Genomic DNA, 219,667 nt, shown 5'->3' with positions numbered 1-219,667 from the left:
GCGTTCGATCAGAACGGAATATCGTCGTCAGCGAAGTCATCCATCGGCGGCGCCTGCTGCGGCTGCGGACGCTGGTTGCCACCCTGGTTGCCGTAACCGCCGCCCTGGTTGCCGCCCTGGTTGCCATAGCCACCGCCCTGGCCACCACGCTGGCCGCCACCGCCACCACCGCCGCCATACTCCTGGCGCGGAGCCTGCTGGCGCTGCGGACGATCGCCGCCGTAGTTGCCACCACCGCCGCCGCCACCGCCTTCACCGCGGCCGCCCAGCATCTGCATTTCATCGGCAATGATGTCGGTGGAGTACTTCTCCACGCCGTCCTGGCCGGTGTACTTGTCGTAGCGCAGGCTGCCTTCGACGTAGACCGAGCTGCCCTTGCGCAGGTACTCGCCGGCGATCTCGCCGAGCTTGCCGAAGAACACCACGCGGTGCCACTCGGTGCGCTCCTGCTGGTTGCCATCCTTGTCCTTGCGGACGCTGGTGGTGGCCAGGCTGATGCGGGTGATCGCCATGCCGCCCTGGGTGTACTTCACGTCCGGGTCGTTGCCGAGATTGCCGACCAGGATGACTTTGTTGATGCCGCGCGCCATAGGTACCTTCGTCCGTTGTCCAGGGGCAGACCGCCAGTGATAGCACAGCCCCGGGCGGGGGTGCAGTAGGCGAGGCCGCCCCTGTTGAAATTTGGGGGAATGCGAGAACGATGCATCTTAGCATTGCCGCCGCCATCCGCCCGGTCAGAAGACCCCGGCCGCGCAGGAGGATTGAACTGATTTCCTTGTCCGGCAATGACTTACCCTCGCTTCGGTGGACATCCGGAGGGGCATTGGCGTCTGCCCATGGCATCATGCCCAAGCTCCTCCCCCTGCCCCCTCCCGCGTTCCCATGACGATCAAAGGCAAAGCCACCTCCCTGGACATCGCCCACCTGGCCGGGGTCTCCCAGCCGACCGTGTCGCGGGCCCTGCGTGGCAGCCCGATGGTCAACGCCGAGACCCGCGAGCGCATCCTGCGCATCGCCCGCGAGCTGAACTACAAGGTCGACAAGAACGCCTCCAGCCTGCGCCTGCGCAATGCCGGCACGCTGGCCCTGCTGTTCTTCGAGGACCCGACCAACGACGATTCGCTGATCAACCCGTTCTTCCATTCGATGCTGGGCTCGATCACCCGCGCCTGCGCCCTGCACGGGCAGGACCTGCTGGTCTCGTTCCAGCAGCTGTCCACCGACTGGCAGGCCGATTACGAGGACAGCAACAAAGCCGACGGCATCATCCTGCTCGGCTACGGCGACTACCACGAATCGCGCGACCGCCTGCAGCGGCTGGTCGAACAGGGCACGCACTTCGTGCGCTGGGGCGCCGCCCTGCCCGGCCAACCCGGTGTCTCGATCGGCAGCGACAACTTCCAGGGCGGGCATGACATCACCACCCACCTCCTGCAGCAGGGCTGCCGCCGCATCGCCTTTCTCGGCCATGCCTCCAGCCATTACCCCGAATTCCAGGAACGCTACCGCGGCCATGTCGCGGCCCTGCAGGACCACGGCCTGGCCGCCGAACCGGCGCTGCAGCACGATGCGATCACCACCGAGGCTTCCGGCCAGGAGGCCTGCCAGGCACTGTTGGCACGCGGTGAACCGATCGATGCGATCTGCGCCGCCAGCGACCTGATCGCCATCGGCGCGATGCGGGCCCTGCGTGAGGCCGGCCTGCGGGTGCCACAGGACGTAGCGGTGACCGGCTTCGACGACATCCCGCTGGCAGCCTCGGTATCCCCGGCGCTGACCACGGTGCAGCAGGACACCAAGCAGGCCGGCCAGCTGCTGGTGGAACGCCTGCTGGCGCTGATCGGCCGACAGCCGGTGGAGAGCCAGAGCATCCCGGTGAAGCTGGTGGTGCGGGAATCGTCGCTGCGCCGGTAGGCGCCGCCAGGCCTCCCACCACGCCCCAACGTGCGACGGCGGAATTCTCCCCCCATGACCAACGGCGGATGCGCACGGAGGCTGATGCGCGGATAACGCGCAGACACGCCCAAGGAAAGGTGTACGTCGCATGCTGAAGATCGATTCGCTGTCCAAGACGTACGCCAACGGCGTGCATGCCCTCAACAACGTCAACCTGGACATCCCGCGCGGCATGTTCGGCCTGCTCGGCCCCAACGGCGCCGGCAAGTCGTCGCTGATGCGTACGCTGTCCACCCTGCAGGAGGCCGACAGCGGCACGGCGACGCTCACCATTCCAGGCGAGGCGCCGATCGACGTACTGCGCGACAAGGACGCGGTGCGCCGCCGGCTGGGCTACCTGCCGCAGGATTTCGGCGTGTACCCGAAAGTCAGCGCGCTGGACCTGCTGGAACATTTCGCGGTGCTCAAGGGCCTGACCCAGCGCGCGCAGCGCCGCGAGGTGGTCGATGGGCTGCTGCAGCAGGTGAACCTGTGGGACGCCCGCAAACGCAAGCTGGGCACCTACTCCGGCGGCATGCGCCAGCGCTTCGGCATCGCCCAGGCACTGCTGGGTGACCCGCGGCTGGTGATCGTCGATGAACCCACCGCCGGCCTCGACCCGGAAGAGCGCAACCGCTTCCTCAATCTGCTGGCGGCCATCGGCGAGAACGTGGCGGTGATCCTATCCACCCACATTGTCGAGGACGTGACCGATCTATGCCCGACGATGGCGATCATGAACAAGGGCCAGGTGCTGCTGACCGGCCGTCCTGCCGAAGCCATCGACGCCCTGCAGCACCAGGTCTGGCGCAAGCAGGTCGATCCTTCGGAACTGGCCGACCATGAAGCACGCTACGTGGTGCTGTCCACCCGCCTGGTCGGTGGTCGCCCGGTGATCCACGTGCACAGCGCCAACGACCCCGGCGACGGCTTCGCGGCCGTAGCTCCCGACCTCGAGGACGTGTACTTCCAGCGCCTGCGCCTGCAGGCCCGTGCCCGCGCGGCAGCCTGAGCGGAGCACGCCATGATCCTCAACTTCTTCCGCTTCGAGCTGCGCGAGCAGCTGCGTTCCCCGCTGCTGTGGCTGCTGGCCGGGCTGTTCGCCCTGCTCGCCTTCGCCGCCGCCTCCAGCGACGCCGTGCAGATCGGTGGCGGCGCCGGCAACGTGCACAGCAACGCGCCCACCGTGATCGCGCAGATGCTGGGCATCTTCACCCTGCTCGGCATGCTGGTCACCGCGCTGTTCGTCAGCAACGCGCTGTTGCGTGACTTCGAGCTAGGCACCGCCGAACTGATCTTCGCCAGCCCGGTGAAACGCCGCGATTACCTGGCCGGGCGCATCGCTGCCGCCCTGGCGGCCGGGCTGTTGGTCTACATCCTGATCGCATTCGGCCTGTGGCTGGCGCCGTTCATGCCGTGGGTCGATCCCGAGCGCATGGGCCCGATCAGCTGGCAGGGCTATGCGTGGACGTTCGCGGTCATCGTCATTCCGAACCTGTTGTTCACCACCGCGCTGCTGTCGCTGCTGGCGGCGTTGACCCGCTCGATCCTGTGGGTCTACATCGGCCTGGTGGCCTACCTGGTGCTGTATGGCGCCAGCGCGGCCCTGCTGCGCGACATCGATAACACGTGGATCGCAGTGCTGAGCGAGCCGCTGGGCATGCGCGCACTCGGCCGCACCATCCGCTACTGGTCCACCGCCGAACGCAACAACGGGATTCCCGAGCTGGCCGGTTACCTGCTGGCCAATCGCGCCCTGTGGTTGGGCGTGGCTGCCGCGCTGTTCGCCGCCACCTTCGCGCTGTTCCGCACCGAACGCAGCGGCAGTGGCCGTCCGCGCTGGGGCCGCAGGCAGGCGCAACCGGCTGCCGATGCCAGCGTGGTCCGCCCCACCCGCGCGACACTGCCGCGCGTGATACCGGCGTTCACTGCCAGCACGGCGTGGCAGCAGTTCCTGCGCCAGGTCCGCTTCGATACACGCGGCGTCCTGCGCAGCGTGCCGTTCATCGTGCTGCTGGTGCTGGGCCTGGCCAACTTCCTGCCCAGCGCGCTGTTCCGGCAGACCCTGTACGGCACCTCGATCTGGCCGGTCACCTCGCAGATGATCATGGGCCTGCAGGGGGCCTTCAGCTGGCTGCTGGTGATCATCGTGCTGTTCTTCGCCGGTGAGCTGGTCTGGAAGGAACGCAGTGCGCGCATCAATGAAGTGACCGATGCCATGCCGGTGCCGAACTGGGTGCCGCTGCTGGCCAAGTTCACCGCACTGCTGGCGGTGATCATCTGCTTCCAGGCCGCCGGCGCGCTGGCCGCGATGGGCGTTCAGCTGGCCAAGGGCTACACGCATCTGGAGCCGCTGCTGTACCTGCGGAGCCTGGCGCTGGATTCGGTGGTCTACATCCTGATGGGGGGCCTGGCGCTGGTGCTGCAGGTGCTCACCAACAACAAGTTCGTCGGTTATGCGCTGCTGATCGTGGTGATGATCGGCCAGGGCGTGCTGGGCATGCTCGACTACACGCAGAACCTGTACAACTTCGGCAGCTGGCCCAACGCGCCCTATTCGGACATGAACGGCTACGGCCACTTCCTGACCGGGCAACTGGCGTTCCAGGGCTACTGGGCCCTGTTCCTGCTGACCTTGATGTGCCTGGCGTCAGCCTTCTGGGTACGAGGTGTCAGCCAGGGCCTGCGTCAGCGCCTGGCCCTGGCCGGCCGCCGCCTGCGCGGCCCGACCGGTGCCTTCGCCGCAGTGGCCGCCCTGGCCTTTGTCGCCGTGGGTGGCTGGCTGTACTGGAGCACCAACATCCGCAACGAGTTCGTCTCGCCCGACCAGCAGCTGGACCTGCAGGCCCGCTACGAGCGCGAGCTGTCGAAGTACCGCAACCTGCCGCAGCCCCGCATCGTGGCGGTGGACAACCGCGTGGACCTGTCCCCCGAATCGCAGTCGATGGTGATCGATGCGAACTGGACGGTGCGCAATACCCACGCCACGCCGATCCAGGACGTGCACGTCTCGATGGGCGATGACAAGCAGCTGGTCGCGGTCGACCTGGGTGGGCAGACACTATCGATGCATGACGCCGATCTCGGCTACCGCATCTACCGCCTGCAGAAACCGCTGCAACCGGGTGAAACCCGCAGCGTGCATTTCCGCGTGGTGCAGAAGCCCAACGGCATCACCGCGGGCCAAGCACCAAGCAACATCGTCGACAACGGCACCTTCTTCAACAGCCGCGTACTGCCGTCGTTCGGCTACAACGAAGGCGCCGAGATCAGCGACCGCAACGAGCGGCGCAAGCGCGACCTGGGTGAGCCGCGGCGCATGCCCAAGCTGGAAGACGAAGCCGCGCGTGCCAACACGTACATAGCCAACGATGCCGACTGGCTCGACTTCCGCACCACGATCTGCACGGCACCAGACCAGGTGGCGCTGGCCCCGGGCTACCTGCAGCATGAGACCACGGTCAACGGCCGACGCTGCTTCAGCTACGCCATGGACCGGCCGATGCTGAACTTCTACGCCTATCTGTCGGCAGGCTGGGAGGTGCGCAAGGCGAAGTACAAGGACATCCCGGTGGAGGTCTACTTCGACCCGGCGCACGGCTACAACGTGGACCGGATGATCGAAGCGGTGCAGAAATCGCTGGCCTACTACGAGGCGAACTTCACCCCGTACCAGCATCGCCAGGTGCGCATCATCGAGTTCCCGGGTTATGCCCGCTTCGCGCAGTCGTTCGCCAACACCATCCCCTACTCCGAGGCCATCGGTTTCATCGCCGACCTGCGTGACCCGGACAAGGTGGACTACGTGTTCTACGTAACCGCGCACGAGATTGCGCACCAGTGGTGGGCGCACCAGGTGATCGGTGCCAACGTGCAGGGCGCGACGGTGCTGTCCGAATCGCTGTCGCAGTATTCGGCACTGATGGTGATGGAGCAGGAGTACGGCCGCCAGCACATGCGCCAGTTCCTCAAGCGCGAACTGGACGGCTACCTGTCCGGCCGCGGTGGCGAGGCCATCGAGGAACAGCCGCTGGAGCGCGTGGAGAACCAGCAGTACATCCACTACCAGAAGGGTTCGCTGGTGTTCTACCGGCTGCGCGAGGAGATCGGCGAGCAGGCGCTTAACCGGGCATTGAAGCGCTTCCTGCAGGACAAGGGGTACCAGCAACCGCCGTACACCACCTCACGCGAGCTGCTGGACTACATCAGGGCCGAGACCCCGGCCGACCGCCAGCAGCTGGTCACCGACCTGTTCGAGAAGATCAGCTTCTACGACAACCGCGTGATGGCCGCCAGCGCCCGCAAGCGCGATGACGGCCGCTACGACGTGACCCTGGACCTGCACGCCGCCAAGCAGTACGCCGACGGCAAGGGCAAGGAAAGCGACGGAAAGCTGGATGACTGGGTCGAGGTCGGCGTGTTCGCCAATGGTCCGTCGGGCAAGGAGCGCGACCAGAAGGTGCTGTACCTGCAGCGCCACCACATCACCAGCGCCGAGCCGAAGATCACAGTGACGGTGGATGAAAAGCCGGACGAAGCAGGCTTCGATCCCTACAACAAGCTGATCGACCGGGTGAGCGATGACAACCGGCGCAAGGTAACGATGTGAGGCAACGGGGCGCCGGCCTATGCGCCGGCGCTCCACGCAACACGTGCGGGCTTGGCTCGGCCTTACTGTAGTGCCGAGCCATGCTCGGCACATTGTCCACGACAGCCGCGAAGTTCAGCGCACCGGGGACTTGGGCCCCAGCAACGCCAGCAGCACGAAGACCACGATCGAGGCGACGGTGCCGAGCGCCGCCGGCAACCCGAATGCCCACGCCGAACGGCCCTGCTGGCGCGCCCACTGGGCCAGATGCCAGGCTGCGCCCAGGTTGATCAGCCAGGCAATGACGAACACCGGCCACAGCACCATGCCCACCGCGCGCAGCAGGGGCATGGACACCAGCGCGGCAACGATCGCCGCAATCAGGAAGATCAGGGCGGAGCGGGAATGGCGGGGTACAGCCATGGTCACGTTATCAGCCACCAGAAGATGGAGTCCGCCTCCAGAATAGCGCTGACTGACCTTGGGTGCAGCAGGGGTCAGATTGGATGCCTGACATCAAGACCCTCGGATCTCTGACGAACCGCACGGCGGATACCGATACGCGGCAGTCGCCATGAAGCGCAAGGTGAATGCGTGGGAACACCGTGGATCAGGAAGGTGTACCCGCAGGTACACCCACTCGTCCAAGGAGTCACTTTGTGAAAATGATCTCTGCAGCCACCTTGATTCTGGCAGGCTCCGCGCTTTCCCCGTTCGAGGCGCACGCGGTCCAGGTAGTCACCTGTGGCAACTGCACTCAATCCTGGCAATACGAATCCGCTGGCGAGATGGCTCATGGGTTCCGTCGTGGCTGGGAGGTCTACCTCGTGGTCAACCCCAACACCGCCCAAGCGCTTTACGTCACCGTCAACTACATTCCTCCTGGCGAGGTTCCCAGACGCTTCCACCAGGTCCCTTCCCAGGGCGATCTGGGAGTCGCTGCCGACATCAACGTTCCAAGCTGGCGCCTACCGAGCCAACCGGTGCTGACCCGGTATGGGCAAGGTGACTTCGACAGCAGTTCACAGGGCCTGGCAGACGGCGAACGACTTCAGCTTGAAGCGATCGTCCGCATGTCGAAAGAATGGGTGTTCATAAAACCCGTAAACGACAGCGGCTACTTCTCAAGCCTGCATGTCGCAAACCAGTTCATCCCCGCAGTGGACGATGCTATCCGAATCGCGCACACCGCAAACAATCCAGCCTGGCAACACGGGCAGATCAATGGAAACCTCATTGGCTCGCTCTTCCGGTCGCTCGAGTACTTCTTCGGGAGAGGCGTTGGCGGCTGCCTGCTGATGGACAACGGCGACACCGCTTGCTGGCAGATCAATCCAATGGCAAGAGGGGCGGCTCGACTGATCAAAGACACCGCCAGGGATGTTCTTGGCCAGGCATTGCCTGAATCAGACACCATCAAGAATGGGGGACAGATTGATATCGATATCGACAAGGGGGATTGGCCACGTGAGATCCGCTACAACTTTAGTGGCGGCTATTACCGATGCGGATCGGTAAACGGAAAGCTGGACCGCTGCGAATGGGTCCGTCCCCGCTAGGAGTTCCGTCATGAAGATATGGTTGCAGTTGGGATCACATTCCCTGGTCGCCATTGCGTTCTCGCTTCTGGGAGCCTTTCACATCACCCATGGACTACCCAGTCTGAAGCAGCAGTACAGCGATGATCTTGCGATGTCCATCCACGTGCTTTTCGACGAGGATGGTGAAGCAAGATCCCAGGCTGAACTGCAGTCCAGAATCTCATCCCACATCGTTAACATGCTGTTGCTCTCAGCCAGCTCATCGGCAAAATCGGATGCGGAGAATGAGCGTTTGGCAACAATCAGCAAACGCGTACTCGCACAGGACCTCCTGCGATACATCGAGCGTGACGATGTACGACGCAACGCTGTCTTCGTGGCGGGCAACCTGGCTGCCGATTGAGCATGCGATGCCCGAAGTTTCCAAGCCCTGGGGCAGGCCCTTTCCGACAGCAGTGAGCCGGAGCTCCCAAGCTCATTCAACCGGCACATCCAGCTCACCGCCTGGACGAAGCACCAGGGCACTTCTCCTACAGCGAACGCACCATCACCAGCACGCGATGGCTGCAGTTGTCGGCTTCCTGCAGCGGCTTCCAGCCCAGCCGGGCGTAAAGGCCTCCATCCAGCGCTTCGGTCTGCAGGTACAGGTCGGAAACCCCCATCCTCACCGCCTGCGCCGCTGCCTGCTCCACCAGCGCACCAGCCAGCCCACGCCCGCGATGGCTGTCGGCCACGAACACGCTGCCCAGCCAATGTTCGTACTGTGGGAACGCCTGCATTTCCCGCCGCTTGAGCTGGACTGCGCCAACCACCTGACCGTCATCGAATGCGGCGATCAGGTGCGGGAAACCTTCGGCATCCTGTAGCGGATTGAGCCGCTGCAGTTCCTGTTCCAGTGTCAGGCCGGCGTCCTGGCCCCGTTCCGCGTGGTACCACTGCGCCAATTGCTGCCGTTCCGGTGCGTCGGCGGGTAGTCCCCTGAATTCCATGGCAATGCCTCGATCCCGATGTCACCCAAGGGGATCATGGACGGCGCCCGAAGGGAAGCCTTCTGTAGCGTCGAGCCATGCTCGACACATCAAGCCATGCGCGAAAGGCAGTCGAGTATGGCTCGGCGCTACAAATGGCGCGACGGCAACTCAGCCTTGGGCGAAGTCCTTCAGGATCTCGCCAACGCCGCTGGGTGAGATCTCAAAGCCCAGCGAAGTACCCGGGTTGATCACCACGCCGTAGCCACCCGGCACGCGGCGCAGCACGTCCAGCATCAGCCAGCGGATCTGGTGTTCGGCCTGCTGGCTGTAGACGCCCACCCGCGACGGCTCGGTGAACACCGCCACGTGCAGGGTGCCCTGCTTGTCGAACAGCAGCGGGTCGAAGCCGCTGCCGTCCGGGGTGACCAGGCTGCCGGTCAGCAGCACTACCTCGGAAGCGACGAAGGCCTCCATGAAGGCGCGGATCGGCACCGCACCGTCCATCGCCGCCTTCAGCAGGGTTTCGATCGGGGTCTGCGGGGCGAGGTCGGTCATGGCGATACGGCGGGGCGTGAGGGGTGCCTATTGTGCCGGATGCGGCCAAACCCGGTAGTGCCGGCCACTGGCCGGCACCTGCAGATACCCGGAATCCGGGGCTGCCGGCCAGCGGCCGGCACTACCGCCCCAGACGCTGGTCCCGCGTCTTCTGGTCGGCCATCGCCTTGTCCAGCTCGGCCTGCAGCGCCGGCTGCTGCACGGCAGCGTCCAGCACATAGACCTTCACGCCGTGCGCGGGCACGTCGGCCTTCAGCAGACCGTTCACCTGCAACGAACCGCCGTCCAGCGCATCGCGCCAGCGGCCCGCCTGGACGTAACGCGACACAGTGAAGCTCTTTGCCCTGTCGCCCTTGTTCAGCAGCACCAGCGCGGTCTGCGCCACCTCGCCATGCTGCAGCACGCGGAAGAACACTGCCTCATCGCCCTGCAGGCGCTCGTTCACCTGCAGGCCGCGCTGCAGCGCCGGGGTGGCTGCGCGCAGCCTGGCGATACGCTGCAGCGGCGCGAAGATCGGGCTCTTCGGCGCCGCATCCACACGCGGCTGGCCGAAGTACGCACGATTGCCGGCATGCTCGGCACGGCCACGCATGAAGCCCGTCTCCGAACCGTAGTAGACCACCGGAATGCCGCGCGCGGTGAACAGCCAGTTGTGCGCATCGATGAAGCCGTTGTCACTGGCCTGAAGGCGCGGCATGTCGTGGTTGTCGTAGAAGCTCATCAGCTCGTACGGATTGGCATACGGGCCACCGCTCAGGTGCAGTGGCTCAGCCAGGGTCTCGAAGCCCTTGTTGGCGGTGCCGAAGCTCTGCTCCAGTGCGCCGCGCAACGGGAAATCCAGCACGCTCACGTTCGCGTTGGCGGGCCAGGTGTGCTCGGCGATGCGCGCGGCATCGTAGTCGAACGCTTCGCCGAACATGAACATGCCCGGATGCTCGGCGCGGATGCGCTTGACGAATTCATGCCACCACGGGTGCGGCAGCCAGCCGATGGTGTCGATGCGCAACGCGTCCACGCCCTGCGCGGTCCACTGCAGGTAGGCGCCGACCAGGTAGTCCATCACCGCCGGATTGTCCTGGTTGAAGTCCGACAGCTCGGCCAGGTTGCCGTCGAAGATCGAGCCGTCCTTGCTGTCGACCGGACCGATGTTGTTGTAGAACGCGTGCAACGGGTTGTGCTTCGGATCCAGTTTCCGCGGCGGCAGGTTCTGGTGGTCGGCGATCAATTTTCCGTCCTTGTCGAAGATCTGTCCGAACTGGGGCTGCCGTGTCGGCATGGTCCAGGCCGGCGAACCGTGGTTGCCTACGATATCCAGCACCACCTTCAAGCCAGCACCGTGCAGGCCCTTGGTCAGCCCGGCGAAGTCCAGGTCCCTGCTCGGCAGGTGCTCGTCGAGCTTGTAGAAATTGATGCCCCAGTAGCCGTGGTAACCGGTCTTGCCGCGGTCGGTCAGCGTGCTGGTGCAGCTGATCGGCTTGCTGCCGGTAAAGGCCTCGTCCGGGTTGTCGACGATGGGCGTGATCCACACCGCACCGAAGCCCAGGTTGCGGATGTACTGCGCATTGTCGAGCACGCCGCGAAAGTCGCCGCCGAGATAGCCGATGTTGCCGTCCACCTTGTCCGGGCACGGCACCGGGATATCGAAGGTGCGGTGCGCGCCACCCTGGTCACGATGGTCGTTGGACGGGTCACCGTTGACAAAGCGGTCGGTGACCACGAAGTACACCGCATCGCTGGCGAACGGCTCGGTGGTGCCGACGTAGTCCGGAAGCGGCGCGGCCGCGGCCTGGCCGGCGAACAGGGCAAGGGAAACAGCAACAGCCAGGACACCACGCATCACACCACCTCCGGACGGGACGGAACCCGCAGCACGCACAAGCCGGCCAGGAACAGGCTGCAGCCGCCCAGCACCAGCACATGCATCGGCTGGCCACCCAGCCATGCGCGCAGGGCAAAGCCAAGCGCGCTGGCCGCCACCAGCTGCGGGATCACGATGAAGAAATTGAAGATTCCCATGTACACACCCATCTTCGACGCCGGCACGCTGTCGGACAGCAGTGCATACGGCAACGACAGGATCGAGGCCCAGGCAAAGCCCACACCCACCATCGACAGCAGCAGCCAGTGCGGGTCGCGGATGAACATCAGCGAGACCAGGCCGGCACCGCCCAGCCACAGGTTGACCAGGTGGCTCCAGCGCAGGCCGATCGCACGCACCATCGGCGGAATCAGCACCGCCGCCAGCGCAGCGAAGCCGTTGTAGGCGCCAAACAGCACGCCCACCCAGTTGGCACCTTCGTTGTAGGCGGCCGACTGTGGATCGGTCGAACCGAAGTGGGTACCGGCCACCGCAGCGGTGGTGTAGATCCACATGGCGAACAGCGCGAACCACGAGAAGAACTGCACCCACGCCAGGCGGCGCATGGTGACCGGCATCGCGCGCAGGTCGCCGACGATGGCGGCCAGCATATGCGTGGCCGGCAGCGCGCGCGCCGCCGCCAGCAGCAGGCCGTAGCCGGCGCACAGGCCGGCCAGCACGTACAGCATCCTGTCGCCTTGCCGCCAGGTGATCAGCAGCGCCAGCAACACACCCAATCCAAGCCACAGGGTCACCCGCGTCCATGAAGCCGGGCCGTTGATCGCGGCCGCCGCGTGATGTTCCGGTGGCTCGGCATCATCGAACCCGGCCAGCTCCGCCGGTGAATATTCGCGGGTGCTGACCACCGTCCAGGTGATCGCCGCGAGCAGCACCACCGCGCCGAAGTAGAACGCATAGCGCACAGTGTCGGGCACTTCCCCGGCGGCCGCGGTGTTGGCAACGCCGAAGTGGGCCAGGATGAATGGCAGGAAGCTGGCGACGATGGCGCCCACGCCGATGAAGAAGCTCTGCATCGCGTAGCCGGCCGGACGCTGGCGTGGCGCCAGCTGGTCGCCGACAAAGGCACGGAACGGCTCCATCGATACGTTGATCGAGGCATCCAGCACCCACAGCGTGCCGGCCGCGATCCACAGCGTCGGCGAGTTCGGCATCACCAGCAGCGCCAGCGTGGTCAACACCGCACCGATCATGAAGTACGGACGACGACGACCCCAGCGGGTCCAGGTGCGGTCGGACAGGTAACCGATCACCGGTTGCACCAGCAGGCCGGTCAGCGGCGCGGCAATCCACAGCCCGGGTACCGCGTCGATGTCCGCACCCAGCGTCTCGAAGATGCGGCTGGCGTTGGCGTTCTGCAGGGCGAACCCGAACTGGATGCCGAGGAAGCCGAAACACATGTTCCAGATCTGCCAGAACGACAGCTGCGGTTTGGCGGGACGATTCATCGTGCACCCTCTTCCATCGCCACCGGCGCCACCGTCAGCGCCTGCACCTGGGCCTGGTTGAGCACGCCTTCGCGGCCGCCCTTGCCCCCGGTGTAGTGCGCGAAATGTTCAAGCGCGCTCATGTTGAAGCCCTCTTCAAGCGCGACCGTGCACTGCCCCTTTGGCACCGTGAATGTTGCCGAGGTCGAGTCCTGCACGGCCACGCTGTGCGGCAGCGTGACCGTATGCCGCTGCAACGGCTGGCCCGGGCACTGCAGCACCAGCTGCTTGACCGCAGCCGTGACGCCGGTGTTGATCGGTCCGTTCGGGTTTCGATATTGCAGGCGCAGGCGAACCTGCCCGGCCTTGGCCGAGGTGAACTGCCAGCGCTGCGCACCCTTCAGCACCTGCTGCGGACCGACGCAGACCATTGGGCTGTGCAGCGATTCCAACGCGCCTTCGCGTCGGGTCAGGCTGAGGCAATGCTGCAGCCCATCGTCGCTGATCTGCACCTGGCCGTTGCTGGCGACGACGGCCCTGCCGTCCTTCCACAGAACCTGCCCGGCTTGCACCGGAACGTTCCAACCCGTGCCCCTGCGCAGGGCCTGCGGTGCCGCGGGTGTTGCGGGCGCACGCGCGTTGGCATCCGCAGTCGTGGCAGCGAAGCCTGTTGCTGCCGGGGCAGTCACCAGCTGCACCGTGGTGGTCGTGCCGCGCGTGGTGGTCCTGCCCGCCACCAGCAAGCCATCGCCCACGCTCTGCGGACGCTCCAGCACATAGCGCTTGCCAGTGACTTCCAGGCTGATGCTGCGCTGCGTGCCGAACAGTTCCGGCACCAGCACCGCCGGCAGCTTGGGCTGCACGCGGCCATCGTCCTGCACGCCGAACACCCCTTCGACCACCATCGACAGATACCCGGCCACCGACCACAGCTGGCGTTCGGAGTTGACCACCGGGCCGCTCAGCGCGCCTTCCTCGACATGCACGGCCTGGCTGACCAGCTCGTAGTTCTCCATGTTGGAACCGGCCAGCGCGGCGCCCCGCATCAGCGAACGGATCTCGGCGGCGATGCGCGGCGCATCGTCCAGCTGCCGCGCCGCACGCAGCGAGTAGGCGCTGACAAACGGCCAGATCGCACGGTTGTGGTAGATCGGCTGCTGCGCTTCCTGCGGCCAGACCACGGGGCTGCCGGCTGGCCCCATCGGGTAAGCAGCCAGTGCACGGCGTGCGCGCTCGGGCGGCAGCACCCCGGCGAGGATGCCCAGCGACAGGCCCAGCAGATCGACCTTGGCGTACGGCACCGGGTGCGCGGCTTCGCCGATGTAGCTCATGTACTGGCCGATATCCTCGCGCCAGAAGCGCGCATCGATCTGCTGCGCCAACGCATCGGCCCACGCCTTGTAGTCGGCCGCGCGGGCGTCGCCGTGCTGGCCGGCCAGGCGTTCGGCCAGGCGCAGTGCCTGGTAGTGCAGCACGTTGGTGGACAATGCGTAGGAATCACCGATGAAGCGCACGTCCTCGCGGGTCCAGTCCGGATAGGTCTGCTCGCGCCAGTCCAGGAACGAGGTCTCGCCACGGTACAGGCCCACCTGCGCGTCGAACACCATCGCGCGGTCCTGCGCCAGCGTGCTCTTCAGCGCCTGCCAGACCTGGTCGGCAAACGCGCGATCCTCCAGCAGATGACGTGCCGCCAGGAACCACACCACGCGATCGCTGCTGATCGGCCAGCTGCCACCGGAACCGGTGTCCTGCGCCACGAACAGGCCGGGCGTGTGCCCGTCGCGCGTCACCGACAGCTTGAACTGCAGCGACTGCCGGGTGCGCTCCGGGTCCAGCCGCGCCAGCGCCAGATCGGCGGCGAAGCTGACATCGCGGGTCCACACATAGGGCCAGCGCGCGCCGGTCTGGAAGCACTCGCACGGCACCGGTCGGCCTTCGTCGAACGCGGGATCGCGAATCGCGTCCACGCGGTCCTGGTCCATCTCCTGCTGGGCCAGCGCGAACAACGCGTCGAACATCACGCTGCCGGTCTGGCTGCGCATCGGTGCGGCTGCGATCTGCACTGCGCCCTTCGGCGCATGCAGCACGAAGCTGCCGTTGGCAGCGGCTTCGGCGCGCGCATGGCGGCCGTCGAATTGCAGGTCGGCCGCCTGCGCGGTCGATCCCAGCGCTGCCCCCAGGGCAGCGGTCAGGCAAATGATCTTCAGCATCGAAGCGGCGGACCGGCTTGCGCCCGTCGGCCTCCCTCCCTCTCTGCACGCGTTGTAGGTCCGCACCGTCGTTGCCGACGGGCGGGCGCGGCCCCTCCCTCAAGGTGCCTTGGCCCCATGGTAGACGCGGGGCTGTCGGCTGCGTCCAGCTGCATACGTATTCATGGCGCCACGCGGTAGCGCGCCTGCTGCGCTGGCTTATGGTCCGGGTCTGCCAACGGCGCCTTGGGAGGGGAAATGCCGATGCCACACACGGTTGTACGCGCGCTGTTCGCGCACATGTTCGGCCTGGCCCTGTTGGGCGTGGCCACGCTGGCGCAGGCCGCGCCACAGGTCGCCAGCGTCGAATCACCCGGCAAGGTGCTCAAGGTCAGCCTCGTGCTGGACGGCGGCACCGCCCGCTACCGCGTCGAGCGTTTCGGCGAACCCGTGGTGGACGATTCGAAGCTCGGCTTCGCCCTGCGCGACGGCCGCCTGGACCGCGATTTCGCCCTGCTTGGCCTGCAGCGGCGCAGCGTCGACGACCGCTGGGAGCAGCCGTGGGGCGAGCGCCGGCTCACCCGCAACCACTTCAACGAGCTGACCGTGCAGCTGGCCGAAACCACCGGCAGCAAGCGTCGGCTGGATGTGGTGTTCCGCGCCTACGACGATGGCCTGGGCTTCCGCTATGTATTCCCCGAACAGCCGAACCTGCACGAGGCGATCATCGATGACGAACTGACCGAGTTCGCCATCGCGCCTGAATCCACCGCCTGGTGGATCCCCGCCGGCGAGCCGATCCACTACGAATATCTGTACCAGCGCACCCCGCTGCGCGAGGTGCCGCTGGTGCATACGCCGATGACCGTGCGCAGCCGCGATGGCCTGCATGTGGCCATTCACGAGGCCGCTCTGGTGGACTACGCCGGCATGTGGCTGCGGCGCACCGAGGGGCAACGCCTGCGCGCGCAGCTGTCACCCTCGGCCGAAGGCTGGAAGGTGCGTCGTGCCCTGCCCTTCGCCACGCCGTGGCGCACGCTGCAGATCGCAGACCGCGCCGGTGGCCTGGTCGAATCGGACCTGATCCTCAACCTCAACGAGCCCAATGCGCTGGGCGATGTGAGCTGGGTGAAGCCGGCCAAGTACGTGGGCGTGTGGTGGTCGATGCACCTGGACAACGAGAGCTGGGCTACGGGGCGGAAGCACGCTGCCACCACCGCCAAGACGAAGAAGGTGATCGACTTCGCCGCCGCGCACGGCTTCCGTGGCGTGCTGGTGGAAGGCTGGAACCCGGGCTGGGACGGCATGTGGGTGGGCAATGGCTACGACTTCGATTTCACCCGCGCCACGCCCGATTTCGACATCGAGGCGCTGTCGGCGTATGGCCTGAAGAAAGGTGTGCACCTGATCGGGCACCACGAAACCGGCTGCGCCATCGAGCACTACGAGGAGCAGCTGGGCGCCGCGCTGGACCTGTACGCACGGCTGGGCGTGGACCAGTTCAAGACCGGCTACGTCTGCGACGATGGCCAGGTCGACCGCCGCAATCCCACGGGGGGCCCGCTGTGGCGCGAGTGGCACGACGGGCAGTTCATGGCCCGCCATCACCTGAAGGTGGTGCAGGAGGCTGCGCGCCGGCACCTGTCGGTGAACCCGCATGAGCCGATCAAGGACACCGGCCTGCGCCGCACCTACCCCAACTGGATCTCGCGCGAAGGCGCGCGCGGCATGGAGTACAACGCCTGGGGCCAGCCGCCGAACCCGCCGGAGCACGAGGTCAACCTGGTGTTCACCCGCATGCTGGCCGGGCCGATGGATTACACCCCCGGCATCCTCAGCCTGAAGGGCCGCCACGGCCAGGCCATTCCCAGCACGCTGGCCCGCCAGCTGGCGCTGTACGTGGTGCTGTACAGCCCGATCCAGATGGCCGCCGACCTGCCCGAGCACTACCTGCAGCATCGCGAGGCATTCCGCTTCATCGAGGACGTGGCGGTGGACTGGGAGCAGAGCCGCGTGCTCGATGGCGAAGTGGGCGACTACGTGACGATCGTGCGCCGTGACCGCAACAGCCGTGACTGGTTCCTCGGCAGCATCACCGACGAACACGGCCGCGTGCTGCCGGTGTCACTGGGCTTCCTGGAGCCCGGCGTGCGCTATCGCGCCGAGATCTACCGCGATGGCGAGGGCGCTGATTTCCGCAGAAACCCGTTCGCGTTCGCACGCGAAACCCGCGAGGTGACCAGCGCCGATGCACTGACGCTGGTGCTGGCACCGGGCGGTGGACAGGCCATTCGCTTCACGCCGCTGTGAATGCCCCGGTAGTGCCGGCCGCTGGCCGGCACCACCGCAAGCAGGATCTGAAAGCGATTACACCCCTGCAGACGCCATTGAATACGTATGCAGGGTGATTCCCGCGAACAACGCGCTGCCTACCATAGCGGCGACGACAGCGGCCACCGCGTCGCACGTTCACGGCACCGCCGGAACGCTCACAAATCGATCTGCAACATTGCCTGGGAGGGGAAAATGTTGAACCACAAGCGCAGTGCGCTGAGTCTCGCGCTGGCCGTTGTGCTGGCGCCGACGCTGGCGTCGGCACAGTCCACGCAGAGCACCACCACGCCGGCCACCACCGCCGCCACCAACCTGGATACGGTGCAGGTCACCGGCATCCGCCGCGGCATCGAGAACGCGATCGCGGTCAAGCAGGACGCCACCTCGGTGGTCGAGGCGATTTCCGCCGAAGACATCGGCAAGCTGCCCGACGTCAGCATCGCCGAATCCATCTCGCGCCTGCCCGGCCTGGCCGCCCAGCGCGTGGCCGGCCGTGCGCAGGTGATCAGCGTGCGCGGCCTGTCGCCGGACTTCGCCACCACCCTGCTCAATGGCCGTGAAGTGGTCAGCACCGGCGACAACCGCGGTGTCGAGTTCGACCAGTACCCGTCCGAGCTGGTCAACGGCGTGACCGTCTACAAGACCCCGGACGCGGCGCTGGTCGGCCAGGGCCTGTCGGGCACCATCGACATGCAGACTGCACGCCCGCTCAGCTTTGGCGAGCGCGTGATCGCGGTCAGCGGCCGCTACCAGAAGAGTTCGCTGGGCCGCGCCGCCAACGTCGATCCGTACGGCAACCGCTTCAGCGCCAGCTACATCGACCAGTTCCTGGACAAGACCCTGGGCATTGCCATCGGCTACGCGCACAGCGACATGCCGATCCAGGAGAACCAGGTCGGCCTGTACGAACCGTGGACCACCGAACACACCGACAAGGGCGAGCGCCCGGGCGTGGGCGCCGGCACCTACTTCTCCGATGGCATCAAGGCGCTGCGCCGCACCGGCAACAACAAGCGCGACGGCGTGATGGCCACGATCCAGTTCCGGCCGAACAACAGCTGGACCAGCACCTTCGATGCGTTCCACACCGAAGCCGAGCAGATCGACACCGCCAACCAGTTCGAGCTGAACCTCAGCAACTACAACGGCAACTACACCCCGGGCCTGCTGGTCAGCAACCCGCAGATCAACGCCAACGGCTCGTTCACCGGCGGCACCGCCAGCGGCGTGTATCCGCTGGTGCGCGGCATGTACAACAAGCGCAAGGACAAGATCGATGCGTTCGGCTGGAACAACGAGTTCAACTTCAGCGGCGTCAAGCTGGTCGCCGACCTGAACTACTCCAAGGCCACGCGCGCTGAGCTGAACCTGGAAAACAACCTGCAGCTGACCCCGATGCCGCAGCTGGACACGGTTGGCGTGTCGATCCGTCAGAATGGCTTCTCGCAGATCAACCCGGGCCTGAACTACTCCAATCCCGACGCGCTGTTCCTGACCAACACCATCTACGGTTCCGGCTACGGCAAGGTGCCGCAGGTGGAAGACCGCCTGAAGGGCGGCAAGCTGGCCGCCACGATTGCGCTGCCCGAGGCCATTGCCTCGTGGGCGCCAGACCTCGACATCGGCGTGAACTATGCCGACCGCCGCAAGGTGAAGACCCAGTCCGAAGGCAACATCCTGCTCGGTGCACAGGGTGATGCCAACATCGCCTCGGACCTGCAGTACCGCCCGGTCGACCTGAGCTTCGCCGGCCTCGGCACCATCCCGGCCTGGAACGTGCCGGCCGCGGTCGGTCGCTACATGACCTTCAACCCGGTCGACAACCTGGACTACCTGATTCCCAAGTCGTGGACGGTGCAGGAAAAGATCACCACCGCGTGGGCGCGCCTGAACATCAACACCGACATCGGCGTGGTCGGCGTGCGCGGCAACATCGGCGTGCAGATGCAGCACACCGACCAGAGCTCGGATTCGCGCTACTGGGACAGCTCGCAGCCGGCTGGCAGCAACATCCAGCCCTACTCCGCTGGCCGCAAGTACAACGACTGGCTGCCGAGCTTGAACCTGGCCTTCATGTTCCCGCACCAGCAGACGCTGCGCTTTGCCGCCGGCAAGCAGGTCGCACGCCCGCGCGTGGACCAGATGCGTGCCGGCCTGGAGTTCGGCGTGGATACCGGCACCGGCCGCCCCGGTGGCAGTGGCGGCAACCCTTTGCTGGACCCGTGGCGCGCCACCGCACTGGACCTGTCCTATGAGAAGTACTTCGGCGAGAAGGCTTACGTGGCCGCCGCGATCTTCTACAAGGACCTGAAGAGCTACGTCTACACCCAGTCGGTGGACAACTACGACTTCACCGCGCTGCTGGGCAGCTACGTACCGCCGCCGGGCATGACCGCACCGGTGCTGACCACCGGCACCTTCTCCGCGCCGCAGAACGGCAAGGGCGGCACGCTGAAGGGCCTGGAGCTGACCGCATCGTTCCCGCTGGAGATGCTGACCGACAGCCTGCGTGGCTTCGGCGTGCAGGCCAGCGCGACCTTCAACAAGAGCGACATCACCATCCTGGATCCGGAAAGCGCGTCCAGCGTGGGCAGTGACCCGATCAGCCTGCCGGGCCTGTCCAAGCGCGTGTACAACTTCACCGCCTACTACGAGCGCAGTGGCTTTGAAGCACGCGTCAGCCAGCGCCGACGTTCGGACTTCATCGGCGAGATCGGCAATTTCAACGGCAATCGCAGCCTGCGCTACGTGGTGGGCGAAAACGTGACCGATGCGCAGGTCAGCTACACCTTCAGCGACAGCAGCGCCCTGCGGGGGCTGACCCTGCTGCTGCAGGGCAGCAACCTGACCAACGAGCCGTACCGCACCTACGCCGGCAGCAAGGACCGCCCGCTGGAGTACATCGAATGGGGCCGCACCTACATGCTGGGCGTGAACTACAAGTTCTGAGGTCGCGCCGGGCCCTGCCCGGCGCCCCGGACTCGGTAGTGCCGGCCGCTGGCCGGCAACAGAAAACAGGGAGCAGGACCGGAAACCCGCTGCGCAGGCAGCGGGTTTTCTTTTGCGCGAATGCCCTTCACCGCAATCCCACCCACAAAAAAGGGACGGGGCGCTTCGGCCCCGTCCCCGCAAGTACCGCCACCGGAGAAAACGGTCAGCTGCGTCGGGCGCAATACACCGCGCGCGGCGGCAGCTGGAGTTCATTGCCCTGCACCGTGCCCGCATCCGGGCCCGGCACCGCCACCTGCTGCCAGTTGCCCGGCGGCAGCGGATGGCTCACCGCTTCGGCCGACAGGTTGAAGGCCAGCAGGAGGGATTCATCTGCAAGCATACGCTCGAACAGCAGCACTGGCTCGGCGCTTTCGATGAACCGGATGCTGCCATGCAGGAGCGCCGGCTGGCTACGCCGCCAGGCCAGGAAGGCGCGGAACGCCGCCAGGACCGAGTGCGGGTCGCGCTCCTGCACGGCCACCGCCGCCGCCCGGTGCTCGGCCGGGATCGGCAGCCAGGGCGTGCCGGAGGTAAAGCCAGCCAGCGGAGCGTCGGTCCACGGCAGCGGGGTACGGCAACCGTCGCGGCCCTTGAAATTCGGCCAGAAGGTGATGCCATACGGGTCCTGCAGCGCCTCGAACGGCACCTCGGCCTCGGCCAGGCCCAGCTCCTCGCCCTGGTACAGGCAGACCGAGCCGCGCAGCGAGCACAGCATCGCCACCAGCATCCGCGCCAAGCGCGGATCTGCCGGATAGCCGCCCCAGCGGCTGACCGCGCGTTCCACATCGTGATTCGAAACCGCCCAGCACGGCCAGCCTTCGGTCATCGCCGCTTCCAGCCGGGAGACTGTGTCGCGGATGTAGGCCGCGCTGTAGTCGTCCACCAGCAGCTCGAAGCTGTAGCCCATGTGCAGGCGGCCGTCCTGCGTGTACTCGGCGGTGGTGGCCAGCGAGTCTTCCGACGAGATCTCGCCCAGGCTCACCGCGCCCGGATACTCATCCAGCAGCGCGCGCAGCTGCTCCAGGAATGGCAGGTTCTCCGGTTGGGTGTTGTTGTAGAAGTGGTACTGGTAGGCGTACGGGTTGTCCGGACTGAAGCCGCGGCCCACGCGCTTGTCCGCCGGCTTGGGCGGGTTATCGCGCAGCTGCGCGTCGTGGAAGCAGAAGTTGATCGCATCCAGGCGGAAGCCGTCCACGCCGCGGTCCAGCCAGAAGCGCACGTTGTCCAGGGTGGCCTGCTGCACGTCCGGGTTGTGGAAGTTCAGGTCCGGCTGGTCGACCAGGAAGTTGTGCAGGTAGTACTGCTCACGGCGCGGTTCCCACTGCCAGGCGCCGCCGCCGAACAGCGACAGCCAGTTGTTGGGCGGGGTGCCGTCCTCGCGCGGGTCGGCCCAGACGTACCAGTCGGCCTTCGGATTGCTGCGGTCCTGGCGGCTCTCGCGGAACCAGGCGTGCTCGATCGAGGTATGGCTCAACACCTGGTCGATCATCACCTTCAGGCCCAGGTCGTGCGCCTTGGCCAGCAGGCGGTCGAAGTCGTCCAGGCTGCCGAACAGCGGGTCGACGTCGCGATAGTCGGCGATGTCGTAGCCGAAGTCGGCCATCGGCGACTTGAAGAACGGCGAGATCCAGATCGCGTCCACGCCCAGCGCGGCAATATGGTCCAGGCGCTGGATGATGCCCGGCAGGTCGCCCACGCCATCGCCGTTGGCATCGAGGTAGCTGCGCGGGTAGATCTGGTAGATGACGGCTCCGCGCCACCATGGATAGTGCGACATCGACAGCCCCCCTCCGGGCATGCGGGACCCGCCAGTAGCGGGCCGAAATCCTGTTCCGGCAAGCTTAGCGGCGGCCTCGCGGGCATGGCGCAACCTGCATACGTATTCACGCAGGCGGCAGCGTTTGCGGCGCCGGGAACGCCGGCCAGCCCCGTTTGCGCCCGAATTCACGGCCAGCGCCTATAATCGGTGGTGAGCCTGAAAGCCTGATCGCATGACCATCACCGAAGACACCCGTCCCGCCCTGGGCCTGCCCCAGATCCAGTCGCTTGCCGCGGCCGACATGGCCGCCGTCGACGCCCTGATCCGGCGCCGGCTGTCCTCGGACGTCGTGCTGATCAACCAGATCGCCGACCACATCATTTCCGCCGGCGGCAAGCGCCTGCGCCCGATGCTGGTGATGCTGGCGGGTCACGCGGTCGGCCAGGCCGGTCCGGAGCACCACCAGCTGGCGGCGATCATCGAGTTCATCCATACCTCCACCCTGCTGCACGATGACGTGGTGGATGAATCCAGCCTGCGCCGTGGCCGCAGCACCGCCAACGCGCTGTGGGGCAACGCGCCCAGCGTGCTGGTCGGCGACTTCCTGTACTCGCGCAGCTTCCAGCTGATGGTCGAGCTGGAGCGCATGCCGGTGATGCAGATCCTGGCCGACGCCACCAACCGCATCGCCGAGGGTGAAGTGCTGCAGCTGCTGCACGTGCACAACCCGGATACCGACGAAGCCGCCTACCTGCGCGTGATCGAGCGCAAGACCGCGGTGCTGTTCGCCGCCGGCACCCGCCTGGGTGCGCTGGCCAGCGGCGTGGACGAAGCCACCCAGCAGGCCCTGTTCGACTACGGCATGCACCTGGGCTACGCGTTCCAGATCGCCGACGACGTGCTGGACTACTCGGCCAATGCCGAGGAACTGGGCAAGAACCTGGGCGACGACCTCGCCGAGGGCAAGGCCACGCTGCCGCTGATCCATGCCATGGCCCATTCCGACGACGCCACCCGCGAGCGCCTGCGCACCATCGTGCAGGACGGCGACGCTTCGGCGATGCCGGAAGTACTGGCCGCGATCCGCTCCACCGGCGGCCTGGAGTACAGCCGCGCGCGTGCCGAGGAATATGCCGAAGCCGCCGAGCGCGCGCTCGATGGCCTGGGCGACAACGATGCCGTGGCGGCCCTGCGTGGCCTGGCGCGTTACGCGGTGCAGCGTTCGCATTGATGGCGGCGTGCCGACCGTTGGTCGGCACGGAAACATCGGTGGGTGCCAACCCCTCGCATCGACCGCATTGTAGTGCCGGCCGCTGGCCGGCAACCTCCTGAGGCTGCCGATGCCACGGGAATGCCGGCCAGCGGCCGGCACTACCGCTGCACGGATCAACGTTTCTCGAAGCGCTCCTCGAAGAACTCATCCAGCGCCTTCCACGCGCGCTTGGCCGCCCGCTCGTTGTACTGGCACCCCGGCGGGCTGTTGGCATCGCGCTCGGCAAAGCAGTGCACCGCCCCGCTGTAGTTGGTGAACTCCCAGTCGACCTTGGCCGCGTTCATTTCCTCCTGGAAACCGGCGATGTCCTCGGCGGTCACGCTCTTGTCGTCAGCACCGTTGAGCACCAGCACCGAAGGATGGCTGCCACCGGCCTGCGCCGGCAATGGCGAGCCCAGCCCACCGTGCAGGCTGACCACACCGGCCAACGGCGCACCGGCACGGGCCAGCTCCAGCACGGTGGTACCGCCGAAGCAGAAGCCCACCGCACCGATCCGGCTGGCATCCAGCGGCACCTTCCCGGCCTGCGCCTTGAGCGCGTTCACCGCTTCCAGTGCACGCGCGCGCAGCAGCGGCCGATCGTTGCGCAGCTTGGTCGCCACCGGCCCGGCCTCGGCATCGGTCTTCGGCCGCACACCCTTGCCGTAGACATCGGCCACCAGCACCACGTAATCATCGCCGGCCAGCTGTTTGGCCTTCTCGATGGCCGATTCGTTCACACCCTTCCAGTTCGGCACCATCACCAGGCCAGGGCGCTTGTCGTTGTCGCCGTCGTCATAGACCAGCACGCCACTGAAAGTCGTGCCCTGGTGTTTCCACTCCACCGGCTGCGTCTTCATTGCCGCCCACGCCGGCATCGCCGCCAGGCCGAGCACCATCGCCACACCACAACGCCATCGGTTCATGCGCCTGCTCCGCGAGAAAAAGGGGACGGAGGGGATTAAGCCGTATTCGCCCCTCCCGCGTCGCATTCTGCATTGGCGACGTGACGCAGGTGTGGTTGGATACGACTTAATCCCCTCCGTCCCCTTTTTCGCATGAACCTTGTTGATCGCTTTCTGTCTGGCCTGATCCCACGCCTGCCTGCCGACGATGCCCCGCAATGGGCTCACGTCCAGGGCGCCAGCGCACAAGACCTGCAGCGCCTGCGCATGCAATGGCCGCAGGTGCCTGACAGCCTGGTGGAACTGTTGTCCCGCGTCGATGGCACCCATTTCCGCGAGTACCCCGGCGGCGGGGTCTGCGTGCTGATGCTCGGCTCGGACGTGGAAGACGGCGGCTATCCGTACTACCTGCGCTCGGTCGCGCAGATCTTCGAGGACCAGCAGCAATGGGACGACAGCATCCGTTCCATCTACGAAGAGTGGCTGGATGACGAGCCGGAGATTCTGGGTGAAGGCATCGACGCGGATCTGCCGATGAACCGCCGCCTGTGCTTCTCGCACTGCATGAACAACGGCGGCACCTCGATGCTGTACCTGGATTTTGATCCGGCACCCGGCGGCGTTGCCGGCCAGGTGGTGCGTTACCTGCACGACCCGGACAGCTATGCGGTGATCGCCCCCAGCTTCGATGCGTATCTGCAGCAATTGATCGACGGCGGCTACGCGTTCATCGACGAGGAGCAGTAGATCCACGCCATGCGTGGATGAATTTCTCCGGAGGGTTGCCGGCCAGAATCCCGTTGGGGTCAGAGCCCTTTCCTGCGGAAAGGGATCCGACCCCTCAGGCGATGCCCAGCCCCGGAATCGCGCTGATGCTGTCCGGGTCGAATCCGGCCAGCTCGGCGAAATGACGGCCACGCGCCACGTAATCGCGGTACGCACCAAAGCTCGGCGCGCCCGGCGACAGCAGCACCACCCCACCCTGCACCCCCAGCGCGGCGCGCGCCAAGGCCATCGCCTCGGGCAGATCACCTGCAGCGTGCAGACCGAAGCGACCGGCATCGGCCAGCGGCTGCAGCATGGCGTGGATGCGCGGGCCGTTGCTGCCCATGGTCACGATCTCCACCGGCGGCACGTCGTGCGCCATGTGCTGCATGAAATCGGTCCAGTCCAGGCCACGGTCATGCCCGCCCACCAGCAGCGCGATGCGCTGCCCGGCGAAGCACTCCAGCGCGGCCAGGCTGGCATGCGGCGTGGTGCTGATCGAATCGTTGACGTAGGTCAGGCCATCGGCCACGCCGATGCGCTGCAGACGGTTCGGCAGCGGACGGAAGTCCTGCACCGCCGGCGCAAGCGCCGCGGCATCCAGCCCCAGCGCTTCCAGCGCGGCCAGCACCGCGCACAGGTTGCCACGGTTGTGGCGGCCCGGCAGCGGCGTGTTGCGGGTATCAAACACGGCCTGCTCACCACGATGCACGATGTCGCCGCGCATGTGCCAGCCCTGCGGCTGGTTGAACCAGACCACTTCGCTGTCGGGCAGCGACAGCGCGGCCAGGTGCGGATCGGCGGCATTGAGCACGGCGATGCGCGGTGCGGCTTCAGTCACCAGCCGCAGCTTGTCTTCGATGTAACGCTGTTCGCTGCCGTGCCAGTCCAGGTGTTCCGGGAACAGGTTCAGCACCACCGCCACCTGCGGGCGGGCGCCACTGCGTGCCACTTCGCCGGTCTGGTAGCTGGACAGTTCCACCGCCCAGTACTCGGGCGCGGGCTGCGGGTCCAGCACTTCCAGCAGCGGCAGGCCGATGTTGCCGACCAGGCCGGTACGGTGGCCGGCGGCACGCAGCAGGTGCGCGACCAGCGCGGTGGTGGTGCTCTTGCCCTTGGTACCGGTCACGCACACGGTGTCGTGCACGATGCCATCGTCGGCCGCGTGTTCGGCGAACCACAGCGCGGTGCCACCAATGAAGCGGGTGCCCTGCCCTTCCGCCGCCAGCGCGATTGGCTGGTAGGGGCTGATGCCGGGAGACTTGATCACCACGTCAAACGCGGCCAGCGCTTCAGCAGAAGGCTCGCCACGCACGTCCAGCACGCCCTGCGTTTCCGCACGCGCGGCCTCGACTTCAGCCGCCGGGCAGAACAGGCTCAGCGGCAGCGTGGGCAGGCGCTCACGCAGCACCGCAAACGCGGCGCGGCCCTCACGGCCCCAGCCCCACAGTGCAACGCGCTTTCCGTCAAGCTTCGAAATCTTCACGCACCCGTTCCCACAGCGCAGCCGGAACGCGGTGCTCGCCCTGCAGCTGCAGCAGCGGTGCCAGTTCCAGTTCGGCGGCATCCAGCTGCGGCTGGATCTCGTTGCAGAAGCGCTTCACCAGCACGTCTTCCTTCCACTCCGGGCGTTGCGCCAGGGTCGCCATCGCCGCACGCGATTCGCGGCCTTCGCCCACGCACTCGAACGGCTTGTGGTCCTGGAATTCCAGCAGCGCATCGAAGCCACCGGCCTGCTCGGCATCATCCAGCAGGTTGCGGCCGAAGATGCGCACCAGGCGCGTCTTGGGCATGAACGGGGCCAGTGCCAGGAACACGAAATGGCACTTCGGGCAGACGCCGCACCAGCGGTTCACCGGGCGCTCGCCGAGGATGTGGAAGTTGCGGTTGCAGCTGGAGAAATGCGCGTCGTAGAAGTCACTCTTGGCGAACTGGCGGGCCACCGCCAGCTCGGACATCGGGCGCAGCAGCGAGTAGTACTGCAGGTCCGCCGCCACGTACTTCTGCACATGGCTGCCGAACGCCTGCTCGCAGGCCCAGCCCTTGGACCACTGATGATTCACTTCGCCGGTGCCTGGAATCTGGCTGCCGTAGCTGGCCGAGCGCTCGTTGGAGAACACCACCTGGTCCACGCCGTGCAGCAACGCGGCCAGCACCATGATCGCCGAGTTCACCACCGTCACCGGGATATGGCCGTTCCATGCGCCCTGGCGATTCAACTCGAACAGTTCAGGTGCCAGCGTGCGGCCCAGGTTCAATGTCGGCAGGCCGGTGCGCTCGGCGCACGCACGGATCAGCTGCGAGCCACCGATCCAGGTCACGGTCTCGTCCACGCCGGCACGGCGCAGCGCTTCGATGCTGACCAGCGAATCCTTGCCGCCGCCGATGGCCACCAGCGCGTGCGGCTGCAGGCCCAGCGACGGCGCCTGCACGGCCTCGCCCTGCACCGGCAACCGGAAGCGGCCGCGCAGGTTCAGGCCATTGCGGTAGGCGAATTCGCCCAGGCCGTTGAGGTAAATGGTCTCCACCAGTGCGGCGGTATCGGCATCGATGCTGTAGCTGTCGATGCTGACCGTCTCCGGCACGCCCGCCTTGTAGTAGCTGACACCGGCGATCAGGTGCAGCAGCTGCAGCGCGCGCTGCACGGCGGCGGTACGCGCCTCGTCCAGCACGAACGGGGCGCCGGGCACGGTGATGGTCTCCACCATCTCCGGGCCGTCATCAAAGGCATAGACCAGCCTGGCCACGCCGGTCTCCGCGGCGAATTCGCAGCGGACGAAGCGGAAGCGGGAAACCTGGTGTTTGTCGAAAGCAGTCATGGTGTATCCGGTCAGGCACGGGCCCGCGCGAGGGCGCGGGGCGTGTCGGTGGGCGGGTGCAGGGCGGCAATCATTCGATCACGTCTTCGCGCGGCAGCATCCGCTGGTTGTAGGTGTTGGCCATCGAATAGCCGTAGGCGCCGGCATCGGCGATCAGCATCACGTCGTCCGGCGCGGTCGACACCGGCAGCTTGCGGCGCTTGCCGAACACATCGCTGGATTCGCAGATCGGGCCGACCACATCGAACGCCGCCTCGGCATACCCACCCTGGCGGCTTAGGTTCTCGATGTCGTGCCAGGCGTCGTACAGCGCCGGGCGCATCAGTGCGTTCATGCCGGCATCCAGGCCGACGCGGCGCACGCCGTCCTTTTCCACCACCTGCGTGGCGTGGGTCAGCAGCACGCCGGATTCGGCCACCAGGTAGCGGCCCGGCTCGATCGCCAGGCGGAACGCCGGATGCAGCGCCTTGACCTCCGCCAGGCCCTCGGCCCAGGCATCCAGATCGAACGGCTCGTCCTCGGCGGAATACGGAATCGGCAGGCCGCCACCGATGTCGATGGTCTGCACGCTGCCGATGCGGCGGGCGAAACCGGCCAGCTCATCGCACATCAGGCGCCAGTGCTGCGCGGTCTCCACGCCGCTGCCCAGGTGCGCATGCAGGCCGACCACGCGGCTGCCCAGATCGGTGGCCGCGCGCACGAACTCGTCGACACGGGCGATCGGCAGGCCGAACTTGGACTCCTTGCCACCGGTACGGACCTTGGCGTGGTGGCCTTCGCCACGGCCCAGGTCGACGCGCAGCCACAGCTCGCGGTTGCGGAACAGGTCCGGCCAGCGCTGCAGTGCCTCGACGTTGTCGACCGTCACGGTCACGCCCAACGCGAATGCGGCTTCGTACTCGCTGCGCGGGCAGAAGCTGGGAGTGAACAGCACGCGCTTGGGCGACAGTTCCGGCAGGTGCTGGAACACGTGCTTCAGTTCGCCATGCGACACGCACTCCAGGCCGAAGCCTTCGGCTTCCAGCAGCTGCAGGATGGCCGGGTGGCTGTTGGCCTTGATCGCGTAGTAGCGCTGGTCGATCGGCTTGATCGCGGCCAGCGCGCGGGCGCGGGCGCGCACGGTCGGCAGATGGTAGACGTAGCGCGGCGTACCGGCATCGGCCAGCTGCAGCAGGTGCGCACGCTGGCCCCGCCACCACGGCGTGCCACGCGGGCGCACGGTGCCGGCGATCTCGCGCCAGCGCGGGCCGAATACTTCGGTCTCTTCCACCGGCATCGCGCCGCTGTCGATCAGCTCGGCGTGCAGCACCGGCAGCAGGCCATCGGCATCGGCCTCGTCGATGACGAAGGTCAGGTTCAGGTCATTGGACGACTGCGAGATCATGTGCACGCGCTCGCGGCCGAAGGTCGCCCACACGTCCGACAGCTTGTGCAGCAGCGAACGCATGCCACGGCCCACCAGGGTGATCGCCGCACACGGCACGATCACCTTCACCTTGCAGATCTGCGACAGGTCGGCCGACAGCGCGGCCAGCACATCGGTATTGACCAGATTCTCAGACGGGTCCAGCGACACGGTGACGTTGGTTTCGGCCGAACCGATCAGGTCCACCGACAGGCCGTGCTTCTTGAACAGATTGAACACATCGGCCAGGAAGCCGACCTGCTGCCACATGCCGATGCCTTCCATCGACACCAGCACGATGCCGTTGCGGCGGCTGATCGCCTTCACCCCTGGTACCGGCGCAGCGCTGCCGTCGATGCTGGTGCCCGGCAGTTCCGGGCGCTCGGTATCGAGGATGGCCATCGGTACGCCGGCATCGCGGCACGGCTTGATCGAGCGCGGGTGCAGCACCTTGGCGCCGGTGGTGGCGATTTCCTGCGCCTCGTAATAGTCCAGGCGGGTCAGCAGGCGCGCGTCCGGCACATCCTTCGGGTTGGCACTGAACATGCCCGGCACATCGGTCCAGATCTCCACGCGGCTGGCACCGAGCAGCGCACCGAAGTACGCCGCCGAGGTATCCGAGCCGCCGCGGCCGAGGATGGCGGTACCGCCATCGGCATGCCGCGAGATGAAGCCCTGGGTGATCAGCAGGCGGGTCGGCTGCGCACGGAAGCGCTGCATCCATTCCGCGTCGGCACGCCACTGGCAGTTCACCGACAGGCGCTGCGACCAGTCGCTCTGGTTCGGCTGCGGCGGCATCGCGTCCAGCCACTGGCGGGCATCCATCCAGCCCATGTCCAGGCCCGAAGCGTGCAGGTAGGCCGCACCCAGGGTGGAGGACAGCAGCTCGCCCTGGCCCAGCACTTCGGCCTGCCAGTCGAGCGGACGGGTGGCCGCCCGCGCGTCGTCGAGCAGCCCCTGCAGCGCCGCCAGGCGATCGGCCAGCACCTCGCGGCCCAGGCCGAGTTCAACCAGGAAGGCCTCGTGGCGTTCGACCAGCGCCGCCACGCGGTCCCGGCTGTCGGGCGCGCCATCGGCGATCGCGGTCAGTTCGTTGGTGACCCCGGACAGCGCCGACACCACCACCAGCACGCGCGAGCCGGTCTCTTCCGCGCGTTTTTTCGCCAGCTTCCCGATCGTGTCCCAGCGGTGACGACGCGACACCGAGGTGCCGCCGAACTTCAGTACGATCCAACGATCGACAAGGGGGGAAGCTGACATGGATTGGCTATGTAGAATGTGGGGAAGCCGCCCTCGGGGGCGGAACCTTTGATTCTAAGCGCAATATCCCCGTAGATGGCCGTCCTCCGTTACCTGCAGCTCGATGTCTTCGCCCCCCGCCCCGGCACCGGCAACCCGCTGGGCGTCATCCTGGACGCCGACGGGCTCTCCAGCAGCCAGATGCAGGCCCTGGCCGCCTGGCTGAACCTGTCCGAGACGGTGTTCTTCCTGCGCCCCAGCACGCCGGGCGCCGACTACCACATCCGCATCTTCACCCCGACCCGCGAGCTGGCCTTCGCCGGCCACCCCAGCGTCGGCGCCGCCTGGGCGGCGGTGACCTGCGGCCTGGCGCAACCGCGCAACGGTGCCCTGCTGCAGCAATGCGAGGCGGGGTTGCTGCCGGTACGGGTCAGCGGTCCGGCCGAGGCGCCGGAAATCCAGCTGGCCAGCCCACCGGCACGACAACTGGACACGATGGCGGACGCCGCGCCGAAGGAGCTGCTGGCGCTGGCTGCCAGCGGGCACGCGCCCGAACTGTGGGACAACGGCGCACGCTGGTGGCTGCTGCCGCTGCGCGACGCCGCTGCCGTACGCAACCTTGTGCCGGACATGGCCACGCTGGCCGACTGGAGCCTCGCCACCGACGCGACCGGTGTGGCCGTGTTCGCCGACGAGGCCGGCGGCGACCACACCCGGGTGGTGCGCGCCTTCTGCCCGGCTGATGCAGCCGCCGTGCCCGAGGATCCAGTGACAGGCAGCGCCAATGCGCTGATCGGTGCCTGGCTGCGCCAGCGCAATGCCCTGCCCGGCCGCGAGGGCCGCTACGTCGCCAGCCAGGGCCGCGAAGTCGGCCGCGATGGTCGCGTACAGGTCGAGGTTGATGCGCAGGGCACGGTGTGGATCGGCGGCCAGGTGCAGTGCGTGATCGACGGCAGCATCCGCTGGTAGCCCACGGAAAAAAGGGGACGGAGGGAATTAAGTCGCTTATGGCACATGAGGCAAAAGCGACTTAATTCCCTCCGTCCCCTTTTTGGTGCTCCGCGCTACGCTATGCGGCCTGTTTACTGGAGTGCCGCCTGATGACCACCCGCCGTTTCCTGCAGCTGGACGTGTTCTCCCCGCGCGCCGGCGCTGGCAATCCGCTGGCCGTGGTACTCGATGCCGAGGGCCTGGACGACGCCAGCATGCAGGCCATCGCGCGCTGGACGCGCCTGCCCGAAACCACCTTCGTGTTCCCGCCGCGGGTGCCGGGCGCCAGCTATCGATTGCGCATGTTCAGCCCGCAGAAGGAAGTACCGTTCGCGGGCCATCCCAGCGTCGGTACCGCGCACGCGGTGCTGCAGGCGGGCCTGGCCGCAGCGGTCGACGGCGTGCTGGTGCAGGACGGCATTGCCGGCGCGCTGCCGCTGCGCGTCAGCGGTGAAGGTACGCAGCAGCGCATCGCCATCCGCACCCCGCGCGCGCAGCTGGCCGAAACCGCTGAGGCCACCGATCCGCGCCTGCAGGCCGCGCTGAAGGACTGGCCGCTGGGCACACTGCCGCCGGCACGCATGCAGGGCGGCCGCAGCTGGTGGGTGGTGCAGGTGGCCGACGAGGCCGCATTGCGCGCGCTGCAGCCAGACTGGGATGCAGTGGCCGCACTGGCTGAATCCACCGACAGCATGGGCGTGTTCGCCTATGCCTTCAGCGATGGCAGCGAGGGTTTCGACCTGGCCGTACGTGCCTTCGTCGGCAATGGACGCCGCTTCGAGGACGCCGCCTCGGGTGCGGCCAATGCGGTGCTGGCCGCGTGGCTGGACCTGCGTGACGCGCTGCCGCGTGGACGGACGCCGTTTGAAGTCAGCCAGGGCCGCGAAGTCGGCCATGACGCGCGCCTGACCCTGCTGGTCGACCAGGACGGCGAGGTCTGGTCTGGCGGGCAGGTGCAGACGGTGATCAGCGGCACCATCGATTGGTAAACACCATCGAGGTAGAGCCGAAGGCAGCGGCAGGAGCCGCTGCCAACGTCGGACGCGACGGCCCGGAGGGTGGCGGCCAGGAAGGCCGCCATAACGCTGGCCGGCTGTTACCTGGACCTCGAGATCATGCGGTTGCCGGCCAGCGGCCGCCACTACCCTCAGCCCAGCTCGGCTTCCAGGCTGATCGGCACCGCGCTCAGCGCCTTGGACACCGGGCAGTTCTGCTTGGCGTCATCGGCAATCGCACGGAACTGCGTCGCGTCGATACCCGGCACCACTGCCTTCACCTTCAGCCGGATCTGCGACAGCTGCGGGCCGCCCTCCAATGACAGATCGACCTTGGCTTCGGTATCCAGCGAGGTCGGGGTAAAGCCGGCTTCGCCGAGCTTGGCCGACAGCGCCATGGTGAAGCAACCGGCGTGCGCAGCAGCGATGAGCTCTTCCGGATTGGTGCCCTTTTCGTCGCCGAAACGGCTGTTGAAGCCGTAGCGTGTCTTGTCCAGCAGCCCGCTCTGCGGCGTGCTCAGCTGCCCCTTGCCCGACTTCAGATCGCCTTCCCAGTGCGCGGTGGCGTGTCGCGAGATTCCCATGTGCTGCTCCTGCGTGACGGTGATGAACGGTCACCCTCGCACGGGAGGCGTTAGCCCTGCGTCGCTCCGCCGCACGCCGCAGGTCGCCTTCCGAACCCGGCGCGTGGACACTTTCTTACCAGCCGGAAACGCATTTTTCTCTTGTTTTCAGTGGTTTCGCGCATTCCGCCGATGGGCGGGCGTGGGCCGTAGCGCACGTTGCCACACCCCCGTCTCCCACGGCGCGCCATGTACTGAATCGGCCTGGATATGAAAAAACATGCACTTTCCGCGCTTCGGGCTATTGGCGGCGCCCAAGAGTTGCCCTACATTGCGCTTGCCGACGGGGTTCGGCGCCGACCAAACAACCAACCGTTCACGGAACAGGAAACCATGGCAAAGACCGCTAAGAAGGCTGCCCCGAAGAAGGCAGTGAAGAAAGTCGCGACGAAGGCAGCCGCCAAGCCGGCCGCTCCGAAGCCGATCAAGGAAGTGCTGACCAAGTCCGGCCTGGTTGCACACATCGCTGAAGCCTCCGGCGTCGTCGCCAAGGACGTCCGCGCTGTGCTGGCCTCGCTGGAAAGCGCCGTTGCCTCCTCGGTGCACAAGAAGGGCGCTGGCTCCTTCACCCTGCCGGGCCTGCTGAAGATCACCACCGTCAATGTGCCGGCCAAGCCGAAGCGCAAGGGCATCAACCCGTTCACCAAGGAAGAGCAGTGGTTCGCTGCCAAGCCGGCCACCACCAAGCTGAAGGTGCGTCCGCTGAAGAAGCTGAAGGACGCCGCGCTGTAAGCGCGCGCCCCAACGCGGATTCCGACGGGACGGCTCTGGCCGTCCCGTTTTCTTTTGCACGTTCCCGGCAGCAGGTCCACGCCACGTGTGGATGCGCCGCCCCGGGGCATTCGCAACACAGCGTTGCCGCATACTGGAAAATCCCCGTTCAAGCCCGTCGCCATTAGCCAGGCGCGGCCTGGGCAGGCCCTGGAACGTACCGGGTGGAACACTGCGTGCAGCCCCGGCCATCGCCGCCGCGCACGGCCTTGCCTAAGGTGGGCACATCCTCCACAGCTACGGCGAGCATCCCCTCATGGCCAGCCCCTCCACCCGCTACCGGATCTCGGTGACCCCCATCGAAAAGGACGGGTTGCAGTGCACCGGGCGCTGCACCATCGAACTGGAACATCGCGCCAGCCGCGACCTGATGCGCCTGCTGGAAGCGGCGCCACGCACCGCTGGCATCAGCGGTGATGAACGCGCGACCCTGGTGATCGCCACCCAGCTGCTGCGCGACATCGTGCAGCGCCACGCGGAGACCGATGGACATGCGTTGGCCGCCATCGCCGGGCAGGTGCTGCCGGCACTGGATGCGCTGGAGCAGTTGCCCTCCTCCCGCTGATTCCCGCGCAGCCGATACACTGTCTCCCCCACATCGCCTCGGGGAGGAGGCATGCGCAGGACGCTTTTCCTGATCGCGCCCCTGGCGCTGCTCGGCTGCTCCAGGCCTGCGGCAGCGCCCGATGTTGCGCCAGCGCCGGCTGTCGCCGGCGCCGGAACGCAGGGCATCGCCGGCTCCGAAGCGGCGTCCCTGCAGACACCGGCGATCGATCCGCTGTTCGCTGCGGTCGCTGCCGACGCCCAACCACCATCGGTGATGCTCAACCGCTACGTGATCGCGCTGCTCAACCGCAACCGCAGCGCCAGCGACGCGGCATGGGCGATTCCACCGGCCGACCCGCACCGCGCAGATGACGCTGCCATACGCCAGCTGCAGGGCGTGCGTACGCTGCGGCTGGACAGCGAGCCCCCGGTGGCACGCGACGGCCAGCATCCTCCCCAGCTGCTGGAAGTGCCGGTGCGGATCCGCGCGGTCACCACCCAAGGGACCTTCCGCTTCGGCGGCTGGTACCGCGTGCAGCCCAGTGCTGATGGCCGCGGCTGGCAGATCCAGTCGGCGCAACTGCGGCCAACGCTGGACTGAACCATTGCAGCGGCATGCACGCGCGATTCAGCCGTCCCGGCTACTCTTTCCTCCATCCTTTCCCAGTCCAGCGGTCACCGCCATGCGCCTGCGTTCCCTGATGACCCGCCTCGCCGCCTCCACCGTGCTGATCGCCGCCGCGATTGGCGCGCAGGCCGCCCCATCCATTTCCGGCCGCGAACTGTCGGTCGGCGCCAGCGATGTGCAGCAGTATCTCGATGGCAGCTTCCCGCGCACCCAGGACGCGTTGGGCGGACTGATCGCCCTCACCATGAGCCACCCCCAGCTGAGCCTCCCGGCCGGCGAGCGCTTGAACCTTGGCATGGACGTGGCACTGGCCACTGCCGGTGGCAATCCGGCCAAACTGGGTACGGTGAAGCTCAGCAGCGGCCTGCGCTACGACGCGCAGACCCAGGGATTCCATCTGCAGCAGCCGAGCGTGGATGACTTCACGCCGGCCAACCAGGGCGGTCGTCTCGACTCCCGTACCCGTGGCCTGCTCAACGCCTGGCTGAGCGACTACGCCCAGCGGGAGCCGATCTACAAGCTGGACCCGGCCGTGGCCGGCGTGCTTGGCGCGCTGCAGGTGCAATCGGCACAGGTGAAGAACGGCAAGCTGGTGGTCACCTTCAACCAGAACCTGGGCAACCTGGTGCCGGCAGGCGTGCTGGGCAAGTAAGGTGGTGTCGGCCAGCGGCCGGCACTACCGGCAGCGCATCAGGCGGCGAGTGCCTTGACCACCGCCTCACTGAAGGCTGGGATGTCGTCCGGCTTGCGGCTGGTGATCACGTTGCCGTCGACCACGACCTCGGCATCGCGCCAGTTCGCCCCCGCATTGGTCAGATCCTGCTGCAGGGACGGCCAGGACGTCAGCTCGCGGCCATCGGCGAGGCCACTGTTGATCAGCAGCCACGGGCCATGGCAGATCGCCGCCACAGGCTTGCCGGCTTCGTCTACTGCGCGGACGAAGCCGAGTACAGCCTCGTCGGTACGCAGCGTGTCCGGATTGATGACCCCTCCCGGCAGCACCAGGGCATCGAAGCTGGCCGGATCGGCCTCATCCAGCGGAATATCCACTGCAACGGCGTCGCCCCAGTTCTTCTCTTTCCAGCCCTTGATCGTCGCCTCCTTTGCAGGCGACACGACGCTGACGCGCGCGCCTTCGGCTTCCAGCAGACGCTTGGGTTCGGTCAGTTCGGACTGTTCAAAGCCGTGGGTGGCAAGGATGGCAATCTGCTTGCCCTTCAATCGTTCTGCCATGGGTGCACTCCGGTTGGGGGTGCCGACAGAATGGAAGAACGGCCCTTGCACGGCGGTGACCCTGCCGTGCACGGCAGGTGGAGAGCCTCCGGGTGGTGCCGGCCGCTGGCCGGCACCTGGATTGCGCCTTGCCGGCCAGCGGCCGGCACTACCCGGTACCGGTCAGCGCTTGGGCTGCAGCATGGTGCCGGTGCACTTGGGCGAGCCGCAGCGGCACTCCCAGATCTTCTTCAGCTTGGCGGTGTGACGCTCGGCCAGGGTGATGCCGTAGTTGTAGGTCAGCTCTTCGCCGGCCTTGATGTCACGCAGCGCCTCGATGAACACCTTGTCGCCACGGCTGTCACCGTCCTCGTCTTCCTCGATCACCGCCTCGCAGTTCGGGTCGCAGCTGTGGTTGATCCAGCGCGCATCGTTGCCCTTGTAGTTGGCATCGATCACCCAGTCATCGTTGAGGGTGAACAGGAAGGTATGGCCGCTTTCAACGTCGCCGCTGTCATCGGCATCAACGTCGCCGTGGCTGCGCAGCAGGCCCTTGTACTGGATCACGCGCTCGCCCTGCTTGATCGGGGCCACGGCGAACACGCCGTTGCCATGGATGGCGGACTTGCGGGCTTGGATCTTCTTCGGCATCGGCACGGGCTGTTTGCAGCGGATGGAACCGGGATTCTCGCCCATTCCGGGTGATTGCGAAAATCACCCCGTTGGCGCAGCATGGCGCCCCGGCGGTGGCCCCGGTGCGTCGTCCCGGTCCGTCCCAGCGCCGGCTGAATGCCCGGGTTGGATGCCGGCGAATAAAAGCGTACAATTTCAGTCCGCTTTAAGAACCGCTCGCATTCCCATGTTGCGTGTCACCAAGCTCACCGATTACGCCACCGTGGTGCTGACCGTGCTTGCCGCCCGTCCGGGCGAGGTGCTCAGTGCCACTGAGCTGGCCGAATTCACCGGCCTGGAGCCGCCCACCGTCAGCAAGGTGCTCAAGCCGCTGGCGCAGGCCGGCCTGGTCGAAGGCCTGCGCGGTGTCCGTGGCGGCTACCGCCTGACCCGCCCGGCCATCGAGATCTCGCTGTTCGAAGTGGTCGAAGCGATGGAAGGGCCATTGGCCCTGACCGAATGCAGCCACGACCACCACCAGTGCGGCATGGCGCCCAAGTGCGGCGCGCGCCGCAGCTGGCGGCTGATCAACGACGTGGTCTCCGAGGCCCTGCGCGATGTCACCCTCGCCCAGATCCTGCCCCCTCTTCCCCTTGCCGATGACGAACAGCGCCGCACCATCGCTGTCGACGTCGTCTCCTGATCCACAGGCAGCCCCCCATGGCCACCGAAACCATCGAAAACGTCGCCCACGACGACACCCCCAACCGCGAGATCCACGAGCAGCTCGGCCGCAAGTATTCGGCCGGCTTCATCACCGAGATCGAATCGGACTCCCTGCCGCCGGGCCTGGACGAGGACACCATCCGTGCCCTGTCGGCCAAGAAGGACGAGCCGGAGTGGATGACGCAGTGGCGCCTGGACGCCTACCGCCACTTCCTGACCATGCCGATGCCGGACTGGGCCAAGCTGGAGATCGCGCCGATCGACCTGCAGGCGCTCAGCTACTACTCCGCGCCCAAGGGCCCGAAGTACGCCTCGCTGGATGACGTGCCAAAGGAACTGCTCGACACCTACGACAAGCTGGGCGTGCCGCTGCACGAGCGTGCCAAGCTTGCAGGCGTGGCGGTGGACGCGGTGTTCGACTCGGTGTCCGTCGGTACCACGTTCCGCAAGGAACTGGCCGAGAAGGGCATCATCTTCTGCTCGATGTCCGAGGCCATCAAGGAACATCCGGAACTGGTCCGCCAGTACCTGGGCACCGTGGTGCCGGTAGGCGACAACTACTTCGCCGCGCTCAATTCGGCGGTGTTCTCCGATGGCAGCTTCGTGTTCATTCCCAAGGGCGTGCGTTGCCCGATGGAACTGAGCACCTACTTCCGCATCAATGCCGGCCACACCGGCCAGTTCGAGCGCACCCTGATCGTGTGCGAGGACAAGGCCTACGTGTCCTACCTGGAAGGCTGCACCGCGCCGATGCGCGACGAGAACCAGCTGCACGCAGCGGTGGTCGAGCTGGTCGCGCTGGAAGACGCGGAGATCAAGTACTCCACCGTGCAGAACTGGTACCCGGGCGACGAGAACGGCGTCGGCGGCATCTACAACTTCGTCACCAAGCGTGCCGAATGCCGTGGCGCGCGCAGCAAGGTCACCTGGACCCAGGTCGAAACCGGTTCGGCGATCACCTGGAAGTACCCGTCCTGCGTGCTGCTCGGCGACGACGCGGTCGGTGAGTTCCACTCCGTGGCGCTGACCCATCACCGCCAGCAGGCGGACACCGGCACCAAGATGATCCACGTCGGCAAGCGCACCAAGAGCAAGATCGTCAGCAAGGGCATCAGTGCCGGCCGTGGCCAGAACACCTACCGCGGCCTGGTGCGGGTGGACCGCAACGCCGATGGCGCGCGCAACTACACCCAGTGCGATTCGCTGCTGATCGGCAAGCAGTGTGGCGCACACACCTTCCCCTACATCGAGGTGAAGAACCCGGGCGCCACCGTCGAACACGAGGCCACCACCTCGAAGATTTCCGACGACCAGCTGTTCTACTGCCGCGCCCGTGGCATCAGCCAGGAAGACGCGGTGTCGATGATCGTCGACGGCTTCTGCAAGCAGGTGTTCCGCGAACTGCCGATGGAGTTCGCGGTGGAGGCCAAGAAGCTGCTGGAAGTCTCGCTGGAAGGAAGCGTCGGATGATGCGTACGTCTTTGCCCGCACTGTTGCTGCTGGGCCTTTCGCCCTGGGCCCTGGCCAACGCGTCCTGCACCCCCGAAGACCTGGTGGGTGCCACCCCGGTCAGATTGCCCGCCAGCACGGTCATCTCCGCGCCGAAAGAATTTTCGATAGTGCTGACAACGGGGCAGGACGGCAGCTTCGGCGCGATCCGGGCTCGCCTGAGCTCGGGCAACCGTGAGCTGGATCGCGCCGCTGCCGAATCCATCCGACAGGCCTCCCTCGCAGTCTCCTGCCTGCAAGAACCCGGTGAAGAGATCATCGTGGTTTTCTCCGCCCTCCCCGCTCAACCTGGGCAGCCCGGCAACGGCACGGTGCAGATCGTCCGCATCGCCCCCGCAGCCCCGAAACCTACCAAGCCATGACCATGCTGAAGATCGAAAACCTCCACGCCCGCATCGGCGACAAGGAAATCCTCAAGGGCCTGTCGCTGGATGTTAAGCCCGGCCAGGTGCACGCCATCATGGGCCCCAACGGCGCCGGCAAGTCCACCCTGGGCAATGTCCTGGCAGGCCGCGACGGCTATGAAGTGACCGAAGGCAGCGTGCAGTTCGACGGCGTCGACCTGCTGGAGCAGGACCCGGAAGCGCGCGCCGCCGCCGGCCTGTTCCTGGCGTTCCAGTACCCGGTGGAGATCCCGGGCGTGAACAACACCTACTTCCTGCGCGCGGCACTGAACGCCCAGCGCAAGGCACGCGGTGAGGAGGAACTCGATTCCATGCAGTTCCTCAAGCTGGTGCGCCAGAAGCTGGCCGTGCTGCACCTGAAGGACGAACTGCTGCACCGTGGCGTCAACGAAGGCTTTTCCGGTGGCGAGAAGAAGCGCAACGAGATCTTCCAGCTGGCCGTGCTCGAGCCGAAGCTGGCGATCCTGGACGAAACCGATTCGGGCCTGGACATCGACGCGCTGAAGAGCGTGGCCGACGGCGTCAACGCGCTGCGTGCCGCTGACCGTTCGTTCCTGGTCATCACCCACTACCAACGCCTGCTGGACTACATCAAGCCGGACGTGGTGCACGTGCTGGCCGATGGCCGCATCGTCAAGACCGGTGGCCCGGAACTGGCGCTGGAACTGGAAGCGCACGGCTACGATTTCCTCAAGGATCGCGTGGTGCGCGAGGCGGCGGTCTGATGAGCGCCCTGCTCGACTCCATGGCCCAGGCCTTCTGCGGCAGCGACGCGCGCCGCGAAGTGCTGGACGCGGCCCTGCGTGACGGCCTGCCGGCCGCGCGCAACGAAGCCTGGAAGTACACCTCGCTGCGCCAGCTGGAACGCCGTGCGTTCGCGGCGGCACCGCTGCAGGGCCCGGCGCTGGACGCCGCGCTGCTGGAGGACATCCCGGCACCGCGCCTGGTGTTCGTCAACGGCCGTCTGGATGCCGCGCTGAGCGATGTGCAGAGCCTGCCGGCCGGCGTGCAGCTGCAGCCGCTGTCGGCCGCACTGGCCTCCGGCGAAGACGCCGTGCGTTTCCTTGGCCGCCGCTACGAGCGCAGCGAAGAGATCTTCGCCCGCCTGAATGCCGCGCTGGCCGATGAAGGCGTGGTGATGCGCGTGGACGAAGGCGTGCAGGTGGAAGCGCCGCTGCAGCTGGTGTTCGCCAGCGTCGCCGGCGATACCGACCTGGCCTGGCACCACCGCCACCTGATCGAACTGCGTGCCGGCGCCAGCCTGGGCGTGGTCGAGCACCGCCTCAGCGTCGGCGATTCGGCGCACCTGGACAACACCGTGCTGCACGCCCATGTCGCCCGCGATGCCGTGCTCAAGCACGCCCGCGTGCAGGCCGGCAGCGCGCGCCAGACCAGCTTCCTGCGTACCGACGCGGTGCTGGCCCGCGACGCGCGGTACCACCGCGTCGACCTGGAACTGGGCGCAGCACTCAGCCGCCACGAACTGAACGTGCGCCTGGAAGGCGACAACGCCCAGCTGACCGCCAACGGCGTGCTGCTCGGCAATGGCCGACGCCACGTCGAGACCCGCCTGGGCATCGACCACATCGCGCGCGATACGAGTTGCGAGCTGCTGTGGCGTGGCGTTGCCGCCAACCGCAGCCGCGTGGTGTTCCATGGTGGCATCCAGATCCGCGAAGGCGCCGACGGCACCGATGCGAACCTGTCCAACAAGAACCTGCTGCTGTCGGCCGACGCCGAGATCGATACCCAGCCGACGCTGGTCATCGACGCCGATGAAGTGAAGGCCGCGCATGGCGCCACCGTCGGCCAGCTCGATGCCAACGCGCTGTTCTACCTGCGCTCGCGCGGCCTGCCGCAGGCACAGGCGCAGGCACTGCTGAGCGCCGCATTCTGCCACGAGCCGCTGAAGATCCTGCCGGAAGCCCTGCGCGAGCAGCTGGCACGCCGTTTGGACAAGGCCCTGGCCGAGGCGGGTGTGGCATGAACCTGTCCACCCCGCGCCCGATCGAAGAACGCACCGGCGCGCCCGATTGGGATCGCGTCCGCCTCGACTTCCCGCTGCTGATGCGTGAAGTGCACGGCAAGCCGCTGGTCTATTTCGACAATGCCAACACCGGCCAGAAGCCGGTGCAGGTGATCGGCGCGGTGGACGAGTTCTACCGCCGCTACAACGCCAATGTCAGCCGCGCGGTGCACGCGCTCGGCAGCGAAGCCACCGACGCCTACGAAGGCGCGCGCAACAAGCTGGCACGCTTCCTCAACGTGCGCCCCAGCGACTTGGTGCTGTGCAGCGGCACTACCTTCGCCATCAACCTGGTGGCGTATTCGTGGGCCCTGCCGCGATTGAAGGCCGGCGACGTGATCCTGATCACGCGCATGGAACACCACGCCAACATCGTGCCGTGGCAGCTGGTCGCACAGCGTACCGGCGCCACCATCCGCGTGGCCGAGATCACGCCTGACGGCGCACTCGATCTGGATGCGCTGCGCGCGGCAATGACCCCGGAGGTCAAGCTGCTGGCGGTCACCCACGTGTCCAACGTGCTGGGCACGGTCAACCCGGTGCGCGAGATCTGCCGTGAAGCGCGCAAGCGCGGCATCATCACCGTGGTTGATGGCTCGCAGGCCGTGCCGCACCGCAAGGTCGACGTGGCCGCGATCGGCTGTGACTTCTACGCCATCACCGGCCACAAAATGTGTGGTCCGACCGGCACCGGTGCGCTGTGGGCCCGCCGCGAGCACCTGGATGCGATGCCGCCGTTCCTTGGCGGCGGCGAGATGATCAAGGAAGTCAGCTTCGACGGCACCGTGTTCAACGATGCCCCGCACAAGTTCGAAGCCGGCACCCCGAACATCGCCGGCTTCATCGGCCTGGGCGTGGCCGCCGACTACCTGCAGCAGCTTGGCCAGGAGAACGTGGAAGCACGCGAGGCTGAACTGCTGGCGCATTTCACCGAAGAGCTGCGCCGCGTCGACGGTCTGCGCATCATCGGCGAAGCACCGGAGAAGGCCGCCGTGGTCTCGTTCCTGATCGACGGCGCGCATGCCCACGACCTGGCAACCCTGCTCGACCTGGAAGGCGTGGCCGTGCGGTCAGGCCAGCACTGCGCGCACCCGCTGCTGCAGTACTTCGGCGTGGCGGCAACCTGCCGTGCCTCGCTGGCGTTCTACAACACCCACGCCGAGATCGAGCGCTTCATGACCGCGCTGACCAAGGTGCGGAAGCTGTTGGGGTAACCCCGGAAGACCGGGGTCAGATCCCTTTCGCATCGCGAATGGGCTCTGACCCCAACTAACCGATCACTCCTGCAGCCGCCGCACCGACGACACACATAGTTCGGCAGGCCACTGGCCAAGATGCCCCTTGCCGCTCACCGCATCCGGCCGCGCCGCCGACACGATCCCGGTCATTTCAAAAGCCTGCTCCGTCGGCAACGTCACCGGCGCGATTCCCTCCACCCAGATGCCGTCTGCCGCCCACGGGTCACGTACCGGCGGTCCTGGATGCAGCGCCGACATTTCCCAGCCTCCGACGTAGGCACCCCGCACCTTTACCAAGCGGCCCTGAAAGCGGACAGGGTGCGCACGCAGTTCCTCCAGGGCGACAGGAAGTGCACGTGCCGGGTTGAACCCAGGGCAGGCAAAACTGTTGAAGGAAGCGTCCCTGCCCACGACGGAGGCATCCGTGCACGCGAGCAGGACCGACATCGCCACGATCATGCCGAGCGTAGCGACCTTCATGGCCCCTCCGTCTCCGCCTTGCCAACCCATTTCTGCCTCCTGCGGGAAAGCGATGAACGGCGAGCATAGCCGGTGCTCCGGGGGCAGAGCTCCTCCGCGTTGCGAAAGGGATCTGCCCCCTCCCCCCATTTGCGCCCGCCCACGCCCAACCTAGAATGGGGCCATGAGCACCCTGACCTTCCGCGCCGCCACGCCGGCCGACATCCCCGCCCTGATCGCCCTCGTCACCTCGGCCTACCGTGGCGACGCCAGCCGCGTCGGCTGGACCACCGAAGCCGACCTGCTGGATGGCGCCCGCATCGACGCCGAAGGCATCCAGGCCGACCTCGACCGCCCGCGCTCGACCATCCTGCTGGCCGAGCGCGGGGACCAGCTGGTGGCCTGCGCCCACGTCGCCGATGTCGACGGCAAGGGCTACTTCGGCATGTTCTCGGTCGATCCGGCCCAGCAGGGCGGCGGCGTCGGCAAGCAGCTGATGGATGCCGCCGAAGCACACGCCGCGCGCGAATGGAACGTACCGGTGATGCAGATGACCGTCATCGACGTGCGCGACGAGCTGATCGCCTTCTACGAGCGCCGCGGCTACAGCCGTACCGGCATCAAGAAGCCGTTCCCGTATGGCGACGAACGCTTCGGCATCCCGAAGCGCGACGACCTGCGCTTCGAGATCCTGGAAAAGCCGCTGAACGGAGCCGCCGCGTGAGTGAGGCCTGGACCTTTGTCTGTGCCGGCAACGAGCTGCTGCCGGGTGAAATGAAGAGCGTGTTCGACGAAGTGACCGGCACGCCGATCGTGGTATTCAACCTCGACGGCGAGCTGTACGCACTGGAAGACCAGTGCACGCATGAAGAGTTCGAACTGTCCTCGGGCGAGTTCAACACGACCGAAGGCAGCGTGGAGTGCGTGCTGCACGGCGCGCGCTTCGACGTGCGCGATGGCCGCGCCCTGTGCGCCCCGGCCTACAGCCCTGTGCCCAAGTTCCCGGTGAAGCGCGAGCACGACGCGATCTGGACCCGCGACGACCGGGATTGAGGCGGCGCTGGGCCCGGAGAGCCCCCAGAGGGCGCCTCGCGGGAGAGCATCCACCCATGGGGTGATCCACTGGAGTGCACTGAGGGGCCCTCCAGGGCCCTTCCAGGCCATCCAGATCGGCAACCCGATTGCGCATATGCGAATCATTATCGTTGATGTTATTCTACGTAACATCTTCGTAACGACATCGCCCCTGCGCCATGGCTTCGCCCGCGCCCACCGCCACGCTGTGCCAGCTCGCCCGCCAAGGGTGGCCACTGCTCGTGGCCGTGCTGCTGACGTTGCTGCTGGGCTGGTCGGCCTTGCACGAAGGACGTGGCGGCGATCCGGCTGCGCATGGCTGGCAGGCACACGCTGAAGATCTGCTGCAGGCGATGCCGCTGCCGCAACCGCCAGCCGACGAATGCCCGCAGCACGCCGCACCAGCACCGGAGCCTCCGTTTGATGGCGAGGGCACCTCGCCCTGCACCGGTCTGGTCCCTGCACGCGCCGCTCTGGTCGCGCGTATCCCGCTGTGGCGCTCCGATGCCCTGCGCTGGCAGTTGCATGATCCCGCGCTGCGGTTGAACCCCGGCCACGCACCGCCCGCACCGCACGCCAGCTGAGGCGCCCTGCGGCCGTTGCCGTGCGCCTGATTGCGTTCCCGCCAGCCGAGCCTGGCTCGGCTCTACAGCACCCACCTCCCGCCTGTCGCCGCATGCCCATCTGCGCCGGCTCGCGCTCGCCCTTTCCCGATCCAAGCCACTACCCACCGCCATGACCCACATCACGTCCCGCAAGCACGCCCCGCGCGTTTCCCTGCTCGCCACCGCCACCCTGGCCGCGGGCTTTGCTCCGCTGGCTGCGCAGGCTGCCGACGGCGCCGACGCCGGTTCCCGCAACGCCACCGAGCTGGACAAGGTGCAGGTGCGCGGCAGCTGGTTCAACCCGTCCTCGCCGAAGTTCACCGCCGAGCTGCTGGACACCCCGAAGTCGGTGTCGATCGTGTCGGAGAAGCTGATCGCCGAAACCGGTGCGACCAACCTGCAGGATGCGCTGCGCATGGTGCCGGGCATCACCTTCGGTGCCGGCGAAGGCGGCAACCCGACCGGTGACCGCCCCTTCATCCGTGGCTTCGATTCGCAGAGCAACGTGTTCGTCGACGGACTGCGCGACGTCGGCTCGCAGACCCGCGAGATCTTCGACCTGGAGCAGGTGGAAGTGGTCAAGGGCCCGAGCTCGGCCTACGGCGGCCGTGACTCCGGTGGTGGCAGCCTGAACCTGGTGAGCAAGACGCCGAAGCTGAAGAACGAGACCAGCGCCAGCATGGGCATCGGCACCGACAGCTACGCGCGCGGCACCGTGGACGCCAACTACGTGCTGGGGGATGGCATCGCCGCCCGCCTGAACCTGATGAAGCACGAATCGGACATCGCCGGCCGCGACGCCGCCAACGTCAGCCGCTGGGGCATCGCGCCGTCGATCGCGTTCGGCCTGAACGGACCGGCGCAGCTGATCGCCAGCCACTACCACATGCAGAGCGATGACCTGCCGGACGCGGGTGGCTTCCCCTACAGCAATCCGTTCTCCAGCGGCCCGAACGTGGCCAAGAACGGCGATGGCCGGCCGATGGTGCCGGACCGCAACAACTACTACGGCCTGGTCGACCGTGATTTCCAGCGCACCCGCGCCGACATCAGCACCCTGGATGCCAGCTACGACTTCGGTGGCCACAAGCTGCGCAACATCGCGCGCCTGGGCAACACCAGCAACGACTACCTGTGGACCCAGCCGGACGACAGCAAGGGCAACCCCAACCTGTACGGCACCTTGTGGCGTCGCACCAACACCCGTGCGGTCGACGTCAAGAGCTTCGCCGACCAGCTGGGCCTGACCGGTGCGTTCCAGACCGGCGCGCTCAAGCACAGCTACAGCGCGGGCGTGGAGTACAGCGACGAGAAGATGACCCGTGGCAGCTACCTGATGTCGCCGGGCACCGCCAATCCCCTTGAAAACAGCGCCAACAGCACTCGCTGCCAGGTGTCCGGCGCGGCCACCGGCTACAACTGCACCGACTTCAACAATCCGAACCCGAACGATCCGTGGGCGGCCGGTCAGATCGTCTATCGCAGCGACAAGGCACTGGACGTCGAGCAGCGCACCAAGACCACCTCGGCCTACGTGTTCGACACCATCGAGCTCAATGAGCAGTGGATGATCAACCTCGGCCTGCGCTACGACGACTTCCGTACCACCCTGACCACTCCGGTGGCCGGCAAGGCACCGACCCGCGTGCGCAACAGCAACGACTTCCTGAACTACCAGGCCGGCGTGGTGTTCAAGCCGGCCGCCAACGGCAGCATCTACCTGTCCTGGGGCACCTCCTCGACCCCGCCGGGCATGGACGGTGGCGACGGTTCGGACGGCCTGAGCGCCGCCGTGGCCGACCTCAAGCCGCAGGACACCAGGAACCTCGAACTGGGCACCAAGTGGGACCTGTTCGACAAGCGCCTGAACCTGACTGCCGCGATCTTCCACACCGTGATGAACAACGCACGTGTGACCATCGACAACGGCACCAGCCAGAACGCCGGCAAGAAGGAAATCAACGGCTTCGAGCTGGGCTTCACGGGCCAGCTGACCGATGCCTGGAGCCTGTACGGCGGCTACACCTACCTGGACTCGGAACTGAAGGACAACGGTTTCGTCTGTGGCGCACCGGTGGGCCGCACCTGCCCGTCCAACGTCTACGTGCCGTCGCCGAACAACGGCAACGAGTTCCCGAACACCGCCAAGCACAGCGCCAACCTGTGGACCACCTACCGCTTCCCGATCGGCCTGACCATCGGCGCCGGTGCGTTCTACTCGGACAAGCAGTACGGTGACGTCGCCAACACTAAGTGGATTGCCAGCTACACCCGCTTCGACGCGATGGCCAGCTACGCGATCCAGGACAACATCAGCCTGCAGCTCAACGTGCAGAACCTGACCGACAAGATCTACTTCACCAAGGCCTATGCCTCGCACTACGCGAGCATCGCCCCGGGTCGCTCGGCCACCCTGGCACTGAACGTGAAGTTCTGATGTAACTGCGCTCCACCACGGCGGCAGGCTCTCCTGCCGCCGTTTTTGTTTCCGGCGATACTCACCCCATGGCAACCCGTACCCCCATCGACAGCGACGCTCTTGCCGCGCTGCTGCAGCACGATCCGCAGGCTGCCTTCGCACGCGTGCGCGACGCCGCGCAGGCCGGGCAGGTCGAGGCACAACTGCTGCTCGCGCAGATGCACATGGAAGGCAAAGGCACCACACAGGACGCCTCGGCGGCGCGGCTCTGGTACGAAACCGCCGCCAACAACGGCGCGCCGATGGCGATGAACATGCTGGGCCGCTGCCACGAACTGGGCCAGGGCACCGCCCCCGACCCGGTGCTGGCCGCGGTGTGGTACCGGCGCGCGGCCGACACCGGGCTGGACTGGGGCCTGTACAACCTGGCCAACCTGCTGGCCACCGGCCGCGGCGTGACCCAGGACCGCGCACAGGCACTGTCCCTGTACACCCGTGCCGCACACCTGGGCCATGCCAAATCGATGAACCTGCTGGCCCGCCACCTCGAAGACGGGCTGGATACCGCACCCGATCCGCAGGCAGCGCTGGCCTGGTACCAGCGCGCGGCCGAAGCCGGTGATTTCCGCGGCCAGGCGAACTACGCCTCGATCCTGCTGCAGGCCGGCCAGGTCGAGCAGGCCGTGCACTGGCTGCGGCTCGCACTGGCCCACGGCAGCCCGGCGTTCATGGCGCACATCGTGCCCGAACTGGCCGCGTCGCCGCATCCACAGGTCCGCGCCCTGGTCGCGCCGCCGTCCCTCTGAGGAGTCCCGCATGCTGCTGCACATCCCCGACATTCTCAGCGCCGACCAGGTGGCCGACTTTCGCCGCCGACTGGATGCCGCCGACTGGACCGATGGCCGCGAAACCGTCGGCCATCTGGGCGCGCAGGCCAAGCACAACCAGCAGCTGCCCGAGGCCTCACCGCTGCGCCGCGAACTGGGCGAGATCATCCTCGTCGCGCTGGCCCGGCACCCGCTGTTCTTCAGCGCCGCGCTGCCGCTGAAATACCTGCCGCCGCGCTTCAACCGCTACAGCGGTGGCGGCACCTATGGCTTCCATGTTGATGGCGCGGTGATGAACCTGGCCAACGGCGAACAGCTGCGTTCGGACATTTCCTGCACCCTGTTCCTGTCGGCGCCGGACGAGTACGAGGGCGGCGAACTGATCATCAGCGACACCTACGGCGAGCACGAAGTGAAGCTGCCGGCCGGCGACCTGATCGTGTATCCGTCCAGCAGCCTGCACCAGGTGCGCCCCGTCACCGCCGGCGCGCGCGTGGCCTCGTTCTTCTGGGTGCAGAGCATGGTCCGCGACGATGTGCAGCGCCGCCTGCTATGGGAAATGGACGGCTCGATCGAGCGCCTGCGGCAGACCGGCGGCGACGCCGAGGCGGTGCTGCAGCTGACCGGCGTGTACCACAACCTGCTGCGGCGCTGGAGCGAGGTCTGAGCCCCGTCCGGCTGGCCCGCGACATTTTGGCAATCATTCTCATTTGCAACGGCTAACAGCTCTCATTACAATCACGCCCCGTTGATGCCGGCCGCTGCCGGCAGACCCCTGGGGACCCCTGCTTGCTGCGCCCGCTTCGCCCTCGTCCACTCATCCATCGCAAGATGGGCACCGCCATGCGTGGCCAGCGTCCTGCGCTGGCCAGCCTGCTGGCGTGGGTGGCGATGCTGGCCCTGCTGCTGGGCACCCTGCCGCTGCTGCCACTCGGCCAGGCCGGAATGGCCGTGCAGATGCCGCTGGAAGAGCGCGGCGGCGAAGGCGCCTTGCAGGAAGAGGCACCGGCCAAGCTGCGCCGCTGTGCTGCCGCTCCGGTGAAATCAGCCGAGAAGGCACGCCCGCCGTTGCTGCTGGCCAGCCAATGGCTGCGCACCGAGCTTGAACTCGTACCCGCCACGCCGGCCATGCCCGGCGTGCGCCCGGACTGGCCGCTGGCTGCTCCGGACACGCCCTGGGCCGATGCGCCCGGGCGCCGCCAGCAACGCGGCCAGGCGCCGCCGCTCGCCTGATTCACGGCCCCGCGTGACCGCCTGCGAGGTCGCGCCCGCGCGCCGCTGCCTGCTTCATCCCTGCCGCCCCTGACCGGGCCTCCCCGTGCATGCCGCGCCGTTCGCGCCTGGCATCGCACCACCCTGCAACCTTCGAGGTTACTGCCATGGCCCAGCGCCATCGTGTCCGTTCGTCCCTGTCCCGTACCCTGCTGACCAGCGCCGTGCTGGCAGCCATGACCGCCCCTGCCTTCGCCCACGGTGACGCTACCGGCGCGCCACAGACGCTGAACAAGGTGGTGGTCACCGCCTCCGGCTTCGAGCAGAAGGTGATCGATGCACCGGCCAGCATCAGCGTGGTCAGCCGCGAAGAACTCAGCAAGCGCCCCTACACCAACCTGGTCGACGCGCTGCGCGACGTCGAAGGCATCGACGTCGGCCTGGAGGCCACCGACAAGAACGGCCGCGCCACCATCTCCATGCGCGGCCTGCCGTCCGAATACACCCTGGTGCTGATCGACGGCCGCCGCCAGAGCAATGTCGGCCAGCTGTACCCGAACAATTTCGGTGGCGGCCAGTTCGCCTACCTGCCGCCGCTGGACGCGATCGAGCGCATCGAAGTCGTGCGCGGCCCGATGTCCACGCTGTATGGCTCAGACGCGATGGGTGGCGTCATCAACATCATCACCCGACGCAACCAGGACAGCTGGCACGGCGCCGTGACCCAGGGCTTCACCGTGCAGCAGGATGACCAGTTCGGTGATGCGCGCACCACCGACCTGTACCTCAGCGGCCCGCTGCTGAAGGACCGCCTCAGCCTGGCGGTGCGCGGCAGCTACTACGACGCCAAGGCCTCCAATCCGGAGTGGGACGCACTGACCCTGCCCGACGGCAGCCTGTGGGAGCGCAGCATCGGCTTCGGCGGCGGTGGCAAGTCGGTGGCCAACACCAACTGGAATACCGGCGTGCGCCTGGACTTCCGGGTCAACGATGACCACGAACTGTGGCTGGACTACGACGTATCGCGGCAGAAGTACGACAACAGCGAAGGCCAGACCGGCACGCTGGACAGCCTGGCCAGCCTGTGGCGCGTCGGCAATGCGGTCATCCCCAACCCGAACGGCAGCGGCACCGTCACCCGCCGCGTGGTGCAGCCGCGCGTCGGCTACACCGCCTACCAGCGCTACGAGCGCGATCAGCTGTCGCTGACCCACCAGGGCCGCTACAGCTTCGGCACCTGGCAGACCTCACTGACCCACAGCAAGAGCAGCAACCTGGGTCGTTCGCTGCCACTGACCCTGGACGAGCGCGCCAACCTGCAGACGCTGTGGAATGACGTCTGCCGCCGCACCGGCGCCGCCAACAACTGTGCGGCCGGCCGTGGCAATGCCCTGGCCGCGCTCAACCCGAGCGAGATGGCGCGCCTGCAGGCGTTCCTGCCGCGTCCGCTGCGCACCATGGAACTGGAAGGCTACGTGCTCGACACGATGCTCGACCTCGACTTCGGCGCGCACAAGCTGACCGTCGGCGGCCAGTACAACGACACCGACATGATCGACGGCGTGTTCGGCATGGATGGCGCCGGTTATCGCAGCAACACCAGGCAGAAGCACCGCATGTGGGCGCTGTTCGCCGAGGACAACTGGGCGCTGAACGATACCCTCACCGCTACCTTCGGCCTGCGCTACGACGACCACAACGTGTTCGGCAGCCACGTCAGTCCGCGTGGCTACCTGGTGTGGAACGCCAGCGATGCGTGGACCTTCAAGGGTGGCGTCAGCACCGGCTACAAGACCCCGCGACCGGACCAGTTGTTCCCGGGCATCACCGGCTTTGGTGGCCAGGGCGTGCTGCCTCTGGTCGGTTCCCCGAACCTCAAGCCTGAAACCAGCACCAACTACGAGCTGGCCGCCTACTACGAAGGCCAGCGCTGGGGCTTCAACGTCACCGGCTTCTTCAACACGTTCGAAGACAAGATCGCCAGCGGCGGCACGTTCCCGAACTGCGAAGTGGCCCGCGCCGGCAGCGGCTACTGCGTGGACATCGGCCCAGGCTGGGCAGCACTGGGCTACAGCACCTTCACCCAGAGCGTGAACATCGACAAGGCCGAGACCCGCGGTGCAGAACTGGCCGGTCATGTCGACCTGCTCGACACCCTGCAGCTGCGCGGCAACTACACCTGGACCAGGAGCGAGCAGACCAGCGGCCCCGACAAGGGACGCCCGATCTCAGGTACCACGCCGGCAAAGCACATGGCCAACGCCAGCCTCAACTGGCAGATCAACGAAGCGATCAGCCTGTCGCTGATCGGCGAAGGCCGCTACGACCGCTATCGCGACACCCTCATCGACAGTGCCGGCACCCGCCACGTGCGCTATTACGAGGACTACACGATCTTCCACCTGGGGGGCAGCTGGAAGGCCACGCCGTGGCTGACGGTCAACGCACGGGTGAACAACCTGTTCGACAAGGACTTCGTTTCACAGTCGTGCCTGCTGCTCAATCCCAGCGAGTTCAGCTGCGTGGATGACTACGCGACCAAGGACCAGCGCCGCAGCTACTGGATTTCGTTGAACGCGAAGTTCTGATCGCCGCGCACCGGCAGTGCCGGCCACTGGCCGGCATTGCCCTGCCCTGGTGGGTGCCGACCTTGGTCGGCACCGCTTCATCCGCGCATGGCGTGGATCTACCGATCGGTAGCGCCGGCCGCTGGCCGGCAACCCGCCAGACCTGCTCCAGGGATACAGAACGACACGCAATTGCGAGCTATTCTCATCAATGATGTAATGGGCAGTCCCCGTCCGCCTCGAACCCTGCCGTGAGCCGTCCTGCCTCTTCCACCGTGCAGCAGCAACAGAACCGCGGCTTCTGGCTGCGGACGCTGCACCAGTGGCACTGGATCAGCTCGGCGGTGTGCCTGATCGGCATGCTGCTGTTCGCGGTGACCGGCCTGACCCTCAACCATGCCGCGAAGATCGAGGCCAAGCCCGAGGTACAGAACCAGCATCTGGAACTGCCGGCCGCGCTGCTTGGACAGCTCGGCACGCGCGAAGACGGCAACGCACCGATTCCGCGCCCTGCCCGGCAATGGCTGGACACACAGCTGGGCATCGCCATCGGCGGGCGACCGGCCGAGTGGTCGCCCGAAGAGATCTACCTGTCGCTGCCGCGCCCCGGCGGCGACGCCTGGCTGAGCATCGATCGCGAGACCGGCGCGGTGGAATACGAATCGACCTCGCGCGGCGCGGTGTCCTACCTCAACGACCTGCACAAGGGCCGCAACGCGGGCCCGGCGTGGGGCTGGTTCCTGGACCTGTTCGCCGTGGCCTGCCTGGTGTTCTGCATCACCGGCCTGTTCCTGCTGCACCTGCATGCGCGGCAGCGGCGCATGACCTGGCCGCTGGTCGGCCTCGGCCTGATGATCCCGCTGCTGATCGCCCTGTTGCTGATCCACTGACTTTTCCCCGTTTCCGGAGCCGCCCCATGCGCGTCACCCTGACCATCGCCCTCAGCGGCCTGCTGGCCACCTCGCCGGCCTATGCCACCACCCTCAACATCAACGTCGAAGTGCCCAAGCTCAACGTGGCCGAATACCACCGCCCGTATGTGGCCGTGTGGCTGGAAGGCGCCGACCAGAAGGTCGCGGCCAACCTCTCGGTCTGGTACCAGCAGACCAGCAACAGCGAAGGCCACGGCACCAAGTGGCTGCCCGACCTGCGCCAGTGGTGGCGCAAGAGCGGCCGCACCCTGCAGGTGCCGGTGGATGGCGTGACCGGTCCGACCCGCCCGGTCGGCAAGCACGCGCTGTCGTTCAACGACAGGCAGCCGGCACTGAAGCAGCTGGCCCCGGGCAACTACACCCTGGTAGTGGAAGCGGTGCGCGAAGTCGGCGGCCGCGAACTGCTGAAGATCCCCTTCACCTGGCCGGCCACCGCCGCGCAGAACGGCAAGGCGCAGGGCGCCACCGAACTGGGCCAGGTCACCCTCGCCGTCAAACCCTGAAAAGGGGACGGAGGGGATTAAGTCGTAATCCCCTCGCCCTTGTCGCATTACCCCGCATCCACTGGAGTCTTCCGCATGAAGCGCACGCTCGTCCTCGCCGCCGCCCTGGCCGCTGCCCTTCCCTTCTCCGCCCTGGCCCACAAGGCCTGGCTGCTGCCCTCGCAGACCGTGATCGCCGGCAACGCGCCGTGGATCACCGTCGACGGTGCGGTCTCCAACGACCTGTTCTACTTCAACCACGTGCCGCTGCGCCTGGAATCGCTGGTGATCACCGCACCGGACGGCAGCACCGTGCAGCCGCAGAACGCGTCGACCGGCAAGTACCGCAGCGTGTTCGACATCGAACTGAAGCAGCCGGGCACCTACCGCATCGCGTCGGTCAACGATGGCCTGTTCGCCACCTACGAGCAGAACGGCGAGCGCAAGCGCTGGCGCGGCAGCGTTGCCACCTTCGGCGAACTGCCGAAGGACGCGAAGAAGCTGGAAGTGAGCCAGTCGGTCGGCCGCGTGGAGACCTTCGTCACCAACGGCGCGCCAAACGATACCGCGCTGAAGCCGACCAACCGTGGCATCGAGCTGGTCGCCGTCGGCCACCCGAACGATCTGTTCGCCGGCGAGGAAGCCACCTTCCGCGTGCTCGTCGATGGCAAGCCGGCGGCCGGCCTGGAATTCGAGATCGTGCGTGGTGCCACCCGCTACCGCAACGCACAGGACGAGCTGAAGGTCACCAGCGATGCCAAGGGCGAGATCAAGGTGACCTGGCCGGAAGCCGGCATGTACTGGCTGGAAACCGGCACCGAGGACAACAAGACGTCGGTGAAGCAGGCCGCCAAGCGCCGCCTGAGCTACGTCGCCACGCTGGAAGTGCTGCCGCAGTAATGACGCGGACCGCGATGCCGGGCAGCCCGGCATCGCACCCGCAACGCATCACCATGACCGATTCCCTGCTCGACATCGCCCGCCTCGGCGGCACCACCATGGGCACCACCTGGAGCGTGTCGCTGGTCGCGCCGCGCCAGCGCGACCTGCACCCGCTGCACGCCGGCATCCAGGCGCGGCTGGACGAAGTGGTCGCGCAGATGAGTACCTGGGAGCCCGGTTCGGACCTGAGCCGCTACAACCGCGCCGACGCGGGCCAATGGTGCGTGCTGCCGGCCGAGACCCGCCACGTTCTGGCCTGCGCACAGGCCATCGCTTCCGCCAGTGGCGGCGCCTTCGATCCCACCCTCGGTCCGCTGGTTGCCCTGTGGGGCTTCGGTGCCCATGCCGGTGAACGCCGCCAGCCCGACGACGCTACCCTGCAGGCCACGCGCGATCGCTGCGGTTGGCAGCGCCTGCAGTGGCAGGACGATGCGCTGCTGCAACCGGGTGGGCTGGAACTGGATCTCTCCGCGATCGCCAAGGGCTTTGGCGTCGACCATGTCGCTGCGTGGCTGCGCACACAGGGCATCACTGCCGCGCTGGTCGAAGTCGGCGGCGAACTGGCCGGCTACGGCCGCAAACCGGACAGCCAGCCGTGGCGCGTGCTGGTGGAGTCCGCGCCGGAAGAAGATGCGCACACCAATACCCCGCCGCGGGTGCTGGCGCTGGAGGGCAAGGCGGTGGCCACCTCCGGCGATCGCTGGCACCAGTACCAGGTCGATGGCGAGGCCTACAGTCACAGCCTGGACCCGCGTTCGGGCAGACCGGTGCGCCAGGTTGCCGCGGCAGTCACCGTGGTGGCCGACGACGCCATGCACGCCGATGCCTGGGCCACCGCACTGACCGTGCTGGGCCGCGAACAGGGCATGGCGCTGGCCGAGCGCGAAGGCCTGGCTGCACGCTACCTGCAGCGTGCAGCAGACGGCCCGCAGGAATTCCTCAGCAGCGCCTTCCAGCGCCTGCTCGACGAGCAGAGCCCATGAGTACCCGGCCGTCGCGCGCGTGGCTCGGCAACGCGATGGTCCTGCTTCTGCTGGCGCTGATCGGCTGGGCGCTGCTGCGCCTGCACCTCGGTGAGGCCTGGTGGCAGGGTGCGCCACCGGCGCGGCAGTCTCAGATCGCGGTGCTCGCCACGGCGCTGTATGCGCTGGCCTGCGTTGCACTGTGGTGGCGTGGGCGCCCGCGCGACGATGCCGCAAGCGGAGACACCGCGCCCATCCTGCTGGCCTGGTCCAGCCAGACCGGCATTGCCCGCGAACTGGCCGAACGCAGCGCCGAGGCCCTGCGCGGTGCCGGCGTGCCAGCGCGCGTGCGCGGACTGCATGAGGTCGACGCCGTGTTGCTGGCTGGCAGCCGGCGCGCGCTGTTCATCGCCAGCACCACCGGCGAAGGTGATCCGCCCGACCACGCGCTGCCTTTCCTGCGCGGGGTGATGGCCACGCCGCCCTCGCTGCAGCATCTGCACTACGGCGTGCTCGCACTGGGCGACCGCAGCTATGGCCACTTCTGCGGATTCGGTCACCAGCTCGACCAATGGCTGCGCCAGCACGGCGCGCATCCACTGTTCGATGCAATCGAAGTCGACAACGCCGATCCGGCGGCGCTGCGCCATTGGCAGCAGTTGCTGGGACAACTCGGCGGTAACGCCAGCGAACTGCCCGACTGGAGTCCGGCCGAGTACCAGCCGTGGACGCTGCTGCAGCGCGAGCATCTGAACCCCGGCAGCCCCGGCGGCCCCGTGTATTGGTTGCGCCTGCAGCCCCCAGCCGATGCAGATGCGCAATGGCAGGCCGGTGACATCGCCGAGATCGGCCCACAGCACCCATCGCACACCGTGCGTGCCTGGCTGGACACACAACGCTTTGACGCGGACATCGTGCTGGATGACGGACAGACGTTGCTGGCACGCGTCGCGCGCTCGCACCTGCCCTCATTGGTTCCCCCGGGTGATCTGCCTGCATTGCTGGCGACCCTGCAGCCGCTGCCGCATCGCGAGTACTCGATCGCCTCGGTGATGGCCGACGGTGCGGTGGAGCTGCTGCTGCGCCGCCAACTGCGCGCCGATGGAACACCGGGCATCGGCAGTGGCTGGCTGTGCGACCACGCGGCCATCGACGAACCGGTGCAGCTGCGTCTGCGCCGCAACGACAATTTCCATGGCGTGCCCGCCGATGTGCCGCTGCTGCTGATCGGCAACGGCACCGGCATCGCCGGCCTGCGCGCGCATCTGCACGAACGTGCCCGGAGTGGCGCGCGCCGCACCTGGCTGCTGTTCGGTGAGCGTACCGCCGCGCACGACTTCCACTTCGGTGAAGAACTGCAGGCGATGCTGGCCGACGGCACGTTGGCGCGGCTGGATGCGGTGTTCAGCCGAGATGGCGGCGCGCATCGCTATGTGCAGGACCGGCTGCTGGCCGAAGCGGCAACGCTGCGGCAGTGGGTGGATGAAGGCACGACGATCCTGGTCTGCGGCAGCCTGCAGGGCATGGCCCCGGCGGTGGATGCGGTGATCGAGCAGGTGTTGGGTACTGCGGGCAAGGAAGCGCTGTTGCTGGCCGGTCGTTACCGGCGCGATGTGTATTGAACGAACCATCGGGGTCGGATCCCTTTCCGCAGGAAAGGGCTCTGACCCCAACCACAGCCGCACCATGACGGCGTGCCCAGGCATGGTGACAACCGCACAGCTGTAGATCCACGCCATGCGTGGATGGCGCCCACCGGCGCCCAGGAATCATCCCGCTGCTGCACTGACCCGTATCGCCAGCAACTCGCCACCGCCCTGCAACGCGTGCCGCTGACGTTCGCCGGCCGCCAACCATGCGGTATCGCCCGCCTGCAGCGCCGGCAGCCCGCTGTCGGCACCAAACTCCGCCTGACCGGCCAGCAGATGCAGCGCCCAGGCCACGCCCGGTTCGCAGAAGAAGAACATCGCGCCCACCAGCGGCCGGTGCAGCAGTTCGGCCTGCAGCAGCTCGCGCTTCCACATCAGGTTGAAGTCGTGGGTGGTGCCATCGACCAGTTCCCCGTGCAGTGTCTCCTCACCAGCAAACCGCACTCGTCCGTGTGGCGGCAGCACTTCCGCCACGCGTCCATCGTCGAAGCGCAGGCGCACGCCATTGCCCTGCAGCAACACCAGTTCACGCTCCACGCCGGGGAAGGCAGAGAACGCGGCATCCTGTTCGATTTCGGCCACCGACAGGCGCAGCGCCCAGTCATCCCCCTGCGCGGGCAGGCGCAGGATCTCGCGGGTCCAGCCCAGGCCGTTGCGCCAACGTTCGCGGCGGTAGTCCAGGCTGGAGATCACCTGGCTCGGAGTGTGCAGCAGGGAGTCGATGTTCATCGGCGCATTGCATCATGCCGCGCGCCGTCGTGCATCACCGCGTGGCGAGCGTGCCCTGGCCACCGCACCCGCCGGCCAACAGCTGCGAGTGCTTCAGCCAATCCTGGTCGGGGTAGTAAGCAAACACCATCGTGCCGCCACGCAACGCATCGATCAGCGGCCTGGCCACCGACAGGCGCACCGCCGGGCAACCCAGGCTGCGGCCCAGCCGCCCCTGCAGCTGCGCGGCAGCCGGGTTCACGTATGGCGCACCATGGATGACGATGGCTCGGTCACGCGCGCGGTCGTTGAAGCCCGGTTCCAGCCCGGCCAGGCGCAGCGAATATCCATTGCCACCCATGTAGGTCTCCTGCGCGGTGAACGCGCCGAGGCTGGACATGAAACTGCCATCGCGGTTGGAGAAGTGCTCGGTGCGGTTCTCGCCACTGTTGCGGCCATGCGCCACCCATTCCTCGAACAGCAGGCGCTGGTGGGCCAGGTCGAACACCCACAGGCGCGGCTCGGTGGACGGGCGCGAATAGTCGATCACGCTGAGGCGATCACCATTGATGCCCAGTTCCGGCCGCTGCAGCGCACAGCGCATGGCGTGCGCCGCCAGCTGCAACACGTGGCGGTCGGCCTTGGGTGCACTGCGCGACAGCAGGGCAGCCAGATCATCGGCGCTGGTGGCAAGGGCGGGCGTCTGTGCCAGCGCTGGGGCGCTGGCCGAGGTCGCCAGCAGGCCGAACGCGGCCAGCCGGCACAGGCGGGATGCAGTCATGGGCACAACGAGGGCACTCAGTTGCCCTTGAGGGTGGACCCTGGCGGCTCGGATTCCAAGACCGGCTGCATTCCGGATTCAGCCGGGCTTGGGCGGACCGCTGGCAGCGAGGTCACCAGCAGGGTCGTGCCCGGCACCAGCACCTGGTACAGCTGGCGGGCGAAATCGGGCGGCAGCGCCATCGGCAGCGAGGGCGTGGCCAGCAGGTCCGGCGTGGCCTGGGCACGGTCCTGGCCCAGCAACGGGTAGGCCGTCCACTGGTGCAGGCGCTGGTTCACGTCCAGCGGGCTGGGGGTGTCGCTGTAACCCTGCCCCATCACGAACAGCGTGGTGCCCTGGAACGCCGGCAGGGCGTCAGCCTTCAGCGGCGACTCGCCGATCATCACGCCATCGCGCAGCACGTACAGGCGCTGGTCGTGCAGGCTGACCAGGATGCCGACCTGCCCGGCCGGCGCCGCGCTGTCGTCCCACCAGGCCTGTGCCGGGGCTCCGCCCTCGGCCTCCGGCAGGGCCTGGCCGCGCGCGTTCACCGGCGCCAGCACCGACGGATAGGCCAGGGTCATCGGTGAGCTCTTGGCATCGGCCACGACCACGGTATCGCCGCGCTGGGTTTCGCTGAACAGCTTCTGCGCGAAGGCCTGCGGCAGGCGCACGCAGCCGTGCGAGGCGGGATGCCCGGGCAGGCTGCCGCCATGCAGGGCGATGCCGTCCCAGGTCAGCCGCTGCATGTACGGCATCGGCGCGCTGTTGTAGAGGTTGGACCTGTGGTCCTTGTCCTTCTGCAGGATGGTGAACACGCCGGTCGGCGTCTCGTGCCCGGCCTTGCCCGAGCTGATCGTGGTCAGGCCGATGGCAATGCCGTTGCGGTAGACGTAGGCGCGCTGCTCATCGAGGCTGACCACCAGCACGATCGGGCCGGTCGGCGAGATTTCCGGATGCCAGAGGTATTCGCCCGGCTTGAGGTCGGTCGGCCCGCGCACTTCAGCGCTGCTGGCTGCGGCAGCCGTGGGCTTGGCAGCCGCTGTCGGCGCAGCGGCATGGGCCAGCAGCGGCAGGGCCAGTGCAAGGGCGAGCATCAGGGTGGTGGGGCGGAGCGCGAGCATCCAGCGGGGGTCCTTTCCATGCGGTGCGGCCACCGTACACCATCGGCCCGTGGTGGCCGCGGCAAAACCAGGCGCCGGAAATGAAACTGCCCGGCGACACAGCCATGTGTCGTACCGGGCAATCGTTACGTCCTTGTCGGCCTGCTGCCGCCCCCTCGCATCCTGCGCTGTGGGGGTAGCGTTGCATCCTGCACGCGGCCGCGTCTGTCCTGCTTGTATCTCAGCCCCTTCCACAGGTCTGTGATGCCACCATCCTGGTGATTGGTGCCGCGTCCTGCGGCGGTCGGTGGTCACGGCCGTCCTGTCCGTGACCGCTGAACCAGCTTCCTGCCGGTTCCGACGATTCCTGCTGTCAGCGCCTCGGTACGGTTCGCACCGGTACCGATCCGGGTACCGGATCCGCCGGCAACAACCTGTTGCCTACGGTGATCCGCTGTCGATTCCGTTCGACGATTGCTTTCCCTATCCCCTTCACCTGCGTCAGGTCCTCGACGCGATGAAACGGGCCGTGTCTGCGCCGGTGCTCAACGATCGCCTCGGCCTTGGCGGCTCCGACCATCGTCAATCCCTGCTGCAGCGCCTGGGCATCGGCGCGGTTGATGTCGATCGGTTCGGCGGCATGCGCCCCAGCGATCCCCATGACCAGCACCAGTGCCCTCAACACGACAAACCAAGGCACAACGTGTATCTCCTTGTGATTCTGGCCGCCCCGACCGGCAATCCCGTCGGCAGAAACAGTGTCCGTCACCACATGCACACAGCCTATCGGTTTCCCGGATTTCCGTAAGCCAGCCAAATACCCGACGTGATGTAGGAAAAACCCTACCCGTGGCACAGGCGTAGAATGGCCGGATCAGCCCATGCAACCGGAGTTTCAGATGGACAGCGCCAAGCTCGGCCAATTCGTCAATGACAAGTGGGACAGCGAGATCGTCCCGCAGTTGGTCGACTACATCCGCATTCCCAACAAGTCGCCGATGTTCGACGCCAATTGGGTGCAGAACGGCTACATGGAACAGGCGGTCACGCTGATGGAGAACTGGGCCAGGGCCCAGCAGCTGCCCGGCCTGAAGGTCGAAGTGGTGCGCCTGGAAGGCCGTACCCCGCTGATCTTCCTGGAAATTCCGGCCACCGGCGCGGAGACCGGCGACGACACCATCCTGCTCTACGGCCACCTGGACAAGCAGCCGGAAATGACTGGATGGGACGACGACCTCGGCCCGTGGACTCCGGTCCTGCGCGGCGACAGGCTGTATGGCCGCGGCGGCGCCGATGACGGCTACGCCATCTTCGGCTCGCTGGCCGCCGTGCTGGCGTTGCAGGCCCAGGGCCTGCCGCACGCGCGCTGCGTGGTGCTGATCGAAGCCTGTGAAGAGTCGGGCAGCTACGACCTGCCAGCCTACGTCGACCACCTTGCCGACCGCATCGGCAAGCCGTCGCTGGTGGTCTGCCTGGATTCGGGCTGCGCCAACTACGACCAGTTGTGGTGCACCACCTCGCTGCGCGGCCTGACCGGCGGCAATTTCACCGTGAAGGTGCTCAACGAAGGCGTGCATTCCGGCGATGCCTCCGGCGTGATCCCGTCCAGCTTCCGCCTGCTGCGCCAGATCCTTTCGCGCATCGAAGACCAGGAGACCGGCCGCATCCTGATCGACGGCATGAACGTCGAGATCCCGGCCGAACGCCTGGAACAGGCCAAGCGCGCCGCCGAAGTGGTGGGTACCGAGATCTTCGAGAAGTTCCCGATGGTCGACGGCCTGCGTCCGATGAACGAGGACCTGACCGAGCTGGTGCTCAACCGAACCTGGCGCCCGGCGCTGTCGGTCACCGGCGTCGGTGGCATGCCGCCGCTGGAATCGGCCGGCAACGTGCTGCGCCCGCAGACCTCGGTGAAGCTGTCGCTGCGCCTGCCGCCGACGGCCGATGGCAAGACCTGCGGCGAGCTGCTGAAGGAAGCGCTGCTGCGCGACCCGCCGAACGGCGCGCAGGTCACCCTGGACCTGGAAAAGGCCTCCACCGGCTGGAACGCCCCGGCCATGGCGCCGTGGCTGACCCAGGCCATCGACGACGCCAGCCAGGCCTTCTTCGGCAAGCCGGCGATGTACATGGGCGAAGGCGGCTCGATCCCGTTCATGGGCATGCTGGGCGAGAAGTTCCCGGGCGCGCAGTTCATGATCACCGGTGTGCTCGGCCCGCACTCCAATGCGCACGGCCCGAACGAGTTCCTGCACATCCCGATGGGCAAGAAGGTCACCGCCTGCGTGTCCAAGGTGATCAGCGAGCACTACGCGGCCAGCCTGCGCGGCGAGACCAGCGGTTCGCCGGTGGCTGCCGACAGCGGCACCCGCCACGGCGACCACGGCTGCTGCTGATCCGGCACCCGTGACGGACGCAGCCTGGCCTTGCTAGGCTGCGTCCACCCTTGGCGGAAATCGCGCGCATGAATGGTCTGTTCGGCAGCAGCAGCTGGCTCTACATCATCCTGGTCGGCTTCTTCGTCGGCCTGCTCGGGCGTTTCTTCATGCCCGGCAACAACCGCATGGGCTGCCTGCTGACCATCGTGCTGGGCATCCTTGGCGCCCTGGTGGCCGGCTGGTTCGGCCAGTACATGGGCTGGTACGCCCCCGGTGAGCCGGCCGGTTTCCTCGGTGCGGTAGTGGGTGCGGTGGCCGTGCTGGCCGTGCTGCGCCTGTTCAGCGGCCGTCGCTGACCCCGTCCCTCCTTCCCTTCCTGTTCCCGACGTTGGCGCGCCCGGCGCGCCCGGATATGCCTGCATGACCGAACCCGCCTCCGATCCCCAGCGCAGCGCGCAGCGCCTGCAGTGGGCCCGTACCCAGCTCGATGATGCCAGCGCGGTGGTCGAACGCGCCTCGGTCGATGCCGGCATGCGCAGCTACTGGCGTACCACCAGCACCGGTGGCAGCCACATCGTGATGGATGCACCGCCGGGACTGGAAGATCCGCGGCCGTGGCTGCGCATGCGCGGCCTGCTGCACGACCACGGCCTGCGTGTGCCGGCCCTGCTCGCGCAGGATCTGGATGCCGGTTTCCTGCTGCTGGAAGATCTCGGTGGCCCGACCCTGGCCAGGATCCTCGATGAGCGCAACGCTGACGACTGGTTCGGCCGTTCGATCGAACAGCTGCTGCGTCTGCAGGCGATCCCGGTGCCGACCGACTTCGGCCAGTTCGGCGAAGCACTGCTGCAGCGCGATGCCGGCCTGTTCGACGAATGGTTCCTGCAGCGCCATCTGAACCTGGAGCTGGACTGCGGCGAGATCGAAGGGCTGCAGCTGGTACACCGCCGCTTGATGGACAACGCGCTGGGCCAGGCCCAGCTGATGACCCACCGCGACTACATGCCGCGCAATCTGATGCCGGTCGAAAATGGTCCCGCAGTGCTGGATTTCCAGGACCTGGTGCGCGGCCCGATCGCCTACGATGCGGTGAGCCTGTTCAAGGACGCCTTCCTGAGCTGGCCACTGCAACGCGTGGACGAATGGCTGGCGCAGTATCACGAGCGCGCCCGCGACGCCGGCCTGCCGGTGCCCGACCGCGCCACCTTCCTGCGCGATGCCGACTGGATGGGCATCCAGCGCCACGTGAAGATCCTGGGCCTGTTCTGCCGGCTGCGTTACCGCGACAACAAGGGCCATTACCTCGACGACGCACCGCGCTTCATCACCTATCTGGATGAAGTGCTGCCGCGCTATCGGGAACTGGCACCGCTGCAGCAGCTGCTGGACGAGCGCATCAAGCCGGCGCTGGCCGAGCTGGGTGCACCGATGCGCGTGGCCCGATGAAGGCGCTGGTCTTTGCCGCCGGCCTCGGCGAGCGCATGCGCCCGCTGACCCTGCACACGCCCAAGCCGCTGCTGGAAGTAGCTGGCAAGCCGTTGATCGTCTGGCACCTGGAACGCCTGGCCGCACTCGGCGTGCGCGAGGTGGTGGTCAACACCGCATGGCTGGCCGAACAGTTCCCGGCGACGCTGGGCGATGGCAGCCAATGGGGCCTGCACCTGCATTTCCTGTACGAAGGAGCGACCCCGCTGGAGACCGGCGGCGGCATCCTCAACGCCCTGCCGGTGCTGGGCGATGCCCCGTTCCTGGTGGTGAACGGCGACATCTGGACCGATTTCGATTTCGCCACGCTGCCGCGCGAGCCGCAGGGCCAGGCGCACCTGGTGCTGGTCGACAATCCGGTTCAGCACCCGCACGGTGACTACCGCCTCGATACGCAGGGGGTGCTGCACCACGATCGCGAAGGACCGTGCCTGACCTATGCCGGCATCGGCGTGTACCGTCCTTCGATCGTGGCCGACTGGCGCACGGTGATCGGCGAGGCGCCGGGCAGCGAGCGGCTGCCGCCGAAGTTCTCGGTGGTGCCGTTGCAGAAGCATTTCATGGCGCAGGGATTGATGACCGGGCAGCACCATCGCGGGCGCTGGACCGATGTCGGCACCGTGGATCGCCTGCGTGCGCTGGATGCTGAGTTGGCGGCGAACGGCTGAGCCCCTCGTGGCTGGTCGCTCAGATCAAAAGCCGTGCTTGGGCGGGCGGGTGGGCCATGCAGGGGACGCTGCAAGTACGTCCCTGTAAGCTCGATGGCGCCATCCATGGCGCCAACGCCCCTGCATGGCCCACCCGACCAGCCTCTGACAGTTTCCGTGGGCGTCCAGCCACGGAAGAAAGAAAGAAAAGCAAAAGCGGGTCGCTTCGCTGCGCTTGCTCTGGTGACGACCAACGGTCGTCACCCACCACAAGCAAGACACGTGTCGACCAAGGTCGACACCCACCAACAGCAGTCAGCAGTCAGCAGTCAGCAGTGCAGTGCGCAGTCCCGGCAGATCGCGGGAACCTGTCGAAGGCGGGGTGGATCCGGTTGCGGGGGCGTGAGCCGCATGGATGCGGCGACCGAGCTACAGGGACGTACTTGCAGCGTCCCCCGCAACCGGACCCACCCCGCCATCCCACGGAGATGGCCAGCTTTTGACGTTGACGTTGATTCGGCGGGTGCAGGGCGCAGCCCTGCAAACAAACCCCACCCTCAGTAGCGGGGCCGGCCTTCTTCCAGCACCTGGCGCAGGAACGGCACGGTGATCCGCCGCTTCGCCGCCAGCGACTCGCGGTCCAGCCAGTCCAGCAGCGTGATCAACCCACCCAGCTCGCGCCCGGTGTGCGATAGCAGCCACTCGATGGCCGCCTCGTCGATCGCCAGCCCACGCCGCAGCGCGCGCTCGCGCAGCACCGCTGCCCGCCCCTCCTCATCCAGCGGCTGCAGCAGCACGCGCACGCACTGGCCCAGCCGTGAACGCAGGTCCGGCAGCACCAGGCCCAGCGCTTCCGGCGCCTTCTGCGCCGTGTACAGCACGGTCACGCCTGCAGCGCGCGCGCGGTTGTGGAAATCGAACAGCGCGATCTCGTCGTCGCGGTTGCCGGCAACCTCGTCCAGGCCGTCCAGCGCCACCAGCTCGCGCGCTTCCAGCCCATCCAGCGCCGCACGCACGCGGCCGGCCGCACTGGCCAGCGGCACATAGGTCGGCAGGCGCCCTGCCTGCTCGGCGCTGGAACACATCGCCAGCGCCTGGTGGGTCTTGCCCGTGCCCGCCGCACCTTCCAGGTAGACCCAATCGTGGCTGGCACCCACCGCGATCGCGCGCAGCTGCGCCAGCGCGCCATCCGGCGCGCCGATGAAGGTCTCCAGGCGCTGGTCCCGCGGGTAATGCAGGGCCAGCGGCAGTTGCGGCACACCCATCACTTCAGGTCGGGGCCTTTTTCGTTCGGAACGATGATATGGGGCGCATCGACCACGCCGTCAAGCACGATTGCCGGCTTCTCGCCCACGTACAGCTCGCTCTGGCGGTAACGCTGGTGCGCGTAGCGCAGCAGCACGTTGGTCACCGCCGCCACCGGCAGCGCCAGCAGCATGCCGAGGAAGCCGAACAGCTGGCCGCCGGCCATCACCGCGAAGATCACCGCCACCGGGTGCAGGCCGATCTTGTCGCCGACGATGCGCGGGGTCAGTACGTAGCTCTCCAGCAGCTGGCCCACGGTGAACACCACGCCGACCAGGATCAGCAGCTTCAGGTCGAAGCCCTGTGCCTGCACCAGCGCGGCGATCACCGCCATCAGCACGCCGGTGGTCGCGCCCAGGTACGGGATGAAACTGATCAGACCGGCAATCAGGCCGATCAGCAGGCCCAGCTTGAGACCGACCAGCGACAGGCCGCCGGCATAGATCACGCCCAGTGCCAGCATCACCAGGAACTGGCCGCGGATGAACGCACCCAGCACCTCGTTGGACTCACGCGCCAACGCGCTGATGGTGCCAATGTGGTTGCGCGGAATCACCGACGCCACGCGCTCGACCAGCTTGTCCCAATCACGCAGGAAGTAGAACGCCAGGATCGGCAGCAACAGGATGTTGACCACCCAGGTCACCATCGCGAAGCCGGAGCGCGAGACGTAGCCCATGAACGTGGTGGCGAAGCCGCCGGCCTGCTGCCAGTGGCTGCGCACCCATTCGATCAGGCGGTCCGGGTCCAGCCACTGCATCACTTCCAGGCCGGTCTTCTGCTCGAACCAGGGAATCCCCTTCTCCATCAGCCACGCCTGTGCCTGCGGGGCAACCGCGATCAGGGTGGTGATCTGGCGCTCGATCATCGGTACCAGCACCAGCAGCAGCGCCACGATCACCAGCACCATCGCCGCAAACACCAGCACTACGCCGGTCATGCGCGAGCGGCCGGTGGCCTCGATGCGGTCCACCAGCGGGTCACCCAGCCAGGCCAGCGCCAGCGCCAGCACGAACGGGGTCAGGATCGGCGCCAGCAGCCACACCACCCAGCCGATCAGGCCGGCGAACAGGATGTATTTCAGGCGGCGCAGGAACTGCGCGATTTCCGCTTCCGGGGTCAGAGTCATCGCAGGCGGTACTCGTTGCTGACCGGGGCGGCCACCGGGGTACCGGTGGTGTCGTCGATCGGAGCGGGCAGGGCCGGCAGCGGAGCGCTCGGCGCCAGCACGCCGTTGTCGCCCAGCATGCGGTTGAAGCCGGCCAGGCCGGTGGTCATCTCCAGGTTCAGCTCCAGCTGGCCAGCCGAGGCATGCAGGGGGGTGACATTGCGCACCACCGGCACCTCGCGCAGGCCGGCGGCCAGACGCAGGTAGTCGTCGGCGCTGTTGATGCCGGTGACCACCACACGGTAGGTCCCGGCCTGACCGACGGCGGCGCCGGCCTTGGCATAGCGTTTGACCAGCGCATCGGCGGCGCCGTCGGCACCGGCCGCCATCGCGCGCATGGCGTTGGCGTCCTTGCTGGTCCACTTGTTCAGTTCACGGCCGTTGTCGACGAACACCCAGTCCGCCTGCCAGCCGCCATTGGCGCGGTACAACTTGCCGATCAGCTGCATCGGCGGCGAGTAGCGCGAGGAGGCACGGGCCACGGCGGCACTGTCCTGGCGCCAGATCGCACCCGCCAGCGCCTGTTCGGCGGCGCCACCACTGGGCAGGCCCAGCTTGTAGCCGCGCTCGATGGCGCGGTTCAGCAACGGCCGGGCGGCGTTGGCCTGCTGCACGCTGACCAGGCGCGGGCCACTGCCATCGTCGACAGCCAGCCACAGCACCGGCTTCGGTCGCGGCTGCGGCCACAGCGGCAGGCCCAGCGCCGACACCAGCGAGTCGACATCATCCTCGCGGAAGCGGGCCACCAGCAGGGTACGGAAGCTGGGGGCGCCACTGGCGCCCACGCTCTGGTCCTGCTTGTAGTCGTAGCTGGCCACGTAGTCCTTGGCGTTGCGCAGCGCCTGCACCACGCCGGGGCGGGACATCACGCTGCGGTCGCCGGACAGCTTGCCCAGTACCACGCTCAGGGCGCGGGCCAGGGCGCCGTTGCGATCGGCCTCGGCTTGGCTGTTGACGGGCACTTCGGCCTCGTACGCGCCACTGGCGGTGGCGACATCACCCTCGGTGCGAAGGCCGCTCTGGGCCATCGTGGCCACCGGCAGGCTCAGCGCAAGGAGCAGGGTCAGAATCAGGCTGCGGCGCATCAGGACATCCATTGGCTCGACGTATCCGGGGGAATTGTTGCCCGAATACGGCCTTTGCGCCAATGCGGCCTGTTAAAATCGCCCGTTCAACCCCTGCCAGCGCCGACGCCCGTGACCAACACCCCGTCTTCCGCCCCCTCCCCCCTCACCTACCGTGACGCAGGGGTCGACATCGACGCCGGCAATGCGCTGGTCGAGCGGATCAAGCCCCTGGTCAAGCGCAGCTTCCGCCCGGAAGTGATGGGCGGCCTGGGTGGCTTCGGTGCCCTGTTCGACCTGTCCAACAAGTACCGCGAGCCGGTGCTGGTGTCGGGTACCGACGGCGTGGGCACCAAGCTGAAGCTGGCCCACCAGCTGAACCGCCACGATACGATCGGCATCGACCTGGTCGCCATGTGCGTGAACGACGTGCTGGTGCAGGGCGCCGAACCGCTGTTCTTCCTGGACTACTTCGCCACCGGCAAGCTGGACATCGACACCGCCGCAGCGGTCGTGGGCGGCATCGCCAACGGCTGCACCGAGGCCGGCTGTGCGCTGATCGGCGGCGAAACCGCTGAAATGCCCGACATGTACGCCCCCGGCGAATACGACCTGGCCGGCTTCACGGTCGCCGCGGTGGAGAAGAGCGAGCTGAAGGACGGCGCCAGCGTGGCCGCCGGCGACGTGCTGATCGGCATCGCCTCCTCCGGCCCGCACTCCAACGGCTACTCGCTGGTGCGCCGCATCTACGACCGCGCCGGTCGCCCGGCCGATCTGGAGCTGGAAGGCGGCGTGAAGCTGGTCGATGCGCTGATGGCACCGACCCGCCTCTATGTGAAGCCGATCCTGTCGCTGCTGAAGTCGCACGGCGAGGCCATCCATGGCATGGCCCACATCACCGGCGGCGGCCTGACCGAGAACATCATCCGCGTAGTGCCCGACGGCCTCGGCCTGGACATCCAGGCGTCGTCATGGACCCTGCCGCCGGTGTTCCAGTGGCTGCAGAAGGAAGGCGCGGTGGCCGACAGCGAGATGTGGCGCACCTTCAACTGCGGCATCGGCTTCGTGCTGATCGTCGCAGCGGACCAGGTGGCTGCCGTTTCCGATGCAGTCAAGGCGCAGGGCCTGGAGCACTGGACCATCGGCCAGGTGGTCACCGCCGAAGGCGCCGAACGCGTCCACATCGGCTGACGCCGGCAACCCAGGAGCCCCGCATGGACGCAACGCCCCCTTTGTCGCCCGCCCCCGTGCCGCCGCCGCTGGCGACGGTACCGCCGTTCAGCGCGCAGGATGCCGACCACCTGCGCATGCTGGCCATCGCACACTACGTGGTCGGTGGCCTGATCGTGCTGTTCTCGCTGATCTTCATCCTGCACATCGTGATCGGCATCGCCGCGTTGACCGGCAGCCTGCCGATGAAGTCCGGCGGCGAGCCCTCCTCGCTGGAGGAACAGCGCCTGATGGGCTGGGTGTTCACCGTTCTCGGCTGCGTCGTCGTGTTCGGTGGCATCACGCTGGGCGCGTTCGTGGCCTATGCCGGCCGCTGCCTGTCCCGCCGCCGTCGCCATCTGCTGTGCCTGATCGCGGCTGGCCTGGCCTGCCTGTTCACGCCGGTCGGCACGGTGCTGGGGGTGTTCAGCCTGATCACCCTGCTGCGCCCGCAGGTCAAGGCCGCCTTCGACCTTCCCGCCGCGACCGCATGACCGCCTCCGGCAATCCACCGCCGCTGCCGCATCAGACCCTGGCACAGCTGCAGCTGACCAGCCATCTGCAGACACTGAGAGTGCTGTTCTACGCCCTGGCCGGTTTCCACTGGGTCGCCGCAGTGGCGCTCCTCGGCCTCAGCGGCTGGGTGGCCCAGTCGCGCGGGTTGGAGGATGCCTGGATGCTGACCACGGTCTATGCGTCCATCGCCGTGCTGGCCGCCGTGCTGGGGTTCGTGCAGCTGCACACCGCGCGCCAGCTGTCACATCGCACCGGGCTGGCCTGGTGCCAGCGCGCGGCGTGGCTGGGCGTGCTGGCTGGACCACTGGGCATGGCGTTGGCCGCCTATGCCTGGGTGTTCCTGTCCAAGCCGGAGATGGCTGCGCTGTTCGACCGCGGTGATCACCTCAGTGCCTGAACCTGCCGGCAGACGCCCCGTCCTCATCTGATCGATTTCCCATGTCCGCGCCTGCCCTCCCGACGTCTGATTCGCCCACCACCCGCCGCTTCCCGGTCCCGAAGAAGTGGGCTTTCGCTGCCGTACTGGCGGTCTTCGCGATCAGCTGGATCCACCCGCTGTGGCCCATCGAGCAGGCCCTGCACAGCACGCTGACCGTGGTCGGTCTGGCCGCGCTGCTGTGGGTCGACCGCCGCGGCGGCTGGCTGGGCAACGGCGCCTTCATCGCCATCTGCGGCTTCATCGCCCTGCACTGCGTGGCGGCGCGCTGGCTGTATTCCAACGTGCCCTACGACGCCTGGGCGCAGATGCTGACCGGCTGGTCGCCGAATGCGGCCTTAGGCTGGCAGCGCAACCATTTCGACCGCCTCATCCACTTCCTGTTCGGCGTCTGCTTCACCCCCGCACTGCTGCAGCTGGCCCGTCATGCGTGGCCGGCGCTGCGCCTGGGCCAGGCCTTCACCCTGGCGGTGATGACGGTGATGTGTGCCAGCCTGGTCTACGAATGGTTCGAATGGGCCATCGCGCTGGCGCTGTCGCCGGATGCCGCCGAAGCCTACAACGGCCAGCAGGGTGACATGTGGGATGCGCATGCCGACATGCTGATGGCGACCGTCGGCAGCCTGCTGACCTGGCCTCTGATCCGCCGGAGTTCCCTGCAATGACCGCCCCAACCCGCATCGCTGTGCTCGCCTCGGGCCGCGGCAGCAACCTGCAGGCCATCCTCGACGCGATCGGCAGCGGCCGCCTGCCGGCCGAGGTGGTCGGCGTGTTCTCCGACCGCCCCGCCGCAGAGGCCCTGCTGCGTGTCGATGCCGGCCTGCGCTGGGCGCATGCACCGAAGGAATTCAGCGACCGCGCCAGCTACGAGCAGGCGCTCGGCGATGCGCTTGCCGCGGTACAGCCGGACTGGATCGTCTGTGCCGGCTACATGCGCATCCTTGGTCCGGCCTTCGTGCAGCGTTTCGATGGCCGCCTGGTCAACATCCACCCGTCGCTGCTGCCGCTGCACAAGGGCCTGGACACCCACGCGCGGGCGCTGCAGGCCGGTGACGCCGAGCATGGCGCCAGCGTGCACCTGGTGGTCCCCGAACTGGATGCCGGCGCGGTCCTGGCGCAGGCCCGCGTGCCGGTGCGGCCCGGCGATGACGCGCAGGCGCTGGCCGCACGCGTGCTTGCGGTGGAGCATCCGCTGCTGATCGCCACACTGCAGCTGCTGCGCGAGGGCCGCCTGGCTGAACGGGAGGGTCAGCCCTGGCTGGACGGTCACCCCCTGTTTAGCCCCTTGGCCCTAGATTCCGCCGGAAACCTGAACCGGTAACGCTCTTGCACACGCCCCGCTGACTGCGGGGCTGGCATCCTGCCCCCTCCTGCGGTTCCTGTCCTCCATGAAGACCACGACGCTGCTGTCCACTTCACTGCTGTTGTCGCTTGCCGTGCTTCCCGCTGTGGGCTGGGGCCAGGCGCAGCCGCCTGCGGCTTCACCGCCGCCCACACCCGCTGCGCTGCCACCGAACGAGCCCAGTGTGCCGCTGTTGCCGGCACTGGCCTGGGAGCCGCCGCCGCTGCAGCCGTTCACCGCCAACTACCAGGCCTTCTACAAGGGCAAGGAAGCGGGTGATGCCAGCATGCAGGTCACCCACACCGGCGGCAGCCAGTGGCGCGTGGACATGCAGGTGGTCGGCCGCCGCGGCTTTGCCAGCGTGCTCGGTCTGAACATCGAGCAGAGCACGGTGTTCGAGGAGCGCAGTGGCGTCTACGCACCGCTCAGCCAGAGCACGGTGCGCAAGGGCCTGTTCCTGGGCAAGAAGGCCGTGGGCACTTACAACTGGCAGGCCGGCACCGCGCAATGGACCGGCGACGTCAAGAAGGAGCGCGCGCAGCCGATCCCGCTGCGGGCCGGCGACCAGAGCGCGCTGCTGATCAACCTGGCCATCATGCGCGATGCGCGTCCGGGCGCCACCATGCATTACCGCTACGTGGACATGGGCAAGGTCCGCGAACACGACTACCAGGCCGCGCCGCAGACCGAGAACGTCGAGGTCGGCGACCTGTCCTACAACGCGCTGCGGGTCTACCGGACCAACGGTGGCAGAAACGAAACCATTCTCTGGATCGCCAACGGTGTCCCCACCCCGGTGCGCATCCTGCAACGCGAAGACGGCGAAGACCGCGTCGACCTGCGCCTGATCGAATACCAAGGAGTCTGAGCATGAATACCCTGACCCGCCCCCTCACCTGGATCGCAGCCGCTGCCCTGACCGTGGCCAGCCTGCCGGCCATGGCGCTGGAACCGTTCAAGGCGGATTACCTGGCCAGCTACATGGGCATGCAGGCCAACGGCACCATGACCCTGGCCAGCGAAGGCAGCAACAAATGGCGCTACAGCCTGCAGGTGAAGAACCAGCTGGCCGACCTCAGCCAGAGCACGGTGTTCGAGGAAGTGCGTGGCCAGCTGCGCCCGCTCAGCAGCCAGGACCGTTCGGCACTGCTGGTGAAGAAGCGCAACGTGCAGGCCAACTACAACTGGACCAGCAACCAGGCCACCTGGACCGGCGACATCAAGCCGGACCGTGCGGGCCCCATCGCGCTGAAAGCAGGCGACATGGACGCGCTGCTGATCAACCTGGCGATCGCCCGTGACCTGGCCGCCGGCAAGCCGCTGACCTATCGCATGGTGGACGAAGGCCGGATCAAGAACATGACCTACCGCGTGATCGGCAAGGAATCGATCACCGTGGCCGGCAAGAGTTACGAGGCCACCAAGGTCTCGCGCGCCGATGGCAACAAGGAGCTGATCGCCTGGATCGTGCCGGACTTCCCGGTGCCGGCGCGCATGCTGCAGCGTGAGAGCGGCCGCGATGCGCTGGACCTGACCATCAAGGCGATGAACTGAGTGCCGGGGTCGGATCCCATCCCCTAGGGGATGGGCTCTGACCCCGGTTATGTGGCTGGGGTCGGAGCCCTTTCCGATGGAAAGGGACCCGACCCCGGGCCCCGCGAAAAGAAAACGCCCGCTTTCGCGGGCGTTTTTTCTTACTTCTTTTCCTCGGCCGCCGCCGGCTTGAACTCGGTGCGGCAGTCCACGCGGATCTGCTCGCCGGTGCTGCGCCACACAAAGGTGCGGCAATGACGGTTGCCGTCCTGGCTGTCGTTCACCGCCACCGCATAGAACGACTCGATGATCTCGTCACGCGTGACCGTGCCGTCGCCGTTCCAGTCCATGTCCTTCTGCTCGATGCCCTGGGTGATCGCGATGTTGGCGTACCAGGCATAGCCCAGCCACGCCAGCACGATCAGCACCAGGGCCAGCAGCGCCTTGCGACGCGGGCTGAACTTGCCGCGCAGGATCATGGCACGCGCCGGATGGTGGCGCCGAGTGAAGACAGCTTCTCTTCGATGTTCTCGTAGCCACGATCAAGGTGGTAGATGCGGTCGATGGTGGTATCCCCGCTGGCCATCAGGCCGGCCAGGATCAGCGAGGCCGACGCACGCAGGTCGGTCGCCATCACCGGTGCGCCGCTCAGGTGCTCGCTGCCACGCACGATGGCGGTGTGGCCTTCGACCTGGATGTCCGCGCCCAGGCGCAGCAGTTCGTTGACGTGCATGAAACGGTTCTCGAAGATCGTTTCGTTGATCACGCCCACGCCATCGGCCACGCAGTTGAGCGCCATGAACTGCGCCTGCATGTCGGTCGGGAATGCCGGGTACGGCGCGGTGGTCAGGTTGACCGCCTTCGGCCGCCTGCCCTGCATGTCCAGGGTGATGCTGTCGTCGGTGGTCTCGATCTTCGCACCGGCCTCGACCAGCTTGGACAGCACCGCGTCCATGGTGTTCGGGCGCGCACGGTTGACCGTGACCTTGCCACCGGTCATCGCTGCGGCCACCAGGAAGGTGCCGGTCTCGATGCGGTCGGGCAGCACTTCGTGGCGGCCACCGGACAGGCGCTCGACGCCCTCGATCACCAGGCGGGCGGTGCCCAGGCCTTCGATCTTCGCGCCCAGCGCGATCAGGCAGTGCGCCAGGTCGGTCACTTCCGGTTCCATCGCGCAGTTGTCGAGGACAGTGGTCCCTTCAGCCAGCACCGCGCCCATCAGCACGTTCTCGGTGCCAGTGACGCTGACCATGTCGAAGGTGAAGTGGCCACCCTTCAGGCGCTTGGCGCTGGCCTTGATGAAGCCGTTCTCGACCACGATCTCGGCGCCCAGCGCCTGCAGGCCCTTGATGTGCTGGTCGACCGGTCGCGAGCCGATCGCGCAGCCGCCCGGCAGCGACACTTCGGCGGCGCCGAAGCGGGCCAGCAGCGGGCCCAGCACCAGGATCGAGGCGCGCATGGTCTTGACCAGCTCATACGGTGCGACGTGCTGGTTGACCGGACGCGGGTCGACCACGATCGCGCTGCCGCGCGACAGCGTGCCCTGGTCGATGGTGACCTTGGCGCCCAGCTCGCCGAGCAGCTTCACCGTGGTGACCACGTCGTGCAGGTGCGGCACGTTGGTGATCTCCACCGGCGCATCGGCCAGCAGGGTCGCGCAGAGAATGGGGAGGACGGCGTTCTTGGCGCCGGAGATGCTCACTTCACCGTGCAGCGCAGCGCCGCCGGTCACAACGATCTTGGCCATGTATTCGGGATCTTCTGCGGTTCAGCCGGCTTCGGCCGGGGTCACGGTTTTCAGCGCCAGCGCGTGGATCGCGCCGCCCATCAGGTCGCCCAGGGTGGCATACACCATGCGGTGGCGGGCCAGCGGCATCTTGCCGGCGAAGGCCTCGCAGACCACGGTCGCTTCGAAATGCACGCCGTCGTCGCCCTGCACGTCGGCGCGGGCGCCGGGCAGGCCGGTTTCGATCAGATTGCGGATGGTGTCGGCGTCCAACGGGCTTTCCTAATAAAATGTGGGTCCATTCTACTTCCGCTGCGTGGCGTCCGCATGGCCGAATCCCTGTTGCCCCCCCGTTCCGTCGACCCTGCCGGCCTGGTTGCCAGTGGCCGCCGCGTGTTCGAGATCGAGCGGCAGGCCCTGGATGCCGTGGCCGACCGCCTCGGCGAGGCCTTCCAGCAGGCCTGCCAGGCGATTCTGGCCAGTCGCGGGCGGGTGGTCGCCACCGGCATGGGCAAGTCCGGGCATATCGCGCGCAAGATCGCCGCCACCCTGGCCTCTACCGGCACGCCGGCGTTCTACGTGCACCCCGGTGAAGCCGGCCACGGCGACCTGGGCATGATCACCGAGGACGACGTCGTGCTGGCCCTGTCCTACTCGGGCGAATCGGACGAGGTACTGATGCTGCTGCCGGTGCTCAAGCGCCAGGGCAACCTGCTGATCTCCATGACCGGCCGCCCGCAGTCCAGCCTGGCCGCCGCCGCCGACATCCATCTGGACGTGAGCGTGCCGGCCGAGGCCTGCCCGCTGGCGCTGGCACCCACTTCCAGCACCACCGCCTCGCTGGCGATGGGCGATGCACTGGCCGTGGCCCTGCTCGATGCACGTGGCTTCACCGCCGATGACTTCGCCCGCTCGCACCCGGCCGGCAGCCTCGGCCGTCGCCTGCTGCTGCACATCACCGACGTCATGCACACCGGCGACGACCTGCCCAGCGTGGGCGCCGACGCCAGCCTCAGCGAGGCGCTGGTGGAAATGAGCCGCAAGCGGCTGGGCATGACCGCCGTGGTTGACGCCGACGGCGTGCTGATCGGGCTGTTCACCGACGGCGACCTGCGCCGTGCGCTGGACAGCGCGCTGGACGTGCGCACCGCGAAGATCGCCGACGTGATGACCCGCAACCCGCGCACCATCGGCGCCGACCAGCTGGCGGTCGAGGCCGCCCGCCTGATGGAGACCCACAAGATCACCGGCCTGATCGTGGTTGATGACCAGGGCCGCGCGGTTGGCGCGCTGAACATTCATGACCTGTTGCGGGCCCGGGTGGTTTAACCGACAGTCCGTAGACCCCATTCAGTCTGTAACGCCGCACCTGCCCATAACGAGCCTTCCACCCTGATGCCCTGGTCCCCCCTGCCCGCCTTCCCCGCCCACCTGCATGCCGCTGCGGCCCAGATCCGCCTGGCCTGCTTCGACGTGGACGGCACCCTCACCGACGGTCGGCTGTACTACGACAAGGACGGCAACGAGAGCAAGGCGTACTTCGTGCAGGATGGCCTGGGCCTGAAACTGCTGCAGCAGCACGGTATCCACCCCGTGCTGATCACCGCGCGCAACAGCCAGTCCGCGCTCAAGCGCGGCGCCGACCTCGGCATCGATACCCAGATCGCCGTGGGCGACAAGCTGGCCAGCGTGCAGGCGCTGTGCGCGCAGCACGGGATCGGCCTGGAACAGGTGGCGTTCATGGGCGATGACCTGCCCGATCTGGCGCCGCTGGGTGCGGTCGGCCTGGCGGTGGCCCCGGCCAATGCCCATCCGTGGATCGCCGAACGCGTGCATTGGCAGACCCGCGCCGAGGGTGGCCGTGGCGCCGCGCGCGAGCTGTGCGACATCCTGCTGGCCGCCCAGGGCCGCGCGGATGCGGTGCTGGCGAGGTTTGGCGCATGAACCTGCCCACCTTGAACTGGCGCACCGTGCTCGGCATCAGCCTGCTGCTGGCCGCCCTGCTGAGCAGCTGGGCGGCGCTGCGCAACCGCGACAAGGGTCCAGCCACGGGAGGCCAGGAAATCGGCGTGGATTACATCCTGCATGACTTCCAGATCGTTGCCCTGGATGAGCACGGCAAGGAATCGACCACCCTGCGCGCACCGCGGCTGGAGCGCCAGCGCGGCGACCAGACCATCAACATCGCCACCCCGCTGTTCGAGATGCCGGACAAGGATGGCAAGCACTGGACGCTACGTGCCGAGACCGGCTGGCTCAGCGCCAAGGGCGACGAGATGAAGCTGCGCGGCAAGGTTGCCGGCGACAGCCCGGCGGGCCCGGGCGTGGTGCCGACCACCTTCCGCACCGACCACCTGGATGTGTTCCCGAAGGAGAACCGCGCCCGTACCGACGCCCTGGTGACCATGACCCGCCCGGGCATGGAACAGTCCGGCGTCGGCTTCGAAGTGGATTCGAAGAACAACACGTATCATTTCCTCAGCCAGTCCAAGGGCCGTTACACGCCCAAACGCTGATTCCGCCGCCAGCCCGCGACGTCTCCGGACAGGCGCAGGGCCGGCAGCCCCACCCTCCGCCCCCGGCCCGCCCGGCAGGCCCCCACCGGTAGAACGGACCCCGATGAAGATTCCCTTTGCCGCCGTACTCGCGCTCGGTCTTCTTGTCCCCAGCGCCGCCTTCGCCAAGTCCACCGACCGCAACGAAGACATGCACATCGATTCCGGCGCCCAGTCCGGCATGCTCACCGGCGACGGCAAGACCGTACTGTCGCAGGGCGTGATCATCACCCAGGGCACGCTGGACCTGCGTTCGTCCGAGGCCGAGATCTACCTCAAGGACGGCGAGGCCGTGCGCGTGGTGTTCACCGGCAAGCAGGCCAAGATGAAGCAGCAGCTTGATGACGGCACCTGGATGGATGCGCTGGCTGATCGCATCGACTACGACATCAAGACCGAGATCATCACCCTGACCGGCAACTACAAGGTCACCAGCGCGCGCGGCACCAATGCCGGCCAGCGCATGGTCTACAACACCCGCACCGGCGAGATGAACTCCGGTGGTGACGGCAGCCGCGTGCGTACCGTCATCCCGCCGAAGAACAAGACCCCGGCCGCGCCTGCGGCACAGCCCAAGGCCACCACGCCGGCACAGCCGGCCGGGAGCAGGAAGTAATGCTCGTCGCCAAGGGCCTGCGCAAAAAGTACAAGCAGCGCGAAGTGGTCAAGGACTTCGGGCTGACCCTCGATGCGGGTGAAGTGGTCGGCCTGCTCGGCCCCAACGGTGCCGGCAAGACCACCTGTTTCTACATGATCGTCGGTCTGGTGGCCGCCGATGCCGGCAGCATCGTGCTCGACGGCAAGGACATCACCGGCGACCCGATGTACACCCGCGCCAAGCAGGGGGTGGGCTACCTGCCGCAGGAACCGTCGGTGTTCCGCAAGCTTACCGTGGCCGACAACATCCGCCTGGTGCTGGAACTGCGCGAGGACCTGGACTCGGCCGGCCGCGAGCGCGAATTGAACGGCCTGCTCGACGAACTGCAGCTGGGCCATGTCGCCGACCAGCTCGGCGCCAGCCTGTCCGGTGGCGAACGCCGCCGCTGCGAGATCGCCCGCGCACTGGCCGCACAACCGCGCCTGATCCTGCTCGACGAACCGTTCGCCGGTGTCGACCCGATTTCGGTCGGCGAGATCCAGCGCATCGTCACCCACCTCAAGCAGCGTGGCATCGGCGTGCTGATCACCGACCACAACGTGCGCGAGACCTTGGGTATCTGCGACCGCGCGTATATCCTCGCCGAGGGCAGCGTGCTGGCCCAGGGTTCGCCGGAGGCGATCCTGGACAACGCCGATGTACGTCGCGTCTACCTCGGGGATTCCTTCAAGCTGTGAAGCAGTCGCCGGGTCCCTTTCCTTCCTTTCGGCACAGGCATGAAGACTCGGCTGCAGACATCGTTGGGACAGCAACTGGTGCTCACGCCCCAGTTGCAGCAGGCGATCAAGCTGCTGCAGATGTCGGCCACCGAACTGGAGCTGGAGATCGCGCAGGCAGTGGAAAGCAACCCACTGCTGGACTGGGCCGACAGCAACGACAGCAGCGCCGCCAATGAAGGCAGCGATGGCAACGACAACGAAGCGCCTGCAGAGCGCAGCGATGAGGGCGACGACTGGGCGCCGACCGAACTGGACTGGACGACGACCGGCAGCGGTGGCAGCTTCGATGATGACGACGACAACGGCAGCGCTGCCGAGCGCGTAGCCGAAACCGAAACACTGGCCGACCATCTGCTGTGGCAGTTGCATCTGTCGCATCTGTCCTCGCGTGATCGCAGCATCGGTGCCGCGCTGATCGATGCACTGGACGACGATGGTTACCTGCGCGAGCCGCTGGCCACCATCGCTGAAACCCTGTTGCCGGCGATCCACGCCGACGAGGACGAGATCCTCGCCGTGCTGCATCGCATCCAGCGCTTCGATCCGGTGGGTGTGGCTGCACGCACGCTGGGCGAATGCCTGCTGCTGCAGCTGGATGTGCTGGCCGGCGACACGCCCGGCCTGCTGCTGGCGCGACAGATTGCCGCAGGACCCCTGGAACGTTTGCCGCGCAGCGGCGTAACCGGGCTCGCCCATGAGTTGAAGCTGCCGCTGGACGAGGTCGAGACTGCCGTGGCGCTGCTGCGTTCGCTGGACCCGCGCCCGGGCACGCAGATCGCGCCGCTGTCGCAGGACACCTATGTGGTGCCGGATGTGGTGGTGTGGCGGCAGAACGGCGTATGGCGCGCAGCGCTGGCCGCGCATGCCGGGCCGAAGGTGGTGATCCACCGCGGCTACGAACAGCTGATCCGACGTTGTGGCGACGCCGATGCCGGCTACCTGCGTGCCCAGCTGCAGGAAGCGCGCTGGCTGCTGAAAGGGCTGCAGCAGCGTGGTGACACCCTGCTGCGCGTCGTGCGCAGCCTGATCCTGCAGCAGGCCGGCTTCCTCGAATTCGGCGAGCAGGCGCTGCGTCCACTGACCCTGCGCGAGATCGCCGCCGAGCTCGGCCTGCACGAATCCACGGTCTCGCGCGCGATCGCCCGCAAGCACGTGCGTACCCCGCGAGGCACCCTGCCGCTGCGCGCCTTCTTCGCCTCGGGCATCGATACCGAGAGCGGTGGCGAGGCGTCCAGCACCGCCATCCAGGCGATGATCCGGCGCCTGATCGACGACGAGAACCCGCGCAAGCCGCTTTCTGACGCCAAGCTGGCTGACCTGCTCAAATCGTCGGGAATTCCAGTAGCGCGACGCACCGTGGCGAAGTATCGTGAAGCCATGAACATTTCCGCCTCGCACGAAAGGGTCAGAATCGCTTGACGCGCCGCCGCGCCCGGCGGAGAGGTTCATTGGCACATCCGAACACAGGAGAAACCCGATGCGCATCGAAACGTTTGGCAAAGATGTCGAAGTCACCCCGGCCCTGCAGTCCTATGTTGAGGAGAAGCTGGCCCGGATCGGAAAGCACTTCGACCAGCACTGCGAAGCGCGGGTGACCCTCAAGCTGCAGAAGACCGAACACCACGTCGACGCCAGCCTCAACATTCCCGGCCAGACCCTGCACGCCGAGGCCAATGCCCAGACCATGTATGCCGCGATCGACCTGCTTGCGGACAAGCTTGACCGTCTGGTGATCAAGCACAAGGAGAAAAAACAGCAGCACGCACCGCTGCCGGTGGGCGACAATGGTGGCTGATCGCCACCGTTCCCCGCAGACATGCCCCTGACTGACCTCCTGGCGGCCGTGCAGACCCAGCTCTGCACGGCCACCGACCGTGACAGCGTCCTGCAGGCCGCCGCCGGGTTGCTGGCCTGCCGCCAGGCCAACGCCGAACAGATCTATCTGAACCTGTGCCAGCGCGAAGCGCTGGGCAGCACCGCCATCGGCCACGGCATCGCCATTCCCCACGGCCGCGCGCCGACCCTGGACCGCCCCCGCGGCGCCCTGCTGCGGTTGGCCACCCCGGTCGATTTCGGTGGCGAGGAGCCGGTGGACCTGGTGTTCGCGATGGCCGTCCCCGCCCACTACACCCACCAGCACCTGATGCTGCTGTCCGAGCTGGCCGAGCTGTTCTCGGCGCCGGACATCCGCCAGGCCCTACGCGAGGCGGGCGATGCCCGGGCGCTGCGCGAGGCGCTGGACATGACCCCACCTGCGAGTGCCGCATGAATACCAGCATCACCGCCCGTGAACTGTTCGAACAGCAGCGCGAGCGGCTGGGGCTGCGCTGGGCTGCCGGCAAGTCCGGCGAGAAGCGCGAGCTGGAGGCCGGCAACACGGTCTCGCGGCGTCCGTCGCTGGCCGGCTATCTCAATGCGATCTACCCCAACAAGGTGCAGATCCTGGGCACCGAGGAACTGTCCTGGCTGGATGCGCTGGAACCGCGCCAGCGCTGGGAGACCATCGAAAAGATCATGCAGTCGCACCCGCTGGCGCTGGTGCTGACCCGCAACCAGGCCTGCCCGGAAGACCTGCGCGCTGCCGCAGACGAATCCGGCACGCCGCTGTGGCTGTCGCCGAAGCGCGGCCACGAACTGCTCAACCACCTGTCCTACCACCTGGCGCGTACGCTGGCGCCGCGGGTGATCCTGCACGGCGTGTTCATGGAGATCTACTCCATCGGCGTGCTGATCACCGGCGAAGCGGGATCCGGCAAGAGCGAACTGGCGCTGGAACTGCTCAGCCGTGGCCATCGCCTGGTGGCCGACGATGCCCCCGAATTCACCCAGATCGCGCCCGATGTACTCGATGGCACCTGCCCGGAGCTGCTGCAGGACCTGCTGGAGGTGCGCGGCCTGGGCGTGTTGAACGTGCGCGAGATGTTCGGCGACACGGCTGTAAAGAAGAACAAGTACCTTCGGCTGATCGTCCACTTGACCAAGCCGATGACCGAACCCACCCCGCATGGCTACGAGCGCCTGACCGGCGATTCGGGCACTCGCCATGTGCTGGACCTGGACGTACCGCTGATCACCCTGCCGGTGATGCCCGGCCGCAACCTGGCCGTGCTGACCGAGGCGGCCACCCGCCTGCACATCCTGCGCACCAAGGGCATCGACCCGGCAGCCATGTTCATCGCCCGCCACAGCAACCTGCTGGAACGGCGAACACCCTGATTTCCCTGCCCTTCGAAGAGCCTGTCCATGAGCACCGTCACCCCCTCCGCCCCGACCCTGATCATCGTCAGTGGCCTGTCCGGCTCGGGTAAATCCGTCGCCCTGAAGACCTTCGAGGACCAGGATTACTACTGCTCGGACAACCTGCCGATCAATCTGCTGCCCGACTTCGTGCGCAGCCTGCTGGCCAACCACGACGGCAGCGCACCACGGCGTCTGGCCGTAGGCATCGACGTTCGCGGCCAGGCCGACCTGAGCCAGCTGGGCGACTGGCGGCAGCTGGCGGCCGACGCCGGCGTGGACGTGAAGGTGCTGTTCTTCGAAGCCAGCGACGAGACGCTGCTCAAGCGCTACGCCGACACCCGCCGCCGCCATCCGCTGAGCCAGCTGGGCCTGTCGCTGCCTGAAGCCATCGCCCGCGAACGCGAGTTGACCGCACCGCTGCGCCGCGAGGCTGATGCGGTGATCGACACCAGCAGCCTCAACGTGCATCAGCTGCGGCGGCGGATCATCACCGAGTTCACGATGGACCATGCCACCGGCCTGTCGCTGCTGTTCGAATCGTTCGCCTACAAGCGCGGCGTGCCGGCCGAGGCGGACTTCGTGTTCGATGCGCGGGTGCTGCCCAATCCGCACTGGGACCCGGACCTGCGCGCGCTCAGCGGTCGCGAACCGGGTGTACGCGACTACCTGGAAGCGCAGCCGGACGTGCAGCGCTACCTGGCCCAGCTGATGGACTTCCTCGATACCTGGCTGCCGAAGCTGAGTGATGGCACCCGCAGCTATGTGACCGTGGCGTTCGGCTGCACCGGCGGCAAGCACCGCTCGGTGTTCCTGGCCGAGCGTCTGGCCCGGCATGCCCGCGAGATGGGCTGGGAAGACGTGGCGACGTACCACCGCGAACAGGATTGAGGGGGGGGCGGCCGGGCTGCGCCCGGCACCCGCCGGTAGTGCCGGCCGCTGGCCGGCAACAGCAACAGCAACAGCAGAAGCAACAGCAGAAGCGGGATTTCGTGGGATGGCGGGGCGGTGTGGGTCTGCAGGACACGCCGTGAACCCCGCTCCGCGGTCCGGCCCAGCCGCTGGCGGCTGGGCGTTCGGGCGCTTGCGAAGCAGTGCTTCGCAAGCAAAGCGCCCTCACCCCTGGGGGCTCGATGGCGCCATCCATGGCGCCAACGGTCCTGCAGACCCACACCGCCCCACCTCTGACAGATTTCTGCCGCTGTTGGGGGGTGTCGACCCTGGTCGACACGATGGATCCACGCCATGCGTGGATGAATCGCTGTCAGGCATCGAAAAACGGATGGAGTCGGATCTCTTTCTCAACGGAAAAGGCCTCCCCTGGGAGCAACGCTGAATACGGGACACAGTGCCCCTCTCCTGCTGCTATCGCCAATTCACCTTGACCTGTTAACGTGCAGTAATGACCTGTGGCATTCTCCTCGTAACACATCCCGGGGTCGGGACCGCCCTGCTTGACGTGGCGACCCGGCTCCTGCGGCAGTTGCCGCTGAAAACCGAAGCTTTCGAAGTACCGTTCGACGCAGACCTGGACGCCCTGCTCCCGCTCGCCTCGGCCGCCCTGCGGCGGGTTGACGGGGGTGATGGTGTGCTGATCCTGACCGACCTGTACGGCGCCAGCCCCGCCAATCTTGCCGGGCAGCTGGCCCGGCTGGGGACCCCGGTTCGCCGGGTGTCGGCGCTGAGCCTGCCGATGTTGCTGCGGGTGATGAATTATCCGGAACAGGGACTGGATCAACTGCCCGCCACAGCCGCGGCGGGTACCCGTAATGGAGCGATAGTCGACGATGCTTGAACGAGAACTCACCGTGAGCAACCGCCTGGGCCTGCATGCCCGGGCCACCGCCAAGCTGGTGCAGACCCTGGCGCCGTTCCGCTGCAACGTGACCATGGCCGCCAAAGGCCGTGAGATCAACGCCAAGAGCATCATGGGCGTGATGCTGCTGGCCGCCGGCCAGGGCACCCCGGTCACCGTGCGGATCAATGGCGAGGACGAAGCCGCCGCGATGGAGGCGGTGGTCGGCCTGTTCGAACGCCGTTTCGACGAGGACAGCTGAGCGTGCCACGCGCACGCGCCGGCCAACCCCCTTCCGGCCAGCGGCCGGTACTGCTGCTGGCCGGGCATGGTGCCGCCCGCGGCACGGCAATGGGCCGCGCCCGCGTTCGCCTGCCGCATGCACTGGAAGTGGCCGAGCAGCGCGTTGCCGCCCACCAGGTCGAGGCCGAGCTGGCGTGCCTGCATCGCGCGGTGGACGCCGCGCGCTCGGAGATGCACGAGCTGCGCCAGCGCCTGCATGGAGCGCTGAACCAGGAAGTGGGTGAGTTCCTCGACCTGCATGCGCTGCTGCTGGACGATCCCGAGCTGCTGTATGGGCTGGACGAACTGATCCGCAGCGGACCGTACAGCGCCGGCTATGCGTTGCGCCTGCAGCGCGACCGCCTGGCCAAGGTCTTCGACGGCATGGACGATGCTTACCTGAAGAGCCGCATGGACGACCTCGACCATGTGATCGGCCGCATCCATGCCTTCCTGCAGCCCGAACGCCCGCCAGCGGTGAAAGGCCTGGCCGGCGAGATCCTGGTCTGCGACAACATCGCGCCCTCCGAACTGGCACAGCTGCAGGCGCAAGGCGTGGTCGGCATCGTCACCGCCGCCGGCAGCGCGCTCTCGCACAGCGCGATCCTTGCGCGCAGCCTGCACCTGCCCTTGATCGTCAACGTGCCGCAGCTGCTCAGCCGCATCGCCGATGGCGACGTGCTGATCATCGACGGCGCCGACGGCAGCATCACCGCCAATCCACAGGCCGACAATCTGCGCGACTACCGCGCACGACTGAAGGAACACGCGCGCGAACAGCGCGAGCTCGGCCGCCTGCGCAGCAAGCCCAGCCGCACCCGCGACCAGGTCGACATTGCCCTGCTGGCCAATGCCGAGTCGCTGGAGGACGTGACCCAGGCGCATGCGCTGGGCGCCCACGGCCTGGGCCTGTACCGCACCGAATTCCTGTTCCTGCAGCGCAACGAGCTGCCGGATGAAGAAGAACAGTTCCAGACCTACCGCGATGCGGCACTGGGCATGAGCGGGCGACCGGTGACCATCCGCACCCTCGATCTGGGCGCGGACAAGGCCGACCGCACCGGCCTGACCCTGAGCAACGAAGAAAACCCGGCGCTCGGCCTTCGCGGCGTACGCCTGTCGCTGGCACGGCCGAAGGTAGCCGACACCCAGCTGCGCGCGATCCTGCGCGCCTCGGCCTACGGCAAGCTGCGGGTGCTGGTGCCGATGGTCAGCACCCGGGAGGAACTACTGGCAGTGCGCCGCCGCATGCTCAAGCTGACCGAACAGCTGCGCGGCGAAGGCCACATGGTGTCCGACCACGTGCCACTGGGCGCGATGATCGAAGTCCCTGCTGCGGCGCTGGCGCTGGAGAGCTTCATCGACCTGGTCGATTTCCTGTCGATCGGCACCAACGACCTGGTGCAGTACCTGCTGGCGGCCGACCGCAACAATGAAGCACTGGGCGAGCTGTATTCGCCGTTGCACCCGGCGGTGCTGCGGCTGCTGCAGATGGTGATCGAGACCGGCGCGCGCCACCGCATCCCGGTGGCGGTCTGTGGCGAGATGGCCGGCGATGCGCGGATGACCCCACTGCTGCTGGCACTGGGCCTGACCGAGTTCAGCCTGCACCCGGGCACGCTGCTGGAAGTACGCCGCGCGGTCCGCGAGGCCGACCTGGCCATGCTGCGCGCGCGCGCACCGAAGCTGCTGGCCGCGCGCGACCGCCGCGCGATCGAACGCTGGCTGGCACTGGTGGCCGAAACGGCCTGATACCCCGGCTCGCCGGGCATGCACGCCTGGGGTCAGATCCCTTTTTCGCGGGAAAAGGGATCTGACCCCGTCTCGTTGAAGGCCAAGAGGTTGCCGGCCAGCGGCCGGCACTACCGCCACCCGGCGGCTATGCGTTGAAACATCGCCTTGCGATAATGACGCGCTGAACACCCCTGTTGCCGCATCCTTGCCGGGATCGCGGCTTTTCTTATCCCCGCGGGAGCTGCGATGGCTGAAGCTGTACGCCACGACAAGACTGCGCGCCAACTGCGGATGCTGTCCGATGCACTGGACAGCGGCCGGCTGGGCCCGGTGCGTCGCCTGGTCAACACCCTGGCCCCGGCCGAGATCGGCAACCTGCTCGAATCGTTGCCGCCGGGCAAGCGCGAGGTGGTGTGGGGACTGGTTGATCCGGAAGACGACGGCGAGGTGCTGGTCCACGTCGGCGACGACGTGCGCGAAAGCCTGCTCGCGGACATGGACCCGGACGAGATCATCGCCGCGGTCGAAGACCTGGACATCGACGATCTGGCCGACCTGGTCGAAGACCTGCCGGACACGGTCATCGACGAAGTCCTCAAGTCGATGGACCGCGAGAACCGCGAGCGCCTGGAACAGGTCCTGTCCTATCCCGAGGACAGCGCCGGTCGCCTGATGAATCCGGACGTGGTGACCGTGCGCGCCGACGTCAATGTCGACGTCGTGCTGCGCTACCTGCGCCTGCGCGGTGAACTGCCCGACCACACCGACCACCTGTTCGTGGTCAGCCGCCGCCATCAGTACCTCGGCCGCGTGTCGCTGGCGGCACTGGTGACCCACGAGGACACCACCCCGATCAATCGCCTGATCGACGACGAGCAGCCAGCCATCGACGTCGGCGAGAGCGACCAGGAAGTCGCCCGCCAGTTCTCCGACCATGACTGGATCTCCGCGCCAGTGGTGGATGACAACAACATCCTGATCGGTCGCATCACCATCGATGACGTGGTCGACATCATCCGCGGCCAGGCCGAGCACCAGGCGCTGGGCGCCGCCGGTCTGGACGAGGACGAAGATCTGTTCAGCCCGGTCTGGCGCGCGATGCGCCGCCGCCTGATGTGGCTGTCGGTGAACCTGTGCACGGCCTTCCTGGCCTCCAGCGTGGTCGGCCACTTCGAAGGCACCATCGACAAACTGGTGGCGCTGGCGGTGCTGATGCCGATCGTCGCCGGCCTCGGCGGCAACGCCGGTACCCAGGTGCTGGCACTGATGGTGCGCGGCCTGGCGCTGGGCCAGGTGGGCGCCTCCAACGCCCGCACCCTGCTGTGGAAGGAAGTTCGGGTCGCGCTGTTGAACGGCGTGATGCTGGGTTCGGTGCTGGGCCTGATCGTGCTCGCCTGGTTCCACTCGCCCGGGTTGTCGGCAGTGATCGCCATCGCGTTGACCTGCAACCTGTTGTTTGCTGCGTTGGCCGGCGTGCTGGTGCCGTTGACGTTGAAGCGCTTCGGCTTCGACCCGGCGCTGGCCAGCGGCATCTTCCTGACCGCCGTGACCGATTCGATGGGCTTCTTCACCTTCCTCGGCCTGGCCACCCTGGTGCTGCTGCACTGACCATCTCGACGGTCGGATCCCCGCTGCGCGGCGCTCTGACCCGATCCCAACTGGATCCCCCCATGGCAACGACAATCGAAAACTACTTCCAGCCCGGCTGGCGCGACCAGCAGCACACCTGCCCGGCCTGTGAATGGAAGGGCAGCTCGCGCGCCATGGAAATGGAACTGGACGAGGACGCCACCGAGTACGACTGCCCGGTCTGCGAAAACCCACTGCTGGTGGTCCTGCACCCGGACATTGCGCAGGTGCAGGCCGCCGCCGCCGAAGGCAATGCCGAGGCACAGGAGCAGTTGGAGATCATCGCCAGCTTCCCGCGCCCGCAGTGACGCGGCGCACGATGCCGGGCCGACGTCGGCGGACTACGATGCAGGCGATCTCGCCGCTTCGGAAAATCCCATGGTCCGTTTGCTGTCGCGCTGGCTGCCACTGCTGGCCCTTCTGATGATGAGCGGTTGCACTTCGCTGCCGGACAGCGCGCGTGGCCGCTTCGAAGCACGTGCGGTGAAGGTGGACGGGCAAACGGCTTACTACCAGGTGTTCATTCCGGCCGGCGTGCAGGCCGCCGCTCCCACCCACCTTCCGGTCATCCTGTTCCTGCACGGCTCGGGCGAGCGCGGCGCCGATGGCGTCAAGCAGACCCACGCCGGGCTGGGGCCTTACCTGCGCGCGCATCCCGATTTCCCCGCCCTGGTGGTGTTCCCGCAGGTGCCGGGCCACGAGGAATGGAGCGGCCGCAACAACCGTGCGGCAGTGGCCGCGCTGGACGCGACGATCGCCGAATTCGGCGCCGACCCGGCGCGGCAATACCTGACCGGCATGTCGATGGGCGGCTATGGCAGCTGGAACATCGCATTGGATGACCCACGCCGCTTTGCCGCGATCGTCCCCGTGTGCGGCGCGGTGCTCGCCCCGCGTGCGGTACGCCCGACCCTGTTCGTCGAGCAGGTCGCGCACGAAGCGGACCCGTACGCGGTGATTGCCCAGCGCCTGCAGCACACGCCGATCTGGATCTTCCACGGCGCACTGGATGACGTGGTGCCGCCGGACGACGACCGCAGACTGCATGCCGCATTCCAGCGCGCCGCCGCACGCGACGTGCGCTACACCGAATACCCGGAAGGCAACCACAATGCCTGGGACGCCACCTACGCCGACCCGGCAATGTGGGAATGGCTGTTCGCGCAGAAGCGCTGAACCACAGCTTCTGCTGGGAAACACCTGTTGGTGGATGCCTACCGTTGGTCGGCTTGGGTATTGGTGGGTGCCGACCGTTGGTCGGCTTGGGTATGGGTGGGTGCCGACCGTTGGTCGGCTTGGGTATGGGTGGGTGCCGACCGTTGGTCGGCACTACCTCTCCGCTTCGGGGTAATCCATTGCCTGGTACCTCTCATCGATCTCCCATCGGCACCAGGCATACGGATACTCTCCCACGCAGCTCGCCAAGTTCGCCCTGACCGGGTTGGCGACGATGTACATCGCATGGCGAAACAGTGATTCTTCAGAACGAATGGCGTGATCGTGATAGCTCGATTGCCAGAATGGTCCTGTCCTACCCAGCATGCGGTTGATCCGCAATGCACTGCTCGATTTGAAGCGTTGCATGATGTAGTCCAGCGAGAACGCACGGATCTCCACAAGCCAATGGATGTGGTCCGGCATGACCACATAGGCAAGTGAGTGCGTCAGGCCCTCAGCATCAATGCGACGGAACACATCCATCACCTCCTGTGCCGCAGTGGCATCATCGAAGTAGCGTCGACGCTCCTGGATGACGGTGGTCAGGATGTAGGATTGTCCGATCCGGGAATGGCGGCCAAGGCGTAGGCGTGCGCGGCTCATGGGCCCAAGCGTGCGCCTGCCGCTACTCCGGTTCTATCGGGCAATCACGTCAGTACAGGTAGGCCCGGAACCATTCAATGGCTAGGCCCGCACTTCACCGCACTGACGGTTCAGTGCCGACCAACGGTCGGCACCCACCGGATCGGATAAGGACAGATCAACCGTGCCGACCAACGGTCGGCACCCACCGGATCGGATAAGGACAGATCAACCGTGCCGACCAACGGTCGGCACCCACCGGATCGGATGAGGACAGATCAACCGTGCCGACCAACGGTCGGCACCCACCAGGGCAGGTCAGCCCAGCAGGGTTTCCAGCACGGCCATGCGCACGGCGACGCCGTTGGCGACCTGGCGCAGCACCCACGACTGCGGGCCGTCGGCCACCTCGTCGGTCACTTCCACGCCGCGGTTGATCGGGCCCGGGTGCAGCACCGCGGCATCCTTGCCCGCGCGCGCCAGGCGTTCGCTGGTCAGGCCGTACTGCGCGTGGTACTGCTCCAGCGACGGTACCAGGCCTTCTTCCATGCGCTCGCGCTGCAGGCGCAGCATCATCAGCGCATCGACGCCTTCCAGCATCGCGTCGAAATCATCGCCGACCACGCAGCCCTTCAGGGTCTCGTCGTCCGGCAGCAGCGACTGCGGGCCACACACGCGGATCTCGCCCACGCCCAGCGTGCGCAGCGCATGCAGGTCCGTGCGGGCCACGCGCGAGTGCTTCACGTCGCCGACGATCACGACTTTCAGCTTCGAGAAATCCGGGCCCTTGGCCTGGCGCAGGGTCAGCATGTCCAGCAGGCCCTGGGTCGGGTGCGAACTGCGGCCGTCACCGGCATTGATCAGCGCGGTGCCCTCGCCTGCCGCATCGGCCAGTGCGGCCACGGCGCCGTCATCGGGGTGGCGCACCACGAAGCCGCGCACGCCCATCGCTTCCAGGTTGCGAAGCGTGTCGCAGGCGGTCTCACCCTTGCGGGTAGAGGAGGTCGAGGCGTCGAAATTCAGCACGTCCGCCCCCAGCCGCTGCGCGGCCAGCTGGAACGAACTGCGGGTGCGCGTGGACGGTTCGAAGAACAGCGTGCACACCGCCGAACCGGCCAGCACGTGGCGCTTGTTGCCGACGCGGCCGACTGCGGCATCGCGGATCTGCCCTGCGCGGTCGAGCAGCTGCAGCAGCGTTTCGCGCGGCAGGCCCTCCAGGGTCAGCAGGTGGCGCAGGCGTCCGGAGGCATCGATTTGCTGGGCGGTCATGGCGGTGTCGGGCAGTCAGGGAATGGGGGTGGCGTCGTCCGGCGACGACAGCCAGCGATCGATGATCACCGCTGCAGCGACGGCATCGAGGGCAGCCGCATCACGGCGGCGCTTGCGCCCTTCGGCGCGCTCGACGGCGAAGCGGCGTGCGGCCTCGACCGAGCTGGAACGCTCGTCGATCATCACCACCGGCAGCTTGAAGCGCTCCCGCAGCTGGCGGGCGAAGCCCTGCGCGCGCTTGCGGTTGGGCTGGTCCTGGCCGTCCAGGGTCAGCGGGTCGCCGACCACCAGGCCGTCGGGCTTCCATTCCTTGAGCAGGCGTTCGATCGCGGTCCAGTCCGGGCCGTTGCCGTGCACATCGACCACGGCCACCGCGCGCGCATGCGCGGCGAAGGCACTGCCGATGGCCACGCCGATCCGTCGCGAGCCGACATCGAAACCCAGAACGGTGCCATCACGACGGATCGCCGGGGCAGCAGAATCCGGCGCGGGCGTGATGGGCTCAGACATGGCCGCTGTAGTCGGTCAGCCGGAACAGGTCCACGCCGATGCGCGAGGCCGCACCCTGCCAGCGCTGCTCCAGCGGCAGCTGGAACACCAGCTCGGCATCGGCCGGCACGGTCAGCCAGCTGTTCTCGGACAGCTCGCTTTCCAGCTGCCCTGCGCCCCAACCGGCACAGCCGAGGGTGACCACGGCATTGGCCGGGCCTTCGCCGCGCGCCATCGCTTCGAGGATGTCGCGCGAGGTGGTCAGGTACAGGCCGTCGCCCACGGTCAGGCTGGAATCCCACGCCCGCGCGTCGTCATGGATGACGAAGCCGCGCTCGGGATGCACCGGGCCGCCGTTGAGCACCATGCGCGCCTGCAGGTCGCCATCACCGGTGGTGATGTCCATCTGTGCAAGCACTTCACCCAGCGTGTACTCGGAAGGCTGGTTGACCAGCACGCCCATCGCCCCGTTCTCGTCGTGCTGGCAGATCAGCGCGACGCTGCGGGCGAAGGTCGCGTCGAGCAGCGACGGCAGCGCGACGAGCAGGTGATCGGCAAGGGAGGTCGGCGTTACAGGCATGGTCCTATTCTACCTGCTGGGGGCGGGATGGTCGCGCGATGGCGTCGAACTGCGATGGGCTAGGATGGTGCTTTGCCATGGAAGGTCATCGATGCAGTCTTCAACGCCTTTGACCCTGCCGGCACGCAGCGCCATCGTCCTGCTTGCCCTGCTGCAGGGCCTGATGCTGTATGCCGCGCAGGAACTGTCCGACGCGTGGCCGTTCCGCGATATCGGCTGGCGCTACTGCTGGTACGCCTGGGTGCTGGCCATTCCCAGCGCGGTGGCGCTGAGCCTGGTGGAGCTGGGCCAGCGCCGCCTGTGGCTGCAGGCCGTGCTCGGCTCGACGGTGGTGCTGGCGCTGGCCGCCTGGATCGGCTGGAACCTCACTGGCGAGACCGCACTGGAATCGGGCGCGTTGCAGCTTCCGTTGACCCTGGGCATGGCCGTTGCGGTGTTCGTGGTCCTGCCCTGGTGGCAGTTCCAGCTGCAGCACGGGCACTGGCGTGCCAGTTACCCCGAGCTGTTCGAGCGCGCCTGGCAGAATGGTTTGACCCTGGCCCTGGCGGCACTGTTCACCGGGCTGACCTGGCTGCTGTTGTGGCTGTGGTCGGCGCTGTTCCAGCTGCTCGACGTGACCGTCTTCCGCGACCTGTTCCGGCAGGACGCGTTCATCGCACTGGCCACCGGCAGCCTGGCCGGGTTCGGCGTACTGATCGGGCGCACCCAGCACCGCGCCATCCAGATCACCCGCCAGGTGCTGTTCGCGATCTGCCGTGGGCTGTTGCCGCTGCTCTCGTTCATCGCCGTATTGTTCGTGCTGAGCCTGCCGCTTACCGGGCTGGAACCGTTGTGGAAGACCCGCTCGGCCGCCGGCCTGCTGCTGGTGCTGTCGCTGCTGCTGGTGACGTTCACCAATGCGGTCTACCAGCAGGGGGAAGACAGCGCCCCCTACCCGCTGCTGCTGCGCCGGCTGGTTGAAGCCAGCCTGCTGGCGCTGCCGGTCTACGCCGCACTGGCGCTGTACGCACTGGGGCTGCGCGTGGTGCAGTACGGCTGGACCGTGGACCGGTTCTGGGCGGTACTCGTCGCAGTGGCCGTGGCCGGCTATGCCGTGGGCTACGCGCTGGCGGTGCTGCGCCGGCAACGCCGCTGGTTGCAGATGCTGGAGCCGGTCAACCGCTGGATGTGCTGGGCGGTGCTGGCACTGGCATTGCTGGGCAACTCGCCGCTGCTGGACCCGGTGCGGCTGACCCTGTCCAGCCAGCTGGCGCGCCTGCGTGCGGAACCGCCCGCGATCACCAGCAGTGACGTCAACGTGCTGCGCTTCGATCTTGGCCACCGCGGCGTGCGGGCGCTGCGCGAGCTGCAGCGTGATCCAGCCATCACCGCCGATGCCAACGCGCCACAGGTGATCGCTGCCGCGCTGGCACGTACCTCGCGCTGGGATGACGGCCACCGCCTCGACAAGGGGCCGCAGGACGTCGTCGCCCTGCAGCGCGCATTGAAGCTGGCCAAGGGATCCAGCTCGCCACCGGACGATTGGTGGCAGGCACTGGCCACGCGCGCGATCGATGGCGAATCCTGCGCCCAGAGCGAGCGCGACTGCCTGATCGTGCATCGCGACCTGGACGGCGATGGCACCGGCGAAGTGCTGCTGTGCGAGCTGTACACCCACCGTGGGCCGGACTGCGTGCTGTACGCACGTGGCAGGGATGCCCACTGGCGCCGGGCCGGTTCGCTGTTCGGCACCGTCAGCGGCCAGGCCGAGGCGATCAACCAGGCCCTGCGTGACGGCAAACTCACGCTCGTGCCACCGCGCTGGCCGATGCTGTCCATCGGCGGGCACCCTGCGCTGGCCATCGATCCCGAATCCGAATCCAACGAGCCTTCCCCATGAGCGGCTACTGCCTCATCGCCCCGGGCCATCCGGTGCACGACTACTACCACGCCAACGAGTACGGCTTCCCGCAGCGTGACGAGCGCGAGCTGTTCGAGCGGCTGGTGCTGGAAATCAATCAGGCCGGCCTGAGCTGGGAAACGATACTGAAGAAGCGCGAGGGCTTCCGCACGGCCTATGACGGCTTCGATGTGGACCGCGTGGCTGCATACGCCGAGCAGGACATCGAGCGCCTGCTGTCGGACGCAGGCATCATCCGCAACCGGCTGAAGGTGCTGGCGGCCATCCACAACGCGCAGGTGATCCAGCAGCTGCGGGCCAGCCACGGCAGCTTCGCGTCGTGGCTGGATGCGCACCACCCGCGCAGCAAGGCTGACTGGGTGAAGCTGTTCAAGAAGACCTTCCGCTTCACCGGCGGCGAGATCACCGGCGAGTTCCTGATGAGCCTGGGCTACCTGCCCGGTGCGCATGCCGAGGACTGCCCGGTGCATGCGCGGCTGCTGACGCTGTCGCCGCCGTGGTTGCAGGCCGCCGCCCGCTGATGGATATCCGCCGGGCATGGCCCGGCGTCATCACGCGTGGGTTCCGATAGTGCCGGCCGCTGGCCGGCAACCCCGTTGAACGGTCACACGCCCATGTAGCGGCCGGGGCGGTGGTTGAACATCAGCACCAGGCTGAGCACCACCGCGCCGATGGCCGAGTACAGCACCTTCGACGGCGACAACACGAAGAACGCGGCCACCATCAAGCAGGCGTCGTAGGACATCTGCACCTTGCCCGCGCTCCAGCCGCGGGTGCGCTGCAGGTACACCGCCAGGATGCCGATGCCGCCGAGACTGGCACGATGGCGGATGAAGAACAGGATGCCCAGGCCGGACAACGCGCCACCGACGATCGCCGAATACAGCGGGTTGATGTGCGAGAAGTCGATCCAGCGCGGCAGCAGGTCGGTCAGCACGCCACAGGCGGTGACCGCGGCGAAGGTCTTCAGGGTGAATTCCCAGCCCATGCGCCGCAGCGCCACCCAGTAGAACGGCAGGTTGACCAGCACGAACACCAGGCCGAAGTTCCAGCCCATCGAGTAGTGCAGCAGGAACGCCATGCCCGCCATGCCGCCGATCATCAGCCCGCCCTTGGCGAAGATGGCCAGGCCCAGCGAGGCCACCATCGTGGCCAGCACCATGCCCTGCACGTCCTCGGCGATCGAGTGGCGCAGCGCTTTTTCGTCGGCGGTGGTGCCGGCGCTGTCGGGCGGCGGGGTCAGCGGACCGGCGGTGACCAGGTGGCCGTCAGCGTCGTCGCACGGCGCGGGGCCATGGGAGGGAAGGGACATACGGGTGGGGAACAGCAGGTGGGGAGCGGTATTAGACACGATCTGCATGACAGTTGCAGATGAAATCGTTCAGCTGAATGCGCCCCGCCCGATCTCCGGCCCGCCGCTGCTCAGCCCTTGCCGGCCAGATGGTGCGCCACCAGCGCGTTGGCATGGCCATGGCCCAGCCCATGCTCACTTTTCAGGAAGCTGACCAGTTCCATGTGTTTCAGGCCCTTCTTCCCGGCCAGCAGCCCGAACCAGTGCGCTACCGGCTGCCCGTAGGTCTTCTCGATGGAGGGGAAGTACGAGGCCGGGCCCTTGGGCTTTTCAGTGCTCATGCGGAAGCTCCTTGCGTTGGATGTACCGGTACGACGAACAGGGGAGCCGGAAATCGACAGGTCCGTTCAATCCGGGAGCCGTATCATCCCGTCATGCCCCGCGAAAACCTCAACGACCTGCAGGCCTTCGTCCACGTTGCCCGCGAGGGCAGCTTCACCAAGGCCGCCGCCCAGCTGGGCGTGTCCCAGTCCGCGCTCAGCCATGCCATGCGCGGCCTGGAACAGCGCCTGGGCGTGCGCCTGCTGACCCGCACCACCCGCAGCGTGTCCACCACCGAAGCCGGTGCCCGCCTGCTCGACACCCTGGGCCCGCGCCTGGCCGAGATCGAGGACGGACTGGCCGCGCTGGCCGAATACCGTGAACGCCCGGCCGGCACCATCCGCATCAATGCCACCGGCCATGCCGCCGAGTACATCGCGTGGCCACGGCTGGCGCCGCTGCTGCAGCAGTATCCGGACCTCAAGGTGGAACTGACCGCCGACTACGGGCTGGCCGACATCGTGGCCGAGCGCTACGACATCGGCATCCGCCTCGGCGAACGCCTGGCCCGCGACATGGTCGCCGTGCCGATCAGCCCGCCGCTGCGCATGCGCGTGGTCGGTGCACCCAGCTACTTCCGCCAGCACGTGGTCCCACGCCATCCGGACGAGCTGGCAGACCACAACTGCGTGACCCTGCGCCTGCCCACGCATGGCGGGCTGATGCCGTGGGATTTCGGCCAGGACGGCAACGAACTGAGCGTGCGCGTGAGCGGCCAGTGGACCTTCAACACCATGGGCATGACCCGCGCCGCTGCGCTGGCCGGCAGCGGACTGGCCTGGCTGCCGGAAGACCAGGTGCAGCCGATGCTGGACGATGGCCGCCTGCAGTCGGTGCTGGACGACTGGTGCCCGCACTTCGATGGCTACTACGCGTACTACCCGTCGCGCCGCCACGTCACCGTGGCGATGCGCACGGTGCTGGATGCGCTGCGCGGGCCGATGGCTGGATGAGGTGTGCGGACCAACGGTCCGCACCCACCTCGGTCCGCACCCGGTGATCAGCCCTTGGCCTGGGCCGCACGCTGGGCGTTGTAGCGCTCACCGACGATCGACACTTCATCCAGCGCCTGCGCGATGCGCTGCAGTTCCTCCGGCGCCAGCTGCAGGTCAGCCGCGCCCAGGTTCTCTTCCAGGCGGTGGATCTTGGTGGTGCCCGGAATCGGCACGATCCACGACGCCTGCGCCAGCAGCCAGGCCAGCGCCACCTGCGCCGGGGTCGCGCCGCGTGCTGCAGCAATCGTACTGATGCGATCCACCAGCGCCTGGTTGGCGCGGCGGGCTTCCACTTCGAAGCGCGGCACGCTGTTGCGGAAATCGTTGGCGTCGAAGGTGGTGTCGGCGTTGATCGCACCGGTCAGGAAGCCACGGCCGAGCGGACTGAACGGCACGAAGCCGATGCCCAGTTCCTGCAGGGCCGGCAGCAGTTCGCGCTCCGGTTCACGCCACCACAGCGAATACTCGCTTTGCACGGCAGCCACCGGCTGCACCGCGTGCGCACGGCGCACGGTGGTGGCGCTGGCCTCGGACAGGCCGAAGTGGCCGACCTTGCCCTCGGCGATCAGGTCGCGCACGGTGCCGGCCACGTCCTCGATCGGCACGTTCGGGTCGACACGGTGCTGGTAGAACAGGTCGATATGGTCGGTGCGCAGGCGCTTGAGACTGGCTTCGGCCACGGCGCGGATGTTCTCGGGGCGGCTGTCCAGGCCGGTATCGGTGCGCGCATCCCTGAAGCCGAACTTGGTGGCGATCACCAGCTTGTCGCGGTAAGGCGCCAGGGCCTCGCCGAGCAGGTCTTCATTGGTGTACGGGCCGTACACTTCGGCGGTGTCGAAGAAGGTCACGCCGCGTTCAACGGCAGCGTGCAGCAGGGCGATGCCCTGGCTGCGCTCGACCGGCTGGCCATAGGCATGGGTCAGGCCCATGCAACCCAAGCCCAAGGCGGAAACCTTCAGGCCGCTGCGGCCGAGTTCACGTGTCTGCATCGTCGTGCTCCAGAGGGGGAACGCTGACGATACGCCTGCAGGGGCTGCCGATTGAATGGGCAGCGTTGCAGTTGGTCATGACTGGAATTCATCAATCGCCAACGCGCCCGGTAGAGTCGACTGTTAGTCGACTGCTCTTTCACCGGCCGGGAAAATCCCGCGCTGCGCGCGAGAGTCGACTGACAGTCGACTCTACAGATCTGCAGGTCACCGGATCTCGGAGATCTCCACGCCATCCAGGCCCTGTGACAGCGTGCGTGCGTCGCCGCCCTGGCTGAGCTTGATGCGCAGGCGCACTTCGTTCTGCGAATCGGCGTAACGCAGCGCGTCCTCGTAGCTGATCTCGCCGGCCTGGTACAGCTCGAACAGGCTCTGGTCGAAGGTCTTCATGCCCAGCTGGACCGAGTCCTTCATCACTTCCTTCAGCTTGTGGATCTCGCCGTCGCGGATGTAGTCCTGAACCAGCGGCGTGCCGAGCAGGATCTCCATGGCGACCTTTCGCGAGCGGCCATCGGGCGACGGCACCAGCTGCTGCGCGACCACGCCCTTGAGGTTCAGCGACAGGTCCATCAGCAGCTGGTTGCGGCGGTCTTCCGGGAAGAAGTTGACGATGCGGTCCATCGCCTGGTTGGCGTTGTTGGCATGCAGGGTGCACAGCACCAGGTGACCGGTCTCGGCGAACGCGATGGCGTGGTCCATGCCTTCGCGGGTACGCACCTCACCGATCATGATCACGTCCGGCGCCTGGCGCAGGGTGTTCTTCAACGCGGCTTCCCAGCTGTCGGTATCGATGCCGACCTCACGCTGGGTGATGATGCAGCCTTCGTGCTTGTGCACGAACTCGATCGGATCTTCGATGGTGATGATGTGGCCGGTCGAGTTCTGGTTGCGGTAACCGATCATCGCCGCCAGCGAGGTCGATTTACCGGTACCGGTGGCACCGACGAACAGGATGATGCCGCGCTTGGTCATCGCCAGCGTCTTGATGATCGGCGGCAGGCTCAGTTCTTCCACCGTCGGAATGCGCGTCTCGATGCGACGCAGCACCATGCCGACCTGGTTGCGCTGGTAGAAGCAGCTGACGCGGAAGCGGCCGACACCGGACAGGCCGATGGCGAAGTTGCACTCGTGGGTCTTCTCGAATTCCTCGCGCTGCGCCGGGGTCATCACGTTGAGGACCAGGTCGCGGCTCTGCTGCGGCGTGAGCGGGGTCTGCGTGATCGGCGAGATCTTGCCGTTGACCTTCATCGCCGGCGGCATGCCCGCAGTGATGAACAGGTCCGAGGCGCGCTGGTGCGCCATCAGCTTGAGGAACGAAGTGAAATCGATGGTGGTCGCGGTGGTGTTCACGGCAGGCTCCCGGAAAGCGGTTTACCAGGTAACGGTCGGTGGAGGAAACAACACGGGAACAGCAGCGCACTGGCGCACGCTGCCCCGTTACTGCCCCGCCTTACTCGAACAGGCGCTTGTCCTTGGCGTACTCACGGGCCTGGTTTCGGGTGATCAGGCTGCGCTTGACCAGGTCCTGCAGGTGCTGGTCCAGTGTCATCATGCCGTATTGCTGGCCAGTCTGGATGGCCGAGTACATCTGCGCCACCTTGTCCTCGCGGATCAGGTTGCGGATGGCCGGGGTGCCGACCATGATTTCCCACGCTGCGGTACGGCCGCCGCCAACCTTCTTCAGCAGCGCCTGCGAAATGACCGCGCGCAACGACTCGGACAGCATCGAGCGCACCATCGGCTTTTCGCCGGCCGGGAACACGTCGATGATGCGGTCGATGGTCTTGGCCGCCGAACTGGTATGCAGGGTGCCGAACACCAGGTGGCCGGTTTCCGCCGCGGTCAGTGCCAGGCGGATGGTTTCCAGGTCACGAAGTTCGCCCACCAGGATGATGTCCGGGTCCTCACGCAGCGCCGAGCGCAGTGCTTCATTGAAGCCATGCGTGTCGCGGTGCACTTCGCGCTGGTTGATCAGGCACTTCTGCGAGGTATGCACGAATTCGATCGGATCCTCGACGGTGAGGATGTGGCCGTATTCGTTCTTGTTGATGTAGTCGATCATCGCCGCCAGCGTGGTCGACTTGCCCGAACCGGTCGGGCCGGTCACCAGGATCAGGCCCTGCGGCTGCTGGATCACTTCGCGGAACAGCGGCGGGCAGGCCAGGTCCTCGAGGGTGAGCACCTCGGACGGAATGGTACGGAACACCGCACCGGCACCGCGGTTCTGGTTGAACGCGTTCACTCGGAAGCGCGCCAGCGATGGAATCTCGAAGGAGAAGTCCACTTCGAGGAATTCCTCGTAATCGCGGCGCTGCTTGTCGGACATGATGTCGTACACCAGCGCATGGACCTGCTTGTGGTCCAGGGCTGGGATGTTGATCCGGCGAACGTCGCCGTCGACGCGGATCATCGGCGGCAGGCCTGCGGACAGGTGCAGGTCGGACGCTTTGTTCTTTACGGAAAACGCCAGCAGTTCGGCGATATCCATGAGCGGCTACTCCCCAATAACGGCTTCGACTGGAAGGATCTTTCCCCGGGCGGCAGTATAGCCTCCTGATTCAACGGAACGCGTTACGTGGCCACTCCCCTGCCCCAGATCCTGAGCAACCTGCATGCCGCCGCCGAGGCCGCTGGCAGGCCCGACCCACGCCTGCTGGCGGTGTCCAAGACCCAGCCGGCCGAGGCCGTGGCCGCGCTGGCCGCGCAGGGCCAGCACGCCTTCGGCGAGAACTACGTGCAGGAGGCACTGGCCAAGATGCAGGCGCTGCAGCATCTGGCGCTGGAATGGCACCTGATCGGCCACCTGCAGTCGAACAAGGCCGAGGCCGTGGCCAGCCATTTCGACTGGGTGCAGAGCGTGGACCGCCCCAAGCTGGTGACCGCGCTGGCACGCCATCGCCCGGCCGCGCGAGGCCCGCTGAACGTGCTGATCCAGGTCAACATCGACGGCGAATCCAGCAAGCACGGCTGTGCGCCGGAAGAAGTGGATGCACTGGCCGCAGCGATTGCCGCCGAACCCACCCTGCGCCTGCGCGGACTGATGGCGATTCCCGCGCCATGGCCCGAAGCCGAGCGCCGTCGGGATGCATTCGTGCGCATGCGCACACTTTTCCAGTTGCTGGCTGCCCAGCACGCGCAGATCGACACGCTGTCGATGGGCATGAGCAGCGACTACGCCGAAGCCATCGCCGAGGGCGCCACCCTGGTGCGCATCGGCACCGCCCTGTTCGGCGCGCGCCCGCGCCCGGCCTGATATTTCAAGGAGATTTCCATGGCAGCTGATTCCATCACCTTCATCGGCGGCGGCAACATGGCGCGCAGCCTGATCGCCGGCCTGATCCGCCAGGGCGTGCCGGCCGCGCACATCCACGTCGCCGAACCGGTGGCCGAACTGCGCCAGGCGCTGGCCGCCGACTTCGGCGTGCAGGTGCATGACAACGCGAGCGATGCCGCCGCGCAGGGTGACACCTGGCTGCTGGCGGTGAAGCCGCAGGTGCTGCGCGAGGTCTGCCAGTCACTGCAGGCGCTGGCACAGGCGAGCCGACCGCTGGTGGTGTCGATTGCCGCCGGCATCACCAGTGCGCAGCTGCAGCGTTGGCTGGGGGGCGACCTGGCAGTGGTGCGCGCGATGCCGAACACTCCTGCCCTGCTCGGCGCAGGTGTGACCGGCCTGTTCGCCACACCGTCGGTGGACACGCAGCAGCACGCGCGGGCCGAGCAGGTGCTGGCCAGTGCCGGGCGCACGGTGTGGATCGACAGCGAGGGGCTGATGGATTCAGTGACTGCTGTTTCCGGCAGCGGCCCGGCCTATGTGTTCCTGCTGGCCGAAGCGATGGAAGCGGCGGGTATTGCCCAGGGCCTGCCGGCCGACGCCGCGCGCACGCTGGTGGTGCAGACTCTGCTGGGCGCCTCGCGCATGCTGGATGAGGCTGGTGAAAGCCCGGCGGAACTGCGCCGCCGCGTGACCTCGCCCAACGGCACCACCCAGGCCGCGATCGAGAGCTTCCAGGCCGGTGGCTTCGAGGCCCTGGTGGATACGGCACTGCGCGCTGCGCAGGTGCGTGGGCAGGAACTGTCTGCGGCGAATGATTGATCCCGATGTGTGCCGACCAACGGTCGGCACCTACCAGCATCCACGCATGGCGTGGATCTATTGATACCTGTCGCCGCTGGAATGCACGGTGCTCTGCTGTCTGCGGTGAATGATTGACCCCGATGTGTGCCGACCAACCGTCGGCACCCACCATCATCCACGCATGGCGTGGATGCTCATTGCCCCAACATCGTCATGACGAAATCGACGAAGCACTGCAACCGCGGGCGCGGCCTGCGGTCGGGCAGGTAGATCAGGTGCATCGGCCGCGGTTCGGGCAGGTAGTCGCGCAGCAGCGGCTTCAACCGCCCGGCTGCAATCTCCCCGGCCAGCAGTGCGGTCGGCTGCAGCACCAGCCCGGCCCCGGCCACCGCGGCTTCGCGCAGTGCAACACCATCATTGCAGGTCAGGCGCGCTTCCCAGTCCACCTGTTCACCGTTGGCCAGCTGCCAGCCGTGGCCACCGCGCCAGGCCAGATGGCTCAGGCAGTCATGCCCTTCCAGATCGGCGGGCGTACGCGGCGTGCCGCGTCGGCGCAGGTAGGACGGCGCCGCGCACAGGCTCATCGCATACGGTGGCAGCGGCCGCGCCACCACCTCCTGCGACGGCAGCGGCCCGACCCGGATCGCCACGTCGAAGCCGTCCTCGATCAGATCCACACGGCGGTTGCTCAGATCCAGTTCGACGTTCAGCTGCGGCTGCGCGCGCAGCAGGCCGGCCAGTTGTGGCGCCAGCACGCAGCTGCCCCAGGTGGTGGGTGCGCTGACCCGCAGCAGCCCGCGCGGTTGCACCTGCAGGCCGGCCACGTCGGCCTCGGCCTGCTGCACCTGCTCCAGCACCTGCCGGCACCCGGCCAGGTAGGCGCTGCCGGCTTCGGTCAGGCGCTGGCGGCGGGTGTTCCGTTGCAGCAACGAGGTGCCCAGGTGCGCCTCCAGCTGCTGGATGTACTTGCCGACCATCACCGCCGAGACCTGCAACTGTTCAGCGGCCCCTGCAAAGCTGCCGCACTCGGCTACCGCGACGAAAGCCTGCATGCAGCGAAGGGTATCCATTGCTAATCCAGAGTTAGGAATCTGCAAAGCATACGCCGCTTACCTAACCCCGCTGTGACGGCGCAGACTGCGCTTACTCCCTCACGCAAGGAACGGCCATGAAGATCCTTCTCGTTGGTGCCAGCGGCACCCTCGGCCAGGCAGTCGCCCGCCAGCTCGGCCAACAGCATCAGATTCTCGCCGCCGGCCGCAGCAGCGGCGAACTGCGCGTGGACCTGACCGACGACACCAGCGTCGCCGAACTGTTCTCGCGTACCGGCCCGGTTGATGCGGTGATTTCCACCGCCGGCAAGCTGCACTTCGGTCCACTGCAGGACATGGCGCCGGCGCAGTTCAACCTCGGCCTGCAGGACAAGCTGCTGGGCCAGGTGCGGCTGGCCCTGGCGGCGCAGCACCATCTCAACGCCGGCGGCTCGATCACCCTGACCAGCGGCATCGTCAGTGCACAGCCGATCCGTGACGGCGTCAACGCCACCTCGGTGAATGCCGCGCTGGAAGGCTTCGTGCGTGCCGCCGCGTTGGAACTGCTGCCGCGTGGCCTGCGCATCAACGTGGTCAGCCCGAACGTGCTGATCGAATCGATGGCGGCCTACGGACCCTACTTCCCGGGCTTTGAAGCGGTGAGCGCGCAGCGCGCGGCGCTGGCCTTCCAGCGTGCAGTGGAAGGCATCCAGAGCGGCGAGACGATCACGGTCTGGTAAGAAAAAAGGCACGGAGGGGATCAAGTCGACAATGCACAAACGACATAATCCCCTCCGTCCCCTTTTCGCGGGTCATTCCCAGCGCATCGGGCCGTCGCCGCGTTCGCCAAGCACATCCCCCGGGTTGGCCAGGCGGCAGCGCTGCAGCGACAGGCAGCCGCAGCCGATGCAGCCGGTGAGCTCATCGCGCAGCAGTTGCAGCATGTGGATGCGTTCTTCCAGCTCGGTGCGCCAGCGCGCGGACAGCCTGGCCCAGTCGGCCTTGGTCGGTGCGCGCCCCTCGGGCAGGCTTTCGAAGGCACGGCCGACCGCTTCCAGCGGCATGCCCACGCGCTGCGCGACGCGGATCACCGCCAGCCGGCGCAGCACGTCGCGGCTATAGCGGCGCTGGTTACCCGAAGTGCGCAGGCTGCTGATCAACCCCTTGCGCTCGTAGAAGTGCAGCGCCGAAACCGCCACGCCACTGCGCTGGGCGACTTCGCCCACGCTCAGTTCCTGGGACACCATTGCTTGACCTCAACTGCTGTTGAGGTGTCATGCTGCTATCTTCGCCGCCAGTTGACAAGCGCGGCCCGCATCTGAACCGTATGCCCCCGACCCTCTCGCCCGCCGCCGCCCACCTGCCGGCTGACACCTCGATCCTGTCCGCACGCTATCGCGCCACCACCCTCGGCATGGTCGCGCTGGTCGCGCTGCACGCCTTCGAGGCATTGGCCGTTGCGGCCGCGATGCCCACCGTGGCCGAGGCGCTGGATGGCCTGCGCCTGTACGCACTGGCCTTCGGCGGTACCCTGGCCACCAGCGTGATCGGCATGACCCTGGCCGGGCGCTGGGCCGATCACCGTGGTCCGGCACGGCCGCTCTGGTACGGATTGGCCTGCTTCGTGCTGGGCCTGTTGCTGGCTGGCTTTGCCGTGCGCATGGGCATGCTGGTGGCGGGACGCCTGCTGCAGGGCCTGGGTGCGGGTGCGATCTCGGTCTCGCTGTACGTGATGGTCGGCCGCAGCTACCCGGAGCACCTGCGGCCGAAGGTGTTCGCCGCCTTCTCGGCCGGCTGGGTGGTGCCTTCGATGGTCGGCCCGGCGTTGAGCGGCCTGATCGTGCAGCACCTGGGCTGGCGCTGGGTGTTCCTGGCGGTGCCATTGCTGGCGGTTCCGGCAGGCCTGCTGCTGCGCCCCGCGCTGGCACGCATGCAGCCCAGTCCCCCCAGCACCGCCGACGATGGACGCGGCAAGGTGGTGCGCTGGGCCAGCGGCGCCTCGCTGGCCGCGTTGCTGCTGTACTTCGGCGGTCAGCAACCGGGCCTGCCTGCCCTGCTCTGCATCGGTGTGGCGGTGCTGGCGCTGCTGTTCTGCGTACATCGACTGCTTCCGCCCGGAACACTGATCCTGCGCCGTGGCCTGCCCAGCGTAATCGCGCTGCGTGGCATCGCGGCAGCTGCCTTCTTCGCCTGCGAGGCCTACCTGCCACTGCTGCTGCAGCGCGAACGTGGCCTTTCGCCCAGCTGGGCCGGTGCCGTACTCAGTCTCGGTGCGCTGGGCTGGTTCGCCGGCTCGTGGCTGCAGGGCCACCAGCAGCGTGGCTGGTCACGCCAGCAGCTGCTGCGCGCCGGCACGATGATGATGACGGTCGGCATCGCCGCCACGCTGGCCGTGCTGTTCAACGTAGTGCCACTGCCGGTGTCGCTGCTCGGCTGGGCCGTGACCGGCTTCGGCATGGGCATGATCTACGCCAGCCTGTCGGTGTTGACGCTGTCGTTGTCGGCGCCGCGGGAGCAGGGTGCCAACACCTCGGCACTGCAGCTGAGCGAGGCCCTGTCGGTGACCACCGCGCTGGCGGTCTCCGGCGCATTGTTCGCGTTGTTCGTGGAAAGCACCCCGCACACCGGCTACCTGCTGTGCCTGGCCATCACCTTCGGCCTTGCGCTGTTGGCCACGGTGATCGCGCGACGGGTGTAGCGCCGCCGCGCATCGCGGTAGTGCCGGCCGCTGGCCGGCAACCTCACGAACGCTGGAATGTCCAGATGATGACGGCCAGGGACCGGCATTACCGCGTACCGGCCCCCACATCATCGATGTCCCGATGCAGGATGCGCCGCACTTCCAGCACCGCCTGCGGGGTCTCCTGCACGCTGTGGCCGGAAATGATCACCTTCTCCGACAACGCACCCGGCAGGTGCGCGCTCCAGTACGGCACCAGCCCGTCATCGGATTTGTCCACCGGCAGTTCCGGTTTGCGCTGGGCGATGATCGAGTGGTACTTCAGGCCCGCTTCGATCGGCAGCTGTGCGGCGGCCTTCACGAACGGATCGCTGGCCTTGAGGTTGTCGATGCTGTTCGGAATCTTCGGCTTGGCCGTGCCATCGACCTGCTGTTCGGCCTGCGCCAGTGCCAGGAACACATCCTCGAATTTGCCGAGGATGGTCAGCGGCAGGCGTACCAAGCGACCGATCAGGCGCCCGACCTTGTTGCCGGCAATGTCGGTGCCCTGGTGCGGCGCGGCGATGAAGATCGCGCGTTCCACGTTCGGCTGCGCCTTGAAATGCAGCAACGGCCCCAGCTTGTTCTGCACCCGCTTCAGGCGCTCGCCCTTCAGGTCGTAGTTGGCCAGCAGGTCATTCCACAGTACGTCGCCCGAGTCACTGACCAGCAGGCGCGCCAGCACGCCGCCCATGCTGTGGCCGATGTAGACCATGTCCTTCGATGCACGCGTGCTGCCGTTGGGATCGAAGTGCTTCAGCGTGTCGTTGAATGCATTGGCGATCTCGTAGCGGTTCAACGCGATCGGCGCATTGGTCGGGTAGTAGACCTGCCACACCTGGAACTGCTGGCGCAGCTCGGGGTCGCCCATGATCTCGTTGGCCAGGTTCACCCAGGCTTCCGGGCTGCTGGCCAGGCCGTGCAGCATGAAGATGATACGACGATTCGGGTCCCACGGCTGCATCAGGTAGATGTGCGGTTCGCCGATGCCCTCGCTCATGCCGAACAGGGTGCGCAGCGATTGCCGGGCGAAACCGCTCTGCGCCAGCCACAGGCCATAGGCGGCGGTGAAGTTGCCGGCCAGCGGCACCTGCTCGCCATGCAGGGTGATGCGCTCGGTGGCTTCGGGCGAATAAGCGTCCAGCTCGACCCGGCGCGTGCGCATCACATCGTCCAGGTTGCTGCCCTCGAAGCGCAGCAGTGCGGTGACGTTGATCGAAGACATCTCGCTGAACTCGGGCACCGAATCGTCATCGCGATGACGGCGGCCACGGCGTGCGTCGTCCTCATCCTCCTGCGGCGCCTCGGCCTTGGGGCCCTCGGGTGCGATCACCGGTGCAACCAGCTTCGGCGGGTCCATCACCATCACCAGCTCGGCACCGAAGCCATCGCGGCGATAGGTACTGCGCAGGCCGACGAAGCTGACCGTGCCGGCCGGCACCAGCTGCGCGGGAATGCTCTTCAGGTTCAGCTGCTGGTAGTTGGAGGCCAGCGACCAGCTGCCGACCGTGAGCGGCTTCGTGTAGTCCTCGCCGGCCAGCGCAGCGGCGCGTGCGCGCACGAACAGCACCACTGCCGCCTTCTCGGCCGCGTAGTTGTAATAGTCGCGCACCTGCGTCTGGCGGTCCTCGAAGGCACGGTCGGACGGTGAGCGGCCGCTGTAGAACAGGTAGGCATAGGCATAGCGCGCCGCTTCCAGCCAGGCATCCAATGCAGCATCGCTCATCGGCGGATCGCCGGCAGCCGTCTTCTTCGGCGTCATCGCCAGCGCGGCCTTCACCCACAGTTCGGACAGCGCCGACAACCGCTGCTCGACATTGAGGTCGTCGGTCATCAGCAGCGTGCTGCGGCAGACCAGGAAGTCCTTTTCGCACTGCGACTCGTCCAGGCCTGCCGCGCTGAGCGTCTCGCGCGCGGCCGGGCTGAGCTTGCCCGTGTTGAGCACGTCGGCACGCTTGTTGACCAGCGAATCGCTGGACTTGACCTGCTTGACGGTAACCATCGCGCAACCGCTGCTACCCAGCAGCAGGAAGGCAGCGAACAACACCGGCAGCAGGCGCTGCCAGCGGCGTGGGAGGAATCGGGTCATTACTGCGGGTCCTGCTCGGTGCCGGGCACGCCCTGGCGGATTACGGTGGAGAAATGGTCGCCGCTGCCCAGGTCCAGCGCGCGCTGGGTGATGCGGCCCTTGTCATGCAGCTCGGCGTACGGCACACCTGGAGCGAGCGCGCCGACCTCCTGCGCGTACTCGGCCAGGTAACCGGACAGCAGCAGGCGGTAATCCAGCGGCAGGCGCGGTGCGATGTGCCGGGCCAGGTCGAAGACGATGGTGGTGCAGTTGCTGGTCAGCGTGTTGTAGAAGCCGGGCTTGGCATCCAGTTCGCGTGCCTGCGCGATGTACGCTGCGAACAGCTCCTTCAGCTGCGCACGGTCCATGCCATGCAGGCGGTAGAGATAGACGTCCTCGCCGCGCGCGTTGGTGCGGGTGCGGATGATGTCGGTCTCCTCCGAAGCTACCAGGGTCATCTCGAACTTGCGGAAGAAGCCACCCAGCGCCGAGAACGATTCACCGCGCTCCTTGCGGATCTCCAGCGAGAACACCACGTGGCGACCGTCCTCGAAACCAAACGAGATCAGGGTGTGGGCGATGGCCGGGCCCATCCAGTACGACAGCACCAGATCGGCCGAGCGCAACTGGTCCAGGTCGTACTCGCGGCGCACCCAGCGGGCGTCGTAGTCGGTTTCGCTGCGCCAGGTGAAATCACGCACGTTGTCCAGCACGACGTGGCGGCCATCGAAAGACACCACGTGCAGGCGCTGGGCCACGTCATCGGCCCACACGCGGTCCTGGCGCGGGGTCAGCAGCAGCCACCACAGGCCGGCCAGCGCCAGCGATGCCCCGAACGCCAGGCCCAGGCGGCGCGAGGCACGGCCACGCGCGACCCGCCACGACACCCACAGCGCAACCAGCAGCCACAGCCCGGCGACGCCGGTAGCCAGCCAGCCCGGCCCCGGCAACTGATAGGCCAGCAGCCCGGTCACCCACAGCGCCAGCAGCGCCATGGCACTTCCTGTCATCCATCGTCCTGCGGCTTTCACTGGCATCCTGTCGCGGTCCTGAAGCCGCATAGTTAGCCACAAGCGGGTTCACCGTGGCATCTACGGCCCGTTCAGGCACACCGGCGCACCGTCTGCGGCGGCCCCCGCGGCCAGACGGATCACACAGGAGCAATGATGGGCATCACTTCCGTGGCCGGCGTTCCGGTCCAACCCCAGCACCGCGCAACCTGCCACTGCGGCACCGTCGAGCTGCTGCTGGACCTGCCGGACGGCATCGTCGATCCCCGCCGCTGCGACTGCTCGATGTGCCGGCGCCGGGGTGCCATCGCCGCCAGCGTCCCCCGCCAGGGCCTGCAGGTGCTGCGCGGGCAGAACCATCTGCGGATGTACCAGTTCAACACCCATGTGGCCGAGCACTACTTCTGTGGCGTGTGCGGCATCTACACCCATCACCGGCGCCGCTCCAACCCCGACCAGTACGGCTACAACGTGGCCTGCCTGGAAGGCATCGACCCGTTCGCGTTGGGGGTGATCCCGGTCAGCGATGGGGTCAACCACCCATCAGACCGCACCGGCTAGTGGCGCGTGCGCCGCGGCGGGGTGGCCACCTTCTGCCAGGGCGCCATGCCGCTGCGCCCCGCCCGCGCCGGGCGTTTCAGCCAGGGCCGGCGCGGCGGTGCCGGTGGCGCATCCGCGGCCGGGGGAGGAAGCGGTCGACGGCCAGGCCAGAGATGATCGAGCAGCCACATGGCAGGTCTCCGTGGGGGACGGGGACGACCAAGCCTAGGCCCGGGTGGGCATAGGCAGCGTGAGCGGGACACGACAACGGGATGACGGCGAAGGCGGGCGATGAGCCTGCTACGCAGTACGCCCGACCAACGCGTCTTTACGTTTCCGCAGCAACAGGTGCAACAACGCAGCACATGCGGCGGTCAGCAGCGCCAGTACACGCAGCAGTGTTGCCAGCGCCTCACTGCTGGCGTGCTGCAGCTGCATGCGACTCATCGCCGGTAGCAGTGCCTGCGCCTGTTCCCGCGCCCCGGTGGCCAGATAGGCACCGGCACGCGCCAGCGATGCCGGCGACGCCCCCTGCAGCTGATGGCCGATCAGCAGCGCAAGCAAGGCAGTGACTGCGGCCAATGCGATGCCCTCACCGGCTACACGCACGGTCCCGAAGATGCCGGCGGCCATGCCCGCACGCTGTACCGGCACCACGCTGACCGACAGCCCATCCATCAGCCCCCATGGCAAGGCCGTCCCTGCACCGACCAGCATCAGCCACGGCACCCACTGCGAAGGCGACGGCTGCGATGCATGGCGCGACAACAGGTACAGGCCAGAGGCACAGACCAGCAGTCCCAGCGTGCACAGCCGCGCACTTCCAACGCGCTCCGCCCAGCGCGCAGCCAGCATCGGCAGCACCAGCATCGGCGCGGACAGGGCCAGCATCTGCAGCCCCACCAGGGTCGCGCTCTGTCCGTGCACACCCAGCAGCTGCAGAGGCAATACCACCAGCAGCACCACGTAGCCGAAGCAGGTCGCCACCGGCAGCAGCTGGACACCGAGGAACGCCGGTTGCGAGAACAACGAGAGGTCCAGCAGGGGTGAGCGGTGCAGTCGTTCGATGCAGATGAACGCTGCGCCCAGCAGCAGCGTCGCCAACAGCGCCAGTTGCACGCGCACGGTATGCAGGCCGAACTCGCCCAGCCACAGCAGGGCCAGGGTCAACGCTGCCAGCATCAGGCTGAAGCCCAGCATGCCGCCGACATCCAGCCGCCCGCGTTCACCGTGGCTTTCGGGCAACACACGCGCGCCCAGTACGAAGGCGGCGAATGTCAGCACGCCGCCGACGGCGAACACACTGCGCCATCCCAATGCCTGCAGCAGCAGACCCGCAAGCAGCGGCCCCAGCGCCAACCCCGCACCGAATGTGGCGCCCAGCAGGGCGAACACACGGCCACGCATCGGCCCCTGCCAGGCATGCGCGAGCGCAGCCGTGCCGGACGCCAACGCCGCTGCGGCGGCAACGCCCTGCAACCCACGCGCCAGATCCAGCCACAGCAGCGTGGGCGCGAGGCAGACGACGATCGTGGCGACGGTGAAGCCTGCTGTGCCCAGCAGGAACAACCGCCGCCGGCCATAGCGGTCGGCCAGGCCACCGGCAGCGAGCAGCAGGCTGCCGAAGGTGAGCATGAAGGCGTTGGTCACCCAGGCCAGCACGCTCGGCGACGACGCCACGGAACGGGCCAGCGCGGGCACCGCGACGGCACCGGCCGAGAAGGACAACGGCAACGCCAGTGCGGCCAGGCAGACGGCAAGCAGGGTCCAGCGCTGCTGCGTCTGGACAGGTACAGGGAGCATCGAAACCGGGGCCATGCGGGCCTCCATCCATCAGGGGCATTGATGATGGACAGGCCGCTATTCCTGAAAAACAGGCTCGATGGACATTGATTGCGTCTCAATGTTCCGTAATCATGCCCCGCATGGACTCCATTTCTGCCCTGCTCGCCTTCGTCCGCACCGCGGAGGCCGGCAGCATCGTGGGTGCTGCGCGTGCACTTGGCCTGTCCGCGTCGGCGGTCGGCAAGCGCATCGCCCGCCTTGAACAGGAGCTCGGCACCCGGCTGTTCCAACGCACCACCCGCCGCGTGCATCTCACCGACGAAGGCGAACTGCTGCTACAGCGCTGTCGGCGTGCACTGGACGAGCTTTCCGAAGCACAGGCGGACCTGGCGCAGCGACAGCATGCCCCCAGCGGGCTGCTGCGCATCGGCCTGCCCACCATCGGGTACCGCTTCCTGCTGCCGGTGCTGCCCGGCTTCCAGCAACGCTATCCGCAGGTGCAGCTGGAACTGGACTTCAACGACCGCATCGTCGATGTGGTCAGCGAAGGCCTGGACGCGGTGATACGCAGTGGTGAACTGGCCGATTCCAGCCTGACCGCACGGCGACTGGGCGGCTTTCGTTTCATCCTCTGTGCGGCGCCGGGCTACCTGCAGGCGCATGGCACGCCCGGTGATGTGAGCGAGCTGCGCATGCATACCGCGCTGCGTTTCCGTTACCCCACCACCGGAAAGCTGCATCCCTGGCAGCTGCCGGGCATCGAAGGCGATGCCGGAGCGCGCCTTCCCACGGCGATGACCTGCAACAACATGGAGGCCGTGCTGGCCGCTGCGATCGGTTGCATGGGCCTGGCCTGGATGCCTGACTTCCTCGCTGCTGACGCGCTGGCCGATGGCCGCCTGCAACGAGTACTGCCTGCGCTGCCCACGCACCAGGGGCAGTTCTCGCTGCTATGGCCCGGTGGGCGCCATCCCAGTGCACGCCTGCGGGTGTTCATCGACTACGCCGTTGCGCATCTGTTCCAGGGCGACAAGGCGTAGCGGGTCCACAGAATCAGTTGGTGCCCGCCGTCTGCAGGAAATTGCGCAGCACCGGCGACGGCTGTTCCGGCTGCATGCAGAACGGCAGGTCGAAACGCGCTGCTTCGTCCTCCAGCACGCGATAGACGATCTCCTGCGGGCGGAAGCTGGCCATGCTGGCCGGGACGATCGCCACGCCGGCGTCCACCGCCACCAGCGACAACACCGCGTGCATGCCCTGCGCTTCCTGCACCACGCGCGGGGTGAACCCCGCCGCGGTGCACAGGCCCAGCACCTGTGCATGGAAGCCGATGCCCTCGCCCGCCGGCCATGAAACGAACGATTCGTCGGCCAGCATCGCCACACTGACCTCCGGCGCGTCGGCCAGCGCATGAGCGCGCGGCAGCGCAATCGCCAGGCGGTCGTGGTCGAAGTCGTGCAGCACCAGCTCGGCGGCGGGGATCGGTGGAATCAGCACGCCGACGTCGATGCGCTGCTCACGCAGCCACAACTGCTGCTGGCGTGATGTGGCTTCCTGCAGATGCAGCTGAACGTGCGGGTAAATCTGGCGAAAGCGGCGGATCAAACCTGGCAGGCGGCCATACAGCGCACTGCCGACATAGCCTACGCGCAGGCTGCCGGACTGTCCGGCAGCAGCTTCGCGCGTGCGCTGCAATGCCTGCTCGGCCTGCTGCAGCGTTGCCCGCGCCTCCACCAGCAAGGTCTGCCCGGCCACGGTCAGGCCCAGCGTGCGGTTTCCGCGCACGATCAGTTCACTTCCGAGCTCGTCTTCCAGCCGTCGTATCGCCGCCGTCAGCGGCGGCTGTGACATGTGCAGGCGGGCGGCGGCGCGGTGGAAATGCAGTTCTTCGGCCACGGCGACATACTGGCGAAGCAGGCGCAGGTCGATCATCTCGAAGCAGGCAGTGGGAACCCGCCTAGGGTACGCCCTCAGCCACGCACGTCGACGCTGGCGCGGGCGATGGCCGGCCACTGCAGCGCCACCGACTCGATGCTGTCGGCACTGACCGCGCACAGATCCCTTGGGTACGCCACATGCTCGGCCTCCTGCAGGCGCAGTGCGTGGAACTGGCCATTGCTTGCGCGCAGCACCCAGCCGCCGTCCTGGCAGCGCGTGGATGCCAGATAGGCCACACCTTGCGCAACAGCTTCCGGATGCAGCTCATCGGGCTCACCCTCGATGCCCCACATGCGCGTCTTTGCCACCGGCGAAACCGCATTGACCACGATGCCATGCTCGGCGCCCTCCAGCGCCAGCACATTGACCAGGCCAAGCGCGGCCAGCTTGCCCATCGCGTAAGCGGACAGCCCGCGCTGTGCGTACTGCGGATACAGCGCGCGATCGGACGTGGTGATGACGATGCGCCCACCGCCCGCCGCGCGCATCGCCGGCCACGCCGCCTGCGCCAGCCACAGCGGCGTCTTCGCCGCCAGGCACAGCATCTGCTCCAACGCATCGTCCTCGATCGCTTCCAGTGGCTGGTACTCGACCCAGCCCGCGTTGTGGATCAGGAAGTCGATGCGGCCGTGCGCCTGCAGCAGTTCCTGCACCAGCGCATGGCAACCGCTGCGATGATCGATGGGACCATTTGCGGCCTGCACTGGCAAACCCTGCCGCTGCAGCGCTTCGACGCTGCGCAGGATGCGCTGTGGATCGGCGCCGCGGCCATCGGTACCGGCACCGACGTCATGCATCACCACCTGCGCACCGCGCTCGGCCAGCAGGCGGCTGTAGGCCAGGCCCAACCCACCCGCGGCACCGGTCACCAGGCCCACCCGGCCCTTGAAGGAAATATGCGAAATCGGCTTCATGCGCACAGCTTCAGCCAAGCTCACCGCCCCCCCCAATACCGTTGACCATCGGCCACGATACGCTCTCGCTATCACCGAAAAAGGGGACGGAGGGGATTAAGTCGTAACTCGCCCTACCGTGCCTGAAACGACTTAATCTCCTCCGTCCCCTTTTTCGTTCAGCGACTGAAGCGGCGCGCGCCGGCCACGCAGATCACCGCGACCACGGTCACCAGCACCATGCTGAGGCTGACCGATTCGTGCAGCAGCAGCGCGGCCAGGGCCAGGCCGAAGAACGGTTGCAGCAACTGCAACTGGCCGACGGCGGCGATGCCGCCCTGCGCCAGCCCGCGGTACCAGAACAGGAAGCCGATCAGCATGCTGAATACTGCCACATAGCCCAGCGCCCACCACGCCGAGGCACCAACCGCAGTGAACGAGGCCGGGCGCATCAGCACCGTCAGCGGCAGCATCACCGGCAAGGCCAGCAGCAACGCCCAACTGATCACCTGCCAACCGCCGAGATGACGGGCCAGCCGACCACCTTCGGCATAGCCCAGCCCGCACACCACGATCGCCGCCAACATCAGCAGATCGGCCTGCAACGATGCCTCGATGCCGTTGCGCACCGCATAGCCGACCACGCAGGCACTGCCCAGCAACGAAAACAGCCAGAACGCCGGGCGCGGCCGATCGCCACCGCGCAGCACGCCGAACACCGCAGTGCTCAACGGCAACAGGCCAAGAAACACGATGGTGTGCGCCGACGATGCGTGACGCAGCGCGAGTGCGGTCAACAGCGGAAAGCCGACCACCACCCCGAGGCTGACCACTGCCAGGCCTGGCAGGTCACTGCGCCGCGGCCACGGCTGGCGCAGCAGAAGGAGCAGGCCGAGGCCGAGCACGGCGGCAATGGTGGCGCGTGCAGCGGTGACGAATCCGGCGTCCAGCTGCAGCACCGCCAGGCGGGTGGCCGGCAGGGAGCCGGCGAAGATCACCACACCGATGAAGCCATTGATCCAACCACTCGCCGACCGTTCCACGCCTGTACTCCTGAAGGTGCCGGACGATGCCCGGCTGGACCTGCATGGAAGCATCCGGCGCGGGAAGACCCCAGCTACAATCCAGTACAGTCGCAAGTAACTGTACTGCCCACACTTCCACTACGGTTCCACCATGCCGCGCCCGCTTACCCGCATCGAATCGGTCATCCAGACCGTCCGCACCCGCATCAGTGCACGGGTGGATGGCCCCGGCTCACGCCTGCCTTCGGTTCGTGCGCAGGCTGCGACGATGGGGGTTTCGGTCTCCACCGTGGTCGAAGCCTACGAGCGCCTGGCGGCCGAAGGCCTGATCAGTGCGCGCGCAGGCTCGGGCTTCTACGTCAGTGGCCCGGCCGCACCGCTGGCGCTGGCCGAACTGGAGCCACGGCTGGATCGCGCGGTGGATCCGCTGTGGGTATCACGGCAATCGCTGGAAACGCCCGCGGGCGACCTCAAGCCAGGGTGCGGCTGGATGCCCAGTGACTGGCTGTATCACGATGGCGTGCGCCGCGGCCTGCGCCGGCTGGCGCGTGCCGATGCCATGCAACTGGTGGACTACGCCGCCCCGCTCGGGCTGCCCGCGTTGCGCCAGCTGCTGCAAAGGCGCAGCGCCACGCTTGGCATCGATGCACCGGTGGAGCAGATCCTGTTGACCGAATCCGGTACGCACGCGGTCGATCTGCTCTGCCGTTTCCTGCTCAAGCCCGGCGACTGCGTGCTGGTCGATGACCCGAGCTACTTCAACTACCACGCGCTGCTCAAGGCGCACCAGGTGCAGGCCATCGGCGTGCCGTACACGCACAGCGGCCCGGACCTGGAGGCGTTCGCGCAGGCCCTGCAGGCACATTCGCCGCGGCTGTACATCACCAATTCCGGATTGCACAACCCGACCGGCGCGGTGCTTTCCGCGAGCACCGCACACCGCCTGCTGGGCCTGGCCGAACGCAGCGAACTGATCATCATCGAGGATGACATCTTCGCCGACTTCGAACTGCAGCCGGCACCGCGGCTGGCCGCGCTCGATGGACTGTCACGGGTGATCCACGTCGGCAGTTTCTCCAAGACGCTGTCGGCAGCCTCGCGCTGCGGCTACATCGCTGCGCGCCACGACTGGATAGAGGCATTGACCGACCTGAAGCTGGCGACCAGCTTCGGCGGTGGCCATCTGGCCGCGCAGTTGATGCACATCGCGCTGACCGACAGCGGCTACCGCCGCCACATGCAGTCGATACGTTCGCGCCTGGCCGATGCACGCCGGCACACACTGCGGAAGCTGCAGATGCTGGGCATCACGCCGTGGCTGCAGCCGGAAGCCGGCCTGTTCCTGTGGTGCCAGCTGCCCGATGGCCGCGACGCCGCCGCACTGGCGCGGCAATGCCTGCGCGAAGGCATCGTGCTGGCGCCGGGCAACGCGTTCAGCCAGTCGCAGCGCGCGGCCGACTATGTACGTTTCAACGTTTCGCAGTGCCAGGACCCGAGGATCTGGCAGGTGCTGGCGGGCGCGCTGCGTTGAGCTGGTAATGCGCGACCAGCGCATCCACCACCACGCGCACGCCCGGCAACTGGCCGCGACGATGCGGCAGCAGCACGCTGGTGGTGACTTCGCCGGCATGCCACGCCGGCAGCACCTGCTGCAGGCGGCCGGCGGCGATGGCCGCAGCACACAGGCTGTGTGGCAGCACGGTGATGCCAAGACCCGCTTCGGCCGCCGCGACCAGCAGCTGCGATTCATTGCCGACCAGCGCCACCTGTGGCTCCACCTGCACAGTGCGGGCGTCGGCGCTGTGCAGCGTCCAGCGCGTTGCATGGCGCGCGGTCAGCAGGCCGGCATGCGCGCGCAGCTGCTCGGGCGTATCCACTGCCGGCGCGGCTGCCAGATAGCCAGGGGACGCCACCAGCACGATGCGTTCGCTACCGAGCATGCGCTGCACCAACCCGGAATCCGGCAGCGGACCGAAGTGGCTGCGCAGGGCGATGTCGATGCCTTCCTGCGCCAGGTCGATGAAACGATCACTCACTTCAACTTCGATACGCAGCCGTGGATAGCGGCGGGCCAACGCGGGCAGGCACGCGGCGAGCTCGCCCTGCACCACCGGAATCGAAGCGCTGATCCGCACGGTGCCGCTGGGTTCGGCCTGGCGGTCGCGGACAATGGCCTCGGCGGCCTCGACCTCGGACAACGCTGCGCGTGCGCGCTCGAAGAACTCCTGACCGACCTCGGTCAATGCGAAGCGGCGCGAACTGCGCTGCAGCAGCCGCACCTGGAGCTGTTCTTCCAGCAGCGCCACGCGCTTGCTCAGGGTCGAGCGCGGCAGGCCCAGATGGCGCCCGCCTGCAGCGAACCCGCGCTGCTCCACCGCGGTCACGAACAGGGCGAGATCGTTGAGGTTGAGCATGCGCAACGTCCACATATGTGGACTTCAGGATGCCATTCGAGCGGCTTCCTGGGCAATGTCCACGCAGGCACGCTTTCCTCACCCGCCGCATCGCGGCTTGAACCGGAAACCTGCCATGACCCCGATCCTCTTCTACGGCGTGCCCTCGGGCTGCTCGTTCGGCTCCATCGTCGCCCTGGAATGGCTGCGCCAGCCGTATCACCTGTGCCGCATCGACATGCCCGGCCAGGTGCAGAGCGAAGACTACCGCCGCCTCAATCCGCTGGGTGAAACCCCGACCCTGCGCACCGCGCAGGGCGAGCTGCTCAGCGAGAGCCTGGCCATCCTCAACCATCTGGCCGCGAAGGGCATCGCGCAGGGGCTGGGCTTCGCACAGGGCACGCCCGGCTTCGATCGCCTCAACCACCGGCTGGCCTATCTCAACACCAGTTTCTTCGGTGCCTACGCGCCGCTCTGGCACGCACTGGAGCATGCGCAAGGCGATGAAGGCGAGGCGCTGCGTGCCTATGGCACCACCAAGGTGCGCCACGCCCACCAGGCGCTGGAGCAGATGATCGGCACGGGCCCGTGGCTGCTGGGCGAACAGCGCAGCTTTGCCGATGCCTACTTCGCCGGCATCGCGCGCTGGAACGACTATCACCAGGTGGTCGATCGTCGCGAGTTCCCCAGGGTGCAGCAGCTGTTCGAGCGCCTGCAGGACGACGCCGGCGTGCAGTTCGCCCACGCCATCGAAGCGCAGCAGCCGGCAACCAGCAGCGGTGGCTTCCTCGGCGAGGTGCGGCTGGAAGACGTGCTTGAGGCAGCAGCGGCCTGAGCCCTGTCCTGCCCGTGTGGCAGCGGCGCGCAATGCCTCTTGCGCGCCGCGCTACAGTGGTATGTCCCCCGCCGCAGGAATCCGCGCATGTCCACGTTCTCCGACCCGCAGGCGGTGGCCCGCTATGCCGAAGCGCCGCTGCGCCAGGTGCCCGGCTTCCTCGCCCTGCAGCAGATGAGCCGCCTGCTGCTGGCCGAACGCGTTCCCACGCAGGGCCGTGTGCTGGTGCTGGGCGCCGGTGGCGGGCTGGAGCTGAAGGCTTTTGCCGAAGCGCAGCCGGGCTGGCAGCTGCTGGGCGTGGATCCGGCCGCGCCGATGCTGGCCCTGGCCGAGCAGACACTGGGTCCGCTGATGCCGCGCGTGCAACTTCTGGAAGGCTACATCGACGATGCGCCCGATCTGCGCTTCGATGGGGCCAGCTGCCTGCTGACCCTGCACTTCCTCGATGCCGGGCAGCGCCTGCACACGTTGCGCGAGCTGCACCGGCGCCTGCAGCCCGGCGCGCCGCTGGTTGTGGCCCACCACAGCGTGCCGCAGGAACCGGCCGGCAAGCTGCGCTGGTTGCAGCGCTACGCAGCGTTCGCCGAAGCCTCGGGCGTTGCCCACGCCGATGCACAGCACGCGATCGAGGCCATTGCCGAGCGGCTGCCGCTGCTGGCCCCCGAACAGGAAGTGGCGCTGCTGCAGGAGGCCGGCTTCGATGGTGTGGAGCTGTTCTATGCCGGCTTCAGCTTCAAGGGCTGGGTGGCGTACACCGGTTGATGCCTACGGCACCACCGTGATGCCGATGCGCTGCATCAACAGCGCCACCTGCTGCACGTCCAGCGTGGCGCCACGCAGGTTGGTGCTGCGCAGGTCCAGCTCACCCAGCTCCGAGTTGGTCAGGTCGCAGTCGGTGAAGTTGGCGCTGTTCCAGTCGATGCCCTCGAACTGGCCGCCGGACAGGTCCGAGCCGGCGAAGCTGGCGCCACTCACATTCGCGCCATCCCATCGGTTTTCCCACAGCTCGCACTTTTCCAGCGTTACCCGCGAGAAATTGGCATAGCGCAGCTTCGACTTCTTGATGAACGCGCTGCAGAACCAGCTGCGCGTGGTGATCTGGTTCATGAAGCTGGCGTTGCTGAAATCCGCGCCCTGCGCGCGGCACTCGCTGATCTCCAGGCCCAGCGCCTTGATGAAATTGAAATGGCACATGCTGATATCGCAGCTGCGGAAACTGGCTTCCTTCAGCGTGGCGCCATTGAAACGGCAGCCAGCACGGCTGTCGGCATCGTAGAAACTGCAGTTGATGAACTCGGTACCGGTCAGGTCGGCGCCGGAAAAATCGCACTCGTGGAACTGCTGGTCGACCACTTTCTGGCCGGTGTACTGGTCCGCGCCGATGCGCAGCTTGCGGTGAACGGTGGGGGACATCAGGGATTCCATGCCAAGTGCCCCGCCATGATGCCGGTCCGCGAGGGCGATCCATAGACCCCGGGGCGGGCGGGTTCACCGGCAGTCCAGCCGCCCTGTGCCCTCCCGCTGAATGCACGTTATTGCACGTTTATGCACGAACGTGCAGACTTATAGCATGAGCTCCGATCCCAGCCCCCTCCCCGCCCAGCGCACGCGCCAGATCCTCGAGGAACTGCGCCAGCAGGGCCGCGTGATCGCCGCCGAACTGGCGCGCCGCTATGCCGTTTCAGAAGATTCGATCCGCCGCGACCTTCGTGAACTCGCCGCCCAGGGCCTGTGCCAGCGCGTCTACGGCGGCGCCGTGCTGCCGCCGCCCAAGGAACGGCCGCTGCGCGAGCGCCTGACCCGCGACCGCGGCGACAAGGCCGAGCTGGCCGCCCGCGTCTGCGCGCTGCTGCAACCCGGCCAGGTGGTACTGCTCGATGCCGGTTCGACCAATCTGGCGATCGCCCAGCAGCTGCCGGCCGCTCTCGGGCTGACGGTGATCACCAATGCCCCGCAGATCGCCACCGCCGCCAGCATGCTCGAAGGCACTTCAGTGCAGCTGATCGGCGGGCGCCTGGCCAGCGGTGGCGGTGCGGTCGGTGCCGAGGCGTTGGCCCAGGTGCAGCGCCTGCGTGCCGACGTGTACCTGCCCGGCCCCTGCGCGGTGGACGGCGACACCGGTGTGTGGGCAATGGATTCGGAAGAAGCCACACTGAAGCGCGCGATGGTGGCCTGCAGCAGCCGCGTCATCGTCGCCGCCACCACTGAAAAGCTCGGTGCCCGCGGCAACTGGCAGATCGCCAGCCTGGACGAGATCGACGACCTGGTGCTGACCACCACCGCACCGCCCGCCTTGGCGGCTCGCTTCCACGCCGCCGGTATCGCGGTGCACCCCACGCCTCCCTGACCGTACTGCTCATGTCCCTTGCCAACCGCGCGCGTGCCGAACAGCACGCGACCCGCGCTGCGTTCTTCATTCCCGGCTTCGCCACCGCGTTGTGGGCCACCCTGGTGCCATTCGCCAAAGCGCGCACCGGGATCAATGACGCCACGCTGGGACTGGTGCTGCTCTGCCTCGGTGCCGGCTCGCTGCTGGCGATGCCCTTGTCCGGCGTGCTGGCCGCACGCCTCGGTTGCCGCCGGGTGATGGTGGCCAGCAGCCTGCTGATCTGCCTGACCGTTCCCGGCCTGGCATTGGCCAGCTCGGCGTGGGCGCTGGGCCTGGTGTTGTTCGTGTTCGGTGCCGCCGTGGGTGCGATGGACTGCACGATGAACGTACAGGCGGTGATCGTCGAGCGCGAGGCGCGTCGCGTGATGATGTCCGGCTTCCACGCCTTCTTCAGCATCGGCGGCTTCCTCGGCGCGGCCAGCATGACCGTGCTGCTGTCCGCACAGTTGCCGCCCTTGGCATCGGTGCTGATCGGTGTCGGCACCATGCTGCTGGTGATGCTGTTGTCGGCGACGTACTGGCACAGCGAACGCATGCCACACGACACACCGATGCTGACCCTGCCGCATGGCATCGTGCTGTTCATCGGCGTGCTGGCGTTCGTCGCCTTCCTCGGCGAAGGTGCGATGCTCGACTGGAGCGCGGTGTTCCTCAGCGATGTACGTCGCGTCGATGCCAGCCTGGCAGGCATCGGCTATGTGACCTTCACCCTGACCATGACGGTCGCGCGCCTGTTCGGCGATGCACTGGTGGCACGCGTGGGCCGCCAGCGCGCGATCGTGTTCGGCGCGCTGCTCGCCGCTGCCGGCGTGCTGGTGCTGACCCTGGTCACGCCGTGGCAGATGTCGTTGGCCGGATACGTGCTGGTCGGCCTTGGCTGCGCCAACATCGCGCCGGCGCTGTTCTCGCTGGCCGGCCATCAGAACCGCATGCCGGGTGCACTGGCGATCACGGCTGTCTCTACGCTGGGCTTTGCCGGCATCCTCGCCGGCCCGGCACTGATCGGCTTTGCCGCCAATCACTTCGGTCTGATTGCTGCGTTCATCGGTGTGGCCACGGCCTTGTTGCTGGTGGCCGTGTCCACACGTTGGCTGCGGGTTTAGTCCAAGGCATCAGCGCCGCCTGCGCCGCAGTTTCATCCGCAACCGGCGGTAGCCGATCACCGTGGCCGTTGCACACAACGCAGCGCCAGTCAGGCTCAGCAGCAGCAACACCGCCAGCCGGGCGATGTCCTGACGCAGCATCGCCGGCAGGTCCCAGCTGTGCAGGAAGTGGAACAGCCAGCGACCCACGCGCTCGCGACGCCCCATCGTCAGCAACGGGTCGCCAGTGGCCAGATCGAGGTAGACCCGCGTCGCCTCGGCATCGCCGAAATCAGCCACCGCCACCGGGAAGCGGCGTACCGCTGCGCCGTTCATGGCTTCCGGTGCACGCGGGTAGAAGTACGCATCCGCTGCATGCTGGACCCAGTACCCCTGCACGGGCGCATCGGACAACGCCCGCACCTTCTGCTGCAGCCATGCGGCCGGCAGCAACCGCGCAACCTGCAGATGACCATCACTGCCGGACACAATGCGGGTCTCGCCCTGCCCGTCCAGCAACACCGCGAACAGCTCACCACCGATGCGTCGCCACTGGATCTCCACCGGCTTGAAGCGCGCGTCGTCAACGGCCGCCAGCAGCGCCGCCGATTCACCCAGCGCGCCATCCACCGCTACCGCGCCGCCACGATAGCGTCCGCTGTCGATCGCTTCGCGCGTACTGCTGAAAACTCCCAACGGATTCATCGACATCAGCCCGCTGAAGATCCAGGTGAATACGAAGGCCGCAGCCACCAGCCCGATCAGATGGTGCCAGCGCATCCAGGGCTCGACGTACGGCGTCCTCGCGCCAGTGCGGTAGTGCCCGCGGAAGCGCCAGCGCCAAACACCCACCACGATGCCGCTGATCGCTGCCACCGTGCACAGCGCGGACAGCACGATCACCACCCACGTCCACACCGGGTCCACCGACTGCATGCGCAGGAAGTACAACCAGTGCAGCCAGGCGCCCGCATAGTTCCAGCGCTGCTGCACATGCGGTGCGTCCTGCACCACTTCGCCGGTGTGTGAGGACACATACACATCCCCTGGCTGCGCGCCGCCCACTTCAACCCGGTACAGCGGCCGATGCGCATCCAGCGCACGCGAATGCGTCCAGCGGTCTTCATCCACGCGTGTCGCGCCGACGAAGGCTTGGCCGCCCGCGAACTGTGCGGCGGATGCTTCGGCTCGCTGTGCCGACACCGGCAGCAGCGCCTGGCCGGTCACGGCAGACCAGGCGCCCACGTTGCTGCCATTGCGCACCACGTACGCAGGCTCGCCGCGCAGCGTCGTCAGCGCCACAACCTCCGGCTCGGCCTGCACCACGGCAGGCAGTACCGACAGCCCCTGCAGATCGCGGGCATCCCCCAGCACCGGCAACGCCGCCAGCCGCTCACCGGGTGTCAGCTTCGGGTAACCAATGAACAGCATCACCATGCCGCTGACAAACCACAGCAACATCAGCAGGCATCCGCCGATGCCCAGCCAGCGGTGCACCAGATAGGTCCAGCGCTTGGCGGTGGATCGCAACGTCATCGCCAGCCTCCTCAGAAGCGATGATCGACGGTGAATTCGACGCGCCGGTCCGCACCCAGCAGCCACTGCGTGCTGGTGTAGTACGCGGTGGCGTAGTACGCCTTGTCGAACACGTTGAACAGCCGCGCCGACAGCCGCGTGCGCGGTGCCGCCTGCCAGGTCAGTGCCAGGTCGGTGGTGCTGTAGCCGGGCAGCTCCAAGGTGTTGGCGTTGTCGGCGTAGCGCTTGCCGACGTAACGCACGCCGCCCGCCGCACTCCAGTCCGGTGCAAACTGCCAGCTCAGCCACACATTGGCCAGGCGCTCGGCCACGTTCGGCGGCACACTGCCATCACGCGAGACCACTACCGGCGGCGAACCGGTGGTTTCCAGGAAGTCCTCGAACTCGGCCTTCAGCACCGTGGCATTGGCATCGAGCGACCACCGCGGCGCGAAGGCCCAGTTGAGCGATGCCTCGATGCCGCGCGAGGTCTGCGCGCCCACCTGTACCCGGCGATCCGGCACCAGCGGGTCGCGGCTGAGCAAGCCGGTCTTGCGGATGCGATAGGCCGCCAGGGTCCACTCGCCACCGTCGAACGCCTGCTTCAGGCCCACCTCGACCTGCCGTCCCTTGGCCAGGTCGAAGGCACCGTTGGCGGGGCTGATCATCAACAGGCCACTGACCGGGTCCGCCGCCTGCGAGTACTGCGCATACAGGCTCAGCGTCGGCCGCAACGCGAACACCGTGCCTGCACGCCAGCCGGTGCTGCGGTAGGTCTTCGAGAACGCGTTCTGGCCGCTGATCAGATCGGTACGATCAATGCGCGCGCGGTCGTGGCGCAGCCCACCCAGCACCGACCAGCGCTCGCTCAGCGCCAAGCGGTCTTCCACGAACAGCGCGTACTGCTCGGCACGAGTACGGTAGCGCGGCAGGTTCGGCGCGTCGCTGGTGAACTGGCCCGGCACCGGATCGAACGGATCGACCGGGCCGGAGCTGCCGGCATAGGTGTTGTTGGTGTGCTTGAAGTGTGCGCGGTTGGCGTCCAGGCCCACCGCGAAGCTGTTCGCCCAACCGCCCACATTGCCCAGCACGCGCAGCGTCGAGGTCAGTCCGGTCTGGTCCTGGTTGTGGGCGATCTCGGTGTTTCCTGATCGATCGATCAAGCCGGTAGCGCGGTTGTAGACATAGGCTTCGGCATTGCGCCAATCGCGCTGGCTGTCGATCTGGTAGAGGCGCGTGCGCCATTCGACGCTTGCGTTCGGCGTCCATAGCGCATCAAGCTGGGTCCAGCGATCGCGGTAGCGGATCTCGCTGTCGCCCACGTTGTAGTTGCGGTGGCGCAGCGCTTCCAGCTGGCGGCCATCCACCAGTGGCGTGCCGAAGTAGCGCATCGGCCTCTGCTGGCCCTGCGCGTGGGTCAGGGTCAGCTGAAGGTCCGGGCGCGGTTGCCACCACAAGGCGCCGGAGAAGGTGGCATCACTACTGCGCCCACGATCAACCCAGCCACCGCTGTAGTTGCCACTCACATCCAGCCGGTAGGCCAGCTCGGGCGTCAGCGCGCCACCACTGCCGAAGCCGAGGCGCGCGGTGTCCTCGCTGCCCACGGTTGCGCTGATCTCGTTCTCGATCGCCCCACGCGTGGGCTTCTTCGGCACGATGTTGATCACGCCGCCGATCGCACCGTCGCCATGGATCACCGAGGCCGGACCGCGCAGCACTTCGATGCGCTCGATGGACCAGGTATCGAACGGAAAGGTGATGCCCACGCCCCCGTACTGGCGCAGCCCGTCGTACAGGCGCATCACCGAGGCACCATCGGTGAAGCCACGGCTGGACAGCGCACTCAGACCATTGCCTGGGTGCGGCATGGCGCTGATCGCGCCTGCCCGGCTGATCGCATCGTTGAGGTTGGTGTCGCCACGCTGCTCCAGCTGTTCGCGCGAGATCACCGTCAGGCTGGCCGGTGTCTGCAGCACGCTCAGGCCCAACGCAGAGCCTGCGCTGGCGGTGGAAGACAGCTCGCCGCTGCGGGTATCGACCACGCGCACGGTATCCAGCGTGGTCGGTGGTGCCGCATCGGCGGCAAGTACAGAGGCGGTGTGCAGGAGCAACGCGCACATGGCAGGCAGCGTCGCCCGGCGCAGGCGCGCGGAGTTGGGGTTCGTTTTCATCTGTTCACGGCATGCAAGGCCACCCTGCAATGGCAGGGCAGCAATCAGAAAGGGACAGACACGCGCGTGCGGGCACCGGCCGTGGCCGGCAACCTCATGAAAAAAGATCAATGCACCGCGCGTGTGGCTCAGGCAGCCATGAAGGCCGGTGGCCCGCGCGCTCCCAATGTGCCGCTGACCCGCTGCGGCAACGCCTGCACTGCACCACGCAGCGCACGGCATATCGATACCATCGGTGCCAACAGCAGCAATGCCGCCACCAGCAGGGTGATCAGCCGCGCGGCGATCAGGCAGTAGTCGCAGTCCACGCCCATCTCATGCTCGGCGTGTGGATCGGCGGGCGGCTTCTTTGAGACCTCGCCCTGCTGCATCGCCATCGCGTGGTGGTCGTGATGGCCCCCCATCGCATGCTGCGCATGCTGGGAATGGTCCATCGCCGCTACCGGCACAGCCGCTGCAACGTGACCATGCGCCAGCCAGCGGCTCACCAGCGGGGCAAGCAGCACCAGCAGCATGGCTAGCCATGCCAAGGCCTGGAACCGGCGGTGGAGGACAGAACGACGCACCCGGCCATTCTACGGGCCTGCGGTCAACCTTGGACCACGTTCAGGGTTGCCCGACGGGCAGTGCGACGTTATGACGCAGCCTCCAGCGCAGGGGATCGTCCACTGCCCGAGGGGGACGGAAGGCAGCCTGGCCGGTCCCTTCCGTCCCCGCATCACATCGCTAGAACCGCGCCGGTTGCTGCACCGCGCGCTCCAGGAACATGACACCCGCCTGCAGGCTGTTGCGGGCGTTCTCCAACCAGCGCTCCGGATCGGCTACCGCAAATCGCTCCTGTGCATCCACATCACCCGAGTCGGCCAGATCAGCCAGCTGCAGATGGATGTGGTTCTCCACCAGGCTCACCAGCACGGCGAGCTCGGCCGATAAACCGGCGATGCGTTCGGTGAAGCCAGCGTCGTTGCTGTTCAGAGACATGTCCCCTGTTCCTATGCGTTGCGGTGTTGATGGATGGCTTCGAAACGCTCGGCACAGGCAGGCCCGCAGAACAGTCTTGCCGGATCGTTGTCGAAGTCCTCGCTGCAGTCCGGGTTCTGGCATTCCCCCATGGGAGTGAGAGGGGCAACGTTGCTGGCCCGCGTTGCGTGCTGGGCCAGGGCGCGTTGCAGGTGGCGCGCTTCCATTTCCTGCGCTTCGTCGATGGTGTCCGTCATGCGGGTTGTATTTTATCGAGGGGTGGTCGCACCGATTGAGAACGTCGCAACGACGGTCAACGACGCGGATTCCGCGGCGGATCGGCGTTCGTGGTTGCAGTGGATTTCAGGCATGCAGGCTCCTTGTGCACGGGCGCCCGAAGGCGCGATGGAGAGAAACGATGGGCCGTCGTTGACGGCGATCGCATCATCCGAAAACCGGTTCTCGCCAACTGCGACGCATCGGCACGATCACAGTGATCTGCGAACGCCATCGCAGATCCAATGCTTACTGGGTGGCCCCATTGCGATCAGGGATATAAGGTGCTGGAAGGTGTTGCAAATGAAGCCCCGTTCCGACACCATGACCGTATCACCACTCCCATCACATCCTGACCACACTGCGTCGGTCGGCCGCTGCGTGACCTGCGCACGCCGGACACTGCACAGCACGTTGGCCGCCATCGGCCGCCGTGGACCGATCCACGTTCCCAGGGGCCTTGTCGAATGCACACACCGCATCCCACGCAGGACATCGTTCCCGCGTTCCTGCAGGCCATGCACGCGCACGGCATCGTGCCGGACGCGCGCGGCCGCGACGCGCTCAACGCCGATGGCACGCTGGTGCGCTTCCATGTGGAAGGCGACCGTCGTGGCACGCGCAATGGTTGGGCGGTGTTGTTTGGAGACCACGTGCCGGCCGGCGAGTTCGGCAGCTGGCGGACCGGCACCCGCCATGCCTGGTGCGCGAAATCGCCGACCGCGTTGAGCGCCGCCGAGCAGCGTGCCATCAGGCAACGCCACGAGGCGGCCCGCAGCGAGCGCGAACGGCATCAGCGCGAACGCGAGGACGCCGCCGCCAAGGCGGCCAACGTGCTGTGGAACCGTGCCATTCCTGCCGATGCCCACCACCCCTATCTCGTACGCAAGGGCATCCACGCACATGGCCTGCGTGTGGCGCCATGGCCGGTGCGCAACAGCGATGGCCTTGTCTTCCGCCACATCGACAGCGCCCTGCTGGTACCGGTGATGAACAGCGCGGGCCGTATCGTCTCGTTGCAGGCGATCTTTCCCCGCGTGGATCCAGCACTTGGCCGCGACAAGGACTTCCTTTCCGGTGGCCGCAAGCAGGGCTGCTTCCATGTCATCGGCAAGCCGGTTACCGGCCAACCGATCGCCATTGCAGAGGGCTATGCCACCGCCGGATCCATCCACCAGGCCACGGGCTGGTGCGTGGTGGTGGCCTGGGATGCAGGCAACCTTGGCGCGGTCGCCCGAGCCTGGCGCGGCGCCATGCCGGACGCGTCATTCGTGCTGTGTGCCGACAACGATCAGTGGACGCGGCAGCCGCTGGACAACCCTGGCGTCACCCTGGCCACGCAGGCTGCCGCGGACATCGATGCCCGCGTGGTCTGGCCCGAGTTCGCCACGCTGCATGGCGACGATGACCGCCCTACCGACTTCAACGACCTGCATCTGCGCGAGGGGCTGGACACCGTGCGTGCCCAGTTGTTGCCCCCCATGCCACCGGCAGGGGGCGACGACGTGGCACTGGACGATGCGCCGTCATCGGCCAGCGCGCGCTACCAGGTGCCTGGCAACCTGTCCGCATTCGATGCCTTCACCCCGTTTCCCGATACCAACGCGCGCGGGCGGCCGTTGCCAACCGCCCGCAACCTGGCCGAGCTGTGCCGTCGTACCGGTGTGACCGTGCGCTACAACGTCATCCGCAAGGATCTGGAGATTCTGGTTCCTGGGCTGCAGACGACCGTGGACAACGCCAAGGAGGTCGCGGCGGGCGAAGTGATGGATTGCATGCACCGCGCCGGCATGGCCACCGCCAGCTTCGAGACCAACCTGTGCCAGGTGGCCGAAGCCAATCCCTACAACCCGGTAGCCAGCTGGATCACCTCACGGCCGTGGGATGGTCAGTCCCGCCTGCAGGCGTTCTTCGACACCGTGCAGGAAGCCAAGCCCACGCACATGGCCGACGGCCGCGTGCTGAAGGAAGTCCTGATGCGACGCTGGCTGATCTCCGGCGTGGCTGCGGCGTTTGAGCCCGATGGCGTGGTCGCGCGCGGCGTGCTGACGTTCGTTTCGAAACAGAACCTGGGCAAGACACGCTGGGCGCGGCAGCTGGCGCCGGTAGAGCTGCAACTGATCGCCGACGGGGTGGTGCTGGATCCGGCCAACAGGGACAGCGTCAAGCAGGTCATCTCCAGATGGATCGTCGAGCTGGGCGAAGTCGATGCCACCTTCCGCCGTACCGATATCGCGGCACTGAAATCATTCATCTCGCGCAGCCATGACGAGATCCGTCGCCCCTACGCGCGCACCGAATCCCGCTATGCGCGGCGCACCATCTTGTTTGCCAGTGTCAACGACGAACGCTTCCTCCGCGATGCCACCGGCAACACCCGCTGGTGGACCGTGCACGCCGTGGCGCTGGGCGAACCGGCGCGGATCGACATGCAGCAGGTCTGGGCTGAGGCCCATGCGTTGTACTGCAGTGGCGAGACCTGGCACTTGAGTGCCGAGGAACTGGATGCGCTCAATGCCACCAACAGCGAACACGAACCCATCTCGCCGATCGCCGAACTGATCGATCGTCATTTCGACTGGTCGCTCCCTGCCGAGCACTGGAGCGCGCACTACCGCGCCACCGAGATCGTCATCGCGGTGGGCATCGACAGGCCCAACCGTCGCGAGGTGAACGAGGCCGCCGCCTACGTGGTCAAACGCCATGGCGTACGCACCCGCGTGGTGGGCAAGGAACGCGCCAAGGTCTGGCTGATGCCAGAGCGCAGACGCACTCTCGCCGAGCATGCGGCAGGCCCGTTCTAGATGCCACGCATCCATGATGCGTCGCGACGTTGACAGCAGCAGCGACGACTGGCGCCAGCACTGCGAAGCACGTCGCCTGCTGCAACTGGACGGCTACCGGCGCATGGGTACCGACGGGCGCTGGACGGCGGTCAGTCCGCGCCGGCACCGCCAACAGTATCTCGAGGGCGTCCTGGCCGCACGCGGCCCGGTTGAGCGTGAGCGTCTGGCAGCGGCGGCATTGCGGCTGTGGATCGCCAGCCCGCCCGCCCAACCGCACCATACTGAAAGTAGATGAAAGGTGTTGACTAGGAGCCTCTACAGGGGCAAGATGCCGGTATCGGCCCGCCACCTTCCAGGAGCGCTTCCGCCATGTCCCGTCCCCGACTGCATGCCTTCGAAGGTGAGCAGCTGACCGTGCAGCAGATCCACCAGCGGGTACCGGTGCTGTCCGAGCGGACCATCCGCGACCACCTTGCTGCCGGCCGGCGTACCCGCACCGCCATGTTGTGCTTTGACCCGATCGCCGCAGCGGCCCGGGGAGGGCGCATCACCCAGCGCATCCTCCGCGCCCGCAGCGTCGTCGGTCGCGATTCCTGATCCTCCGGCACCTGCCGCATTTCTCCAGGAGTAGATTCCGCATGATTCCCGCCTCCCCCGACAGCGGTCATCGCATGATTGCCGACACACTGGCCGCGTTCCGTGCCGGCCCTGCACTGGGCAGCATCGCCCTGCGGCCGGCGCCGCGTGCGCGCGTACCGCTCTACATCGGCATCGCCGGCAGCAAGCGCTCGGGCAAGGACACACTCGCCAATGGACTGGCGTCGGCGTTGTCACTGCCATACGACAGCTTCGCGGCCCCGCTGCGGCAATTGGTCGCCTCCCTCCTCGGGCTCTCCCTGCACGAACTGGACAGCCGCAAGGAGGACGCCATCGACTGGCTGGCCGAACTCACCCCGCGCCACCTGATGCAGACCGCCGGTACCGAGTGGGGGCGTGACCGCGTCCATCCCGAGCTGTGGGTACGCTCGCTGTTCGCACGCCTGCCCGAGGGCGGGCTGGTACCCGACGTCCGCTTCGCCAATGAGGCCCGCGCGATCCGCCGTCGTGGTGGTGTCGTGATCCGCGTCAATCGCCCAGGCCATCGCAGCAGCGACCCTCATGCCAGCGAGCAGCCGCTACCGCATGAGCTGGTCGACATCGAAGTCGACAACGACAGCACCCCGGCCGATCTGGTCCGCAGATCGCTGGACCAGCTGCTTTCGCGCGGTGTGATCTGATCCGGAATGCCGGCCCGCCATCCGGTCCATCCCCCGAACCCAGCGCATGCCCCGACCCATCATCGGCGAAAATGATGTAAGGTCATCCCCCATCACCGACGACACCTGTCGTCACCCTGCATCCCCAACCCATTTCGCAAAGAGGAAACGCCATGGAGGTCGAACAGTTCACGTCGACGCGCCTGAAGGCCATCGAGTTGTTCAAGTCCCAGCCCAAGGGCAGCAAGGACACCGTGAGCCTGGATGCGATCTTCATCTCGCTGTGCACGCTGGCCACTGCCCGGGCAGGCGCTGGCAGCGCCCAGCAGGCGCGTACCGTGGCCCGCCCGGGCAACCAGCAGCCGCCCGCGCCATGGTTCGTCGAAACCCTTGCGGCCCTGAAGGGCAAGGGCGAGTCGATCACCGTGGCGCGCTTCCTGATGTTCGCCAACCGCTTCCCGGTCAAGCGCATGGACCAGGTCAACGCGGCACGCTGGCTGCGCGACGCCGGGTACATCCCCCGCAAGACCGGCGGCAACCTGGTGTTCGATCTTTGATCCAGCGCCCCCTGCAGTCCTGAAGCCCCGGCATCGTCCGGGGCTTTTTCGTTTCCGGCCAGTACACGGCGCATGAGGCTGTGTGGCAGGTGGCCGTCCTCACCCTGTACCTGCCCCATCCCCTTGATCTGCCTCTGTTCCTGCCAGGTGAGGACAACGAGTACGGATGTACAGGAAAACACCAGCGGCCAGAGCAAGCGGATTCGGCCCACTGCAAGCAGGCGTATCGTGCTCCTCCCCACTCCTCACGCACGACTGAACGTCTTCAGCGCGCCGATATAAAAGTAGATGAAAGGTGTTGCCTAGTCATGCGGGATGGCAACAGTGGAGATCAATGCCACTGAAGACATCCTCCATGAACGCCCTGCCCGACAGCATCCAGACCCTGGCCGAGGTCATCGGCGAATCCGCAGCCCTCACGCTGGTGCGTGCCTGGCCGCCGACCACCTCCAGCACCACCGGCCGTCACCGCGTCATCGTCTACGTCCCCTCCACCCTGCCCGACCAGCACCGGCTGATCGACATCCTTGGCCACGACGTCGCCCAGCGGCTGGTCGCGCACTTCGGCGGCGAACTGTTGTTCCTGGCATCCTGCTTCGCTGCCGGCGCGCACGAACGCCGCGAGCAGATTGCCCGCGCGGTCGCCAGCGGCATGCCACGCGACCATGTCGCGCGTGAGTTCGGCGTCTCACAGACCACCATCAAGCGCGCCCTGCGCGGTGCGCGCACCGCGTTGCCACCGGCTGTCCACCCGGCCCTGCTCAAGGGATACGCACGCGCATGAACGAGAGCGACCTGCTGGCCGGCGTGCCGGATTGGGCCAAGTACCTGGGCGGGACCTCGGGCGTGCTGATCGCGGTGTCGCTGTGGCTGCGCCAGTGGTTGTCGTCGGCCAAGGTCGACCGCACCGCCGATGAAGCCACCAGCAACACCCTGCGCACCCTTCAGGAACAGCTCGCGGCCGAACGTACACGCGCCGATGGGCTGATGCACGAGCGCGAGGCAATGGCCGAGGAGATCGGGCAGCTGCGCGGTGAAGTCAGCGCCCTGCGTGCACAGATCGCCCAGCAGAGCGTACAGATAGACGCTCTGTTGAACCTGGTGCGCAAGCAGCCGGGGGCCGCCGCATGACCGCCGCTGCAGCCAGCGCCCTCGGTGGCGCCAGCGTCGCCGCATTCCTGGACATGCTGGCGGTATCCGAAGGCACCGACATACCCAGCCAGCGCTCACGTGACCGCGGCTACGACGTCATCGTCGGTGGCCAGCTGTTCACCGACTACCGCGACCATCCCCGCGTGCTGGTGTCGTTGCCACGCTATGGCATCAAATCCAGCGCCGCCGGCCGCTACCAGTTCCTGCGCAGCACCTGGGATGACCTGCGCGCGCGACTGGGCCTGCCTGACTTCGGCCCGGTTTCGCAGGACCGCGCGGCCGTGGCGCTGCTCAAGCAATGCGGTGCCTACGAGTTGATCCGGCTGGGCCGCTTCGATGCCGCCGTCACTGCGGCTCGGCGCATCTGGGCATCGCTGCCGGGCGCCGGCTACGGCCAGAAGGAGCACGCGCTGGAAACACTGCGCGCGGCGTACCGTGCCGCCGGCGGAGCCCTGCAGTGACGCCCGCGGCACTGAGGTTGGGCATCGGGCTGCTGGTCCTTGCCGGTAGCCACGCGAGCTGCGCCTGGCTGGGATGGACCCTGCGCGACCGCACTGCGGACCTTGCCGTTGCCACCACCCGGGCAGCGCAGCAGGAGGCCCGCACCGATGCAGTCCAGCGCGCGAACCAGCAGGCCCTCGCCAACAGCGCCGCAGGCGCGCAGGCCGAATCACAGCGCCTGGCCCACCAGGCCCGGCACACCGAACAGTTCAACACCCTGCAACGGGACATCGAGACCCATGCCAAGACTCCTGGTCGTGATCGCGGCGACGCTGACGCTGAGTTCGTGCGCATCTGGCGCGAGGCCAACGCCGGCCACGCCCTGCCGCGCTGACCTCAGCATCGCACCTGCCCAGCTGCTTCCCCCACCCCGCCTGCCGGACCTGCACGCAGCCAGCGATGACGCGCTGCTGCGCAATCACGTTGCGGTCGCACAGCAGTACCACGCGCTGGCCGACCAGCTGAGTGCGCTGCTGTGCAGCCTCGGCAGCCAGCGCGGCATCACCATCAATGGCGCCGCGCCGGCAGCACCCGCCGACTGCGGCAGCAGTGCCACTCCCACGCACTGAGCCTGCCGGATACGGCCACGCCTGCAATGCCACCCCACTGCGGTGATGGCAACACTGGCTGCAGACCGCGCGCGCCGCACGGGCCACGCCCTTCTTCCCTTCCCTGCATGAGCTGACATGGCGAACGATTCCTTCCCTCCCACGCTCGATCCGCTGATTGCCGCGATCGAAGCCGCTATCCGCGCACGCTTTCCGGGGTTTGCAAGCGTCGAGTTCCATCGCGACGCCAACGCTGAGGGGATGCCCCTGCCGGCCTGCCTGCTGGCGATGACCCGCTGTGACCGCAGCAGGGACAACAATGATGGCAGTGGCCTGCTGCAGGCCACGCTACGCTTCGAAGCGCGCATTGCGCTGCCGGCGACCGATGCAACCACAGCGCTGCAGCTGCGCAACGCGGCCCTCGCCCTGGCGACCTGGCTGCACCAGCTCGGCCGCTTCCCCGGCGTTGCCAGCGGTGCGATCGATGTGATTGCAGCATTGCCGGAAGACCCCGCGGCGGCACAGCCGGGCCTGCGCACCTGGATCGTCGAGTGGTCACTGCCGGTCGCGCTGGGCGACAACCCCTGGGACGACGCTGGCGGCGTGGTGCCGCAGGCGTGCTACAGCTTCGCGCCGGAGATCGGCCGCGTCCATGAGTCCCGCTACCAGCCATTGCCGGAGCGCGCACCATGAGCGCCGAACACGCGCGGTTGATCGGCAATCTGCTGATGATCGGTGTGGTACGCGAGCTGGACGAGGCAAACGGACGCGTTCGCGTCGATGCCGACGGCATGCTCACCGACTGGATTCCCTGGCTGGAACGCGGCGCGGGACCGGGCGTACGCACCTGGTGCGCACCCGAACCCGGCGAGCAGGTCGTACTGGCGTGCCCCTATGGCGACCCCGGCCAGGCGCTGGTACTCGGCAGCCTGTACCAGGACCGCTTCCCGCCGCCGGCCGACTCGCGCCTGCGGCAGCGCACCGAGTTCGCCGACGGCAGCAGCGTCGAGTACGACCAGGAAACCACCACGCTCAACGTCCATGTCGGCAGCGGCAAGGTCATCGTCACCTGCGCGAATGCACAGGTGATCGCCAGCGAATCGATCGTGCTCGATACACCCTCGATCAAGGCGACCGGCGATCTGGATGTCAGCGGCGCGATCAGCGCCGGCAAGGACATCAGCACACCGGGCGAGGTCAAGGCCGGTGCCATCGGCCTGAAGGCACACAAGCACACCGCACAGGGCCCAACCGCCCCGACCACGCCGGCCCAGGCCTGAGCGGCCACGCCTGCAATGCCCTGAAAACCCGCACTCCACGACGATAGAGGCCATGCGAGGAATCGACGCCAACACCGGCAAATCACTGGATGGGCTCGCCCATCTCCACCAGTCCGTGCGTGACATTCTCACCACGCCCCTTGGCTCCCGCGTACTGCGCCGCGAATACGGTTCACGCGTATTCGAACTGATCGATGCGCCGACCAACCGCTCGCTGCGCATGGACCTGATCGCGGCCACCGTCGACGCGCTGGCGCGATGGGAACCGCGTCTCCACGTCGAGAACGTCGACGTCTCCCTCCCCGCCCCCGGCGTGATGATCCTGGCAGTGACCGGGATCCACCTGCCGGACGGCGAGGCCATCACCATCGAAGGAATCGAGGTTCGCTAACCGTGGCATCCGGCTCGTTCACCAGTGTCAATCTGTCCCAGCTGCCTGCACCGGCGGTCATCGAAGTGCTCGATTTCGAAGCGATGTTCGATGAATCGCTGACCGCACTGCAGGCCCTGGATCCCACCTTCGACGCGCTGCTGCCGTCGGACCCGGCCTTCAAGATCCTGGAGGTCTGCACCTACCTGCGCCTGCTTGATCGCCAGCGTGTCAACGACGCCGCGTGTGGCGTGATGCTGGCCTATGCCGGTGGCAGCGACCTGGACCACCTCGCCGCGATCTTCGGCGTCGCCCGCCAGGTGCTCGACCCGGGCAGGCCGCAGGAAGGCATTCCACCGCGATATGAGAGCGATGAGGACTTCCGCCGCCGCATCCAGCTGGGCCCGGAAGGGTTCAGCGTGGCGGGGCCGGAAGGTGCCTATGTATTCCATGCGCTGAGCGCGGACCCGCGCGTGCTCGACGCCAGTGCGACCAGTCCCGCCCCCGGCGAAGTGGTGGTCTCGGTGCTGTCGCGCGAAGCGGATGGAACCGCCACCCAGGGGCTGCTGGACATCGTCGAGGCGAAGCTGAGCGCCGATGACGTGCGACCGCTGACCGACCACGTGCTGGTGAAGCCGGCCACGATCGTCACCTACTTGGTCGACGCCACGCTGTTCACCTTTGCCGGCCCGGATTCGCAGGTCGTGCTTGCCGAAGCGCGCACCCGCCTGGACCGCTACATCAGCGAGTCACATCGTCTCGGCCGCGATGTCACCCGTTCGGGGTTGTTCGCCGCATTGCATGCCGAGGGCGTGCAGCGCGTGGAGATCGTCCATCCGGCTGCAGATGTGGTGGTGGACCGAACCCAGGCCACGCACTGCACCGGCGTGACCCTGACCCACGGCGGCACCGATGAATGAGCCGAGCACGCGCCTGATCAACGCGCGCCTGCGCGGCGCGATCGATGGCCGCAACCGCACCTTCCGCCACCCCGGCGGCGCGCTGGCGAGCCTGCAGGCGGTGTACCGCACCGATGCACGGGGGCGGCAGCCGTTGCAGGGCAGCGTCATCGAGGGCAGCAGGGTCACCCTGGCCGCTGCACCGGCGCCCGGCGAGGTCATCGATGGTGACGCCCAGGTGGTGGTGCCCTCGGCGGCGAACCTGCTTCCCGCCAACGCCACCCACGCCGAGCGCGCGCTTGCCCGCGCCATCGTCGCACGTCCGTTGCCGGTGGACATCACCGCGCTGTGGGATGCCGACCGCTGTCCGACCGCACTGCTGCCCTGGCTGGCCTGGGCACTGTCGGTGGACGAATGGAAGGCCTACTGGCCCGAAGCGGTGAAACGCGCACGGGTGCGCACGGCCATCGCCATCCAGCGCCGCAAGGGCACCGCCGGCAGCGTGCGCGACGTGGTGGCCGCCTTCGGTGGATCGGTGCTGATCCGCGAGTGGTGGCAGCTGCAGCCCAGGGGCGCGCCGCACACCTTCGAAGCGGTGATGACCATCGCCAACCAGGATGGCCAGTCTGCCACGGCGATGTTCGTGGAGGACGTCATCGGCGAAATCACCCGGACCAAGCCGGTGCGCTCGCACTTCACCTTTACCCAGGGCATGCAGGCCGACGCCGCCGTCGGCGCACTTGCAGCCGCCCACGCCACGGCCTTCCGCCGCCTTCAACTGATCGGAGAGTAACCCCCGCATGCGCCTGAAAATCACCGATGCCGGCTTCGCCAAGCTGGTCAATCCGCCGAACACCGGCACCAACGCCGTCCTGATCACCCAGATCGGCCTGACCTCGACTGCCTTCGTGCCGTCGGCGGGGCTCACCGCACTGCCCGGCGAGATCAAGCGCGTCGCCACCTTCGGCGGCCAGGCCGTGGGCGATGACACCGTGCACGTCACCATCCGCGATGACAGCGCCACCTCCTACACGCTGCGCGGTTTCGGCCTGTACCTGGCCGACGGCACCCTGTTTGCCAGCTACGGCCAGGCCGATCCGATCATGGAGAAGTCGGCCGCATCGATGCTGCTGCTGGCCACCGACACACGCTTCAGCGGGATCGACACGACGCAGATCCAGTTCGGTGATGCCGGCTTCCTCTATCCTCCGGCCACCACCGAGGTGGTCGGCGTGGTCGAGCTGGCCACCAGCACCGAAGCCGAAGATGCGACCGACACCCAGCGCGCAGTTACCCCGCGTGGCGTGCGCGCTTACACCGACAAGCGCTTCGGCGCCAGCGCCCCGACCGCGCTGGCGAAGACGCTGCTGTCTGCGGCGAACACCGCGGCGGCGCGCACTGCGCTGGAACTGAAGAGCGCCGCGCTAAAGGACACCGGGCATGGCAACGGCCTGGACGCCGACACCCTGGACGGCAAGCACGCCTCCGAGTTCGCCCTGGCCGGTGACTTCGCCACCGTGGGCCACAAGCATGTGATTGCCGATGTGACCGGGCTGCAGTCGGCACTGGATGGCAAGGCGTCCAGGGGCGGCAACACGTTCACCGACCAGCAGTTCATCAGCGGCACGTATCCGTTGCTGGGCTTCGGTGCCGCCGGTGCCGAACAGTCCTTCATTGGCGGCTGGGGAAATTCCAGCCTGTGGCGCGTATGGAGCGCGGACCGCAGTGCCAGCAGCGAAATCACCATCAAGCATGGCGACACGCCGCGCTGGAACGGCTCGCCGATGTGGCATGCCGGGAACTTCGCGCCTGAAGCGAAGATGGACAAGAGTGGCGGGACGTTCACCGGCGCGGTTTCCATCTCCAACAACTCGCTGCGCCTGTCCGGCTGGGGCAGCACGCTGACCGATGGTGTCATCTACTTCGGCACCGGTGACAGCTACATTTTCAAGTCAGGTTCCTCCTTCACCTTCCGCAATGTGGAGGGTGCCTATAGCGCAACGCTCAGCGCAGGCGGGAACATCTGGACCAGCGGCAACTTCGATCCCGGCGGGAAGATCAACAAAGCCGGCGACATCATGAACGGCACGCTGAACATGTATGTGGGTCAAGGCAGCACCCAGGTCGTGCACCAACGGTTCGGCTGGGGCAACAACGTGACCCGATGGGCGACAGCCATGGAGAGCGACGCCACACTTTCGCTTTACTCCTACGACTTCAATGGAGGAACTCCGACGCAGCGCGCGAGCTTCAGCAATGTCCAGTACCGGGAGAACACATTCGTCGGCGGCGTCACTTCCGCAGGTGGCAATGCCGCATTCATCATCAAGGACCGTGGGAACGCGAATCAAGAGTTCCACATCTACAACACGGACAACGTGTTCCGGATCTGGTCGTCCACTGCGCAAGTGGATCGACTGCAACTGAATGCCGCGGGGGCTCTCTGGACGGCCGGCGGCTTCGATACTGGCTCTTCGCGCAAGCTGAAAAACATCGAAGGCGCACTTCCCTATGGCCTGGCAGCTGTCGAACAGATGGAACTTGCAGCCGGCCACTACAAACCCGAGTACAACGACGACGGTCGCCGTCGCCTGTTCTTCGTCGCCGAGCAGCTGGCCGAACTGGTGCCGGAAGCGGTCGACCTGGAAGGCGTCGAGTTCCAGGGTGAGCGCGTGGCATCGGTCAAGCTCGACCAGCTGCTGCCGGTGATGGCCAAGGCCATCCAGGAACTGGCCGCTGAAGTGCGCGCACTGAAAGCGGAGCGCTGACATGCCCAGCGGATATCGCTCTTCCGGTGTCGACTTTGACGACCTGTTCGATCCGTACGTTGAAGGTCCACTGGCGCAGGATTCGGGCCGCCGTATCGGCGGCACCGACCTGAGCCGCCGCTATGCCCACATCCAGTACGGCAGCAAGCGTGCCGACGTAGGCCATCGCATCAACGGCATGGACGTGTCCAACCTGTGGGCGGCCCGCGGCAGCGCCACCTACAGGCTGCCATTCCATGGCAAGGGCTACTCGGCAAGCAATGGCGCCAAGACCAACTCCACCGGCTCCGTGTCGGCAACCGTCTCGATCCTGATGTATGCCGACGGCACCTATGCCATCCGCACGGGCGTCGCCGGTGGCGGCAATGGAGGCAGCTCGGTAGCAGCGTCAGGCCAGTGGCTTCCGGCAGGTGCAAGCGTTTCCGAGTACGAAGTGCAGATCACCGGCTCCTCGCCCGCCAAAGCCTCTTTCAGCACCAGTGCTCCCTCGTTCGTGCCGGCATCGGCTGGACCGTCGGCAGGCGTGTCGATCAGCGTCCCTGCCAGGTCCGCCAGCTACGAATCGGACAGCGTCAGCATTTCCGTCGCGCTGCGCCGTGCCGGAGGTATCGCCCAGGTTTCCACCTTCAGCGCCAGCGTCAGCGCCTCCGGCTGGGTCTGATCGATCAGCGGGCCACCGCTGCAATTATCGCGACCGCCACATTCTCCGAACATTACCCCGTCGCCTGCACAAGCCGGCACACACCCACACCGAGGAAGAACCCCGAATGACCGAATTTCTCCATGGCGTACAGGTCGTCAACATCGATACCGGTGCCCGATCGATTGCCATCGCCTCCAGCAGCGTGATCGGCATCGTCGGCACCGCACCGCTGGCCGACACCGAAGCGTTCCCCATCAACACGCCCGTACTGGTGACCTCGCCGTCGCAGGCCGCCAAGCTGTCGGCGACCACCGGCACCGATGCCGGCACCCTGCCCGGTGCGCTCGACACGATCTTCGACCAGTCCAGTGCCGTCGTCGTCGTGGTCCGCGTCGAGAAGGGCGCCAATGAAAGCGCCACCCTGGCCAACGTGCTGGGCGGCGTGAATGCCCAGACCGGCGCCTACGAAGGCGTGCATGCGCTGCTGGCCGCCAAGTCCATCGTCGGCGTCAAGCCGCGCATCCTGGTCGCACCCGGCTTCACCCATGTGCACCCGGCCGATCCGGCCAAGCCGGAGGCCGTGCTGGCCAACCCGGTCGTAGCGGAACTGCTCGGCATCGCCGACAAGCTGCGTGCGGTGATCATCAAGGATGGCCCGAACAGCAACGACGACGCTGCCAAGTCCACCGCCGCCCTGACCGGCTCCAAGCGCGTCTACGTGGTCGACCCCGCGCTGCTGGTGCAGTCCGGTGATGCCATCGTCACCCGCCATGCCTCCGGTGCCGTGGCCGGTGCCATCGCCCGCAGCGACAACGAGCGCGGCTGGTGGGCGTCGCCGTCGAACCTGGAACTCAACGGCGTGGTCGGTACCGCGCGTGCGATCGACTTCGGCCTGTCCGATGCCACCAGCCGCGCCAACCTGCTGAACCAGGCCAACGTGGCCACGGTCATCCGCGAAGGGGGCTTCCGCCTGTGGGGCAACCGCACCACCAGCATCGATCCGAAGTGGCAGTTCCTGTGCGTGGTGCGCACCGCCGACATCATCGCCGACAGCCTGGAAGCCGCCCACCTGTGGGCCGTCGACCGCGGCATCAGCAAGACCTACGTCGATGACGTGCGCGAGGGCGTCAATGCCTTCCTGCGCGGCCTGAAGACCCAGGGCGCGATCCTCGGCGGCAACTGCTGGATCGACCCGGAACTGAACGCAGCGGACAGCGTGGCCCAGGGCCGCTTCTACTGGGACTTCGACTTCACTCCGACCTACCCGGGTGAGCAGCTGACCTTCCGCATGCACATGAACAACAACTACGTCTCGGAGATCTTCTAAGCATGGCGCGCAAGATCCGTAAAAACTTCAACTTCTACGTCGACGGCAAGGGTTATGCCGGCAGCGTGATGTCCTTCACCGCCCCCAAGCTGTCGCTGAAGACCGAGGACTTCCAAGCCGGCGGCATGCTCGCCCCGACCGAGATCGTGCTCGGCCATGAAAAGCTGACCGCCGATGTCGAGTTCGCCTCCGACGACGCGGAGATCATGAGCAAGTTCCACGTCATCGAAAGCAAGGAGTATGGCTTCACCGCCCGCGAAGCGCTGGAAGGCGACGACGGCGAAGTGACCCAGGTCGTGCACAACATGCGCGGCAAGGTGAAGCTGCTGGACCGTGGTGAAACCAAGGTCGGCGAGAAAGGCACGATCAAGGTCAGCCTGGCGCTGAGCTACTACAAGCTGACCCATGGCGCCCAGGTCGTGCAGGAGATCGACGTGGTCAACATGATCGCCCGCCAGGGTGGCGTCGACGTCCTGGCCGGCATCCGCGGCGCGCTGGGCATCTGAGCCCACGCCGCACCGAAGAACCCGGGGGCGCCTCGCGCCCCCGCATCCATCGCACCGCATCGCATTCCAGGAACGCCTTCATGTCCAGCAAGACCAAGACCCCCACCGACACCGTCATCGAGCGCGATGGCTTTGCCGAGATCACCCTCACCCGCCCGCGCCAGGTCAACGGCATGGAGACTGCCGTGCTGCGCATGCGCGAGCCGACCGTGGAAGACATGGAGCGCTACCAGGACGACAAGGGCAGCGACGCCCAGCGTGAGGTGCGGATGATCGCCAACCTGTGCGAGATCTCGCCGGACGACGTGCGCAAGATGCCGTTGCGCGACTACGCACGACTGCAGGCAGGCGTCGCGCTTTTTACCACCTGACCCTGCCACAGATCAGGCAGGGAGTGCTCGCCCTGGCCGGTCATACCGGCTGGGGCCTGCGCGAAATCATGACACTGCGGGTGTCGAAGTTCATCTGGTGGATTCAGGGATTGCCGGTACATGGCCAGTAACGTTCAAACGACAACGATCACGATCGGCGGTGAGGTGTCCAAGTCGCTGAAGGACGCATTGTCCTTCGCCAATGATGGCGTGAAGCGCCTCGGCGATGAAGCCGGCAAGCTGGAGCTCAAGCTCGCCGCGATGAAGAAGTCGGGCACCGCATACACCCGCATGCGCGCGCAGGCCGATGCGCTGCGCGCCTCACAGGAAGCGCTGGAGCGTGTCGAAGCCAAGCGCACCGCCAACCTGGGGAAGCGCGAGAAACTCGGCGCCTCGTTCAAGGCAGCGCGCGGCACACTCGGCACCGCCGTCACCGCACTGGCCCAGCCGGTCGAGAACGCCTCCGGCTTCGCCCGCCAGAACCAGCAGATCGGCGTGGCAGCCAACCTCAGCCGCGCGCAGGTGAGTGCGCTCGGCCAGGCGATCCTGCAGCAATCGCGTGCAACCAACCAGGGCGCCGACGATCTGCAGCGGTCGATCAAGCTGATGGTCGCGGCCGGCATGGACGCACAGTCGGCCCAGGCCAGCCTCGGTGCTGTCGGGCGGACCACCACCGTCACCGGTGCCAGCATCGATGATGTGGCCCAAGCTGCGGCCGCCCTGCAGCAGTCGTTCGATATCGATCCCTCGCGCATGCAGAACGCGCTGGACGTGCTGGTGGTGAACAGCCAGCAGGGCAGCCTGGGCCTGAAGGACATGGCCCAGGTGCTGCCGGTGCTGGGTTCCTCGTTCGAGGCGATGAAGCTGCAGGGCACATCGGCGGCGGCTACGCTGGGTGCGGCACTGGAAGCCACGCTGGACTCGGCAGGTGGCGCCGACAAGGCCGCCAGCAACATGAAGAGTTTCATGTCCGAGGTGCTCTCGCCGGACATTCAGGAGAAGGCCAAGAAGAGCCTGAACCTGGATCTGCGCAAGATCATCGGCGACGCACAGACCAGCGGCGGCAATCCCTTCGATGCTGCGATGCAGGGGATCATCCAGGCGACTGCGGGCGACCAGAAGAAGATCGGCACCCTGTTCAGCGATGCACAGGCGAAGAACTTCGTCCAGCGCATGATCGAGAACTGGGACACCTACATCCGTGTCCGCGACAAGGCCTTGAATGGATCGGCGGGTACCACCGATGCGGCCTATGCCGACGCGATGCAGACCGATCCGCAGAAGATCGAAGGCGCCAAGATCGCCGTGGACAACCTGTCCAAGGCGTTCGGTGCGGCGCTGCTGCCCGCGGTGGGCGAGGCCGCGGTCAAGCTGACCGAGCTGTTGAACGGGGTTACCTCGTTCGTGCAGGAAAACCCGAAGCTGATCGCCAACACCACGCAGATCGTGGTCGGCATGCTGGGCATGCGCGCGGCGGTACTCGGCGCTCGCTATGCCTGGACCTTCCTGCAGGGCCCGATCCTGGGCGTGCAGAAGGCCATCCAGCTGTTCCGTGGCGGCAGCCTGCTGGCACAGCTGGGGCGCTTTGGGCCGATGGCCATGCGCCTGGCATCGGGTTTCCGCATCGTCGCAACTGCCATTGGTGCCATCGGCGGTGGGCCCATCGCCGTTGCCGTCGCCGCCATCACCGCCGGCGCCCTGCTGGTGCGCAAGTACTGGGAACCGATCAAGGCATTCCTGGGCGGCGTCTGGGAAGGCCTGAGCGGTGCAGGCACCGCAGCGATGGGTGAACTGATGCGCGCGGTTGAACCACTGCGCCCCGCCTGGGAAGTCATGAGCGGGCTGATCGGCCAGGCCTGGGACTGGCTGTCGAAGATGCTGGAACCGGCGCAGTACACCGGCAATGAATTGTCACGCGTCGCCCAGATCGGCTCGCTGGTGGGTGAGACGCTGCTGACCAACTTCCGGCTGGTGATCCAGGTCATCGGCGGCGTGGTGGGGGCGGTGGTGTGGCTGGGCGAGATGCTCGGCACCGTCGCCGGCTTCATCAACGAAACCCTTGGCAACATCTGGGAGTCGATCAGCCAGAAGGCGACCGCAGCGTTCGACCGCATCCTGGAAAAGCTCAAGCCAGTCATCGAAGGCGTCGGCTGGTTCATGGACAAGCTTGGTGGTGGCGTAGGGGCTGCCAACGACAAAGCGCTGGAGGTCGCCGAGGGCGGGCTGCAGACCGCAGTGGGCGCCGCCAACATCTACAGCGGCATGAAGGCGCGCGGCGGTGGTGGCATCGGCGACATGGCGCGCGTGGCGTACGCGGTCGGCACCAACGACAACGATGGCCTGAACCGCCGCATGGCCGAGCTGAGCGGCGCGCAGGGACGCCGTGCGCCGGACATGCCTTCGCCCACCCCGCGCAGCGCCACCACGGTGCAGCAGCAGCAGACCAACCACATCACCATCCACCAGCAGCCAGGCGAATCCAGCGAAGCGGTGGCGCGCCGCACCGCCGACGAGCTGCAGCGTCGCAACGCGGTTGCCGCCCGTGGTGGCCTTGCAGACAGGAACTGAGCATGAAACGCGAATTCGTAACCGGCACTGTGGACAAGCTGCTGTCGCAGTTCAAAGCCAATGACTCCGGCAACGCCCCGGTCCTGCTGATGCTGGGCGGCTTCAAGTTCAGCCTCAACACCGCGGTCTTCCGGGAGATCCAGCAATCCAACGAGTATCGCTGGCAGGCGCAGGACCGCATCGGCCAGATGGCGGCCCTGCAGTACACCGGACCGGGCTCAGCCAGCATGACCCTGCCGGGCGTCATCTACTACCAGTTCCGCGGCGCCGGCAATGAGCTCTCACAGCTGCGCAAGCTGGCCGCGCAGGGCACGCCTCATCGACTGCTGACCGGCAAAGGCGGCAACCTGGGCCTGTGGGTCATCGAGAAGATCGATGCCACCGCCAGCGAGTTCACCGCCGACAGCGCGATCCTGAAACAGGAATTCACCCTTTCACTGCGGAAGCACAGCAATGGCACGAACGTATAGCACCCGCGACGGCGACGTCGTAGACCGTATCGCCTACGCGCATTATGGCGAGCAGTCACCGGCCATCCTGCGCGCGGTGTTCGATGCCAACCCGGGCCTGGCCGCACGCGGCCCGGTACTGCCTGCCGGCGTAGCGATCACCCTGCCGGAGGTGCAGCGCCCGGCCAGCGAGCGCAAGGGAGTCGCCCTGTGGGATTGAACATCACACCGGCCTTCCGCGTGGTGGCCAACAGCCAGGACATCACCAACAAGATCATGGCGCGCTTCAAGTCGCTGCGCATCACCGACGAGACCGGCAACACGTCAGACACGCTGGAACTGCAGCTGGCCGACCACGATCCGTCCGATCCGATCCAGCTGCCACCGGTTGGCGCGGAACTGGAGGCCTTCATCGGCTATGACGGCGAAGTGCGGCGCGTGGGCCTGTACATCTGCGACGAGGTGGAGATCTCCGGCTTTCCCGGCAGCATGACGCTGCGCGCCAGGGCGGCACCGTTCGAGACCAGCAAGGGGGGCAAGAGCGACCTGCAGACGCAGAAGACGCGCACCTGGAAGAAGGGCACCACGATCGGCGACATGGTGCGACGCATGGCCGGCGAGCATGGGCTGAAGGCAGCGGTGAACGCATCGCTGGCGTCCATCGTGCTTCCGCTGACGGTGCAGTCGCAGGAGTCGGACATGAACCTTCTGCTGCGCCTGGCCAAACAGCACGATGCCATCGCCAAGCCCGGAGGCGGGCGCCTGGTGTTCGTGAAGCGGGGCGAATCCACCAGCGCCAGCGGCGAGCGCATTCCCGATGTCACCCTCACCCCGGCCGATGGCAGCGACTATCGGGTAACCCTTGCCGCACGCGAAGATGCCGGTACCACCATTGCCTACTACCGCGACGTGCGCAGTGCCAAGCGCCAGGAAGTGAAGGTCGGCAGCGGTGAACCGATCATGCGCCTGCGCATGGCCTATGCCGACCGGGAGAGCGCAGAGGCGGCGGCGCGCGCCAAGCATCGCGAACAGGCACGGCAGACGCGGACGCTCAGCTACACCCTGCCCGGCCGCGAGACGCTGATGGCCGAGGCCACGGTGGTGATGCAGGGGTTCCGCGAGGGCGTGGATGGGCAGTGGCTGGTCAAGCGTGCCGAGCACAGCATCGGCAGCGAGGGCTATGTCACCCGCATCGAATGCGAACAACCCAACAGCGCCGACGCAGTAAAAGCGGCCAGCAATGCCCCGGCCAGCGAAGGCGAGCAGGTCGGCAGCGAGGTGTAGATTCACGCCATGCGTGGTGCTTTCCGCGCATCAACTCACGTACTGCGCCACGCCATTGCCGAACGACCAGTTCTCCTTCTTTACTTCAACAAGATTGATGAACACATCCTCGCGGCGGATGCCCACCGCCGCGTGCAGTCCATCGGCGATGCCGGCGTACAACGCCTTCTTCTGCTCCAGCGTACGCCCTTCGTTCCAGGTGATCTGGATGCAGATGAAATCGTCGGTGCGGTCCACGCCCAGATAGCCGGGGTCGTAGATCAGCGTGTCGGCGTCGTGCTGCTGGAAGATCTGGAAGCGGTCGTTCTCCGGCACGCCCACCGCGCGCATGGCCTGGTAGATGGCTTCGCCGACACGTTGCAGGTAGTCGGCGGATTTACCTTTGCGAAGATCGATGCGGGCGAGCGGCATGGTGGCACTCCAGGGAATGGGGGCACGGCACTGCCTCGAGAGTACGCCGGCCGTGAACCACGGAACAGCGCATGGATGGAATCCTGTGCCCGCATCGGTGAAGTGCGTCCCCCGAGCGCTTCGCGCGGTTGAGGGAGCCGGTGAGTCGCGCTGCCAACGATGCCGGAAAGCCGCGCTGATGGTCAGGCAACAAAAAAGCCCCCATTTCTGGAGGCTTCTTTCGTTCTGCAACATGGTGGGCGGTACAGGGATCGAACCTGTGACCCTTGCCGTGTGAAGGCAATGCTCTACCGCTGAGCTAACCGCCCGGTGTGTTGCTGAGCCGCTCATTATAGGGGCTTTTCAGAGGCCGTCAACACTTTTTCACATTCGTGTTCACGGGCGTTTCGAGGCATGCAGCCGCATGGCCCGGCGCTACCTCACATCGTGTGGGTCGGCTTGTCCGAGCCGGTAAGCCCGGCCAGCAGAGTCTCGATCTTGTGGCGCACGCCCTCGCCTTCGGCACCGTCGGCGAGCTGCACGCCAATGCCGGCGGTGCGGTTACCCTGCGCGCCGGCCGGGGTCACCCAGATCACCTTGCCGGCCACCGGCAGGCGCTCGCTGGAATCGGGCAGGGTCAGCAGCAGGAACACCTCGTCGCCCAGGAAGTAGCGCTTGGGCGTGGGCACGAAGATGCCGCCGTTCTTCACGAACGGCATGTACGCGCTGTACAGCGCGGCTTTGTCCTTCACGGCCAGGGACAGGATGCCCTGGCGGGCGTTGCTGGCACTCATCGATTTCCCCTTGCGGCAGGCCGCTCGTTCACCTTGTTCCAGGCCAGCAGCAACTCGACCACCGCAAGGTCTGCACGCACCGTGGTGCGCAGCAGGTCGCGGGTGCGGTTGGCCGCATCGAACCAGGCTGCAAGCTTGTGCAATCGCTCCGGCGTGGTCAAGGCATCGGTGCTGGCCTGGGCCAGCGCCAGGTCGGCGGCAAAGCGCAGGCGCAGCGCCGCGTTGTCGTCACCACACCACTTCTGCGCCAGCTCCACCGCGCCGGTCTTGCCGGCGGCCAGCTGTTCCAGATCTCGACCGACTTCGCGGCGCAGGCTCAGGCCGTCTTCGCGCAGCCAGTTGTCGGCCTGGCCGGGATGGCCGCGGGCGGCCTCCAGCGCTTCGCGCGCCGATGCTTCGCTGTGGCCCTGCTGCTGCAGCCAGGCCAGCGCTTCGTGCTGCGGCGGCAGCTTGAATTCCAGGCGTTGGCAACGGCTGCGGATGGTCTGCGGCAGGCGCGCCGGGTCGCTGCTGATCAGCCACAGGTAGCGGCCGGGCTGCGGCTCTTCCAGCGTCTTCAGCAGCGCGTTGGCGGCCGAGCGGTTGATCGCATCGGCCGGGTCCACGATCACCACCTGCGCCACGCCGTACTGCGGGGTCAGCGCCAGCTTGTCGGTGATCTCGCGCACCTGCTCGATGACGATCTCGGTACGCAGCTTGTCGCCGCTCTTGTTCGGAATGAAGCTGACCAGCTGCAGGTCCGGATGGGTACCCGCAGCGATCAGCTGGCGCGTGCGCGTGGCATGCGCGGCATCACCGCGGGCCAGCACGTGGTCGGCCAATGCCAGCGCCACCTCACGCTTGCCCAGCCCGGCCGGCCCGCAGATCAGCAGGCCATGGCCGAGGCGACCGGCATCGAGCGCGGCCACGGTCTGGTCGAACGCGCGCTGCTGCCAGGGCGAAAACGTGCTCATGCGCCCTCCCCGTCCTGCAGCCAGCGCTCGACACGCGCAACTACATCAGCGGCGACGCGCGCCTGTACCTGGCCGGCGTCGATCAACGCGAAGCGCTGCGGATCCTGCTGCGCACGGCTGCGGAACACTTCGCGCACGCGCTGGAAGAAATCATCCTGTTCGCTCTCGATGCGGTCCGGCCACAGGTCACGGCCATTGGCGCGTGCCCGGCCGACGGCCACGTCCACGTCCAGCAGCAGGGTCAGGCCCGGCAGCAGGCCCACCGCGCGGCGCTCCAGATCGGCAATCCACTGCGGATCGAGGCCACGGCCACCGCCCTGGTAGGCATAGCTGGAATCGGTGAAGCGATCACTCAGCACATAAGCGCCGCGCTGCAGCGCCGGCTGGATCACCTGGCGCACATGCTGCGCGCGCGCGGCGAACACCAGCAGCAGCTCGGCTTCGGCGCTGAGCGGTTCGGCGGCGATCTCGGCATCGGGTTTCAGCACCAGGCCACGGATGCGCTCGGCCAGCGGCGTACCGCCCGGCTCGCGGGTCAGTACCACCTCATGACCGTGGCTGCGCAGGCAGTCACGGATGGCATTGATGGCGGTGGTCTTGCCCGCGCCCTCGCCGCCTTCCAGGCTGACGAAACGCGGGTGGCGAAGCAGCGCGGGACTCATTGCGCCGGGGTCTCCTGGGTACGTTGCTGGCGCAGCTGCTGCAGGTAGCGGGCGACTGCGGCGTTGTGCTGGTCCAGGCTGGGCGAGAACACGTGCGCGCCGCTGCCATCGCCCACCGCGACGAAGTACAGCGCGTCGCCCGCAGCGGGTTGCGCGGCGGCCATCAGCGCGTCGCGGCTGGGCATCGCGATCGGGGTCGGGGTCAGGCCGGCACGGGTGTAGGTGTTGTACGGCGTATCGGTGGTCAGGTCGCGACGGCGGATGTTGCCGTCATACGCGGCACCGAGGCCGTAGATCACGGTCGGGTCGGTCTGCAGGCGCATGCCGATCTTCAGGCGGCGCATGAACACGCCGGCAATCTGCGGGCGTTCGCTGGCCAGCGCGGTTTCCTTCTCGATGATCGAGGCCATCGTCAGCAGTTCGTAGGGCGTGTTGATCGGCAGGTCCGGCGCGCGGCTTTCCCACGCTTCGTCCAGCGCCTTTTCCATTGCGGCATGGGCGCGCTTGAGCACGTCCAGATCGCTGTCGCCACGCTGGTAGACATAGGTCTCCGGCAGGAAGCGGCCTTCCGGATGCTGGCCACCGAAGCCGAGGCGCTGCATCAGCGCGGCATCATCAAGATTGTCGGTGGTGTGCAGCAGCGGCTCGGCGCGCTTGAGCGCAGCACGCAGCTGGCGGATATTCCAGCCCTCGACGATGGTGACGCGGTGCTGCAGCACCTTGCCGGCGCGCATGCGCAGCAGCAGCTCGCGCGGGGTCAGCTCGCCACTGAGCGCGTACTCGCCCACCTTCAGCTTGCCGGCGGCATCAAGCTGGCGCGCCAGCAGCTGCCACTGGGTGTCCTGGCCTTCATCCACACCTGCATCGCGCAGCTTGCGCAGCACGCTGTTCATGCCATCGCCGCTGGCGATGACCATGCTCTCGGCAGTCGGGGTGATCGGGGCATCGGCGAAACGCGTCTGCTGGTAGAAGAACCACGCGCCCACGCCGGCCACGACGGCTCCCAGCACCACCACCAGCGTTACCACGAACAGACACCCGCGCTTGGCTCCCGCCATGGACTACCTCTGAACTCGATTCCGTCGTGCAGGATACCGTGCCGGTGATGTGGGGTCATGACCAGAGCCACACACCCAGTGCCGACCAACGGTCGGCACCCACCGGAACAACGGCACCCGCCGGTACCGGTAGCGCCGGCCGCTGACCGGCAATCGCGTGGATCGTGGATGAATGAGGTTGCCGGCCAGCGGCCGGCACTACCCCTGCTGGCCCAGTGCGCGCAGCAGGCCGCGAGCCTTGGCGCGGGTCTCGTCCAGCTCCTTGTCCGGGTCCGAATCGACCACGATGCCGGCGCCGGTGCGGAAGCTGACCTCGTGGCCATCCACTTCAGCGGTGCGGATCAGGATGTTCAGGTCCAGGTCGCCATCGCGGTTCAGCCAGCCGAAGGCGCCGGTATAGGCACCGCGCGGCACCTGTTCCAGTTCGCTGATGATCTGCATGCAGCGCACCTTCGGGCAGCCGGTGATGGTGCCGCCCGGGAAGGTGGCGGCGATCACCTCGCCCGGCGTGACCTCCGGGCGCAGGTGGCCACTGACATTGCTGACGATGTGGTGCACATGGGCATAGCTCTCCACGGTCATCAGCTCATCCACCACCACGGTGCCCGGCAGGCAGATGCGGCCCAGGTCGTTGCGCTCCAGGTCGATCAGCATCACGTGCTCGGCACGCTCCTTGGGGTGGCCGACCAGTTCCTGGATACGCGCGGCGTCATCGTCGCCCTCGAAGCGCGGCCGCGTACCGGCGATCGGACGGGTCTGCGCATGGCCGGCATGCACCGACACCAGCCGCTCCGGCGAGGAACTGACCACGTGGCGGCCGTGCGCGCTGAACAGGCCGGCAAACGGCGCCGGGTTGGCACGACGCAGCTGTGCATACAGTGCCTGCGGGCTGACCGGCGCAGCGAACTGCGCGCTCCAGCGCCGCGACAGGTTCACCTGGAACACGTCGCCGGCACGCAGGTACTCGATCACCCGGCGCACGCCGTCGGTGAAGCGCTGCGGCGCGTCCTCGCCCACCGACTGCGGCGGCTGCCAGCCCTGCCCGGCGTCGGGCAACGCCGCCGAGGCCAGTGCCACCAGCGCATCCAGCAGTGCCTGCTCGCCGGCTTCGGCGATGACGAAGCTGGCATCGTTGTGATGGTCGTGCAGCACCGCTGCCGGGCAGCGCAGTGCCAGCGCGGCCGGACGGCCGTCCTCGCGTGCACGCGCCGGCAGCACCGGCTCGATCTGGCTGGCCACTTCATAGTCCAGCATCAGCGCCCAGCCGCCGCGGAACGGCAGGCTGTGGCTGCCGTCATGTGGCAGGCGTTCGGCCTGCCACGCGCGATCCAGCGCCTGCAGGAACGTGCCGGGCTGCACGGCGTCGTGCAGGTCACGCACCTGGCCGTCGGCGTCCAGCCGCAGGCCCTCGCCCTGCGCGGCCAGCAGCAGGCTCCAGCGGCCCTGGGCGGTGCCCGAGGCGGTGGACTCCATCAGCAGCGGGAAACGCGCCGGGTCGTGCTGTTGCAGAGCCAGCAGGTCGATCGGGTGCGGCAGCGGGTGGATCAGCGGTGCGTGGGTCATGATGGCCAGTTCAGGGGATCAGATGCACGGAAGCCGCCTTGCGGCGGCTCCGTGGTGCACGGCGTTGATCCGTTTGTCGGATTGCCGATGGGTAGAGTCGACTGTCAGTCGACTGCTTTCCCATCAACGATCACCGCGGCGGATCGAAGGGCAGTCGACTGACAGTCGACTCTACAACCTACCGCACCAGTCAGACGCGCTTGAAGATCAGCGTGCCGTTGGTGCCGCCGAAGCCGAAGCCATTGGACATCACCACATCCACCTTGGCCTGGCGTGCTTCGTTGGGCACGTAGTCCAGGTCGCAACCTTCGCCCGGCTGCTGCAGGTTGATGGTCGGCGGAATGACGTTGTCCTGCAGCGCCATCACCGAGAAGATCGCTTCCACGCCGCCGGCAGCGCCCAGCAGGTGGCCGGTCATCGACTTGGTGGAGCTGACCATCATCTTGTAGGCGTGGTCGCCGAAGGCGGTCTTCATCGCCATGGTCTCGCCCAGGTCGCCCAGCGGCGTGGAGGTGCCGTGCGCGTTGAGGTAACCCACCTGCTCCGGGGTCACGCCGGCGTCCTTCATGGCCATGACCATGCAGCGCGCGGCGCCTTCGCCGTTCTCGCTCGGTGCGGTCATGTGGTACGCGTCGGAGCTGGCGCCGAAGCCGGCCAGTTCGCAGTAGATCTTCGCGCCACGTGCCTTGGCGTGTTCGTACTCTTCCAGGATCAGGATGCCGGCGCCGTCGCCCAGCACGAAGCCGTCACGGTCCTTGTCCCACGGGCGCGAAGCCTGTTCCGGGGCGTCGTTGCGGGTGCTCATGGCCTTCATCGCGCAGAAGCCGCCCAGCGCGGTCGGCGACGAGCCACGCTCGGCACCGCCGACCACCATCACGTCAGCATCGCCGTACTGGATCATGCGCATCGCGGTACCGATCGAGTGGTTCGAGGTCGCGCACGCCGAGACCGCCGAGAACGACGGACCCTTCAGGCCGGTGATGATGCTCAGCTGGCCCGGCAGCATGTTGATGATGGTCTTGGGTACGTAGAAGGGCGAGATCTTCTTGCCCTCGTGGAACTCGATGGTCTGCTCTTCGATGCCGAGCAGGCCGCCGATGCCGGCGCCGACGATGGCGCCGATGCGCTCGGCATTGGCGTCGGTGATCTCCAGGCCCGAATCATGCAGGGCCATGAACGAGGCACCGAGGCCGTAATGGATGAACGGGTCCATCTTCTTGGCATCCTTGCCGCTGACCCGGAACTTGCCGAACAGTTCATTGTCGGCGGTAATGTCGAATCCCTTGACCTCACCTGCAATCTTGGTGGTGAACCGATCCACGTAGGCATCAGCAACGTTGGTCAGCGGACCGATGCCCGAACGACCGTGGGTGATGCCTTCCCAGCTGCTGGCCAGATCATTGCCCAACGGCGAGACGATACCCAGGCCGGTTACGACGACGCGACGCTTCATTGCTGTTTCTCCTGACCCGGATGATTTCTACGGGTAACTCGGTTTGCTTCGATGTGATGCCCAAACACACGGGGCCGCAACAGCGGCCCCATGGGGTGCGGTGCGCGGCAAGGAAATACCTGCACGCGCACTGCCGTCTGACATCAGGCCTTGACGTGGGCCTTGACGTAGTCGATGGCGGCCTGCACGGTGCTGATCTTCTCGGCTTCTTCGTCCGGGATCTCGCACTCGAATTCTTCTTCCAGGGCCATCACCAGCTCGACGGTGTCCAGCGAGTCAGCGCCCAGGTCATCGACGAACGATGCGCTGTTGGTGACTTCTTCTTCCTTGACGCCAAGCTGTTCGACGACGATTTTCTTGACGCGTTCTTCGATGGTGCTCATGGGATCTCGCTCCAGATGGAGTTGTGGTTCAAAAGTGGTCGCCATCAAAGGCGATGGCCGTGGGATAGTGTAGTGGAAACCGGCGCGGCCTTGCATCGCAGCAAAAACCTCAGCAGATCAACCACTTGCGGCGCAATCCCTGCGCCCCTTGCTTACGGCATGTACATGCCACCGTTCACATGGAGGGTTTCGCCGGTGATGTAACCGGCAGCCGGGCTGGCCAGGAAGGCCACCGCATGGGCGATGTCCTCCGGCGAACCCAGGCGTTCGAGGGCGATGTCGTTGATCAGCGCGGTGCGCGCTTCTTCCGGCAACGCCTTGGTCATGTCGGTGTCGATGAAGCCGGGAGCAACCACATTGACGGTGACACCGCGCGAACCGATTTCCTTGGCCAGCGACTTGCTGAAGCCGATGATGCCGGCCTTGGCGGCCGCGTAGTTGGCCTGGCCGGCATTGCCGGTCACGCCCACCACCGATGCGATGTTGATGATGCGGCCCTTGCGTGCCTTCATCATGCCGCGCATGACCGCCTTGCTGGTGCGGAACACGCTGGTCAGGTTGGTGTCGATGATCGACGCCCAGTCCTCGTCCTTCATGCGCATCAGCAGGTTGTCGCGGGTGATGCCGGCATTGTTGACCAGGATCGAGATCGGGCCGAACTCCTTGGCGATGCCGTCCAGCACGCTGTCCAGCGCGGCAGCGTCAGTCACGTTCAGTGCACGGCCGTGACCGCCGTGGGCGGCCAGGCGCTCGCCGATCGCGGCAGCACCGGATTCGGTGGTGGCGGTACCGATGACGGTGGCGCCCTGGGCGGCCAGCAGATCGGCGATGGCGGCACCAATGCCACGGCTGGCGCCGGTGACCAGTGCGATTTCACCCTGCAGGGGCTTGCTCATGATGTTTTCCTCAGGCTGGGGCGGCCGCCGTACCCGTACCGCGTGCAGCGGCCACCGGTACGGTCGGCAGGAACAGGGGGAGTCAGGCCGACCATGCCTCGCGGGCGGCTTCGAAGTCGCCCGGGGTGGCCAGTGAACGGCCGTCGATGGCCTTGTCGATGCGCTTGACCAGGCCGGTCAGCACCTTGCCCGGGCCGCACTCGGCAACCTGGGTGATGCCACGGGCGGCCAGCGCCTGCACGCAACCGGTCCACTGCACCGGCTGGTACAGCTGCTGGACCAGCGCGGTACGGATCGCGTCGATACCGTCATGCACCTGGGCATCCACGTTCTGCACCACCGGCAGCTGCGGCGCCTGCCAGGACAGGCCGGCCATCACTTCGGCGAGGCGGTTGGCGGCTTCGCGCATCAGCGGGGTGTGCGAGGGCACGCTCACGGCCAGCTTGACGGCCTTGCGCACGCCCTTCCCGGCCAGCAGCGCCAGCGCGCGGTCAACCGCATCTGCGTCGCCGCCGATCACGATCTGGCCCGGCGAATTGAAGTTGGCCGGCACCACCACCTGGCTGCCCGCGGCTTCGGCGCAGACGTCCAGCACCAGCTGGTCTTCAGCACCGAGCACGGCGGCCATGGCGCCGACACCGGCCGGTGCGGCTTCCTGCATCAGCTGGCCGCGCAGGCGCACCAGGTGCGCACCGTCATGCAGGCTCAGCGCGCCAGCGGCGACCAGGGCGGTGTACTCGCCCAGGCTGTGGCCGGCCAGCACCGACGGGCGCGGACCGCCCACGGCGTTCCAGGCGCGCCACACGCCGATGCTCGCGGCCAGCAGGGCCGGCTGGGTGTATTCGGTACGGTTGAGCATTTCCTCCGGGCCACCCTGGGACAGCGCCCACAGGTCGACGCCGGCACCATCGGATGCTTCGGTGAAGGCTTCACGCACCTGCGGGTGCAGTTCGGCCAGCTCGGCCACCATGCCCACAGACTGCGAGCCCTGGCCGGGGAAGACAAAAGCGAGGGTGGATACGGTCACGCGGTCATCCGCTTGTTGCAATCGAAGCGGGCCATGATAAGGGCGAATCCGCTGTGTCGTCTGTACGTGCGCGTATGCAGGCGTATGGAGCGCCGCCGCGGGACAACCCGGCATCCGGTGCGGTGCCCCGCCCAGGTAGAGTCGACTGTCAGTCGACTGCCCTTCGATCAGCCGCTGAAAACCCGCGCTGCGCGCGGAAGTCGACTGACAGTCGACTCTACCGCAGCGCGAACCTGCCATCAGCAGAACAGCTGCAGCACGTCCAGGTCGCCGTCGGCGAGGAAGTCCACGCACAGGCCCACCAGCATCAGTACGCCCGCCGTGCTGGCGCCATGGGCGATGAAGATCGAATGCGCCAGCGCGCGCGCTGAACGGCCCAGCTTCATGCAGACCCGGGCCAGGCTGCGCAGGCGGCCGCTGACCGCGTGCACGTGTTCGCGCACAGGCGCTTGGGCCTCGCCCATCGCCTCGGCCATCATCGCCTGCAGCTGCTCGGGGCGGTCGGCGTAGTACTTGGCCACGCCGTAACCGAACATCAGCCAGTCGCGGGCCTGCGCTTCGGACAGATCCATCACTTCCAGCGGATCTTCCTCGAAGTCGATGAAGCCCACCTTCTGCCCATCCCAGGTGAGGTTGCGCGGCAGCGGCTGGCCGAAATAGGCGCCGCGCGCATGCGCTTCGGCGATGGCCTGCATGGCCGCCATCACCAGCCGGTCGCGGCCGGCCTCATCGGCCTGGCGCAGGCAGGTATTGAACGAACTGCCGTTGTCACCGATCACCAGCGCGGCGTGGCCGCTGCCCAGCACGTCGGGCACGTTCACGCCCTGCGCCTGCAGTTCTCCCAGGCGACGGGCTTCGGTTTCTCGCGCGGCATCACCACCACGGTGCGGCGGTGGCCGCAGGGCGTCCAGATGGAAACGGCGGGCAACGAAATTGAGCAGGCCCAGGGCCACTGCGCGGCTTCCCTTGCCGTACTGCTTCAGCCAGGCGCGCTGCCCTTCGATGACGATGGGCTCAACCATGACGTGTACTCCTTTAAACGCGTTACGGCCCCAGAGGGGCCGTAACGACAAAACTTCACATTGTCGTAACTTGCACTATCAATAGCGCAGCAGGGCCGAACCCCACGTGAAGCCGCCGCCGAAGGCTTCCAGCAGCAGCAGCTGGCCGCGCTCGACGCGGCCCGAACGCACCGCGGCGTCCAGCGCCAGCGGCACCGAGCCGGACGAGGTGTTGCCGTGCTTGTCGACAGTCACCACCACCTGGTCCATCGACATGTCCAGGCGCTTGGCGGTGGCTTCGATGATGCGCAGGTTGGCCTGGTGCGGAATCAGCCAATCCAGGTCGGACTTGTCCAGGCCATTGGCAGCCAGGGTCTCGTCCACGACCGAGTCCAGCGCCTTGACGGCGTACTTGAACACGTCGTTGCCCTTCATGTTGATGGTGCCACCACCGTTGGCGCCGTCCTTGAAGCCGGTCGAGACGCCCACCGGGTTCCACAGCAGCTCCTTCTTGCTGCCGTCGGCATGCAGGTGGGTACTGAGGATGCCGGTTTCTTCGTCGGCCTTGAGCACGACGGCGCCGGCGCCATCGCCGAACAGCACGCAGGTGGTGCGATCGTTCCAGTCGACCATGCGGGTCAGCGTTTCGGTGCCGATCACCAGCACGTGCCTGCAGTCGCCGGAACGGATGAACTTGTCGGCCACGCCCAGCGCGAACACGAAGCCCGAGCAGGCGGCGTTGACGTCAAAGGCAGGGCACCCCGCAACACCGAGCTTGGCCTGGATCAGGCACGCGGTGGAGGGGAAAATGAGGTCAGGCGTGGTCGTACCGACCACGATCATGTCGAGCTGCGAAGCGTCGATACCGGCCGCTTCAAGTGCGCGCAACGCGGCCTGGTAGCCGAGGTCGCTGGTGGTTTCGCCTTCGGCCGCGATGTGCCGTTCACGAATTCCGGTGCGCGACTGGATCCACTCATCCGAGGTTTCGACCATTTTTTCCAGGTCGGCGTTGGTCAGGACTTTTTCCGGCAAATAGCTACCGGTGCCCGCGATCCTCGAATAGATCCGCTTGCTCATCATGTTTCCTGTTGCGCGGGCCGCCGATCACCGGCACGCCCGGGAAAGAAGGCAAAGGCCGCTGCCCGGGGGCAGCGGCCTTCCCGGCACATCAATCTTCTTCGACGGCCGAGGTCTTGGTCTGGATGACCTTCTTGCCGCGGTAGAAACCGTCGGCAGTGATGTGGTGACGCAGGTGCACTTCGCCGGTGGTCGGGTCGGTCGACAGCTGCTTGGCGCTCAGGGCGTCATGCGAACGGCGCTGGCCGCGGCGGGACGGGGTAACACGGGATTTCTGCACAGCCATGGGATTGCTCCAAACTCGGTTCGTTTTGCTTCGTCGTATCGTCGCGCAGGACGCCAGCGCCCAGCACACTTTCGCTTTCGCCGCAGCCGCCGACGACAATCCGGCTGCTATTGTTTCTTCAATGCCGCCAATGCCGCGAACGGATTGGCCTTCTTTGTTTCTTCTTCGCTCGGCGCCCAGTCCTTGTCGACTGCTTCACCGTCGGGCGACAGCGGAACCACCGGCACCGCCAGCACCAACTCGTCTTCGACCAGGTCCAGCGGACGCAGCTGGCCGTCTTCCGGCACCAGCAACGCCTCGTACTCCTCCGGCAGGGACGATTCCTCGTCCTCGTCGCGGATCAGGCCAAGCCTCTGGGTCACCTTCACCGGCAACAGGAATCGCTGCATGCTGCGCTGACAGGTCAGCGGCAACGCGGTGTCGATGGTCAGTTCCACATAGGATACCCGCAGGACTTCGTCGCGACCGAATTCAAGCGAGTAGGAACACTCGCCGTCGGTATCTGCGACCAGCCCCTGCAGGCGGGTCAATTCAGCCAGGGAGACCTGGCCGTCGAAGCGCCTTCGCGCTACGACCATCCGCCAAGCATCCAGCGATTCGGGCACGTTCGCGGACATAAGCCGCTGAATACTAAGGATCGGGGGGGCTGCTGTCAAATGCCCGCCATACAGCACTTGCTGCTGGCGCTGCGCACAGGCCAGACTGCCGCACCCTGCCCCGGTATTCTCGCATGTCACTGGTCCTGGCCTCCACCTCCCGCTACCGCCGCGAGTTGCTGCAGCGGCTGGGCCTGCCCTTCGACTGCGCGCGCCCGGAGGTGGATGAAACCCCGTTGAACGGTGAGACGCCGCTGGCCCTTGCAACGCGCCTTGCCACGGCCAAGGCAACCGAAGTCGCCGCCCGCCACCCCGGCGCCTGGGTGATCGGCTCGGACCAGGTGGCGGACCTGAACGGGCGGCCGCTGGGCAAACCGGGCACGGCCGGGGCGGCCTGCGCGCAGCTGGCGGCGATGTCCGGGCAGACAGTACGCTTCCATACCGCCATCAGTCTCACGCGAGACGGAGAATCATTCAGTGCCGTGGATCTGACCGAGGTCCGTTTCCGCGCGCTGGGCCATGAGGAGATCGCACGCTACGTGGCCACCGAACGGCCGCTGGACTGCGCCGGCAGCTTCAAGTGCGAGGGCCTGGGCATCAGCCTGTTCGAAGCGATCGACAACCGCGACCCGACCGCGCTGATCGGCCTGCCGCTGATCGCGCTGTGCGGGTTGCTGCGCCAGGCAGGGTTCGCGGTGCCCTGAAGGCGACACACTGACTGCCGGCACCGATCGCGGAAACAGGCCGGACATGGGCCGGGTAGGACCTGAGCCGGGTAGCGTCGACTGTCAGTCGACCATCGCGCGCAGCGCGGGGTTTTGCCGGCGGCTGGAAGAGCAGTCGACTAACAGTCGACTCTACCAACGTGGAGCCCCCGACCAACCTGGAGCACCCGACCAACCTGGAGCACGCAACCAACCTGGCGCGCGACCACCTGGACCGCGCTCCGCCTCAGCGCCCGCGAACCTCGAACGGCTGCTCCTGCCATTCCTCCACGCTGCCATCGCGACCGTGCAGGCGCAGGCCCAGCCAATGCCGTCCCCGCGCCAGCGTGTTCGTGTCCAATGAAGCATCGAAGCCCACCGCCGGATGCTGCGGATCGGTGCTGTCCGGCCAGGTCTGGCGCACGTCGAATGCGCGGCCATAGCGCGCATCCCCCATCGAGCGGCCATCGACCAGCACCTCAACCCGTGCCAGGCCGACACCATCCTTGAACGCCCATCCCTTGATCGCCAGCGTGCCAGACACCTTTTCGCCGTTGGAAGGCGTATCCAGCCACGCCATTGCCGGAGTCACGCACGCCCCGGGCGCGCGCTGCGCCGGCAGCCGGAACAGCAGGAAACGCTGGAAGCCATGGTCACTGCTGACCACCCGCGGCGCCGGCAACGGCCCCACCTGTCCGCAGATGGCGTGATAGCGCGCCAGCAGATCGCGGTAACGCTGGTCGCTGGGTGAAAGCACCAGCAGCATCGGCGTCGAGCGCTTGCCCTCATGCAGCAGTTCCCACTGCGCCAGCTGCGCGGTGCGCCCATGCTTGTCGTTGAGCGGATGCGGCAGCACTTCGATATCGCCATTGCCGAGCTGGAAGCCCAGCTCGGCGCCAACCTTGAAGTTCCCCGCCAGCACCCGCGTGCCCGCCGGCATCTGCTGCAACTCTTCGCGCACCGCCATCGCCAACGGCTGCCAGCCAGCGAAATTGCGCGGGTAGTACTTGCTGCCTGCCAGCTGCTCGCGCAACGCAGGCGTGGAGGCCATCAGGTAGTAGCCGAACGCCAGCACCATGCCTGCGCCCGCCAGCCACCAGCCGGTGCGCCGCAGCCAGCGTGGCCAGCCGTTGAGCACCACCGGCACCGCCACCAGCAGGGCCAGGTAGCCCGGCAGCGGCCAATGGAAACTGATCCGCTCGACGTCGGTGAAGAAGCCCAGCAGGAAGATGCCCAGCGTGGATACGCCCCCGACCAGGCCGAAGTAGCGCCACTGCACGCGCGTGCCGCCGCCCCTGCGGGTACCGGCCAGCGCCACCTTCCACATCGCCATGCACAGGATCGGGGTGACCAGCATGGGCTGGATCACCAGGAACCACAGCCCGTTCCATTCGAACGTCCAGGGATGGCGCTCGACCACCTGGAACTTCAGGCCGGCGTCGTGGTTGTCCGCGTTCCATGCCAGCAACGGCAGCCACGCCAGCACGCCCACCGCCAGCGCGACCCATACGCGCGGATCGGCCAGCATGCGCCGCCCCTGCGGCAGCGCCAGCAACGCGATGAAGCCAACGCCGATGACACCGATGAAACGGTAGTGACTGAGCGCACCGATCGACAGGCCCAGCGCAAGCTTCATCGCCGACGATGCATCAACGTTGTGCAGCAGCCGCGCACCGGCGTGCAGGCAGATCACCGCGGCCAGTGCCATGGGCACATCCGGCACCGCCAGCAGGCCCAGCGTCGCCGACAACGGCATCAACAGCGTGAGGCTGCCCGCTTGCCAACCGGCCACATTGCCGAACCAGCGCGTGGCCGTGCGCACCACCAGCAACGGCAGCAGCGCGCCGATGGCCAGGAACGGCAGGCGCAACGCGAGCACATGGTGGCCACCGATCTCCACACCCAGGCGCGCCAACCACGCGGTCAGTCCGGGAAGGTCCGAATACGCAGCGGCCAGATGCTGGCCTTCCTGCCAATAGAACGCCTCGTCAACAAACAGTGGCAGCCGCGCAGCCACTACCAGCTTGGCCGCTGTGACCAGCGTCCATAACCAGAGAAATATTGTCCGCGCGCGCTGTTCGCCCTGCATTGCTCTATGGATAATCGAATGGATTCCAGACCTGAGACGATCATGCCAGCCTCGTCCCCCAATCCCAGCATGCTAACCGATCAACTGCGCCAGGCCCTGCGGGAGGCACAGGATCAGGTAAACGCACTGGTGCTGGGCAAGGTGCCGGAAGTCAGGCTGGCTTTCGTCGCCCTGCTTTCCGGTGGCCATCTGCTGATCGAGGATCTGCCCGGCCTGGGCAAGACCACGCTGGCGCATGCGTTGGCCAGCAGCCTGGGCCTCAGTTTCCAGCGCGTGCAGTTCACCTCCGACCTGCTGCCCGCCGATGTACTGGGCGTTTCGGTATACGAGGCCGGCAGCCGCCAGTTCCAGTTCCACCCGGGGCCGGTGTTCACCCACGTGCTGCTGGCCGATGAGATCAACCGTGCGCCGCCGCGCACGCAGAGCGCGCTGCTGGAGGCGATGGCCGAACAGCAGGTCACCCTGGATGGGCAGACCCATCCCCTGCCCGATCCGTTCTTCGTGATCGCCACGCAGAACCCGGTGGACCTGTCCGGTACCTTCCCGCTGCCGGATTCGCAGCTGGATCGTTTCCTGCTGCGCCTGGCGATGGGCTACCCCAGTGCGCAGGCCGAACGCGAACTGCTGCGTGGTACAGACCGCCGCGACCTGATCGCACGTGCCGTACCGAAGCTGGATGACACCCAGGTACGCGCGCTGCGTGAAGCCGTCAGCCGGGTCCATGCCAGCGATGCGCTGGTCGACTACGTGCAGGCCCTGCTGACCCGCAGCCGCCAGCACGCCGGCGTGCGCGTGGGCCTGTCACCGCGTGCCGGCCTTGCGCTGCTGCGCGCGGCCAGGGCGCATGCACTTCTGCTGGGCCGCGGCCACGTGGTGCCCGAGGACGTGCAGACCCTGTTCGTGGCGGTGGCCGGTCATCGCCTCGTGGCCGAAGCCGAGTCCAGCTCGGGGCCGGCACTGGCACGGGCCATCCTGCAGACCGTTGCGGTGGATTGAGGGTGGCCACGCGCTGGGCACGACTGCAACTGCTGGCACGCCCGCGCAGGCCTGAAGCACTGCCGCAGCGCCTGGACCGCCACCGCATCTACGTACTGCCCACCCGCTTCGGCCTGTTCGTCGCCGCGCTGCTGGCGGCAATGCTGCTGGGCGCACTGAACTACAACAACAACCCGGCGTTGCTGCTGGCCCTGCTGCTGGCGGCAGCGGCGATCGCCAGCGCCATCGCCGCGCACCTGCAGCTGTCCGGCGTACAGATCGACGCGATCTCCGCCGAGCCGGTTCCTGCCGGGCAACCACTGCGCCTGCGCGTGGACCTGTCACTGCGTGATCCGCGCGCACGCCACGGCCTGCACCTGCAGCTGGGTGACAGCGAAGCCTGGACCTCGCTGCCTGCACACGGCCGCGGTGAAGTGGAGCTGCACGTTCCCAGCGAACGCCGCGGCTGGCTGGAGCTCCCGCGCATCCGCCTCTCCACCACCCAGCCACTGGGCCTGGTGCGGGCATGGTCGTGGGTGTGGCCGGAACAACCGCTGCTGGTCTATCCGCAACCCGAGGCGCTGGCCCCTGCACTGCCGGAAAGCGGCAACGATCCGCTGCACACGCGCGCCCATGCCAGTGGCGAGGAACTGCATCAGCTACGGCCCTATCGTGCGGGCGATGCGCCACGCAGCATTTCGTGGAAGCACTCGGCACGCCGCGACAGCCTGCTGGTGCGCGAGTACGAAAAGCCGGTTGGCATCGAAGTCATCCTCGATTGGCGCACGCTGTCCCCGCTGGGCCATGAAGCACGCATCGCGCGTTTGGCGCGATGGGTCGACATGGCCGAGCGCGAAGGCCGCCGCTACACCCTGCTGCTGCCTGCACACCCGCCGTTCGGGCCAGGCCAGGGCGCCGGCCACCACCACCTGTGCCTGCGTGCACTGGCATTGATGCCGCATGACTGAGACCACGCCCGCGCTCGACCGCAATGCCCGCAACTGGACCCTGGCCAGCGCGGCGTTGGCGCTGTTGCCGTTGCTGCTGCAGTTGCCGCCCCTGCTGGCGGGCGTGATCGCGGCCGCAGCGCTCGTGACTGCGGTCCTGTCGTGGCGGAAGGTGCTGCCCATGCCGGTGCGCCTGCTGCTGGTGCTGGCCATGCTCGGTGCCATCGCCTGGCAGATGGGGATGGTCCGACCCGGGCGCGATACCGGTTGCGCCCTGCTGGCAGCGATGCTGGCGATCAAGTCCAGCGAACTGCGCAGCCGGCGCGATGCCCGCAGCCTGCTCGGGTTCGCGCTGTTTTCCCCGTTTGCGGCGTTCCTGCTCGACCAAGGACCACTGACCACGGTGTTGGCCGCACTGGCGGGGATCAGCGCGCTGCTCGCCCTGCAACGGCTGGCCGGGGATGAAGGCCACGCCGCGCCGCTGCCCTTGCGAGGGCAGCTGCGCGGCGTTGGCCGCCTGCTGGCGATCGGCCTGCCGCTGGCATTGGCCTGCTTCTGGCTGTTCCCGCGCCTGGCCACGCCACTGTGGGGTGTTCCCGAGCGCGCCGTGGGTACGCCGGGGTTGTCCGACAGCATGGAGCCCGGCCAGTGGCTGGACCTGATGGCCGACGATGCCCCGGCGCTGCGCGTGCAGTTCTTCGGCGCGGTACCCGAGCCGATGCAACGCTACTGGCGAGGACCGGTACTGACCGCCTTCGATGGCCGGCGCTGGACACGTGACCGCGCCAGCGAGCGACGGTCGGCGGCCGTGGTCGAGGCCGGCACGCAGGGCTGGGACTACCAGATCGACTACGAACCCACCGACCGTCGCCAGCTGGTGGCACTGGACCTGCCCAGCCGCGCGCCTGCAGGCAGCACGCTGGATGCGGACATGAGCCTGAGCAGCGAGCGGTCACTGGCGTCGCTGAGCCGCTGGCGGTTGCATTCGGCGCCACCACAACGCTTCGACAGCACGCTGTCACCCTATCTGCGACGGGCCGCGCTGCAGTTGCCCAGTGGCTTCAACCCGCGCACCGCCACGTTGGCGCAGCAATGGCGGCAGCAGGCTGGCAGCGATGACGAGGCTATCGTGCGCCGCGCGCTGCAGTGGATCACCACCGACTTCTCGTACACGCTGGACACCCCTGCGGCAGGGCGCGACCCGATCGACGAGTTCCTGTTCGGCTACAAGGCCGGCTTCTGTGAACACTTCAGCTCGGCCTTCGTGGTGTTGATGCGCAACGCCGGCGTCCCGGCACGGGTGGTGACCGGCTTTGCCGGCGGCACCTACAACCGCCTTGGCGACTACTGGATCGTGCGGCGGATGGACGCCCATGCCTGGGCCGAGGTATGGCTGCCGCAGCGCGGCTGGGTACGGGTTGACCCAACCGCAGCCGTGGCACCGGAACGCATCCTGGACACACTGGACGACCGCCTGCAGGCCGGTACGGACACGCCACTGCAGCAACGCTGGCAGCAGCTGGAGCAGATGGGCGACTGGCTGCGCCGCGGCTGGAACGACCTGGTGCTGTCATTCGATGCACGCCGCCAGCAGCAACTGCTCACGCCGTTCGGGCTGGATGATCTGGGCCCCACGCAACTTGTCGCTGGCTTCGTGGTGGCAACGATGCTGGCCTTGGCGTGGATGGCCTGGCTGCTGGCCCGTGGCGAGCGCGAACGCGACCCGCTGCTGCGCGCCTGGCACCGGCTCGGACGGCGCTACGCCCGCCTCGGCCTGGCCCGTGAACCGCACGAAACCGCACAGGACTGGGCCCAGCGGGTGCACCGGCAGCGCCCTGACCCGGCCCTGCTCGCACTCAGCCAGCGTTTCGCCGACGCGCGTTACGCTGGAACTTGCACCGACCTCGCTTCATTATTGCGGGACCTGCGCAGGCATCGCCCGACTTCCGGAGCCTCCCCATGAACACCAAGTTCCTTCTCACCGCTGTGGCCACGCTGGCCCTGTCGGCCTGCGCCACGGCCCCCAAGCCGCTGCAGGGACAGTTCAGCCTGGTCTCCCCGCGCGACTCGGTCGCTACCCAGCAGGTCGGCACGCCGGTCCGTTGGGGCGGTCGCATCATCGAAACCAAGCCCGGCCAGGGCGAGACCTGCTTCCAGATCATCTCGCGCCCGCTCAATGGCAGTGGCCGTCCGAACACCACCTCGTCCGACGCCAGCGACGGCCGCTTCATCGCCTGCCGTGCCGGCTTCTACGACCCGGCCGTGTTCGAAGCCGGTCGTGACGTGACTTTCATCGGCAAGATCGACGGCTACCAGAACACCCGCATCGGCGAGTACGACTACCGCCTGCCCAAGCTGTCGGCCGATGTGATCTACCTGTGGCCGGAACAGCGCCAGGTCGACGTGGTGCCCTACCCCTATGGCCCGTGGGGCCCGGGCCCGTATGGTCCGTACTGGGGCGGCTATGGTCGCTGGGGCTGGTGGTGATCGTCACCGCACAGGCATGACGGAAAAGGCCGCCCTCGGGCGGCCTTTTTCATCCGCGCATGGCGTGGACAGGGGCTTCAACGCCCAGGCGCACCGAAATGCCCCAGCGGCGCACCGGCCAGCAGGTGCATGTGGATATGGAACACGGTCTGCCCGGCATGCTCGCGGCAGTTCATCACGATGCGGTAGCCGTCCTGTGCGAAGCCCTCGCGGCGCGCGTACTCGGCGGCAGCCAGCGCCAGCTTGCCGATCAGGTGCGCCTGCGACGGCTGCAGGTCATCCAGGGTCGGAATGATCTCGTTCTTCGGAATGAACAGCACGTGCACCGGTGCCTGCGGTGCGATGTCCTTGAAGCCCAGCACCTCGTCATCCTCGTAGACGATGGTGGCCGGGATCTCGCGACGGATGATCTTGCTGAAGAGGGTTTCGTTGCTCATGGTCGGCCTCGGCGGGGATGTCATCCGCATTGTAGGCCGGCCGCGCCGGGGGATGCCCGGCCGGCATTCAATCGCGGAATTCGCTGCGCGTTCCGAACGCGTGCGAGAGCGTGCCGCGATCGACGTATTCGAGTTCACCGCCAAGTGGCAGGCCCTGCGCCAAACGGCTCGGCTGCACCTTGCGTGCGCGCGCCAGCTGCGCCAGGTAGTGCGCGGTGGCCTCGCCCTCGACAGTGGCGCTGGTGGCGATGATCAGCTCCTGCACCTCGCCTTCGGCCAACCGTCGCTCCAATTGCTCCAGGCCCAGCTCGCGCGGGCCGATGCCATCGAGCGGCGACAGCCGCCCCTGCAGCACGAAGTAGACACCGCGGAAGCCGGTGGCGTTCTCGATGGCCAGGCGGTCGGCCGGCGATTCGACCACGCACAGCTGGCTGCGCTCGCGGCTGCCGTTGGCACAGGTCGGGCACAGCTCGGTTTCGCTGAAATCGCGGCACTGCAGGCAGTGGCCGATTCGCTCCACCGCCAATGCCAGTGTCTCGGCCAGACGCTGGCCACCTTCGCGCTCGCGCTCGAGCAGGTGATAGGCCATGCGCTGCGCAGTCTTCTGGCCGACACCAGGCAGCACCCGCAACGCGTCGATCAATTGTTCAAGCAGGGGTGCGGACACGGCGGCATGCTTTCATGGCGTCGAGCACGCTCGACAGCTGTCTGTAGAGTCGAGCCATGCTCGACCGAGGGTTGGAGCGGGCACCCGCAGCGGCAGGCGCCCCTTGGGAAATCAGAACGGCAGCTTCATGCCCGGCGGCAGCTGCATGCCGGCGGTGGCCGACCCCATCTTCGACTTCGACTCGGCATCGATCTTGTTCGAGGCATCATTGAAGGCGGCGGCGATCAGGTCTTCCAGCATCTCCGGGTCGCTGGTCAGCGACGGATCGATGCGCACCTTGCGGCATTCCTTGGCACCGGTCAGGGTCACGCTGACCATGCCGCCGCCGGCGCTGCCGGTCACTTCGATCTTGGCGATTTCTTCCTGGGCCTTCTGCAGGTTTTCCTGCATCTTCTGGGCCTGCTGCATCAGTTGGGCGATGTTTCCGCGCATGGTGTCTTACTCGTCAAAAGAACGGATGGAATCGGAAACAACCCGGGCACCGTGCTGTTGGATCAGCACCTGCACTTCCGGGTCGTCCATGAAAACGGCCTCTGCCACCTGCTGCCGCTCACTACGCTGGCGGTCGGCACGCTGGTGCAGAGTCTCGGCCGGAACGTGTTCGGTTTCCACGGTCTCGACCACGATCTTCGGCGCCTGGCCGAGGGCCTTCTCCAGCATCTCGCCCAGGGCGGCCAGCGCGCGCTCCGAGCGCAGGTATTCAAATCCGGGCGAAAGGCCCAGTTTCAAGGTCCCGTGCTGGCAACTGATGAAGGCAGCGTTGGCGGCCAGCTGCCGCGACGGGCCGCTCAGGCCACTGTTGGCGACCAGATCCAGCCAGTCCTCGGCGCTGGCCAGGTCGCTGACACCTTCCAGCGGCGCGTTCTCCTGCACTGGCGCCGGCTCGACCGGCGCGATGGCAATGCCTTCCGTGCGGAACGGGCGTGCGGGCGGTGCAGGCTCGCTGGGAGCCGCGACGGGAGCCGGCGGCTCATGCCAGGGCGCCACCATGGCAGCTTCCGGCCCAGCTATCTCGGCCGCCAGCGCCTCGTCACGTGCCTCGGCTTCGTCGGTGGCCCACGGCGGCAGGTCGTCGCCCGCTTCTGTTTCAACGGACGGCGGCGCCGCTGCTTCGGCCTTCACCGGCGGCGGTGACACCGGCTCTTCCACCGGAACCGGCTCGGGCTCCGGCGTCGGGTCCGGGTCCGGGTCCGGTTCGGGTTGCGGGGCCGGCTCAGGTTCGGGTTCAGGTTCGCGCGGCGCGGCCTGCACCGGAGCGGCCACCTGCGCCACCACGGCCGGGCTTGCCGAAGCGGCGGCAGTCGCCGGCGTCGCTTCGTGGGTACCCGCACCGGTGCCACCACCGGCAGCATTGCCACCCGGCGCATTGCCTGCCCCCTCCACCGACTTCGGCACCGGCGGGACCGCCGCGGGCGGGCGGAACGCCAGCATGCGCAGCACGGCCATCTCGAAGCCCGCGCGCGGGCTCGGCGCCATCGGCAGGTCACGACGGCCGTTCAAGGCCATCTGGTACCAGAGCTGCACCACTTCCGGGCGCAGGCGCTCGGCGAATGCGGCGGCATCCAGGCCTTCGGCAACGGCCGCACCCGGTACCAGCTGCTGCACCTGGATGCGGTGCAGGCCTTCGGCCAGCGCTTCCAGCACGCCACTCCAGTCCGGCGAGAATTCGGCCAGCGCGGCCACCACCTGCAGCAGGCGCGGGCCATCGCCGTCAGCCAGCGCATCGAGCATCGCCGCCACCTGGGTGCGGTCGACCGTGCCCAGCATGGTGCGTACCACGTCCTCGCGCAGTGCGCCGCCGGCATAGGCAATCGCCTGGTCCAGCAGCGACAGGCCGTCCCGCAGGCTGCCATCAGCGGCCTTGGCCAGCTGCACGATGGCACTGCCGTCGGCCTCGATCTCCTCGGCCGCCAGAATGCGGGTCATCTGGCCCTGGATCTGGTCCTCGTCCAGGCGCTTGAGGTTGAACTGCAGGCAGCGGCTGAGCACGGTGACCGGCAGCTTCTGCGGATCGGTGGTGGCCAGCAGGAACTTCACGTGCTCCGGCGGCTCTTCCAGCGTCTTCAGCAGCGCATTGAACGCCGCCTTGGACAGCATGTGCACTTCGTCGATCAGGTAGACCTTGTACTTGCCACGCGAAGGCATGTACTGCGCGTTCTCGATCACCTCGCGCACGTCGTCCACGCCGGTGTTGGACGCGGCGTCGATTTCCAGCAGGTCGATGTAGCGGCCGGCGTCGATATCCAGGCAGGCTGCACACTGGCCGCAGGGATCGGCACTGGTGCCCTGTTCGCAGTTCAGCGACTTGGCGAAGATGCGCGCGATGGTGGTCTTGCCCACGCCGCGGGTGCCGGTGAACAGGAACGCATGGTGGACCCGGCCGCTGTCCAGTGCGTTGCTGAGCGCACGGACCACGTGTTCCTGGCCCACCAGCTCGGCAAAACGCTTTGGACGCCACTTGCGGGCAAGGACGAGATAGGACATCAGGCCACCGTTTTCCATCGGATGTTCCATTGTGCCATGCCTGTCCAGCCCCCCTCGCCTCCGGCACATCTTTCGCGGGTTCCTGGCCGGGGTGCTTGTGAAGTGCCGCGCAGCCCGCTAGAATCTGCGCCCCTGCTGAGGCGTTTGCCGATGGCAGGGATCCGGAGAGGTGTCCGAGTGGTTGAAGGAGCACGCCTGGAAAGTGTGTAAGCGTCTAAACCGCGCTTCGGGGGTTCGAATCCCCCTCTCTCCGCCAGATAAATGAAGAAGCCGCCCACTGGGCGGCTTTTTTATTTGGCTGGCGGGAAGCGCGGTAGGTACTACCGAACTGAACAGGCCCTGCCGCCAGGGACAGGTCCAACGGTTCGCCCGTCGACAGCGCGCGATCCGCTGCGAGTCACCTGCGCCGGAGCAGTCCCCGCACGCAGACGCCGACGAACGCCAGCCCCAGCAGCATCCACACGACCGTCATTCCCCACAGCGCACCGAACGTATCCAGGACCGGCTCCAGGCGCGGTTGCGCCGGATCGTACAGCACGCGTACCGGCTGTCCAGGCTCATAGCCGAAGATCATGCCACCCTGCGGGTAAGAGACGTGTTGGCCGGTCGCGGTGGTGAACGCAATCTGCGGATGCGATCCGCCCGCGTTCAGGCGCTCGACCTGGCCATCGACGGCCTGCGCGATCTGCAGGAACTCAAGGCGATGCGTCACTTCGAAGGCGGCCACGGCAAGGATCAACAGCCCCACCGCGCCAAACAGCAGACCGCGCATGACCTGGGCAGTCCGGGAAAGAGAAGGGTCGGGCATCGCTGGGCAGCTCCGTTGCAGGCAGGAAGACGAATGGGGCCGGCGGATCCTGCCGCGCGGTCAGTCCCACGTGTCGAAAGCATAGCCCAAGAGCCGCCGCGCCCCGCTGCATGCCATCGCGGCCGCATGCGCCTCGCCACTGACGCACCCGCCTGGTGCAGGCGCCTGTGTTCCGCACAGTCATTCGAGGTGGGCGAAATCATCCGTGAGAAGATCGACTCCGCTCCATGTACCTTGGAGCACTTCGGCGCCCCTGCGGCCTCGTCGTGCGATACCCCCTTGAGAAGGACAACGTCTGGACGGTTGAAATGCGCCCGGGCAACGCCAAGGCATTTTCCATGAACCTCCGCCTCTACCGCCCCGCCGATGCCAGCGCCTGCCTGTCGATCTTCGACAGCAACGTACCCACATTCTTCGCGCCGGAAGAACGCGGCGACTTCGAACGCTTCCTGCGCGAACAGGCCACGGACTGTGCATTCCAGGTCATCGAACGAGATGGCAGCATCGTGGCGTGCGGCGGCCTGTCGCGACGCGGCGACGGCAGTGCCGGTTTCTGCTGGGGCATGGTACAGCGCGCGCTGCACCGCCATGGACTTGGCCGGGAACTGGCGCTGGCACGCCTGCGCCAGGCCGAAGCGGATCCCTCGATCAAGCGCATCACGCTCAGTACCAGCCAGCACACCCAGGGCTTCTATGCTGGCCTGGGCTTCCAGGTGACGCGGATCGTTTCCAATGGCCACGGCGCCGGGATCGATGCCGTGGAGATGGAGCGGAGGGTCTAGCCCTCCGCACCGCCCTGGATCCACGCAGGCGTGGATCCAACGTCGCCCCACTCTCCTCAGAAGCCCACACGCAGGTTGATCTGCCCGCCCACGTCGCGGCGGCCATCGCCGTGCTGGCCCTGCACGAACATCGACAGCTGGCTGTTGCGGCCGAGGCCCACCGCCACGCCCACCTGACTGACCAGCGCATTGCGTGCCATCACCGCGCTGTAGACGTCGAAGGCATTGCCGCCCACCGCGAAGCGGTTGCGGCTGGCCACATCGGTATCACCCGATGCATGCTGCCAGCCCAGGCCAACCGTCAGCTGCGCCGGGAAGCGCTCGCCGCTGCCCACATCCCAACGGCCGCGCACGCCCACGGTGCTGACATTGAGCGTGTCCTTGCCGCCTTCCAGCACCAGCGCAGCCGTGCCGCCCTGCTCCACCGCACGATCACTGTCGACCCAGTGCCTGGTGAACTGCACATACGGCTGCAGTTGGGTCCTGCCATGGGTCCAGGTCCAGCTACCCTCCACCTGCGCGATGGTCACATCCGAGTCCTGGCGGCTGTACAGGGTCTGGCCCAGCAGCGGCACCTCACGCGTGGTACGCGTGCGGTAGTCACCGCGCGATACGCTGCCACCGACCGCAAAGCCGTTGTTCCACTGGCCCTGCGCATACAGGCCGAACGTGTTGCCGCGCAGGCGGGCCCGCGAGCTGCGATCGTACAGGCGCGTATCCAGCCGCTCGTTGCCTGCGGCCGCACCCAGCACCACGTGTTCGCCCAGCTGCCAGTCCACGCCCGCCATCAGTGCATTGCGGTTGGAGCGGATGTCATCGCCGTTGCCGTCACCGTCCTGGCGGAACACCTTGCCGCTGCCGGCCAGCCAGGCCGAGGCACGCTCGCCACGCACGGTCGGCAGTTCGCTGCCGAGACGCTGGCGGATGCCCTCTTCCAGGTAGTTGTCGTACAGCAGCACCGCACGGCTGGCCGCATGCACCTCGCCGGACAACTGGTCGAACGCCGCACGCGCGGTACCCGCGTCATACATCAGCAGCGTGTTGTACAGGCCCAGTGCCGGACCACTCTGCGGCAGGCTGTCCAGCGCTGCAGCGGTGTTGTACTGGTTGCGCGTCTTCGCCGCCGTGGTGAATGCCGCGGTCTGCGCCACGTCGATCTGCAGGTTGGCCGTGTTGGCGGTATAGACCGGGGTGATGGTCAGGAAGGCCGACGGCGAGGTCGCCGAAGCGAACTGCCCACTCACGCCACCGCCCGCATTGACCACCGTGTACTGCTGGCCCTGCTGGTAGCTGGTACTCGGCGAAATCGTGTTCACCTGCACGGTACTGCCACCCACGTTGGCGCTGCCGCCCACCTGCACCGTGTCGCTGCCGCTGGCACCCAGATCGACGCCCAGCGTGCTGCCCGGCGACAACGTCAGGTTGCCGCCCACCGTGATCGTGCCGGTGCCATTGCCTGCACCACTGCCGTTGCCCGGGCCATTGCCCGGCGACAGCACGCCGCCGCTGGACACCGTCACGCCGCCACCCGTGCCACCGATGGTCCCGGTACCGGACAGCGTGGTACCGCTGCCGATGGTCCACTGGCCACCGATGTTGCCGGTGACATTCAGGCCACCCCCGGTGACCTGGCCGGTGCCGCTGAAGCCGCCGCTGTTGCCGCCCAGGTTCAGGCCGCCCGGGCCTGCCTGCACGATGCTGCCACCACCGCTGATGGTGCCGCCCAGCGTGGTGGTGCCGCCGGTGTTGATGACCAGGCCACCGTTGTTGGTGATATTGCCGGTGATCGAGCCGCTGGCGCCGCCATTGCCGACCTGCACGGTGCCGCCGGCATTGATGGTGGTGCCGCCGGTGTAGGTGTTGTTGCCGGTCAGGGTGACCGTTCCGGTGCCGGCCTGGGTCAGGCCACCATTGCCGCTGATGGTGCCTCCGACGGTGGTGTTGCCGCCCACGTTGAACACCAGGCTGCCGTTGTTGCTGACGTTGCCGGCGATCGCACCGCTGGCGCCGCCATTGCCGACCTGCAACGTGCCGCCGGTATTGATGGTGGTGCCACCGGTATAGGTGTTGTTGCCGCCCAGGATCAACGTGCCGCTGCCGGCCTGGGTCAGGCCACCGCTGCCGCTGATGGCGCCACCGACCGTGGTATTGCCGGCCACGTTGAACACCAGGTTGCCGTTGTTGGTGACGTTGCCACCGATCGCGCCGGTCGCACCGCCGTTGCCGACCTGCAGCGTGCCGCCTGCATTGATCGTGGTCGGCCCGGTGTAGGTGTTGTTGCCGGTCACGGTCAGAGTGCCGCTGCCGGCCTGGGTCAGGCCGCCGCTGCCACTGATGGTGCCACCCAGCGTGGTGTTGCCGGCCACGTTGGACAGCAGCGTGCCGTTGTTGGTGACATCGCCAATGATCGAGCCGGTCGCGCCGCCATTGCCCAGCTGCAGCGTGCCGCCGGCGTTGATGGTGGTACCCCCGGTGTAGGTGTTGGTGCCGGTCAGCACCAGCGACCCACTGCCCGCCTGGGTCAGGCCACCCGTACCGCTGATGGTGCCGCCCAGCTGCGTGTTGCCGGCCACGTTGGAGATCAACGCGCCATTGTTGGTGATGTCTCCAGCGATGGCGCCGGTTGCCCCGCCGTTGCCGACCTGCAGCGTACCGCCGGTATTGATCGTGGTGCCACCGGTATAGGTGTTGTTGCCGACCAGGGTCAGCACGCCGCTGCCGGCCTGGGTCAGGCCACCGCTGCCGCTGATCGCGCCACCGACCGTGGTGTTGCCGCCCACGTTGAATACCAGGCTGCCGTTGTTGGCAACGTTGCCGGTGATCGCACCGGTTGCACCGCCATTGCCCACCTGCAGGGTGCCACCGGCATTGATGGTGGTGCCGCCGGTATAGGTGTTGTTGCCGGTCAGCACCAGCGTGCCGCTGCCGGCCTGGGTCAGGCCGCCACTGCCGCTGATGGTGCCACCGAGCGTGGTGTTGCCGGCCACGTTGGACACCAGCGCGCCGTTGTTGGTGATGTCGCCGACGATCGCACCGGTCGCACCACCGTTGCCGATCTGCAGCGTGCCGCCGGCATTGATGGTGGTCCCTCCTGTGTAGGTGTTATTGCCGGTCAGCACCAGCGTGCCGCTGCCGGCCTGGGCCAGACCGCCATTGCCACTGACCACCGCACCCACGGTTGCCGTGGTGCCGAGGTTGTAGACCAGGCTGCCATTGTTGGTGATGTCGCCCAGCACCGAACCGGTGCTGCCACCGTTGCCGATCTGCAGGGTGCTGCCACCGTTGATGGTGGTACCGCCGGTATAGGTGTTGTCGCCGCTCAGGGTCAGCGTACCGGTACCTCCCTGCACCAGGCCGCCGGTGCCACTGAGGACGCCAGCGAACACGGTGCTGGCGTTGTTGCCGCCGGTAGTCAGCGTTGCGCCTCCCAGCGCCACCGTGCTGCCGGCCACACCGGCCAGGCCGCCGATGCTCTGGTTGCCACCGGCGCTGATATCCAGTGTGCCAGCACCGGCCAGGTTGACCGTGCTGGCACCGGACAGGCTGCCGCCGGCTGCTACCGCCAGCGTGCCGCTGTTGATGGTGGTGGTGCCGGTATAGCTGCTGGCACCGCCCAGGGTGACCGTCGCCGCGCCATCCTTCAGCAGGCCACCGGCACCGCTGATCGGTCCGTTCAAGGTCAGCGCGTTGCTGCCGGCCAGAGTCAGCGTGCCGCTGGCCAGCTGCACGGTGTTGGCCAGAGTCAGCGCACTGGTGCCATCCAGGCTGGCGTTGCCGCCTACGGTCAGCGCGCCGATGCCCAGCGAACCGCCGTTGCCCAGCAGCAGGCCACCGGCATTGAGGGTCACGCCGCCCGTGAAGACGTTGACGCCCGTCAAGCCCTGGATGCCTGCGCCGTTCTTTACCAGGCCACCGGCCCCTCCGATGGTGCCGGCGAAGGTGGTATTGCCCACGCCATTGAGGGTCAGCGTGCTGCCGCCCAGCGCCACGGTCGAACCCGCCACGCCTGCCAGCGAACCGATCGCCTGCGCACCACCCGCGCTGATGTCGAAGGCGGTACCGGCATTGGCCAGGTTCACCGCACCAGTCGCCGCGAGGCTGCCGCCGGCACCGATCGCCAGCGTGCCGGCGTTGATGGTGGTGCCACCGGTGAAGGTGTTGGTGCCGGTCAACGTCTGGGTGCCCGAACCTTCCTTGATCAGGCCACCGGAGCCGGCCACCGAGCCACTGAAGGTGCCATTGGCAGGGCCTCCGATCGTCAGCGTGTTGGCGCCCAGATTCACTGTACCGCTGCCGATCAGGGTACCGAACTGCTGCGTGCCGCTGCCTGCTGACAGATCGAAGGTCGCCCCCGTGGCCAGGTTGACGGTGCCTGAGGAGGCCAGGCTGGCGCCAGCACCCAGTGCCAGGGTGCCGGCGTTGATGAAAGTACCGCCGGTATAGGTGTTGGCACCATTCAAGGTCAGCGTCGCGGCACCCTCCTTGGTCAGTGAGCCGGTACCACTGAGGATGCCGTTGAGGGTGAGGTTGTTGCTGCCGAGGACGGTCAACGCGTTGTTGAGGGTGAAGTTGTTGGCGAGGGTGACCGCCGTGTTCGAATCGAGCGTCGCAGCGCCTCCGACCGTCACCGCACCGGTACCCAACGCAGCATTGTTGCCGACCACCAGGCCACCGGCGTTGAGCGCTACGCCGCCGCTGAAGGTGCTGGCGCCGTTGAGCGTCTGCACGCCTGCGCCGTTCTTGACCAGGCCGCCGTTGCCACTGATCGCACCGCTGAAGGTGCTGTCCACGGTGCCGCCCAGGGTCAGCGTGCTGCCGCCCAGCGCCACCGTACTGCCGGCGACGCCGGCCAGCGAACCGATGGCCTGGTTGCCCGCCGAAATGTCGAACGTGCCGGCACCGGCCAGGTTCACTGCGCCGGCCGCGGCGAGGCTGCCACCAGCGCCGATCGCCAGCGTGCCGCTGTTGATGGTGGTGCCACCGGTGTAGGTGTTGGCGCCGCTCAGGGTCACCGTGGCCGCACCGTCCTTGATCAGCCCGCCCGTGCCGGAGATTACGCCGCCCAGGGTCAGCGCCTGGCTGCCAAGCAGATCGAGGTTGGCACCCGATGCGAGGTTGATGCTGTTGGCCAGGCTGACGACGGTGGATGCATCCAGCGTCGCGTTGCTTCCCACCGTCAGCGCACCGCTGCCGAGCGCAGCGTTGTTGCCGACCACCAATGCGCCGCCATTGAGCGCGACGCCACCGCTGAACAGGTTGGCACCGCCCAGCGTGAGGCTGCCGGCGCCGTTCTTGACCAGGCCGCCGGTGCCGGAGATCGCGCCATCGAAGATGCTGTTGCCAACGCCGCCCAGGGTCAGTGTCTGTGCCCCCAGGCTCACCGTCGAACCCGCCACGCCGTTCAACGCCCCGATGGTCTGGTTGGCGCCGGCAGTGGAGATATCGAAGCCTGTGCCTGCCGCAGTGAGCGTCACCGCACCGGTCGCGGCCAGACTGCCGCCGGGGCCGATCGCCAGGGTACCGGCGTTGATGAAAGTGCCGCCGGTGTAGGTGTTGGCACCGGTCAGCGTCTCGATGCCGGCACCGACCTTGGTCAGGCCACCGGTGCCTGCGATCGAGCCACTGAAGGTGCCATCGGTGGCGCCGCCCACTTCGATCGAGTTGGCACCGAGGTTCACCGTACCGTTGCCGACCAGCGTGTCGAACTGCTGCGTGCCACTGCCGGCCGACAGGTCCAGCGTGGCGCCGGTGGCAAGATTGACGGTACCGCTCGCGGCCAGGCTGGCACCGGCCCCCAGCGCCAGCGTGCCGGCGTTGATGTTGGTGCCACCGGTGTAGGTGTTGGCGCCATTCAACGTCAGCGTCGCGCTGCCATTCTTGGTCAGGCTACCGGCCCCGGAAAGGACGCCGTTGAGCGTCAGTGCATTGGTCCCGATTACGGTCAGCCCGGCATTGAGCGCAATGTTGTTGGCCAGCGTTGCCAGGCCGGTGGTATCCAGCGTGGCAGCACCACCGACGATCAATGCGCCCGTGCCCAGCGCCGCATCATTGCCGAGCACCAGTCCGCCTGCATTGAGCGTCACGCCGCCACCGAAGGTATTGGCGCCGGACAAGGTCTGTACGCCCGCGCCCACCTTGACCAGGCCACCACCGCCGCTGATCACGCCATCGAACGCGGCGTTGCCGGCGGTACCGAAGGTCAACGAATTGCCGCCCAGCGTCAGCGTGCTGCCGCCCGCGCCGTTGAGCGCGCCGATGGTCTGGTTGCCGCCGGCACCGGAGATATCGAAGCCTGCGCCTGCGCCCAACGTGACATCACCGACTGCGGCGAGACTGCCACCCGTGCCCAACGCCAGCGTGCCGGCGTTGATGGTGGTACCGCCGGTGTAGGTGTTGGCACCGGACAGCGTCAACGTGGTGCCGCCATTCTTGATCAGGCTGCCATTGCCGCCTACCACGCCCGACAGCGTCAGCGCATTGCTGCCGGGCAGCGTGAGTGCGACGCCCGAGCCCAGCGTGACCGCATTGCCGAGCGTCACTGCAGTGCCTGCATCCAGCGTGGTGCTGGCATTGACCGCCAGCGCACCGGTACCGAGCGCACCATTCGCGCCGACCACCAGGCCACCACCGTTCAAGGTCAGGCCGCCACCGAAGGTGTTGGTGTTGTTGAGGGTCAGCAGGCCCGCACCATTCTTGACCAGGCTGCCGTTGCCGCTCAGCACGCCTCCGAATGCAACGTCACTGGTTCCGCCCAGGGTGAGCTGGGTGCCGGCACCGAAGTTCACCGCGTTGGCCAGATTCAATGCCACCGTGCTGTCCAGCGTGGTGGTGCCGCCAATACCCAGCGCACCGGTACCAAGCGCACCTGCATCGCCCAGTACCAACCCGCCCGCGTTGAGCGCAAGGCCACCACTGAACGTGTTTGCACCGGACAGCGTCTGCACGCCCGTGCCGGTCTTGACCAGGCCACCGGTTCCACCGATCACACCGGCAAAGCTGCCATTGCTGGCACCGCCAAAGGTCAGCGACTGCGCGCCCAGCGCCAGCTGGCTGCCCGCCACGCCATTCAACGCGCCGATGGTCTGTGCCGCACCGGCTGCGGAGATGTCCAGTGTCGCGCCCGCAACGGCAAGATTCACCGCACCGGCTGCGGCGAGACTGCCGCCTGCGCCCAGCGCCAGCGTGCCGGCGTTGATGGTGGTGCCTCCGTTGTAGGTATTGGCGCCCGACAACGTCAACCGCGCCGTGCCGTCCTTGATCAGCCCACCGGCACCGAATACCGGACCGGCCAGCGTCAGGTCATTGTTGCCCAGCACGGAAAGGTTGGCACCGGCAGCGAGACCGATGGTGTTGCCCAGCGCCAGCGCCGTTGTGGCCTCCAGCGAAGCGTTGCCGCCCACGTCCAGCTGGCCGGTACCCAGCGCCTGCGCATTGCCCAGCTGCAGCAGGCCCGCGTTGAGGCCGACGCCCCCGCTGAACGTATTGACGCCGTTCAACGCCAGCGTCGCCGTACCGTTCTTGACCAGGCTGCCAGTACCACTGATGAGACCGCCCAGCGACACGTTCTGGCTGCCCAGCAGATCCAGCGCCGCGCCCGCCCCAAGGTTGAGGTCGTTGGCGAGGTTCAGCGCTACTGAACTGTCCAGCGTGGCATTGGCGCCCACCGACAGTGCACCGGTGCCCAGTGCGCCGGCGTTCCCCAGGAACACGCCGCCGCCGTTGACGGTCAGCCCACCACCGAAGCTGTTGGCGCCGTTGAGGGTCAACGTGGTGGCACCATTCTTGACCAGCCTGCCGGCACCGGACACCACGCCACCCAGCGTGATCGCCTGCGAGCCCGGCAGCGACAGCGCGGCACCCGCGCCCAGGGACACATTGTTGGCCAGGTTCAGCGGGGCACCGCCATCGAGCGAGACGCTGCCGCCAATGCCCAATACTCCCGTACCGAGTGCGCCACTGTTGCCCAGCAGCAGACTGCCGGCGTTTGCGCTCAGTCCACCGCTGAAGGTGTTGGTACCGTTCAAGGTCAGTGTCGACGCGCCATTCTTGACCAGGCTGCCGGTGCCGGTGACGTTGCCGGCCAGGGCCAGGTTCTGGCTGCCCGGCAGGGTCAACGCCGCGCCGAGGTTGATCGCATTGCCCAGGTTCAGTGCAGCAGTGGCGTCCAGCGAACCGTTGCCACTGACGGTCAGCGCACCGCTTCCCAGCGCACCGGCGTTGCCCAGCACCAGGCCACCGGCGGCAAGATTCACCCCACCGCTGAAGGTGCTGGCGCTGGTCAGCGTCTGCACGCCGGTGCCCTGCTTGATCAGGCCACCGGTGCCGCCGATCACGCCGGCGAAGGTCTGGTTGGTGGCATCACCGAAGGTCAGCGTGCTGCTGCCCAGCGACAGGGTGCTGCCAGCCACGCCGGACAACGCACCGATGGTCTGGTTGCCACCCAGCGAGATATCCAGTGCGCTGCCAGCGCCGGCCAGGCTGACCGCGCCGGTCGCCGCCAGGCTGCCACCACTGGCCAATGACACCGTTCCGGCATTCACCGCCAGCCCACCGGTGAACGTGTTCGCGCCGCCCAGCGTCAGCGTGGAGGCGCCGTTCTTGACCAGGCTGCCGCTCCCGCCGATGACACCGCCCAGCGTCAGCGCATTCGAGCCCAGCACATCGAGCGAACCACCGGCGCCAAGCGTGATGCCATTGCCCACGGTGAGGCCGGCGCTGGCGTCGAGCGATACCGCACCGCCGACGTTCAGCGCCCCGGTTCCCAGTGCACCGCCGTTGCCCAGCACCAGGCTGCCGGCATTGAGCGCCAGACCGCCGCCGAACGTATTGGCGCCGTTGAGCGTCAGGGTTGCCGCGCCATTCTTGATCAGGCCACCAGCGCCACCGATCACGCCGTTGAATGTGAGCGCCTGGTTGCCCAGCAGATTCAGGCTGGCCCCGGCACCGAGGTTGACGGCATTGGTCAACGCCAACCCGGTCGTGCCATCCAGCGTGGCATTGCCGCCGACGGACAGCGTGCCGCTGCCCAACGCGGCCGCATTGCCCAGCAACAAGCCGCCGGCGTTGAGCGCAACACCGCCGCTGAGGTTGTTGACGCCGGACAGGGTCTGCACGCCGGTACCGAGCTTGATCAGGCCACCGGTGCCTGCGGCGAACGTGCCGCTGTAGCTGGTATTGCCCAGCCCACCCAGGGTCAGCGTGTGGCTGCCGAGATTGACCGAACCGCCGAGACCGGCCAGCGAGCCGATGGTCTGGTTGGTCGCCGCTGAAAGATCGAGGCTGGTACCAACGCCCAGCGTGATCGCACCGGTGGGCGACAGGCTGCCACCCGCGCCCAGCGCCAACGCGCCTCCGGCCAGGTTGAAACTGCCGGTCAGCGCATTGGCGCCGTTCAGGGTGAGAGTGCCGGCGCCGCTCTTGGTCAGGTCGCCGGCACCGGAGATCGAACCGTTCAATGACAACGCATTGCTGCCCAGCAGGTTCAGCGAGCCCCCGCCATTGATCACCAGATTGTTGCCCAGGGTGAAGCCCGCCGTCGTATCCAGCGAAGCGCTGCCACCGACGGTCAGGTTGCCGCTGCCCAGCGCGCCCGCATTGCCCAGCAGCAGGCCGCCGGCATTGAGGTTGACGCCGCCACTGAACAGATTGGCGCCGCCCAGTGTCACCACACCGGTATTGGTGACGGTGAGACCGCCAGCACCCGAGAGCACACCGCTCAAGCCGAAGCCCTGCGCGCCGCCCAGGGTCAACCCACCATTGAGACTGAAATTGTTGCCCAGCGACAGGCCTGCACCACTGGCCGCGATCGCACCGCCGTTGACGGTGAACAGGCCGCTGCCAAACGCGAGGTTGTTGTTGAAGTTGACCAGACCGTCATTGAGCGTCAAGGATCCGGTCCCAGCCCAGCCACCCAGCAGGTTCCATGTACCGCTGTTGATGGTCAGCCTCTGGAAATTGAGGTACTCGTTCCAGTCCACGGACGTCGGCGCCCCGCCGGTACCCGACCCCGGCCCCGTGGCACTGTTCTGCAGCACCAGGGCGTTGTTGGCCGCACCGCTTCCGGTACCGGCGTCGACCTTTCCCGCAGCGGCGACTTTTACGCCGGTCACACCGCCTCCGGTTATCACGCCGCCAGGGGTGAGGGTGCTACTGGAGACACTGGATCCGGCCACAGCAGTGAAGGTGTTGCCGTTGCTCGAGTCCCCCAGATGCACGCTGCCATTGACGGTTCCCGCATTGAGGAAGGTGTTTCCCGTCGCGGCTAACGAGGCTCCCAGGCCGACCCGCCCGTCGATGGTGCCGGTGTTGGTCACATTGGCTGCCCCGCCACCATAGGTCACCACCGTGGTCGCGTCGGACACACTACCAACGCCGATCAACGACGTGCTGATCAGACCGGCGTTGTTGATGGTGGTGGTGCCATTGACATTCTGGGCCACCAGCGCCTGGCCACCAAACCCCAGCAGCGTTGCGATGTTGACGACACCCTTTATCTGCCCGCCGGCATTGTTGTTGACGACGATCGCGCTGTTGTTGGCCGAACCATTGCCGACGACCAGGCCGGGCGAGGCGAGGATGATCGAGCTCGGATCGATCGTGCCACTGTTGTTGACCGTCACGTTGTCGCCGCTCAACGTCGCTGCATTACCGCCGCCTACAACCGGAGGCGTGCGTAGCGTGGCTCCTGCCAGGACATTCAGCGTGATGCCGGAAGTCCCGTTGCTGTAGTTGTTGACCGTAGTGCCGGGGTCGCAGGTAACGACTGCGCCCACCGTGTTGCACGCTGCGAGCGCCGATCCACTGGCCAGCGTGGCCGCCAGTGCCACCGCCAGCTGATGCGCCCGCAATCGCGGCACCCGCCCTGCGCTGACCGCGCTTCCGCCGGGATTCCGGGCGACCTCCGAAGCAACCTGCATTACCCCAAGGGCACGATTGAAAACCAGACGGTAAATGCGGTTCATCGGTAAATCTCCATGAAAAGACCGGATGGCACAGCTGGCAGGTTTTTTGGAGACAATGCGGCCCACCCCGGCTCCCGATGCGGAAACAAGGTTCGAAGGCATTAACTCCTGAAAATCTTCACATCTTCACGCCGTCGCACCCGGCGACAGGTACGACAGCGTGTCCCTCAAGGCGAAAACTCCCCGGTTTCGCCCGACGAATGGCGGCACTGTGCGACCGTCGGTGCCAGCGACATGTGAATCACGCTCGTTATTTTCATGACGTACGTCAAATAAAACGGGCGGACAAAATGGTCTTGCCGAAAATGCATATATCTGCTGGAAGCGGAGATTCCTTTCCCCGCCATAAGTAAATCATTCAGCTGCTCGAGAGTTTCATCAGCACCAGGCCGGAAACGATCAGCACCGCTGCACCGATCCGCATCGGGCTGACCTGCTCGCCGAGGAACACGATGCCAACCACGAAGGCACCGACCGCGCCGATGCCGGTCCAGATCGTATAGGCGGTGCCCAGCGGCAGGCTGCGCATGGCCACCGCCAGCAACCAGAAGCTGGCGATCATGCCGACGATCGTGACCACGGTGGGGGTGAGCTTGGTGAAGCCTTCGGACTGCTTCATGGACACGGCCCAGACGATTTCCAGCAGGCCGGCGAACAACAGATAGATCCAGGCCATGACGGCCCTCCTCTTGGTAGGGCCAGGCCGTCCTGGTCTTTGATTCCCGATGTGGGGGAGGCCGTTCCTCCTGGCCGGCATTCTAGCAACGGCGGGTAGCCCGGGCCGCCATGGGCGGGAACGGGTTACAGCGGATTCAGCGCGTGAAGCTGGCGTCGATGCACCTGCCTGCGCTAGACTACGCGTCTGCCATCGGCCAGCCGATGCGCAGTCCGGCTGTGGTCTCTGGCGCATCGCGCGCTGCTTCCCCTGGTCCGTGAACTGGCTGCCCTCCGGGCGGCCGACGTCTCTATGGTGGCCCCGTCGGCCCCTCGCGACGCTAGGTCGAAAACCCCGCCAGGGCCGGAAGGCAGCAACGGTATCGACCGACGCGGGCGCCGAGGTCAGCCGGCGGGGCCATCGCCTTTTCCGGCGACGCCCCGCCCCTGGCAGGTGCCACCCTTGGTTGGCGCCCTTCGCCGGACATGGCCCGGTCCTACCGTGCCTCGGGCGTGCCCTGGTGGAACAGCATGCGCCATCCATCCCCGTGCCGGCGCCACAGCGAGCTGCGCAGCACCCAGCCTTGCGGCTGGCCGTCGAGGTAATGGCGGCTGCGATAACGCACCTGGGCCAGACCGTCGGCCAGCAACCACACCGCGTACTGTTCCGATTCGATCAGCACCTGCGCGCGCTCCAACGGGATCTCCTGCAAGGCTGCATCACGGCCGTAGCATTGCCCGGAACTGCCGATCTCGCTGAAATCCTCGTCCAGCAATGCGTCAAGGCGCTCAGGATCGGCCCGCACCGCAGGCGCATGCAGCGCGCGCTCCAGCACCTCCAGCTCGGCGGCCAGCGCCGCGTCGGCGGGCTGGCCGGCACCGCTCACGGCGGATCCTGCGCCAGCACGTGCGGTGCAGTCGGGGTTGCCAGCGGCACGCACTGCCCCGGCTGCGCCACGCGGTGGCCGCGCGCGGCCAGCGCCACACCATCAGCCACGCTGGCGTAGTGGTAGAGCATCATCCGCGCCTGCAGTTCCGCGCTGTACTCGCGCTCCAGGTCGTCCACACCGGTATGCGACGGATTGCCGTGCAGGCCGCAGTCGTGGGCGATCAGTTCGTTGTCATTGGCGAAGCGGGCCAGCATCTCCGGAATCGGCCGGGTATCACCACTCCAGGTCAGCGCGCCCTGCAGGCGCAGGCCGTAGGCCGTCTCCGGCCAGTGGTGGCGTACCGGGAATACTTCCAGGCGCACGCCCTCGTGCCAGAACGCCTCGCCCACCACGATCAACTGGAACGCATCCCAGAAGTTGGCACCGCCCTCGGCCAGCACGTTCGGGTAGTCACCGATGCGCTTGTGCAGCAGCGGCACCACGGTGGCAGGCACATACAGGCGCACCTTGCCGCGGCGCTGCGTGCTGAAGAAGGTATCGACGAACAGCCGCTCGAAACCGGCCACGTGATCCAGGTGCACATGGGTGACGAACAGTGCCTGCGGCATGTGCCCATAGTGCGCCTTGAACGCGGTCAGGCCTTCGCCGCCGCAGTCGATCGTCAGCCATGGCCGCCCGTCCCGCTCGATCACCGACATCGGCGACCCCAGCTCGACCGCCGACGCGTTGCCGACGCCGAGGAAACGCAACGACCAGCCCATCAGGTGCCCCGGTTCCAGGCCATGTCATAGGCGCGCCTCAGCCGCGCGTAGTCCTTCTGCACGTCCTCCACGCTGCGCTCGCCGCGCAGCTTGATCAGCGAGCGCAGCAGGCGCTTGAGGTTGCGTTCGCGCCAGGCGGTGGCCGGAATGCGGATCACCCCACGGTCGAAGTCGATCAGCCAGCCATGGCCGTTGCCATCGAACAGGATGTTGTGCGCGTTGAGGTCGGCATGGTCCAGGCCGGCACGGTGGAAGCGGGCGATCAGCCGCCCGGTCTCTTCCCAGGGCGCGCCCCGTCCGGCGACCAGCGCACGGTCGGCCAGCGAGCGCACGCCCTCGATCCGCTCCATCAGGATTGCCGCCCGGTAGCGCAGGCCTTCGCGCATGTAGTACGCGGCGATCGGCCGGGGCACCGGCAGCTTCTTCTCGCGCAGGGCGCGCATCAGGCGGAATTCGGCAAAGCTCCGGGTCCGGTCCGAGCCACGCCAGAGGTACTGGTCATGGCTGATCTTCGCTGCCAGGCCGCCGCGCAGGTAGTGGCGCAGCACGCTGGCGCCGAACGGCGCATCGATGAACCAGGCGCTGCCGCGGCCGCCGTCGCCGACCGGCCGGGCCTTGCTGCCCCAGTGCTGGGGCGAGAACAGGCCAACCTCGGCTTGCCGCAGCCGCTCGCGGTCGAACAGAATGGCCCCGATGCCGCGACCCTCGCGGCATGGCGTCAGCGCTTCATTGGCGTCGAATGCGACCATTTCATTGAGTCTAACAACACATGGCATCAGCGTCCTCCTCCTTGTGCCTCCTGCGCCTGTCCGCACTCGGCGATGTCACCCACGTGGTGCCCCTGGTGCGCACCCTGCAGGCTGCGCGTCCGGACACGCCGATCCACTGGATCATCGACAAGGTCGGCCACAAACTGCTCGATGGCCTGCCCGGCGTCACTTTCCACGCCTACGACAAGAAGAGCGGCATGGCAGGGGTCAAGGAGCTGCGCAAACAGCTGCCACCGGGGCGTTTTGAAGCGCTGCTGCAGATGCAGGTGGCGTTCCGCGCCAACCTGCTGTCGGCGTTCATTCCCGCCGAGCGCCGCATCGGCTACGACCGCAGCCGTTCCAAGGACCTGCACGGGCTCTTCATCAACGAGCGCATTCCAGACCGCCCCGGCGTCCATGTGCTGGATGCCATCGGCAGCTTCTGCGAGCCGCTGGGCCTGCGCCAGACCGAGGTCAGCTGGGACCTGGCCGTGCCCCAGTCCGCATATGACTGGGCCGCTGCGCAATGGCAGGACGATGGGCGCCCGGTGCTGATGATCTCGCCCTGTTCCAGCCACGTGCGCCGCAACTGGTATGCAGACCGCTATGCAGCCGTGGCCAACCACGCCGCGCAGCGTGGTTGGCAGGTGGTGCTGTGCGGTGGCCGCAGCGAACTGGAGCGCAGCATGGCCGATGCCATCCAGGCACAACTGCTCACGCCGGCGCTGGACCTGGTCGGGAAGGACACCTTGAAGCAGCTGCCTGCCCTGCTTGCCCGCGCCAACCTGGTGATGACTCCGGACTCGGGCCCGATGCACATCGCCAACGCGATGGGCGCCAAGGTGCTGGGCCTGCATGCGGCCAGCAACCCGAACCGCAGCGGACCGTACTCGGACCGCCGCTACTGCGTGGACCGCTACGACGACGCCGCACGCAAGTACCTGGCCAAGCAGGCTGCCGATCTGAAATGGGGCACCAAGATCGAGTTCGACGATGTGATGGAACTGATCACTGTCGAAGACGGCATCGCGGCTTTCGAGCGTTACGTGGCCGATCATCTGGGGTGATGGGCCGGCCGGGCGTTGGCCTGCGCCCTGCGGTTTCATCCACGCGTGACGTGGCCCCCCCCTTTTGGCCGCCGGGATTACGCGCGCTGCGCGTAATCCTGGTAGGACTTCTCTTCCACGTACGCCGAGCCCAGCGCCAGGTTGATCGCCTTCTTGATGCGCGCACGCTCGTCGTTGCGCAGGTAGACGCTGCGCGCCAGGTCGACGAAGCCCTGGTCGAACGCCTGCGCCTTTTCCTTCAGGCGGATGTCGTCCTCGATGTCCCACAGCTGCTCGTTGACCGCCTTCAGCTCGGCACGCAGCTTGGCGATGTCCTTCACCGCCGCCGGGTGCGCCATCCAGGTCTGCTCCAGCGCCGACAGCTCCCTGCGCACGTTGGCCAGCTTGCCCTCGTCGCTGATGCGCTCGGACTTGATCTGCAGGATCGAGATCTTGTCCAGCAGCTCGCCGAAGGACACGGGGACAAGGATTTCAGCGCTCATGGGGGAAGGCTCCAGCAGGTGATGCATACATGGTAACCCGCGCGGCGCAAACGCTGCGCCCCGTCGCCTGCATGGTCAGCCGAGCGCGATGACTGGGGGAGATCCCCCCGCAGCTGCGTTAGCGGTCTGGAGAGGCGGCCTGTCGCCTCCTCGCCCGGCCAGTCCAACGGCCGAGCGCGCGCGACCCGCCCTGCCCAGGCTGCAACGTGTTGAAACCACGCCGCATCAGCGTGTTCATGCAGCGAAAAAGGGGCGGCAACCGCACTTCACTCCTTTCCGTGGAACTCCGCATGCATCGATATCCCGCCCTCCCCACCCGTCGCGCCACCGTCCTCGGCAGTGCCCTTGTTGCACTTCTCGGCATCGCTGCCGCGCCGCAGGCCCATGCCAGTGCCTTCCATGTGAATGGAGACACGCTCTACTACACCGGCAACGTGCTGGCGACCGATCCGCAGACGCTGGAGGCCTACATCCTGGCCGCGCAGGCCCGTGGTACGCCGCTGCGCCAGGTGGTGTTCCGCAACTCGCCGGGCGGGGCCGCCTCCGGTGGCGTGGGCATGGGCGCCATCATCCGCCAGCATGGGCTGGATACCGTGCTGGACGGCGGCTGCTACTCGGCCTGCGCCGACGCCTTCGTTGCCGGCGTGAAGCGCAAGGTCACGCAGTTCGGCCTGCTGCCAGCGCACGGCAACTACACGGAGACGGTGCTGGGCATCCATGGCGAATCTGTTCAGGGGTGAGATATATCAGGGGGGGCTGCGAGATATCTAGCCGGAAGACCCCGGAAGAAAGCTGGCAATGGCGGATCGAGATGGAAAGCCATTGCGCCTGGTGCAATCAGGGCGCTGTGCGGAACAGACTCATCTGATTGAGGTTACGATCCCGGAAGTTCGCCCTGGCGAGCAGCTTGCGGATCCCTTGCTCAGACATTCTGTATCGCTTCGCCAAGCCCGGAACTGTAGCCCCATTGCGGTGGGCGTCCAGTATCTCACGCTCGCGTGGGCTGAGCTTGAATGAGGCGTCCTGGGGAAAGTAGATGGTCTGGCCGCCCCAGTCTTCGGCCAAGGTGTCCGCCACCGCCGCGCCGATCTGCTCTGCGAAGTCGTCGCCGAGGCCGAGCGCACGCGCAGCCGTAGCCGCCGCCGAAGCGGCATTGGCCAAGAGCTCGTTGCGGCGGGCCTCCATCGACTTCATGCCGAAGGGGCCTCCCGCCGGGCGCGGCGATTGGCATCGATCTGAAGAGCGGCAATCACTTTGGACAACTGATCCGGGTTGCACCATTCCAGGCGTCCTACCTTGAACATGTGGCGGGCCACCGAATGGGCATATTCCCACTCACGCCCAGAATCAGCCAGCAGGGCTTCGATCTTGGACAGCTGCGGGGACAGGTCGCCCTTGGGCCGGCCGGCCCAGCGCTTGGCCGCATACGCTGCCTTGGCGGGGATGCCACCCAGGCGGCGCAGTTCGTTGGCGATCGCATCGAGCTGCCGGCGATCGCACTTGCCGGCGCTTCGCTGGGCGGGTCCGTGCTCCTTGGAGACGCGCTCAACCAGGTCACGGTAGACGTCCTCGGAGAGGCCGAGTTTCTTGGCGCCGGCGTGGATCGCGGCCAGCACCCGGTTACGGCCGTCGCCGGCCTTGCGAGCGCGCGTCATGCCTTGCTCCTTGCGCCCTGACCGGCCCGGAGGGCGGTCTGCCATGCCGGCACTTCCTGACCCGCATGGTCCAGCAACCGCAGCAGCCCTTCGCGCACGCCAGGCACGATACGGCCACCGTCCTTCAGGACGGCGGCTACCTGGGACTTCTTCGTCAGCGGATCACGGCGCATCAGCGGCCCCTTTCTTGGCTGTCGTTCAGGTCCTTCTTTGGCTCAACGTAGTGCGGCATGTTGTCGTAGCCGCAGTCGTTGCACTCCCAGCCCGTGTCCAGGCCGGGCGATCCGCAACGCAGGCAGCGCTGGTCGTCGTCATCGACGCCGCCGAGATGCAGTTGCTTATAGGCACGCCCTGCGTCGTCGTACACGGCCTCATCCATGAGACACCTCCACTTCCTCGACCTGCATGAGGCAGGAATCGAGATCGGGCCGGTCGTCCCAATCGACCAAGCGGATGCCGTGGGGCGACGGCCAGCCCTCCAGCTGATCGAACTCACGCTGCATACCCTCGGTCGAGTAGCTGGAGTTCACGTCCAGCACCCACCCCATGAACTCGGCACCCGCCATCTTGATGACGGCCAGTACCGCGTCGCCGTCGGCTTCTCCAAGGCGCTCATCGGCACCGGTCCAGAACTTGTTGATTTCCGTCGCCAGCTTCGGCGTCAAGATGTTGTGGTCGATCTCAAGCTGTACCTGGCCTTCGCCCCAGTCACGTTCAATCTTGTAGCGCTTGATGGTCATGCCGGGCCTCACGGGTTCGTTGAAAGGTGGAAGGCTTGTTCCAGCACCAGGAATAGGCGGCGAATCTCGCCGCTCTGCAGGGCAAAGCGGGCGTCGAACTCGGCGCGATGGCTATCGGCGTCGGCCTGCTCGAGCTGGGAGAGCGCGCCGTCCAGGAACTTCAGCTTGCGCACCACCAGGTCATCGCCCAGCTCGAAGGACAGCGCGTCCTCCAGCACCAGGGCCAGCTTGGTGACCTGCTTGCCGGCATCCAGGTGCTTGTCGATTTCGTCGCTGCGCAGTTCCTGGTCGCTGCAGCGCACCTTGGCGCCACCCTCGACCGGATCGCGGAGTTCCGCCGATTCACCGAGGGACAGGCCATCCGGCAGCGGCTCGCCTGCGATCCAGCCGGTCAGGATCGAGCGCGGTGCCACCTGAGCATTCAGCGGTATTGCCGGGAAGCTGCCCAGCAGGCCACGGATATCGGACACGAAGGCCTCGCCCACCTTGCGGCTGGAGGTATCCACGGCCACATAGCCGTGGGTCAGGTCCAGGATCGCGTCGTGGCGAGTGTTCTTGACGAAGGCCTTGGGCAGCAGCTCGTGCAAGATGTCGTCCTTCATGCGTTTGCGCTCACGGCCACCCGGTCGACGCCCCTGTTCCTGTTCCATGACCTGAAGACGACTCTCCAGCGCACGGTTGACCACCGCGCTGGGCAGAATCTTGTCCTCGCCACCCACCGTCAGCCAGAGGAAGTCGCCCTGTCGGCACGACAGGCGCTCCTGCTCCTCGCGGCCGAAGGGGGAAATGAAGCCGCGCGAGTTCATTTCGAGCGGTCCAACCGGCTTCAGAACGCCGTACGGCAGCAAGGATTCGACCTCGGAGAAGTCGGTGCTGGTCGGAAAGCGGAACAGCACCAGGTTACGTACGAACATGGTCATTCTCCGAGGGATTGATGGAGTAACGGCCCTGCCACACCACCACCGGCGGATGGAGCAATAGCTTGAGAATGACGTCGAGGGCCGCTTCCGCCTGTGCTTCACACTTCTCGGCCATGCCATGCCCCACCTGGCGAGCGATGGCCGCGGCTACGTTCTGCTTTGTCTGCGGGTCGCGCAGGCCACAGATGAAGTCGAGTCCGTCCATTCGCCGGATCGCCTCGGCCGTGGTCGCAGCCATCGCGCCCATCGCCTGCTGAGCGCAGGGACCACACATGGGCGACTCGGGCGCACCGGTGGGCATGTCGCAGTTGACGCAGGCATGACGCGGCCCGGTGGTGGCCACCTCGGGGTCGGTGCGTTCTTCGAAGTGCAGCAGCGCCGGCTGGGAGATGTGGCGCTTCAGGCGCCAGGGCAGTGCGTCTCCGCGCGCCTCGATGTACCGCACTGCCTGACGGATGGCATAGCGGGCGGCGGTCGCGTCTTCGCCCTGGATGTTGCCGCAGGTGACATCGAAGAAGCGCAGCCCGTCCAGCTTCACGGCGGGCGCGTGGATCTCCACGTCGGCCCGTGCTGCCCGGTCGGCGATCTCCACGGCCAGGGCCAGGGTGCTGGCATTCAGTGCACCGCGAACGCCGTCGAAGCGGAAGGTGCAGGTGTCTCGGATCTTCGGCATGTCAGACTCCGGCCACGTCGAGGGAAATCGGCTGGTACTGGCCACGTGCGTCGCGCTCGTAGAACCGCACGTAGGTCTTGCTGCCCACCACCGTCACCGCATCACTGATCGCGGTCATTGCCCGCTGCCAGCGGGGGTCATCGAACTGCAGCCGGCGAAGTGACAGCACCTCTGCAGTCTTGATGCTGCCGTCCTGGCCCACCTTGAAGGCGCTGTTGACCAGGGTGCGCAGCTCGGCGCGCGAGCCTTCGGTCCAGTCGTTGAGGCACTCATCGATCAGTGCCTTGGCGGCCTGCAGGCGCTCATCGAACTGGATGGTGTCCTGGCAGGCGCGCAGGATCTTGAAGCGGCCATCGTAGGAATACAGGCTGACGTTGCCCTTGTCGCCGCCGATCTTGGCGCCGTACTGCTCGCCGCTGAGCTGCACGAACGCGCCGATATCGGCGAACGTGTCCGCCTTGAAGGTGCGCAGTGCTTCGCGCAGTTCCAGGGCGCGCTGGATCTTCTCCTGCACCAGTTGGTCACGCGCCAGATCGATCGGCTTGATCTGTGCCTCGGGCACCAGCCGACCGTTACGGTCCTCGCGGTAGCCTTCGGGAATGGATGGGGTCATTGGGCGCCTCCTTGGGCGGCGGGGGTGACAAACGGTTGAGTGGGCCGAAGGACATCGGGGACGCCTTCGACATGGATAGGGCTGGTGGCGGTGAACCAGTCGGCGCGCCAGCGGCGGGCCGCATCCAGCGAGATGCCCAGCAGGCCGGAAATGCGCTGCGGAGTGAGGTGGCGCGGATTCTGCGTACGGGCCCACAGCGCAAAGCGCATCGCGCGCAGGTGGTCGTAGCGCTGGCGGCCGGTGCGTGCCATCACTCCACCCCACCGAAGATGCGATCGAAGTGGTTATGCAGCGAATCGACCAGGCGACCACCGAGGTAAGGCGGCAGCTCGCCTTCCAGATCCTCCTGGGACTGACACACGGTGCCGATGGAGGGCGTCAGCGGGCCTTTGTCGAAGGCGGGACCTTCGTAACCGCCAGCAGCAGATCGGGCCTTCTGCGCCCCTGTCATACCCGGCCGGGTACCGCGCACACGCTGTGCCTGCGCGGCCGCCAACGCCGCCTGGTCGATCTTCCAGTCGGGGTTGAGGCGATAGTCGCGGGTCAGCCCCTCGCCAACGCGCAGGATCATCCCGCATCCCAAGGCCGCGGAGACTGCGTTGGACACACGCCAGCGGGATCGGAAGCCGTGCTCCATCACCCGGTCGATCAGATCCGCAGAACGGACCACGCTGGTGCCCAGTGACAGGGCGATGGCGTGCTGCATTGCGACGCTGGGGATGGCGCTCATGGCTGAACGACCTGCGGTTGAGTGATGCCGGCTTCCGTACGCGTCAGCACGATGACCGGTGCAGGGCTGGGCGTGGTGCGAGCGACCACGCAAACCACCGCGCGATGCTTGCCGTCGACCTTGCTGCGGGCCTGGGCGTCTTCGATCGCCCTGTCCGAGTCGGTGAAGGTGTCGCCACCCACCCACTCAGCAGGGACCACCAGGAACTGGCCGCGCTCAGCCATGAGCCACCTCCCGCAGCACCGGAGGACGCTGGGTCCACTCCAGCTGCACGCCCTGGTACTCGGCGGCCATCACGCGGTCCTGGCCGCCGCTGCCGTTGGGCTGGCGGCGCTTGAGGTGGCCACCCACCATCGTGGGAGGGCGGTCCAGAATCAGCACCGCGCGACGGCCATTGCTGTGCAGGCCCAAGATCTCGATGCCGCTGTTCTCCAGCTCGCGGGCAGTGTTCGCGGCGGCATACAGCACATCGGAGTTACGTTCATGGTTCATGGTTGGATTCCTCGTCGGTAGCGGGCTTGTCCAGCCCGAGTTGTCCGTACAGATCCGGGAGCGCAACGCGCTTCATCGCGCTGACCTGCTCCAGGGAGGTCATGGCGCGCCCGACCAGGAAGGTGCAGGCGCGGTCCAGTTCGGCCGCACTGGCGGCAAGGTGGTAGCCGTGAGCCGGGTGGGCGCAGATCGGGTGCCCCTCGCGCCGCAGCTGCTCGATGATCTGGCGCAGGCGGCGCTCGTCGGCGGTGCTGGTACGTGAGGTGATCTGCTGCACCAGGTCGCGGGCGGTGATGCCGTTGACGGCGCCGCGACGGCCCTGCAACTGCAAAAGCACCGTCTGTGGGGACAGCTCTTGCGGTAGCAGGGCTAGCTGCATGTCAGATGGCCCCCCGATCAATGCCGGCGGCAATCGCCAGGTCCAGAATCTCGTCCAGTTCCAGTAGCCAGCGCTTGTCGGTGCTCTGCGAGATCACCAGCACGCCGCTGTGGATCCATACCTCGACCAGGTACTCACGCCTGGAGTCAGGGTCCTGTACCTGGATAGCCCCCACTCGCGACGCTGTGGGGAACATGTGGCAGTCCTGCACCAGCACCCCGATGGACTTCTTCCGCTGTGGGTGCTGGGCGCTGTGTCCGTTGCGGTTGCGCACCTGGCCAAGGCAACGCTGGAGGGTCGGAACGGCCATCACTCCTCCTCGTCGTCATCGCCGTCGCGCAGCTGGTCGACCAGCGCTCGCAGCTGCTGCAGGTTGAGGTTGTCCAGCAGCGAGGCCATGCTCTGGCCGTCGCGCCACTCGATGCCGGCACGGCGGAACAGATCGCGGTGCATCACCGTTACCTGCCGGTCGGGCAGCTCGGCATCGCGCATCAAGTAGAAAGCGAAGCTGCGCAGGTACTGCGACCCAGAAGTGTTGAAATCAGCCATGAGCCACCCCTTCACGCCGCAGCACATCGGCCGGAACATGGGCAGTGATGCGCTCCCAGTTGGCGCGCGGCACGATCACTACCTGCAGGATGTCCACGTTGATCGGCTCGGGCTTATCCTGAATTTCGAAGGGAATCAGGATGACCTGATTTGCGAACGCCCACGCTTCGCTCTCCGGTACCCTCACCATGCCCTCTGCGGCCGGCCAGCCTTCAGTTCGGATCGCCATATCAGCAGCCCTCCTGTTCGTCGCGAAGGCGCAGCAGTCGCTCCAGCTCAGCCGTGCCAAGGGCCAAGCCACGAACGACGTTCTGGATACGGATATCAACGTCGCCTTCTGGATCGTCCTCCAGTCGACTGAGGCCCTCCCAGGCGCTGGGGTTGAATGCGCTGCCGGCAACCAACTGCTGAAGTGGGGCGATTTCCATCGCACCGTTCGCATCGACACTGACAACGTCCTGGTTCATCCACGACGGGAGCAGATAGAAGGCCGCAGCTGCTGCAAGTTCCTCCTGCGCGTGCTCGTCGTCGTGCTCGGCGGAATAGCCCTTCTCATTGACCTGCCGGTGACGTTCATCAGCGACAAGGTCAAGGGCGGTTTTGAGCGAAATGGTCAGATCCGAGCGCATCTCACACCCCCCGCACGACGTCAGCGGTGACGGTCGGCACGCCCAGGTCAGCGGCGCGGTTCATCGCGGCGGTGAGCGCGTTCTGGACAGCCAGCGGATAAAGCAGCGAGCCTGCGCCACGCGAAGGAACCAGCTTGGCCCGCAGCGCGTCGATGGCACTCTGTTCCACCACCTTGTCCAGCGGCACCTGGGCGCGCTTGAAGCGGTGCGCCAGATAGGCACCCAGCTCGTTGTCCAGCGGCGGCAGCGTGATGATCTCAATGCGCTGTACGACTTCGCGTACCTCCGGGTTGTGCTCGGAGAGCTTCACGCCCAGCTCGGGCTGACCGATCAGGATCACCGACAGCAGCGGGCGAAGCCCGTCCTTCAGCTCGCGGAAGCGCTTGAGGTGCTTCAGGGTCGGCAGCGGCAGGCTGTGGGCCTCTTCGATCACCAGCACGTGGCTGTGACCGGCGCGGGCGCTGTCACGCAACGACTCGTGCAGCTGGCGGAAGCGGGCTTCGGGGCTGCTCTTCGGCTTGGCCAGCGGTGCGACGGCGGCCATGATCGCCTCGGCGATGTGGTGGCTGCGCAGGGTCTTGCCCACCGCATCGCTGCCTTCGCTGGCCAGCACGTAGGGCTGGATCACGATGACGGCCTGCTCCTCGCGCTGGATGCGATCGACCAGGTCTTCGCGCAGCGTGCTCTTGCCGGCACCGCTCTCGCCGATCACCGCGGCGAAGCCGCCGTGACGGGCCACCTGGTACATGCTCTCGCGGACATAGCGGATATCCGGGGAGAGGAACACCTCGTCGGCGCTGGCCGGATCGGCGAAGGGATTGGTGGTCAGGCCGAAGTGGCGCTTGGCCTGTGGGGTCAATGCCTGAAAACGCAGTAGCATGGGATCTTCCTCGTCGTGAATGTCGTTGTCGTTATCGGTGTCTTGCGGTGGGGAAACTGGGGCCGGCGTGTTGGAGCACGTCGGCCCCTCCTTTTCATGCCAGTGGGAGTCGGTCACGCCGTGCTGGGTCAGGCAGGAACTGATGGCAGCGCGCACCACTGCCGGATCGCAGCTGGTGGGCAGCTGGCCGTGATTGATCAGGGCATTGAGGGCCGGTCGGCTCAGGCCGGCAGCTGTGGCCAGCACGCCCTGCTTGATGCCTGCGTCGGTGAGCAGGCGCTTCAGGCGCAGCGTCATGCCACACCCCCTTCAACCAGGCGCAGGCCACCGCGATCCGGTGCTGCCAGGGTGTGTGCCCAGGATTCGACCTGATCGACCGGCAGGCCTTCAGGCCAGCGCTGGGCGGTACGGGCGTAGTGCTCAGGCGACCAGGCCGAACCGGCGGCCTCCACCAGCGGTTTCAGGCGCATGGCCGCTTCCACATGGTTCAGTGGCGGCAGCTCGGCGCGGATCGGCGCAGGCTCGATACGCTGGGCCGCCAGCACCTGCGGTGCATCGACCTGGGCGATGCGGCCCGAGCGCGGCAGGCTCGGCGTCACATTGGCTTCGCGCAGGTGCTTCATCGGATCCACCTGGCCCCCGAAGGCCACGCGCTTGGCCTTGCGTGCCACAGCGGCCTCAGCATCGGTGTGAACCTGCATGGCCAGCCGATCCAGTTCCTTGCGAGCTGCGTCGGCCGGCGTCTCCGGAGCCGTCCGGTACTCCGTGCCAACCTGGGCAGCGCTGTCCAGGAAGCCCCAGTCGTCGCGTCCGATGCGCGGTGCGATGTAGTGCACAGGCGCGCAGTCCTCCGTGCCTGGCATCAGCACGCGTACGCTGCCCTCCGGATCCAGAGCATTGACCACCACGTCCACGCGCTGCCCGTTGATAAGGCCGGGCACACCGCGCACGTCGTACTGCTGTGCCCGGAAGCGGATCATGCAATCGCGTACGGTGCAGGCCTTGGGCGCGCTGGTGGCCAGCTGTCGCAGCACCTCCACGGCCGGTGCCAGGCGCAGCTGGTCCTGGGTGATGCGCAGCCACCCATCACGGCGCGTGTAACCGGTGCGGCTGTGGATGCGGGTGGCGTTGAAGGCCTGTGCCCACTGCTGGGCCAGGGTATTGATTTCCTCCAGACTGGTGACCGGTGAACGTAGCTTGAGCAGGGCCTCGAAGTGGGTTTCGATCAGGTAATTCGCGTTCTCGACCTGCCCCTTGGCGCGTGCATTGCCGACTTCGTTGATGATCGTTTCGATACCGCAGGCCGCCAGGAAGCTGCTGGTGCTGGTGGCCGTCATGGCACTGCCGGGATCCATCATCAGCAGCTTGGGAACGCCATGCATCGTGCCGATTTCGCGCCGTGTCATTGCGTGGATCAGGGCCGACAGCAGGTTGGCGCTGCTCTCGGCACCCAGCACGTAGAACAGCTCGATCGCACCGCTGGCGTGGTCGGTGATGGCATAGCGCCACAGGCGGCGTTCTGCGATCTTGGTGAAGTTGCCGGGCTTGCCGCGATAGAACTCGCGCTTGTCCATCACCCGCGTGCCGTCATCAGCCAGGTAGAACTGGCGGCTGACCGAGGCGTCGATCTGCCACAGGTGGTTGGGATGCGGGGAGGACAGCCGTGCAGCCGGTGTGGCCGCTGCCAGCTGGTCACGGTGGAAGCCGTAATGGCGGATGGCGCGACAGATCGCCGAGGTGCTCAGCGGGACAATCTCGCCCGTCGCCTTGTCCACGCGCATTGCCTCGATCCTGCCGTTGGCACGCAAGGCATCCACGGCCTCCTCGACCGGCAGCGCGCCGGTACCGGTGAGGCGACGGGTTTCCTCCACGATGGCCGCGATCGAGGCCGCTTCGTCACGGGTAAGTGACAGTTCGCCCGCATCGGACCTGCGTTTGCGGGGTTTGAGGGCTGCCGTCACCTTCGACAGGTGACGGTAGGCCGTCTGGACCGAGCATCCCAGCTGCTCGGCCAGCGCGGAGGCGATGCGCCCCTTGCTGCCGTGCGGCGCCGCCAGCAACTGGCTGGCCGCAGCCTGGATGAGGACCTCGGACACGTCAGATCCCCGCGTCGTTGGTGACAGGGATCGCGATGGCCAGTTCCTCATCGTCGCGGGCGATGCGCACCGAAGTGAGGACGCGGCCGATCACGTCGCTCAGGAACAGCGCTGCATCTTCCTCGAGGTGATTGTCGCGGGCAAAGTCGGCCAGTGCTTGGAACGAGGCACGCAGGCCGCTGTTCGGGCTGCCGATGGCGGCCAACACGTTCTGCTCTGCCTCGGTGACCGACTGTTTGAGGGTGACCAGCTGCTCGTCAGGAGTGGCGGACTTCCAGCGACGTTGTGCCTTGAGGGTCTTCTCAGACTCCTTGTTCAGATCCTCGCTCAACTTGTTGATGCGCTGATCTTTTGCGTCGGCATCTGCCCTGGCTTCGCGCAAGGCGGCGCGCAACTGGCTGGCGCTCATGCGCTCCACATCGTCCACGGTGATGCCTGCAACCGAGTCGCCGGACTCCAGCGCCTGCAGGTCTTCATCGTCCAGAACCGCCAGTTCCAGGACCTTGGCCTGGGTGCCGGCGGCCTTCAAAAGTGACACCGTGTCACTTTTGGAGAACTTCAGGGCGACGGTCATCAGGCGTGCCGCCGTCCGGTAGTTGAACCCTCGCGTCGCAATCTGTTCTTGGAACTCACCATGCGCGGTCTGCTCTTTGATGAGCAGCAGGCCCCGGCCCATTTCGAGGATGTCCTCGACGGAGCGGCGTTGGCGGTACTCGACCATGCTCCAGAGCGATTCGGTGTCCAAGGCACCTGCGTAGCCCAGTGTGGTGGCCAGGCTCTTCACCTGCGCCTCGGCCTGCGCCATCACCTGCAGTTCCTGGCTGCGCTCGACCAGCTTGCCCGTGTCCAGTTCCGTGCCTACCGGCTCGGCCTGGGCGAGCGGCTTGGCGCCGCGCTTGGTGGATTGCTTCTCTGCCATTTCGATCCTCGTCATCAGTTGGGGCTACGGCTGTAGCGGTTCTTGAAGTCGTCCAGCTGCCGTTCTTCGCGGGCCACCTCGGCCTGATGGGCCAGGGCGATCTGGACAATTCGGGGGGACAGGCGCCAGTTGTCCTGGTCGAAGGGGGAGCGCTCGACCAGGCCGTCCTCGGCCAATCGCTGCAGGTTGCGCAGCGTTGTGCTGGGGGATTCGCCGATGCCGTCGGCAATGGGCTTCAGGCGGAGGCCGGTGCGGCTGTGACCGGCCAAGGCGAACAGCAGGCGGGCGAAGATGCTTTGCTCACTCATGCCGCAGCTCCCTGCTGGCGGCGGGCCAGCTCCTTCAGGATGCGAACGGCGCGGCGATCGGCCGCGTCCACGGCACCAGCCAGCGGCAGGGTGTGGGCCAGCGGCTCGTCCGATTCGACGGCGCACTGCCAGTTGTTCACAGCGGTGGCGTACTGGTCACGGGCCGAGGCAAGCAGCAGCTCCAGTTCGCGGGTCGGGACTTCGTCCAGGGGGCGGCCGGCGGTGCTCATGCTGAGGCGCTCAGGCCTGCGGCCTTCAGCAGCCGGCGCCGCAGGGCCTGACCCTTCGGGCCATTCCAGCGTCCGATGAGGACGTCTCGGGCGTTCTGCGGCGGGACGCCGTTCTCCATGCACCAGCCGCGGAGACTGGTGCCCTTGCCAACGAAGGCGGTGCGGACCTTGAGGTGAAGATCCAGGCTGGGGGCGGGTTCGCTCATCGCGTGTATCCTTTGATCCTTGTTCCATTGGTTGGCTGCTTTGGGCGCTGCCAGTGGAAGTAATCATGGTACGGATTTCCGTGCCTGTCAACACATATGGCATGGAATTTCGTATGACGATCGGAACCCGTCTGAAGAGCGAGCGGGAACGCTTGGGCCTCACGCTGCCTGAGTTCGCAGAACTCGCTGGCGCGAAGAAGAACACCGTGATTGATTGGCAAAGAGATGCATCCAGCCCTCCTGCCGCCAAGCTGGCTGCGCTTGCTGATGCGGGAGTGGATCCGCTTTACGTGCTGACGGGGCAACGCAGCATCGCGCGCCCTGGCATGACGGACACTGAGATAGAGCAGTTCAATGACGTGGTGGATACGTTCTGGGCGCTGTCCGATCCCGGTCGCGTAATGGCCTTGAACATGCTGACTGCACTGCTGGCAAAGGAAACCCAAGAAGGGTCTTCTCGGGGACTGCGTAAGCCAAAGACCTGAGTCCGTAGATGACCTGCTGTTGAGCTTTAAAGGTCGCATTTTTCAATGCGCAGAATTCAAATCGGACAAGGAGGCGTCATGAAGAAGCTGGTTTTTTCGCTCGCGGTTCTGTTGGTCTTGCTCGGTGCAAAGGCGGTAATTGGCCAGGACTTCAAAGACCAGAATCTCAAGCATCTAGTCATCGGAAAAACAACGCTGAGCGAGGCGGCCGCCCTCTTGGAAGCGCCGCCACTGCGATCATCGGTTGGGGCAAGCGGCGCTACTGGCTACACCTGGCAATACATCCAGTCGAAAGTCAGTCTTTGGACTGGCAATGTGCGCAGCTCCAGTAAGCAGGTCATCCTGGTCTTCAATACGGATGGAACATTCCAGAGAATTTTCCAAATGGATGGCATCCAGCTCCCGCCTGAGGATCTCGAGAGGCTTTTCAGTCAGCCTGCTGCCGAGCACGCGCACAGGCAACAGAACCAAGTGAATTCACGAGCTGTTCCAGACTGACTCGGGGCGATCGAGATCTGACGGTCCACCCGTTGTGATGTTGATCGCAATGAAAGGCCACACTCTCACGCGCGCGCGCGAGGTTCCTCGAAACCAGTTTCAAAGACGGCGCACCTTCAAATCCTGAAACTCTGCCCATCGGTTTGGTGTGCGCATGGCGCACCTGGCCGGCGGGCATCCTCGTCTGCCCGTCGGCCATCTTTCCCTGGAGATGGCGCATGGCAGCAGAGCAACCCGGCAGCAAGGCAGTGCCCATCGCGGGCGGAATGCTGGCGACCATGCTGGCGTTGCTGCTCGGGCTGGTGCAGCCCTTCGAGGGCTACTCGGCCCAGCCCTACCGCGATGTAGTGGGCAAACTGACGGTTTGCTACGGCCATACGGCAAACGTCGAACAGCGCACCTACACCCGCGCAGAGTGCGAGCGCCTGCTCCAGTCGGACCTTGGTGTCGCCTGGAACACCGTGCAAAGCTGCATCAAGGTGCCGATGACCGACTACCAGGCAGCCGCCCTGACGTCGTTCGCCTTCAACGTGGGCCCTGGCGGCGCCGGGGTGAAGGACGGCCTGTGCACCCTGCGCAACGGCCAGCAGCCGCGGATCCGTGTCTACGCCAACCAAGGCCGATGGGATCTTGCATGCGCCCAGCTGAGCAACTGGGCCAACGCCGGCGGCCGGCCATACAAAGGACTTGAACGCCGCCGCACGGCTGAGCGCGCGATGTGCGAGGGCCGGTACTGATGATTCGCGCACTGATCGTAACGATCGCCCTGCTGCTGGTGCTCCTGCTGGTGGCCATTGCCGCGGCCCTTCTCTACCGCGGCAATGCCTTGGATGCCCAGGCTCGCGACGCCACGTCCCAGCAGCGCCTGACCACCCTTCAATCGCAGCTGGAAGACGAGCGCAGCGCTCGCGACACCGAGCACACCCAGGCCACGGTGATGGCCCAGATCGGAGACGAACATGAACATGATCGGGAGGCGTCCGCGTCCATCCCAGCTGCTGTTGTGGCTGACGTGCATTCTGGCAATCTCAGGCTGCGCAACGACCTTGCCACCTGCCACACCGCCCGCTTGTCCGAAGCCGTCTCTGGCGCCGTCGAACGTGATGCGAGCGCCCAACTACGAGCAGAGGTTGCGGGCGATTTTGTTCGAGTCGGGCGCGACGCCGACAAACACGTCCGGGCCTGTCAGCGCTCCATCAGCGCCCTCACTGGACAGCGCCTCTCCGTCGAGACCAGTCCATGATCGTTGAAGTGCAACCGCTCTACCTGGTGTGGTTCGCCGGCATCGGCATCACGCTGCTCGGCGGCCTGATCGCCGGCGGCCGCTGGCTGGTCAACCAACTGCAGCAACGCACTGATCAGCAGTTGGCCATCCTGATCAACGACAGCAAGCGCTGGCGCGAAGTTGAGGGCGAGCTCACCAACTTCCGGCTCGAAGTGGCCAAGGACTACGTGCGCCGCGAGGACTACGCCCGTGGGCAGAGTGTCATCGAGGCCAAGCTCGATGCCGTGGCGTCGGAAATCAAGAACATGCAGAACAAGGGGAGCAAGTCGTGAGTCACGGAAATCAGGGGCCCGATCTGGGCAAGTTGCGCCGGGAGCAGCTGCGCTGGCTGATGCTGCTGGTGCTGGATCGCTCTCGCCCCTATCCGATCGGCGAAGCCGTCCTGGCTGGCGCCGCCCAGGACATGTATCCGGATGCCACCGCCTTGGAAGTGCGCAGGGAGCTGGATTACCTGGACACCCGTCGCCTGATCGACATCACCAAATCCCCTTCGGGGCCGTGGTCGGCTGAGCTGACGCGCCACGGTGTGGATATTGTCGAGTACAGCATCGACTGCGGGCCGGGCATCGCGCGCCCACCGAAGTATTGGTGATCCCATGCCTCCCGTGAGCAAGATCGACCTATTGCCGGCCGAGGTGCGCGACGAGCTGGATCGGCGCCTGGTCGCCAATGCCTTCGGCGGCAGCATTTCGCTGTCTGAATGGCTCGGCGAGCAGGGCTATGAGATCAGCAAGACCACCGTCAACGAGCGGGCCAAGCGGCTCAAGCGCCGCTTGGCCTCGATCAGTGCCAGCACCGAGGCCATGAAGCTGGTGGCCGAGCAGGCGCCGGATAATGCCGCCGAGCGCGGTAGTGCACTGCTGGGCCTGCTGCAGACCGACCTGTTCGAAGCGCTGCTGCAGTTCCAGGAAGCGGCCGACCAGGACGATGAGAACATTTCCCCAGCCGATCGCATTGCGCTGTACAGCAAGGCGGCTAAGGCCATTGCTGAACTGACCCGCTCTTCCATCGTGCGCGAGAAATGGGCCGGCGAGATCCGCCAGAAGGCGCTGATCGACGCTGCCAGCCGGGTTGAGGAAGCGGCACGCGCACAGGGCCTGGACGCTGCCGGGGTGGACTTCTGGAAGAACCAAGTACTGCATGGGGTCGGCTAAGTGAGCGCACTCGGTTCCCTGCCCGATACCGAGCGCATCCTGGACTGGGATGAGTTGCCCGAGAGCGTGCGCGCCATTTCGGCCAACTTCGACATCAGTAAGGCTGGCGTACTGATGGCCCATCAGTCCGAATGGATCCGGATGCAGGAAGGGCTGGATATCGCGGTCTGCGAGAAGGGGCGCCGTACCGGCATCACCTTTGCCCAGGCCTTGGCCGACACCATCACTGCGGCTTCCGCTAAGGACGCCGGCGGTGACAACGTGTGGTATATGGCCGACACCAAGGAAAAGGGCCTGGAGTTCATTGGCTACGTGGCCAAGTTCGCGCCGATCATCGCTCGAGGCCAGGCCTCGCGGATCGAGCAGCACATCTTCCAGGACCAGCAGCCCGACGGCACCAGTCGGCAGATCCAGGCATTCCGGGTTCGCTTCGCCAGTGGTTTCCGTATCACGGCACTGTCCTCGCGCCCGGAGAACATCCACGGCCTGCAGGGCGTGGTCGACCTGGACGAAGCGGCGCTGCACAAGGACGTGGCCAAGGTGCTCGAGTCGGCCACCGCGCTGCTGATCTGGGGTGGCCGCATCCGCGTGTGGTCCACCCACCGTGGCAAGAAGAACCCGTTCAATCAGCTGGTGCAGGACGTCCAGGCCGGCCGCTACGGCAAGAAGGCCGGGGTCATCCGCATCAGTTTCGATGATGCGGTGTCCAATGGCCTGTACGAGCGGGTCTGCGCCATGCGTGGCAAGGATGCCACCGCCGAGGGCAAGAAGGAGTGGTACACCGCCATCCGCTCGGCCTACGGCCCGCGCAAGGCCGCCATGCGCGAGGAGCTGGACGTCATCCCGCGCGATGGCGATGGCTCAGCCATCCCTTCGGTCTGGATCGATCGGGCCATGCCCGAGGTCCGGCCCGTGCTGCGCCTGGTCTTCGATGATGACTTCCCCAAGCGCTCTGAGAAGGAGCGCGAGATCTGGTGCTCGGTCTGGATTGCTACCACGTTGCTGCCAGTGCTCCGTGCTGCGGTGGCCGGGTTCACCGGGCGCTGGGCGATCGGCATGGACTTCGCGCGCCACCGTCACTTCTCGGTCATCAAGCCTGCCAAGGTCGGGCAGGATCTGCGCCGCGACGTGCCGTTCCTGATCGAGATGGCCAACGCGCCCACCCGCCAGCAGGAGCAGATCCTGTGGGCGCTGCTGGACGCGCTGAAGGAAGGATTCCCTGGTCGCTGGTCATTTGCCGGCGATGCCACTGGTCCCGGCCAGACCTTGATGGAGTACACCGGCGACCGCTACGGCCGGGCTGAGCTCGATACCGAGACGGGCCGCTACATCGGTGGCCCAATCCACGAGGTCACCCTGTCGCGCCCCTGGTACGGCGAATGGATGCCCAAGTACATCGCGCTGTTCGAAGACGGCTTCCTCAGCCTACCCAGGGACGCGTCCCTGGAAGACGACCACCGCGCAGTGGAGTACGTCGACGGCATCCCGATGGTGCCGCGTTTGGAGCGAAAGGACCTGCAGGATCCGGAGCTGGTGCGCCACGGCGACGGCGCGATCGCCGGCGTGCTGATGCAGTTTGCCGCACTCAACCACGTCACCTCGGTGCCCATCGAGTTCCAGGCGGCCGGTGCGCGCGCCTACATCGGCGACGGCCGAGCCGACGGCGTGGCCACCGTCGTGACCGATGATGCCTTCGGCACGGTCAGCGGCGGCAATGATTTTGGAGGATTTGCATGACCACCGCCCGCCCAGAGATCGGCCGCGAGATTGCCACCACTGCCGATGGCATCGACATCACCCGTGGCTACACCGGGCCACTGCTGCTGCCCTTTGACAGTGTCCTGCGCAACCGCGGCGGCTACGACCTTCAGATCTACGAACAGGTGCTGTCCGACCCGGAGGTGAAGACCACCTTCGGCTCTCGCCAGGATTCGGTGGTGGCCTGCGAATGGCAGGTGGAGCCCGGCGGCGAGAAGCGCATCGACCGCCAGGCGGCAGAGTATCTGCAGGAGCAGCTGCATGGCATCGGCTGGGACAACGTCACCCGCAAGATGCTCTTCGGCGTGTTCTACGGCTATGGCGTGGCGGAGATCCTGTACAAGGTCGACGGTACTCGCATCGGCCTGAAGGACATCAAGGTCCGTAACCGTCGGCGCTTCCGTTACGGCAAGGAAGGTGATCTGCGCCTGCTCACCCAGACCCAGATGACCGAGGGCGTGCCGGCGCACGCGCCCTATTTCTGGAACTTCTGCTCCGGTGCCGACCACGACGATGAGCCGTACGGCCTCGGCTTGGCGCACTGGCTGTACTGGCCGGTGCTGTTCAAGCGCAACGGGCTCAAGTTCTGGCTGATCTTCCTTGAGAAGTTCGGCATGCCCACCGCGGTGGGCAAGTACGACACCAACGCAACCGATCCGGAGAAGGCCAAGCTGCTGCAGGCCACCCGCGCGATCCAGACCGACAGCGGCATCATCATGCCCAAGGGAATGGAGCTGGCGTTGCTGGAGGCCGGACGTAGTGGCACGGCCGACTACAAGGCCCTGCAGGACTACATGGATGCCACCATCCAGAAGGTGGTGCTGGGCCAGACCGCCAGCACCCAGGGCACGCCCGGCAAGCTGGGCAACGACCAGCTGCAGCGCGAGGTGCGCCGCGACATCATTACCTCCGATGCCGACCTGGTGTGCGAGTCCTTCAACAAGGGGCCAGCGCGCTGGCTCACCGAATGGAACTTCCCCGGCGCAGCCATTCCTCGGGTCTATCGCGTCACGGAAGAGCCGGAGGATCTGGACGCTACCGCCAGCCGCGACAAGAAGATCCTCGACCTCGGCTACAAGCCCAAGCAGGTCTACATGGATCAGACCTATGGCGACAACTACGAGCCTGTCCAGGCGCCGCAGGATCCGCCTGCGGTACCGACGGCGATCGATGGCGCCCAGTTCGCCGACGCCAGCGGTGCGGTGGTCAGCTTGCTGCGCAGGCACTATCCCGCCGCCTTTGCCGACGCCACCCCGAAGACGCCCGATCCCGCTGTCGAGCTGGGCCAGCAGCTCGATCGCCGGCTGTCGCCCATTGGTGCTGGATGGGTCGAGCAGATCCGCCAGCTGGTTGATGAGGTCGACTCGCTGGAGCAATTGCGCGACCGGCTGTTTGAGCTGCACCCGAACATGACCCTGGACGACTACGCCTCGGTGATGGCCGATGCGATGACGGCAGCGACGCTGGCCGGCCGTACCGACATCCAGGGCGCGGGGGACTGATCAATGGCTGCGGTTGCCTACGCTCAATTGCCCTTCAAGGAGCAGATCGAGTTCTTCCGTCGCAAGAAGAACGTGCTGACCGAGAGCTACCTCGACGTTTGGGAATCCGAGCACGACACCAGCTTCATGGTGGCCGGCGCCAACCGTGACGCGCTACTGGCCGATTTCCGGCAGTCCATTGACCGGGTGATCGCCGAAGGCCGCACACTGGAACAGTTCCGGGAGGACTTCGACCGGATCGTGGCCACGCATGGCTGGGACTACAACGGCGGCCGGAACTGGCGCTCGCGGGTGATCTACGAGACCAACCTGCGCCAGAGTTACAACGCCGGCCGCTGGGCCCAGCTGCAGCAGCTGATCAAGGTTCGGCCGTTCTGGCGCTACAACCACAACGACGCCGTCGAACATCCGCGGCCGCTGCACGTATCCTGGAACGGCATGGTGTTGCGCCACGACGATCCGTGGTGGCGCTACCACTATCCAGCCAACGGCTGGGGCTGCCAGTGCTACGTCGATGCGCTCAACGAGCGCGACCTGCGCCGGTTGGGCAAGGATGGTCCCGACAAGGCTCCCGAGATCGTGATGCAGCCGGTGATCGTCGGCCAGCGCAGTCCCGGTGGGGCGCGCACCGTGCTGACGCCGGCAGGCGTCGATCCAGGGTTCGGCTACGCGCCGGGTGCAACGGCCGACCACTGGCCCAGTGGCCGCGGTGGTCCGGTCACCCCACCATCGTTGACCGGGCAGCTGACCTCCGCTCTGCAGAACGCCCTGGAGGCGGGAGCGCGGTTGCCGGCGGCGCCAGCGGCGGCCAGCGCTGCCCAGGCCTTGGCGCGGCCGCGCGCCAGGGATGCTCTGCAGGCCGGCTATGCCAGCTGGCTGGCCAGCATTGATGCCGATGCTGCCCACGCTGCCCGCTACCTGGCCGGGGCACTGTCGCCTGGACTGGTATCGCAGCTGCAGCGTGCCACCGTTCGCCCAGCGACGGCGGCCTTTGCCGTGTTGGCCGAGCAGCTCCCCATCACTCGGCCTGGCGCGGTGGCCATCGCCGCAGCCGAGCTGCCGATTCGCCTTCTCGATGCGGTGGCCATCCTGCTGGACGCTGCCGCAGGCCGCTTGCGCTATGTGCTGGCGGTGGGACGTCCTGCCTTCATAGTGGTCGATGTGGCCATCTCGGAAACGGGCGTCAGCACGGTGCAGTCCCAGCTGCAGATGCTGATGCCCGCCGAGCTCCAGCGCGGCGTTGCCGATGGCACGCTGCAGCTGCTGCAGGGAGATATCTGATGGCGCAGCTCGAAGTCACCCTTGATTCGGCGACACCCGGTCTGGCCGAAGCGCTGCGGCAGCTGGAAGGCGAGGCGCGCCAGCTGATCCTGAAGGACTGGGGCGAGTACCTGCTGAGGTCCACGCGCGAGCGGGCCGCAAAGGAGCGTGACCCGACTGGACATCGATGGCGCGCGCTTGAGCCAAGCTACAAGCGCTGGAAACAGAAGAAGCGCCCTGGCGTGCCGATTCTGAAGTTCGATTTCCACATGCTCGGTGACATGGCTTCATGGCAAACGGACGGGAACGATGCCGTCCTGGTCGGTACCAATGCACCCTATGGCGCCATCCACCAATTCGGCGGCACCATCCAACGCGCCGCGCGTCCGGCCAACATCCACCTGAAGACGGGTAAGGGCGGCAGCCGGTTCGTCAAAGCCAGTCGTAGGAACGCGCGCTACAAGCGCTCGGTCACAATGCCCGCGTACACGAACACCATCGCCGCTCGCCCGTGGCTCGGTGTCAGTCGCGAGGATGAGAAGGAGCTGCTGGATATCGCCCAGGATCACGTGAGCGGCGCCTTCGAGTGATCATTGCGTAGGAGGCGCTGTGTACGCCTCCATGCTGGGGCCGCCACACTCGGACGTCATCGGTGGCTGCTTGGTGTCTGACACACCTCTGAAGGCCGCGTCGGTGCCTGCATCCGCGCAACAAGATCACTGCACGCGGATCGTCCATCTCTGTTAGACGTTTCTTGCAGAATGCGGTCCCAATGCGTGAGACGGCACTGCGGGAAAACTGGCGACATGAACCAATCTGTCGCTGCCCGGGAAAGTTGGAAACCAGTTTCAAAGACAGCGTGTTCTGACGCGGGAAAACTGGCGGCATGAACCAGCCCGCCGCCACCCTGCAGATCTTCAAAGCCGGCACGCACGTTGCCGAAGACGGCCGCACGCTGACTTTCAGCGAAGCGGATGTGCAGCAGATCGCCGATAGCTACGATCCGGCACTGCATGAGGCACCCATCGTGGTGGGCCATCCCAAGACTGACGATCCGGCCTATGGCTGGGGCAAAACTCTTCAGGCCAAGGACGGCCTCCTCGTCGCCGAGCCGCACAATGTTGATCCTGCCTTTGCAGAGCTGGTCAACAACGGGCGCTTCAAGAAGATCAGCGCTTCGATCTTCATGCCCGATTCGCCGGGAAATCCGACGCCGGGAAAGTACTACCTGCGCCACATCGGCTTCCTGGGCGCGCAGCCGCCGGCAGTGAAAGGGCTCAAGTCGGCCTCGTTCGCTGAGGGCGACGATGCCGCCTGCTTTGCCATGTCGCTGGCCCCGCTGGGCTGGACGCTGACGGACCTGTTCCGCCGCTTCCGCGACTGGCTGATCGACACCCAGGGCCTTGAGACGGCCGACCAGGTCATTCCCGACTGGCAGATCCGTGGGATCGAGAGCAGCACACGCGATGACGACGAAGCGCGCAACTCAGCCCTCTTTGCGTCGCCATTGCTCACCCAGTTCCCGCGCAGCGCCATCGGCGCGCCAGCGCCCATCCCGGCAACACCTCCCACTCGTGAACAGGTCAAATCGGAGATCGACCCCATGTCCCAGCAGAACACCCCGGAGCACGCCCAGCGTCAGCAGCAGCTCGACCAGCAGGCTTCCACCCTGGACGCTCGCGAGAAGGCCCTCGCCGCCCGTGAGCAGTCCGCCCGACGCGAAGATGCGGTGGCGTTCGCCGAAGGCCTGGTGAAGGAAGGCAAGTTGCTGCCCCGTCAGCAGCCGGCCGTGGTGGAGCTGCTGCTGGCCCAGCCGAATGGCAAGGAACCGCTGAACTTCGCCGAGGGCGAAACGACGGTGTCCAAGCCAGCTGAGTCGGTCCTGCGCGAGCTGCTGACCAGCCTGCCCAAGGCAGTGGACTTCGGCGAGAAGTCCGGTGGCGACGCACCCAACGCAGCGGCGAACTTCGCCGCGCCCCCGGGCACGCATGTCGATGCCGGCCGCGCGGATCTGTTCAACCAGGCCAAGGCCTACCAGCAGCAGCACCCCGGCACGTCCTGGGCGGCTGCAGTCGCCGCGGTCGGCGGCTGACCTTCCCATCCAGGAGCCCACCATGTCCCAGAACATCGCTCTGCTCACGCTGTCCGTGCTGGCCGCGGCAGCCCTCACCCACAACCGCTTCGTCTCGCCGACCGGTGAAGTCGCCGCTGCCGGCGGCAACGCCTGCGGGGTTGCGCGCTCGGATGCCGCCGTCGGGCAGTTGGCGCCGGTCGACGTCTTGGGCACCACGCAAGTGACCGCAGGTGGCGCAATCGCTGCCGGCGCCGCCCTCCAGGTGGGTGCCGATGGCAAGGCCATCACCGCCGACGCCGGCAAGGTCGTTGCCCGTGCGGCGCCTGGCGCCACGGCCACCGCCGATGGCGATGTCCTCGAAGTGATCCTCATCCCGAACTGACCGGCTAGTGCCGTAGGAGATTTACATGTCTGGACAAATGACCCCCGGCCAGGTTCGCGTCGTTGACCCGATCCTTTCCGAACACGCCCGTGGCTACCGCCAGGCGCAGCTCGTGGCCACCGCGCTGTTCCCCTTCGCCGACGTCGCCGCCTATGGCGGCCAGGTGATCGAGTTCGGCAAGGAGTCCTTCAAGATCTACAACGCCAAGCGCGCCCCCGGTGCCAATACCAAGCGCATCCGCTTCGGCTACGAGGGCAAGCCGTACGCCATCGTCCCGAGCGCACTGGAAGCGCCGGTGCCGCGTGAACATATGCGAGATGCAAGCCAGGTGCCGGGGATCAACCTGAGCACCCGGGCCGTGAACATCGTGCTGCGCTCGCTGCTGCTGGAATACGAGGTGGACAGCGCCAAGATCGCCACCAATGCAGCCAACTACGACAACGACCACAAAGTCGCGCTGGCTGGCAACAACGTGTGGTCCAACGCTGCTTCGAACCCCGCGCAGGACGTCGAAACCGGCAAGGAAGCTGTGCGTGACAGCATCGGTCTGTATCCCAACACCATGCTGTTGTCTGCCAAGGCGTTCAAGCAGCTCAAGCAGCATCCAAAGCTGATTGACCGCTCGGCCAGCACCGGCATTCGCAAGGTCACCTTGGATCTGCTCAAGCAGGTTTTCGAGATCGACAACATCGTCGTCGGCGGCGGTGTGGTGGCCGATGACAATGGCGCATTCGGTGATGTCTGGGGTACTTCGGCTGTTCTGGCCTACGTCAGCCCTGGCGCTGACGTGAACGCCAACGTCGAGGAGCCCAGCTACGGCTATGGCTATCGCATCGAAGGCATGCCCCTGGTCGAAGTTCCCTACTGGGACAACAGCGCCAAGAGCTGGATCTACGGGGTCAGCAACGATGCCACCCCGGTCCTGGCAGGCATGGCCGCCGGCTATCTGATCAGCGGCGCAGGCAACTGATGACCGGCGCCGGCGAAGGATAGTCGGCGCAGTTGCCGCCTTACCCGTACAACCCAGCGAGCGGCAGCACCAGGCAAACGCGGGCCTGGCCGTGCGGAGCACAGCAGAACCATGCGTGACAGCCGGAGAGCACGGCACCACACCTATTCGGAGAACTCGTCGTGGCCAAGCCCCGCACTGCGCCGCCCAGCGCACCCAAGACCGTCCAGGACGACCAGCCGGCCGACGTGCCAGTCGTCACGGAAGACAAGACTGCCGACGCACCGCCGGCGACGGACGGCTTGGTGCCGGAGCAAGGCCACAGTGAGCTGGAGACCGCCACGTCGGCGGCCTCCGCAGGCGATGGTGCTGCCGTCGACCCGCTGCAGTCTGACCATCCGGCAGCGGACCAGGACGCCGCCATCGACGCGGGTGCTCCGTCGCCGGAAGCCGACATCACCATTGAGGTTGCCGCCGGTGGAGCCGATTCGCCCAATGCACTGGTTTCTGATGGTCTCTGGCTGCCTATGTGCTTTGAAGTACTCAGCCCGTTCAAGCACAACGACGTCGTCGTCAAGCCGCCGGCGTGGATCGAGATGACGTGGGAAGAGGCGCAGGCCTACCAGGATGCCGGTGTCCTCGGTGACGACCCGGTCGCCCCGGAAGAGCTGGAGTAACCGGCCGTCATGTCCTACTGCACGCTCGCACTGCTGTCGGCGGCCAAGCTCGCCCAGGAGCTGGCGCAGGTGGCCACGCCGGAGCGCTATCCGATTGTGGACGATGCGCTGATGGATGCCACGCTGCTCGGCAGTGATCGCAGCGCATTCGACCCGGCCGACGTGGCGATCGCCGATGAGGCGGCCGCGCACGTGCAGCGCGCTCTGGACGATGCCGATGGCGTGATCAACGGCTACCTGGTCATGCGCAAGCCAAAGCCCTATCCGGTACCGCTGCCAGCGCCGGTACCGGGCATCGTGTCCACCTGGGCACGGTGGATTGCGCGCTACCTGCTGCACAAGGATCGAGTCAACACCGAGGAACGCACCGATCCGGTGGTGCGCGACTACAAGGAGGCGCTTGCCTTTCTGGAGAAGGTGCGCAAGGGCGAGTTCAGCCTTGGTGAGGATGATCCGCTGCCGGCGCCGAGCAGCGGTGCGCCAGAGGTTTGCGCGCCGCCGCGGGAGTTTAGCCACCGCACCCTGCAGGACTACGGCCGGTGAGCACGCAGCCCTTCGACATCGGGCTAGTGCGCGATCGCATCCGCCAGGGCGTCAGCGAGAAGGAGCTGCGCCAGGTGCAGGGCAGCGCCGACTACGCTGCTGTTACAGCGCTGCGCGACTTCCCCGCGCCGTGCTGCTACGTGCTGCTGGCCCGGGAGATGCCGCTGGAGACCAAAACCGGCGTTTCGATCCCCGGCCAGCAGTCGCGCCTGGCGCAGTTGGTCGAAGTGAACTTCGCGGTGGTGACCGTCTGCCGCAACTACCGCGAGCAGCGTGGGGCGCAGGTGATCGATGAGCTGCGCCTGCTGCTGGGCAAGGTTCGTCAGCCGCTGCTGGGCTGGACACCGCCCATTCCTGGTGGCCGTGCCTGCCAGCTCATCGAGGGCAACCTCGAGGACTACGACGCTGCCACCGCCCTGTGGGTCGACGTATGGAAGACCCAAGCCGTTCTTCAACCCGAGATTCCGCGATGACTACCCAGACCACTCAGAAGCACACGATCAAGAAGGCGGGCCTGACGCTTGCGAGCAAGCCCATTGCGGAAGGCGAAACGGTGGAGCTTCCTGCCGACCTGGTGCCCTGGGCGGTTGAGCGCGGCTTCATTGACGCTCCCGACGCCGATTCTTCCCCCAATCCGTCGCGCAAGGCCAACGGCCAGGCGACTGCTGCCATCGCCCAGGAGGCGAAGTAAGCCATGTCCGATACCGAGTATTTCTCCCTGCAGGGTCGCGTGTACCTGGGCCTGCGCAATGCCGACGGCAGCCGCGCACCGGCGCGTTGGGCGTATGACGCCAGCGTCCTCGAGCTGACCATGTCCAGCACTCGTGAAACCAAGAAGGAAAGCTGGTCCGGTGTGCGCGGTGTCGGCGCTACCATGACCACCGAGCGCAACCTCGGCGTCAATCTGACCCTGGGCCAGCTCAACACCGATCACCTGGCGCTGGCCACGGACGGCACCCGCATGGAGCTGGCTGCCGGCTCAGCAGCCAACGAGGCCATTGGTACGGTCAAGCCGGGTGATGTGGTCGCGCTGGAGTATGCGGCGATCAGTGCACTGGTTCTGGAGGGCGGCACCCCAGCCGCGCCGTTGGTGCTGGACACCGACTACACCGTCAACCTGACCACCGGCATCGTCACCTTCCTCACCGCTAAGACGGCGGTGGTGGCCAAGACCTATCAGTACGCTGCGCACAGCCTGGTGAAGGTCTTCGAAAGCACCAAGTCCGAGTACTACGTACTCTTCGACGGCGTCAACAGTGTTGATGGCACCACCATGCGCTTCCGCGGCGAGGTTCACCGCGTCACCTTCCCGGCCTCGGAGACGCTGTCGCTGATCAACGACTCCTTCGGCGAGATTGCGCTCACCGGCGAGGCCAAGATTGACCCGGTGCGGCAGGCCGATCCGCGCTTCGGCCTGTACGCCCGTGCCCTGCTGGTGGATGCAGCCTGATGGCCAAGGTGATCGGCAATGTCGGTCAGCGGTCCCCCGGATCCGGCACTACGGATCCGGGGGCCATAGCCGGTGAGCTGGACGTGTTGGCCGGCCAGCAGCAGGGGCAGCTCGGCGGAAAGACCATCACGGTGCGCGAGTACGGCTTCTTTGAGGCCGCCCGCATCCTGCAGACCGCCGCACCGCTGGTTACGGACCTGCAGCCGCTGTTCGAGGGCGCCGATCCGCCTTCCATGCTGCAAGTCATGGATGCACTGATGTCCCACCCGGATCTGATCCGGCATCTACTGGCATGCTCGATCGCGGCGCCGCCGGCTGATGCCAAGGATCACGCAGCCGAGGTGCGGGAGCAGGAAGCGTGGCTGGAGACGCTCAACGAAACCGATGGCGAGCACATGCTGCTGTTGTGGTGGCAGGCCAATAGCAGTTTTTTTCTCCGCCGCCTGCTCCGAAACGCCGTCAGTCAAAAGGCACTCCCGTCGGTTACGGACGCGTCTTCACCGACCTGATCAACGCTGGCTACGGCCGCAGCTTTGGCGATATCGGTCGCATGACCAAGCGCCAGATATCCCTCGCCTGGGAGCACGTCCAGGCTCAGCAGCGGCGGGCACGGCGGGAGCGCATTACCGATGCCAACGCTGCGTACGCCGGCGGTAATTCGATGACCACCTTGCTGAAGGATCTGAAATAACAATGGCCTCCTCGCGCAACCTCGAACTGGCGATGCGCATCGCCCTGGACATCGAGCAGGTGCGCCAGGCGCTGCCAGTGGTCCAGAAGGGGCTCGCCTCGGTCAAGGGTGCCGGCCAGGATGCCGGCGCCGGCCTGGGCGACGTCACGAAAGAGGCGAAGAAGGCCGCTGATGCCTTGGACAGGGCCGCGCGCAGCAGTGCCGCCTCGGGCAGCCAAATGGAGGATGCTGGCCAGAAGGCGGCCGCCGGCGCGGCGGGCATGGCCACGGCAGGAGAATCAGCTAAGGCCATGTCGGCGGATGTGGCCACCGCCGCAGATCGCGTCCGAATGTCCGGCGTAGCGGTACAGAACACAGTGGCCGATGAGATTCGCCTGATCTCCGAGCTCGATGCACGTCTGGAGCGCGGCGCGGCGAGCATGTCCGATCTGGCCGACACCGAGGCGATGCTTGATCGGGTGATGGCGCGCGGCCTGATCACCACCGAGGATTACAACAGCGCGCTCAAGGCGCTGGACAAGCAGGAAGCGGGCCTGGCTCGGTCGGAGCAACAGCGTCAGCGTGCTGTTGAGGGCGCCCTGGGGCGCTATGACAGTGCATCAGTAAAGCTGCAGAAGCTCGAGCGGGACGAGCAGGAACTCAAGGCGGCGGTAGATGCCGGCCGCATCAGTCGCGAACAGTACAACCGCGCCCTGGCGGGCATCAACGTCCAGCGCAACGCGGTCAAGGTTGCCGAAGCGACCAGCCGCAGCCTGGGCGCCGGGGCGATCTCGGCCGGCCAGTACCAGATGGCCATGCGCCAGCTGCCGGCGCAGATCACCGATATCACCACCAGCATCGTCAGCGGCATGCCAATCTGGATGGTGGCCATCCAGCAGGGCGGCCAGCTGAAGGATTCCTTCGGCGGTGTCGTCCCCGCCGCCCGCGCACTTACCAGTGCGCTCAACCCCGCGGTGGTCGTCCTGGGCGGTGTGGCTGCCGGGCTGGGTGTTGTTGGCTTTGCAGCGCTGCAGGGCTACAAGCAGCTGCGAGCCTTTGACGCCGCTGTGATCTCGACCGGCCATTCACTTGGCGTGTCCAGCGGTCAGCTCTATGCCCAGGCGAATGCCGTCGGTGCGGTCACCGGCGAGTACTCCGATGCTACGGCGGCCGCGCAGCAGCTTGCTTCCAGTGGGAAGCTGACGGCCAACACGCTATCCACTGCAATCAGTGTCGCGGTCAACCTGGCCAAGCTGACGGGCGAGTCGATCGACGGCACCACCGCCAAGGTGATCGAGGTCTCCAAGGCGCCTTCGGCTACGCTGGCCAAGCTCAACGAGCAGTACCACTTCCTCACCGCAGCGGTGTACGAACAGGTTCGAGCCCTGGAGGACCAGGGCAAGGCGACCGATGCCGCCAAGGCCGCGCTGGAGGCGATTGCCAATGTCAGTGACCAGCGCGTCAAAGAAATGGAATCACGGGCGGGCTATCTGGAGCAGGCATGGGATGCAGTGGCCCGTACGCTCAAGAGGGTTTGGCAAGGGCTGAAGGACATTGGCCGCACCGACTCCGAGGCGATGCTCCGCGCGGAAACTGCGGCGATGCGTGGTACGACCGAGCAGCTGCAGCAGGCGCTGAAGAACGGCAACACGCCAGCCATCAGCTACTACTACGACCTGCAGATCAAGCAGATGGACCGGCTCCGCAAGGCTCGGGCCGCCTACGATCGTGACGTCAATGCTGCCGAGAGCGCCGGCCAAGCCCAGCGCATCCAGGATGCCGGCGTCGAAGCCGCCAAGGCGATCGCATCGGGTCTGGAGGAAGGTGCCAGCAAAGCGGAGAAGCTGAAGAAGGCGACCGAAGAGGTTGCCAAGCAGTTCCGCGAGCTGCGCAAGGCTAATCCAGGAAGCGACCTCCTCAAGGGTGTCAGCTTCGGCGACGATGGCAGCGTCAGCGGCGGTGCCTACGACAAGCGGGTTGCCCAGCTGCAGGAGAAGTTCAAAGAGCGCACCCGGAAAGCGCCGAAGACGGAAGGTCAGAAGGATGAGGCCGCAGCACAGCGAGAGCTGGAGCGACTCAAGCAACAGATCGATCTGGTCGGAACCCTGGATGAGACTCGCAAGAAAGCGACCGAGACTGCCCGCATCCAGGCAGCTATTGCTGAGGGCAACTTCCAGAATGCTTCGGCGAAGACCAAGCAGGAGTTGCTGGACGAAGCCAAGAAGCTGGATCTGGCCAACCTGCGGGTCGAGGCCGACCGCAAGATGCTGGAGATCCGCGATCGCATTGCAGCTCTGCAGGGCCGAGGGCCGGATGCGGAGTTGGCCAAGACCACGCGTGAACTGACGAAGCTGAAGGAAGAGCTGGAAGCCGCCGGACGGTCTGCTGACGCTGCAGATGTTGCCAAGCTCCTCAATCTGAGCAAGGCCAGCACGGATCTGAAGAACCTTCAGGACACCTACAACCAGGTCATGGCCGGCATCGCACTGGGCCAGCAAAGAATCCAAGTGGAGCTGGAAGCAGGCTTGATCACGCAAGCCGACGCACAGCAACGCGTGGTTGACCTGTATCAGAAGCAGAGCTCGGCCTTGCGGGATCTTGTTCCGCAGATGCGAGCAGCGGCAATGGCACTGGGAACGCCGGAAGCAATCGCCGCGGTCGATCAGATCGACCTGAAGCTCAAGGAAATGGTTCAGACCACGAACCTGCTTCAGCAAACCGTTAGGACGACGCTTCAGAACGGCTTCAAAGAAGCCTTTATGTCGCTGGCAAATGGAAGCGCCTCGTTAACTGACGCAGTGCGCGGATTCTTCTTGTCCGTTTCCAGCGGCTTGGCCGAGTTCGTGGCCGATCAGTGGTCGCAGGCGTTGGCCAATCGAATCACGTCGATGGTGTTCGACAAGGGGGTGGATGCCGGAACTGACGCGGCCGCCGCTGCCGCGACTCAGGCTTCAGCAGCAGCTCTGTCGACTGCCGCTGCCGGCGTCACCGCCGGCGCCACGGCAGTGGCCACCAGCGCAACCGCGCTAAGCACCTCGGGCGCGGGCTTAATCACTGGGGCATCTGCGGTGACGGCTGCCGCCATCCAGATGCAGGCTGCGGCACAGGCGATGGCCGCTGCGTCGGCCGTGAGAGCGGCCGCCAGCTATGCGGTAGGCGGTTACACCGGCCCTGGCAGCAAGTATCAGGAGGCCGGCACGGTCCACGCGGGTGAATTCGTCCATCGTCAGGAAGTAGTACGCCAGCCTGGCGCCCTGGCATTCCTCTACGACTTCAATAGGGTGGGTATGGCCGCGCTTGAGCGTTGGCGTGGCTATGCCGACGGAGGGCATGTGGCAGCGATGCCCACGCTGCAGCGGTCCCCCGTGTTCACCAGCGCAGCTTCGGCGCCGCCGAGCACTGCTGCGCAGTTGGGCCTGCGCGTGATCAACCAGGTTTCGCCGGACCTGCTCGACCAGTACCTGGACGACCCCGGCAGCGACACCACCGTCATCAACAAGATCAGCCGCAACTCTGCGGCGATCCGCCAAGTATTGGGACTCTGAGCATGGCCTGGGCAACGGACACCGCCGCCAACATCACCGACCTCATGGCCCGCCTGCGGGACTTCCTGACCACCAATGCCGCCCTGGTGGCGGCGAACCAGCAATGGCAGGTGGTGGGTGGCGTGGCCAGCGGTCCGATCGCGGCCAACGATTTTGTGTCACTGAAGGGCCGAGGTCTGGCGGGCGAGGATGAGATCTACGTGTCTCTGCAGGCATGGGTGGTGCCCGCCAGCGCCTTCTACAACATGGCGGTCTTTGGTCACACCGGCTACAACCCGGCGCAGCCGCGCGTGGATCCTCCTGGCTCCAATTCAAATCCGGTAGCGCTGCTGGGCGTCAACTCGCCGATCAAGTACTGGTTCGTTGCCAATGGCCGTTGCTTCAAGGTCATCACGCGAATCAACGGCCGCTACGACGCCGTCTACGCCGGCTTCATCTTGACCGACCATCTGCCAGCCGACTGGAGCTACCCGCTTTTCATCGGGGGATCGTGCCTGGAGCGGAACTACCTGGCCTCGTCGGATGGCTACGAGCATTCCAATTTCTGGAGCCCCAACGCAGACGGTACGAACAACACCAATCGCAGCCAAGCGTATCTGTTCTCGCCAATGCAGGCTTGGGTTCCGATCCGCAACCTCGCTCTGAACGGATCTCTCACTACCGGGCGTATGAGCCTGCCGTGGGCAAAGACAATCTGCAACCAGAACGTGCGCAACTGCCTGGACGGGCAGCGCTGGGTACAGCGCGGTCAGTTGGCGGGCTTTGCGTGGGGCGGCAGCCTCACCGACAGATCTTCTCCCGACAGCCAAATGCCTGAGAAGGGACAGTTCTATGGCAGCTTCGACGGCGTCTTCTACACCCCGTCCTTCGGTGCAACGGCGGAGCAGGTGGCAGCGGTGGGCGGTGTTGACCACCTGGTGGTGCCTAACGTGTACCGCACCGGCTCTGGCGAGTTCGCCGCGTTTTCCTTGGAGTGATGTAGAGATGGCCTACGCCGAATTCAGCAACGTCCCCAATGTGCAGACCCTGATCGACCTTGTAGTGCAATTTGCGCAGGCCAATGGCTGGACCGTTGAACGCAACAATGTGACCGGGGCAAATCGTACTGCCACCGTTCGCATCCCTGGCGTGTCCGACTACGTTCACCTGTTCAACACCGATCAGCTCAGCCTGCAGTCGCGCCTGTCCGTCGGGTACAACGGCGCGCTCGATCCTGCGTCGCAGCCTCTGCCGTCTCCACGTGGCGTGTCGACCCTCGGGCTGGTCGGTCCGTTCCCGCGTGTGAAGCTGTTCGCCAATGGCACCGCGATCCACGTCGCCATCGCCCAGGCCACCGCCGGCGAGTATCGGCATCATGCATTTGGGGTTCTTGCCAAGGCTGGAGCCTACGAAGGTGGTACCTATGTCGATGGCACATACTGGCCACTGAACACCAGCTCCAGTGGTGTGATCGGTACCAACGCCCCAACGGTGGTGCTGTTTGGATACACCACCGGGTTGGGTTGCGGACAGGTGCGGGCCGACTCTATCGAGGACGGGCGTAGCAATAGCTACCACATGATCTGCAACAACTATGCTGGGTCACTTGGCACGGAGGGTCAGGCTGGCAGTGGCGTTGGCCCGAGCTACCAGGGGTCATACAACGACATAACGATTGATCACCTCTGGCTAGGCCGAGCGTTAGGCAACGCCGATGAGAACACCTTTTCCGGTCGCAGCATCTTTCACCCGATCCAGTTGTGGGTCAGGCGAGCTGGAACCACCCCCAACCTGTCGCCGATCGGCGAGGTGATCGGGCTGCGGGCCTGCTACCTGGAAAAATTGGAACCCGAGCAGGAGATCGCGATCGGTGCTGAGACTTGGGTTGTGTTCCCGTGGGTACGCAAGCTAACGATGGCCAGCGGTTCGAACCAGCCTCCGGCAAGCAACGCCTATGGCTGGGCAGTCCGGAAGTCCTGATGGCGCTTCTCCTTTCCACCTCGATCAGCGCGGGGCCGAACTGGCGAAGCCGGAACCTGGACATCGCACGCACGCGGATTCCAGTGCCATTTCGTGGCGCGCTTGCCAGCGCTCGCGTGCTGGCGGGCCCGGCACGTGAGGCCACCATTGTCGAACCCGAACAGCGCTCGGCCGGTCCCGCGCTGCGCACCTCCTTCGATGACTGGTACCACCGAATCCACATCCTGCCGCTGCGCATTGACCTCGGTAATCTGGTGACCAACCAGGTGCGATTTGTGCAGGTCTGGAACGCCTATCTGCAGCCTCAGACCTTGGCCTCGGTGGTGCTGGAGAATGGCGAGGGTGTCGAACTGGTGGGGCCAGGCACGCCGCCGCTGACGTTCGCGCCGCTGCAGCTGCGCAGGTGGCAGCTGTCGATCACTACCGAGGGGCCGCCCGTCATCGCGGCCACGCTGTCCTACGACTTCGTGGCCCTGGGCAGCCGCACAGTCACAATCACCGGCAATCGCATGTCGGCGTGGATGTTGCCGCCAGATTGGTCCCGGCCGGTGTCGGAGACTCTGGCGTGGGCAACCGACGTTCAGCAGGCCGCCAGCGGTGGCGAGGCGCGCTTCCCCCTTCGCGGCTCCCCGCGACGCTCCTGGGAATTCAGCGTCCTGGCCGATCGCCGCGAGCGTCAAGTGCTGGAGCACGCGTTGTTCGACTGGTCGGCACGTACCTGGGCGCTGCCCATCTGGAATGACGTGTCCTGGCTGCAGTCGCGCCTGGCACTGGGCGTGCAGTCCATTCCGGTACCGGCCGCCACCCAGCGAGACTATCGGCAGGGCGGCCTGGCGATGCTCTGGCGGGACGTCACCACCTATGAACTGGTCGAGGTCGCTGGCATTGCCAGCAACGCCCTGCAGCTGGCTCGACCTACTGCCAACGCCTGGGCGCCAGGCACGCGGGTGTTGCCCTGCAGGACAGCGCGCCTTGCAGAAACACCCAGCCTGGAGCGCCTGACCGACCAGGCTGTGCGCTCCACCGTTCGCCTGACGGCCGTAGAAACTTGCGACTGGCCTTCTGTCGCGCCGGCGGTCACCTATCGCGGTCGACCGGTACTTGAGCAACGGCCTGACCTGGACCAATCGCCGACCGCTGAATTCGGCCGGCAGTTGGTCGTGATCGATGGGGACATCGGTCCGATCGCGATCGATGACTTCACGGGCAAGGCCTGGCCGGTGCAGACCCATGCTTGGCAGACGTGGGGCCGCGCCGAGCAGGTCAACCTGCGCAGCCTGCTGTACTGGCTGCAGGGGCGCGCGGCCGCACTGTGGGTACCGTCCTGGGCCGATGATCTGGAGCTGATCGAGCCCGCCTTGGCCACCTCCGGTGGCATCGTGGTGGCTTGGGCAGGCGTGTCGCGCTTCGGGCGCGCTCAGCCCGGCCGCCGCCATCTGCGCATCGAGCTGTTCAATGGCCAGGTTCTCTACCGCCAGCTGGTCCAGGCCACCGAACTTGATCCGCAGCGCGAGTTTCTGCAGTTGGACGTGCCCCACGGTATCGCCCTGCAGCCTGCAGCCATTCGCCTGATCAGTTGGATGATGCTGGCCCGCCTCAGCTCCGACACCGTCGAGCTGTCCCATGAAACCGACGGCGAAGGGCTGGCTCGCTGCAAGGTGTCCTTTGCCGGCATCGGTGCCGAGGAAGGTGAATCGTGAGCCTGTTTTCCCGCCATGTGGAGCTGTACGAGTTCGGCCGCGGATCTCAGCGCTGGCGCTACACCTCCAGCGATAGCGCAGAATTCTACGACTCGCAGCAGTTCAGCCCCGTGGCCATCAAGCGCGGCCGCTTGGGGCAGTCGGCGCAGGAGGCCCGGTCGAATCTGGAGTTGACGGTACCGCTGTCGCTGCCCCTGGCATCGCTGCTTCGCCCGTTCGCACCGACTGAACGGATCACGGTGCGTTGGCGCAGGGTGCGCAAGAGCGATGGCGTCATCCGCGACACGTGGAATGGCGTGTTGAGCGACTTCAACGAACGTCAGAACGACCTTGTGCTGACCTGCCAGAGCAACATCGGCGCAGCTGCCACCAATGGCCTGCGCCGCTGCTGGCAAGGCCCGTGCCCCTTTGCGCTGTTCGACGAAGACTGCGGACTCAATGCAGAGGCTTTCCGGATCGATGGCGTGTTGTCGGCCGCATCCACGCAGACGGTCACTTCCAATGCCTTTGCTACCAAGCCGGATGGCTGGTTCGTGGGCGGCTTCATCAAGTGGAAAAGGGGCACCGCCACTGAGTACCGCTTTGTCGTCGGTCATGTAGGTCCGGTACTGACCCTGCTGACCGCTGCGCCGCTTGCTGCCGGTGAACTTGTTTCGGCCTATCCCGGTTGCGGCCACGCGCTATCGGTGTGCCACGAAAAGTTCAACAACTCGCTCAACTTCGGTGGCCAACACACGATCCCGAAGAAAAACCCCTTCGGCCCTGACCCCATCTTCTGAGGAGCCTCCCATGTGGGTCCAAATCATCGTAATGATCGTGGCGCTGATCGTCAGCTACGTGATGCGCCCAAAACCTACAGTCCCGAAGCCGGCATCGCTGGAGGATTTCAACGTACCCACGGCAGAGGACGGTCGCGAGTGCGCAATGGTTTTCGGCACGAACTGGATCGATGACCCGAACGTTCTGTTCTACGGGGATCTGCGCACCACGCCGATCAAGGTCAAGGGTGGCAAGAAGTGATGAATCGCCCTGTCCTGGTCACCGTTGACCATGCTCGCGCCGC

The 219,667-nt window shown here is 66.8% G+C and carries 234 protein-coding genes, 2 tRNA genes and 1 other RNA gene (1 of these 237 running past the window's edge); 136 read left to right on the top strand and 101 right to left on the bottom strand.

Annotated features, from left to right (window positions below):
* Positions 1-8: 8 nt before the first annotated feature.
* Positions 9-590, bottom strand: a complete 582-nt coding sequence (locus tag CKW06_RS05935) for a single-stranded DNA-binding protein (RefSeq protein ID WP_024956969.1) — start codon at positions 588-590, stop codon at positions 9-11.
* 292 nt (positions 591-882) lie between these two features.
* Here CKW06_RS05935 and CKW06_RS05930 point away from each other — a divergent pair, with 292 nt between their 5' ends.
* The 3 genes from CKW06_RS05930 to CKW06_RS05920 all read left to right on the top strand — a co-directional run bounded on the left by CKW06_RS05930 (position 883) and on the right by CKW06_RS05920 (position 6,544).
* Positions 883-1,914 carry a LacI family DNA-binding transcriptional regulator gene (locus CKW06_RS05930; RefSeq protein ID WP_024956968.1) on the top strand — a complete coding sequence of 344 codons (1,032 nt, stop codon included), beginning with the start codon at positions 883-885 and terminating at the stop codon, positions 1,912-1,914.
* Positions 1,915-2,044: 130 nt separating this feature from the next.
* Entirely contained in the window at positions 2,045-2,947 is a 903-nt protein-coding gene (locus tag CKW06_RS05925; protein ID WP_024956967.1) for an ABC transporter ATP-binding protein, read from the top strand.
* 12 nt (positions 2,948-2,959) lie between these two features.
* On the top strand, positions 2,960-6,544 hold the full coding sequence (locus tag CKW06_RS05920) for an ABC transporter permease/M1 family aminopeptidase (protein ID WP_024956966.1): 3,585 nt from the start codon (positions 2,960-2,962) through the stop codon (positions 6,542-6,544).
* A 114-nt stretch (positions 6,545-6,658) separates the two neighbouring features.
* Here CKW06_RS05920 and CKW06_RS05915 read toward each other — a convergent pair whose 3' ends face one another.
* Positions 6,659-6,946, bottom strand: a complete 288-nt coding sequence (locus CKW06_RS05915) for a hypothetical protein (protein WP_032963550.1) — start codon at positions 6,944-6,946, stop codon at positions 6,659-6,661.
* A 236-nt stretch (positions 6,947-7,182) separates the two neighbouring features.
* Here CKW06_RS05915 and CKW06_RS05910 point away from each other — a divergent pair, with 236 nt between their 5' ends.
* Entirely contained in the window at positions 7,183-8,082 is a 900-nt protein-coding gene (locus tag CKW06_RS05910; protein ID WP_143568329.1) for a hypothetical protein, read from the top strand.
* A 10-nt stretch (positions 8,083-8,092) separates the two neighbouring features.
* Complete coding sequence (locus CKW06_RS05905) at positions 8,093-8,467, top strand: hypothetical protein (protein WP_024956963.1); 375 nt, start codon at positions 8,093-8,095, stop codon at positions 8,465-8,467.
* 127 nt (positions 8,468-8,594) lie between these two features.
* On the opposite strand, the gene CKW06_RS05900 is transcribed toward CKW06_RS05905, so the two are convergent.
* The 5 genes from CKW06_RS05900 to CKW06_RS05880 form a co-directional block, all read right to left on the bottom strand.
* Entirely contained in the window at positions 8,595-9,053 is a 459-nt protein-coding gene (locus CKW06_RS05900; RefSeq protein WP_024956962.1) for a GNAT family N-acetyltransferase, read from the bottom strand.
* A 150-nt stretch (positions 9,054-9,203) separates the two neighbouring features.
* Positions 9,204-9,590 carry an SseB family protein gene (locus CKW06_RS05895; RefSeq protein ID WP_024956961.1) on the bottom strand — a complete coding sequence of 129 codons (387 nt, stop codon included), beginning with the start codon at positions 9,588-9,590 and terminating at the stop codon, positions 9,204-9,206.
* 121 nt (positions 9,591-9,711) lie between these two features.
* Positions 9,712-11,427, bottom strand: coding sequence for an alpha-amylase family glycosyl hydrolase (locus CKW06_RS05890; RefSeq protein ID WP_024956960.1), 1,716 nt, complete (start codon positions 11,425-11,427; stop codon positions 9,712-9,714).
* A complete protein-coding gene (locus tag CKW06_RS05885; RefSeq protein WP_012479383.1) occupies positions 11,427-12,914 on the bottom strand; it encodes an MFS transporter in 1,488 nt (495 codons plus the stop codon). The genes CKW06_RS05890 and CKW06_RS05885 overlap by 1 nt, the downstream gene beginning before the upstream one ends.
* A complete protein-coding gene (locus CKW06_RS05880; protein WP_024956959.1) occupies positions 12,911-15,103 on the bottom strand; it encodes a glucosidase family protein in 2,193 nt (730 codons plus the stop codon). The genes CKW06_RS05885 and CKW06_RS05880 overlap by 4 nt, the downstream gene beginning before the upstream one ends.
* A 237-nt stretch (positions 15,104-15,340) precedes the next feature.
* Here CKW06_RS05880 and CKW06_RS05875 point away from each other — a divergent pair, with 237 nt between their 5' ends.
* Together CKW06_RS05875 and CKW06_RS05870 are read left to right on the top strand one after the other, a co-directional pair.
* Positions 15,341-17,392 carry a glycoside hydrolase family 97 protein gene (locus CKW06_RS05875; protein ID WP_024956958.1) on the top strand — a complete coding sequence of 684 codons (2,052 nt, stop codon included), beginning with the start codon at positions 15,341-15,343 and terminating at the stop codon, positions 17,390-17,392.
* Between the two features lie 216 nt (positions 17,393-17,608).
* The gene (locus CKW06_RS05870) at positions 17,609-20,365 is read left to right on the top strand and encodes a TonB-dependent receptor (protein WP_024956957.1); all 2,757 of its coding nucleotides are present in this window, start codon (positions 17,609-17,611) and stop codon (positions 20,363-20,365) included.
* A 205-nt stretch (positions 20,366-20,570) separates the two neighbouring features.
* Here CKW06_RS05870 and CKW06_RS05865 read toward each other — a convergent pair whose 3' ends face one another.
* Complete coding sequence (locus CKW06_RS05865; protein WP_024956956.1) at positions 20,571-22,184, bottom strand: alpha-glucosidase; 1,614 nt, start codon at positions 22,182-22,184, stop codon at positions 20,571-20,573.
* Between the two features lie 214 nt (positions 22,185-22,398).
* On the opposite strand from CKW06_RS05865, the gene CKW06_RS05860 reads away from it, so the two are divergent.
* The gene (locus tag CKW06_RS05860) at positions 22,399-23,397 is read left to right on the top strand and encodes a polyprenyl synthetase family protein (RefSeq protein WP_012479378.1); all 999 of its coding nucleotides are present in this window, start codon (positions 22,399-22,401) and stop codon (positions 23,395-23,397) included.
* A 155-nt stretch (positions 23,398-23,552) separates the two neighbouring features.
* Here the strand turns inward: CKW06_RS05860 and CKW06_RS05855 are convergent, their stop codons facing one another.
* Positions 23,553-24,344: a dienelactone hydrolase family protein gene (locus CKW06_RS05855; RefSeq protein WP_024956955.1), complete on the bottom strand. Its 792-nt coding sequence runs from the start codon at positions 24,342-24,344 to the stop codon at positions 23,553-23,555.
* 132 nt (positions 24,345-24,476) lie between these two features.
* On the opposite strand from CKW06_RS05855, the gene CKW06_RS05850 reads away from it, so the two are divergent.
* Positions 24,477-25,070, top strand: coding sequence for an SMI1/KNR4 family protein (locus tag CKW06_RS05850; protein ID WP_024956954.1), 594 nt, complete (start codon positions 24,477-24,479; stop codon positions 25,068-25,070).
* A gap of 94 nt (positions 25,071-25,164) precedes the next feature.
* Here the strand turns inward: CKW06_RS05850 and murD are convergent, their stop codons facing one another.
* From murD to CKW06_RS05835, 3 genes are all read right to left on the bottom strand, one after another.
* Positions 25,165-26,574 (bottom strand): UDP-N-acetylmuramoyl-L-alanine--D-glutamate ligase, encoded by a 1,410-nt coding sequence (murD, locus tag CKW06_RS05845; RefSeq protein WP_024956953.1) that lies wholly within the window; start codon positions 26,572-26,574, stop codon positions 25,165-25,167.
* The gene (murL, locus tag CKW06_RS05840; protein ID WP_005412538.1) at positions 26,555-27,907 is read right to left on the bottom strand and encodes a UDP-N-acetyl-alpha-D-muramoyl-L-alanyl-L-glutamate epimerase; all 1,353 of its coding nucleotides are present in this window, start codon (positions 27,905-27,907) and stop codon (positions 26,555-26,557) included. Before murL ends, murD begins: the two co-directional genes overlap by 20 nt.
* A 70-nt stretch (positions 27,908-27,977) precedes the next feature.
* On the bottom strand, positions 27,978-30,572 hold the full coding sequence (locus CKW06_RS05835) for a bifunctional aspartate kinase/diaminopimelate decarboxylase (protein WP_024956952.1): 2,595 nt from the start codon (positions 30,570-30,572) through the stop codon (positions 27,978-27,980).
* A 75-nt stretch (positions 30,573-30,647) separates the two neighbouring features.
* Between CKW06_RS05835 and CKW06_RS05830 the strand changes: the two genes are divergently transcribed.
* Both CKW06_RS05830 and CKW06_RS05825 read left to right on the top strand, forming a co-directional pair.
* Complete coding sequence (locus CKW06_RS05830; protein WP_024956951.1) at positions 30,648-31,520, top strand: PhzF family phenazine biosynthesis protein; 873 nt, start codon at positions 30,648-30,650, stop codon at positions 31,518-31,520.
* A 131-nt stretch (positions 31,521-31,651) separates the two neighbouring features.
* Positions 31,652-32,530, top strand: coding sequence for a PhzF family phenazine biosynthesis protein (locus CKW06_RS05825; protein ID WP_024956950.1), 879 nt, complete (start codon positions 31,652-31,654; stop codon positions 32,528-32,530).
* 158 nt (positions 32,531-32,688) lie between these two features.
* On the opposite strand, the gene CKW06_RS05820 is transcribed toward CKW06_RS05825, so the two are convergent.
* A complete protein-coding gene (locus CKW06_RS05820; protein ID WP_005408443.1) occupies positions 32,689-33,120 on the bottom strand; it encodes an OsmC family protein in 432 nt (143 codons plus the stop codon).
* A gap of 372 nt (positions 33,121-33,492) precedes the next feature.
* On the opposite strand from CKW06_RS05820, the gene CKW06_RS05815 reads away from it, so the two are divergent.
* The 4 genes from CKW06_RS05815 to CKW06_RS05800 all read left to right on the top strand — a co-directional run bounded on the left by CKW06_RS05815 (position 33,493) and on the right by CKW06_RS05800 (position 35,756).
* The gene (locus CKW06_RS05815; protein ID WP_005408442.1) at positions 33,493-33,891 is read left to right on the top strand and encodes an HU family DNA-binding protein; all 399 of its coding nucleotides are present in this window, start codon (positions 33,493-33,495) and stop codon (positions 33,889-33,891) included.
* Between the two features lie 295 nt (positions 33,892-34,186).
* A complete protein-coding gene (locus CKW06_RS05810) occupies positions 34,187-34,495 on the top strand; it encodes a DUF3861 family protein (RefSeq protein WP_005408441.1) in 309 nt (102 codons plus the stop codon).
* 51 nt (positions 34,496-34,546) lie between these two features.
* A complete protein-coding gene (locus tag CKW06_RS05805; RefSeq protein WP_024956949.1) occupies positions 34,547-35,077 on the top strand; it encodes a hypothetical protein in 531 nt (176 codons plus the stop codon).
* An 82-nt stretch (positions 35,078-35,159) separates the two neighbouring features.
* Entirely contained in the window at positions 35,160-35,756 is a 597-nt protein-coding gene (locus tag CKW06_RS05800; RefSeq protein WP_005408439.1) for a YceB family lipoprotein, read from the top strand.
* 38 nt (positions 35,757-35,794) lie between these two features.
* Here CKW06_RS05800 and CKW06_RS05795 read toward each other — a convergent pair whose 3' ends face one another.
* Entirely contained in the window at positions 35,795-36,337 is a 543-nt protein-coding gene (locus CKW06_RS05795; RefSeq protein WP_024956948.1) for a type 1 glutamine amidotransferase domain-containing protein, read from the bottom strand.
* A 162-nt stretch (positions 36,338-36,499) separates the two neighbouring features.
* Positions 36,500-36,967, bottom strand: a complete 468-nt coding sequence (locus CKW06_RS05790) for an SET domain-containing protein (RefSeq protein WP_012479369.1) — start codon at positions 36,965-36,967, stop codon at positions 36,500-36,502.
* Positions 36,968-37,175: 208 nt separating this feature from the next.
* Between CKW06_RS05790 and CKW06_RS05785 the strand changes: the two genes are divergently transcribed.
* From CKW06_RS05785 to CKW06_RS05760, 6 genes are read left to right on the top strand one after another with little or no spacing between them, the layout of a single operon-like run.
* Positions 37,176-37,631, top strand: a complete 456-nt coding sequence (locus CKW06_RS05785; protein WP_024958768.1) for an SUF system Fe-S cluster assembly regulator — start codon at positions 37,176-37,178, stop codon at positions 37,629-37,631.
* A 17-nt stretch (positions 37,632-37,648) separates the two neighbouring features.
* On the top strand, positions 37,649-39,124 hold the full coding sequence (gene sufB / locus CKW06_RS05780; protein ID WP_024958767.1) for a Fe-S cluster assembly protein SufB: 1,476 nt from the start codon (positions 37,649-37,651) through the stop codon (positions 39,122-39,124).
* Positions 39,121-39,525, top strand: a complete 405-nt coding sequence (locus CKW06_RS05775; RefSeq protein ID WP_005408434.1) for a hypothetical protein — start codon at positions 39,121-39,123, stop codon at positions 39,523-39,525. Before sufB ends, CKW06_RS05775 begins: the two co-directional genes overlap by 4 nt.
* Positions 39,526-39,527: 2 nt before the next feature.
* Complete coding sequence (sufC, locus tag CKW06_RS05770; RefSeq protein ID WP_024958766.1) at positions 39,528-40,292, top strand: Fe-S cluster assembly ATPase SufC; 765 nt, start codon at positions 39,528-39,530, stop codon at positions 40,290-40,292.
* Entirely contained in the window at positions 40,292-41,554 is a 1,263-nt protein-coding gene (gene sufD, locus CKW06_RS05765; protein ID WP_005408432.1) for a Fe-S cluster assembly protein SufD, read from the top strand. The genes sufC and sufD overlap by 1 nt, the downstream gene beginning before the upstream one ends.
* Entirely contained in the window at positions 41,551-42,807 is a 1,257-nt protein-coding gene (locus CKW06_RS05760; RefSeq protein ID WP_005408431.1) for a cysteine desulfurase, read from the top strand. Before sufD ends, CKW06_RS05760 begins: the two co-directional genes overlap by 4 nt.
* A 63-nt stretch (positions 42,808-42,870) precedes the next feature.
* Here CKW06_RS05760 and CKW06_RS05755 read toward each other — a convergent pair whose 3' ends face one another.
* Positions 42,871-43,311 (bottom strand): hypothetical protein, encoded by a 441-nt coding sequence (locus CKW06_RS05755; RefSeq protein ID WP_139338706.1) that lies wholly within the window; start codon positions 43,309-43,311, stop codon positions 42,871-42,873.
* 163 nt (positions 43,312-43,474) lie between these two features.
* Between CKW06_RS05755 and CKW06_RS05750 the strand changes: the two genes are divergently transcribed.
* The 13 genes from CKW06_RS05750 to CKW06_RS05690 all read left to right on the top strand — a co-directional run bounded on the left by CKW06_RS05750 (position 43,475) and on the right by CKW06_RS05690 (position 56,934).
* On the top strand, positions 43,475-44,014 hold the full coding sequence (locus tag CKW06_RS05750) for a GNAT family N-acetyltransferase (RefSeq protein ID WP_005408429.1): 540 nt from the start codon (positions 43,475-43,477) through the stop codon (positions 44,012-44,014).
* The gene (locus tag CKW06_RS05745) at positions 44,011-44,343 is read left to right on the top strand and encodes a non-heme iron oxygenase ferredoxin subunit (RefSeq protein ID WP_005408428.1); all 333 of its coding nucleotides are present in this window, start codon (positions 44,011-44,013) and stop codon (positions 44,341-44,343) included. The genes CKW06_RS05750 and CKW06_RS05745 overlap by 4 nt, the downstream gene beginning before the upstream one ends.
* Before the next feature lie 200 nt (positions 44,344-44,543).
* On the top strand, positions 44,544-44,948 hold the full coding sequence (locus CKW06_RS05740) for a hypothetical protein (RefSeq protein WP_005408427.1): 405 nt from the start codon (positions 44,544-44,546) through the stop codon (positions 44,946-44,948).
* A 151-nt stretch (positions 44,949-45,099) separates the two neighbouring features.
* The gene (locus tag CKW06_RS05735) at positions 45,100-47,406 is read left to right on the top strand and encodes a TonB-dependent receptor (protein WP_024958210.1); all 2,307 of its coding nucleotides are present in this window, start codon (positions 45,100-45,102) and stop codon (positions 47,404-47,406) included.
* A gap of 68 nt (positions 47,407-47,474) precedes the next feature.
* Entirely contained in the window at positions 47,475-48,194 is a 720-nt protein-coding gene (locus tag CKW06_RS05730; protein WP_024958211.1) for a tetratricopeptide repeat protein, read from the top strand.
* Positions 48,195-48,204: 10 nt separating this feature from the next.
* Positions 48,205-48,882: a Fe2+-dependent dioxygenase gene (locus tag CKW06_RS05725; protein ID WP_012510312.1), complete on the top strand. Its 678-nt coding sequence runs from the start codon at positions 48,205-48,207 to the stop codon at positions 48,880-48,882.
* A gap of 164 nt (positions 48,883-49,046) precedes the next feature.
* Entirely contained in the window at positions 49,047-49,448 is a 402-nt protein-coding gene (locus CKW06_RS05720) for a hypothetical protein (RefSeq protein ID WP_024958212.1), read from the top strand.
* A gap of 146 nt (positions 49,449-49,594) precedes the next feature.
* Positions 49,595-52,015 (top strand): TonB-dependent receptor domain-containing protein, encoded by a 2,421-nt coding sequence (locus CKW06_RS05715; RefSeq protein WP_024958213.1) that lies wholly within the window; start codon positions 49,595-49,597, stop codon positions 52,013-52,015.
* Positions 52,016-52,245: 230 nt separating this feature from the next.
* The gene (locus CKW06_RS05710; RefSeq protein ID WP_005408421.1) at positions 52,246-52,884 is read left to right on the top strand and encodes a PepSY-associated TM helix domain-containing protein; all 639 of its coding nucleotides are present in this window, start codon (positions 52,246-52,248) and stop codon (positions 52,882-52,884) included.
* Positions 52,885-52,910: 26 nt separating this feature from the next.
* Positions 52,911-53,429: a DUF2271 domain-containing protein gene (locus CKW06_RS05705; protein WP_024958214.1), complete on the top strand. Its 519-nt coding sequence runs from the start codon at positions 52,911-52,913 to the stop codon at positions 53,427-53,429.
* A gap of 75 nt (positions 53,430-53,504) precedes the next feature.
* Positions 53,505-54,308, top strand: coding sequence for a DUF4198 domain-containing protein (locus CKW06_RS05700; RefSeq protein ID WP_005408419.1), 804 nt, complete (start codon positions 53,505-53,507; stop codon positions 54,306-54,308).
* A 53-nt stretch (positions 54,309-54,361) separates the two neighbouring features.
* Positions 54,362-55,333: an FAD:protein FMN transferase gene (locus tag CKW06_RS05695; RefSeq protein WP_024958215.1), complete on the top strand. Its 972-nt coding sequence runs from the start codon at positions 54,362-54,364 to the stop codon at positions 55,331-55,333.
* Positions 55,330-56,934, top strand: coding sequence for a sulfite reductase subunit alpha (locus tag CKW06_RS05690; protein WP_024958216.1), 1,605 nt, complete (start codon positions 55,330-55,332; stop codon positions 56,932-56,934). The genes CKW06_RS05695 and CKW06_RS05690 overlap by 4 nt, the downstream gene beginning before the upstream one ends.
* A gap of 147 nt (positions 56,935-57,081) precedes the next feature.
* Here CKW06_RS05690 and CKW06_RS05685 read toward each other — a convergent pair whose 3' ends face one another.
* From CKW06_RS05685 to CKW06_RS05670, 4 genes are all read right to left on the bottom strand, one after another.
* On the bottom strand, positions 57,082-57,690 hold the full coding sequence (locus CKW06_RS05685) for a HutD/Ves family protein (RefSeq protein ID WP_005412516.1): 609 nt from the start codon (positions 57,688-57,690) through the stop codon (positions 57,082-57,084).
* A gap of 34 nt (positions 57,691-57,724) precedes the next feature.
* On the bottom strand, positions 57,725-58,450 hold the full coding sequence (locus tag CKW06_RS05680; RefSeq protein WP_005408415.1) for a murein L,D-transpeptidase catalytic domain family protein: 726 nt from the start codon (positions 58,448-58,450) through the stop codon (positions 57,725-57,727).
* Between the two features lie 17 nt (positions 58,451-58,467).
* On the bottom strand, positions 58,468-59,553 hold the full coding sequence (locus CKW06_RS05675; protein WP_024958218.1) for a L,D-transpeptidase: 1,086 nt from the start codon (positions 59,551-59,553) through the stop codon (positions 58,468-58,470).
* A gap of 352 nt (positions 59,554-59,905) precedes the next feature.
* Entirely contained in the window at positions 59,906-60,232 is a 327-nt protein-coding gene (locus CKW06_RS05670) for a ComEA family DNA-binding protein (RefSeq protein WP_024958219.1), read from the bottom strand.
* 199 nt (positions 60,233-60,431) lie between these two features.
* On the opposite strand from CKW06_RS05670, the gene CKW06_RS05665 reads away from it, so the two are divergent.
* From CKW06_RS05665 to murU, 4 genes are all read left to right on the top strand, one after another.
* Positions 60,432-61,925, top strand: coding sequence for a M20 family metallopeptidase (locus tag CKW06_RS05665; RefSeq protein ID WP_024958220.1), 1,494 nt, complete (start codon positions 60,432-60,434; stop codon positions 61,923-61,925).
* Positions 61,926-61,993: 68 nt separating this feature from the next.
* Complete coding sequence (locus tag CKW06_RS05660) at positions 61,994-62,263, top strand: GlsB/YeaQ/YmgE family stress response membrane protein (RefSeq protein WP_005408411.1); 270 nt, start codon at positions 61,994-61,996, stop codon at positions 62,261-62,263.
* Positions 62,264-62,327: 64 nt separating this feature from the next.
* Complete coding sequence (locus CKW06_RS05655) at positions 62,328-63,353, top strand: aminoglycoside phosphotransferase family protein (RefSeq protein ID WP_024958221.1); 1,026 nt, start codon at positions 62,328-62,330, stop codon at positions 63,351-63,353.
* The gene (gene murU / locus CKW06_RS05650; protein WP_024958222.1) at positions 63,350-64,060 is read left to right on the top strand and encodes an N-acetylmuramate alpha-1-phosphate uridylyltransferase MurU; all 711 of its coding nucleotides are present in this window, start codon (positions 63,350-63,352) and stop codon (positions 64,058-64,060) included. Before CKW06_RS05655 ends, murU begins: the two co-directional genes overlap by 4 nt.
* Positions 64,061-64,596: 536 nt before the next feature.
* On the opposite strand, the gene hda is transcribed toward murU, so the two are convergent.
* From hda to CKW06_RS05635, 3 genes are read right to left on the bottom strand one after another with little or no spacing between them, the layout of a single operon-like run.
* Positions 64,597-65,304, bottom strand: coding sequence for a DnaA regulatory inactivator Hda (gene hda / locus CKW06_RS05645; RefSeq protein ID WP_024958742.1), 708 nt, complete (start codon positions 65,302-65,304; stop codon positions 64,597-64,599).
* Positions 65,304-66,473, bottom strand: a complete 1,170-nt coding sequence (locus CKW06_RS05640; protein ID WP_005408407.1) for an AI-2E family transporter — start codon at positions 66,471-66,473, stop codon at positions 65,304-65,306. Before CKW06_RS05640 ends, hda begins: the two co-directional genes overlap by 1 nt.
* A complete protein-coding gene (locus CKW06_RS05635) occupies positions 66,470-67,609 on the bottom strand; it encodes a DUF2066 domain-containing protein (RefSeq protein WP_005412509.1) in 1,140 nt (379 codons plus the stop codon). The genes CKW06_RS05640 and CKW06_RS05635 overlap by 4 nt, the downstream gene beginning before the upstream one ends.
* A 99-nt stretch (positions 67,610-67,708) precedes the next feature.
* On the opposite strand from CKW06_RS05635, the gene purM reads away from it, so the two are divergent.
* The 7 genes from purM (at position 67,709) to CKW06_RS05600 (ending at position 72,633) form a co-directional block, all read left to right on the top strand.
* Entirely contained in the window at positions 67,709-68,767 is a 1,059-nt protein-coding gene (gene purM, locus CKW06_RS05630; protein WP_005412508.1) for a phosphoribosylformylglycinamidine cyclo-ligase, read from the top strand.
* A 23-nt stretch (positions 68,768-68,790) separates the two neighbouring features.
* Positions 68,791-69,279, top strand: coding sequence for a hypothetical protein (locus tag CKW06_RS05625; RefSeq protein ID WP_005408404.1), 489 nt, complete (start codon positions 68,791-68,793; stop codon positions 69,277-69,279).
* Positions 69,276-69,698 (top strand): hypothetical protein, encoded by a 423-nt coding sequence (locus CKW06_RS05620; protein ID WP_024958741.1) that lies wholly within the window; start codon positions 69,276-69,278, stop codon positions 69,696-69,698. The genes CKW06_RS05625 and CKW06_RS05620 overlap by 4 nt, the downstream gene beginning before the upstream one ends.
* Before the next feature lie 41 nt (positions 69,699-69,739).
* The gene (locus tag CKW06_RS05615) at positions 69,740-70,402 is read left to right on the top strand and encodes a DUF2238 domain-containing protein (protein WP_024958740.1); all 663 of its coding nucleotides are present in this window, start codon (positions 69,740-69,742) and stop codon (positions 70,400-70,402) included.
* Complete coding sequence (gene purN / locus CKW06_RS05610) at positions 70,399-71,058, top strand: phosphoribosylglycinamide formyltransferase (protein ID WP_024958739.1); 660 nt, start codon at positions 70,399-70,401, stop codon at positions 71,056-71,058. Before CKW06_RS05615 ends, purN begins: the two co-directional genes overlap by 4 nt.
* A 67-nt stretch (positions 71,059-71,125) precedes the next feature.
* Positions 71,126-71,947 (top strand): DUF3108 domain-containing protein, encoded by an 822-nt coding sequence (locus CKW06_RS05605; protein ID WP_024958738.1) that lies wholly within the window; start codon positions 71,126-71,128, stop codon positions 71,945-71,947.
* 2 nt (positions 71,948-71,949) lie between these two features.
* On the top strand, positions 71,950-72,633 hold the full coding sequence (locus CKW06_RS05600) for a DUF3108 domain-containing protein (protein ID WP_005408399.1): 684 nt from the start codon (positions 71,950-71,952) through the stop codon (positions 72,631-72,633).
* A 140-nt stretch (positions 72,634-72,773) separates the two neighbouring features.
* Here CKW06_RS05600 and CKW06_RS05595 read toward each other — a convergent pair whose 3' ends face one another.
* The 3 genes from CKW06_RS05595 to CKW06_RS05585 are packed head-to-tail and all read right to left on the bottom strand — an operon-like array spanning position 72,774 to position 74,611.
* On the bottom strand, positions 72,774-73,091 hold the full coding sequence (locus tag CKW06_RS05595) for a hypothetical protein (protein WP_005408398.1): 318 nt from the start codon (positions 73,089-73,091) through the stop codon (positions 72,774-72,776).
* Positions 73,088-74,359: a UDP-N-acetylglucosamine 1-carboxyvinyltransferase gene (murA, locus tag CKW06_RS05590; protein WP_005412503.1), complete on the bottom strand. Its 1,272-nt coding sequence runs from the start codon at positions 74,357-74,359 to the stop codon at positions 73,088-73,090. The genes CKW06_RS05595 and murA overlap by 4 nt, the downstream gene beginning before the upstream one ends.
* 21 nt (positions 74,360-74,380) lie before the next feature.
* Positions 74,381-74,611: a BolA family protein gene (locus CKW06_RS05585; protein WP_005408396.1), complete on the bottom strand. Its 231-nt coding sequence runs from the start codon at positions 74,609-74,611 to the stop codon at positions 74,381-74,383.
* Positions 74,612-74,665: 54 nt separating this feature from the next.
* Here CKW06_RS05585 and CKW06_RS05580 point away from each other — a divergent pair, with 54 nt between their 5' ends.
* From CKW06_RS05580 to CKW06_RS05505, 16 genes are all read left to right on the top strand, one after another.
* On the top strand, positions 74,666-75,667 hold the full coding sequence (locus CKW06_RS05580) for a KpsF/GutQ family sugar-phosphate isomerase (protein WP_024958737.1): 1,002 nt from the start codon (positions 74,666-74,668) through the stop codon (positions 75,665-75,667).
* A 66-nt stretch (positions 75,668-75,733) separates the two neighbouring features.
* On the top strand, positions 75,734-76,282 hold the full coding sequence (locus tag CKW06_RS05575; protein WP_005408394.1) for a KdsC family phosphatase: 549 nt from the start codon (positions 75,734-75,736) through the stop codon (positions 76,280-76,282).
* The gene (lptC, locus tag CKW06_RS05570) at positions 76,279-76,854 is read left to right on the top strand and encodes an LPS export ABC transporter periplasmic protein LptC (RefSeq protein WP_005408393.1); all 576 of its coding nucleotides are present in this window, start codon (positions 76,279-76,281) and stop codon (positions 76,852-76,854) included. Before CKW06_RS05575 ends, lptC begins: the two co-directional genes overlap by 4 nt.
* A gap of 103 nt (positions 76,855-76,957) precedes the next feature.
* Positions 76,958-77,509 carry a lipopolysaccharide transport periplasmic protein LptA gene (gene lptA / locus CKW06_RS05565; RefSeq protein WP_005408392.1) on the top strand — a complete coding sequence of 184 codons (552 nt, stop codon included), beginning with the start codon at positions 76,958-76,960 and terminating at the stop codon, positions 77,507-77,509.
* Positions 77,509-78,228, top strand: a complete 720-nt coding sequence (gene lptB, locus CKW06_RS05560) for an LPS export ABC transporter ATP-binding protein (RefSeq protein WP_005408391.1) — start codon at positions 77,509-77,511, stop codon at positions 78,226-78,228. The genes lptA and lptB overlap by 1 nt, the downstream gene beginning before the upstream one ends.
* Positions 78,229-78,267: 39 nt before the next feature.
* Positions 78,268-79,689, top strand: coding sequence for an RNA polymerase factor sigma-54 (locus CKW06_RS05555; protein WP_038645608.1), 1,422 nt, complete (start codon positions 78,268-78,270; stop codon positions 79,687-79,689).
* Between the two features lie 58 nt (positions 79,690-79,747).
* Positions 79,748-80,065: a ribosome hibernation-promoting factor, HPF/YfiA family gene (gene hpf, locus CKW06_RS05550; protein WP_004147311.1), complete on the top strand. Its 318-nt coding sequence runs from the start codon at positions 79,748-79,750 to the stop codon at positions 80,063-80,065.
* 21 nt (positions 80,066-80,086) lie between these two features.
* A complete protein-coding gene (locus CKW06_RS05545) occupies positions 80,087-80,539 on the top strand; it encodes a PTS sugar transporter subunit IIA (RefSeq protein WP_005408389.1) in 453 nt (150 codons plus the stop codon).
* Positions 80,536-81,486 carry an HPr(Ser) kinase/phosphatase gene (hprK, locus tag CKW06_RS05540; RefSeq protein WP_005408388.1) on the top strand — a complete coding sequence of 317 codons (951 nt, stop codon included), beginning with the start codon at positions 80,536-80,538 and terminating at the stop codon, positions 81,484-81,486. The genes CKW06_RS05545 and hprK overlap by 4 nt, the downstream gene beginning before the upstream one ends.
* A 27-nt stretch (positions 81,487-81,513) precedes the next feature.
* Positions 81,514-82,398 carry an RNase adapter RapZ gene (gene rapZ / locus CKW06_RS05535; RefSeq protein ID WP_005412498.1) on the top strand — a complete coding sequence of 295 codons (885 nt, stop codon included), beginning with the start codon at positions 81,514-81,516 and terminating at the stop codon, positions 82,396-82,398.
* A 511-nt stretch (positions 82,399-82,909) separates the two neighbouring features.
* The gene (locus CKW06_RS05530) at positions 82,910-83,302 is read left to right on the top strand and encodes a PTS sugar transporter subunit IIA (protein ID WP_005408386.1); all 393 of its coding nucleotides are present in this window, start codon (positions 82,910-82,912) and stop codon (positions 83,300-83,302) included.
* Positions 83,295-83,564 (top strand): HPr family phosphocarrier protein, encoded by a 270-nt coding sequence (locus tag CKW06_RS05525; RefSeq protein ID WP_005408385.1) that lies wholly within the window; start codon positions 83,295-83,297, stop codon positions 83,562-83,564. The genes CKW06_RS05530 and CKW06_RS05525 overlap by 8 nt, the downstream gene beginning before the upstream one ends.
* A 2-nt stretch (positions 83,565-83,566) precedes the next feature.
* Positions 83,567-85,336: a phosphoenolpyruvate--protein phosphotransferase gene (ptsP, locus tag CKW06_RS05520; protein ID WP_005408384.1), complete on the top strand. Its 1,770-nt coding sequence runs from the start codon at positions 83,567-83,569 to the stop codon at positions 85,334-85,336.
* 228 nt (positions 85,337-85,564) lie between these two features.
* Positions 85,565-86,926 carry a magnesium transporter gene (gene mgtE, locus CKW06_RS05515; protein WP_005408383.1) on the top strand — a complete coding sequence of 454 codons (1,362 nt, stop codon included), beginning with the start codon at positions 85,565-85,567 and terminating at the stop codon, positions 86,924-86,926.
* A 62-nt stretch (positions 86,927-86,988) separates the two neighbouring features.
* Positions 86,989-87,255, top strand: a complete 267-nt coding sequence (locus CKW06_RS05510; protein WP_005412494.1) for a hypothetical protein — start codon at positions 86,989-86,991, stop codon at positions 87,253-87,255.
* A gap of 70 nt (positions 87,256-87,325) precedes the next feature.
* A complete protein-coding gene (locus CKW06_RS05505; protein ID WP_024958510.1) occupies positions 87,326-88,123 on the top strand; it encodes a carboxylesterase family protein in 798 nt (265 codons plus the stop codon).
* Positions 88,124-88,276: 153 nt separating this feature from the next.
* On the opposite strand, the gene CKW06_RS05500 is transcribed toward CKW06_RS05505, so the two are convergent.
* The 4 genes from CKW06_RS05500 to CKW06_RS05485 all read right to left on the bottom strand — a co-directional run bounded on the left by CKW06_RS05500 (position 88,277) and on the right by CKW06_RS05485 (position 91,085).
* Entirely contained in the window at positions 88,277-88,768 is a 492-nt protein-coding gene (locus CKW06_RS05500) for an REP-associated tyrosine transposase (RefSeq protein ID WP_005408380.1), read from the bottom strand.
* 297 nt (positions 88,769-89,065) lie between these two features.
* Complete coding sequence (locus CKW06_RS05495) at positions 89,066-90,016, bottom strand: aspartate carbamoyltransferase catalytic subunit (RefSeq protein ID WP_024956074.1); 951 nt, start codon at positions 90,014-90,016, stop codon at positions 89,066-89,068.
* Positions 90,017-90,031: 15 nt separating this feature from the next.
* Positions 90,032-90,526, bottom strand: coding sequence for a Holliday junction resolvase RuvX (gene ruvX / locus CKW06_RS05490; RefSeq protein WP_005408378.1), 495 nt, complete (start codon positions 90,524-90,526; stop codon positions 90,032-90,034).
* Positions 90,519-91,085 carry a YqgE/AlgH family protein gene (locus CKW06_RS05485; protein WP_005408377.1) on the bottom strand — a complete coding sequence of 189 codons (567 nt, stop codon included), beginning with the start codon at positions 91,083-91,085 and terminating at the stop codon, positions 90,519-90,521. Before CKW06_RS05485 ends, ruvX begins: the two co-directional genes overlap by 8 nt.
* 91 nt (positions 91,086-91,176) lie before the next feature.
* On the opposite strand from CKW06_RS05485, the gene CKW06_RS05480 reads away from it, so the two are divergent.
* Both CKW06_RS05480 and CKW06_RS05475 read left to right on the top strand, forming a co-directional pair.
* Positions 91,177-92,964 carry a DUF4153 domain-containing protein gene (locus CKW06_RS05480; protein WP_024956075.1) on the top strand — a complete coding sequence of 596 codons (1,788 nt, stop codon included), beginning with the start codon at positions 91,177-91,179 and terminating at the stop codon, positions 92,962-92,964.
* A complete protein-coding gene (locus tag CKW06_RS05475) occupies positions 92,961-93,506 on the top strand; it encodes a DNA-3-methyladenine glycosylase I (RefSeq protein ID WP_024956076.1) in 546 nt (181 codons plus the stop codon). The genes CKW06_RS05480 and CKW06_RS05475 overlap by 4 nt, the downstream gene beginning before the upstream one ends.
* An 83-nt stretch (positions 93,507-93,589) precedes the next feature.
* Here CKW06_RS05475 and CKW06_RS05470 read toward each other — a convergent pair whose 3' ends face one another.
* Both CKW06_RS05470 and CKW06_RS05465 read right to left on the bottom strand, forming a co-directional pair.
* Entirely contained in the window at positions 93,590-94,297 is a 708-nt protein-coding gene (locus CKW06_RS05470) for a YitT family protein (protein ID WP_024956077.1), read from the bottom strand.
* 110 nt (positions 94,298-94,407) lie between these two features.
* A complete protein-coding gene (locus CKW06_RS05465; RefSeq protein WP_005412490.1) occupies positions 94,408-94,617 on the bottom strand; it encodes a DUF4287 domain-containing protein in 210 nt (69 codons plus the stop codon).
* 93 nt (positions 94,618-94,710) lie between these two features.
* Between CKW06_RS05465 and CKW06_RS05460 the strand changes: the two genes are divergently transcribed.
* Positions 94,711-95,610, top strand: coding sequence for a LysR family transcriptional regulator (locus tag CKW06_RS05460; RefSeq protein WP_024956078.1), 900 nt, complete (start codon positions 94,711-94,713; stop codon positions 95,608-95,610).
* A gap of 47 nt (positions 95,611-95,657) precedes the next feature.
* Here CKW06_RS05460 and CKW06_RS05455 read toward each other — a convergent pair whose 3' ends face one another.
* The 3 genes from CKW06_RS05455 to CKW06_RS05445 form a co-directional block, all read right to left on the bottom strand.
* The gene (locus CKW06_RS05455; RefSeq protein ID WP_024956079.1) at positions 95,658-96,641 is read right to left on the bottom strand and encodes an aldo/keto reductase; all 984 of its coding nucleotides are present in this window, start codon (positions 96,639-96,641) and stop codon (positions 95,658-95,660) included.
* A gap of 207 nt (positions 96,642-96,848) precedes the next feature.
* A complete protein-coding gene (locus CKW06_RS05450; protein WP_043033789.1) occupies positions 96,849-97,943 on the bottom strand; it encodes a PilT/PilU family type 4a pilus ATPase in 1,095 nt (364 codons plus the stop codon).
* Between the two features lie 148 nt (positions 97,944-98,091).
* Positions 98,092-99,129, bottom strand: a complete 1,038-nt coding sequence (locus CKW06_RS05445; RefSeq protein ID WP_004147099.1) for a type IV pilus twitching motility protein PilT — start codon at positions 99,127-99,129, stop codon at positions 98,092-98,094.
* An 87-nt stretch (positions 99,130-99,216) separates the two neighbouring features.
* Between CKW06_RS05445 and CKW06_RS05440 the strand changes: the two genes are divergently transcribed.
* Together CKW06_RS05440 and proC are read left to right on the top strand one after the other, a co-directional pair.
* Positions 99,217-99,894 (top strand): YggS family pyridoxal phosphate-dependent enzyme, encoded by a 678-nt coding sequence (locus CKW06_RS05440; RefSeq protein ID WP_024956080.1) that lies wholly within the window; start codon positions 99,217-99,219, stop codon positions 99,892-99,894.
* A gap of 18 nt (positions 99,895-99,912) precedes the next feature.
* Positions 99,913-100,734 carry a pyrroline-5-carboxylate reductase gene (proC, locus tag CKW06_RS05435; protein ID WP_024956081.1) on the top strand — a complete coding sequence of 274 codons (822 nt, stop codon included), beginning with the start codon at positions 99,913-99,915 and terminating at the stop codon, positions 100,732-100,734.
* A gap of 176 nt (positions 100,735-100,910) precedes the next feature.
* Here the strand turns inward: proC and CKW06_RS05430 are convergent, their stop codons facing one another.
* Complete coding sequence (locus CKW06_RS05430; protein WP_024956082.1) at positions 100,911-101,786, bottom strand: LysR family transcriptional regulator; 876 nt, start codon at positions 101,784-101,786, stop codon at positions 100,911-100,913.
* A gap of 98 nt (positions 101,787-101,884) precedes the next feature.
* Here CKW06_RS05430 and CKW06_RS05425 point away from each other — a divergent pair, with 98 nt between their 5' ends.
* Positions 101,885-102,487, top strand: a complete 603-nt coding sequence (locus CKW06_RS05425) for a short chain dehydrogenase (RefSeq protein WP_024956083.1) — start codon at positions 101,885-101,887, stop codon at positions 102,485-102,487.
* 72 nt (positions 102,488-102,559) lie between these two features.
* Here CKW06_RS05425 and soxR read toward each other — a convergent pair whose 3' ends face one another.
* Positions 102,560-102,994, bottom strand: a complete 435-nt coding sequence (gene soxR / locus CKW06_RS05420) for a redox-sensitive transcriptional activator SoxR (RefSeq protein WP_005412484.1) — start codon at positions 102,992-102,994, stop codon at positions 102,560-102,562.
* Between the two features lie 29 nt (positions 102,995-103,023).
* On the opposite strand from soxR, the gene CKW06_RS05415 reads away from it, so the two are divergent.
* Positions 103,024-104,445: an MFS transporter gene (locus CKW06_RS05415; RefSeq protein ID WP_024956084.1), complete on the top strand. Its 1,422-nt coding sequence runs from the start codon at positions 103,024-103,026 to the stop codon at positions 104,443-104,445.
* Between the two features lie 88 nt (positions 104,446-104,533).
* On the opposite strand, the gene CKW06_RS05410 is transcribed toward CKW06_RS05415, so the two are convergent.
* Together CKW06_RS05410 and CKW06_RS05405 are read right to left on the bottom strand one after the other, a co-directional pair.
* Positions 104,534-106,555: an esterase/lipase family protein gene (locus tag CKW06_RS05410; protein ID WP_024956085.1), complete on the bottom strand. Its 2,022-nt coding sequence runs from the start codon at positions 106,553-106,555 to the stop codon at positions 104,534-104,536.
* On the bottom strand, positions 106,555-107,529 hold the full coding sequence (locus tag CKW06_RS05405) for an Lnb N-terminal periplasmic domain-containing protein (RefSeq protein ID WP_005408361.1): 975 nt from the start codon (positions 107,527-107,529) through the stop codon (positions 106,555-106,557). Before CKW06_RS05405 ends, CKW06_RS05410 begins: the two co-directional genes overlap by 1 nt.
* Before the next feature lie 171 nt (positions 107,530-107,700).
* On the opposite strand from CKW06_RS05405, the gene CKW06_RS05400 reads away from it, so the two are divergent.
* Entirely contained in the window at positions 107,701-108,105 is a 405-nt protein-coding gene (locus CKW06_RS05400) for a GFA family protein (protein ID WP_005408360.1), read from the top strand.
* Positions 108,106-108,384: 279 nt separating this feature from the next.
* Here the strand turns inward: CKW06_RS05400 and CKW06_RS05395 are convergent, their stop codons facing one another.
* A complete protein-coding gene (locus CKW06_RS05395) occupies positions 108,385-109,902 on the bottom strand; it encodes an MFS transporter (RefSeq protein WP_024956086.1) in 1,518 nt (505 codons plus the stop codon).
* 107 nt (positions 109,903-110,009) lie between these two features.
* Here CKW06_RS05395 and CKW06_RS05390 point away from each other — a divergent pair, with 107 nt between their 5' ends.
* Positions 110,010-110,909: a LysR family transcriptional regulator gene (locus CKW06_RS05390; protein WP_024956087.1), complete on the top strand. Its 900-nt coding sequence runs from the start codon at positions 110,010-110,012 to the stop codon at positions 110,907-110,909.
* A gap of 13 nt (positions 110,910-110,922) precedes the next feature.
* On the opposite strand, the gene CKW06_RS05385 is transcribed toward CKW06_RS05390, so the two are convergent.
* The 3 genes from CKW06_RS05385 to CKW06_RS05375 form a co-directional block, all read right to left on the bottom strand.
* Positions 110,923-111,801, bottom strand: coding sequence for a LysR family transcriptional regulator (locus CKW06_RS05385; protein ID WP_024956088.1), 879 nt, complete (start codon positions 111,799-111,801; stop codon positions 110,923-110,925).
* Positions 111,802-111,839: 38 nt separating this feature from the next.
* On the bottom strand, positions 111,840-112,721 hold the full coding sequence (locus CKW06_RS05380) for an SDR family NAD(P)-dependent oxidoreductase (RefSeq protein WP_024956089.1): 882 nt from the start codon (positions 112,719-112,721) through the stop codon (positions 111,840-111,842).
* Positions 112,722-112,879: 158 nt separating this feature from the next.
* Positions 112,880-113,743 (bottom strand): DMT family transporter, encoded by an 864-nt coding sequence (locus CKW06_RS05375; protein ID WP_005412480.1) that lies wholly within the window; start codon positions 113,741-113,743, stop codon positions 112,880-112,882.
* Positions 113,744-113,876: 133 nt separating this feature from the next.
* On the opposite strand from CKW06_RS05375, the gene CKW06_RS05370 reads away from it, so the two are divergent.
* On the top strand, positions 113,877-115,256 hold the full coding sequence (locus CKW06_RS05370; protein WP_024956090.1) for an aminotransferase-like domain-containing protein: 1,380 nt from the start codon (positions 113,877-113,879) through the stop codon (positions 115,254-115,256).
* Here CKW06_RS05370 and CKW06_RS05365 read toward each other — a convergent pair.
* On the bottom strand, positions 115,195-116,154 hold the full coding sequence (locus CKW06_RS05365) for a LysR substrate-binding domain-containing protein (protein ID WP_231910892.1): 960 nt from the start codon (positions 116,152-116,154) through the stop codon (positions 115,195-115,197). The two genes, CKW06_RS05370 and CKW06_RS05365, sit on opposite strands and share 62 nt — an antisense overlap.
* Positions 116,155-116,254: 100 nt before the next feature.
* Here CKW06_RS05365 and CKW06_RS05360 point away from each other — a divergent pair, with 100 nt between their 5' ends.
* Complete coding sequence (locus tag CKW06_RS05360; protein WP_024956092.1) at positions 116,255-116,953, top strand: glutathione S-transferase family protein; 699 nt, start codon at positions 116,255-116,257, stop codon at positions 116,951-116,953.
* A gap of 87 nt (positions 116,954-117,040) precedes the next feature.
* Positions 117,041-117,715: a class I SAM-dependent methyltransferase gene (locus CKW06_RS05355; protein ID WP_024956093.1), complete on the top strand. Its 675-nt coding sequence runs from the start codon at positions 117,041-117,043 to the stop codon at positions 117,713-117,715.
* Between the two features lie 3 nt (positions 117,716-117,718).
* Here CKW06_RS05355 and smqnr read toward each other — a convergent pair whose 3' ends face one another.
* Positions 117,719-118,366, bottom strand: coding sequence for a SmQnr family pentapeptide repeat protein (gene smqnr / locus CKW06_RS05350; RefSeq protein ID WP_024956094.1), 648 nt, complete (start codon positions 118,364-118,366; stop codon positions 117,719-117,721).
* A gap of 157 nt (positions 118,367-118,523) precedes the next feature.
* Here smqnr and CKW06_RS05345 point away from each other — a divergent pair, with 157 nt between their 5' ends.
* Positions 118,524-119,300 (top strand): DeoR/GlpR family DNA-binding transcription regulator, encoded by a 777-nt coding sequence (locus CKW06_RS05345; RefSeq protein ID WP_024956095.1) that lies wholly within the window; start codon positions 118,524-118,526, stop codon positions 119,298-119,300.
* Positions 119,301-119,311: 11 nt separating this feature from the next.
* Positions 119,312-120,445, top strand: coding sequence for an MFS transporter (locus CKW06_RS05340; protein WP_024956096.1), 1,134 nt, complete (start codon positions 119,312-119,314; stop codon positions 120,443-120,445).
* A gap of 9 nt (positions 120,446-120,454) precedes the next feature.
* Here the strand turns inward: CKW06_RS05340 and CKW06_RS05335 are convergent, their stop codons facing one another.
* From CKW06_RS05335 to CKW06_RS05315, 5 genes are all read right to left on the bottom strand, one after another.
* On the bottom strand, positions 120,455-121,960 hold the full coding sequence (locus tag CKW06_RS05335; protein ID WP_024956097.1) for a PepSY-associated TM helix domain-containing protein: 1,506 nt from the start codon (positions 121,958-121,960) through the stop codon (positions 120,455-120,457).
* A gap of 11 nt (positions 121,961-121,971) precedes the next feature.
* On the bottom strand, positions 121,972-124,110 hold the full coding sequence (locus CKW06_RS05330; RefSeq protein ID WP_024956098.1) for a TonB-dependent receptor: 2,139 nt from the start codon (positions 124,108-124,110) through the stop codon (positions 121,972-121,974).
* Positions 124,111-124,238: 128 nt separating this feature from the next.
* Positions 124,239-124,625 carry a DUF2946 family protein gene (locus CKW06_RS05325; protein WP_024956099.1) on the bottom strand — a complete coding sequence of 129 codons (387 nt, stop codon included), beginning with the start codon at positions 124,623-124,625 and terminating at the stop codon, positions 124,239-124,241.
* A gap of 211 nt (positions 124,626-124,836) precedes the next feature.
* Positions 124,837-125,091 (bottom strand): hypothetical protein, encoded by a 255-nt coding sequence (locus tag CKW06_RS05320; RefSeq protein ID WP_005408345.1) that lies wholly within the window; start codon positions 125,089-125,091, stop codon positions 124,837-124,839.
* A gap of 11 nt (positions 125,092-125,102) precedes the next feature.
* Positions 125,103-125,327 (bottom strand): hypothetical protein, encoded by a 225-nt coding sequence (locus CKW06_RS05315; protein WP_024956100.1) that lies wholly within the window; start codon positions 125,325-125,327, stop codon positions 125,103-125,105.
* A gap of 486 nt (positions 125,328-125,813) precedes the next feature.
* On the opposite strand from CKW06_RS05315, the gene CKW06_RS05310 reads away from it, so the two are divergent.
* The 9 genes from CKW06_RS05310 to CKW06_RS05270 all read left to right on the top strand — a co-directional run bounded on the left by CKW06_RS05310 (position 125,814) and on the right by CKW06_RS05270 (position 131,932).
* Positions 125,814-128,150, top strand: a complete 2,337-nt coding sequence (locus CKW06_RS05310) for a VapE domain-containing protein (RefSeq protein ID WP_024956101.1) — start codon at positions 125,814-125,816, stop codon at positions 128,148-128,150.
* 16 nt (positions 128,151-128,166) lie between these two features.
* Positions 128,167-128,427, top strand: a complete 261-nt coding sequence (locus CKW06_RS05305; RefSeq protein WP_231910890.1) for a DUF7696 family protein — start codon at positions 128,167-128,169, stop codon at positions 128,425-128,427.
* A 74-nt stretch (positions 128,428-128,501) separates the two neighbouring features.
* The gene (locus tag CKW06_RS05300; protein ID WP_024956102.1) at positions 128,502-128,729 is read left to right on the top strand and encodes a hypothetical protein; all 228 of its coding nucleotides are present in this window, start codon (positions 128,502-128,504) and stop codon (positions 128,727-128,729) included.
* 41 nt (positions 128,730-128,770) lie between these two features.
* Positions 128,771-129,409, top strand: a complete 639-nt coding sequence (locus CKW06_RS05295) for a deoxynucleotide monophosphate kinase family protein (protein WP_024956103.1) — start codon at positions 128,771-128,773, stop codon at positions 129,407-129,409.
* A gap of 152 nt (positions 129,410-129,561) precedes the next feature.
* The gene (locus CKW06_RS05290; RefSeq protein ID WP_005408339.1) at positions 129,562-129,945 is read left to right on the top strand and encodes a hypothetical protein; all 384 of its coding nucleotides are present in this window, start codon (positions 129,562-129,564) and stop codon (positions 129,943-129,945) included.
* Positions 129,946-130,300: 355 nt separating this feature from the next.
* On the top strand, positions 130,301-130,729 hold the full coding sequence (locus tag CKW06_RS05285; RefSeq protein WP_223846372.1) for a helix-turn-helix domain-containing protein: 429 nt from the start codon (positions 130,301-130,303) through the stop codon (positions 130,727-130,729).
* Positions 130,726-131,076, top strand: coding sequence for a hypothetical protein (locus CKW06_RS05280; RefSeq protein ID WP_024956104.1), 351 nt, complete (start codon positions 130,726-130,728; stop codon positions 131,074-131,076). The genes CKW06_RS05285 and CKW06_RS05280 overlap by 4 nt, the downstream gene beginning before the upstream one ends.
* Complete coding sequence (locus CKW06_RS05275; RefSeq protein WP_024956105.1) at positions 131,073-131,558, top strand: glycoside hydrolase family 24 protein; 486 nt, start codon at positions 131,073-131,075, stop codon at positions 131,556-131,558. Before CKW06_RS05280 ends, CKW06_RS05275 begins: the two co-directional genes overlap by 4 nt.
* A complete protein-coding gene (locus tag CKW06_RS05270; RefSeq protein ID WP_024956106.1) occupies positions 131,555-131,932 on the top strand; it encodes a hypothetical protein in 378 nt (125 codons plus the stop codon). Before CKW06_RS05275 ends, CKW06_RS05270 begins: the two co-directional genes overlap by 4 nt.
* An 84-nt stretch (positions 131,933-132,016) precedes the next feature.
* On the opposite strand, the gene CKW06_RS23710 is transcribed toward CKW06_RS05270, so the two are convergent.
* Positions 132,017-132,160 (bottom strand): hypothetical protein, encoded by a 144-nt coding sequence (locus CKW06_RS23710; protein WP_158079763.1) that lies wholly within the window; start codon positions 132,158-132,160, stop codon positions 132,017-132,019.
* Between the two features lie 124 nt (positions 132,161-132,284).
* Here CKW06_RS23710 and CKW06_RS05265 point away from each other — a divergent pair, with 124 nt between their 5' ends.
* From CKW06_RS05265 to CKW06_RS05200, 14 genes are all read left to right on the top strand, one after another.
* Entirely contained in the window at positions 132,285-132,839 is a 555-nt protein-coding gene (locus CKW06_RS05265) for a hypothetical protein (protein WP_024956107.1), read from the top strand.
* On the top strand, positions 132,836-133,426 hold the full coding sequence (locus CKW06_RS05260; protein WP_024956108.1) for a phage baseplate assembly protein V: 591 nt from the start codon (positions 132,836-132,838) through the stop codon (positions 133,424-133,426). The genes CKW06_RS05265 and CKW06_RS05260 overlap by 4 nt, the downstream gene beginning before the upstream one ends.
* 52 nt (positions 133,427-133,478) lie before the next feature.
* A complete protein-coding gene (locus tag CKW06_RS05255) occupies positions 133,479-133,817 on the top strand; it encodes a GPW/gp25 family protein (RefSeq protein WP_005408332.1) in 339 nt (112 codons plus the stop codon).
* A gap of 2 nt (positions 133,818-133,819) precedes the next feature.
* On the top strand, positions 133,820-134,716 hold the full coding sequence (locus CKW06_RS05250; protein WP_024956109.1) for a baseplate assembly protein: 897 nt from the start codon (positions 133,820-133,822) through the stop codon (positions 134,714-134,716).
* A 223-nt stretch (positions 134,717-134,939) separates the two neighbouring features.
* Positions 134,940-135,488 carry a phage tail protein I gene (locus CKW06_RS05245; protein WP_223846484.1) on the top strand — a complete coding sequence of 183 codons (549 nt, stop codon included), beginning with the start codon at positions 134,940-134,942 and terminating at the stop codon, positions 135,486-135,488.
* 7 nt (positions 135,489-135,495) lie between these two features.
* Positions 135,496-137,463, top strand: coding sequence for a tail fiber domain-containing protein (locus CKW06_RS05240; protein WP_024956111.1), 1,968 nt, complete (start codon positions 135,496-135,498; stop codon positions 137,461-137,463).
* Between the two features lies 1 nt (position 137,464).
* Positions 137,465-138,124, top strand: coding sequence for a hypothetical protein (locus CKW06_RS05235; RefSeq protein ID WP_012479299.1), 660 nt, complete (start codon positions 137,465-137,467; stop codon positions 138,122-138,124).
* Positions 138,125-138,230: 106 nt separating this feature from the next.
* A complete protein-coding gene (locus CKW06_RS05230; RefSeq protein ID WP_024956112.1) occupies positions 138,231-139,433 on the top strand; it encodes a phage tail sheath C-terminal domain-containing protein in 1,203 nt (400 codons plus the stop codon).
* A 2-nt stretch (positions 139,434-139,435) separates the two neighbouring features.
* Positions 139,436-139,939 (top strand): phage major tail tube protein, encoded by a 504-nt coding sequence (locus CKW06_RS05225; protein ID WP_005412457.1) that lies wholly within the window; start codon positions 139,436-139,438, stop codon positions 139,937-139,939.
* 80 nt (positions 139,940-140,019) lie between these two features.
* Positions 140,020-140,310, top strand: coding sequence for a phage tail assembly protein (locus CKW06_RS05220; protein WP_005412456.1), 291 nt, complete (start codon positions 140,020-140,022; stop codon positions 140,308-140,310).
* Positions 140,311-140,430: 120 nt separating this feature from the next.
* The gene (locus CKW06_RS05215; protein ID WP_024956113.1) at positions 140,431-142,878 is read left to right on the top strand and encodes a phage tail tape measure protein; all 2,448 of its coding nucleotides are present in this window, start codon (positions 140,431-140,433) and stop codon (positions 142,876-142,878) included.
* 2 nt (positions 142,879-142,880) lie between these two features.
* Complete coding sequence (locus CKW06_RS05210) at positions 142,881-143,348, top strand: phage tail protein (RefSeq protein WP_005408323.1); 468 nt, start codon at positions 142,881-142,883, stop codon at positions 143,346-143,348.
* Entirely contained in the window at positions 143,332-143,547 is a 216-nt protein-coding gene (locus CKW06_RS05205) for a tail protein X (RefSeq protein WP_005408322.1), read from the top strand. The genes CKW06_RS05210 and CKW06_RS05205 overlap by 17 nt, the downstream gene beginning before the upstream one ends.
* Positions 143,538-144,611 carry a phage late control D family protein gene (locus CKW06_RS05200; RefSeq protein ID WP_024956114.1) on the top strand — a complete coding sequence of 358 codons (1,074 nt, stop codon included), beginning with the start codon at positions 143,538-143,540 and terminating at the stop codon, positions 144,609-144,611. Before CKW06_RS05205 ends, CKW06_RS05200 begins: the two co-directional genes overlap by 10 nt.
* A 30-nt stretch (positions 144,612-144,641) precedes the next feature.
* On the opposite strand, the gene CKW06_RS23485 is transcribed toward CKW06_RS05200, so the two are convergent.
* The 15 genes from CKW06_RS23485 to CKW06_RS05125 all read right to left on the bottom strand — a co-directional run bounded on the left by CKW06_RS23485 (position 144,642) and on the right by CKW06_RS05125 (position 156,771).
* Positions 144,642-145,022, bottom strand: coding sequence for a tautomerase family protein (locus CKW06_RS23485; protein WP_024956115.1), 381 nt, complete (start codon positions 145,020-145,022; stop codon positions 144,642-144,644).
* Between the two features lie 233 nt (positions 145,023-145,255).
* Positions 145,256-145,330 (bottom strand) — tRNA-Val (locus CKW06_RS05190).
* 111 nt (positions 145,331-145,441) lie between these two features.
* Positions 145,442-145,795, bottom strand: coding sequence for a PilZ domain-containing protein (locus CKW06_RS05185; protein ID WP_005412452.1), 354 nt, complete (start codon positions 145,793-145,795; stop codon positions 145,442-145,444).
* On the bottom strand, positions 145,792-146,748 hold the full coding sequence (locus CKW06_RS05180) for a DNA polymerase III subunit delta' (protein WP_024956116.1): 957 nt from the start codon (positions 146,746-146,748) through the stop codon (positions 145,792-145,794). The genes CKW06_RS05185 and CKW06_RS05180 overlap by 4 nt, the downstream gene beginning before the upstream one ends.
* Positions 146,745-147,410, bottom strand: coding sequence for a dTMP kinase (gene tmk, locus CKW06_RS05175; protein WP_005408317.1), 666 nt, complete (start codon positions 147,408-147,410; stop codon positions 146,745-146,747). The genes CKW06_RS05180 and tmk overlap by 4 nt, the downstream gene beginning before the upstream one ends.
* Entirely contained in the window at positions 147,407-148,468 is a 1,062-nt protein-coding gene (mltG, locus tag CKW06_RS05170; protein WP_024956117.1) for an endolytic transglycosylase MltG, read from the bottom strand. Before mltG ends, tmk begins: the two co-directional genes overlap by 4 nt.
* A 198-nt stretch (positions 148,469-148,666) precedes the next feature.
* Entirely contained in the window at positions 148,667-150,031 is a 1,365-nt protein-coding gene (locus tag CKW06_RS05165) for an aminodeoxychorismate synthase component I (protein ID WP_024956118.1), read from the bottom strand.
* A gap of 190 nt (positions 150,032-150,221) precedes the next feature.
* Positions 150,222-151,484: a beta-ketoacyl-ACP synthase II gene (gene fabF, locus CKW06_RS05160; protein WP_005412446.1), complete on the bottom strand. Its 1,263-nt coding sequence runs from the start codon at positions 151,482-151,484 to the stop codon at positions 150,222-150,224.
* A 143-nt stretch (positions 151,485-151,627) separates the two neighbouring features.
* Positions 151,628-151,867 (bottom strand): acyl carrier protein, encoded by a 240-nt coding sequence (gene acpP, locus CKW06_RS05155; protein WP_005408313.1) that lies wholly within the window; start codon positions 151,865-151,867, stop codon positions 151,628-151,630.
* Positions 151,868-152,019: 152 nt separating this feature from the next.
* A complete protein-coding gene (gene fabG / locus CKW06_RS05150) occupies positions 152,020-152,763 on the bottom strand; it encodes a 3-oxoacyl-ACP reductase FabG (protein ID WP_005408312.1) in 744 nt (247 codons plus the stop codon).
* Between the two features lie 82 nt (positions 152,764-152,845).
* Positions 152,846-153,790 carry an ACP S-malonyltransferase gene (fabD, locus tag CKW06_RS05145; protein WP_024956119.1) on the bottom strand — a complete coding sequence of 315 codons (945 nt, stop codon included), beginning with the start codon at positions 153,788-153,790 and terminating at the stop codon, positions 152,846-152,848.
* A 239-nt stretch (positions 153,791-154,029) separates the two neighbouring features.
* Complete coding sequence (locus CKW06_RS05140; protein ID WP_005408310.1) at positions 154,030-154,812, bottom strand: BUD32 family EKC/KEOPS complex subunit; 783 nt, start codon at positions 154,810-154,812, stop codon at positions 154,030-154,032.
* 78 nt (positions 154,813-154,890) lie between these two features.
* A complete protein-coding gene (locus CKW06_RS05135; RefSeq protein WP_005408309.1) occupies positions 154,891-155,868 on the bottom strand; it encodes a beta-ketoacyl-ACP synthase III in 978 nt (325 codons plus the stop codon).
* Between the two features lie 91 nt (positions 155,869-155,959).
* The gene (gene rpmF, locus CKW06_RS05130) at positions 155,960-156,154 is read right to left on the bottom strand and encodes a 50S ribosomal protein L32 (RefSeq protein ID WP_005408308.1); all 195 of its coding nucleotides are present in this window, start codon (positions 156,152-156,154) and stop codon (positions 155,960-155,962) included.
* Between the two features lie 107 nt (positions 156,155-156,261).
* Complete coding sequence (locus tag CKW06_RS05125) at positions 156,262-156,771, bottom strand: YceD family protein (protein ID WP_012479287.1); 510 nt, start codon at positions 156,769-156,771, stop codon at positions 156,262-156,264.
* Between the two features lie 113 nt (positions 156,772-156,884).
* Between CKW06_RS05125 and CKW06_RS05120 the strand changes: the two genes are divergently transcribed.
* Positions 156,885-157,454 (top strand): Maf family protein, encoded by a 570-nt coding sequence (locus CKW06_RS05120; protein ID WP_024956120.1) that lies wholly within the window; start codon positions 156,885-156,887, stop codon positions 157,452-157,454.
* Between the two features lie 247 nt (positions 157,455-157,701).
* On the opposite strand, the gene CKW06_RS05115 is transcribed toward CKW06_RS05120, so the two are convergent.
* Positions 157,702-159,543 carry a glycosyltransferase family 39 protein gene (locus tag CKW06_RS05115; RefSeq protein ID WP_024956121.1) on the bottom strand — a complete coding sequence of 614 codons (1,842 nt, stop codon included), beginning with the start codon at positions 159,541-159,543 and terminating at the stop codon, positions 157,702-157,704.
* A gap of 42 nt (positions 159,544-159,585) precedes the next feature.
* Between CKW06_RS05115 and CKW06_RS05110 the strand changes: the two genes are divergently transcribed.
* The 4 genes from CKW06_RS05110 to CKW06_RS05095 are packed head-to-tail and all read left to right on the top strand — an operon-like array spanning position 159,586 to position 163,952.
* Complete coding sequence (locus tag CKW06_RS05110; RefSeq protein WP_024956122.1) at positions 159,586-160,539, top strand: AAA family ATPase; 954 nt, start codon at positions 159,586-159,588, stop codon at positions 160,537-160,539.
* A gap of 2 nt (positions 160,540-160,541) precedes the next feature.
* Positions 160,542-161,486: a DUF58 domain-containing protein gene (locus CKW06_RS05105; RefSeq protein WP_005408303.1), complete on the top strand. Its 945-nt coding sequence runs from the start codon at positions 160,542-160,544 to the stop codon at positions 161,484-161,486.
* The gene (locus CKW06_RS05100; protein WP_024956124.1) at positions 161,479-163,428 is read left to right on the top strand and encodes a transglutaminase TgpA family protein; all 1,950 of its coding nucleotides are present in this window, start codon (positions 161,479-161,481) and stop codon (positions 163,426-163,428) included. Before CKW06_RS05105 ends, CKW06_RS05100 begins: the two co-directional genes overlap by 8 nt.
* Entirely contained in the window at positions 163,425-163,952 is a 528-nt protein-coding gene (locus CKW06_RS05095) for a Slp family lipoprotein (protein ID WP_005408301.1), read from the top strand. The genes CKW06_RS05100 and CKW06_RS05095 overlap by 4 nt, the downstream gene beginning before the upstream one ends.
* A gap of 77 nt (positions 163,953-164,029) precedes the next feature.
* Here CKW06_RS05095 and CKW06_RS05090 read toward each other — a convergent pair whose 3' ends face one another.
* From CKW06_RS05090 to dnaX, 4 genes are all read right to left on the bottom strand, one after another.
* Positions 164,030-164,389: a histidine triad nucleotide-binding protein gene (locus CKW06_RS05090; protein ID WP_005408300.1), complete on the bottom strand. Its 360-nt coding sequence runs from the start codon at positions 164,387-164,389 to the stop codon at positions 164,030-164,032.
* Positions 164,390-164,456: 67 nt separating this feature from the next.
* A complete protein-coding gene (gene recR, locus CKW06_RS05085; protein ID WP_024956125.1) occupies positions 164,457-165,056 on the bottom strand; it encodes a recombination mediator RecR in 600 nt (199 codons plus the stop codon).
* A gap of 111 nt (positions 165,057-165,167) precedes the next feature.
* Positions 165,168-165,488: a YbaB/EbfC family nucleoid-associated protein gene (locus CKW06_RS05080; RefSeq protein WP_005408298.1), complete on the bottom strand. Its 321-nt coding sequence runs from the start codon at positions 165,486-165,488 to the stop codon at positions 165,168-165,170.
* Between the two features lie 6 nt (positions 165,489-165,494).
* Entirely contained in the window at positions 165,495-167,558 is a 2,064-nt protein-coding gene (dnaX, locus tag CKW06_RS05075) for a DNA polymerase III subunit gamma/tau (RefSeq protein ID WP_024956126.1), read from the bottom strand.
* A gap of 145 nt (positions 167,559-167,703) precedes the next feature.
* Here dnaX and CKW06_RS05070 point away from each other — a divergent pair.
* Positions 167,704-167,796 (top strand) — tRNA-Ser (locus CKW06_RS05070).
* 141 nt (positions 167,797-167,937) lie between these two features.
* On the opposite strand, the gene CKW06_RS05065 is transcribed toward CKW06_RS05070, so the two are convergent.
* Positions 167,938-168,312, bottom strand: a complete 375-nt coding sequence (locus tag CKW06_RS05065; protein WP_032963083.1) for a DUF3592 domain-containing protein — start codon at positions 168,310-168,312, stop codon at positions 167,938-167,940.
* Positions 168,313-168,686: 374 nt separating this feature from the next.
* On the opposite strand from CKW06_RS05065, the gene CKW06_RS05060 reads away from it, so the two are divergent.
* A complete protein-coding gene (locus CKW06_RS05060; RefSeq protein ID WP_024956128.1) occupies positions 168,687-169,130 on the top strand; it encodes a GNAT family N-acetyltransferase in 444 nt (147 codons plus the stop codon).
* A gap of 56 nt (positions 169,131-169,186) precedes the next feature.
* Here the strand turns inward: CKW06_RS05060 and CKW06_RS05055 are convergent, their stop codons facing one another.
* The gene (locus CKW06_RS05055) at positions 169,187-180,091 is read right to left on the bottom strand and encodes an autotransporter-associated beta strand repeat-containing protein (RefSeq protein ID WP_038645586.1); all 10,905 of its coding nucleotides are present in this window, start codon (positions 180,089-180,091) and stop codon (positions 169,187-169,189) included.
* 358 nt (positions 180,092-180,449) lie between these two features.
* Complete coding sequence (locus CKW06_RS05045) at positions 180,450-180,767, bottom strand: DMT family transporter (RefSeq protein ID WP_005408286.1); 318 nt, start codon at positions 180,765-180,767, stop codon at positions 180,450-180,452.
* A gap of 300 nt (positions 180,768-181,067) precedes the next feature.
* Here CKW06_RS05045 and ffs point away from each other — a divergent pair.
* Positions 181,068-181,158: signal recognition particle sRNA small type (gene ffs, locus CKW06_RS05040), an RNA gene on the top strand.
* 84 nt (positions 181,159-181,242) lie between these two features.
* Here ffs and CKW06_RS05035 read toward each other — a convergent pair.
* The 3 genes from CKW06_RS05035 to CKW06_RS05025 are packed head-to-tail and all read right to left on the bottom strand — an operon-like array spanning position 181,243 to position 183,145.
* Entirely contained in the window at positions 181,243-181,632 is a 390-nt protein-coding gene (locus CKW06_RS05035; RefSeq protein WP_005408285.1) for a nuclear transport factor 2 family protein, read from the bottom strand.
* Positions 181,629-182,396, bottom strand: coding sequence for an MBL fold metallo-hydrolase (locus tag CKW06_RS05030; protein ID WP_005408284.1), 768 nt, complete (start codon positions 182,394-182,396; stop codon positions 181,629-181,631). The genes CKW06_RS05035 and CKW06_RS05030 overlap by 4 nt, the downstream gene beginning before the upstream one ends.
* Positions 182,396-183,145, bottom strand: coding sequence for a 3-deoxy-D-manno-octulosonic acid kinase (locus CKW06_RS05025; RefSeq protein WP_024958155.1), 750 nt, complete (start codon positions 183,143-183,145; stop codon positions 182,396-182,398). Before CKW06_RS05025 ends, CKW06_RS05030 begins: the two co-directional genes overlap by 1 nt.
* Positions 183,146-183,165: 20 nt before the next feature.
* Between CKW06_RS05025 and CKW06_RS05020 the strand changes: the two genes are divergently transcribed.
* The gene (locus CKW06_RS05020) at positions 183,166-184,212 is read left to right on the top strand and encodes a glycosyltransferase family 9 protein (RefSeq protein WP_012479274.1); all 1,047 of its coding nucleotides are present in this window, start codon (positions 183,166-183,168) and stop codon (positions 184,210-184,212) included.
* Positions 184,213-184,289: 77 nt separating this feature from the next.
* Here CKW06_RS05020 and CKW06_RS05015 read toward each other — a convergent pair whose 3' ends face one another.
* Positions 184,290-184,694: a DUF6165 family protein gene (locus CKW06_RS05015; protein WP_005408281.1), complete on the bottom strand. Its 405-nt coding sequence runs from the start codon at positions 184,692-184,694 to the stop codon at positions 184,290-184,292.
* A gap of 290 nt (positions 184,695-184,984) precedes the next feature.
* Between CKW06_RS05015 and CKW06_RS05010 the strand changes: the two genes are divergently transcribed.
* Positions 184,985-185,434 (top strand): hypothetical protein, encoded by a 450-nt coding sequence (locus CKW06_RS05010; protein WP_231910888.1) that lies wholly within the window; start codon positions 184,985-184,987, stop codon positions 185,432-185,434.
* Between the two features lie 97 nt (positions 185,435-185,531).
* On the opposite strand, the gene CKW06_RS05005 is transcribed toward CKW06_RS05010, so the two are convergent.
* Genes CKW06_RS05005 through CKW06_RS04900 form a run of 23 tightly spaced genes read right to left on the bottom strand, consistent with a single transcriptional unit; the run spans position 185,532 to position 196,713 of the window.
* Complete coding sequence (locus CKW06_RS05005; RefSeq protein ID WP_152907779.1) at positions 185,532-185,888, bottom strand: Mor transcription activator family protein; 357 nt, start codon at positions 185,886-185,888, stop codon at positions 185,532-185,534.
* A complete protein-coding gene (locus tag CKW06_RS05000; RefSeq protein WP_024957586.1) occupies positions 185,885-186,349 on the bottom strand; it encodes a regulatory protein GemA in 465 nt (154 codons plus the stop codon). The genes CKW06_RS05005 and CKW06_RS05000 overlap by 4 nt, the downstream gene beginning before the upstream one ends.
* Positions 186,346-186,522 (bottom strand): hypothetical protein, encoded by a 177-nt coding sequence (locus CKW06_RS23480; RefSeq protein WP_154699832.1) that lies wholly within the window; start codon positions 186,520-186,522, stop codon positions 186,346-186,348. Before CKW06_RS23480 ends, CKW06_RS05000 begins: the two co-directional genes overlap by 4 nt.
* Positions 186,522-186,728: a hypothetical protein gene (locus CKW06_RS04995; protein WP_024957587.1), complete on the bottom strand. Its 207-nt coding sequence runs from the start codon at positions 186,726-186,728 to the stop codon at positions 186,522-186,524. Before CKW06_RS04995 ends, CKW06_RS23480 begins: the two co-directional genes overlap by 1 nt.
* Positions 186,721-187,089 carry a DUF2528 family protein gene (locus CKW06_RS04990; RefSeq protein ID WP_024957588.1) on the bottom strand — a complete coding sequence of 123 codons (369 nt, stop codon included), beginning with the start codon at positions 187,087-187,089 and terminating at the stop codon, positions 186,721-186,723. Before CKW06_RS04990 ends, CKW06_RS04995 begins: the two co-directional genes overlap by 8 nt.
* A gap of 8 nt (positions 187,090-187,097) precedes the next feature.
* Complete coding sequence (locus CKW06_RS04985; RefSeq protein WP_024957589.1) at positions 187,098-188,003, bottom strand: recombination-associated protein RdgC; 906 nt, start codon at positions 188,001-188,003, stop codon at positions 187,098-187,100.
* Positions 187,990-188,682 (bottom strand): hypothetical protein, encoded by a 693-nt coding sequence (locus CKW06_RS04980; protein WP_024957590.1) that lies wholly within the window; start codon positions 188,680-188,682, stop codon positions 187,990-187,992. Before CKW06_RS04980 ends, CKW06_RS04985 begins: the two co-directional genes overlap by 14 nt.
* 1 nt (position 188,683) lies before the next feature.
* A complete protein-coding gene (locus tag CKW06_RS04975; RefSeq protein WP_024957591.1) occupies positions 188,684-189,295 on the bottom strand; it encodes a DUF3164 family protein in 612 nt (203 codons plus the stop codon).
* Positions 189,292-189,546: a hypothetical protein gene (locus tag CKW06_RS04970; RefSeq protein ID WP_024957592.1), complete on the bottom strand. Its 255-nt coding sequence runs from the start codon at positions 189,544-189,546 to the stop codon at positions 189,292-189,294. Before CKW06_RS04970 ends, CKW06_RS04975 begins: the two co-directional genes overlap by 4 nt.
* The gene (locus CKW06_RS04965) at positions 189,546-190,025 is read right to left on the bottom strand and encodes a hypothetical protein (protein ID WP_024957593.1); all 480 of its coding nucleotides are present in this window, start codon (positions 190,023-190,025) and stop codon (positions 189,546-189,548) included. Before CKW06_RS04965 ends, CKW06_RS04970 begins: the two co-directional genes overlap by 1 nt.
* Positions 190,022-190,249: a hypothetical protein gene (locus CKW06_RS04960; RefSeq protein ID WP_024957594.1), complete on the bottom strand. Its 228-nt coding sequence runs from the start codon at positions 190,247-190,249 to the stop codon at positions 190,022-190,024. Before CKW06_RS04960 ends, CKW06_RS04965 begins: the two co-directional genes overlap by 4 nt.
* A complete protein-coding gene (locus CKW06_RS04955) occupies positions 190,242-190,517 on the bottom strand; it encodes a hypothetical protein (RefSeq protein WP_024957595.1) in 276 nt (91 codons plus the stop codon). Before CKW06_RS04955 ends, CKW06_RS04960 begins: the two co-directional genes overlap by 8 nt.
* On the bottom strand, positions 190,507-190,896 hold the full coding sequence (locus tag CKW06_RS04950; protein ID WP_024957596.1) for a hypothetical protein: 390 nt from the start codon (positions 190,894-190,896) through the stop codon (positions 190,507-190,509). Before CKW06_RS04950 ends, CKW06_RS04955 begins: the two co-directional genes overlap by 11 nt.
* A 1-nt stretch (position 190,897) precedes the next feature.
* Positions 190,898-191,206, bottom strand: coding sequence for a hypothetical protein (locus CKW06_RS04945; RefSeq protein ID WP_024957597.1), 309 nt, complete (start codon positions 191,204-191,206; stop codon positions 190,898-190,900).
* Positions 191,206-191,445, bottom strand: coding sequence for a hypothetical protein (locus tag CKW06_RS04940; protein WP_024957598.1), 240 nt, complete (start codon positions 191,443-191,445; stop codon positions 191,206-191,208). Before CKW06_RS04940 ends, CKW06_RS04945 begins: the two co-directional genes overlap by 1 nt.
* On the bottom strand, positions 191,438-191,674 hold the full coding sequence (locus tag CKW06_RS04935; protein WP_024957599.1) for a hypothetical protein: 237 nt from the start codon (positions 191,672-191,674) through the stop codon (positions 191,438-191,440). Before CKW06_RS04935 ends, CKW06_RS04940 begins: the two co-directional genes overlap by 8 nt.
* A gap of 1 nt (position 191,675) precedes the next feature.
* A complete protein-coding gene (locus CKW06_RS04930) occupies positions 191,676-192,074 on the bottom strand; it encodes a hypothetical protein (protein ID WP_024957600.1) in 399 nt (132 codons plus the stop codon).
* Position 192,075: 1 nt separating this feature from the next.
* Complete coding sequence (locus CKW06_RS04925) at positions 192,076-193,251, bottom strand: ExeA family protein (RefSeq protein ID WP_024957601.1); 1,176 nt, start codon at positions 193,249-193,251, stop codon at positions 192,076-192,078.
* Positions 193,248-195,050, bottom strand: a complete 1,803-nt coding sequence (locus tag CKW06_RS04920; protein ID WP_024957602.1) for a DDE-type integrase/transposase/recombinase — start codon at positions 195,048-195,050, stop codon at positions 193,248-193,250. The genes CKW06_RS04925 and CKW06_RS04920 overlap by 4 nt, the downstream gene beginning before the upstream one ends.
* 1 nt (position 195,051) lies before the next feature.
* On the bottom strand, positions 195,052-195,984 hold the full coding sequence (locus tag CKW06_RS04915; protein WP_024957603.1) for a hypothetical protein: 933 nt from the start codon (positions 195,982-195,984) through the stop codon (positions 195,052-195,054).
* Positions 195,984-196,277, bottom strand: coding sequence for a helix-turn-helix domain-containing protein (locus CKW06_RS04910; protein WP_008267142.1), 294 nt, complete (start codon positions 196,275-196,277; stop codon positions 195,984-195,986). The genes CKW06_RS04915 and CKW06_RS04910 overlap by 1 nt, the downstream gene beginning before the upstream one ends.
* The gene (locus CKW06_RS04905) at positions 196,274-196,507 is read right to left on the bottom strand and encodes a hypothetical protein (RefSeq protein WP_024957604.1); all 234 of its coding nucleotides are present in this window, start codon (positions 196,505-196,507) and stop codon (positions 196,274-196,276) included. The genes CKW06_RS04910 and CKW06_RS04905 overlap by 4 nt, the downstream gene beginning before the upstream one ends.
* A complete protein-coding gene (locus tag CKW06_RS04900; RefSeq protein WP_024957605.1) occupies positions 196,504-196,713 on the bottom strand; it encodes a hypothetical protein in 210 nt (69 codons plus the stop codon). Before CKW06_RS04900 ends, CKW06_RS04905 begins: the two co-directional genes overlap by 4 nt.
* A 113-nt stretch (positions 196,714-196,826) precedes the next feature.
* Here CKW06_RS04900 and CKW06_RS04895 point away from each other — a divergent pair, with 113 nt between their 5' ends.
* The 28 genes from CKW06_RS04895 to CKW06_RS04765 all read left to right on the top strand — a co-directional run.
* Positions 196,827-197,198, top strand: coding sequence for a helix-turn-helix domain-containing protein (locus tag CKW06_RS04895; RefSeq protein WP_024957606.1), 372 nt, complete (start codon positions 196,827-196,829; stop codon positions 197,196-197,198).
* Positions 197,199-197,276: 78 nt separating this feature from the next.
* Positions 197,277-197,696, top strand: a complete 420-nt coding sequence (locus tag CKW06_RS04890; RefSeq protein ID WP_024957607.1) for a hypothetical protein — start codon at positions 197,277-197,279, stop codon at positions 197,694-197,696.
* Positions 197,697-197,914: 218 nt separating this feature from the next.
* The gene (locus CKW06_RS04885; RefSeq protein ID WP_024957608.1) at positions 197,915-198,433 is read left to right on the top strand and encodes a lysozyme; all 519 of its coding nucleotides are present in this window, start codon (positions 197,915-197,917) and stop codon (positions 198,431-198,433) included.
* Positions 198,433-198,939, top strand: a complete 507-nt coding sequence (locus CKW06_RS23475; RefSeq protein ID WP_024957609.1) for a lysis system i-spanin subunit Rz — start codon at positions 198,433-198,435, stop codon at positions 198,937-198,939. The genes CKW06_RS04885 and CKW06_RS23475 overlap by 1 nt, the downstream gene beginning before the upstream one ends.
* Positions 198,936-199,253, top strand: a complete 318-nt coding sequence (locus CKW06_RS04875; protein ID WP_024957610.1) for a hypothetical protein — start codon at positions 198,936-198,938, stop codon at positions 199,251-199,253. Before CKW06_RS23475 ends, CKW06_RS04875 begins: the two co-directional genes overlap by 4 nt.
* The gene (locus CKW06_RS04870) at positions 199,250-199,573 is read left to right on the top strand and encodes a hypothetical protein (RefSeq protein ID WP_024957611.1); all 324 of its coding nucleotides are present in this window, start codon (positions 199,250-199,252) and stop codon (positions 199,571-199,573) included. Before CKW06_RS04875 ends, CKW06_RS04870 begins: the two co-directional genes overlap by 4 nt.
* A 13-nt stretch (positions 199,574-199,586) precedes the next feature.
* Positions 199,587-200,135, top strand: coding sequence for a DUF3486 family protein (locus CKW06_RS04865; protein ID WP_050426959.1), 549 nt, complete (start codon positions 199,587-199,589; stop codon positions 200,133-200,135).
* Positions 200,136-201,872 carry a hypothetical protein gene (locus CKW06_RS04860; protein ID WP_024957613.1) on the top strand — a complete coding sequence of 579 codons (1,737 nt, stop codon included), beginning with the start codon at positions 200,136-200,138 and terminating at the stop codon, positions 201,870-201,872. It begins immediately after the preceding gene.
* Complete coding sequence (locus tag CKW06_RS04855; protein WP_024957614.1) at positions 201,869-203,395, top strand: DUF935 domain-containing protein; 1,527 nt, start codon at positions 201,869-201,871, stop codon at positions 203,393-203,395. Before CKW06_RS04860 ends, CKW06_RS04855 begins: the two co-directional genes overlap by 4 nt.
* Before the next feature lie 3 nt (positions 203,396-203,398).
* Positions 203,399-204,676 carry a phage head morphogenesis protein gene (locus CKW06_RS04850; RefSeq protein WP_024957615.1) on the top strand — a complete coding sequence of 426 codons (1,278 nt, stop codon included), beginning with the start codon at positions 203,399-203,401 and terminating at the stop codon, positions 204,674-204,676.
* Entirely contained in the window at positions 204,676-205,245 is a 570-nt protein-coding gene (locus CKW06_RS04845) for a phage virion morphogenesis protein (protein ID WP_024957616.1), read from the top strand. The genes CKW06_RS04850 and CKW06_RS04845 overlap by 1 nt, the downstream gene beginning before the upstream one ends.
* Positions 205,246-205,631: 386 nt before the next feature.
* Complete coding sequence (locus CKW06_RS04840; RefSeq protein WP_143566002.1) at positions 205,632-206,747, top strand: peptidase; 1,116 nt, start codon at positions 205,632-205,634, stop codon at positions 206,745-206,747.
* 22 nt (positions 206,748-206,769) lie between these two features.
* Positions 206,770-207,111 carry a capsid cement protein gene (locus tag CKW06_RS04835; RefSeq protein WP_024957618.1) on the top strand — a complete coding sequence of 114 codons (342 nt, stop codon included), beginning with the start codon at positions 206,770-206,772 and terminating at the stop codon, positions 207,109-207,111.
* Between the two features lie 25 nt (positions 207,112-207,136).
* Positions 207,137-208,081 (top strand): major capsid protein, encoded by a 945-nt coding sequence (locus CKW06_RS04830; RefSeq protein WP_024957619.1) that lies wholly within the window; start codon positions 207,137-207,139, stop codon positions 208,079-208,081.
* 161 nt (positions 208,082-208,242) lie between these two features.
* Positions 208,243-208,737 (top strand): hypothetical protein, encoded by a 495-nt coding sequence (locus CKW06_RS04825; RefSeq protein WP_024957620.1) that lies wholly within the window; start codon positions 208,243-208,245, stop codon positions 208,735-208,737.
* A gap of 9 nt (positions 208,738-208,746) precedes the next feature.
* The gene (locus CKW06_RS04820; RefSeq protein ID WP_024957621.1) at positions 208,747-209,280 is read left to right on the top strand and encodes a gp436 family protein; all 534 of its coding nucleotides are present in this window, start codon (positions 208,747-208,749) and stop codon (positions 209,278-209,280) included.
* Positions 209,277-209,753 carry a phage tail terminator protein gene (locus tag CKW06_RS04815; RefSeq protein WP_024957622.1) on the top strand — a complete coding sequence of 159 codons (477 nt, stop codon included), beginning with the start codon at positions 209,277-209,279 and terminating at the stop codon, positions 209,751-209,753. Before CKW06_RS04820 ends, CKW06_RS04815 begins: the two co-directional genes overlap by 4 nt.
* Positions 209,750-209,971, top strand: coding sequence for a hypothetical protein (locus tag CKW06_RS04810; protein ID WP_024957623.1), 222 nt, complete (start codon positions 209,750-209,752; stop codon positions 209,969-209,971). Before CKW06_RS04815 ends, CKW06_RS04810 begins: the two co-directional genes overlap by 4 nt.
* 3 nt (positions 209,972-209,974) lie before the next feature.
* The gene (locus tag CKW06_RS04805; RefSeq protein WP_024957624.1) at positions 209,975-210,730 is read left to right on the top strand and encodes a phage tail tube protein; all 756 of its coding nucleotides are present in this window, start codon (positions 209,975-209,977) and stop codon (positions 210,728-210,730) included.
* Complete coding sequence (locus tag CKW06_RS04800) at positions 210,730-211,239, top strand: DUF6631 family protein (RefSeq protein WP_024957625.1); 510 nt, start codon at positions 210,730-210,732, stop codon at positions 211,237-211,239. The genes CKW06_RS04805 and CKW06_RS04800 overlap by 1 nt, the downstream gene beginning before the upstream one ends.
* Before the next feature lie 41 nt (positions 211,240-211,280).
* Positions 211,281-211,421, top strand: a complete 141-nt coding sequence (locus tag CKW06_RS23470; RefSeq protein ID WP_153857040.1) for a hypothetical protein — start codon at positions 211,281-211,283, stop codon at positions 211,419-211,421.
* 2 nt (positions 211,422-211,423) lie between these two features.
* The gene (locus tag CKW06_RS04795) at positions 211,424-214,945 is read left to right on the top strand and encodes a phage tail length tape measure family protein (protein ID WP_024957626.1); all 3,522 of its coding nucleotides are present in this window, start codon (positions 211,424-211,426) and stop codon (positions 214,943-214,945) included.
* 2 nt (positions 214,946-214,947) lie between these two features.
* Positions 214,948-215,922, top strand: coding sequence for a hypothetical protein (locus CKW06_RS04790; protein ID WP_024957627.1), 975 nt, complete (start codon positions 214,948-214,950; stop codon positions 215,920-215,922).
* 7 nt (positions 215,923-215,929) lie between these two features.
* Positions 215,930-216,904, top strand: a complete 975-nt coding sequence (locus CKW06_RS04785; protein WP_024957628.1) for a hypothetical protein — start codon at positions 215,930-215,932, stop codon at positions 216,902-216,904.
* Entirely contained in the window at positions 216,904-218,604 is a 1,701-nt protein-coding gene (locus CKW06_RS04780; RefSeq protein ID WP_024957629.1) for a hypothetical protein, read from the top strand. The genes CKW06_RS04785 and CKW06_RS04780 overlap by 1 nt, the downstream gene beginning before the upstream one ends.
* Entirely contained in the window at positions 218,601-219,383 is a 783-nt protein-coding gene (locus tag CKW06_RS04775) for a phage BR0599 family protein (protein ID WP_024957630.1), read from the top strand. Before CKW06_RS04780 ends, CKW06_RS04775 begins: the two co-directional genes overlap by 4 nt.
* Positions 219,384-219,393: 10 nt before the next feature.
* A complete protein-coding gene (locus CKW06_RS04770) occupies positions 219,394-219,624 on the top strand; it encodes a hypothetical protein (RefSeq protein ID WP_024957631.1) in 231 nt (76 codons plus the stop codon).
* Positions 219,624-219,667 carry the start of a hypothetical protein gene (locus tag CKW06_RS04765; RefSeq protein ID WP_024957632.1) on the top strand. 184 nt of this gene lie beyond the right edge of the window, so only the first 44 of its 228 coding nucleotides appear in the window; its start codon is at positions 219,624-219,626; its stop codon lies beyond the right edge, outside the window. Before CKW06_RS04770 ends, CKW06_RS04765 begins: the two co-directional genes overlap by 1 nt.

It is taken from the genome of Stenotrophomonas maltophilia (assembly GCF_900186865.1).
GTDB classification, from domain to species: domain Bacteria; phylum Pseudomonadota; class Gammaproteobacteria; order Xanthomonadales; family Xanthomonadaceae; genus Stenotrophomonas; species Stenotrophomonas maltophilia.
The sequence above is the reverse complement of the archived record's forward strand: the minus strand, read 5'-3'. Positions and strand labels throughout refer to the sequence as shown.

Excerpts from the sequence above, each read along its gene's own strand:
- CKW06_RS05935 (WP_024956969.1), bottom strand. The coding sequence starts at position 590 with ATGGCGCGCGGCATCAACAAAGTCATCCTGGTCGGCAATCTCGGCAAC.
- CKW06_RS05930 (WP_024956968.1), top strand. The coding sequence starts at position 883 with ATGACGATCAAAGGCAAAGCCACCTCCCTGGACATCGCCCACCTGGCC.
- CKW06_RS05925 (WP_024956967.1), top strand. The coding sequence starts at position 2,045 with ATGCTGAAGATCGATTCGCTGTCCAAGACGTACGCCAACGGCGTGCAT.
- CKW06_RS05920 (WP_024956966.1), top strand. The coding sequence starts at position 2,960 with ATGATCCTCAACTTCTTCCGCTTCGAGCTGCGCGAGCAGCTGCGTTCC.
- CKW06_RS05915 (WP_032963550.1), bottom strand. The coding sequence starts at position 6,946 with ATGGCTGTACCCCGCCATTCCCGCTCCGCCCTGATCTTCCTGATTGCG.
- CKW06_RS05905 (WP_024956963.1), top strand. The coding sequence starts at position 8,093 with ATGAAGATATGGTTGCAGTTGGGATCACATTCCCTGGTCGCCATTGCG.
- CKW06_RS05900 (WP_024956962.1), bottom strand. The coding sequence starts at position 9,053 with ATGGAATTCAGGGGACTACCCGCCGACGCACCGGAACGGCAGCAATTG.
- CKW06_RS05895 (WP_024956961.1), bottom strand. The coding sequence starts at position 9,590 with ATGACCGACCTCGCCCCGCAGACCCCGATCGAAACCCTGCTGAAGGCG.
- CKW06_RS05890 (WP_024956960.1), bottom strand. The coding sequence starts at position 11,427 with ATGCGTGGTGTCCTGGCTGTTGCTGTTTCCCTTGCCCTGTTCGCCGGC.
- CKW06_RS05885 (WP_012479383.1), bottom strand. The coding sequence starts at position 12,914 with ATGAATCGTCCCGCCAAACCGCAGCTGTCGTTCTGGCAGATCTGGAAC.
- CKW06_RS05880 (WP_024956959.1), bottom strand. The coding sequence starts at position 15,103 with ATGCTGAAGATCATTTGCCTGACCGCTGCCCTGGGGGCAGCGCTGGGA.
- CKW06_RS05875 (WP_024956958.1), top strand. The coding sequence starts at position 15,341 with ATGCCGATGCCACACACGGTTGTACGCGCGCTGTTCGCGCACATGTTC.
- CKW06_RS05870 (WP_024956957.1), top strand. The coding sequence starts at position 17,609 with ATGTTGAACCACAAGCGCAGTGCGCTGAGTCTCGCGCTGGCCGTTGTG.
- CKW06_RS05865 (WP_024956956.1), bottom strand. The coding sequence starts at position 22,184 with ATGTCGCACTATCCATGGTGGCGCGGAGCCGTCATCTACCAGATCTAC.
- CKW06_RS05860 (WP_012479378.1), top strand. The coding sequence starts at position 22,399 with ATGACCATCACCGAAGACACCCGTCCCGCCCTGGGCCTGCCCCAGATC.
- CKW06_RS05855 (WP_024956955.1), bottom strand. The coding sequence starts at position 24,344 with ATGAACCGATGGCGTTGTGGTGTGGCGATGGTGCTCGGCCTGGCGGCG.
- CKW06_RS05850 (WP_024956954.1), top strand. The coding sequence starts at position 24,477 with ATGAACCTTGTTGATCGCTTTCTGTCTGGCCTGATCCCACGCCTGCCT.
- murL (WP_005412538.1), bottom strand. The coding sequence starts at position 27,907 with ATGACTGCTTTCGACAAACACCAGGTTTCCCGCTTCCGCTTCGTCCGC.
- CKW06_RS05835 (WP_024956952.1), bottom strand. The coding sequence starts at position 30,572 with ATGTCAGCTTCCCCCCTTGTCGATCGTTGGATCGTACTGAAGTTCGGC.
- CKW06_RS05830 (WP_024956951.1), top strand. The coding sequence starts at position 30,648 with ATGGCCGTCCTCCGTTACCTGCAGCTCGATGTCTTCGCCCCCCGCCCC.
- CKW06_RS05825 (WP_024956950.1), top strand. The coding sequence starts at position 31,652 with ATGACCACCCGCCGTTTCCTGCAGCTGGACGTGTTCTCCCCGCGCGCC.
- CKW06_RS05820 (WP_005408443.1), bottom strand. The coding sequence starts at position 33,120 with ATGGGAATCTCGCGACACGCCACCGCGCACTGGGAAGGCGATCTGAAG.
- CKW06_RS05815 (WP_005408442.1), top strand. The coding sequence starts at position 33,493 with ATGGCAAAGACCGCTAAGAAGGCTGCCCCGAAGAAGGCAGTGAAGAAA.
- CKW06_RS05810 (WP_005408441.1), top strand. The coding sequence starts at position 34,187 with ATGGCCAGCCCCTCCACCCGCTACCGGATCTCGGTGACCCCCATCGAA.
- CKW06_RS05805 (WP_024956949.1), top strand. The coding sequence starts at position 34,547 with ATGCGCAGGACGCTTTTCCTGATCGCGCCCCTGGCGCTGCTCGGCTGC.
- CKW06_RS05800 (WP_005408439.1), top strand. The coding sequence starts at position 35,160 with ATGCGCCTGCGTTCCCTGATGACCCGCCTCGCCGCCTCCACCGTGCTG.
- CKW06_RS05795 (WP_024956948.1), bottom strand. The coding sequence starts at position 36,337 with ATGGCAGAACGATTGAAGGGCAAGCAGATTGCCATCCTTGCCACCCAC.
- CKW06_RS05790 (WP_012479369.1), bottom strand. The coding sequence starts at position 36,967 with ATGCCGAAGAAGATCCAAGCCCGCAAGTCCGCCATCCATGGCAACGGC.
- CKW06_RS05785 (WP_024958768.1), top strand. The coding sequence starts at position 37,176 with ATGTTGCGTGTCACCAAGCTCACCGATTACGCCACCGTGGTGCTGACC.
- sufB (WP_024958767.1), top strand. The coding sequence starts at position 37,649 with ATGGCCACCGAAACCATCGAAAACGTCGCCCACGACGACACCCCCAAC.
- CKW06_RS05775 (WP_005408434.1), top strand. The coding sequence starts at position 39,121 with ATGATGCGTACGTCTTTGCCCGCACTGTTGCTGCTGGGCCTTTCGCCC.
- sufC (WP_024958766.1), top strand. The coding sequence starts at position 39,528 with ATGCTGAAGATCGAAAACCTCCACGCCCGCATCGGCGACAAGGAAATC.
- sufD (WP_005408432.1), top strand. The coding sequence starts at position 40,292 with ATGAGCGCCCTGCTCGACTCCATGGCCCAGGCCTTCTGCGGCAGCGAC.
- CKW06_RS05760 (WP_005408431.1), top strand. The coding sequence starts at position 41,551 with ATGAACCTGTCCACCCCGCGCCCGATCGAAGAACGCACCGGCGCGCCC.
- CKW06_RS05755 (WP_139338706.1), bottom strand. The coding sequence starts at position 43,311 with ATGAAGGTCGCTACGCTCGGCATGATCGTGGCGATGTCGGTCCTGCTC.
- CKW06_RS05750 (WP_005408429.1), top strand. The coding sequence starts at position 43,475 with ATGAGCACCCTGACCTTCCGCGCCGCCACGCCGGCCGACATCCCCGCC.
- CKW06_RS05740 (WP_005408427.1), top strand. The coding sequence starts at position 44,544 with ATGGCTTCGCCCGCGCCCACCGCCACGCTGTGCCAGCTCGCCCGCCAA.
- CKW06_RS05735 (WP_024958210.1), top strand. The coding sequence starts at position 45,100 with ATGACCCACATCACGTCCCGCAAGCACGCCCCGCGCGTTTCCCTGCTC.
- CKW06_RS05730 (WP_024958211.1), top strand. The coding sequence starts at position 47,475 with ATGGCAACCCGTACCCCCATCGACAGCGACGCTCTTGCCGCGCTGCTG.
- CKW06_RS05725 (WP_012510312.1), top strand. The coding sequence starts at position 48,205 with ATGCTGCTGCACATCCCCGACATTCTCAGCGCCGACCAGGTGGCCGAC.
- CKW06_RS05720 (WP_024958212.1), top strand. The coding sequence starts at position 49,047 with ATGGGCACCGCCATGCGTGGCCAGCGTCCTGCGCTGGCCAGCCTGCTG.
- CKW06_RS05715 (WP_024958213.1), top strand. The coding sequence starts at position 49,595 with ATGGCCCAGCGCCATCGTGTCCGTTCGTCCCTGTCCCGTACCCTGCTG.
- CKW06_RS05705 (WP_024958214.1), top strand. The coding sequence starts at position 52,911 with ATGCGCGTCACCCTGACCATCGCCCTCAGCGGCCTGCTGGCCACCTCG.
- CKW06_RS05700 (WP_005408419.1), top strand. The coding sequence starts at position 53,505 with ATGAAGCGCACGCTCGTCCTCGCCGCCGCCCTGGCCGCTGCCCTTCCC.
- CKW06_RS05695 (WP_024958215.1), top strand. The coding sequence starts at position 54,362 with ATGACCGATTCCCTGCTCGACATCGCCCGCCTCGGCGGCACCACCATG.
- CKW06_RS05690 (WP_024958216.1), top strand. The coding sequence starts at position 55,330 with ATGAGTACCCGGCCGTCGCGCGCGTGGCTCGGCAACGCGATGGTCCTG.
- CKW06_RS05685 (WP_005412516.1), bottom strand. The coding sequence starts at position 57,690 with ATGAACATCGACTCCCTGCTGCACACTCCGAGCCAGGTGATCTCCAGC.
- CKW06_RS05680 (WP_005408415.1), bottom strand. The coding sequence starts at position 58,450 with ATGACTGCATCCCGCCTGTGCCGGCTGGCCGCGTTCGGCCTGCTGGCG.
- CKW06_RS05675 (WP_024958218.1), bottom strand. The coding sequence starts at position 59,553 with ATGCTCGCGCTCCGCCCCACCACCCTGATGCTCGCCCTTGCACTGGCC.
- CKW06_RS05665 (WP_024958220.1), top strand. The coding sequence starts at position 60,432 with ATGGACAGCGCCAAGCTCGGCCAATTCGTCAATGACAAGTGGGACAGC.
- CKW06_RS05660 (WP_005408411.1), top strand. The coding sequence starts at position 61,994 with ATGAATGGTCTGTTCGGCAGCAGCAGCTGGCTCTACATCATCCTGGTC.
- CKW06_RS05655 (WP_024958221.1), top strand. The coding sequence starts at position 62,328 with ATGACCGAACCCGCCTCCGATCCCCAGCGCAGCGCGCAGCGCCTGCAG.
- murU (WP_024958222.1), top strand. The coding sequence starts at position 63,350 with ATGAAGGCGCTGGTCTTTGCCGCCGGCCTCGGCGAGCGCATGCGCCCG.
- hda (WP_024958742.1), bottom strand. The coding sequence starts at position 65,304 with ATGGGTGTGCCGCAACTGCCGCTGGCCCTGCATTACCCGCGGGACCAG.
- CKW06_RS05640 (WP_005408407.1), bottom strand. The coding sequence starts at position 66,473 with ATGACTCTGACCCCGGAAGCGGAAATCGCGCAGTTCCTGCGCCGCCTG.
- CKW06_RS05635 (WP_005412509.1), bottom strand. The coding sequence starts at position 67,609 with ATGGATGTCCTGATGCGCCGCAGCCTGATTCTGACCCTGCTCCTTGCG.
- CKW06_RS05625 (WP_005408404.1), top strand. The coding sequence starts at position 68,791 with ATGGACGCAACGCCCCCTTTGTCGCCCGCCCCCGTGCCGCCGCCGCTG.
- CKW06_RS05620 (WP_024958741.1), top strand. The coding sequence starts at position 69,276 with ATGACCGCCTCCGGCAATCCACCGCCGCTGCCGCATCAGACCCTGGCA.
- CKW06_RS05615 (WP_024958740.1), top strand. The coding sequence starts at position 69,740 with ATGTCCGCGCCTGCCCTCCCGACGTCTGATTCGCCCACCACCCGCCGC.
- purN (WP_024958739.1), top strand. The coding sequence starts at position 70,399 with ATGACCGCCCCAACCCGCATCGCTGTGCTCGCCTCGGGCCGCGGCAGC.
- CKW06_RS05605 (WP_024958738.1), top strand. The coding sequence starts at position 71,126 with ATGAAGACCACGACGCTGCTGTCCACTTCACTGCTGTTGTCGCTTGCC.
- CKW06_RS05600 (WP_005408399.1), top strand. The coding sequence starts at position 71,950 with ATGAATACCCTGACCCGCCCCCTCACCTGGATCGCAGCCGCTGCCCTG.
- CKW06_RS05595 (WP_005408398.1), bottom strand. The coding sequence starts at position 73,091 with ATGATCCTGCGCGGCAAGTTCAGCCCGCGTCGCAAGGCGCTGCTGGCC.
- murA (WP_005412503.1), bottom strand. The coding sequence starts at position 74,359 with ATGGCCAAGATCGTTGTGACCGGCGGCGCTGCGCTGCACGGTGAAGTG.
- CKW06_RS05580 (WP_024958737.1), top strand. The coding sequence starts at position 74,666 with ATGGCCGAATCCCTGTTGCCCCCCCGTTCCGTCGACCCTGCCGGCCTG.
- CKW06_RS05575 (WP_005408394.1), top strand. The coding sequence starts at position 75,734 with ATGCCCTGGTCCCCCCTGCCCGCCTTCCCCGCCCACCTGCATGCCGCT.
- lptC (WP_005408393.1), top strand. The coding sequence starts at position 76,279 with ATGAACCTGCCCACCTTGAACTGGCGCACCGTGCTCGGCATCAGCCTG.
- lptA (WP_005408392.1), top strand. The coding sequence starts at position 76,958 with ATGAAGATTCCCTTTGCCGCCGTACTCGCGCTCGGTCTTCTTGTCCCC.
- lptB (WP_005408391.1), top strand. The coding sequence starts at position 77,509 with ATGCTCGTCGCCAAGGGCCTGCGCAAAAAGTACAAGCAGCGCGAAGTG.
- CKW06_RS05555 (WP_038645608.1), top strand. The coding sequence starts at position 78,268 with ATGAAGACTCGGCTGCAGACATCGTTGGGACAGCAACTGGTGCTCACG.
- hpf (WP_004147311.1), top strand. The coding sequence starts at position 79,748 with ATGCGCATCGAAACGTTTGGCAAAGATGTCGAAGTCACCCCGGCCCTG.
- CKW06_RS05545 (WP_005408389.1), top strand. The coding sequence starts at position 80,087 with ATGCCCCTGACTGACCTCCTGGCGGCCGTGCAGACCCAGCTCTGCACG.
- hprK (WP_005408388.1), top strand. The coding sequence starts at position 80,536 with ATGAATACCAGCATCACCGCCCGTGAACTGTTCGAACAGCAGCGCGAG.
- rapZ (WP_005412498.1), top strand. The coding sequence starts at position 81,514 with ATGAGCACCGTCACCCCCTCCGCCCCGACCCTGATCATCGTCAGTGGC.
- CKW06_RS05530 (WP_005408386.1), top strand. The coding sequence starts at position 82,910 with ATGACCTGTGGCATTCTCCTCGTAACACATCCCGGGGTCGGGACCGCC.
- CKW06_RS05525 (WP_005408385.1), top strand. The coding sequence starts at position 83,295 with ATGCTTGAACGAGAACTCACCGTGAGCAACCGCCTGGGCCTGCATGCC.
- mgtE (WP_005408383.1), top strand. The coding sequence starts at position 85,565 with ATGGCTGAAGCTGTACGCCACGACAAGACTGCGCGCCAACTGCGGATG.
- CKW06_RS05510 (WP_005412494.1), top strand. The coding sequence starts at position 86,989 with ATGGCAACGACAATCGAAAACTACTTCCAGCCCGGCTGGCGCGACCAG.
- CKW06_RS05505 (WP_024958510.1), top strand. The coding sequence starts at position 87,326 with ATGGTCCGTTTGCTGTCGCGCTGGCTGCCACTGCTGGCCCTTCTGATG.
- CKW06_RS05500 (WP_005408380.1), bottom strand. The coding sequence starts at position 88,768 with ATGAGCCGCGCACGCCTACGCCTTGGCCGCCATTCCCGGATCGGACAA.
- CKW06_RS05495 (WP_024956074.1), bottom strand. The coding sequence starts at position 90,016 with ATGACCGCCCAGCAAATCGATGCCTCCGGACGCCTGCGCCACCTGCTG.
- ruvX (WP_005408378.1), bottom strand. The coding sequence starts at position 90,526 with ATGTCTGAGCCCATCACGCCCGCGCCGGATTCTGCTGCCCCGGCGATC.
- CKW06_RS05485 (WP_005408377.1), bottom strand. The coding sequence starts at position 91,085 with ATGCCTGTAACGCCGACCTCCCTTGCCGATCACCTGCTCGTCGCGCTG.
- CKW06_RS05480 (WP_024956075.1), top strand. The coding sequence starts at position 91,177 with ATGCAGTCTTCAACGCCTTTGACCCTGCCGGCACGCAGCGCCATCGTC.
- CKW06_RS05475 (WP_024956076.1), top strand. The coding sequence starts at position 92,961 with ATGAGCGGCTACTGCCTCATCGCCCCGGGCCATCCGGTGCACGACTAC.
- CKW06_RS05470 (WP_024956077.1), bottom strand. The coding sequence starts at position 94,297 with ATGTCCCTTCCCTCCCATGGCCCCGCGCCGTGCGACGACGCTGACGGC.
- CKW06_RS05465 (WP_005412490.1), bottom strand. The coding sequence starts at position 94,617 with ATGAGCACTGAAAAGCCCAAGGGCCCGGCCTCGTACTTCCCCTCCATC.
- CKW06_RS05460 (WP_024956078.1), top strand. The coding sequence starts at position 94,711 with ATGCCCCGCGAAAACCTCAACGACCTGCAGGCCTTCGTCCACGTTGCC.
- CKW06_RS05455 (WP_024956079.1), bottom strand. The coding sequence starts at position 96,641 with ATGCAGACACGTGAACTCGGCCGCAGCGGCCTGAAGGTTTCCGCCTTG.
- CKW06_RS05450 (WP_043033789.1), bottom strand. The coding sequence starts at position 97,943 with ATGGCGCACCAGCGCGCCTCGGACCTGTTCATCACTGCGGGCATGCCG.
- CKW06_RS05445 (WP_004147099.1), bottom strand. The coding sequence starts at position 99,129 with ATGGATATCGCCGAACTGCTGGCGTTTTCCGTAAAGAACAAAGCGTCC.
- proC (WP_024956081.1), top strand. The coding sequence starts at position 99,913 with ATGGCAGCTGATTCCATCACCTTCATCGGCGGCGGCAACATGGCGCGC.
- CKW06_RS05430 (WP_024956082.1), bottom strand. The coding sequence starts at position 101,786 with ATGGATACCCTTCGCTGCATGCAGGCTTTCGTCGCGGTAGCCGAGTGC.
- CKW06_RS05425 (WP_024956083.1), top strand. The coding sequence starts at position 101,885 with ATGAAGATCCTTCTCGTTGGTGCCAGCGGCACCCTCGGCCAGGCAGTC.
- soxR (WP_005412484.1), bottom strand. The coding sequence starts at position 102,994 with ATGGTGTCCCAGGAACTGAGCGTGGGCGAAGTCGCCCAGCGCAGTGGC.
- CKW06_RS05415 (WP_024956084.1), top strand. The coding sequence starts at position 103,024 with ATGCTGCTATCTTCGCCGCCAGTTGACAAGCGCGGCCCGCATCTGAAC.
- CKW06_RS05410 (WP_024956085.1), bottom strand. The coding sequence starts at position 106,555 with ATGACCCGATTCCTCCCACGCCGCTGGCAGCGCCTGCTGCCGGTGTTG.
- CKW06_RS05405 (WP_005408361.1), bottom strand. The coding sequence starts at position 107,529 with ATGGCGCTGCTGGCGCTGTGGGTGACCGGGCTGCTGGCCTATCAGTTG.
- CKW06_RS05400 (WP_005408360.1), top strand. The coding sequence starts at position 107,701 with ATGGGCATCACTTCCGTGGCCGGCGTTCCGGTCCAACCCCAGCACCGC.
- CKW06_RS05395 (WP_024956086.1), bottom strand. The coding sequence starts at position 109,902 with ATGGCCCCGGTTTCGATGCTCCCTGTACCTGTCCAGACGCAGCAGCGC.
- CKW06_RS05390 (WP_024956087.1), top strand. The coding sequence starts at position 110,010 with ATGGACTCCATTTCTGCCCTGCTCGCCTTCGTCCGCACCGCGGAGGCC.
- CKW06_RS05385 (WP_024956088.1), bottom strand. The coding sequence starts at position 111,801 with ATGATCGACCTGCGCCTGCTTCGCCAGTATGTCGCCGTGGCCGAAGAA.
- CKW06_RS05380 (WP_024956089.1), bottom strand. The coding sequence starts at position 112,721 with ATGAAGCCGATTTCGCATATTTCCTTCAAGGGCCGGGTGGGCCTGGTG.
- CKW06_RS05370 (WP_024956090.1), top strand. The coding sequence starts at position 113,877 with ATGCCGCGCCCGCTTACCCGCATCGAATCGGTCATCCAGACCGTCCGC.
- CKW06_RS05365 (WP_231910892.1), bottom strand. The coding sequence starts at position 116,154 with ATGTGGACGTTGCGCATGCTCAACCTCAACGATCTCGCCCTGTTCGTG.
- CKW06_RS05360 (WP_024956092.1), top strand. The coding sequence starts at position 116,255 with ATGACCCCGATCCTCTTCTACGGCGTGCCCTCGGGCTGCTCGTTCGGC.
- CKW06_RS05355 (WP_024956093.1), top strand. The coding sequence starts at position 117,041 with ATGTCCACGTTCTCCGACCCGCAGGCGGTGGCCCGCTATGCCGAAGCG.
- smqnr (WP_024956094.1), bottom strand. The coding sequence starts at position 118,366 with ATGTCCCCCACCGTTCACCGCAAGCTGCGCATCGGCGCGGACCAGTAC.
- CKW06_RS05345 (WP_024956095.1), top strand. The coding sequence starts at position 118,524 with ATGAGCTCCGATCCCAGCCCCCTCCCCGCCCAGCGCACGCGCCAGATC.
- CKW06_RS05340 (WP_024956096.1), top strand. The coding sequence starts at position 119,312 with ATGTCCCTTGCCAACCGCGCGCGTGCCGAACAGCACGCGACCCGCGCT.
- CKW06_RS05335 (WP_024956097.1), bottom strand. The coding sequence starts at position 121,960 with ATGACGTTGCGATCCACCGCCAAGCGCTGGACCTATCTGGTGCACCGC.
- CKW06_RS05330 (WP_024956098.1), bottom strand. The coding sequence starts at position 124,110 with ATGAAAACGAACCCCAACTCCGCGCGCCTGCGCCGGGCGACGCTGCCT.
- CKW06_RS05325 (WP_024956099.1), bottom strand. The coding sequence starts at position 124,625 with ATGCTGCTGGTGCTGCTTGCCCCGCTGGTGAGCCGCTGGCTGGCGCAT.
- CKW06_RS05320 (WP_005408345.1), bottom strand. The coding sequence starts at position 125,091 with ATGTCTCTGAACAGCAACGACGCTGGCTTCACCGAACGCATCGCCGGT.
- CKW06_RS05315 (WP_024956100.1), bottom strand. The coding sequence starts at position 125,327 with ATGACGGACACCATCGACGAAGCGCAGGAAATGGAAGCGCGCCACCTG.
- CKW06_RS05310 (WP_024956101.1), top strand. The coding sequence starts at position 125,814 with ATGCACACACCGCATCCCACGCAGGACATCGTTCCCGCGTTCCTGCAG.
- CKW06_RS05305 (WP_231910890.1), top strand. The coding sequence starts at position 128,167 with ATGCGTCGCGACGTTGACAGCAGCAGCGACGACTGGCGCCAGCACTGC.
- CKW06_RS05300 (WP_024956102.1), top strand. The coding sequence starts at position 128,502 with ATGTCCCGTCCCCGACTGCATGCCTTCGAAGGTGAGCAGCTGACCGTG.
- CKW06_RS05295 (WP_024956103.1), top strand. The coding sequence starts at position 128,771 with ATGATTCCCGCCTCCCCCGACAGCGGTCATCGCATGATTGCCGACACA.
- CKW06_RS05290 (WP_005408339.1), top strand. The coding sequence starts at position 129,562 with ATGGAGGTCGAACAGTTCACGTCGACGCGCCTGAAGGCCATCGAGTTG.
- CKW06_RS05285 (WP_223846372.1), top strand. The coding sequence starts at position 130,301 with ATGAACGCCCTGCCCGACAGCATCCAGACCCTGGCCGAGGTCATCGGC.
- CKW06_RS05280 (WP_024956104.1), top strand. The coding sequence starts at position 130,726 with ATGAACGAGAGCGACCTGCTGGCCGGCGTGCCGGATTGGGCCAAGTAC.
- CKW06_RS05275 (WP_024956105.1), top strand. The coding sequence starts at position 131,073 with ATGACCGCCGCTGCAGCCAGCGCCCTCGGTGGCGCCAGCGTCGCCGCA.
- CKW06_RS05265 (WP_024956107.1), top strand. The coding sequence starts at position 132,285 with ATGGCGAACGATTCCTTCCCTCCCACGCTCGATCCGCTGATTGCCGCG.
- CKW06_RS05260 (WP_024956108.1), top strand. The coding sequence starts at position 132,836 with ATGAGCGCCGAACACGCGCGGTTGATCGGCAATCTGCTGATGATCGGT.
- CKW06_RS05255 (WP_005408332.1), top strand. The coding sequence starts at position 133,479 with ATGCGAGGAATCGACGCCAACACCGGCAAATCACTGGATGGGCTCGCC.
- CKW06_RS05240 (WP_024956111.1), top strand. The coding sequence starts at position 135,496 with ATGCGCCTGAAAATCACCGATGCCGGCTTCGCCAAGCTGGTCAATCCG.
- CKW06_RS05235 (WP_012479299.1), top strand. The coding sequence starts at position 137,465 with ATGCCCAGCGGATATCGCTCTTCCGGTGTCGACTTTGACGACCTGTTC.
- CKW06_RS05230 (WP_024956112.1), top strand. The coding sequence starts at position 138,231 with ATGACCGAATTTCTCCATGGCGTACAGGTCGTCAACATCGATACCGGT.
- CKW06_RS05225 (WP_005412457.1), top strand. The coding sequence starts at position 139,436 with ATGGCGCGCAAGATCCGTAAAAACTTCAACTTCTACGTCGACGGCAAG.
- CKW06_RS05220 (WP_005412456.1), top strand. The coding sequence starts at position 140,020 with ATGTCCAGCAAGACCAAGACCCCCACCGACACCGTCATCGAGCGCGAT.
- CKW06_RS05215 (WP_024956113.1), top strand. The coding sequence starts at position 140,431 with ATGGCCAGTAACGTTCAAACGACAACGATCACGATCGGCGGTGAGGTG.
- CKW06_RS05210 (WP_005408323.1), top strand. The coding sequence starts at position 142,881 with ATGAAACGCGAATTCGTAACCGGCACTGTGGACAAGCTGCTGTCGCAG.
- CKW06_RS05205 (WP_005408322.1), top strand. The coding sequence starts at position 143,332 with ATGGCACGAACGTATAGCACCCGCGACGGCGACGTCGTAGACCGTATC.
- CKW06_RS23485 (WP_024956115.1), bottom strand. The coding sequence starts at position 145,022 with ATGCCGCTCGCCCGCATCGATCTTCGCAAAGGTAAATCCGCCGACTAC.
- CKW06_RS05185 (WP_005412452.1), bottom strand. The coding sequence starts at position 145,795 with ATGAGTGCCAGCAACGCCCGCCAGGGCATCCTGTCCCTGGCCGTGAAG.
- CKW06_RS05180 (WP_024956116.1), bottom strand. The coding sequence starts at position 146,748 with ATGAGCACGTTTTCGCCCTGGCAGCAGCGCGCGTTCGACCAGACCGTG.
- tmk (WP_005408317.1), bottom strand. The coding sequence starts at position 147,410 with ATGAGTCCCGCGCTGCTTCGCCACCCGCGTTTCGTCAGCCTGGAAGGC.
- mltG (WP_024956117.1), bottom strand. The coding sequence starts at position 148,468 with ATGGCGGGAGCCAAGCGCGGGTGTCTGTTCGTGGTAACGCTGGTGGTG.
- CKW06_RS05165 (WP_024956118.1), bottom strand. The coding sequence starts at position 150,031 with ATGACCCACGCACCGCTGATCCACCCGCTGCCGCACCCGATCGACCTG.
- fabF (WP_005412446.1), bottom strand. The coding sequence starts at position 151,484 with ATGAAGCGTCGCGTCGTCGTAACCGGCCTGGGTATCGTCTCGCCGTTG.
- acpP (WP_005408313.1), bottom strand. The coding sequence starts at position 151,867 with ATGAGCACCATCGAAGAACGCGTCAAGAAAATCGTCGTCGAACAGCTT.
- fabG (WP_005408312.1), bottom strand. The coding sequence starts at position 152,763 with ATGAGCAAGCCCCTGCAGGGTGAAATCGCACTGGTCACCGGCGCCAGC.
- CKW06_RS05140 (WP_005408310.1), bottom strand. The coding sequence starts at position 154,812 with ATGGTTGAGCCCATCGTCATCGAAGGGCAGCGCGCCTGGCTGAAGCAG.
- CKW06_RS05135 (WP_005408309.1), bottom strand. The coding sequence starts at position 155,868 with ATGAGCAAGCGGATCTATTCGAGGATCGCGGGCACCGGTAGCTATTTG.
- rpmF (WP_005408308.1), bottom strand. The coding sequence starts at position 156,154 with ATGGCTGTGCAGAAATCCCGTGTTACCCCGTCCCGCCGCGGCCAGCGC.
- CKW06_RS05125 (WP_012479287.1), bottom strand. The coding sequence starts at position 156,771 with ATGTCCGCGAACGTGCCCGAATCGCTGGATGCTTGGCGGATGGTCGTA.
- CKW06_RS05120 (WP_024956120.1), top strand. The coding sequence starts at position 156,885 with ATGTCACTGGTCCTGGCCTCCACCTCCCGCTACCGCCGCGAGTTGCTG.
- CKW06_RS05115 (WP_024956121.1), bottom strand. The coding sequence starts at position 159,543 with ATGCAGGGCGAACAGCGCGCGCGGACAATATTTCTCTGGTTATGGACG.
- CKW06_RS05110 (WP_024956122.1), top strand. The coding sequence starts at position 159,586 with ATGCCAGCCTCGTCCCCCAATCCCAGCATGCTAACCGATCAACTGCGC.
- CKW06_RS05100 (WP_024956124.1), top strand. The coding sequence starts at position 161,479 with ATGACTGAGACCACGCCCGCGCTCGACCGCAATGCCCGCAACTGGACC.
- CKW06_RS05095 (WP_005408301.1), top strand. The coding sequence starts at position 163,425 with ATGAACACCAAGTTCCTTCTCACCGCTGTGGCCACGCTGGCCCTGTCG.
- CKW06_RS05090 (WP_005408300.1), bottom strand. The coding sequence starts at position 164,389 with ATGAGCAACGAAACCCTCTTCAGCAAGATCATCCGTCGCGAGATCCCG.
- CKW06_RS05080 (WP_005408298.1), bottom strand. The coding sequence starts at position 165,488 with ATGCGCGGAAACATCGCCCAACTGATGCAGCAGGCCCAGAAGATGCAG.
- dnaX (WP_024956126.1), bottom strand. The coding sequence starts at position 167,558 with ATGGAAAACGGTGGCCTGATGTCCTATCTCGTCCTTGCCCGCAAGTGG.
- CKW06_RS05065 (WP_032963083.1), bottom strand. The coding sequence starts at position 168,312 with ATGCGCGGTCTGCTGTTTGGCGCGGTGGGGCTGTTGATCCTTGCCGTG.
- CKW06_RS05060 (WP_024956128.1), top strand. The coding sequence starts at position 168,687 with ATGAACCTCCGCCTCTACCGCCCCGCCGATGCCAGCGCCTGCCTGTCG.
- CKW06_RS05055 (WP_038645586.1), bottom strand. The coding sequence starts at position 180,091 with ATGAACCGCATTTACCGTCTGGTTTTCAATCGTGCCCTTGGGGTAATG.
- CKW06_RS05045 (WP_005408286.1), bottom strand. The coding sequence starts at position 180,767 with ATGGCCTGGATCTATCTGTTGTTCGCCGGCCTGCTGGAAATCGTCTGG.
- CKW06_RS05030 (WP_005408284.1), bottom strand. The coding sequence starts at position 182,396 with ATGGGCTGGTCGTTGCGTTTCCTCGGCGTCGGCAACGCGTCGGCGGTC.
- CKW06_RS05025 (WP_024958155.1), bottom strand. The coding sequence starts at position 183,145 with ATGGTCGCATTCGACGCCAATGAAGCGCTGACGCCATGCCGCGAGGGT.
- CKW06_RS05020 (WP_012479274.1), top strand. The coding sequence starts at position 183,166 with ATGGCATCAGCGTCCTCCTCCTTGTGCCTCCTGCGCCTGTCCGCACTC.
- CKW06_RS05015 (WP_005408281.1), bottom strand. The coding sequence starts at position 184,694 with ATGAGCGCTGAAATCCTTGTCCCCGTGTCCTTCGGCGAGCTGCTGGAC.
- CKW06_RS05010 (WP_231910888.1), top strand. The coding sequence starts at position 184,985 with ATGCATCGATATCCCGCCCTCCCCACCCGTCGCGCCACCGTCCTCGGC.
- CKW06_RS05005 (WP_152907779.1), bottom strand. The coding sequence starts at position 185,888 with ATGAAGTCGATGGAGGCCCGCCGCAACGAGCTCTTGGCCAATGCCGCT.
- CKW06_RS05000 (WP_024957586.1), bottom strand. The coding sequence starts at position 186,349 with ATGACGCGCGCTCGCAAGGCCGGCGACGGCCGTAACCGGGTGCTGGCC.
- CKW06_RS23480 (WP_154699832.1), bottom strand. The coding sequence starts at position 186,522 with ATGCGCCGTGATCCGCTGACGAAGAAGTCCCAGGTAGCCGCCGTCCTG.
- CKW06_RS04995 (WP_024957587.1), bottom strand. The coding sequence starts at position 186,728 with ATGGATGAGGCCGTGTACGACGACGCAGGGCGTGCCTATAAGCAACTG.
- CKW06_RS04990 (WP_024957588.1), bottom strand. The coding sequence starts at position 187,089 with ATGACCATCAAGCGCTACAAGATTGAACGTGACTGGGGCGAAGGCCAG.
- CKW06_RS04985 (WP_024957589.1), bottom strand. The coding sequence starts at position 188,003 with ATGTTCGTACGTAACCTGGTGCTGTTCCGCTTTCCGACCAGCACCGAC.
- CKW06_RS04980 (WP_024957590.1), bottom strand. The coding sequence starts at position 188,682 with ATGCCGAAGATCCGAGACACCTGCACCTTCCGCTTCGACGGCGTTCGC.
- CKW06_RS04975 (WP_024957591.1), bottom strand. The coding sequence starts at position 189,295 with ATGACCCCATCCATTCCCGAAGGCTACCGCGAGGACCGTAACGGTCGG.
- CKW06_RS04970 (WP_024957592.1), bottom strand. The coding sequence starts at position 189,546 with ATGGCACGCACCGGCCGCCAGCGCTACGACCACCTGCGCGCGATGCGC.
- CKW06_RS04965 (WP_024957593.1), bottom strand. The coding sequence starts at position 190,025 with ATGAGCGCCATCCCCAGCGTCGCAATGCAGCACGCCATCGCCCTGTCA.
- CKW06_RS04960 (WP_024957594.1), bottom strand. The coding sequence starts at position 190,249 with ATGGCTGAGCGCGGCCAGTTCCTGGTGGTCCCTGCTGAGTGGGTGGGT.
- CKW06_RS04955 (WP_024957595.1), bottom strand. The coding sequence starts at position 190,517 with ATGAACCATGAACGTAACTCCGATGTGCTGTATGCCGCCGCGAACACT.
- CKW06_RS04950 (WP_024957596.1), bottom strand. The coding sequence starts at position 190,896 with ATGCAGCTAGCCCTGCTACCGCAAGAGCTGTCCCCACAGACGGTGCTT.
- CKW06_RS04945 (WP_024957597.1), bottom strand. The coding sequence starts at position 191,206 with ATGGCCGTTCCGACCCTCCAGCGTTGCCTTGGCCAGGTGCGCAACCGC.
- CKW06_RS04940 (WP_024957598.1), bottom strand. The coding sequence starts at position 191,445 with ATGGCTGATTTCAACACTTCTGGGTCGCAGTACCTGCGCAGCTTCGCT.
- CKW06_RS04935 (WP_024957599.1), bottom strand. The coding sequence starts at position 191,674 with ATGGCGATCCGAACTGAAGGCTGGCCGGCCGCAGAGGGCATGGTGAGG.
- CKW06_RS04930 (WP_024957600.1), bottom strand. The coding sequence starts at position 192,074 with ATGCGCTCGGATCTGACCATTTCGCTCAAAACCGCCCTTGACCTTGTC.
- CKW06_RS04925 (WP_024957601.1), bottom strand. The coding sequence starts at position 193,251 with ATGACGCTGCGCCTGAAGCGCCTGCTCACCGACGCAGGCATCAAGCAG.
- CKW06_RS04915 (WP_024957603.1), bottom strand. The coding sequence starts at position 195,984 with ATGACGAGGATCGAAATGGCAGAGAAGCAATCCACCAAGCGCGGCGCC.
- CKW06_RS04910 (WP_008267142.1), bottom strand. The coding sequence starts at position 196,277 with ATGAGTGAGCAAAGCATCTTCGCCCGCCTGCTGTTCGCCTTGGCCGGT.
- CKW06_RS04905 (WP_024957604.1), bottom strand. The coding sequence starts at position 196,507 with ATGAGCACCGCCGGCCGCCCCCTGGACGAAGTCCCGACCCGCGAACTG.
- CKW06_RS04900 (WP_024957605.1), bottom strand. The coding sequence starts at position 196,713 with ATGAGCGAACCCGCCCCCAGCCTGGATCTTCACCTCAAGGTCCGCACC.
- CKW06_RS04895 (WP_024957606.1), top strand. The coding sequence starts at position 196,827 with ATGACGATCGGAACCCGTCTGAAGAGCGAGCGGGAACGCTTGGGCCTC.
- CKW06_RS04890 (WP_024957607.1), top strand. The coding sequence starts at position 197,277 with ATGAAGAAGCTGGTTTTTTCGCTCGCGGTTCTGTTGGTCTTGCTCGGT.
- CKW06_RS04885 (WP_024957608.1), top strand. The coding sequence starts at position 197,915 with ATGGCAGCAGAGCAACCCGGCAGCAAGGCAGTGCCCATCGCGGGCGGA.
- CKW06_RS23475 (WP_024957609.1), top strand. The coding sequence starts at position 198,433 with ATGATTCGCGCACTGATCGTAACGATCGCCCTGCTGCTGGTGCTCCTG.
- CKW06_RS04875 (WP_024957610.1), top strand. The coding sequence starts at position 198,936 with ATGATCGTTGAAGTGCAACCGCTCTACCTGGTGTGGTTCGCCGGCATC.
- CKW06_RS04855 (WP_024957614.1), top strand. The coding sequence starts at position 201,869 with ATGACCACCGCCCGCCCAGAGATCGGCCGCGAGATTGCCACCACTGCC.
- CKW06_RS04850 (WP_024957615.1), top strand. The coding sequence starts at position 203,399 with ATGGCTGCGGTTGCCTACGCTCAATTGCCCTTCAAGGAGCAGATCGAG.
- CKW06_RS04845 (WP_024957616.1), top strand. The coding sequence starts at position 204,676 with ATGGCGCAGCTCGAAGTCACCCTTGATTCGGCGACACCCGGTCTGGCC.
- CKW06_RS04835 (WP_024957618.1), top strand. The coding sequence starts at position 206,770 with ATGTCCCAGAACATCGCTCTGCTCACGCTGTCCGTGCTGGCCGCGGCA.
- CKW06_RS04830 (WP_024957619.1), top strand. The coding sequence starts at position 207,137 with ATGTCTGGACAAATGACCCCCGGCCAGGTTCGCGTCGTTGACCCGATC.
- CKW06_RS04820 (WP_024957621.1), top strand. The coding sequence starts at position 208,747 with ATGTCCTACTGCACGCTCGCACTGCTGTCGGCGGCCAAGCTCGCCCAG.
- CKW06_RS04810 (WP_024957623.1), top strand. The coding sequence starts at position 209,750 with ATGACTACCCAGACCACTCAGAAGCACACGATCAAGAAGGCGGGCCTG.
- CKW06_RS04805 (WP_024957624.1), top strand. The coding sequence starts at position 209,975 with ATGTCCGATACCGAGTATTTCTCCCTGCAGGGTCGCGTGTACCTGGGC.
- CKW06_RS04800 (WP_024957625.1), top strand. The coding sequence starts at position 210,730 with ATGGCCAAGGTGATCGGCAATGTCGGTCAGCGGTCCCCCGGATCCGGC.
- CKW06_RS23470 (WP_153857040.1), top strand. The coding sequence starts at position 211,281 with ATGACCAAGCGCCAGATATCCCTCGCCTGGGAGCACGTCCAGGCTCAG.
- CKW06_RS04795 (WP_024957626.1), top strand. The coding sequence starts at position 211,424 with ATGGCCTCCTCGCGCAACCTCGAACTGGCGATGCGCATCGCCCTGGAC.
- CKW06_RS04790 (WP_024957627.1), top strand. The coding sequence starts at position 214,948 with ATGGCCTGGGCAACGGACACCGCCGCCAACATCACCGACCTCATGGCC.
- CKW06_RS04785 (WP_024957628.1), top strand. The coding sequence starts at position 215,930 with ATGGCCTACGCCGAATTCAGCAACGTCCCCAATGTGCAGACCCTGATC.
- CKW06_RS04780 (WP_024957629.1), top strand. The coding sequence starts at position 216,904 with ATGGCGCTTCTCCTTTCCACCTCGATCAGCGCGGGGCCGAACTGGCGA.
- CKW06_RS04770 (WP_024957631.1), top strand. The coding sequence starts at position 219,394 with ATGTGGGTCCAAATCATCGTAATGATCGTGGCGCTGATCGTCAGCTAC.